Below are 225444 nucleotides of genomic sequence, written 5' to 3' on the forward strand. Positions count from 1 at the left end.
AGTCGCCGGCGATGCTGCGGACATGCTGTTGCCACTGCCCGACCACGGCCTGATAGGCCGCCTCGCCGCGTGGCGTCAGCGCGTACAACGGGGAACGCTTGTGTGCCGGATTGGGGAGCGATTCCACCAGCCCTTCGTCGGTCAGCACGTTGATCTGTTTCAGCACCGCCTGCCGCGTGATGCCCATCGCGTCGGCGATCTGTGGGATGTTCGGGGCTTCCGGCGCCAGCGAGATGGCGCCCAGCACCTGCCAGCGTGCACTGGTCAGGCCGTGCGGCCCGGCAAAGGTGTTGCCCCATTCGACCAGCAGGCCGTTCAAGCGGAATACGGACAGCGCGACGGCGGTCAACTTCGCGGATTTCGTCATGTTCGATACGCAGGATGAATGGACAACGACTTTACGTATTGGACAACTGGTTGTCAATTAGACGAATGGATGTCGCTGAACGAAACCGGGTGGGCAACCGACAACGCGATCCGGCACCGGTAACAATTGCGGCGTCGGATCGCGGGTCAACAAGAAAGCCCCTGGAGAGGAACCGGTGAGAACGGTCAGGAACATGGGCGAACGAGTCGGAGCGAATCCGAGCGGCGGCGGCACCATCGCCGTTCACGAGGAGAGCCGGACTCATCCCGGGCCGAGCGACGATCCGGCGGGCGTCGCTATTGCTACGTGTCGCAGCACGCGATCATCCTCGAAACCTCGACCGGCTTGCGGATCGAGCGAATCGTCGACGACAACTGAGTCGGGTGGTGAGCTGACCCGGCCGGGCGCATTTGCCGCGCACGACCGGCAAACCCTTTCCGATCAATGGCTTGGTGTCGTTAATGGAAGGTTGTCCACAAGCTTGCCAACACAATCTGTGGAAAAGCCGTGCATCGCGCGTCGCCCGCGCGTCAGGCCGGCTGCGGAAAGCGCACCGTGACGGTCAGCCCGCGTCCGCCTTGCGTGGTGCCGAGCGCGACCGTCGCGCGATGCTGTTCGGCGATCCGCTTGACGATCGACAGCCCGAGCCCGCTGCCCGACGACGTGACGGCCTGCGCGCCTTCGCCGCGATAGAAGCGCTCCCACACGTCGTTGCGTTCGGCTTCCGGGATCCCGGGGCCGTCGTCGGCGACTTCGAGCACGGGCGTCGTGCCGTCGATGCGTGCCGACACATCGACGCGCGCACCGTCGCCCGCATAGCGGATCGCGTTGTCGACGAGGTTGTTCAGCAGCACGCGCAACGTGTCCGCATTGCCCGACGTCATCACCGGCGTCGACACGATCGCGCCGAGATCGATCCGGTGCGCGTCGGCGACGCGCGTGCGATCCGATACCACCGACCGGCACAGCGCGGCGAGATCGACGGGCGCCGATGCGGAAGCGGCCGCCTGCGCGTCGGGCTCGAGGCGCGCGAGCGTCAGCAACTGCTCGGCGAGGTGACCGAGGCGTGTCGTGCCCGCCTGGATCTGCGCGAGGATGTGCTCGCGTTCCTCGGCGGTCGCCGCGCGCCGCAGCAGCTGCGACTGGATCGACAGCCCCATGATCGGCGTGCGCAATTCGTGCGCGGCATCGGCGATGAAGTGGCGCTGCAGCGTGAACGAGCGGTCGAGGCGCGCGAGCAGGTCGTTGATCGCTTCGGCGAGCGGCCGGACTTCGTTCGGCATCGAGCCGACGTCGACCGGCTCCAGATTGTTCGCATTCCTGCGTTTGAGGCCGGATGCGATCGTGCGCAGCGGCCGCAGCCCCGCGCCGATGCCGAACCACAGGCCGATCGCGAGCAGCGGCAGCATCGAGAACACCGGCCACAGCAGGTGCACGGCGATGCCCGCGATCGCTTCCCATCGCGCGTGGCGTGCCTGCGCGAGCCGGATCGTCGTGCCGCCGCGCTCGGTCACATAGGTGCGCCACGGCTGGCCGTCGACGTCGACGCTCGCGATGCCTTTCTGCTCGGGCGGCGGCAGTTTCGAATCGCGGTCGGTCGAATACACGAGCGCGCCGTTGCGCCACACCTGCAGCAGCACCGCGTCGGGGTCGCTCGCTTCGAAGCCGTGCTTGCCGTTGCCGTGGTTGCTGAACGACAGCTCGCCGTTCGGGCCGACGACGATCTGCTTCGACATGCTGCGCATCTGGTCGTCGAGCAGGTCGTCGAGTTCGCGCAGCGCGCCCCAGTAGGTGCCCGCGCTCGCGACGAGGCCGATCACGCACGCGGCCGGCATCAGCCACGTCAGCAGGCGCCGCCGCAGCGACGTGTTGCGCCAGCGCGCGATCGCCCGTTGGATGCGCGTCATGCGCCGTCACCGATCCGGTAGCCGACGCCGCGCACCGTGCGGATCATGTCGTGGCCGAGCTTCTTGCGCAGGTTGTGGATGTGCACCTGCACGGCGTTGCTCTCGATTTCCTCGCCCCAGCTGTACAGCCGTTCCTCGAACTGCTCGCGCGAGATCACCGCGCCCGGGTCGCGCATCAGCTCGTGCAGCAGCACGAACTCCTTCGGCGACAGCGGCACTTCGTCGTCGTTGAGCCAGACGAGGTGCTTGACGGGGTCGAGCCGCAGTGGGCCGATCACGAGCGTCGTTTGCGCGCGGCCCGCATGGCGGCGGGTCACGGCGCGGATCCGGGCGAGCAGTTCGTCGAGCTCGAACGGCTTGACGAGATAGTCGTCCGCGCCGCTGTCGAGGCCCGCGATGCGGTCGGGCACGCCGTCGCGCGCGGTGATGATGATCGCGGGGAGGGTTTCGTCGCGGCGGCGCAGCGCGGCGAGCACCGACAGGCCGTCGCGGTTCGGCAGCCCGAGATCGAGCAGCAGCAGGCCGTAGCCGGTCGCGCGCAGCGCGAGCGACGCGGCGTCGCCGTCCTTCACCCAGTCGACCGCGAAGCCTTCCTGTTTGAGGCCCTGTTCGAGCCCGCTGCCGATCAGCGGATCGTCCTCGACGAGCAATACGCGCATGAATTCGTGTCTCTTCAACGGGGCGCCGTGGCACCCGGGGTTCCCATGATAAGCGCCCGTGTCTTAGGCGCAGCTTAAACGTGGGCGGCGCGCGGCGGGCGCTCCCATGCGTCCGATGCGGCACCGCGCCGCTTCCGGGCGACCTTCAGGTTTGCTTAATCTTACGGTCCGTAATCTGACGCCGTCGCGTTCAACGGGGCGCGGCGTCACATCGAAGAAGAGGACCACGATCATGAAACACCTGGCCAGAATCCTGACGGTTGCGCTCGCCACGCTGCCCGCCGCCGTCTACGCGCAATACACGGGGCCGTCCACGCTGACAACGACCACCGTGAAGGAACTGCTTGCGAACGGCAAGGACGACCAGCACGTGCAGCTGCAGGGCCGCATCGTCAAGCATGTCGGCGGCGAGGATTACGAATTCGCCGATGCGACCGGCACGATCCGTGTCGAGATCGACCACAAGCTGTGGGCGGCCGGCCAGCCCGTCAGCGACAAGAACGAAGTGAAGGTGACCGGCGAATTCGAGCGCAAATGGTCGGGGAGCGTGAAGGTCGACGCCGATCACGTCGAAGTGCTGCGCTGACCGGTGCGCGCGGGGCCGGTGATACCATGAACGACCGGTTCCCGTTCCCACCAAGATGGCCGCCAATTTCGACGAACTCGCGTCCCGGATCCGGGCGCAATTTTCCGAGCTGAGCCCGCAATTCCAGGCGGGCGCTGCCTTCCTGCTCGATCACCCCGACGAAGTCGCCACTTCGTCGATGCGCAAGGTCGCCCAGCGCGCGCAGGTGCAGCCCGCCTCGCTCGTGCGGCTCGCGCAGCAATTCGGTTTCCCCGGCTGGAACGAGCTGCGCGACCTGTGCGTGGCACGCGTGCGCACGCGCCCCGAGCCGCTCACGCAGCGGGCGCGCTCGCTCGTGCGGCCCGACGCGCAGGCGTCGCTCGCGCACGACCTGCTCGCCGCGCAACAACACAACCTGTCGGCCACCGCCGCGCAGAACGAGCACGCGCTCGCCGATGCCGCGAAACTGATCCGCAAGGCGTCGCACGTGCACGTCGCGGGGTTTCGCTCGTGTTATCCGGTCGCGTTCGGCTTCGTGTACGGCTACCGGCTGTTCCGTCCGACCGTGTCGCTGCTCAATGGCGTCGCCGGTTCGCTCGAGATGGAGCTGCGCACGATCGCGAAGCAGAGCGTGACCGTCGTCGTCAGTTTCGCGCCGTATTCGCAGGAAGCGACGCGCGTCGCGCAGGCCGCGAAGGCGCAGGGCAGCCGGATCGTCGCGATCACCGACAGCGCGGTGTCGCCGATCGCACTGCACGCGGATGCGCAACTGATCTTCACGCACGACAGCCCGTCGTTCTTCCCGTCGCTGGTGGCCGCGCATGCGATGGCCGAAGCGCTGGTCGCGCAGTTGCTGGCGCTCGAAGGCAGCGATGCGATCGCCGCGCTCGAGCGCACGGAAGCGGAACTGCACGCGAAGGGCGCGTACGTCGTCTGACGCGGTGCGTGCGGCGTCGCCCCTTCCTCATTCAGGATTCAAGCGGATTCAACCGATGACGTTCACATACGAGGTGACGGATGCGGGCGACGCGAACGTGCGCAAGCAGATCGTCGCGCCGCTCGTCCGGTTCAACGAAAGCCAGGCGGGCCCGATCGACGCGCGTCCGCTGGCCGTGGTCGTGACCGATGGCGAAGGCGCGGTGGTGGGTGGCCTGTGGGGCAGCACGGCGTACGGCTGGCTGCATGTCGACCTGCTCGTGGTGCCCGAGGCCGCGCGCGGCCAGGGCGCGGGCACGCGCATCATGGATCTGGCCGAGTCGGAGGCCGTCGCGCGCGGCTGCCACAGCGCGTGGCTCGACACGTTCGACTTCCAGGCACGGCCGTTCTACGAGAAACGCGGCTATGTCCGCTTCGGCGAGCTGCCGGATTATCCGGTCGGACATTCGCGCATTTTCCTGACGAAGCAGCTCGCCGGCTGAGTGTCGCCGCCGCAGGGCGCGGCGCGGTTGACGTCGCGGCCGGCCGTCACCTAGGATACCGGTCAGCGATGCAGGTCGCTTCCGGGTCCGCGGAAAGGGTTGAACCCACCTGTCGCAGCGAATTCAGCTTTCCCCCTGTCCTTTGTGCTGGCGGTATTGCGGACCTTCGGCCATCCACTGCACGAGGATCCGCATGAAAAAGCTGCCTCCCAAGGCCCATCCCGATCATCTGAAAAAGCAGGCCAAGGCATTGTTGCGCCTGTACCGGCAAGGCGACGCCGATGCCGTCGCACGCTTTGTCCGGTTTCTTCCTGCCGCCGCGAACCACACGCACGACGAAGCGCTCGCGCTCGGGCTTCGGCTGCATGACGCGCAATCGTGCATCGCGCGCGAGTACGGTTTTGCGTCATGGGCCGATCTCGGCGCGTTCGTCGAAACGCATGCGCTGGCCGGGCAACCGCGCGCGCAGTTGGTCCGGCGCTGGCTCGACCTGGCGTACGGCGGCGACGTGACCGGCGGCGTCGACGCGCCCCGGCCGCGCGTCGCCGCGCAATTGTTGCTCGACCATCCCGAGCTGGTCGCGGACGATCCGACCATCGCGTGCGCGGCCGGCGACCTCGACGCCGTGAAGGCGGCGCTGGCCGCCGATCCCGGCTGGATCGCGCGTGCCGGCGGCGCGTTGAAGCTGCCGCCGCTGGTCGCCGTCACGCATTCGCGGCTCGGGCAGCTTCCCGAGTTCGCGGCCAGGCTGCGCGCCTGCGCGCGCCATCTGCTCGATGCCGGCGCCGATCCGAACCAGCGGATCGGCAACCGCTTTCCGCCTGCGTCGCTCGCGGAACCCGACGAAGCGGGGCCGCTGTCGGCGCTGTACGGCGCGGCGGGCGTCAATCGCGATCCGGTGCTCACCGCGATGCTGCTGGAAGCCGGCGCCGACCCGAACGACGGCGAATCGCTGTATCACTCGGTGGAGCATCCGGCCTGCACGCGCGTGCTGCTCGAACACGGCGCGCGGGTGAGCGGGACGAATGCGTTGCGGCGCGCGTTCGACATGCGCGATGCCGATGCGCTCGAACTGCTGCTCGCGCATGGCGGCGACCCGAACGAGCCGCCCGGCCCGGGGCTCGCGCAGACCTGGGGCGCACCGTTGTTGCGGGCGATCGGCGTGCGCTGCTCGGCGCGCCACGTGGCCGCGCTGCTGGCGGCCGGCGCCGATCCCCGCGCGCAAACGCCGACAGGCATCAGTGCGTACCGGCTGGCGATGCAGACCGGGCTGTCCGACGTCGCGGCCTTGTTGCGGGCGGCCGGCGCGGACGAGGCGCTCGACGCGGCGGACGCGTTCGTGGCGGCCTGCGCGCGCGCCGACGCCGACGATGCGCGGCGCATCCAGGCGCGGCATCCCGAACTGCCCGGCGCGCTGCCCGCTGAACGGCTGCGGTTGCTGCCGGACGCCGCCGCATGGGGTTCGGGCGACGCGGTGAAGGTCATGGTCGAACTGGGCTGGCCGATCGCCGCGCGCGGCGGCGACTGGGACGCGAGCGCGCTGAATCACGCGGTGTTCCGCGGCGACGCGGACTTGCTGGCGTTCCTGCTCGCGCATGGCGCGAACTGGCGCGACCTGCACGGGTTCGGGAGCGACGCGCTCGGCACGTTGTCGTGGGCATCCGTCAACGAACCGGAGCAGGTCGGCGCGGCCGACTGGGAGGCGTGCGCGCGGGTGCTGCTCGCGCACGGCGTGCCCAAGGCCACGCGGGACCCGTGGAATCCGGACGACGTGCTGATCGACGGCCGCGCGATGCGCTTCTCCGAAGCCGTCACCGACGTGTTGCTCGGCATCGACGGCGGGCCGGCCGCATCGGCTTGAACGACCGTGGGCCGGCGACCGGCAGGTGGCGGCGCCGGCCCGCTCGTGGGCGGATGCGGGCGTACAGTCGGCGTGCCCACGACCGGCAGGTGGCGGCGCCGGCCCGCTCGTGGGCGGATGCGGGCGTACAGTCGGCGTGCCCCGTTTTCCCCGTTGCGCGACGACATTTCGGCGAACGCTGAAACGTCGCGTGCACGACCGGCGTAAGCTCGGTCGTCACCTTCCTTCCGGAGTCCGCGATGACCCGTTCCGACCTGCAAGCCCGCCAAGCCGAAGCCTTCCGCGCCCTGCATGCGCGCCCCGGCGCCTTCATCATCCCGAACCCGTGGGACGCCGGCACCGCGCGCCTGCTCGCGATGGCCGGCTTCGAGGCGCTCGCGACCACGAGTGCCGGCTACGCGTTTTCGAAAGGGCAGCCCGACAACGCGATCGACCGCGACGCGATGCTCGATCACATCGACGAGATCGTCTCCGCGGGCGGCTTGCCCGTCAGCGCGGATCTGGAGAACGGCTTCGGCGACGCGCCCGACACGGTGGCCGAAACGATCCGGCTCGCGGCCGAGGCCGGCGCGGTGGGCGGCTCGATCGAGGACGCGACGGGCCGCGCCGACGCGCCGATCTACGCGCGCGAAGCGGCGATCGAGCGTATCGCGGCGGCCGTCGACGCGGCACGCGGGCTGCCGTTTCCGTTCACGCTGACCGCGCGTTGCGAAAACTACCTGCATGGCCGCCACGACCTCGCCGACACGATCGCGCGGCTCGTCGCCTATCGCGACGCGGGCGCCGACGTGCTGTACGCGCCGGGCATCACCGATGCGCACGACATCGCGGCGGTGACGCAGGCGGTCGGCGCGCCCGTGAACGTCGTGATGGGGCTGCAGGGCGGGTTGCTGAGCCTCGATGCGCTGGCGGCGCTCGGCGTGAAGCGCGTGAGCGTCGGCGGCGCGTTGGCGCGGGCCGCGCTCGGCGCCTTTCTGCGCGCGGCGAAGGAGATGGCGCAGGACGGCACGTTTACGTTTACGCAAGCTGCCGTGCCCGGGCGCGATATCAACCGCTGGTTTGCGTCACCCGATAATTCGCCGGATTTGTTCGGGGAATGAGCGCAGATAAATCGTGGGATCGTTTCCAGTCGAAACGTTGCTTGACAATAATCAAGCGATTCCCTGTCCGAATTAAACGTCGGTGACGACGCAAAATACATCGTCTATTCTCCGCATTCCCGCCCGTTCGACCGGCGCCGGCGCACAAACCGCGCCGGATCGGGCGATCGGGCGCTCGCCGGGCGCGTCGATGCCGCGCATTGTTGCATTTCCTCGGTCAGTATGTTTTTGATCGCGGGAGTTGCCGGCTGATTATTTGATTGATAATCTGCGGCACGTTCGAAAGGACAGTGGGTGGTCCGCCGGGAATATCGATATATATAAATGCTGAGAGAGCGATGACGAACCGAGAAAATCAACGCGTCAGGTTTCGCGTCGGCGATGTCGTGACGCTGAAGACGGGCGGGCCGCGCATGACCGTCACCTATGCCGGGCCGGTGGTATTCGACGACGGCGACTGGCTGATCTGCCAGTGGTTCGACGAAAACGGCGAATTCCGGCAGGAAATGTTCCCTCACGACACGGTGGTGGCCGAGCCGCGCGCGATTTCGGCCGGGCGCGTCCGCATGCGGATGCAGTCGCATCGCTACCGGTCGGCTGCCTGACGATCCGCTGTCGTCGCGAGGCCGCCACGCCCGATACCCGCGCCGCGACATTTCACGTCAACCCGAAACATGCGGCAGCGCACTGCGCCGATACTGTCTGCATGAACCCGACCGATCCCATCGCAGCGGTCACGCACCGCGATCCCTATCCCTACTATGCGGCGCTCGTCGACGGGCCGCCGCTCGCGTTCGACGCCACGCTCGGCCTGTGGGTCGCGAGCCGCGCGGCCGCCGTGACGGCCGTGCTCGGCCATCCGGCCTGCCGGGTTCGCCCGCTGGACGCCCCCGTGCCGCCCGCATTGCGCGGCACGACGGCCGGCGCGCTGTTCGGCGAGCTGGTACGCATGAACGATGGCGCGTTGCGGCACGACGTGCCGAAGCAGGCGCTGCGCGCGGCGTTCGCGCCGATCGACCCGGTGGCGCTGCGCGACCGTGCCGCGCGGATTGCCGCGCGGCGCTTGCCGGCGCCGGGCGACGCCGGCGCGCTGAACGCGTGGTGCATGACGGTGCCCGTTTGCACGGTTGCCGATCTGCTCGGCTTCGACGAGACGCAGCTCGACGGTATCGCGGCGCAGGTCGTCGATTTCGTCGCCGCGCTGTCGCCGTTGTCGGATGCCGCGGCACTGGCCCGCGCGAGCGACGCTGCGCGAGCGCTGCTCGACCGGACGACGGCGCGCGTCGCACAGACGCAGGCGCACGACGGCACGCTCGTTGCCGCCGTGCAGCAGGCGGCCCGCGCATCGGGCTGGCAGGCGAGCGGCGCGCTGGTCGCGAATCTCGTCGGGCTCCTGTCGCAGACCTGCGAGGCGAGCGCCGCGTGGCTCGGCAATACGCTGGTGGCGTGGAACGGGGAAGCGGGGGCGAGCGCCGCGCGCGTCACGCCGGACGATGCCGCGCTCGACGCATTCGTTGCCGAAGTCGGGCGCTTCGATTCACCGGTGCAGAACACGCGCCGCTTCGTCGCATCGCGCACGACGATCGAAGGCGTGAGCGTCGAAGCGGGCGACGCGATTCTCGTCGTGCTCGCCGCCGCGAATCGCGACCCGGCCGTGCATCGCGATCCGCAACGGTTCACCCCTGGCCGCGCGGCCGGGCCGAATTTCGGCTTCGGCACGGGGCCGCATGGTTGCCCGGGCGAGCGGATCGCGCGGGCGGTGACATCGGGGGCGTTCGGGGCGTGGCTGCGTGCGGGCGGCGTACCGCCGCACGACGGGCTGGCGTGGGACTACCGCGCGTCGACCAACGTCAGGATGCCGAAGTTCGACGCGGTGCGCTGAAGGGGAAAGCGGGACTTAACGGCAGCCTTGCTTCTCCGCCCATTGCTCCTGGGCGGCAACGCGGCGCTGCACGCGTTCGACGAGACCGGTCGAGAAGGTCCGCATGCTGATGCCGCGGCGCTTCGCGAGGATCGTCTGCGCGACATCGGTGCGCGGGTTCGGCTGGCAGGCCCAGTACAGCGTCATCAGCCAGCCGATGCCGGTCCACCCGAACAGCGCGTTGAACATCGCGACCGTCAGCTTGTCGTGCCGGCCACGCCGGTCGGCAATGACTGCCGGCAGAAAATAGATCGCGATCGCGGCCACCGAACCGGCCACTTGAATCAGGACTGCGTTCTGCATGTTGCTGCTCCATCCGAACTGCAATGGAACCGAGTATCGCGCTTTTTCCGTTTGCGTGCAGGCCGTGGCCAAGCAATTGATTGTTGCGTTTTTAATGACGATCAGCCGGCTTCGGCGTCCGCCGGCTGCACTTCGTTGCTCAGCGCGAAACCTTCGTCGAGCCAGCCCGTCACGCCGCCGATCATCAGCTTGACCGGCCGGCCGAGGCGTGCGAGCTGGATCGCCGCGCGTGCGGCGCCGTTGCAGTGCGGGCCCGCGCAGTAGACGACGAACAGCGTGCCGGCCGGATAGCCGGCGAGCTTGCTCTCGATGATCTTGCGGCGCGGCAGGTGGCGCGCGCCAGGCACGTGGCCGGCGGCGAACTGATCGGGGCCGCGCACGTCGAGCAGCACGAAATCGGGCGTGCCCGATGCGAGCGCGTCGTGCACGTCCCAGCAATCGGTCTCGAAGCGCAGCGATGCCTCGAAATGCGCGAGGGCGGCGGGGCTGTCGGCGGCGGGCACGTCGGTGACGTAGGACATGGCAGGTTCTCCTGAAGATTGCGTGGAACGCGGTGGAATGAGGGGCAGTATCGCGGTTCGGCGCGTTTCGCGGCAGTGGCGCGATCGACAAGTTCCGGTAACATTGCGCCATGCTCAATCATCTCGTCGTCGCGCTCGCCTACGATCGCCTCTGCACGTTCGAATTCGGCTGCGTGGTCGAACTGTTCGCCCTCGAACGCCCCGAGCTCGGGGTCGACTGGTATCGCTTCGCGGTCTGCGCGAGCGAGCCGGGGCCCGTGCGCGCGGCGGGCGGGATCACGGTCGCCGCGCCCTATCGGCTCGCGACGCTCGATCGCGCCGACACTATCGTGATTCCCGGTTGGCGCGATCCGGACGAACCGCCGCCGGAGCCGCTGCTGAAGAAACTGCGGGCCGCGCATCGTCGCGGCGCGCGGCTCTGCTCGATCTGTTCGGGCGTGTTCGTGCTGGCCGCGGCCGGCGTGCTCGACGGCCTCACGGTGACGACCCACTGGCGCTATGCGGAGAAACTGCAGGCGCGCTATCCGGCGCTGCGTGTGAATCCCGATGCGCTGTACGTCGACGAAGGGCGGGTGATCACCTCGGCCGGATCGGCGGCGGGGCTCGACATGCTGCTGCATCTCGTGCGCCGCGATCATGGCGGCGCGATCGCGAACCGCGTCGCGCAGCGCCTCGTGCTGCCGCCGCATCGCGACGGCGGGCAGGCGCAGTTCGTGCCGCGCCCGGTCGCGCCGGGCGGCACCGACCGGCTCGCGAAGCTGATCGACTGGATGCGCGCGCACGCGGCCGAGCCGCATACGCTCGCGTCGCTCGCCGCGCAGGCCGCGATGAGCACGCGCACGCTGCAGCGTCAGTTCGCGGATGCAACGGGCATGTCGCCGCTCGCGTGGCTGATCCGCGAACGCGTGAATGTCGCGAAGGACATGCTCGAAGCGCAGCCGGCGCTGTCGCTCGCGCAGGTCGCGGCGCGCGCGGGGTTCGGTTCCGAGGAATCGCTGCGCCGGCATTTCCGGCGCGTCGCGGCGACGAGTCCGGCCGCGTACCGGCGCGGGATGAGTCGCGGCGAAAGCGCACGGGACGCCTGAGCACGGTACCGATTCCTGTCGACTTTTTCTTCCGATGACACCGCAGTGGCGCAAGATCGCGCATCACCGCGAGAGGCCGGCCGCCTGAGCGGCCGACGCCGGCTGCAAGTGGCGACGCGCGCCGCCGGACGGCGGCACGGCGTCGCGTTGCATTGCGTACTCAGCGTGTGCGGGTATCGCGCGCCTTCTGCTTGATGCACGCGATGCGATACACGCCATCCTCGACCTCGACACCGTGTGTGTCGTGCGTGAAGCCGGGGAAGCGCAGGTCGTACTGCTCGAGCGCCTTCAGGTAGCCGAGCAGCGGGCCGTCGGCCGGCCCCGCGTTCTCGCCGGGCATCAGCAGCGGAATGCCGGGCGGATAGGGCACGACGCCCGTCGCGACGGTGCGGCCTTCCATCTCCGCGAGCTCCAGCATCTCGATGTCGTTGTGCACCAGATGCTCGAACGCCTCGGCCGGGCTGTAGTCGGGCTTCGGCAGCGTCGAGAAGCCGCGCGACATCATCTCGGTCGTCTTCAGGTCGCTCATCGCGCTGAACATCAGGTCGCACAGATCGCGCAGGCCGAGCGTGCCGTAGCGTTCCGGATAACGCGCGACGAGTTCGGGCAGCGCCTGTTCGAGCGGCGCGTTTGCGTCGTAGTCGCGCTTGAAGTCGAGCAGCGTGTTGACGAGCGTGCCCCACTTGCCTTTCGTCACGCCGAGCGAGAACAGGAACAGGATCGTGAAGTCGGTCGTCTTCTCGACGACGATCCCGTGCCGGTCGAGATACGCGGTGACGACCGACGCCGGAATGCCGACCGGCATCAGCCCGCCGTGCGCCGCGACACCCGGCGTGACGATCGACACCTTGATCGGGTCGAGCATGCAGTAGTCGTCCTCGATATCGCCGAAGCCGTGCCACGTATCGCCCGGATGCAGCACCCAGCACGACGGATCGGTGGCGAGCAGCGTCTCGTCCGCTTCGTGGAAGCGCACGCGCCGGCCCGTCTTGCGATCGACGACGCTATCGGGCTGCCAGCCGTTGAAGAACCAGTCGTTGTTCTCCGCGCATTCCGTATGCAGGCGCGCCAGCATCTGGCGGAACGCGACGGCCTCGCGGATTGCGTCCGTGGTCAGCGCCTCGCCGCCGGGGCCGTCCATCATCGCGGCGCTCACGTCGTTCGACGCGATGATCGCGTAGTTCGGCGACGTCGACGCATGCATCATGTACGCCTCGTTGAAGCGGGCGTGCTCGATCGGGTTGCGGCCGTCGCGAACATGAATGAACGATGCCTGCGACAGCGCGGCGAGCAGCTTGTGCGTCGATTGCGTCGCGAACACGGTCGGCTTGCTCGCGTCGTGTTGCGACGGATCGCCGTGCATCGCGTGGCGGTCGCGGTAGATCGGGTTGAAGCGCGCGTAGCCGTACCATGCCTCGTCGAAGTGCAATCGATCGACGCTCTGGCCGAGCAGTGCCTCGACGCGCGCGACGTTGTAACAGAGGCCGTCGTACGTCGAGTTCGTGATCAGTGCATGCACGGGCGTCGGGTCGATGCCGTCGCGGCCGCGCACGAGCGGGTTCGCGTCGATCGCGAGGCGCACGGCAGCGGCCGTCAGCCGCTCGGGCATGATCGGCCCGATGATCCCGTAGTGGTTGCGCGACGGAATCAGGTAGGTCGGAATCGCGCCCGACATCGTCATCGCGTGCTCGGCCGACTTGTGGCAGTTGCGGTCGCACAGCGCGACCTGGTTGCGCGTCACGCTCGCCATCAGGATCACGCGGTTCGACATCGACGAGCCGTTCGTCACGTGATACGTGCGATGCGCGCCGAACACGCGCGCCGCATAGCGTTCGCTTTCACCGATCGGGCCCGAGTGATCGAGCAGCGAGCCGAGTTCGCCGACCGAGATCGACAGGTCGGAGCGGAACAGCGATTCGCCGAAAAATTCGAAGTACGCACGACCGACCGGCGATTTCAGGAACGCGGTGCCGCCCGTGTGGCCGGGCGTGTGCCACGAGTATTCGTACACACGCGAGAACTGCGCGAGCGCGCGGAACATCGGCGGCAGCACGGTTTCGCGGTAGCGCTCGATCGCGGCGACGATCCGGCCGCCGATGAACGCGGTGGTGTCCTCCAGCATCCAGATGAAATCGTCGGCCTTGCGCATCGCGTCGACCGGAATCGCGGACGCGCTCGCGCGGCTCGCGAGCAGGAATACGGGCACGGTCGCGTTGCGGGCGCGCATCGCGTCGAGCACGGCCCGCGCGGGCACATGGTCGGCGTTGTTGCCGAGTTCCCAGTTGAGCAGCAGGCACTGGATCGCCGGATCGGCGGCGACCACCGCGCACGCATCGTCGGCGGACGTCGCGATCACGACGTCGACGAGCCGCGCGCGCAGCTCCTCGGCAAGCGCCGTCGCGGCGCGCCCGGTGGCCGTGCGTTCGTCGATGTCGTGCTGCACGAGCAGCGCCTTCATGCCGAGGCGGCGGAAGGCCGGTTGGGTCAAGGAAGCAGTCATTGTTTAATCCCCCGTTTGCTGGGTTGCCTGGACGCTCGCGGCAACGGTCGGCGAGCGCGCGTGAAGGGTGTCGGCCTGGTGACGGCCCACGGAGATCCAGAAGGTGGCGGCGAGCGCGGCGATGGTCACGCCGAGCGCGAGATAGCGCACCCAGCGCGGCGAGCGGCCGCCCGGATGGATATGGGTTTCCTCGATCTCGCGCTGGCGGTTGATCGACAGCTCGTAGAAGACGATCGTCGCGACGACGAAGATCAGCGACCAGCGCGTCTGCTGGCCATCGGAGCCGACCATCGCCCACAACGCGTAGACGGCGCCGATCAGGCCGACGATCGTATAGAACGTGAACTGGTGCGACGGCATCTTGCCGTAGCCGAGCACCTTGATCGCGATGCACGAGTAGATGTACGGCAAGAGCGTCATGATCACGGCGATCGACGCGATCTTGCCGAACTGTTCGCTCGCGCTCGGCGACATCGTCGCGAGCACCTGCACCGACATGATCAGCGCGACGATCGCGAGGCCGGCGGACGGCACGTTCTTCGAGTTCACGCGGGCGAACACGCCGGCGAACAGGCCGTCGTCGGCGGCCGCCTTCGCGGTCTGGCCGACCAGCAGCGTCCACCCCGCGAGCGAGCCGAGGCAGCCGAGCGCCGCGCAGATCGCGACCGCGTTCGCGGCCGTATTGCCGAGCGCGAGGCGCGCGGCATCCGCGAACGGCGCGCTCGAGGCGAGCAGCGCCTTGTTCGGGATCATCCCCATGATCACGGTCGAGCTGAGCACGTAGCAGACGGCCGCGAGCACGACGCCGCCGACGGTTGCGATCGGCACGTTGCGCGACGGGTTCTCGACGACGCCGGCCGATACCGACGCACTCTCGACGCCGATGAACGCCCACAGCGTGAAGTTCAGCGTCGCGCCGATCGCGCTGAAGCTGCTCGCGCCCGACACGTTCCAGCCGGCGAAGTACACGTCCTTGCTGAACCAGAACCAGCCGAACACGGCCATCCCGAGGATCGGCACGAGCGCGAAGATCGTCGTGACCGACTGCACGCGGCCGACGACGTTCGGCCCGAGGATGTTCGCGTACGTGAACAGCCAGATCACGAAGATCTGCGCGAGCGCGAACACGAGCGGGTCCTTCAGAACCGGGAAGAAATGCGTGAGGTAGCCGAGGCCGGCGACCGCGAGGCCGACGTTGCCGAGCACGTTCGCGAGCCAGTAGATCAGGTTGGTCTGGTAGCCCATGTACGGGCCGAACGACTTGCGCGCATACGCGTACGGGCCGCCGGCGGCCGGGTCGATCGCCGCGAGCTTCGCGAACACGAGCGCGAGCGACACGGCGCCGACGACGGTGATCAGCCAGCCGAAGATCGCGATGCCGCCGGTGGCGGCGAGGTTCGCGGGCAGCATGAAGACGCCGGAGCCCATCATGTTGCCCGCGACCATCAGCGTGGCGGGAATGACGCCGATTTTCGGCGCGGAAGCCGCGGCCGACGGGGCGGCGGCGCGGGAGGAGGACGAGCTGGCATCGGACATGCGACGCTCCTTGACGAGACGTGTTGCGGTTGAGGTGGCGCGGGGTGGCGCCGGTTGACGATTCCGGCATGAATCGTCGTTTTATTTAACGTTTTCATGTTATCGCCTTGGTGGTTTTTAATAAGGGTAAACGCCGGTATTTAATAACTTGAATATTGATGAATGTCATTGAAACCAGTGAATCGGCGTTTGAATTTGGGTGTGGGTGGGCCGTGCAGCAAGGATGCGGGCGTTTTCGTCAGTCTCGGCCATGGATGGTGGGGTCACGCTGCTGAAGCCGCTGTGGATAATCCATTTTTCCCGAATCGGTTAAATCAATTCGTGACGTAAATGGCGCCGCAAACGGGGTTAGGGTTTGTCGGTTAATATCGGGCGCATTAAACGCGTGCCGTCGGCGCACGCGACCACCGCTTCTTCCCCGAGGACGATTCCGATGACGACGCTGCCTTCCCGCTTGCCGCTGATCCAGGCGCCGATGGTCGGTTCGCTGAGCCCGCTCGCGATCGCGGTGTGCGAAGCCGGCGGGCTTGGCTCGCTCGCGTGCGCGGCGCTCGGCCCGCAGCAACTGCGCGACGAAATCGCGGCGATCCGGGCGCGCACAAGCGCGCCGTTCAACGTGAACTTCTTCTGCCATACGCCGCCGGCGCCCGACGCCGAAGTCGAGGCACGCTGGCGTGCGGCGCTCGCCGGTTATTACGCGGAGGCCGGTCTCGATCCGGCCGACGTGAAGGGCGGCCCCGGCCGCGCGCCGTTCGACGACGCGATGTGCGCGGTCGTCGAGGAACTGCGCCCGGCCGTCGTCAGCTTCCATTTCGGGTTGCCGGACGATGCGCTGCTCGAGCGCGTGCGGCGCACGGGTGCATGGGTGGTGTCGTCCGCGACGACCGTCGAGGAAGCGCGCTGGCTCGATGCGCGCGGCGTCGACGCGATCGTCGCGCAGGGCGCGGAGGCCGGCGGCCATCGCGGGATGTTCCTGACCGACGACATCCACGCGCAACCGGGCCTGTTCGCGTTGCTGCCGCAGATCGTCGACGCGGTGCGCGTGCCGGTGATCGCGGCCGGCGCGATCGCCGACGGGCGCGGCATCGCGGCTGCGTTCGCGCTCGGCGCACGCGCGGTGCAGATCGGCACGGGCTACCTGCTGACGCCGCAAGCCGGCCGCTCGGCGCAGCATCGCGCGGCGGTGCGCGCCGCGCGCGACGACGCCACGCGCATGACCAACCTGTACACGGGCCGCCCCGCGCGAGGGCTGCTGACGCGCTTCATGCGCGAGCAGGGGCCGATGAGCGCGCTCGCGCCGGCGTTCCCGCTCGCGACGGCCGCGGTCGATCCGCTGCGCGGCGCGTTCGAGCGGCAGGGCCGCGACGACTTCTCGCTGCTGTGGTCGGGCGAGGCCGCGGCGCTCGCGTGCGAAGCGGATGCGGGCGAACTGACGCAACGCCTGTGGCGCGACGCGCTGGCGTGCGCGGCGGGGCTGCGCGACGCGTTCCCGCAGGCGGTCTGAGCGACCGGGAAGGGGGCGCCGGCGCGGGAGCATCGGCGTATCATCTGGGTTTTCGTCAGCCCGATCCAGGCACCCCCACCATGACCTCCGTCGACACTACCCCCGTCCTCGACCATGACAAGCTCGTTACCTTCATCGAGCGCAAGTGGAACGATGAAATCCTCCACGCCCTGACCGACTACATCGCGATCCCCGCGAAGAGCCCCGCATTCGACCCCGACTGGGCGAAGCGCGGCTATCTCGAGCGCGTCGTCACCGATGCCGCGCAGTGGGCCGAGCGCCAGCCCGTGAAAGGCCTGAAGCTCGAGATCGTGCGCCTGCCCGGCCGCACGCCGGTGATCTTCTTCGAATCGCCCGCCACGCGTTCCGGCAGCACCGACACGATCCTGCTGTACGGCCACCTCGACAAGCAGCCCGAATTCGACGGCTGGCGCGCGGACCTCGGCCCGTGGACGCCGAAGTACGAGAACGGCAAGCTGTACGGCCGCGGCGGCGCGGACGACGGCTATGCGATCTACGCGAGCCTCGCGGCGCTCGGCGCGCTCGACGAGCAGGGCATCGAGCGGCCGCGCTGCGTCGGCCTGATCGAGACCTGCGAGGAATCGGGCAGCTACGACCTGCTGCCGTACGTCGATGCGCTGCGCGACCGGCTCGGCCAGGTGTCGCTCGTCGTGTGCCTCGATTCGGGCGCCGGCAACTACGACCAGATGTGGCTCACCACGTCGCTGCGCGGGCTCGTGTCCGGCGACCTGCAGGTCGAAGTGCTCGAGGAAGGCGTGCACTCGGGCGTGTTCGGCGGCATCGCGCCGTCGAGCTTCCGCGTGATGCGCCAGCTGTTCGAGCGCCTCGAGGATGCGAAGAACGGCAACCTGCTACCGGGCGTGTTCCATTGCGAGATTCCCGACAGCCGCGTGCGCGAAGCCGAGGCGGCCGCGTCGATTCTCGGCGACGCCGTATGGAAGGGGCTGCCGTGGGCCTGCGGCGCGGACGGCAAGCCGGTGCTGCCGACCACGACCGATCCGCGCGAGGTGCTGCTGAATTCGACGTGGCGTCCGTCGCTGTCGGTCACCGGCGCGGCCGGCTTGCCGGCGCTCGCCGATGCGGGCAACGTGCTGCGTCCGCGCACCGCGTTCAAGCTGTCGCTGCGCCTGCCGCCGCTCGTCGATGCCGCGCAGGCCGTGCAGCAGCTGAAGGAATTGCTCGAACTCGATCCGCCGTACAACGCGAAGGTCACGTTCAAGCCGGACGCGGGCGCCGCGACGGGCTGGAGCGCACCGGATCTCGCGCCGTGGCTCGCGTCGTCGCTCGATGCCGCGTCGCGCCGCCACTTCGGCGCCGACTGCGCGTACATGGGCCTTGGCGGCACGATCCCGCTGATGAACGTGCTGCAGGAAGGGTTCCCGTCCGCACAGTTCATGGTGTGCGGCGTGCTCGGGCCGAAGTCGAACGCACATGGCCCGAACGAATTCCTGCACGTGCCGTATGCGAAGAAGCTGACGGCGGCGGTCGCGGACGTGATCGCGACCGCGCGCTGAGCGCTTGACGATCAGCAGTGACCACTGTCCGACCCACCCTCACGGAACCTTGCCGATGACCGCACTGCCGACGCCCGATACCGAACCGCTGCGCATGCGCGCCGAACCGCTGCATGCATTCGTCGCGGCACTCTGGGAGCGGGCCGGCAGCAGCGAGCGCGAGGCAAGGCTCGTCGCCGATCACCTGGTCGGCGCGAATCTCGCGGGCCACGATTCGCACGGGATCGGGATGATCCCGAACTACGTCGCGTCGTGGCGGGAAGGGCAGTTGCAGCTGAACGGGCACGCGTCGATCGCGCGCGACGGCGGCGCGGTGCTGACGATCGACGGCGGTCGCGGCTTCGGCCAGGTAATCGCGTTCGAGGCGATGGTCGAGGGGATCGACCGCGCGCGACGCATGGGCATCTGCGCGATCGGGCTGCGCGACGTGCATCATCTCGGCCGCATCGGGCACTGGGCCGAGCAGTGCGCGCGCGCGGGGCTCGTGTCGTTCCATTTCGTCAACGTGCCGGGCGACCTGCTGGTCGCGCCGCTGCACGGCACCGATCCGCGCTTCGGCACGAACCCGTTCTGCGCCGCGTATCCGCGTGCGGGCCGGCCGCCGCTGCTGCTCGATTTCGCGACGAGCGCGATCGCATACGGCAAGACGCGCGTCGCGTACAACCAGGGCAAGCGTGTGCCAGCCGGGTCGTTGATCGATTCTCGCGGCCAGCCGACCGACGATCCGGCCGTGATGCACGAGCAGCCGTTCGGCGCGCTGCTGCCGTTCGGGCTGCACAAGGGGTACGCGCTGGCGGCGATGTGCGAGATTTTCGGCGGCGCGCTCGTCGGCGGGCATACGACCTACGGCGACACGCTGCAGAAGACGAGCGCGATCGTCAACGGGATGCTGTCGGTGCTGATCGACCCGAACGCGTTCGATGCGGCCGACGCGCAGCGCGAAGCCGATGCGTTCGTCGCATGGGCGAAGGCGTCGCCGCAGGCGGGCGATGCGCCGGTGCAGGTGCCGGGCGAGCCGGAGGAAGCGAGCCGCGCGGCGCGCGGTGCCGGCGGCATACCGGTCGACCGCGCGACGTGGCGGCAGATTCGCGAGAGCGCGGCGGCGGTCGGCTTCGACGAAGCCGAGCTCGACGCGTGGACGCAGCGCTGCAGGGCATTCGCATGAGCTGGCAATCGGAACAGGCGCACGGCGAGGAGATCGCGTATCGGCTCGCGCCGCTTGGCAACGTCACGGTCGTGCGCTTCTTCAGCGGTGCGGCGCTGCGGCTCGACGGCGTGATGTTCGGTTTCATGTCGCGCGGGTCGCTGTTCCTGCGTGTGGATGACGTGAACCGTCCGGCGTTCGTCGCGGCGGGGATGGGGCCGTTCTCGTACGAGCGGCCCACGCGCACGGTTTCGCTCGACGGCTATTACGAAACGCCGGCCGACGTGCTCGAGGATGCCGGCGCGCTGTTCGACTGGTGTCGCGGCGCGTATCGCGCGGCGCTGCTGGCGGGGCCGCCGAAGCGCAAGGCCAGGGCGGTGCCGAAAGCGAAGCCGGCGCAGGAAGCGAAGCCCGCGTCGAAGCGGGCGGCCAAGCCGGTATCGGAAGCGTCATCGAAATCGGCGCCCGCGCAGGAAGCCAAGCCGGCATCGAGGCGAGCCGCCAAGCCGGCATCGAAAGGACTGCCGAAAGCTGCGCCGGCTCAAGGGGCGAAGCCTGCGTCGAAGCGAGCCGCCAAACCGGCATCGAAAGCGCCTGCACAGGAAGCCAAGCGGGCAACGAAGCGAACTATCAAACCGACGTCGAAACCGGCAGCGAAATCCCCGGCGAAGCGCGAGCAAACATAGTGCCGGCCGCGCGAAGCGAAAGCCGCGCGACTTTTCTTTTTTGTCGGCCCGGCCGTCGCCCGGTGATTCACGCGACATGCGCCGGCTGGCACAAGGGCGGCCGGGGAGGGACACAGTCACGAAAGCGTCAAGCGCGTGCCGCACCGCACATCCCCCATGCTTCACAACGGCGGCCTCGGCGTTTATGATCGGCGCGGGTTGCACCGGTGCCTGGCGCGACCCGCGCCGGCCGCGCCGCCGGCTCCGCGAACGGCGCATCGTACGCCGCGCGGGGCGCTTCCCCCACTCATCATTCCAGACGGAGACAGCCGATGCTCGTCCTGATTCTCGGTTTAGCGATCTTCCTCGGTGTGCACTCGATCCGGATCGTCGCGGACGGCTGGCGGTCGGCGACGATCGAGCGGATCGGCGAGAAGCGCTGGAAGGGCCCCTATGCGATCGCGTCGATCATCGGCTTCGTGCTGATCATCTGGGGGTACGGCATCGCGCGCCAGGGCGCGACGCTGCTGTGGGTGTCGCCCGTCGGCGTGCGCCACCTCACCGGCATGCTGACCGCGATCGCCTTCGTGCTGATCGCCGCGTCCTACGTGCCCGGCAACCGCATCAAGACGCTCGTCGGCCATCCGATGGTGGCCGGCGTGGCGGTGTGGGCCATCGCGCACCTGCTCGCGAACGGCACGCTGCACGCTGTCGTGCTGTTCGGCGCGTTCTTCGTATGGGCGCTGGTAGATTTCGTCGTGTGGCGCGCGCGGGATCGCCGCGATGGCGTGCGCTACCCGGTAGGCAGGCTGTCGGGCGACGTCGTGGCGATCGTGGCCGGGCTCGTCGTGTGGGCCGTCTTCGCGCGGTTCCTGCACGGCTGGCTGATCGGCGTACGGCCGTTCGGCTGAGCGGCCAGGAGATTGAGCAACCGAGACGTCGAGCGACTGAGACGTCGAGCAACCGAGCGGCGGCCGACCGGCGCGCCGCTCGCCCGGGGCAACGGTCAGCGCGCCTTCGCGCCGGCCGTCTCGCCGAGTTGTGCCGGCTTGCGGCGCAGGAAATACGCCGCGACGATCGCCAGCGCCGTCAATACCGTGAACCAGAACTGGAAGCGTGAATCCGGGTTGAACGCCTGCGAGCCGAGCACGGCCACCAGCGCCAGCAGCGCGATCCAGTTCGACACTGGATAAAACCACGCGCGGAACGCCTGCGGATCGCGCGGCGCGTGCTTCTCCTGCCGGCGCATCGCGAAGTGCGCGACGATGATGAAGATCCACACGATCATCACGAACGCGCCGCTGCTCTTCGCGAGCATCAGGAACAGGTCGCCGCCGCTCACGAAGTGGACGCCGAGGATCGACACGCAGATCGCGAGGCACAGCACGAGCGCGTTCATCGGCACGCCTTTCGCGTTGGTCCGGCCGAACATCGCGGGCGCGTGGCCGCGCTGGCTGAGCGAGAACAGCATGCGCGAGTTCGAGAACAGGAACGAGTTCATCACCGACATGAACGACACGAACAGCACGATCTTCATCGCGACGGCCGCGCCCGTGAAGCCCGCCATGCCGAACAGCGACACGTACGGCGATTTCAGGTTGGCCTTGTCGGTCCACGGCATGCACAGGATCAGGATCGACACCGAGCCGACGTAGAACACCATCACGCGCACGATCACGCTCTTGATCGCCCGGATCACGTTCTTGCTCGGGTTCTCGGATTCGCCCGCCGCGACGGCCGCGATTTCGCTGCCGCCGAGCGAGAAGATCACGACCATCACGCCGGCCAGCACGGGCGACATGCCGTTCGGCATGAAGCCGCCGTGATCCGTGAGGTTCACGAGCCCCGGCGCGGGAATGCGCGGCTGGAAGCCGAGCAGGATCGATGCGCCGAGCGCCATGAAGACGATGATCGTCGTCACCTTCGCGAACGACAGCCAGTATTCCGCCTCGCCGAACGAGCGCACCGAGTACGCGTTGCTCGCGATCAGCGTGACGAGCATGAACAGCGCGCCGCCCCACACGGGCAGCCACGGCAGGAAATCGTGGAGGATCGCACCGAGCAGGATTGCCTCGACGGTGATCGTCATCATCGACTTGAACCAGTACAGCCAGCCGACCGCGAAGCCGGCCCATTCGCCGAGATAGCTGCTTGCGTAGGTGGAGAACGATCCGCTGTCGGGGTTGCGGGACGCCATTTCGCCGAGCATGAACATGACCAGCGTGACGATCACGCCGCCGATCAGGTACGACAGGATCGCCGCGGGGCCGGCGGTCGCGATGATGGCGCCGGAGCCGACGAACAGGCCCGCGCCGATCACGCCGCCAAGCGCGATCATCGTGATGTGCCGTTGCTTGAGGCTTTGCCTCAACGAGTTGTCCTGCATCTCCTACCTCTAGTTATTGTTGGCCCGTTGGCCGGGAGCGCATCGGGCCGCGCGGCGGCAAGCGTGCTGCCGTCGCATGGGGCGCCGATGTCGAGGGAGCGTGTGTGACGCGATGTGCCGGGCCGCCGGCGGTGAATCGGAATGGCGGCCGCGAAGTGCCGGTCGGTGCCCGCGAGAGGGCGATGACGACGCCCCCCGGATTGTGGGCGGACACCGTCGTCACGGCAAACGAGATATGCGAAAGACGTCTTGCGGTTTGCTCATCAATTGCCGCGACGGCGGCAGGCGTGGGCGCGCGTCAGATCGGCTTGACGAACAACCCGACGGTCAGCACCGCGCCGATGCAGACGATCCCGATCCGCAGCACGCGTTCGTTCACGCGATGCAGCGCCCAGGTGCCGAGCAGGCCGCCGACGATCGCGCCGCCGCCGAGCGCGAGCGCCTTGCCCCAGTGCAGGTGCGGCGACGTCAGGAACAGCACGACGGCCGATGCGTTCATCACGCCCGCGAGCGCGTTCTTCGTCGACATCGCATGGCGCGGCGACAGGCCGGCCATCGTCAGCACGGCCATCATCAGGAAGCCGAGCCCGCCGCCGAAGTAGCCGCCGTAGATCGCGATCATGAACTGCGAGAGCGCGGCGGGGACGGTGCCGAGGTGGGCCGTGCCTTCGCCCGGCTTGCGGAAAAAGCTGCCCCACGCGAACACGATCGTCGCGAACAGCACGAGCCACGGCACGAGGCGCGAGAAGATCGACGACGGGGTCTTCAGCAACAGCAGCCCGCCGAGCGCACCGCCGACCACGCTGATGAGGAACATCGCGCGAAACGACAGCCTGCCGACGCCGCGCACCATCTTGCGGCTCGCCCAGCCGGTCGTGACCTGCGCGGGAAACAGCGCGACCGTCGACGTGATGTTCGCCGCGAGCGGCGACATGCCCGACACGATCAGCGCGGGCAGCGTGACGAACGAGCCGCCCCCGGCGAGGGTGTTCTGCAGTCCGGCCCAGAGGCCGGCGAGGATGACGAGAGCGAGCATCGGAGCGGGAGCGAAAGGTGACGGGGCTCGCCTGCCGGAGGCGGGCAGGCGCGGCGAACGCATGATGGTAATGCAGGACCGCTGACGATGTGAACTGCTGCGATCGCAGTGTCGTCGCGAGCCTTCCCGGCCGGTGCAAGCGACGATGCCGCACCGTCCGCGACCAAGGTCGAGGATGGCCCGGGCGGACGGGCGGGCGGTCTTACGACGTCGCGCGGCCAATGTCGGATTGCCGATCGACGCGCGTGAAATAGACTGGTTGATGAGCGGCGGGAAAGAACCGGCAGGGTTGGGGGTCAGCCGGCGCCCGGTGCGCTCGGGAACGCAGTTCCTGTTGACGGGTTCGATTCCGGCCACGCAGTGCCGGCGCGTCGGAATCGGGCCGCCTTTTCTCGGGGGACACGCATGCGCGCTGGCGGGCGAACAGGCGACCGGGTGTCGATCGCGGCCACGCGACGGCGCTTCGTTGCCGTTGCTCCGCCGCATCGGCGGAGCAGATGAATGTCGCAGTCGGGATGGTGCGCCGCGTGTGCCACGCGCCGTGCGATCGCCGTTGCTCGAACGCCTCGCGACCGTCAGCCGTTGGCCGGTCGTCGCGGGCGAACGGGCGTGAGAGAACAACCATGAAAAAGTCGTTTCGAGGGGTCGGTCCGAGTACGGCCGTCTGTCTGATCTGCACCGCCTGTTTCGCCGCATCGCCGGCGGCCGCCTACACGCCGGGCGGTGCTCGTCATGCGCATCCGTCGCGCAGCGCACCGGCGCTTTCGACCGTGACCGTCCAGCCGACGGCGAACGGCGGCGACCAGGCCGATGCGCTGCAGGCTGCGTTCGATGCATTGCAGCCGGGCCAGCGCCTCGTGCTCGCGCCGGGACGCTACACCGTCGGCCGGTCGCTGACGGTCTCCAGGGCGAACGTCGTGATCTCCGGCTATGGCGCGACGCTGGTTGCGACCAACCCGACTGATCAGACCATCATGATGAGCGGCAGCGGTTCGACGCTCGTCGGCGTCACGCTGGTCGGCACGGGTACGACGCGGCTGACGACACCCGCCTCGACGAAGGTCGAGGTGACGGGCACCGGCGTCCAGGTGCTCGGCGTGACGATCCAGGGTGGCGCCAGCGCCGGGATCTTCGTGTTCGGCGGCAGCAACGTGGCGATCGTGGGCAACACCGTGGAGGCGACGCTGGCCGACGGCATCCACACCACGTACGGCTCGACCAACGTGCTGGTGCGCGGCAATACGGTGAAGAACACCGGGGACGACATGATCGCCGTCGTCAGCTACCAGGGTGACGGCCGCCTCAGCGCCAACGTGCTGATCGACGGGAATACGGTGTCGGGCAACTACTGGGGGCGGGGCATCTCCGTGGTCGGCGGGCGGACCGTGACGATTTCGAACAACACCGTCAGCGGCGTGCAGAAGGCGGCCGGCATCCTGGTCGCGCAGGAGGATAGCTGGAAGACCTACGGCGTGTCGGACGTCGTGATCGAGAACAACGTCGTCGGCGCGATCCAGGACGGCACGAATGCGAACAACGGCCTGCCGCCTACCCACCAGGCCGCGATCGAGCTCGATACCTGGTCGGGGACGGTGTCGTACGTCGTCGTGAAGGGCAACCGCGTGTCGGGCTCGGGCTATGACGGTTTCCGGGCGTTGGGGAACGTCTGCCATTTCGCGGTGGCCGACACGACGCTCGCGTCGATCGCCGGCATGCCGGTGTCGCTGCTGACGCACAACTGCCCGGCCGCCGATATCGTCGCGTACGGCAATTCACTGGGTGGCGTGGCGCTGGCGACGCCGGTCGGCGCGTCCCCGTCCGGGACGATTCCGGCCGGCGGCGCGGTGACGTCGGGGATGCCGGTGGTGCGCACGAGCCTGATGCAGCCGAATGGCACGCCCGCATCGGCGCGGAACTGACGAGGTTCGCGATGCGCTGCCCGCCGTGCCATCGAACGGGGCGCCGCGCGATGCGCTCGGGGGGCGCGGTTGCCCCCGGCGCCGTGGCGTCGTCCCCGGCGTCCGGATAGACGATCGTGCCGTCAGGCCGGATCACCGCGCCGGCCGTCAGGTGCGCGGGTTCCACGCGGTGGGGGCCCATGATGTGCAGCATCGTTTCGCCGCGCGCGATCAGGTAGTCGGACACGATGCGCCGGTGGCAGCGCCACCACACCGCTTCCGAACACATGATCGCGCAGCGCTGCGCGTGTTCAGCGACGTTAGCCGCTTTCGCTTCGCGACGTGTGCCCGCTGCCGCCGCCACACGGGTTCGCGCCGGTATGTGCGGCGGTTGTTGCTCAAGCGCTCGTCGAGACGACATGGCTGCGCGGGATGCCCATGATCCGGTCGCCGATGTTCATTCCCCATTCGGTCATGTCGATGCCCTGACTCAATTGTTCAGCCTGCCAACGCGACAGGGCTGCATCGATGTCGGCATCCGCGGATTGCAGCGCCGTGGCCAACGTCAATGCGTTGGCGGCTGCCTTGGCGGTACTGCCCGCGGTATGAGGGCGCGGAACGAAGGCGGCGTCGCCCAGCAGGATCGCTCTGCCATACACCATCTGCTCCACCTGCAGATCCAGGATGGCCTGGACGAACGGTTCGTGGGTGGCTTCAACCAACGTCTGGAAAGTCGGCGCGAGAAGCGCCTTCGACGCCTGCGTCAGGCGAGCAAGGTCTTCGTCTTTCAATGCGCCCGGAGGCAGCGAAAACGAGTGGCGTATCCCGGAGCGGTCGGTCAATAACGATGAGAGTTCGTCGCCGTGGGCAACCTTCCGGTACCACACCCAGTTCCAGCGCCGCTGACCTTCCTGCGTCGACAGGTCTTCGCCCGGGACGAGATATTCGAGCATCAGGTGGCCGGGGCCTTGCTGGAAGGCAAAGGTTCCCTTGAGAACATCCGCGGCGCGTGCCGGGAGCGCCGCTTCAGGAACGAGCCCACGCCACGCGACATATCCGGCGTAGGTGGGTGCCAGGCCGGCAGAAACTTGTTCGCGGACCGTGGAGCGTGCGCCGTCCGCGCCGACGAGCAGATCGCCGGTTTCAATGCGGCCGCTGGCAAAGCAGGCGGTGATCCGGTCGCCGTTCTGTTCAAAGCGGACGAAGCGCTCGCCCGGATGAAAGACCTGCGCGGGCAGGTGCGCCTTCATCGTGCCGTAGAGCATGTTCCAGGACGTCTGGGTCTGCGGCATGAAGCTGCGCTGAATGACGCGATCGGTACGGTCCAGGTAGATGCGGTCGCCCGACCGCACGCCGAGCGCGGCGCCGGTCTGAATTCCGGCGAAACGAAACGCCGACAGGACGTCACCCTGCAACACGATTCCACCCCCTCGGCTGTCCAGTTCACTCGGGGAGCGCTCGAAGATGTCGACGTCCCACCCCGCGGCTTGCAGCGTCGTTGCAGTAAAGAGCCCGCCGAGCGAGCCGCCGATGATCAGTGCGCGCGGCCTGGCTTTTGCGGTGGCGACCATGAGTCTCTCCAAACGAGTAGCGTGTGTTGTGCTTGGCGCGCATGCCCGATTCCGCGAATCGAGCGTGCGCGCTTGCGTTCACCTGCAGGTGTCGATTCAGACGGCGGCTTTGGCGGTTGTGTCGCCGGTGGCATGCCGAAGCACTTCAGCGAGTACCGAAACCGGTTGTGCACCGCTAACCGGAACGCCGCCCACACGGATTGTCGGCACCGACCGGATGCCGGCCACCCCGGCCCGCAGTTCGTCGGCAACGACTTCGCGCTCGCCGTCGTTCGTCGCCAGGAAACTGCGCACTTCGTCAGCGTCGAAACCCGTACTTTCCGCGAGGCTGACCAAAACCTCGGCCATGCCGATGTCCTGTCCGTCGGAAAAGTAGGCAGAGAAAACCGCCTCGAACAGTGCTTCGGTCCTGGCCGCATCTCCGTTGGACTGAGCGAGGAACATCAGGCGATGGGCAAGCCGCGTGTTGGGCGTGACCGCTACGCGGTCGTAGTTGAATTCGACACCTGCGCGTTTGCCCGCCAGCGTGACGTCGGCATCCATTGCCTGCGAACGTGCCCAGCTTCCGAATTTGGCGCTGCGATAAGCTTTTCGATCGATTCCGTCCTTGGGCATGGTCGGATTGAGTTCATACGGAAGGTACTTGACGGTCGGTGCGACGGCCAGGTTGGCCTCCCGGAGCGCTGCCTTGAGATGTGCGTGGCCGATCCAGCACCACGGGCAGATGAAGTCGTACGTGACCTGGATGTCGAGCGGATTCATTTGGAGACTCCTTGCGTTGACGGTTCAAGCACTTTAGGCTTTGCGTCAGGGTAAAAGAATATGAACCAATCGCAAACCAGCATTGCGGTGCGCGCAAAGATAAAGGACATGGCATGGACAAGCTTCTTGCGTTGCGGGCATTCATCGACGTCGCGGAAACGGGCGGCTTTTCGAAGGCGGCCCGCCGCATGGGGGTGGCCACTTCGTCGGTGACGCGCCTGATGGACGCGTTGGAGAAGTCTCTTGGCAGCGCGTTGCTGACTCGCACGACGCGTCATGTCACGTTGACGGATGCCGGTTCCGCGTATCTGGAGCAGATCACGCGCGTGCTGTCGGACCTCGACGAAGCCGACGGGAGTGTGTCCGACACGGGTGTCGACGCGGTTGGACCGCTGCGTGTTTCGATGCCCGTGACTTTCGGGCGCCTGTGCCTGGGGCCGCACATTGCCGGCTTCCTGCAGCAGCATCCCCGCGTATCCCTGGATCTGGTGCTGTCGGATGGGTACCTGGATCTGGCGACCGAGCGCATTGACGTTGCGGTGCGCATCGGCACACCTGCAAACCAGCCGAATCTGATCGTCAATCGCCTGGCGGAACATCATCGCTATGTCGTCGCGAGTCGTGACTATCTGGAAAGCAACGGAATGCCCGCTTCTCCGGACGATCTGCGAGACCATCAATGCCTGCGTTTTGCGTACCAGGCCGCTGTGCAGCGTTGGTCGTTCACTCGCGCAGGCAGTACCGAGCATGTCGAGATCAACGGCAGACTTTCGGTGAACAACTCGGACGTGCTGCGCGAGGCCGTGATCAGCGGGTTTGGCATCGCACTGCTTCCCCAATGGCTCGTCGAAGAGGATGTGATGGCGGGGCGGCTCACGCGTCTTTTCGAAGACTACTCGGTCAACCCGCTCGACCAGACCGTCTGCGTTTATGCCGCCTATCTTCCGAATCGCCGCCACTCGCGCAAAGTGCATGCGTTGCTTGAATTTCTTCGACATCGCATCACGCACTCCGGCGCGTTCTCGGATGCGTCGAGCTAGGCCGCGATCTCGCGTGCTCCGGCCACGACACTGCCCGATTTAACGCTTCATTACGATGGGCTGTCCGGAAAGGTGCTAGATTTGCGCATCGATATTTCGCAAGGCGGAGAGGGCAGACAGATGTTGAAGAAACTGGCGGGGATGGCCGTGGTGGTCGGTGCGGCGGCGGTGGTGTCGCTGCCGGCCGTGGCAGGCGACACGAACAACGCACTGGGCGGCGCGCTGGGTGGCGTCGCCGGCGCGGCGGTCGGCAACGCGATTGGCGGCAGCACGGGCACCGTGATCGGCGGGGCAGTGGGCGGCGGCGCAGGCGGTGCGGTGACGTCGAACAAACGCGAACGCACGGGCGCGATCGTCGGCGGCGCACTGGGCGGCGGCGCAGGCGCCGCTGCGGGCAACGCAATGGGCGGCACGGCCGGCGGGCTCGTCGGCGCCGGCTTGGGCGGCGGCGCGGGCGCGGCGCTGGGCGGCCACGTGTCGCGCAACAACTCGCGTTCCAACGATCATTACCACGGCAACAAGCACAAGAAGCGCCACAAGCACGACTGACCGGCGGTTCCCCGGCGCGTGTCGACGGCGCCGGGGTGCATGAAGGGCGACGGAGGCGGTCAAGCGGTCAATCCGGCTTTCCGTCGCCGGTGATCAATGCGTTGAGCACCAGATCCGAGATCGTGCGGTAAGCCGCGTCGAAATCGTCGTTTCCCAGCGCACGCTTGCCGAGCACCAGCAGCATTTGGGGGGCGAAGTCCGCATACGCCTGCGTGGCTGCCCAGATCAGGAAGAACAGGTGCTCGGCATCGACCTGCCTGACCTTGCCTTCGTCGATCCAGCGTTCGAGCACCCGGATGTCGTCGCGCAACACCGGAATCAGTTGTTTGCGAATTTCCTTTCCGTAGGTCCTGGCTCCGCCGATGATTTCCAGCGCAAACACCCGCGATCCATGCGGGCGATTTCTGGAGAATTCGAGTTTGGCCCGGATATAGGCCGACATGGCTTCCGCGGGCTCGCGATCGGGCGCCGCAAACTCCCGCATCCTGCCGAGCCAGTCCCGCAATACGTCGTCCAGCACGCGTTGGTAGAGCGCCAGCTTCGTGGGGAAGTAGTACATCAGGTTCTGCTTCGACAGGCCGGCGGCCGCTGCGATCGTCGCAACGGAACTGCCCTCGAATCCGTCAATGGCAAACGATTCCTCGGCGGCGGCGAGAATGGCCGCCTCGAGCGTGTCGCGCAGCGCTTCGCGCCGGCCGTGAGGCCGGCCGGGCGTTCCCGCAGTCGGCTCGGACGGGTGCCTCACGATGCTTCCTCCTGCATGTCGGACCAGCGGCGTCGCCCGCTCAACGCGCGCCTGCTTCGGGATAGGTGATGCGTTCGGGCGCGCGCTGCATGATGACCTTCCCGGCACGGAGCGACACGCGCACCTTGGCCTGCGTGCGAACCACTTCATAGTCGGAATCCGCGTCGAGGATCAGCAGGTTGGCCGGCCGCCCGACAGCGATGCCATACCGGTCCCCCAGGGACATCGCACGGGCGCTGTGCTCCGTCACGAAGTCGAGGCATCGTTGCAGGTCTTCGTAGCCGAGCATGTGGCACACGTGCAGGCCGACGTCGAGGATGCGCAGGATGTTGCCGTTGCCGATGGGATACCACGGATCCTTGATCGAATCCTGTCCGAAGCACACGTTGATGCCGGCGCGATCGAGTTCCGCGACACGCGTGATGCCGCGTCGTTTCGGGAAGGTGTCGAAACGACCCTGCAGGTGGATGCTTTCGGTCGGACACGAAACAAAATGGATGTCCGAGCGCTTCAGCAACCGGAACAGCTTCGAGCAGTAGGCGTTGTCGTAGGAACCCATCGCGGTCGTGTGGCTGGCGGTGACGCGCGGGCCCATCCCGCGAACCCGCGCTTCCTCGGCAAGCACTTCCAGGAAGCGCGAGTGCGGATCGTCGGTTTCGTCGCAATGAACGTCGACCAGGCAGTCCTTGCGCTCCGCGAGTTCCATCAGGAACTGGATGGAGCTCACGCCCTGGTCGCGCGTGTTCTCGAAATGCGGAATGCCGCCCACGACGTCGGCCCCCATGTCGATCGCGCGCTCCATCAGTGCACGTCCGTTGTCGAACGACTCGATGCCTTCCTGAGGGAAGGCGACGATCTGCAGATCGATGAGGTCGCGTGCTTCGTCCCTGACCTCGAGCATCGCCTTCAACGCGGCAAGCGTGTGATCGGTGACGTCCACGTGCGTGCGCACGTGCTGGATGCCGTTGTCGCGCAACATGCCGATCGTGGTGTGGGCGCGGGCTTTCGTATCCTCATGGGTAATGGTGGCCTTGCGCTGGCCCCACCGCTCGATACCTTCGAACAGCGTGCCGCTCATGTTCCACTCGGGTTCGCCCGCGGTCAGCGTCGCATCGAGGTGGATATGCGGCTCGACCAGCGGCGGGATGACGAGATGGCTGCCCGCATCGATGACGTCGTCCCCTTGAGACGCCAGCGGCGACGGCTGGAGGTCGATGCCGCGAATCGTGCCCGCATCGATGTCGATCGTGAAGAGGCCGCTTCGGCCGCGCAATCTGGCGTTGATGATTTTCATGAGGATTCCTGTGGTTCGGGGAGCGGGACGGTGTGCAGCGGAATCATTCACCCTGAACGGACGGCTCGCGCGCGAACGCGCGGGCAATCTGCAGCAGCACGATGTAGGCGGCGGCGGACGCCGCGATGCCGACGAGCGGCGCGATCCACGGCGAGGTATAGGCGAGTCCGGCGCCGATGGCATACGCGGCCACGCCGACCAGATTGAAGCGCGGAAGGCGGGCGGCGGCGAGCGACGGGTATTGCCCGCGATGGCGGTACCAGTAGTCCGCCATGATCACGCCGCCGACCGGCGGAATGATCGAGCCGAGCAGCACCAGGAACGGAATCAGCCACGCGTACATCCCGCCGACCGCGAGCACGATGCCGATCGCCGCACCCACCAGTACGAGCGTGCGGCGCCGTTCGGTGCGCAGCAGATGGCATCCGGCGGCCGCCACGTTGTACATCGTCGGCCCCTGGATGGTCCAGAGATTGAGGCACAGCATCACGACCGCCGCGATCGACAGGCCCTGCAGCATCATCACCTCGACGATGTCGGCTTGCTGATAGACGATCGCGCAGTATGCGCCCGCGATGATCATCAGGCCGTTGCCCGCGAAGAATCCGATCATGCTGGCCGAGACGGCGCTGCGCGCGCTGCGTGCCAGGCGGGTCCAGTTGGTGGCCTGGGTCGCGCCGCTGGCAAAGGTGCCGATGACCATGGTCACGGCGGCCGAGAACGGCATCGGCTGGGACGGCGCGACATGCGTGAGGCCGGCCCAGCCGCCGATATCGCGGGTGGCGATCCCCATCGACGTCATCAGCAGCACGAACATCAGCGGCACGGAGACGCGCGACAGCACATCCATGCCGCGATAGCCGATGATGGCCGTGATCGAAAATCCGAATCCGAAGAGGATCATCAGCGGCGTGGTCACGGCGGGCGGCCAACCCAGCAGCTTGACTAGGACGATCGCCACCGTCGCGGTGCCCCATGCGTACCAGCCGAGTTCGGCGAAGCCGAGCAGGAAATCGGACAGCTTGCTGCCCGTTTCCCCGAAGCAGAACCGCCCCATCAGCACCGCGTTCAGGCCGCTGCGGGCGGCAATCAGCGCAAGCGACGCCGCATAGACGGCGAGCAACAGGTTTCCGATGACGGCGATCTGGATCATGCTGACGACATCGAAGGCGACACCGATCTTGCCGCCGGCAAACATCGTTCCCGTGAAGAACGTGAAACTCAACAACACCATCGTGATGGACAGGAATCCGGTGCGTTTCTCGAGCGGGACTTCGCTCAGCGAGAATTCTCCGTGATCCGATTCGGCCATCGGGCTTGCATCCCGGTTCATGGGCATCTTTCTTGTCTCCCGTCAGCGATTGGGTCGGGTCTGAAAGGGGTTACGGGGGCCGTGCTTGGATGGGTAGCGCGCTGTCTCAGCGCGTCATTCTCTCAGTCCAAAATTTTTACAACGGTAAAAATTTCGTCCGGGTGGATGGCGGGAACATTCACCTGGCCCGTGCGGTTCATGCGCAACGCGTGTCGTGTATCGGCCGATCCGGCGTTTTTTTGCCCGCTTGCCTCCGTGAAATTGCCGTGCTAATTTTTCATGAAATTTCTCGGCGTAATTTTCACGGGAGTCCGCATGTTCGTGCAGTCCGACCGTCACGTCGCAAGCTACTACGCCGGCACCTACCCGGCGCCGATCCCGCATCGTCCGGCGCTGGACGAACGCATCGACGCCGACGTGCTCGTCGTCGGCGCGGGTTTCAGCGGGCTGCATACGGCATTGCGCCTGGCGCTCGCCGGCAAGCGGGTCGTCGTGCTCGAAGCGAGCCGCGTCGCGTGGGCCGCGTCGGGGCGCAACGGCGGGCAGGCACTGCTCGGCTGGTCGTGCGACATGCAGCCGCTCGAGGATTCGCTCGGCCGCGACGGCGCGCGCCTGCTGTGGGACAGCATGCGCTGGGCCGCGGCCGAGGTGCGCGAACTGCCCGCGCGGCACAGCTTCGACATCGACTACCGGCCCGGCAGCCTGTGGGCGGCCGTGCGGCCGCGGCGTGTCGCGATGCTCGAGCAGGCGCGCGACGAAGCGGCCGAACGCTGGGGCTACGACCGGCTGCGCGTGATCGGCCGTGACGAGATGCCCGAATGGATCGGCGGCACGCGTTACCTTGCGGCGTTGCACGATCCCGAGGCCGGCCACCTGAATCCGCTGAAACTCGCGCTCGGCCTCGCGCAGACGATCGAGCGCGCGGGCGGCCGCATCTTCGAGCAGAGCCGCGTGCTCGACTGCCGCGAGACGGCCGGCGGCCACGTTGCCCGCACGGCGCGCGGCGAAGTGCGCGCGGACGTCCTCGTGCTGGCCTGCAACGCCTACGTCGACCGGCTCGATCGCGATCTCGCGCGCCGGCTGTTGCCGGTCGGCACGTACCAGGTTGCCACCGCGCCGCTCGCACCCGACGTCGCCCGTTCGCTGCTGCCGCAGAACAGTTGCGTGATCGACAACCAGTTCGTGCCCGACTATTTCCGCCTGAGCCCCGACAACCGGCTGCTGTTCGGCGGCGGCTGCACGTATCTCGGCGGGATTCCGGCCGATATCGCGGCGGCCACGCGCCCGCACCTCGAACGCGTGTTCCCGCGGCTGGCCGGCGTGCCGCTCGACTACGCGTGGGGCGGCCATATCGACATCAGCATGCGCCGCACGCCGGACATCGGCCGCCGCGGGCAGCGTTTCTGGCTGCAGGGGTTCTCGGGGCATGGCGTGCTGCCGACGCTCGCCGGTGCGCGCGCGGTGGCCGACGCGGTGCTCGGCGACGAACGCCTGCTCGCGCAGTACCAGCGCATCCGAAACCCGCGCTTCCCCGGCGGCGACCGGCTCGCCGCGCCGCTGGAAGCGATCGGCAAGGCCTGGTACCGTCTGCGCGATACCGTCTGACTGCACCGGAACCCACCATGAATGAACAGGAAGAGATAGAAAGCCTGGCGATCCTGATTCGCGACCTGCGCAAGCATCGCAAGGTCACGCTCAACGATCTCGCGGAACGGATCGGCCGCTCGGTCGGCTTTCTGTCGCAGGTCGAGCGCGGGCTGTCGCGCCCGACGGTGGCGGATCTCACCGCGATCGGCGAGGCGCTCGGCGTGCCGACCACCTATTTCTACAGCCTGAGCAAACCGCGCAGCGTGCCGTGGGTGACGCGGCCCGACGAGCGGCGCACCGTGTATTACGCGGCCGGCATTACCGACATCCTTGTTTCGCCGAACATGCGCTCGCGCTTCTCGATCCTCGAAAGCCATCTCGCGCCGGGCGCGAGCAGCGGCGAGCGGCCCGTCGACGACAGCGACGAGCAGGGCGGCTTCGTGCTCGAAGGCGAACTGACGATCTGGGTCGACGGCGACGATACGCCCGTCACGCTCGGCCCGAACGACGCATTCCAGCTCCCCGCGCACAAGCGCTTTCGTTATGCCAATCTGACCGACGTGCCGACGCGCGTGATCTGGGTATTCACCTGAGTGGTCGGCGGGGCGCGCGGTGATGCGGGCCATCGCGCCACGCAGCATGTTTGCAGTACTGATTTAAATGCGGCGTTTGTTGTCGAGTGTGCTGCATGAATCCGGTTCGCCGCATCGCGGCACCGCCATACAAGACATGGAAAGGATGAGACATGGCTGACGTCGTTCCCGCGCTGGTCGCCGAGGTCCGCGCATTCCGGCAGGCGCATCCCGAGATCCGTTATGTCGACCTGATCTGCCTCGACCTGCCCGGGCATTTCTACGGCAAGCGCTACCCGATCGATGCGCTCGAGAAGGTGGCGGCCGGCTCGCTGCTGAAGCTGCCGCAGAACTGCATCCTGCTCGGCACGCAGGGCGGGCTCTACAAGATCGGCGACTACTGTTTCAACGACGGCGATCCGGACGCCGTGCGCCGGCTGATCCCCGGCACGCTGAAGCCGGTGACCTGGGAGAAGCAGCCGCTCGGCCAGATGCTGATCACGACGGACGGCACCGACGCGCCGGTCGAGTTCGAGCCGCGCGAGGTGCTGGCGCGCGTGCTGAAACGGCTCGAGCGGCGCGGTATCCGCCCGGTCGTCGCGTTCGAGCTCGAGTTCTACCTGTTCGCCGCGCAGCTCGAAGCGGGGATGCCGAAGTATCCGCGCGACCGCCTGTCCGACGATCGCGACGATCAGCCGAACATGCATATCGAGCGCCTGTCGCGCTTCTCCGACGTGCTGCACGAAATGGTCGACGTCGCGTGCGTGCAGGGAATCGACGCGACCGTGATCACCGCCGAGCTCGGGCCGGGCCAGTTCGAAATCAATTTCGGCCATTGCGACGACGGGCTGCGCGCGGCCGACTGGTCGGCGATGTTCTGCCGCAGCACGCGCGGCGTCGCGTTGCAGCACGGCTATCGCGCGAGCTTCATGGGCAAGCCGTACCTGCATGCACCGGGCAGCGGGATGCATGTGCACGTGAGCCTCTACGACGATGCGGGGCGCAACCTGCTCGCCGCGGACGGGCAGCGGCCGCTGCGGCACGCGGTGGCCGGCTGCCTCGCGCTACTGCCGCATTGCATGCCCGTGTTCGCGCCGAATCACAATGCGTTCCGGCGCTACGGATCGATGGTGAATGCGGCGAGCCGCGCGAGCTGGGGCTTCGAGGATCGCGACGCGTGCATCCGGATTCCCGAGTCGGATGCGCGCAACCTGCGGATCGAGCACCGGCTCGCGAGTGCGGACGCGAACCCGTACCTGGTGCTCGCGGCGATTCTCACCGGGATGGAGCACGGGCTCGACGCGAAGCTCGATCCGATCGCGCCGCTCAACGAGGATCGCGGCAGCGGGATCGATTTCCCGAAGGAGATGCTGTCGGCCGTCGCGTCGATGCAGGAGCACGCGGCCGTGCGCGAAGGGCTCGGCGGCGAGTTCGTGATGGTGTATTGCGAGAACAAGCGGCAGGAGGAACTGGATTTCCGCAATGAAATCGGGGCGCGGGAGTATCGGTGGTTCTTGTGATCGAATGCCATCGCTTGCGCGTCTTGTCAGTCCCGCGCCGGCATCATCGGCAGGCCCGCTCCCCACGCGTTCGCGAGCGCTTCGATTCCGGCGCTCGGATCGACCTGTCGAGCAGCGTCGTGCGTGTCGTTGCCGAATAGCCGGTGAGCGAACTCGCGTGCACGTAGCGTGATCGCCGTGGTTTTCCGGGTGCGTCTCAGCGTGAACGACGCGAGCGCTGCGTCGAGGTCGTTGCCTTTTCCATGCTCGTCGAGACAACGGGCGAGGTGCCATGCGTCCTCGAGCGCCTGGCATGCGCCCTGTCCGGAGGTGGGGAGTGGTGCGTGCGCGGCGTCGCCGATCAACAGCACATTGCCGCGGTGCCACACGTCCACCGGATCGAGATCGTGCACACGGATCTTCGCGATCGTGCCCGGCGGTGTTGTACGCATCACGTTCGCGATGGGCGCTGGCCACCCGTCGAAGAGCCGTTCCAGCAGCGGGCCGGGATCGTCCGGTGCCGCATCGTCGCTATCGTCGATTTCAGCCTCGGCCCGGGCCGCTGCCCAGTACATGCGATGCCGGTCCAGCGCGACGATGCCGAATCGTTCGCGCTGGCCCCAGTAGTCGAATATCGACACGTCGTCGACCAGCGGCACATCGCTATGCGCGACGCCGATCCAGTTGACGAATCCCTGATAGACGGGCGTGGCGTCGCCGACCACATGACGTCGCGCGACGGAGTTCATGCGGCCGTCCGCGCCGATCACGAGATTGGGGGCGATCGTCGCGCCATTGTCGAAGCGAACGATCGCGCGGCCATCGGTGTCGGTGTCGATGGCTGTTGCGTTGTGACCGAAGCAGACTTCGATGTCGTGCGCGGCGACGTGTCGCGCCAGCACGGCCTGCAAGTCGCGCCGCAGGATCGAGCGCGTCGGGAAACCCATGTGGCGGTCGAGTTCGCCGATATCGAAGCGCTTGAACGGGGTGCCGTGCCGGTCCATGCACCGCATCGCATGCAGGTGGCCGCTGACCTCGACGATGTCCGGCAGGAGGCCGAGTTGCTCGAGCACGAAGCCGGCATTCGGCCAGAGCACGACGCCTGCCCCCATCGTCGTCTCGGACGGCCTGCGTTCGTAGAGCCGTATCCGGTGCCCCTGGCGGCCGAGCGCAAGCGCGGTGCTCATGCCGGCCACGCCGGCGCCGAGAATGGCGATATCCATGTTGATGCTCCCGTAGGTTCGTGCGCGTGCTCACGTCGGCGCGGGTTCGTGCGTCGGCGGCCACGCCTTGACTGGATCCGCATCGTAAATTACGGTCGCGAACGGGATAAGCCGTGAAAATCGGCGAGCTTTGATACCTGAAACGGGATAATGATGCGCAGCAAGCTGGATCTGAACGCGGTGCGCGTGTTCGTGTCGGTCGTCGACGAAGGCAGCTTTGCCAGCGCCGCGCGCACGCTGTCGATACCCGGTTCCAACGTGAGCCGCCATGTGGCGCAACTGGAGTCGAGGCTCGGCGTGCGTCTGCTGGAGCGCAGCACGCGGCACCTGCGCATGACGGAGGCAGGGCGCCTGCTGCACGAGCGCGCGAAGCCGATGCTCGATGCGCTGACGCTTGCTGAATTCGAACTGACCTCGCAGCAGACGGAGCTGCGCGGCGTGCTGAAGCTGTGCGTACCCGGCGAAATCGGGCCGCGCATGCTCGGGCCGATCGTTGCGGAATTCGCGAGCCGACATCCGCGTGTCGAAATCGATTGCGATACGAGCCTCGCAGGCGTGTCGACGTTGCGCGACGATATCGACCTGTCGATCATCGTCAATCGCGGCAAGCTGGACGACAGCGCGTTCGTCGTCAGGCCGCTCGTGAGCCTGCCGAGCGTCGTCGTGGCCGCGCCGTCGCTGATCGAGCGCACCGGCATGCCGACGCGGACGGAGCAGCTCAGGCAGTTGCCGTGCGTCACGACGCTGAGCACGCTGAAAGGGCAGCCGTGGCAGTTCGCCGACGGCGACGGGCGGATTCACAGGATTCCGGTCGCGAGCCGGTATCGCGTCAATAGCGGCGAGATGGCGGGGCTGGCTGCGGTGAACGGGATCGGCTTCGCGATTCTCGTCGAACGCGGGTGCGCGGCCGAGCTGGCCGCCGGGCGGCTCGTGCGTGTGCCGCTGGAGATGACGCCGGCGCCGCTGGAACTGCTGGCCGCCTATTCGAGCCGCAGTTCCGTCAACGCGAAGATCCGCGAGTTGCTGCAGCTGATGCAAACGCGTCTTGCGGTAGGGGTGGCGATGCCGTCATGACGATCGTTTCGGCAATGCGCGCCAGTAGCGCACTTCTTCAATCGGCGCACCGTCGATCTCGAACGTCTTGATGTCGTCTTCGGCGACGAAGCCCTCGCGTTCATAGAACGTCCGTGCGCGATGGTTTTTGAACAGCACCCAGAGCGACACCCATTCATGGCCCGTGTCATGCAGCGCACGGCACGCATGGTCGACGAGCGCCGCGCCGACGCCTTGCCCGCAATGCGCGGGATGCAGGTAGATCGCTTCGATTTCGCCCCAGGTGCGATTCTTGTCGGTGTCACGGGTCGAGCCGTACGCGATCCAGCCGATCGGCTCGCCTTCCGTGAACGCGAGCGCGACACGCGGCCGTCCGGCGTCGAGCGCATGGCGCCACGAAACGGTGCGCTTTTCGACCGACAGGCCGGCGAGGAACGCGGCCGGCATGATGCCCGGATAGGTGGCCTGCCACGATGCGACGTGGATGGCGGCGATGGCCGGGGCATCGGCGGGCGTGGCAGGGCGGATGTCGATGTGCATCGTGTTCGGTGTCATGTGTACGCCGCCTGATCGGTTGCCGTATGTCGCGCCGTCGCGCGCGGGATTCAATTCGCCGGATCCAGAGTGCCTTCTATCGCAAAGCGGTAGTCGATATCCACCTGCGATGCATCGCCCGGCACGTCGGTTCTCTTCAGCACGAATTCGAACGCTGGCTCGAACCAGCCGTCGCGCGGCACTTCACCGCCGAGGATCTCGACCTCATACCAGCCGTTGTCGATCTCGATCACGGGTCGGCCCGGCTCGCGGTAACGCGCGAGCAGTGCGTTGACCGTTGTGTCGTTGAAGCGTTCGAGGATCCGCCAGGTGTAGAGCATGACCGCACGATGTTCGACGCGCAGTACGTACCCGCCGCGCCGATGCTGCAGGCGGCTTCCCGTCCTCAGCAATTCGGGTGTATCGCCATCCAGCGTGAAGATCACCGTGTACGGATGATTCTCGATGCCGGCGAGCGGAACGACGACACCTTCCAGCACGGCGCGGTCGCCGCTGTCGCCCGTGGTGAACGCAGATGCGACGTCGTCCGGCAGCCCGTGCCGTTCCTTGAAGCGCTTGAGCAGGAGGAGATCGCCGACGAGAAAATAGTCGACCAGATCGTTGAGGACTTCGGAGAATTCATGTCGCATCGCCGCTCCTTTCTCGGTGCCGATGCGCAGGGTGCGCAAGGGCACGAGGCGCCGCGTCGCGAAACGTCTCGCGGCGCGGCACGGCAGGCGCGAGGCCCTTACTCGCCGAGCTTCGACGTCACGCAGCCCGTGCTCGAGCATTCGCGCTCACGCTCGCGCAGGAACGACAGCCGCGACTGCGTCATGTCGTTCGCGCACTGGATATCCACGAGGTAGCTGTTATTGCGCGTCTCGCTGCACTGCGCGTCGCGTTGCTTCAGCCACGCGAGCTGGCCGGCCTTCAGCGTCGCCTGCTGGTCGCCGCTCAGTTGCTTGCGCAGGCGGCCGTATTCGTCGTTGAGATCGCGGTCGGACTGCGAGAACTGCGTGCTGGTGCAGTACACCTGGTCGAACGCACTGCGTGGCTTCCCGCAGCCGGCAGCATGGGCGGTGAACGGAACGGCAAGCGCGAGCAGCGCGCAGGATGCGAGCAGATGCTTCATTTTCATGGTGATGCTCCTGACTGGGTGAAAACCGTTGAGCCCGACGGGCGTTATCGTTGCTTACTGCGGTGTCGTGCACGCGTCGATCCCGCCCGCGATCGCGGTGGACAGCTTCTGGATCGTCTCGCGACGCGCCAGCCGCGCTTCCTCGTCCGGATTGACGATCACGCCGGCTTCGACGAGCACCGCCGGAATCGGCGCGGTGCGCAGCACGACGAGATCGTCGAAGCGGTGGATGCCGAGTTGAGGGTCGATCAGCGGGCGATTCTCGCCGCGGATCGGTTGCGCGTGATACAGCGACGGCCGCTCGCCGGCCGCCACCAGCCGCTCGGCGATCGCCTTCGCGCAACGCAGGCTTTCCGCATAGTGCGGATTGCGTTCCGACACGAACACCGAGAAGCCGCGGAATTCGCGCTGCCGGCCCGCGTCGATGAACTGCTGCTGCATCGAGTCGTGATGGATCGACACGAACAGGTTCGCGTCGGGCGCCTGCGTCGATCGTTGATCGAGCGCGATCTCGCGGCCGTCGGCCGACGTGCGCAGCACGCGGTCGCCATGCGCGGCGAGTTTCTCGGCGACCGCCGCGGACAGGTCGAGGTTGTACAGGTATTCGACGCGGCCGCTCGCACCGGTGGAGCCCGGGCGCGCCGGCGTATGGCCGGTGTCGACGACGATGTAGCGCCCGGAGGCGGGTGCGGAGTCGGCCGCATGCAGCGCCAGCGGCGCGCCGAGCAGCGGGGCGCAGGCGAGCACGCGTGCGGCGGCGCGCACGAACGGGCGAAGGCGTCGGATGGTTCGGTTCGTCATTGTTGTTGTCGAGGAGGGCATACGGCGTGTCGGACGGCGCGGCACGTCGGCCTGCTCAATGCAGTCGGAATGTCGGGCGATTATAGCGGCTGGCGGCGGCGCCGCAATGACGGAGGACGGCCGTCAGGCCAGCACGCGCCGGGCGGCGAGCACGCCCCAGTACGATGCTTCCTCGAACAGCGACAGCCCGGACAGATCGGCATGCGCGAACACGACGGGGCCGTCGGCATCGCGCAGCGCGAGCAGCCCCGGCCGGCTCAGGAAGCCGACGTCGGGTGTCGCCATCGCGTGACCACGCACGGTGATCTCGAGCGCCGTCGCATGTTTCCACAGTTCGCGCCCATAGACGGCCTGCAGGTCGATCGCCGCCTGTTCGCGCAACGCGTCGGGTCGGGCCTGCGCGAGCCAGCGGCGCGTGTCGTCCGGCGCTTGCGTGCTCAACGCCTGGTACGCGGAGAACACCGAGCGCGTCGGCGGCGACATGCGAATAATCTGGTGCGTCGACACGACATAGCCGAGCCCCGCGCCGTCGTAGACGACGTTGTCCCACGCGAGCGGCATGCCCGCTTCCTCGGCCGGCATGCCGTCGAGCAGGAAGTTGGACACGAGCCACGGCGCACGCGGCGGCAGGTCGCGCGCGGGATCGAAGCCGTACGCGGCAAGCTGCGGAAACACGCGCGCCGCGACGAACAGCGGCATCGCGCAGACGACGCGCCGCGCCTTCAGCGTGAACGTCGACAGCGCGCCGTCGTTGCCGATGCGCGCGCACAGCACGTCGACGCCGCCCGCGCGTTCGGTCGCACGCACCGCGAAGCCGTCGCGCGACCATGCGGTCGAGCCGGTGCGCGCGGTGATCGAATCGGCGAGCTTCGTCACCATCGTGTGCAGTCCGTCGGGCCAGGTCAGCACCGCGCCGTCGCTTGCATCGCCCGCATGGCCGCCGCGCGACGAGAAATAGTGCAGGCCGGCCCATGCCGAAACATGCTCGTAGCCTGCGCCATAATCGTCGCGGCAGCAGTAATTCAGGTACCAGTGCAGCGCCTTCGCGGTGTAGCCGTCGTCGAGCAGCCACTGGCGGAACGAGCGCCGATCCAGCGCACGCCAGCGCGGGTCGCGCGACGATTCCGCGATCGGGATGCAGAACACCTTGCGGCCATCGGCGCCGCGTGCGGTGCGCAGCCCGTCCGTGTACGCGAAGAAGCGTGCCTGCTGCGCGAGTTCGTCGGCGCCGAGGCCGGCCGTCGGCACGATGCCGTCCTGCCATTGCCCGGCGATGAAGAGCCGTTCGTCGGGCGCATGAACGAGCGCGCGCTCGTCGTACACCGGGCGCGCGGAGAACGGTGCGGATTCGATCACGCCGAGATCGGCGAGCATGTCGCGCAGATGCGTGGATTCGAGTGACGGCAGCGGCAGGTAGTGCGCGCCTTTCGGATAGCCGAGATCGCCGAAGCGGCCGCCGGCCGCGTTGCCGCCGAATTCGGGGCCGGCGAGCACCGTGAAGCGCTTGTGCCCCGCGCGCGCGAGCTGCCATGCACACGACAGACCGGCCGCGCCCGCGCCGAGGATCGCGACGTCGGTCTCGATCGTGCCGGACGGCGGCGGCAGCGTCGCATGGTCGCGCAGCGCGTGGCCTTCGCGCATGCCGGGGTAGCCGACCTGCGGCGTCGTCTCGATCCAGCCGGTGCGCCCGCAGGCGGCGAGCGACGCGGCCGCCGACGCGACGAGGAACGTGCGGCGGTCCATCAGCGCAGCACGTGTTTCCAGTCGTCGTCGAAACGGCGCACGAGCGGCTGGTCGTTGAGTTCGTTCGGCGACATCGGCAGCGCCGGCATGTCGGCCGGGAAGTGGAACATCTCGGCGGCCGTCTGCGCGTCGAGCCAGCGCGTGGGCACCGCGTAGTGCGTCGGCACCGTGAAGTCGCGGCGCTTGCCGGCGATCACGAAACCCCAGTCGCCGAACGACGGCACGTAGCAGTGGTACGGCCACGTGTTGAGCCCGGCTTCGTGCAGCGTCGCGATGATGGTCCAGTACGCGTGCGGCGCGAAATACGGCGACGTCGACTGGATCACCGCGTAGCCGTTCTCCGACAGGTGTCGTGCAAGCAGCCGGAACACGGGCACCGAATACAGCCGGCCGAGCCCGAAGTTGGTCGGGTCGGGAAAGTCGACGACGATCGCGTCGTACACGTCGGCATTCGATTCGAGCCAGCGCACCGCGTCATCGTTGATCACGTGCACGCGCGGGTCCTTCAGCGAACCCTGGTTCAGCTTGACGAGCGGGGCGGACGTGGAGAACAGCTTCGTCATCGCGGGATCGAGATCGACGAGCGTGATCTGTTCGAGGTTGCGGTGCTTCAGCAGCTCGCGCACCGCGAGGCCGTCGCCGCCGCCGAGCACGAGCACGCGCTTTGCCCACGGCAGCGCCTCGATCGTCGGATGGATCAGCGCCTCGTGGTAGCGGTGCTCGTCGCGCGACGAGAACTGCAGGTTGCCGTTCAGATACAGCCGCATGTCGTCGTGCCACTGCGTGAGCACGATACGCTGGTACGGCGTCGTTTCCGAATAGATCGTCTCGTCGCCGTACACGCCGTGTTCGGCCCAGTGCGTGATGCGGTCCGACAGCGCGAAGCCGGCGACGAGCAGCCCGATCACGAGCGACGCGCGCATCAGCTTGCCGCGTACGTTGCGGATCTCGTCGCGGAACAGGTGCGTCGTCCACAGCGCGACGAACGCATTCAGGAGCCCGAACAGGAAGCTGGTGCGCAGCAGGCCGAGACGCGGCGCGAGTACCAGCGGGAAGATCAGCGATACGGCGAGCGAGCCGAGATAGTCGAAGGTGAGCACTTCGCTGACGGTATGGCGGAACGCCTGGCGCCGCTGCTGGAACGCGCGCATCACGAGCGGGATCTCCATTCCGATCAGCAGGCCGAGCGCCAGCACCAGCGCATAGAGCGCCGCGCGGAACGGCGCGGCGAGCCACGCGAACACCGCGAACAGCAGCGCGGCCGACACGCCGCCGAGCAGGCCGACGAGCAGCTCGATGTCGACGAAGCGGTCGAGCACGTCGTTGTCCTCGACGAACTTCGCGAGCCACGAGCCGATCCCCATCGCAAACAGGTAGCAGCCGATCACCGACGAGAACTGCAGGATCGAATCGCCGAGCAGGTAGCTGGACAGCGCGCTGCTGATCAGTTCGTAGCCGAGCCCGCACGATGCGAGCACGAGAATCGACAGGACGAGCGCGCGCCTATGCAGCATGAGGCGTCCGTTGTGCGGTGGTCGGCAATGTGGATATACTGGCGCGGAATTTTGTCCGCCGGCCCTGCATGGGCCGGCCGGCGACGGGGCGGCGAACCGAGCACAAAATCCGAGGGAAAGAATGAATAGTGCCTATCTCTATGCGGTTCATTTACTGTCGGCGTTCGTGCTGCTTCTTGTGTTCGCGGCAGTGTACCTGAAGGTCACCCCGTTCGACGAACTGGCGCTGATCCGCGACGGCAACGCCGCCGCGACGCTGTCGTTCGGCGGCGCGCTGATCGGCTTCTGCCTGACGCTCGCGTCCAGCATCGCGCACAATTCCACGCTCGGCGAAGTCGTGATCTGGGCGGTCGGCGCGATGGCCGTGCAACTGATCACCTATGCGGCGCTGACGCGCCTGATGCCCGGCATGAATCATGCGATCGAGGATCGCAACGTCGCGATGGGCGGCCTGATGGGCACCGCGTCGCTCGTCGTCGGCATCATCAATGCCGCCTGCCTGACCTGACGCGCCACGCGTTTCGAGGAGACCGACATGAGTCTGGGTTCATTCATCCGCAAGCAGTTCATCGACGTCCTGCAATGGACGGAAGACACCGACGGCGTGCTGGCCTGGCGCTATCCGATGGAAGACCAGGAAATCCAGTACGGCGGCAAGCTGACCGTGCGCGAGACGCAGGTCGCGATCTTCGTGAACGAAGGCAAGGTCGCCGATGTGTTCCAGCCGGGGCTGTACACGCTGGAAACGAACACGCTCCCGGTGCTCACGTACCTGAAGAACTGGGACAAACTCTTTCAGTCGCCTTTCAAATCGGACGTCTATTTCTTCAGCACGCGGCTGCAGCTCGGCCGGCGCTGGGGCACCGCGCAGCCGGTGACGATCCGCGATCGCGAATTCGGCTTCGTGCAGGTGCGTGCGTTCGGCATCTACTCGTACCGGATCGTCGATGCGGGCGCGTTCCATCGCGAAGTCAGCGGCACCCGCGCGCAGTACACGGTCGACGATCTCGAACAGCAACTGCGCAACCTGGTCGTCACCGCGATGAGCACGACGTTCGGCTCGGCTGACGTGCCGTTCGTCGACATGGCCGCGAACCAGTCGCTGCTGTCGCAGCGCGTCGCCGAGGCGCTGGTGCCGGTGTTCACGCGCTACGGCCTCGCGCTCGACGCGTTCGCGGTTGAAAGCGTGTCGCTGCCGGCTGAACTGCAGAAGGCGCTCGACCTGCGGATCGGCGCGGGGATGGCCGGCGATCTCGCGCGCGCCACGCAATACCAGACCGCGCAGGCGATTCCGCTCGCCGCGCAGAACCCGGGCGGCATCGCCGGGATCGGCGCGGGGCTTGCCGCGGGTGCGGCGATCGGGCAGGCGATGGCCGGCCAGATGGCGGGTGCCGCGCAACCGGCGCCGGCCGCACCGCCCGCGCCCGCGCCCGCGCCTGTCGCGGCGCCGGTGGCCGCCGCACCGGCTGCCGCGCCGGCGGAAGGCACCGATTACGTGCAGCGGCTCGAACAGTTGAAGGCGCTGTTCGACAAGGGCCTCGTGACCGAAGACGAATATTCGCGCGCGAAGGCCGAGATCCTCGCGAAGCTCACCCGGTAAGCGTCGCGCATGTTCAGTACCTCGTGCCCCCAGTGCGGCGCGCCGGTCGAGTTTCGCTCGGCGGCGGCGGTGATGGCCGTCTGCGCGTTCTGTCGCAGCACGTTGCTCAAGCGCGGCACCGACGTCGAACGCATCGGCGAACTGGCGACGGTGCTCGACGATGCGTCGCCGATCCAGATCGGCACGGCCGGTCGCTACGGCAAGCGTACGTTCACGGTGCTCGGGCGCATCCAGATGACCTACGATGCCGGTGCGTGGAGCGAGTGGTACGTCGTGTTCGACGACGGCACGTTCGGCTGGCTGTCGGATGCGTCGGGCCAATATGCGATCACGGTGCGCGAGCCCGACGATGCGTCCGGCGGCGCATGGCCTGCGTTCGGCACGCTGGAACCGGGCATGCGGATCGACCATGGCGGCCGCGCGTTTCTCGTGTCGGACGTGCGCACCGCGCGCTGCACGGGCGGCGACGGCGAACTGCCGTTCCGCGTCGATGCCGGCTGGGCGGCGCGCGTCGTCGACCTGCGCACCGGCAACGCGTTCGCGACCTACGACTATTCCGACGCCGATTCGAACGGCGGGAGCCCCGCCGTCTATACGGGCGAAGCGCTCGAATTCGATGCGCTCGCCTTCACCGGGTTGCGCGATAGCGACCACGATACGCGCGAGAAGCGCGGCGCGGAGATGGTGCCGTTCGCGTGCCCGAGCTGCGGCGCGCCGCTGTCGTATGCGCCGAACGTGGCCGACTACGTGGTGTGCGGCAGCTGCCATGCGGGCGTGCAGTGCACGGCCGAGCAGCAGACCGTGTTCGCGGCGCAGCGCAAGCTCGAAGCGGTGAAGGGGGCGCTGGAGCTCGGCGCGATCGGCACGTTCGACGGCGTGAAGTACACGGTGATCGGGATGATGCGTTGCCGCGTGCCGGACGACGAAGAGACGTGGGACGAATACCTGCTGCTGAACCCGACGCGCGGGTTCCTGTGGCTCGTGCAGAGCGAAGGGCGCTGGGAGCGCGTGCAGGTGCTCGACCAATGGCCGACGATCGGCAGCGATGCCGACGTGACCGACGGCGACAAGACCTACCGCCTGCGCGAGGAATACGACTCGGAGGTCGTCTACGTGGTCGGTGCGTTCAACTGGCGCGTGCAGGTCGGCGATCGCACGTCGATCATCGACTACGGCTGGCAGAAGGACAAGCTGACGCGCGAGCGCAGCGACGCGGAGATCGTCTGGTCGCGCGCGCGGCCGCTGTCGGCCAGCACGCTTGCCGAACGCTTCGGCACGCCGGCGCTCGCGACGGCCGCGGCTGCGGCGGCAACCGGCGCCACCGCGTCGACGGGCCTGTTCGGCCGGAAGGGCCCGCACAGTTTCGCACCGCTGCCGCTCGTGTTCAGCGCGCTGCTCGTGATCCTGAACATGGGCGCGCTGTTCTCGTTCAGCGGCCGTTCCGTCTACCTGCTGATCGGCCTGCTGGTGCTGTGGCTGCCTGAATGGCTGTGGAAGCGCTTTGCATCGGACGGGGGCAACGCGTGATTCGGTACATCCTCTACGGCATCTACGGCCTGATCGTCGTCACGCTGTTCAGTTGTGCATCGATCGGCGGCAGCGGCTCGGGCGGCAGCGGCTGGGGCAGCTCATCGGCGCGCAGCGGATATTCGTCGTACGGGTCGCACAAATGACCGCGCGCGACGGGATCACGCCACCGCGCGCGACGTTCGGCTCGCACGTGCTGGCTGACCTGGCCGGCATCGACGCGGCGCTGCTGCGTGACGCCGCCCGGCTCGAGTCGATTCTCACCGAAGCGGCGCGGCAGGCCGGCGCGCGCGTGATCGGCGCGCATTTCCATCATTTCGGCGGCGAGCATGGCGTGACGGGCGTCGTGCTGCTCGCCGAATCGCACATCACGATCCACACGTGGCCCGAGCATCGCTTCGCGGCCGTCGATGCGTTCATGTGCGGCGCGGCGCGTGCGGCCGATGCGGTCGATGCGATCGCCGCTGCGCTCGGCACGCAGGCGCAAGTCCGGCAGCAGGTTGCGCGCGGCGGCGCACCGACGTGAGCAGGCGATTCACTTCCTTTGCCGATAGGCGTTACAGAATCCGGTGTGCCGCGTTGCTCGGCTGGGCGCTGCTTGCCGCCAACGCGGCCGCTGACGTGCCGCCGAAGCCGCCCGGGCCGGTCGTGATGGTGCACTTCGATTACGACGAGAAGGACAAGGCGCGCCTTCACGCGCTGGAGCAACGGCTGGATCATGCGGTGAAGCAGGCCGGGGCCGGCGAGCTGGGCGAGACCGAATTGCATCGCGATGGTAACGACGGCTATCTGTACTTCTATGGCGCAAGCGCCGACCGCCTGTACGCGATCGCACGCCCGATCCTGAAATCGTCAGGATGGCTGACGGGTACGGAGGTCACGTTGCGCCGCGAGGCGGGGGCGGAAACGTTCCCGTTGCGCGGGGACGGCACACGTTAGCGCGGATGCGGGTCGAACGGCGCGGCTGGAGGAGCGGCTGTTGCGGATCGGGCCATGCAGTGCGCTCTTACGCTTGCGGGTGTCGGCGACAGGCTGCCGAGGCTTCGTTGCGATGACGCATCGCACGTCGATTCATGCCCGGGCGATCGCACGTCACGACGTTCCCGCTAACGCTCGAACCGGAACGACGACACGCTGTGCATCGTCGCGTCGTCAGTGCCGACGATACCCTGCGTATTCGCGACGGCCGCGCGCTTGCCGTTGCTCAGCACGGCCCAATAGCAGTCGCCGCCGGCCGCATGGAAGCCGGTTTCCGGATCGCTGATGCCGCACGTGATCGTCGCGCGCATGCCGGGACGGCGCGGCGATGGCGCGTTCGGACGCATTCGAGGGGAGGTGGCGCAAACGCGCCGCGCCGTACGGCCCGAGCTCGCCGCTCAGTGCGGCAGCGCTTCGGCTTCGGCCCAGCGTTTGAACGAATCGAGACGCCGGCGCGTCTGCACGAGGTAGAACGCGCCGATCAGCGGTTCGAGCAGCCAGCGCAGCCAGGCCGGCTGGGCGCGGAAGTGGTACGTGAATTTCACTTCGGTCGTGCCGGGCGTGTGCTCGGTGAAGTTCCAGCTGCCGCTGAAGCGCTCGAGCACTTTCGGCCCGTCGACCATTTCGACGGCGGCAACCTGCGGCGGACGGTACGAGATGTAGCGCGACACCATCGTCGCGCCCGACTGGCTGCGGCAGAACGCGTCGACGCCGACGTCGGCCGTCATGCCGTCGAGCAGGTAGGCGTCGGTGAGGAAGCTGTCCCACACGAGCCGCCGCGCGTAATCCTGCGACCACGTGAAGAGGCGTCTGCGATCGACGCCGACGGTGCGGCTGACTGAGATCCTCATGATGGCGGGCGCCCTGGCGCGGATTAGGATGAAATCGAGTGTAACCCGCCAATAACGCGTGTTTCGTCAGACTTCGTCAAGTCGAGGAGGGGCTCGAACGGGCTCGATTGACGCACCTCGGGATTTCCCCTAGGATTCGTCTCAACCCTTCGGGAAAGACCCGAAGCGTTTCAATCTCTTGAGGGAGCCTCATGAGTACGCAACAGAACCGGCGCTTCGACGCGCTCGTTTTCATTGGTCGTTTCCAGCCTCCGCATCGTGGTCACCTGAACGTGCTGAAGTCGGCACTGAGCCGGGCCGAGCGCGTGTGCGTGCTGATCGGATCGACCGACAAGCCCCGCACCATCAAAGATCCGTTCTCGTTCGACGAGCGCCGCCAGATGCTGGCTTCGCTGCTCGACGCGTCCGAGCGCGACCGCGTCACCATCGCGCCGTTGCAGGATTCGACCTACAACGACGGCGACTGGGTGCGCTGGGTGCAGGACGCCGTCGCGTCCGCGCTCGGCGACATCGCGCAGCGCAAGGTCGGCCTGATCGGCCACGAGAAGGACGCCACCTCGTATTACCTGCGGATGTTCCCGCAATGGGAGCTCGTCGACGTCGATGCGACCGAAGACATTTCCGCCAACGAGATCCGCGACCAGTATTTCGCCGAGCGCACCAACAGCTTCGTGCAGTGGGCGGTGCCGGAACCCGTGTTCGGCTGGCTCGAGCGCTTCCGCACACAGCCGGAATTCGCACAGCTGAAGTCGGAAGCCGAATTCATCGCCGGGTATCGCAAGGCGTGGGCGGCGGCCCCGTATCCCGTCACGTTCGTGACGGTCGACGCGGTGGTCGTGCACTCGGGCCATATCCTGCTCGTGCGCCGCCGCAGCGAGCCGGGCCGCGGCCTGTGGGCGCTGCCGGGCGGGTTCGTGAACCAGGACGAGCGGCTCGACGCGGCCTGTATCCGCGAGCTGCGCGAGGAAACCGGCCTGAAGTTGCCGGAGCCCGTGTTGCGCGGCTCGATCAAGGATCGCCAGGTATTCGATCACCCGACGCGCTCGCTGCGCGGCCGCACGATCACGCATGCGTGCCTGTTCAACTTCCCGACCGGCGAGCTGCCGCGCGTGAAGGGCAGCGACGACGCCGACAAGGCGCGCTGGGTGCCGCTCAACGAGTTCGCGCAGATGCGCAGCGTGATGTTCGAGGATCACTTCGACATCGCGTATCACTTCCTGGGGAAGCTGTGATCCGCTGATTCCCCGCATTCCGTCCGCCGCGACAGACGCGGCGGCACTTCAACGGCCTAGAGGAGCTCTAGCCATGCAAAACGATCTCGGCGGCTTTGCCGCGGTTCTCGCCAATCCGATCCTCAACACGGATTCGTACAAGGCTTCCCACTTCCTGCAATATCCGCCCGACGCGTCGGCGATGTTCTCGTACGTCGAATCGCGCGGCGGCCGCTACGACCGCACGGTGTTCTTCGGCCTGCAGATGCTGCTGAAGGAATATCTGTGCAAGCCGATCACGCACGCGATGATCGACGAGGCGCGCGATTTCTTCACGGTGCACGGCGAGCCGTTCAACGAAACAGGGTGGCGCTATATCGTCGAACGCTACGACGGCTACCTGCCGGTGAAGATCCGCGCGGTGCCCGAGGGCTCGGTCGTGCCGGTGCACAACGTGCTGATGACGGTCGAATGCGACGACCCGCAGGTGTTCTGGCTCACGTCGTATCTCGAGACGATGCTGCTGCGCGTGTGGTATCCGGTGACGGTCGCGACGCGAAGCTGGCACCTGCGGCAGACGATCCGCCGCTTCCTCGAGAAGACCGACGACGATCTCGCGCAACTGCCGTTCAAGCTGCACGACTTCGGCGCGCGCGGCGTGTCGAGTGCGGAGTCCGCCGCGATCGGCGGTGCCGCGCATCTCGTCAACTTCATGGGTTCGGATACGGTGCTCGGCGTGCTGGCCGCGAACCGTTTCTATCGGGAGCCGATGGCCGCGTACTCGGTGCCGGCGGCCGAGCACAGCACGATCACGTCGTGGGGCCGCGAACACGAAGCCGATGCGTACCGGAACATGATTCGCCGCTTTGGTCTGCCCGGTGCGATCGTGTCGGTCGTGTCGGACTCCTATGATCTGTTCGCGGCGCTCGATCTATGGGGCGGCGAGCTTCGGCAGGCCGTGCTCGATTCCGGCGCGACGCTGGTCGTGCGGCCCGATTCGGGCGACCCGGTGGCGATCGTGCTGCAGACCGTGCGTGCGCTCGACGCATCGTTCGGCTCGACCGTGAACGGCAAGGGGCGGCGCGTGCTGAATCGCGTGCGCGTGATTCAGGGCGACGGTGTCGACGAACTGTCGATCGACGCGATTCTGTCCGCGCTCGACGACGCGGGTTATGCGGCCGGCAACGTCGTGTTCGGCATGGGCGGCGGGCTGCTGCAGCAGGTGAACCGAGATACGCAGCGCTTTGCGATGAAGTGCTCGGCGATCCGGCGCGGCGACGTGTGGCACGACGTCTGCAAGGATCCGGTCACCGATCAGGGCAAGCGCTCGAAGAAGGGGCGGCTGACGCTGCTGCGCAGTTTCCGCACCGGTGAGTACCGGACGACGGCGCTGCCCGCCGCGTGGGACGACCGGATGCTGGAAGGCGAGTGGGAGGACGCGCTGGAGACGGTGTTCGATACGGGGCGCCTGCTCGTCGACACGTCGTTTGCGCAAGTGCGGGCGAGGGCGCACGCGGGGGAGGTGTGAAGCAGGCGGCGGTGGCGGCGTGAGAGGTTCGGGTCACTCCGTCGCCGACGCGATCGCGATGTCGTTTGGCTGCGGACTACCTTAGTGAAGGGCTCTGGATGTCGGCGTGGTGCGCGGATCGCCGCACAGGCGCCGACATCCATCGTCGCAAAGCGGCACCAGTGTCAGTCCTATCTGAAGATACCCTTCATAGCCGGCGCTATCTTTCGGATACGGTTTCGAGATGATGTGGGTATCCGACCAGATGTTCTCGCTCTTGACGCCGAGTTGTATCAGGTATTCCTTCAGGTTCGCCGCTCGTCGCAGCGCAAGCGCCCGTGGATCGACTTCCCCGATGTAGGCGCCGGCAGTGACGATGCCTCGAATCTCTGCGTCCGGCCATCGACGCGCGCGAATGACCATTTCCGCAATCTTGACGCGATCCTCGTTAGGGATCGCGTCGGAATTGAGCGGGACGCTGTCGAGCATGTCTTCGGAAACGGTACAAGCCGTGGATGAAATCGAAAACGAGAGGCTGGACCAGACCGCGATGCTGATCACACGTGCAAGAAATGTCACCACAGAATCCTGTCGTCGAAAAATGAAATGTAGCAGGCGAGGCTATCTGCATTGTCGATCGCTACATCCGGATGCGTTTGAGCCCAGTACTTCAGGCCGGTGCCGAACCCGTAGATTTCATCTTCCGAGTTGAATGTGTCGACATAGTGTGTGCATTCATGAATCAGGACCTTCAGCTTGCAGTTGGTAGAAAGCCGAGCATCGGGAAGTGTGCAGAAGTGTGGATAGATCGCGATTATCCGCCGGTGCGAATCCGGTTTGCATACTGCAGCATCCGTAATTCCGTTGTCGGGAAAAACTGTGCACGTTATGTTTCTCTTCGTTTGTTCGTCCCACCTGATGACATTCTCGGGTTTCAACTCCTGCATGACGTGCAGAAGTTGGGGTAATCCGGTGTTGAGCCTTCGACGGACTATGTCATCTGATCGGCCAAACCACGTCTGCACGCGGCGCTGTTCTTCCTGATCCCAAGCGGCGAGGCCATGAATTCGCTCACGAATCAGGACAATTGCAGCATCGCGCAGCCGAGCGATCAGGCGCCTGAATGCTTTGTTCGACATGTTTTCGCAGATTTGCGCCATGTCGAGTTCGATGGTGTGAGTGGATCCCGGTGTTGTGTTTGTATAAGTGGTTCCGACGCATATCCATTCGTCGCAGTCTTCTTGGTGCGTGGCGTCGCGTCGATCGAAGGTTTCGCTCATTGATTCGATAGTTATCCGGAGGAGGACGAAAACTATCGGCTGACGGAGGCGCGCTCGTCTATTGGACGTGTACGATTTGCGAAACGACGCAACCCAATTGACATGCTTTATCGGATGTCGGCCTGCTTGGCGGCAGATTGCCGATTCATTCCGTAGTTGTCCGCCCGATTGCCGGGCTTCATCATTCTCCAGCATGGATACGGTGGCTCGCGCCCATCCGCACGCCGCCGCGCGGCTCCGTCCAGATCCTGAGCCCGCCGCGTGGGACGACCGGATGCTCGAAGGCGAGTGGGAGGATGCGCTGGAAACGGTGTTCGATACGGGGCGCCTGCTCGTCGATACGTCGTTTGCGCAAGTGCGGGCGAGGGCGCACGCGGGGGAGGTGTGAGGCAGGCGGCGGGGCATCCCGCCGCCTCGTGCCCGCTCAGGCGGCGCTCGTGACGAGCGTGCGCAGCACGGCGTCTGCGTCGAGGTGTCCCTTCAGGACATCCGCAGGCGCCGACGCGAAGTCGATCCAGCCTTCATTGAAGCCGTCGAGCATGCGCATGCGCGGTTCGGGATAGCGCATCCGCTGCGCATCGAACAGGCCGGCCCACGTATCACGCGGGACGGCCTCGGCTCGTACGGGGCGCCCGAGCACGCGGGCGAACGCGGCGGCCAGATCGTTCGGGCTGACGCGCCGCGGTCCTTCGAGTTCGACGATGCGCGCGCCGGACCATTCGTCCTGCAGCAGGGCCGCCGCCGTGCGGCCGACGTCTTCGGTGGCAACCATCGGCACCGGGCGGTCGAGCGGCTGCAGAAAGCTGTGGATCACGCCCGCGTCGCGGGCGGTCGCGACGTCCCAGGCGGCGTTTTCAAGGAACCACGCGGGTCGCAGGAACGCGACGGGCATCGGCAGGTCCCGGAACGCCTGCTCGATCATCGTCAACTGCGTCAACAGGTTCACCTGCGTCGCCTGCGCACCGATCGTCGACAGGCAGACGACCTTGCGCGGCCGCGCGGCGCGCAACGCCGCGCCGGCGGCGTCGATGACCGCGCGCGTTTCGGGGAATCCGGGCGACGGATCGAAGCAGGGCGGCAGCAGCACGAATACGCCGGCCGTGTTCGAGAAGGCCGTCGTCAGCGCGGCGGTGTCGGTCATGTCGGCGAGTGCGACGTCGCAGCCGCGCGCGGCCCACGGCGCGGCGCGATTGGCGTCGCGCGCGACGGCCCGTACGGGCTGGCCTGCGGTGAGCAATGTCCGGGCGAGCGCGCCGCCGACTTGTCCGGTGATGCCGGTAATGGCGTACATGATTCGAAATCCTCATCGAGAAGTGGAGAAGCGGCATGCCGGAACGACCGGGCTTGCCGTTGCGATGCATCGGGTTGCATGATAGGGAGCGGCGATTCCTGATGGAATCGAATCCATGTCATTTGATTGGTGATCTTTTGTCATGAGTGAAATCATGAGCATCGACGGGCGGATCCTGGCGAACGTGGGCGTGCTCGCCGCGATCGTCGAAAGCGGCAGCTTCGCGCGCGCGGCCGACGCACTCGGCCTGTCGCCGTCCGGCGTCAGCCGCGCCGTGGGCCGGCTGGAGGCGCGGGTCGGCGTACGGCTGCTCGATCGCACGACGCGGTCGGTCACGCTGACGGACGAGGGGCGTCGCCTGTACGAGGACATCGGCCCGCTGCTCGCCGGCATCGGCGACGCGGTCACGCTGGCCGCCGGTTCGGCCGCGGCCGTGCGCGGCAGGCTGCGCGTGAATGTCGACGCGTATTTTTCGCGGCGGGTGCTGGCGCCGCATCTCCCCGCGTTCCTGGCGCGCCATCCCGATCTGTCGCTTGAACTGGCGGCGCGCGAGCAACTCGGCGATCTGGTTGCGGAAGGATTCGACGTCGCGGTGCGGTTCGGTGAACCGCCTTCGTCGTCGCTGGTGGCGCGCAAGCTGCTGGAGACGCGAGCGGTGACGGTCGCCGCACCTGCGTACGTGAAACGACACGGACGCCCGGAGGCGCCAGCCGACCTCGTCGGCCATGCGTGCATCCAGATGCGCAACACGCTGACCGGCCAGCCGCTCGAATGGGTCTATCGGCTCGGCCGCAAGCGCGTGCCCGTGAAGACGACGGGCAGGCTGCTCGTCAACGACGCCGGCACGATGCTCGGCGCATGTCTGGCCGGCGTCGGTATTGCACGCTTCAAGGCGAGCGGGGTGGCGGGGCTGATCGAACAGGGGCGGCTCGTCGAGCTGCTTGCGGATTGGCGCGGCGAGGCGTTCCCGCTGTTCGCGTACTACCCGTCGCGCCACTTGCCGCCCGCGAAGGTGCGGGCGTTCGTCGATTTCGTCGCGGAAATCGTGGCGGACGGCAGCTAGCGCGCGCCCGCCGTCACGATTCGCGAGCGAGCATGCGTCCGGTCGTGTCCGCCGCCCGCACCGCGTCCATCGCCCGCGCCAGCGCATCGAACACCGCCGGCCCCTTGCAGCGCGACACGTTGAAGCGCAGGTACGACGTCGCATTGTGCGACGCGCTGAACACGTTGCCGGGCGCGAGCACCACGTCGTGATCCAGCGCATGGCGCGCGACGCGCGCGGCGTCGAGCCCGTCGGGTAACGCCGCCCACACGAACAGGCCGCCGCGCGGCTCCGTCCAGATCCTGAGCCCGGCGCGCGTGACGCGCCGGAGCGTTTCGCCCATCGCGTCCGCGAGGCGCGCACGCAGGCTGTCGACGTGGCGCCGGTACGTGCCGTCGACGAGCAACCGGTGGACGACGTTCGCACCGATCTGCGCATGGCCGAACGACGTCGCGAGCTTCAGGTCGACGAGCGCCTCGATCCATTCCGGGCGCGCGGCGACGTAACCGCAGCGGATCGCGGCCGACAGCGTCTTCGAGAAGCTGCCGATCGACACCACGCGCGACAGCCCGTCGAAGGCCGCGAGGCGCGGCGCGGGCGTGCTCTCGAAATCCGCGAAGATGTCGTCCTCGACGATCAGCAGGCCATGTTCGGCCGCGAGCGTCAGCAGCCGGTGCGCGACGGGCGCCGAGAGTGTCGCGCCGGTCGGGTTGTGCAGCGCCGAGTTGGTGATGTACAGGCGCGGCCGATGCTCGGCGAGCACTTGCTCGAAGCGCGCGAGATCGGGGCCGTTCGGCGTGTACGGGACGCTGACGACCCGCGCACGGTGCGCGCGCAGCAGCGCCTGGAAGTTGAAGTAGCACGGATCGTCGAGCACGACCGTGTCACCCGGCTCCAGGAGCAGCCGGCAGACGAGATCGAGCGCGTGCGAGCCGCCGTCGGTCAGCATGATCTGCGTGGGTTCGGCCTGGACGCCGTGCTGCGCGAGCCGCCAGGCGAGCTGCTGGCGCATCGCGGGCAGGCCGAGCGGTGTCGCATAGTCGGTCAGCGCATCGGATTCGTCGCGCGACGCGGCGCGCAGCGCGCGGCGCAGGCTCTCGTCGGGCAGCCACGACGGCGGCAGCCATCCGCAACCGGGCTTCACGGACGTCGGCGCCGCTTCGAGCGACTGGCGCGACAGCCAGAGCGGATCGAGCCCGCGATCGAGCTGCGGGCCGAGATCGGCGAGCGCGAGCGGCGGTGCATGCCCCGACACATAGAAGCCCGAGCCGCGCCGCGCGACCAGCACGCCTTCGCTCGCGAGCCGCTCGTACGCATCGACCACGGTCGATTTCGACACGCCCAGCGCGTCCGCCATCATCCGGATCGACGGCACGCGCGCGCCGGGCACCAGCGCGCGGCTCGCGATGCGTGCGCGCAACGTATCCATCACGGTTTCCACGCGCGTGCGCGACGGGGTGGGCGGAACGGGAAGCGGGGTGGCCTGGCTCATGGCGAAGAATGAACTGTACGTCTGGTTGTCCAGTACAGTTTGTCCGAATTGTATTGGGCTGTAGCTTACGCGCATTTCGCGCGCGGCGGATCATCGGTCATCCACTTTCCCCGTTCAGGATTTCCCGTGCAAAAGACGACCGACGGATGGCTCAGCGGCTTGCTGGGCGTGATCATCTTCAGTGGCTCGCTGCCCGCGACGCGTATCGCGGTGCAGGGGCTCGACCCGCTGTTCCTCACCTTTGCGCGCGCGACGATCGCCGGCGCGCTCGGCCTGCTGCTGCTCGCCGGGCTGAAGCAGCGGCGGCCGACGCGTGCCGAGGCCGTGTCGCTCGCCATCGTCGCGCTCGGGGTCGTGATCGGCTTTCCGCTGCTGACGGCGCTTGCGTTGAAGCACGTGACATCGGCGCACGCGATCGTGTTCGTCGGGTTGCTGCCGCTCGCGACCGCGATGTTCGGCGTGTGGCGCGGCGGCGAACGGCCGCGGCTGCCGTTCTGGATCTTCTCGATCATCGGCAGCTGCGCGGTGGCCGCGTTTGCGCTGCGCAACGGCGGCCAGGCGTCGGTGGTCGGCGATGCGCTGATGCTGGCCGCGATCGTCGCATGCGGGCTGGGCTACGCGGAAGGCGCACGCCTGTCGCGCGAGCTGGGCGGCTGGCAGGTGATCTCGTGGGCGCTCGTGCTGTCGCTGCCGCTGATGCTGCCGCTCACGTGGTTCACGTGGCCCGTTTCGTTCGACGGCGTCGATGCTGCCGCGCTGTGGGGGCTCGCGTACGTGTCGCTGTTCAGCATGCTGATCGGCTTCGTGTTCTGGTATCGCGGGCTCGCGCTCGGCGGGATCGCAGGCGTCGGTCAGTTGCAGCTGCTGCAGCCGTTCTTCGGCCTGCTGCTGGCGGCCGGGCTGCTGCATGAGACGGTGCCGCCGTCGATGGTCGCGGTGACGGTCGTCGTGGTCGGCTGCGTCGCGGGCGCGAAATACTTCTCGAAAATGGCGCCCGTGCGGCGCGCGGGCTGACGTGCGGGGCTGATCGGATGCACGGGCGCGACCTGTCGAAGGTGCGCCCGCTCACGCTCGATCATCTGGCGCGCACGCGTTACTCGAACGTTTCGAGCGCGAGCAATTCGCCGATCGTCTGCCGGCGGCGGATCAGCCGCGGCGCGCCGCGATCGACGAGCACTTCCGGCGCGAGCGGCCGGCTGTTGTAGTTCGATGACATCGACGCGCCGTACGCGCCAGCATCGTGCAGGAACAGCAGGTCGCCGATCTGCGGCTGCGCCAGCTTGCGGTGTGTGACCACGCCGCCCGCGTCCTGCGTGAACACGTCGCCCGATTCGCACAGCGGCCCCGCGATCGCGAGATCGACGAGCGGCCGGCCGGCCGGCAACGCGCCATCGTGCGTGTGCACCGATACCGCGTGGTAGCTGCCGTACATCGACGGGCGCATCAGGTCGTTGAAGCCCGCGTCGATCAGCACGAAATCGTGCTTCGGCCGGCGGTTGACGGCCTGCACTTCGGTGACGAGCGTGCCGGCTTCGGCGACGAGGAAGCGGCCCGGCTCGATCTCGATGCGCACCGGGTGGCCGAGGTGGCGCTCGATCCGCTTGCGCGCGGCGTCCCACTGGCTGAAATAGTGACCGACGTCGACGCGCGGCTCGCCGTCGCGATACGGGATCGACAGGCCGCCGCCGGCCGAGATCGCGTCGATGTCATGGCCGAGCGACGTGACGAGGTCGACCATCGCATCGCATACCTGCGACAGGTGGCCGTAGTCGACGCCCGAGCCGATGTGCATGTGGATGCCGACGAGCTTCAGCCCGTACTGGCGCACGATCTCGATCGCGCGCGGCACGTCGTCGATCCAGATGCCGTGCTTGCTCTGCGGGCCGCCGGTGTTGGTCTTGTTGCTGTGGCCGTGGCCGAAACCGGGGTTGACGCGCAGCCACACGCGGTGGCCGGGCGCATGCTCGCCGATGCGCGCGAGCATGTCGAGCGAACCGGCGTTCACGGTCACGCCGTGCTTCAGCACGGCCGCGAGCGTCGGTCGGTCGATCAGGTCGGCCGTGAACACGACGCCTTCCGGTTCGCCTGCCGGACTGAACCCGGCCGCGAGGCTGCGCTCGATCTCGCCGAGCGACACCGCATCGACGCACGCGCCTTCCTCGCGCATCAGCTTCAGGATATGGACGTTCGAGTTCGCCTTCTGCGCATAGCGGATCACGTCGAACTGGCGCAGTTGGGCGATGCGGTCGCGGATGACGTCGGCGTCGTACACCCACAGCGGGGTGCCGTATTGCTGCGCGAGCGTCGCGAGCTGGCGGGAATCGAGGGACATGGCAGATGAATCAGGTCGAATGAACGGATAACGGCAATGATGCGCCAGATTGCCTATCCAGTAAAATGCCTGTTTATCGACATTCGATTCATATTTGATATAGCAGATCATGCTCACGCACCGCCATATCGAGGTCTTTCGCGCGCTGATGGTCACCGGCAGCACGACGCGCGCGGCCGAGATGCTCTATACGTCGCAACCGACGATCAGCCGCGAGCTTGCGCGCATGGAGCAGGTCGTCGGCTTCGCGCTGTTCGAGCGCGCGCACGGCCGGCTGCGGCCGACGATGGCCGCGCTCACGCTGTTCGACGACGTGCGGCTCGCGTATGTGGGGCTTGAACGCGTCGCGGCAACCGCCGCGCGCCTGCGCGAGTTTCGTGACGGTCAACTGTCGGTGATCGCGTTGCCGGCGTTCTCGCACGCGATCCTGCCCGGAGCGTGCCGGCGTTTCAGCGAGCAGCATGCTGGCGTCAGCGTGTCGGTGGCGACGCAGGAATCGCCGGTGCTCGAAGAATGGCTGACCGCGCAGCGTTACGACCTCGGGCTGACCGAGCGCGACGTCGCGCCGGCCGGCACCGTGCTCACGCCGCTGCTCGAAGTCGACGAAGTGTGCGTGCTGCCCGACGGCCATCCGCTGCTCGCGCAGGACGCGATCGATCTGCCGGATCTCGCGGATCGCCCGTTCGTGAGCCTGTCGCTGAACGATCCGTACCGCATCCTGATCGACGAGGCGTTCGCGCAGCTCGGCGTGGCGCCGCGCTCGGTCGTCGAAACACCGTCGGCCGTGTCGGTGTGTGCGTTCGTGCGGCAGGGGCTCGGTGCGGCGATCGTCAATCCGCTGACCGCGCTCGATTTCGTCGGGCGCGACCTGCACGTGCGGCCGCTCACGCGATCGTTTCCGTACCGGGTCAGCGTGATCGTGCCCGAGCACCGGCCGAAGAGCCTGCTCGTCGATGCGTTTACCAATGCGTTGCGCGGCGAGGCGAAGGCGATTCGCCGCCGGTTGGCCGCGCTCCTCGGCTGACGCGGTCGTATGATCGGTGTTTCGCCGCCATCGCCGCCACTTTCCGGAATCCTTCATGACCGACGCTTCTGCTTGCCTCGAACCACCGATACTCACCGGCGAACACGTCGAACTGAGGCCGCTCGATTCATCCGACCGGCAGGCGCTGCTGGACGCGGCTGCCGACGGCCAGCTGTGGAACCTGAAGGTCACGGTCGTGCCGGGCCCCGAGACGATCGACGCGTATATCGACACCGCATTGCAGGGGCGTTCGGCCGGCACCGTGATGCCGTTCGCGATCGTCGATCGCGCATCGGGCCGCGTGATCGGCAGCACGCGTTTCTGGAAGATCGATCGCAAGAACCGCAAGCTCGAGATCGGCCATACGTGGCTGAGCGAATCGGCGCAGCGCACGCGCGCGAATACCGAAGCGAAATGGCTGCTGCTGGGCTATGCGTTCGACGTGCTGCACTGCGTGCGCGTGCAGTTCACGACCGACGAGCTGAACGAGAAATCGCGCGCGGCGATCCTGCGGCTCGGTGCGAAGCAGGAAGGGATCGTGCGGCACGAACGGATCATGCCGGATGGCCGCAAGCGCAATTCGGTGCGCTTCAGCATCATCGACGACGAATGGCCGGAGGTGCGTGCGCGGCTGCTGGCGAAGCTCGCGACGTAACGGGTCACGCGTGAAGCGTGACGTTTGACGTGCGTCGCGCCGCCGGAAGGGGAGCGGCGACGCGACGACAGGGGGAAGCAGTGCGCCGCGCGTGATGCGCGGCGCCGCGGCGCGTTACTGCGCCGATGCGAGGTGGTGGCGTTCCGCGAGCTTCTGCGCGTCCGCGTAGTGCTTCTGCAGGATCGGCAGCGACTGGCGTGCGACTTCCTTCAGCTTCGTGTCGCGGCCCGACGCGATTTCGGCCTGGAATGCCGAGATGGCCTTCTGCTGGCCGGCGAGCGCGACCTGCTCGATATACGCCTTGTCGAACTCGGCGCCGCGCAGGTTCTTGATGCTGCCCAGCACGGCCGTATCGGGGTCGTTGGCCGGCACGTCGACGCCGCGCGGGCTGGCCGCGCGCATCGCCTGGATGATCTTTTCATCGTCGGTCGACACGCGTTGCGCGAACGCCTTGACCTGACTGTCCGACGTGCGCGAATCGGCGATACGTGCCGCGTCGTGCTGCGTCGACACGGTCTTCGTGCCGTCGGTGATGAAGGCCTGGTCGGCTTCGTGGATCCGAGTCGCGGCGGCGGCCGGTGCGTTCGGCGAGGCCGGTGCCGGTTGTGCGGTTTGCGCGGTCGCCGTCACGGCGACGAGAAGCAGGCCAGCGGCAGACAATGCAAGGCGCGAGAGTTGGGGAAAGCGGTTCATGGGACCTCCTTTCGATCGGGGCTCTGGTTGAAAAACGGATCACGGGATCCGTCGCTGTGCGAGAGACCGGGCGCGCCCGGGCCGGATTCGACCGCCGCTCTGCCGCGGCGCCGGTCGAAGTGTTTCCCGGCCCGACTGATTCTAGGAGAGCGATCCGGTAGCAGGTGCAACCGCGCTGTGGTTTGTGTAACGGTTGGTAAGACGAATCGATGAGCCAGCACGCCGACAGGTAGTGCGTACCTGTCGCATGCGCGACGGCGGCAATTTTTGCGCGCATGACGCGTGCGGGATGCACGTGGGTGTCATCCGCTTTTCATCGTCGTGCGGCTGTGTCGTGCGATGACGTGCGCATCGCGCGATGGGTGGAACCGGATGCGCGCAGCGCGCGCATGCGTCACACGCGATCGAGCAATGCGTCGAGACGCGGCAGCAACGGTGTCGCGCAATGCGCCTGCAACGCGTCCGGCGCGGTATAGCCCCACGCGACGCCCTGGAATGCGATGCGTGCGCGTCGCGCCGCGTCGGCGTCGCGGATTTCATCGCCGACGTACAGCACTTCGTCGCTGCGCACGCCGGCCTCATGAACGAGCGCGCGCAGGCGACGTGCCTTGCCGAACAGCGGAATGCCGCATGCGAAATGCTCGACACGGCTGCTGGCATGCGGGCCGAGCCGGTCACGCACGATCGCCTCGGTATTCGACGTGGCGATCGCGATGCGGATGCCGCGCGCGGCGAGCGCGTCGAACGTTTCGGCAACGCCGGGGAACAGCGCCACTTGCGCGACACGCGGCTGCATCAGGCGGCGCATGTCGATCGTCACGCGCGGCACTTTCCACATCGGCACGTCGAGCGCGCGAATGATGTCGCGCGCCGACATGCCGCGCAGCGCCGGGCGCAGCTCGGGCGTGGCGTCGCGAAAGCCGTGCAGGCGCGACGCTTCCGACAGCGCGGCGAGAAAGATGTCGAGCGAATCGGCGAGCGTGCCGTCGAAGTCGAATGCGATGAGGCGGTAGGGCATGAAGCGGTGTGGCGAGTTGATGGGGCTGGCGACATTGTCACCGAATCTGCTGAAAGCCGAGCTCGTAGTCGCCGCTCGCGACGACCGATGCGACCGGATGGCTGGTGCGGACGAGCGACATGCGAGAGAAAGCCCGGTATGCTGTCCGGCACCCGCAATGACGGTTTCCCGATGCACATTCGTTTCCGGATCGATTACATGACAATCACTCGTGCACGTCTTGCAATGTGGATGCTGGGTGCAGCCTTTACGTTGGCAGCCGCGACGCAGGTATCTGCCGCACCGGAAAAGCGTTGCGGATGGCTTGAGAATCCGTCGCCGGCCAACTGGTGGCTGAACGACAAGGACGGCACCTGGACACTCTTGACGATGGGCAACGAGCCGGTGCCGGGCCTCGACAAGATGCCCGACATGTCGACGAAGGGCTGGGTCGTCACCAACGCCGGCGGGCATGGCTACGGTTGTGCATGCCTCGACCTCGAAATCGACCCGCGCACGCGCGAGGTGACGCGGATAGTCGCGGCGCGGCCGCTGCCGTTGAAGCGTTGCAAGGCAGATCGCGCGTTGCGGGCGCCATGACCCGCGGGGCGATGCTATTCGTAGTGGTAACGGCAGGACACGATGCTGATCTGCAAGTCGTCAGCCTCGTAGACCAGACGGTTCGTGTCGTCGATACGGCGTGACCAGAAGCCGGAGAGATTGGCCTTTAACGGTTCGGGTTTGCCGATGCCTTCGAACGGCGTTCGCTGGGCTTCGCGAATGAGCTGGTTGATACGCTTGAGCGTCTTGCGATCCTGCCCCTGCCAGTAGACATAGTCGTCACACGCGTCGGAAGTAAAGAGCACGCGGCGTACACTCATTCGTCATCCGCCGCGAGCTTGTGTTCCTTTGCCTTGCCCTTGCGCAGTTGCGCGATCGAACGCTCGAGATGGGCGACGTTGGCCGGCGAGCGCAGCAAGTGCACCGTCTCCATCAAGCTGTCGTAGTAGTCCTGCGACATGATGACGGCGTTCGGCGCATCGCGGCGCGTGATGAGCGTCACGTCCGCATCGTCGACGACCTGGTCGATAACAGTCTTCAGATTGCCACGGGCGTCCGAAAAATGAATCGTGCGCATGATTGCCTCACTTGTACATATAACCGTACAAGTTTACCACAGTCGATAAAGGTGTACGGTTTGCTGTACAAGTCGACCCGCCCCAGCTTCGTTACACACCAGAATCGTCCGGAATGAGCATGCGCGCCGTCTGGCCATGGCGACAAGTGTCGCCGCTTGTAGCCCGCCGCGCCGCGCGGTATCGTCAGCGTCTCGTCTTCCACCACCCCAACCGGAGACCGACGTGCCCGCTGCCACCCCCGCCACGCTGAGATTTTCCACCGACAAGCGCGAACTCGACGTCGACGCGATCTTCGACTTCCTGCATCGCGACGCGTACTGGTCGCAGGGCATTCCGCGCGACGTGGTCGAGCGGGCGATCGAGGGCTCGCTGTGTTTCGGCGCCTACGTGGGCGACCGGCTCGTCGGGTTCGCGCGTCTCGTGACCGATCACGCGACGTTCGCTTACCTGTGCGACGTGTTCGTGCTGCCGGCCGAGCGCGGCAACGGCTACGGCCGCGCGCTGATCGACCACGTGTTTGCACAGGACGTGGTGCAGGGCCTGCGTCGCATCATGCTCGTGACGTCCGATGCGCACGCGCTGTACCGGCCGGTCGGCTTCGAGCCATGCGCGAATCCTGAGCGCGTGATGGAGATCCGCCGCCCGGACATCTACGCGAAACGCTGACGCGCGGCGCAGCGCATACAATACGCGCTTTCCGTTTTTGCCGAAGAGAAGCCCATCATGACCGAACAGGAAGCCGAACAGCTCGCGACGCATCGCCATTACAAGGGCGGGCTGTACCGCTACATCGGCGTTGCTCGCCATTCCGAAACCGAGGAATCGGTGGTCGTGTACGAACACCTGTGGCCGCATGCGCGCGGGCTGTGGGTCCGGCCGGAAGCGATGTTCAACGGGAACCTCGAAGACGGCACCCCGCGTTTCCGCAAGCTGCGCGACTGATCGACGGCCGGCGGCGCGCGCCGCCGCCGTGCCAGCCGGCTGCGTGGACGGCTACGCGCCGGCCAGCGCCTTCACCAGCTCCGGCGGGGCCTGCTGCCCGACCGTGACTTCCGGCGTGCCGTGCCACGCCGCGAGCTTCTTCACCGCCTTCGCGACATCGGCTGCGAGCCCCGTGCCGAACCGCACGCCCGGCTCGACATGCACGGCCTTCAGTTCGAACGTGCCGAGCGTGCGATGCGCCTTCGCGTCGATGCGCCCGACCAGCCGCCCGCGATGCAGTACCGGCAGGCAGAAATAGCCATAACGCCGCTTGTGCCCGGGCGTATAGCATTCGATCGTGTAGTCGAAACCGAACAGCGTCGACGCCCGCCGCCGGTCCCATACCACCGGATCGAACGGCGACAGCAGCGTCGTGACCGTCGAGCGCAGCGTGTCGGCCTCCGCGGCCGGCAGCAACGCTTCGAGCGAGCGATGCACGTAGGCCGGCTCCTTCCAGTCGTCGATCGCCACCGGGATGAGGTCGCCCGCGCCGGCGAGCTGCTCGAGCTCCGCGCGGTAGGAGCGGCGCGGCAGCCGATAGTAGTCGGCCACCCAGTCCGCGCGCACGACGCCGAGCGCCCGGCACGTGTAGTCGAGCAGCGCGGGCAGCACGGCGCTGCGCGGCGGCAGGTCGCGCGTGTCGTCCCAGTCGGGCAGCACGCGCTCGCGCACGTCGTACACGCGCTGGAAATTGCGGCGTTCCGACACCATCAGGTCGCCCGTCGTGAACAGCACTTCCAGGTGGCGCTTCTCGGGCTTGCGATCCCACCAGCCATTGCCCTTCACGCCATCCTCGCGGGCGAAATCGGCCGACCGTACCGGGCCCTCGGCGCGAATCCGCGCGAGCAGCCGCTCGATGTCGGGGCGATTCTGCTCATGCCATTCGGCCGCGTATTTCCAGCCCATTCCCGACGGATCGAGCATCTTGTAGCGCATCAGGCCGAACTGCTCGACCGGCAGGAAGCACGCTTCGTGCGACCAGTATTCGAACAGGCGCGCCTCGGCGAGATGTTCGTCGAGCCACTGCGGCGAGAAATCGCCGAGACGGCTGAACAGCACGAGATACGGGCTGCGCGCGACGACGTGAATGGTATCGATCTGCAACTGCGCCATCCGGCGGATCGTGTCGAGCACGTCGGATTTGGTTGCCTTGCGGCGGGGCGGCGTCAGCAGGCCTTGCGCGGCGAGATGCAGCGCGCGGGCGGCGGCGGGCGAGAGCGTCAGCATCGGAAGGGCGGCCGGGAGTGATGGTCGGGAACCACTTTAGCGCGAAAGCGGCGCGCGCGTGCGACGTGCCGATGCACCGCGTCTGACAATGGTTGACAGATGCGTTTCGCAAGTTTCCCTATAGTGCAGTTCATGGCGCAACGATAAACACGCGCAACGCTTTTGCTTCCGACGCACATATGTCCATGGCACGCAGGAAGCGAATCCGGGATTCTCAACCCCCATCGGGAGACCCGGAGCCCTGAGCGGACATCCATGCGGCTGTGCACCGGCCCCGTGTGGATGTCCGCTGATTTTTTTGTATTTTCCGGTTTGCTTCGCGGGCGGTTTTTCCTTTTGCCCGTTCGGCCCCTCTCGCGATTTCCCGCTCGTCCGCCTGATGGCTATTGCCGCTTGCCGCGCGCGACCTCGTCGCCGGCGCCGGGCGGCAGCCGCCGCGTGATCGGAATCGACGCGAACGAGCACAGCCCGACCACGAGAAACGCGGGCCAGAAATCCGACCACATCATCTTCTGATGGCCCTGCAGCCAGTGCGAAATGTGCAGCACGAGGCCGGCGACTGTCACGCCGAGGCCGAGCGACATCTGCTGCACGACGCTGCCGAGGCTCGTCGCGCGGCCCGCGTCGCGCGGCGAGATGTCCGCGTAGATCATCGAGTTCAGGCTCGTGAACTGCAGCGCCGGGAAGATGCCGCCGACGAGCACGATCAGCCAGATCGCCCAGGTCGCCATGCCGGGATGGAACACGCCGTACGCGGCGATCGCGAGCCCCGCGAAGGCCGCGTTGTAGATCAGCACCGTGCGGAAGCCGAAGCGGCGCAGCGTATGGGTGGCCGTCGAGCGGCTCATCGCGCCGCCGAACGCGGAGGCGCACGTGATGAGCCCCGAATGGAACGCGCTCATGCCGAGCCCTTCCTGCAGCGCGAGCGGCAGCAGGAACGGCACCGCGCCAAGGCCGATACGGAACAGCGACCCGCCGACGACGCTCGCGTGATACGTGGGGATCTTGAGGAAGCTGAGGTCGAGCACCGGGCGCTCCTTGCGGCGCGCGTACGGTACGTACAGCGCGAGCAGGACGGTGCCGGCCACGCACATGACGAGCGCGTTCGAGCGTGACGTGAGCGCGCCGTCGATCAGCGTGAGGCCCATCAGCAGCAGCGCGGCGCCGCTGGCCGACAGCAGGAAGCCGAACCAGTCGAGCGGGCCCGGATCGGGCTCGCGCGTGTTCGCGATGTGCTTGCTGGCGAGGTAGATCCCGTAGATGCCGATCGGCACGTTGATGAAGAAGATCATCCGCCAGTGCAGGTAGGTCGTGATGAAGCCGCCGACGAGCGGCCCGACCGTGGGCCCGAACAGCGCGGGAATCGCGAGGTAGTTCATCGCGCGCACGAGATCCGAGCGCGGCACGGCGCGGAAGATGATGATGCGGCCGACGGGCACCATCATCGCGCCGCCCACGCCCTGGATGAAGCGCGCGAACGTGAGCACGCCGAGGGAATTGGAGGCCGCGCACATCAGCGAGCCGACGACGAAGATGCCGATCGCGGTGCGGAATACGGAACGTGCGCTGAAGCGGTCGGCCAGCCAGCCGCAGATCGGGATGAACACGCCAAGCCCGACGACGTAGGCCGTGATCGCAATGTTCAACGTGACGGGGCTGTGCCCGAAGTCCCTCGCCATCGCGGGGAGGGCGGTGACGATGATGTTCGCGTCGACGCTTTCCATGAACAACGCACAGGCAACGATGAGCGGTGCTAGAAAGACGGGCGACATGGGCTGGGCGCGCGGTAAAGGCGCCATTATGCCCACAATGTGACCGTTGAGTCACGTACGACAACAGTTGTTCCGCATGTTGCAACAGTCGTCCTGGTTGGCGGCGGCGTGGAAAGAACGACTGCATGACGCTGCCGCGCGGGCAGGCTGCGCGATGCGCCGCGCCCGACTTCATCGAGCACGATCTGCTCGCGATCGTGAAAGGGCGCGTCGATGCAGCGGGCGCGCTCGGCGAGACCGATGCGGATGCGCTCGACGCGTGTGCGTGGCGGGCCATGTCCGGTTATCTGTATCTGCGCGAGTTGCACGAATCGAAACTTGCTTGATCTGCACGTTTCGTGCGACAGTCGGACCCACTCGCATCACAAAACGACGCGCATCGATCGAGGGCCATCGAGACGAGCGCGCGCGCGAACGAGACCTCGTGCCGACCCACTCACCATCGAAAGGAGGGGACACGTCATGACGTCACGTCGTGCCGCATCGATCGCATCGCGCTTCTCGAGTCGCTTCTCAAGTCCTGACTCAGCACGTCTCGCACCACCTCTCGCGCCACCCGCGCCGCGTCTTCGCTGGGCTGCCGCGCTGGCCGTCGCGTATCTCGCCGTCGCCGGCTGCGCCGCGCAGGCCGACAACGCGAACCAGGCCGCCGCGCAGGCGGCTGCCCAGCCGGTACCGCCGGCTACGGCCGCGGTTGCCGTCCCCGCATCGGGTGCGCTGCTGCCGCCGCCGAGCCAGCTCTACGGCGACCTGTTCGTCGCGGTGCAGACCGCGCAGCTCTATCCCGACCAGAAGACCTTCGTCGACGCGACGCCCGATGGCGATCCCGCGACGATCGTGCAGTTGTATCAGCAACAGAAATCGCAGCCGGGTTTTTCGCTGAAGGCGTTCGTCGCGCAGCATTTCACGCCGCCGCCGGAAGGCGGCGTGACGCCGCCGCCGAACCAGACGCTGCGCCAGCACATCGACTGGCTGTGGCCGCAGCTCACGCGCACGAGCACGACGGTGCCGCCGTACGGCTCGCTGATCCCGCTGCCGAAGCCGTATGTCGTGCCTGGCGGCCGCTTCCGCGAAGGCTACTACTGGGACACCTATTTCACGATGCTCGGGCTGCAGGTGTCGGGCCGCGAGGATCTCGTCGACAACATGCTCGACAACTTCGCCCATCTGATCGACACGATCGGGCACATCCCGAACGGCAACCGCACGTACTACGCGAGCCGCTCGCAGCCGCCGTTCTTCGCGTACATGGTCACGCTCGCCGCGCAGGCCGAAGGCGACAAGGTCTATCAGAAATACCTGCCGGCACTGCGCAAGGAACATGCGTACTGGATGCAGGGCGAAGCCACGACGCCGCACGGGCAGGCTACCCGCCATGTGGTCGCGATGCCCGACGGCGCGGTGCTGAACCGCTACTGGGACGCGAGCGATACGCCGCGCGACGAGTCGTATCTCGAGGACGTGACGACCGCGAAGTCGGTGCCGGCGCGTCCGGCGAACGAGGTCTACCGCGACCTGCGCGCGGGCGCCGAAAGCGGCTGGGACTACAGCTCGCGCTGGTTCGGCGACGGCAAGACACTCGCGACGATCCGCACGACGTCGATCGTGCCGGTCGACCTGAACAGCCTGATGTTCCATCTCGAGACGACGATCGTGAAGGGCTGCGCGGTCACGCGCGACGTGGCGTGCGTGACCGATTTTTCCGCGCGCGCGGCGCGGCGGGCGGCCGCGATCAACCGCTATCTGTGGAACCGCAAAGGCTACTACGGCGACTACGACTGGCAGCAGCGCAAGCCGCGCGACGCGGTGACGGCCGCCGCGCTGTATCCGTTGTTCGCGGGCGTGGCGTGGCCCGAGCGCGCGAAGGCGACCGCACGCGAGGTGCGCAGGACGCTGCTGCAGCCGGGCGGCCTCGCGACGACCACGGAGAACACCGGGCAGCAGTGGGATGCGCCGAACGGCTGGGCGCCGTTGCAGTGGATCGCGATCGACGGGCTGCGGCGCTATGGCGAACCGGCGCTTGCGAAGGACATCGGCACGCGCTTCCTGTCCGACGTGAAGCATGTGTATGCGACCGAAGGCAAGCTCGTCGAGAAGTACGTGGTCGAAGGCGCCGGCACGGGCGGCGGCGGGGGCGGTGAATATCCGCTGCAGGACGGTTTCGGCTGGACCAACGGCGTCACGCTGAAACTGCTCGGGCTGTACGGCGAATGACGCGCGGCGCGGGCCGCGCGCTGGGGTTGCAAGAGAACGCACGGGCTGGGCGGTCGCGCAAGCGGCCGTCCGGCCCGTGTCTGCTTCGGGCCTGCTTTAGAACGTGATCGTCGTGCGCGCGCCCACGACCGTTTCGTCGCCGATGCGCGCACCGGCCGCGTTCGGGTTCGGGATGCCGCCGCCCGGACGGAAGAAGTGCTGCAGGTCGGCCTGCAGCTGCCACCACGGCGTGACCTGGTACTGGTAGGTCGCTTCGACGACCGTCTCCGCGCGGCGCACCGGATAGCCGGGAGTCGTATAGACGCCGGTGTCGCCGTCGAGGCCGCGCGCATGCGAGCCGATCTTCGCGTAGCCGACCGCGATGCCCGCGACGTCGTTGTCGCGTCCCTTGAACGGCGCCTTCAGCGTCACGCCTGCGTTCGCCGCGAAATCGACGGTATTGCGATCGCCCGGCGCACCCATCACGCGCGCGAACACGTTGACCGAGCGCGGGCTGTCGGCCGACGGCCGCCACACCATCTGGTCCGCGACCGCGTAGAACGAGTAGTTGCCGCGATGGGTTGCGGCAATGCCGTTGCTGGCGGGATCCGCGAGCGACAGGCCGTCGGTGCCGTAGCGCGGGTCGTTCGCATGCTGCGACTGATACCAGAAGCCGAGCTTGTACGTGCCAGGCAGGCCGGCCGGTTGCGGCGCCTTCGGATCGGCGGGCGGCGCGTTCAGCGCGTACTGCACTTCGCCGATCACGAATGCGCCGCTGCGCAGGTTGAAGTTGGTGCCGTGCGCGTTCAGCACCTGCGCATCGCCGTCGCTGCGGCCGGCCGGGTTGCCGTCGAACACGCCGACCATCGCGGTCCACGCATCGGACGGCTTCACGCGCAGCCGCACGCCGAGCGACGACAGCGGATAGGCGGGGCCGCCGGCCGGCAGGTCGGTCGACGGCAGCACGGGCCAGCCGAACGTGGCGTTCATGAACGTCGCCGCGTTCTGGCTCACCATGAATTCCTGGTCGACGCTTTGCTGGCCGACCTTCACGTCGACCTTGCCGTCGAGCAGCGACTGCTGGTACCAGAGCTCCCACAGGCGCGTGGTCGAATTCGCCTCGATGCCGGTCGCGGTCTGCAGCGTCTGCAGATTGCGCTGCGTGAGGTTGGTGCCGTGAATCTGCAGTGCCGACACGTTGAACGTGCCGCCCGGCAGGCCGACCGCCTTGCCCGTGTCGACGTTGAAACCGAATTGCGTGAGCCCCTGGTACGCGCCGCCGCGATGCGTGCCGCCCGATGTGTTGTACAGGTACTCGCTGGTTTCCTGCAGGCTCAGCGTGATGCCGTGATCGCCGAGCACGTCGCGCAGGCCGCCCATGTTGCCGAGCAGGTTCGAGCGCTCCCAGAAGCCGGTGGGGGCGGGCGCGGCAGCATCGGCGGCCTGTTGTGCGGGAGCGGCGGCGTCGCTGGCGCCGGCCGCCGGTTCGGCCGCGGCCGGCGACGACGCTTGCGCGAACGCGGACGTGGCGGCGAGCGACAGCAGCAGCGTGGCGAGCGCATTGACGCGGCGCTTGCGCGGGACGGGTTCGAGGTAGTTCTTCATGTGGGTTCCGTTGGCGGTTTGATTAGTTGGGCTGAAGAAACGAAAACGTGTTGCGGGAAGCGTGGCGAGACGAGACGGTCGCGCGGCGGCACCTGGCGCGTGGCGCTGCCGCATGCCGGCGGGGCTTACGGCAGCCAGCCGCCGATGCGGCCCACCTGCGCGAAGCCGAGGCGCGGTGCGGCCGAGCACAGCAGCGCGACGAGGGCGACCGCGGCGGCCATCACGGCGACCAGCAGGCAGTCGAGCGGGCGGGGCGCCGCCGGCACGTGGGCGAGCGCCGTGCCGCGCCAGTTGCTGAACGCGTGGGCGAGCGGCGAGAGCCCGGAGACGAACGAGCGGTCGCATGCGACATGCACGATGCGCTTGAGTCTGACCGCGAACGATTGAGAAAACATGACGCTGCCTCCGTCGTGTCCGGCTCGGGCCGGACGACGTGGTCGAGCGCGGGCGCATGACGCGGCCTGCGATCGGAGGGTGGAACGTAACGGAGCGTGCAACGGACGAACCGGCGATGACCGGCTCGGGAGGAAGCGCGCTAACCCGACGAATGCGAGTTAGCGGCGGAAGACATGCGTCTGGCTGCTATCTCGCGATGGCTTGGCCGGTCTGGACCGGCATCGAACTGCAACTAGAGCATGTGTCCACGGAGGGACTCCCTTGATGAATTGCGGCGGATTGTATTCGCGTCGTTTGCTGCAGCGCAAGTAAAAAACGCATAAAAATGGCGCACGTTGCGCGGGCGCTTCGGCGGCCCGTTCCGGCACGGGACGGGCAACGGATCGGCAACGAAGGGGCGCGACCGGACGGGGTGCCGCGTTGTTCATACGCATCGATCCCCGGCTGCACCGCATGCGCTGAAAGGTTGCGTCACGTGTTTTCAAGGGCAATTCTTTCAGTGATGTGACGCGCGAAAATTATTTCGAGAAATGGGGTTTGGAGGGGTTGACTTCACTTTTGGGCGGTCCATAGAATCCGGCATCTTCACTCTTGGGGCCGCCGCCTTGGACGCCTGCAGTAGTCGATCTTCGAACGAAATTTCCGCCTGAGCGACCGACGTCCGCGCCTCATCGAAGCCGCCGTTTGTCTCCCAGGCAAACGGTGCGCGCAGCAGTACTCCGCAGCAAATTCCTACGTGCACCCTGATTCGCGCCGGTTAGCGTGATGCGTTTTCGCATGCGCCCGCCGGTTTCACCGCCGCCTGGCAGGCGGCCGCGTTCGCACACGCCTTTCGTCGGCTCGCGAATCCCGGCCCGCCCGCCTGACGGCGGTCAATCGTGTTCTCCGGAACACCGCACAGGAGCCGCCATGAACGACAGTGACAGTTGTCCCTTATGCCCATTGCACGCACAGACCCTTTTGAACCCGGGTCGCAGGGACAATCCGGCCGACTAGCCTGACACGTCGTTCAGGCCCCGGACTGGCCCCGCGCCCCACACGCGGCCGGCAGCCTGCCGTCGCCGCACGGAGCCAGATCATGAACTTCGGCCTTCTGCTGTCGAATCTCCCGCACGTCACCGAATCGCGCAACCACTACGAAGCGATGCTGACGCTCGACGCCCGTCCGCGGGTGTTCGCCCGCCTGTTGAACCAGCTGAAAGCGTTGATCCACTGAGCAGGAAGTACCGAGCGCGCCTCGGCATGCGCACGCACGGCCGCCATCGCGCGGCCGCCCCGCGCGTATTCCAAGGTCACACGCTCTTCAGATAACCCTTAGCCGTACGGAATAAATCATGTCCACGCCATCCAACGTTTCTCCACCGATCGCCGCCGAACGCAGCGCCGTGCTCGACGAAGCCCACCTGGGCGATATCCGCGGCGCGCTCGGCACGATCGCGCGTCACGACACCGGAGCACGCGGCACGTGGTGGGCGCGTCTGCGCACGCTGCTCGCGATCATCGGCCCGGGCCTCATCGTGATGGTCGGCGACAACGACGCCGGCGCATTCGGCACCTACACGCAGGCCGGCCAGAACTACGGCACGACGCTGCTGTGGACGCTGCTGCTGCTCGTGCCCGTGCTGTACGTGAACCAGGAAATGGTGCTGCGCCTCGGCGCGGTCACGGGCGTCGGCCACGCCCGCCTGATCTTCGAACGCTTCGGCAAGTTCTGGGGCGCGTTCAGCGTGATCGACCTGTTCCTGCTCAATGCGCTCACCATCGTCACCGAGTTCATCGGCATCACGTTCGTGCTGGATTTCTTCGGGCTGCCGAAGGTGGCCGGCGTGTGCGTGGCCGCGGCGTTGACCATGGCCGCGGTGAGTACGGGCGACTTCAGGCGCTTCGAGCGGTTCGCGATCGGGTTGTGCCTGCTGAGCCTGCTGCTCGTGCCGGTGCTCGTGGCGATCCATCCGCCGGTCGGGCAGATCACGCGCGATTTCTTCATCCCGAACTGGCCCGCGCATTCGAAGCTGTCGGACGTGATGCTGCTCGTGATCGGCATCGTCGGTACGACCGTCGCCCCATGGCAGCTGTTCTTCCAGCAGAGCTACGTGATCGACAAGCGCATCACCCCGCGCTTCATGAAGTATGAAAAGGCGGACCTGTGGATCGGCATCGCCTTCGTGCTGGTCGGCGCAGTGGCGATGATCGCGTTCTCGGCCCAGCTGTTCTCGGGTCATCCGGAATTCGGCAACTTCACCGACGCCGGTGGCATCATCGCGGGCCTCGAGAAGTATTCGGGCCGCACGAGCGCGACGCTGTTCGCCGTCGCGCTGCTCGACGCGTGCATCATCGGCGCGGCGGCCGTCTCGCTGTCGACCGCCTACGCGATCGGCGACGTGTTCAAGATCCGTCACTCGCTGCACCGCAACGTGTCGGATGCGAAGGGCTTCTATCTCGTCTACTTCGGCATCGTCGCGGCCGCCGCTGCGCTGGTGCTGATCCCGGGCAGCCCGCTGGGCCTGCTGACGGAAGCCGTGCAGACGCTCGCGGGCGTGCTGCTGCCGAGCGCCACCGTGTTCCTGCTGCTGCTCTGCAACGACAAGCAGGTGCTCGGCCCGTGGATCAACTCGACGAAGCTCAACGTGTTCACCGGCGCGGTGATCTGGGTGCTCGTGATGCTGTCGATCATCCTGACCGCATCGGTGATGTATCCGGACATCAGCGGCGAAGCGATCATCGACGTGCTGGTGGGCGGCAGCGTGCTCGCGATCGTCGGCTATCTCGCGACGGTGCTGATCCGCCGCAACAAGCGCGTCGTCGAACCGGGCGTCGACCGTACGCAGCGCGATACGTGGCGCATGCCGCCGCTCGAGACGCTCGAGCCGCAGAAGATGACGATGACGACGCGCGTGTGGATGGCCGTGCTGCGCGGCTATCTCGTGATCGCGGTCGGTCTCGTGATCGTCAAGGTAGTGCAGATGACGCTGCTGAAGTAACGCAGGTCGTCTTCCAGGAAGCGGCGCCGGACCCGGCACCGCGCCGCAACCCGTACATGCCGGCCCGCGAGGCCGGCATGTGCGTTTACGCGTCCGCTTGCGACAGGCCGCGCACGCTGTGCGACCGTCAGATCAGCTCGAGCTTCGACGTCAGGTACGTGAGCTGGATCCGGTTCGCGACGCCGAAGCGCTTGCGCAGTTTGCGCAGGTGATAGTCGACGTTGTGCGCGCTGGTGTCGAGGCGCCGGCCGATCTCTTTGTCCGAGGCGCCTTCGGCGATGCCGAGCAGCAGCTCCTGCTCGAACGGCGTGAGCCCGTTCACCGCGCGCTCGCGCGACGTCGAGATCAGCTGCGGCGACGCGAACTTGTGCACCGACAGCCCGATCGACAGCGCCTGCTCGATCGTCGCCGGCGTGATCCATTCGCGCGTGCGGCGCGGTGCGGTGAAGCTCATGAACGCATGCAGCCGCGTGCCGGGCACGGCCATCGAATACATGATGCCGCTGCACATTCCGTCGTCGTGCATCGTCTGCAGGAAGCCGTCGAGCGCGGCCGGCGTCGCGCGCGGGCCGTCGTCGCGCTCGCGGTGTTCGCGGCGCAACTGCTGCAGGTCCCACACGATCGGCATGTTGCACACGCGCGCGCCGAGCGTGCGCGGATCGATGTCGTGATGGTTGTGCCGCACGTAGTCGCCGCGATAGGTGGCCGGCGTGAAGGCTTCGTGCAGGTAGAGACTTTCGACGCGCTCGTGCGCGAATTCGAGCGCGAAGTACGCGAACGTCGAGAAGCCCGTCAGGTGCAGCAGGCTCGCGACGATGCGGCTGCGCTCGGCCGTGCTCTGCGCGTGCGCGAGCGTATCGGCGACGCCGAGCTTCGGCGCGTGCGGCTGCGTGAGCTCGCCGCGCTTCACGTCGTCGCACCAGACGACCTGCACGGGGCGCTCCCGCAGCACGTCCGGGCACGCGTTCAACCCGTGCGTCGGGCGGGGAAAGGTTGGGGCGACCGCTTCTTCATGCAATGCAATATCGGACATGTGCCATCCCTCGGAATCGACGCGCATCGCCTGGCGGCGGCCGTATCGTGTACGGCGTTCGTGGCGGTGCGATCGAGCATCGTGTGATATGCGCCGATCGTCATCCCTGACGAAACGCGGGGGCATTGTACAAAAATGCCCGTATATGCGTAATATGCCGTAATACTAATGGCGGCGGAAGATTCCTATTCGCACGCCTATAACGAAGACCAGACAATCCATAAAGAAAAGACCAGATCGTCACGGGGCGCAGGTTCACATATTGGGAAAGGGCGGGCTCCTCATGACATATGCTGACGGCGCACCACGCGTCGAGTGGTTTTCGCAGGCCGATATCGCAACGACTGCGGCTTATTCGAATCAATATCAGGCAATCGGGCACGACGTTTTTACCGGCACTCAAATTGAATCCGGTAAAACCGACCTCACTCCGGTCGATTTCGCGCAATGCCATGCGCGCTTGCGGCAAATCGGTTTCAGTACACTCGGTTACGGCGCTTTCGAAATGATCGGGCGGCGCATCCTGTGCGCGCATCTGCTGCGCGACCTCGCGCCCGCGACATTCATGCAGCCATTTATCGAAGGGATGCTCTACGAGAGCGATCCGCGGTTCGCGCAGGTGCGGCAAAGCGGCTTTCCGGTCGCGTGGCGGCTCGACGAGATCGAGGCGGCCGCGCAGGGCAGCGGCGACCGCAAGATGCTGGCGCTCGCCGGCCATCTGCGCGCGCATGCGATGAACAGCGGCGTGCTGTTCGGCCTGTCGGCGCCGCGTCTCGATTTGCGTGTCGCGGTGAACGTGGCGTCGGAGACGCACGGCACCGACTGGATCGACGATCGCGTGATCGGCGGTGCGCTGTCGGTGAGCCTCGCGGTGCATCGTGTCGCGTTGCCGTTCCTCGAGGCACGCATCGCACGGATGCGCGGCTTCGCACTCGGCGACGAGCAACAGCAGGTGCTCGACCGTCTCGTGCACGGGCTGTCCGACCAGGAGATCGCGAGCGCGCTGCGCACGTCGCTGCACAAGGTCGGTCACCACATCCGCTCGCTCGAAAAACTCTTCAACGTGCAGAACCGCGCACAGCTTGCGTATCTGGCGGCGCGCCGGATGCCGTCCTGACGCGGTCCGTTCCCCGTTTTTCCGCGTGACCCGATGATCCCCGGGCCGGCCCGTCCGTGGCCGGCCCGGCGGGGCACGTCGGCCGCACGTACCGTCGTGATGCACGCACGACGCTTGACAGCGTTTTTTTCGAGTGATTGCGGCATTCACCAGTGAATTATTGCTGATTTATTTCTTCGTAATATGGCTCGACCGTCACGCCGGACGGCGGGCCGCGAGGTTGCGCCATGCGTGACGGAACTGGTCAACAGGGGCAGACAAATCAATGTGCGGAATCGACGGCTTTCTGAATAGCGTCGCCTTCGATGAGGAGACAGCGCGCGGCACGCTCGCGCGCATGACGGCAAGCCTCGCGCATCGCGGGCCCGACGGACAGGGGATCTGGGTCGATCCGGAAGCCGGCATCGCGCTCGGCCACCGGCGGCTCGCGATCCTCGACCTGTCGGTGCACGGCCGACAGCCGATGGCATCCACGTGCGGCCGCTACGTCATGGTCTTCAATGGCGAAATCTACAACCATCGCGAACTGCGCGCGGAGCTCGAGCGCGCGGGTCGCGCACCGGCGTGGCGTGGCCACTCCGACAGCGAGGTGCTGATCGCGGCGATCGTCGCGTGGGGTGTCGAGGCGACGTTGCGGCGCGCGACCGGCATGTTCGCGATCGCGCTGTGGAATCGCGAATCGCGGGTGCTGACGCTCGCGCGCGACCGGATCGGCGAGAAGCCGCTCTACTATGGCCGGATCGGCGACGCGCTCGTGTTCGCGTCCGAGCTGAAGGCGCTGCGCGGCTATCCGGGCTTCGACGGCGCGATCGATCGCGACGCGTTGTGCCTGTACCTGCGCCAGTCGAGCGTGCCCGCGCCGCATACGATCTATCGTGGCATCCGCAAGTTGCCGCCCGGCACGTATATCCAGTTCGAGCATGCGCGCGACACGCCGCGCCTGCGGGCGTACTGGACGCTCGATCAGGCGATCGAGGATGGTCGCGCGCAGCCGTTCGAGGGCAACGCCGACGAGGCCGTCGGCCAGCTCGACGCGGTCTTGCGCCAGGCCGTCGCGCGGCAGATGGAGGCCGACGTGCCGCTCGGTGCGTTCCTGTCGGGCGGCATCGATTCGTCGACGATCGTCGCGCTGATGCAGGCGCAATCGTCGACGCCGGTCGATACGTTCACGATCGGCTTCCATGAAGCCGGCTACGACGAAGCCGGGTATGCGAAGGCGGTTGCGCGTCATCTCGGCACGCGTCATACCGAGCTCTACGTCACGGCCGACCACGCGCTCGGCGTCGTGCCGAAGCTGCCGTCGATCTACGACGAGCCGTTCTCCGATGCGTCGCAGATCCCGACCTTTCTCGTGTCCGAGCTGACGCGCCGGCACGTGAAGGTGAGCCTGTCCGGCGACGGCGGCGACGAGCTGTTCGGCGGCTATACGCGCTACTTCCTGACGCCGCGCCTGTGGCGCAAGCTGCATCGTGTCCCCGGTGCCGTGCGCGCACGGATCGCCGCCGCGCTGCATGCGTTGCGGCCCGATCATGCGGACCAGCTCGCGGCCGTCGCGCAGGGTGCGTGGGGCGGCGTGGAGGCACGCGAATCGGCCGCGCGCATCGGTGATCGGCTGCACAAACTCGGCCACGTGATGACGGCCGAGAGCCGCATCGGGCTGTACCGGCTGCTGATGTCGTCGGTGCATCATCCCGAGCGCCTCGCGCTGTCGGGGCAGGAGCCGGCGACGCCGCTCGACACCGTATCCGCGTGGCCCGCGCACCTGAGCTTCGCCGAGCAGGCGATGGCGATCGATACGCTCACGTACCTGCCGACCGACATCCTCGCGAAAGTCGATCGCGCGGCGATGGCCGTGAGCCTCGAAACGCGCATGCCGTTCCTCGATCATCACGTCGTCGAGTTCGCGTGGCGCGTGCCGGCGGCGGTGCGTTTGCCGGAAGGGCAATCGAAGGCGCTGCTGCGCCGGCTGCTCGACCGGTACGTGCCGTCCGCACTGATCGACCGGCCGAAGCAGGGTTTCTGCGCGCCCGTCGATCACTGGCTGCGCGGCGCGCTGCGGGATTGGGCCGAGGCGCTGCTGCGGCCGTCGCGGTTGCGCGAGGAAGGCTTCTTCGATGCGGCCGCGGTCGAGCGCCTGTGGCGGCAGCACGTGACGGGGCGGATGAACTGGCAGCACCAGTTGTGGACGGTGCTGATGTTCCAGGCGTGGCTGGAAGCGCAGCGCGCCGCATGAGGCGGCGCGCTGCGCGTCGTCACTCGTCGAGGCAGCGCATGCAGCGCTGCTTCGCGGCTTTCGAGTGCAGGCCGCGGCACATCGTCATCACGGGCCGCGCATGGCACGAAGGCGGATCGGCGGACGCCGCGGGCGATGCCTGCCGGCGTGCGCGCTCGGGCGGGGTGGTCGCGGCGGCATCCATCCGTCGTTGGCGTGCGGGTGGCGTGTCGCGCCCGGCGCTGCCTTCGTCGGGATTGCCGGGCGTCATCGACGCGACGTGCAGCGCGTCGTCGTCGGCTGCATGCGCAACGGGTGGCGGCGTGGCGCACACGAGCGCAACCAGCGCATACAGGCAGGCGACAACGGTTCGCGACGCGCGGATCTTCATGGTCATTCCGTTCGTTCCGGGGGCCGGCGGCGCGGAGGGCGCGCGGCTGCTGCGTCGATTGTAGGGACGACGAAGGCCGCGTGTCACGCCGGAATCCGTCGTCACGGGCATGGACGGTGGCATGGGCGGCGATGGACGGTGCGGGCGCGGCGAAGCGTGACGCGCGAGGACGTTCGGCTGCCGCCGCTCAAAAGCGACCGCCGCCCGGAGGCGGCGGTCGGGTCGCGACTGGCTGGCGGGCCGGGCGGCGTGCAGGCCGCGCCCGACGGGCGGGCCGCGAGGCGCTGCGGATCGCCGCAGCGCGGTGGGGGGAGCGTGGCCGGCGCGCCGCGTGCGGGCGGCGCGGGGAAAGCGTCACGCGTAGTCGGCGGCCATCACGGCCTGCGGCGCCACGCGCAGGATCGGCGCGGCTTCGTGGCGCTCGACGTGCGTCATCGCCGCACCGAACAGCACGAGACGATAGCCGACTGCGTAGATCGGGATGATCCGCAGGTTCTTGTCGTGATCGAGCTTCAGCTTCGAACGGATACGCGAGATATGGGTGTCGAGCGTGCGCGACGACACGCCGAGTTCACGGCCCCACACGGCTTCCTGGATTGCCTGCCGCGGCACGATCTTGTTCATGTTGTCGAGCAGGAATTCGACGACGTCGAATTCACGCGGCGTGACATCAATGATCTTGTTGTCGATTTCGATCGTGCGGCGCACGAAGTTGATTTTTATGTTGTCGATGTACAGGTATTTGCAATCCATGGTGGCCCTCGCATGTCCATAAAGGAGTGTTTGCGGGTCCTGTGCTGCAACTTCCGGGCCAGGGAGCGGATCGTCGGGGATCGACCGGGGGCGGCGCCAGCGCAGGCGGCGCGGCAGCCTTGAATTTAAAAGAATTTTTAACGGGAGGCGCGGGGCGTAGAGAAAACGGGGCGGGACAACCGTGAAGGATTGTTACGTAGCATCGGCGGGCGACGTTACGGGCGTTACGTCCGACGTAACGTGTGGGGCGAGGCGGGGGAATGGCATGAGGAACACGTCGCGGCGCAGGTGCGAGGTCGGCAAATCGAACCCTACATGGAACCCTACATGGGTCGATTGATTTTCAATGAAAATCAATATGTTACGGTTGATTTTTGCCGACATCGAACCCTACATCGTCAGCCTCCTGAATAAAAAACACCGGCCGCGAGACGTCTGCGCCCCGCGGCCGGCGTTCCGGCCCATCCTCAAGCCTTCGCGCTATCCGCCGAATCGAACGGCAGCACGTAATGCCGCTTGCCCGTCGCCGCGAAGATCGCGTTCGCGACCGCCGGCCCGATCGGCGCGACGCCCGGCTCGCCGACCCCGGTCGGCGCTTCGGCCGACGGCACGATATGCACCTCGACCTTCGGCATCTCGGCCATCCGCAGCACGTGGTACCCGTCGAAGTTGCGCTGCTCGACCTGGCCGTCCTTCAGCGTGATCGCGCTGTGCATCGCCGCGCCGAGCCCGAAGCCGATGCCGCCCTCCATCTGCGCGGCGACGATGTCGGGATTGATCGCGATCCCGCAATCGACCGCGCACACCACGCGCTCGACCTTCACCTTGCCGTCCGCGTCGACCGACACCTCGGCCACCTGCGCGACATAGCTCTTGAACGCTTCGGCGACCGCGATCCCGCGCCCACGGCCCTTCGGCAGCGGCTTGGCCGGGTCCCAGCCGGCCTTCTGCGCGGCGAGATCCAGCACCGCGCGCATGCGCGGCTCCTTCGCGAGCAGGTCGCGGCGGAACGCGTACGGATCCTTGCCCGCCGTGTGCGCGGCTTCGTCGATGAACGCCTCGACCGCGTACGCCGTGTGCGAGCTGCCGACCACGCGCCACCACAGCACGGGCAGGCCGACCTTGGTGGTGGTGAGCTCGACCGACACGTTCGGCACCGCGTACGGCAGGTTCGCCGCGCCCTCGACCGAGGTCGCATCCACGCCGTTCTTCACCATGAATGCCTCGAACGGCGTGCCGGCGAGGATCGACTGGCCGACGATCCGGTGGCGCCAGCCGACCAGCTTGCCGTCCGCGGTCAGCCCCGCGTCGAGCTTGTGGAAGTACATCGGCCGGTAGAAGCCGCCCTGGATGTCGTCCTCGCGGGTCCACTGCAGCTTCACGGGCTTGCCGTCCGCGCCGAGCGCCTTGGCGATCGACACGGCCTCGACCACGTAGTCCGACCACGCGTTCGCGCGCCGGCCGAAGCTGCCGCCCGCGTACAGCGTGTGGATCTGCACCTGCTCGGGCTTCAGGCCGGCCGTCCGGGCCGCGTTGGCCTGGTCGACGGTCTGGAACTGGTCGCCGGCCCAGATTTCGCAGCTGTTCGCCGTCAGCTTGACGACCGCGTCGAGCGGCTCCATCGGCGCGTGCGCGAGATACGGGAATTCGTACGTCGCGCTGATCTTGCGCGCCGCGCCCGTGATCGCCGCGTCGGCATCGCCGTCCTTGCGCGCCGACGTGCCCGGCTTGTCGGCGAGCTGCCGGTATTCGCGCATGATCTCGTCCGAGCCGCGCTTTTCGGCGTTCGTTTCGTCCCATTCGATCTTCAGTGCGTCGCGGCCCTGCTTCGCGGCCCAGAAGCCGGTGCCGACGACGGCGACGCCGCCCGGCACCTGCACGACCGACACGACGCCCGGCACGGCCTTGGCCGCCGTCGCATCGAACGACTTCACCTTCGCGCCGAAGCGGGGCGGGCGCTGCAGCAGCGCGACGCGCATCCCGGGGACGGTCGTGTCGAGCGTGAAATGCGCGGTGCCGTTCGATTTGGCCGACGCGTCGACGCGCGGAATGGGGTGACCGATCAGCTTGAAATCGGCCGGCTGCTTCAGCGTGACCTTGTCCGGCACCGGCAGCTTCGACGCATCGGCGACGAGCGTGCCGTACGCGGCCGTCTTGCCGCTCTTCGCATGCGTGACGACGCCATTGGCGGTCGTCAGCTCGCTCGCCGGCACCTTCCAGCGGGCCGCCGCGGCCGAAACCAGCATCGCGCGGGCCTTGCCGCCGGCTTCGCGCAGTTGCTGCCACGAGTTCGACATGGCCGAGCTGCCGCCCGTCCCCTGCATCGTGCCGAACGCGAGGTTCGCGTAGCGTTTCGCATCGGCCGGCGCGCTTTCGACGCGCACGTGCGACCAGTCGGCGTCGAGCTCCTCGGCGACGATCGTCGCGATGCCCGTATACGCGCCCTGGCCCATTTCGACGTGCTTCGCGATGACGGTGACGGTGCCGTCGGGCGTGATGCGCAGGAATGCATTCGGCGCGAAATCGGCGGCCGGCGCGGGCGCGGCGAGCGCGCGGCGGCCGAAGCCGCTGAAGTCGAAGCCGATGGTCAGGCTGACGGCGGCCGCGGCGCCCGCGGCCTTCAGGAACGTGCGGCGCGACGGACGCACCGACCCGGTGTTGTCGAGTTCGATCGTCATGGTCAGGCTCCCAGCGTCGCGGCCGCGTCGTGGATCGCCGCCCGGATGCGGGCGTAGGTCGCACAGCGGCACAGGTTGCCGTTCATCGCGGCGTCGATGTCCGCGTCGGTCGGCTTCGGGGTCTGTTCGAGCAGCGCGGTGGCCGACATGATCTGGCCGGACTGGCAGTAGCCGCACTGCGGCACCTGGAGCTTGACCCAGGCGGCCTGCACGGCCTGCGCGGGCTTGCTCTGCAGGCCTTCGATCGTCGTGACGTGCTTGCCCGCGATGCCGGCGAGCGGCAGCACGCACGAGCGGACGGCCTGGCCTTCGAGATGCACGGTGCACGCGCCGCACTGCGCCATGCCGCAGCCGAACTTCGTGCCGGTCAGTCCCGCGTGTTCGCGAATCGCCCAGAGGACGGGCATCGACGGATCGGCGTCGAGCGTGACGTTCTTGCCGTTCAGGACAAAGGAGGTAGGCATTGTGATTGTCTCCGTGGGGGATAACCCGGCATGCGCCCGGTCACAGGGTCTGCTCACGCTCATAGCGGGCTTGCGCTGGCCCCCAGAAGGGCCGAGCGCAAGGAATGCGACGCAGCGAATACTCGACGTATTCGCAAGGAGCATGACGCCGCGATCGGCCCTTCTGGGGGCCAGCCCCACGAATGAATTTACCCAAAACAGGGGAACGTGCGTTGCCGGCCGTATTGCGGCGTCGATCGTCGCTTGTTTGGCTCGGCCAAACGGCGCTCCTCACTCCTTGCACTACGACCGGCAACGCACGTTCGCAAGCCCGCTATGAGCGTGAGCAGGCCCTGAGTGTGCGCGAGGCATCGGTTTTTGCGTCTACCCAATCCTGCAAATTTATTGAACAATCCTGCAAATCCCCGGCAGGCGGCGGGCGGTTTCGCTATGCTCCCGCGACATGAGGAAATTGATCGAGGAAGCGTCATGGACATGACCGATATCGTGGCGTCGCGCGCATCCGGGCAGCGCGAGCTGGCGACGCTGATCAGCCGCTTCGCGCCCGCGGACGGCTCGCATTCAACGGCCGTGCCGGGTTTGATGCTGCACCGGCACACGCGGCCGGTCGATCTCGGCTGCGGTGTGTCGCGGGCCGCGCTCGTGATCGCCGCGCAGGGCTCGAAGCGCGTGATCGTGGCCGGTCAGGCTTACGAGTACGACGCGCAGAATTGCCTGATTACCTCCATCGACTTGCCGATCCTGTCGCGCGTGACGAGCGCGTCGCCGGACGCGCCGTACCTGTGCCTGTCGCTGACGCTCGATCCGCAGCGCATCGTCGAGCTCGCGGCCGAGATGCGGCTGCCCGAACCGGACGCGGGCCCCGAAGGCGAGGGGATCGCGCTCGCCGAGCTGACGCCGCCGCTGCTCGATGCCGCGCTGCGGCTGATGCGGCTGCTCGATACGCCGGCCGACATTGCGGTCGTCGCGCCGCTGATCGAAAAGGAACTGCTGTACCGGCTGATGACGAGCGGGCAGGGCACGCGGCTGCGGCACATGGCGATCGCGGGCAGCCAGACGCACCGGATCGCCCGCGCGATCGAATGGATCCGCGATCACTTCGCCGAGCCGATGCGCGTCGAGTCGCTCGCGCAGGCGGTCAACATGAGCGTGTCGTCGCTGCACCATCATTTCAAGCACGTGACGACGCTGAGCCCGCTGCAGTACCAGAAGCAGTTGCGGTTGCACGAGGCGCGACGGCTGCTGCTGCGGCAGGGCGGCGACGTCGGGTCAGTGGCCGCCGTCGTCGGCTACGAAAGCGCGTCGCAGTTCAGCCGCGAATACAGCCGGCTGTTCGGCGCGCCGCCGATGCGCGACGTCGTGCAGTTGCGCAGGAAGGAACTGCTCGGCTGACGGCCGATCGCTGAAAGCCGGCGCGCCGTCGCTCGCCGTGCCGGTCACCTGGCGACCACCGTCGTCTGCAGGAAGGCCGGCGCGATCCGCCAGTCCGGCACGTAATGCACGGGCCACGCGCCGGGCGTATCGACCGCGTTGAAATACACCACGGCCTTCAGCAGCGGATAACGCCACAGCGACCGCTGGAATTCGTCGAGTGCCTCGCGCTTGCGCGAACTCGACCCGTCGACGCCGAGCTCCGTGACCATCACCGGCAGCCCGTAGTCGGCCACCCGCTCGTACTTGGTCCGCAGGATGCTCGCGGCGGACGCGTGGCCGCCGGCCGGCCAGCTCGCGCAGCGCGGGCAGTCGAACACGGACAGGCCGATGTCGTCCACATAGCCGCGGCCCGGGAAATAGTCGTCGAGGTTCCGGTTGCCGGCCGGCGACCACACGAAGCGGATCTGGTCGGTCATCGCGCGGCAGGCGGTCACGACCCGCCGGTACGCCTGCACGTAAGCCGATGCATCGCCGATGGCCCACGGATAGCGCCCGGTGTCGGCCTCCATCTCGTGGCCCCAGCGCACGAACACGGGGTGCTTCAACGCGGCCAGCGCCGAACAGGTGGCCGCGATCCGCGCGTCGTAGCGGCCGTGCGCGATATCGTCGAGCAGCGCGCGTTGCCGCGTGTCGCCGGCCGCCCAGGGCTCGACGGTCAGCATCAGCGCGCGGTTGCGCGCCTGCGCGCGCCGGTACGCATCGTCGATTTCCGCGCGGATGTCGGGTGCGTTCCACGACACGAACACATGGTCGAACGCGAGATTCCGCTCACCCGCGAGCGTGTTCTCGGGATCGTAGGCGCCGAGTTCGGGCTGCTTCACCGGTTCGCCCGGCACGGGCGCGACCACGGCCGGCAAACCCGAGCGCCACATCATCGCCTGCCAGCCTTTCGGCGCGCGCAGCCCGATGCCCGACAGCAGTATCGCGAGCGCGATCACGAACAGCGCGTTGCGCACGGGCAGGCGGCTGAAGAACATCTGCCTGAACGCCGACCACGCGAGCCCTTGCTCCCGGCCGTGATTCACCGCGACGACGGCCGCGATCACCAGATACAGGATGCTCGTCAGCGTCGAGAACAGATAGAAGCCGGCGGCGTTGCGCGGATCCTCGACCGTGACGACGGGCAGGCTGCAGAACAGCGAGATCAGCAGATACGGGGCGACCACGCGCAGCGGCGCGTCCTGTTCGATCGCGCCGCCCTTCGGCGTGACCTTGAACGGAAATTCCTTGCCGCGCACGCAGTCGAGCACCGCCGACACGCAGCCGAGCACGACCCACGGCCAGCGTGCGAACACGAACGACAGGCTTTCCCACGACAGCAGTTTCGTATTCAGCGGGCGGCACGACTGGGTCGAATGCGTGGCCCAGGTCACGACGCACAGCAGCAGCACGGCCAGCGGCAGCGCGTAGGTGAGGTACGTGAGGTAGTCGACGTGCGCCCACACGCGGCCGGTCAGCAGCGCGACGACTGGAATCACGACGCCGCCGGCCATCGCGAGCGCGCACAGCGGGTACCACATCTGGCAGAACAGGAACTGCGCCTTCAGCTTCAGCGGCAGCCCCATGAAATAGTGGCGCGTGTAGCGCAGCATGATGATCATCACGCTCTTGGACCACTGGAATTCCTGCGTGGCCAGGTCGCCGAACGTGCGCGGCCCTTCGCCGTTCGCGATCGCGTTCAGCGCATGCATGCCGCGCCAGCCCTTCGAATTGAAGATCATCGTGGTCGAGTGATCCTCGGCGAGCTCGGGCCCGAGCCCGCCGATCTCGCGCAGCGCGCGGCAGCGCACCGCATAGTGCGAGCCGATGCACAGCGGCGCGAGGCCGCCCGCATAGCCGGCCTGCATCGTGCCGTGCAGCGGCCCCTCGACGTTCACGCGCCCGCGTGCGCTCCAGCTCATGGCCGCATTGCTGTCGCAGATGCTCGGCGCCGACACGTAGCCGACTGCCGGATCGATGAACGGCCGCAGCATCTCCTCGAGATAGGTGCGGGTCGGCACATGATCGGCGTCGAGCTGCGACACGAAATCGTAGTGGTCGTAGCCGACCCTGTCGTAGAAGTACGCGAGATTGCCTTCCTTGCACTGGGTCCGGCGCGGCCAGCTCGTCCGGTGGTACGCGGCGATGCCGCGCCGCGTCGACACGAATACACCGTGTTCGCGGCACCAGTCGAGCGTCTCGGGCGACGGGTCTTCATCGGCGAGCCATGTATCGTGCGGGTAGGTCTGGTCGAGCATCGCCAGCAGCGTCGTGCGGACGATGTCGAACGGCTCGGACGGCGCCTTGGTGACGACCATCGCGACGCGCCAGTCGCGCGGCACCGGCAGCGCGGGGTTCGGCACGACCGCCGAGCGGATGATGAAGATGAAGTAGCCGGGAATGAAGGTAGTCCAGAACAGCACGAAGCAGTTGACGCCGAAGCGGAAGGCGTCGACGTAGTGCTCGTCGCGCAACCACCAGCGCCAGAAGATGCCCAGCGCGACGAACCAGGCCAGCGCGAGGAGGTGGAAGACGATGCGGGTGCCGCTGTCCATCAACGGAACGACGAGCGGCACATCCGCGCTCGTCGATGCGGTGCGATCCGCGTCGGCACCGGCGGCATCGTTGGTGTCGGCGGTATCCGGCGCAAGGCCGCCCGCAAGCGACGCAACCAGCTTCTTCATGGTGCTCTCCCGTCAAGGTCAGATCATCAGTCTTGAAGCAGGCTGCGTGGCAGCCGGGTGTCCTCGCTGGCAGGCGGTTGTTCCGGTGCCGGGTCGGCCGGCATGCGTTCGCCGCACGCGCGGCCCACGCGCTCGTAGCGGCGAAAGCCGCTGTCGACGGCGAGCCGTTCGCTGAACAGGTTGCGCATGTCGAGCATCACGGGATCGGCCATGTGATCCGCGAGGTCGGCGAGATCGAGTGCCTCGAACGCTTTCCATTCCGTCATCACGACGACGGCGTCCGCGCTGCGCACCGCGTCGATCGCGGAGCCTTCCATGAATACCTGCGGCAGCAGTCGCGACGCTTCGTGCGGACGCGCCGGGTCGTACGCGCGGATATGCGCGCCCGCGCCGACGAGCAGCTGGATCACGTCGATGCTCGGGCTTTCGCGCACGTCGTCGGTCTGGCCTTTGAACGTGAGGCCGAGCACCGCGATGCGCTTGTCCTTGATCGAGCCGCCGCAGGCTTTCTCGATGCGGCGCAGGATCTGCTCCTTGCGCAGCGCATTCGATTCGATTGCCGCGCTGACGATGCGCAGCGGCACCGCATGTTCGGAAGCCGTCGCCTTCAGCGCGCGCGTGTCCTTCGGGAAGCACGAGCCGCCCCAGCCGGGGCCGGCCTTCAGGAACGACGCGCCGATGCGGCGGTCGAGGCCCATCCCGTTCGCGACCAGCTCGACATCGGCGCCGACGGCTTCGCACAGGTCCGAGATCTCGTTGATGTAGCTGATCTTCACCGCGAGGAACGCATTCGCCGCGTATTTCACGAGTTCGGCCGTTTCGATCTCGGTCGCGAGCACGAGATGGCCCATCGCTTCCAGCGGCGCATAGATGGCCGTCATGATCTCGATCGCACGCGGATGCTCGGCACCGAACACGACGCGGTCCGGGTGCATGAAATCGTCGATCGCCGAGCCTTCGCGCAGGAATTCCGGATTCGATGCGATCGTCGCGTCGATGCCGTCCGGCGCGCAGCGTTCGACGATCCGCTTGACGATCCGGTTGGTGCCGACCGGCACCGTCGACTTCGTGACGACGACCGCGAAGCCGGTCAGGTTCGACGCGATCTCGCGCGCGGCCGCCTCGACGTACCGCAGGTCCGCCTGGTCGGTGCCCGGCAGCGTCGGCGTGCCGACCGCGATGAATACCGCGTCGCGATCGCGCACGCTCGCCGCGAGGTCGCTGCTGAAGCGCAGCGTGCCGCGTTCGACGTTGCGGGCGACGACGGCGTCGAGGCCCGGTTCGTAGATCGGCATGCGGCCTTCGTTCAGCGCGTCGATCTTGCCGCGATCGTTGTCGATGCAGACGACGTCATGCCCGAGATCCGCAAAGCACGCGCCGCTGACCAGCCCGACGTAGCCCGTGCCGACGATGGCGATCCGTACCTTCATGGTGATTCCCCTGCGTGGCGTTCAAGGAAACTGGCTCAATTGCCGGATTCGAATTGCAGTGCTTTCTGAAACCACGCCGCGGCGTGTTCGACCATCGGTTCGATCGCGGTGAAACGCGGCCGCCAGCCGAGCACGAGCGCGGCTTTCGTGGCGTCGGCGTACAGCTCGGGCGGGTCGCCCGGGCGGCGCGCGGTCGTTACCGTCGGTACGCGCCGGCCCGTCACGGCTTCGACGGCGCGCAGGGCGTCGAGCACCGACGTTCCTTGGCCGGTGCCGAGATTCAGGGCGACGCTGTGGCCGCCGCCGCACAGATAGGCGGTCGCTTTCAGGTGCGCGTCGGCGAGGTCGCTCACATGCACGTAGTCGCGAATCGCCGAGCCGTCGGGCGTCGGGTAGTCGGTGCCCATCACCTGGAACGCAGGGCCGATTCCGAGTGCCGCGCGAATCGCGAGCGGCAGCGCGTGCGTTTCCGGTTCGTGGCATTCGCCGATCTCGCCGTCCGGGTCCGCGCCGGCCGCGTTGAAGTAGCGCAGCGCGACCCACTTCAGCCCATACGCGCGCTCGAAATCGGCGGCCATCCGTTCCATCGCGTACTTCGTGAAGCCGTACGGATTGATCGGGTGCTGCGGCATGCGCTCCGAGATCGGCAGCCCGTCCGGAACGCCGTAGGTCGCGCACGACGACGACATCACGATCCTGCCGATGCCCGCCGCGTGCATCGCGCTCAGCAGCGTGCAGGTGCCGGTGACGTTGACCGTGTAATAGCGGTCGGGCGCGAGCACCGAATCGCCGACGTAAGCGAGTGCGGCGAAATGGATCACGACGTCGGGCCGATGCGCGGCGAACGCCTTCGACAGCGCGTCGCGGTCGAGAATGTCGGCCGCGACGAGCGGCCCCCAGCGAACCGCGTCGCGATGGCCGGTCGACAGGTTGTCGTAGGCGACCGGTTCGTGTCCCGCTGCCGCGAGCGCCTTGCAGGTATGGCTGCCGATATAGCCCGCTCCGCCTGTCACGAGCACTTTCATGCCGTGGCCCCGGTCACGCGCAGCACCGGCTCGAGCCACAGTTCACGGCTGAAATAGTCGACGGTCCGGCGCAGCCCTTCGTCGAGATCGATGGCCGGCCGCCAGCCCAGCTCGGCCGACGCGACCGAGATGTCGGGCTTGCGCTGATGCGGATCGTCGATCGGCAGCGGCCGGAACACGATCTCCGATGTCGAGCCCGTCATCGCGAGCACTTTCTCCGCGAGCTCGATCATCGTGAATTCGCCGGGGTTGCCGATGTTGACCGGCGTGCCGACGTTGCGCTCGGCGCTCATCAGGCAGAAGAAGCCGTCGATCAGGTCGCTGGCGAAGCAGAACGAGCGGGTCTGCCGGCCGTCGCCGTAGATCTCGAGCGGCGCGCCGTGGAGTGCGCCGACGATGAAGTTCGACACGACGCGGCCGTCGCGCGGCGACATCCGCGGGCCGTAGGTGTTGAAGATGCGCGCGACACGCACGTCGATGCCGTGCGTGCGGTAGTAGTCGTAGCACAGCGCCTCGGCCGCGCGCTTGCCTTCGTCGTAGCACGCGCGCGGGCCGATCGTGTTCACGTTGCCGCGATAGGTTTCTGTCTGCGGGTGCACGTCCGGGTCGCCGTAGATCTCGCTGGTCGACGCCTGGAACACGCGTGCGCCCGTCTTGCGCGCGAGCATGAGGCAGTGGTTCATGCCGAGCACGTTGGTCATCATCGTATGAACGGGATCGACCTGGTAGGTGGCCGGCGATGCCGCGCACGCGAGATTCCAGATCTCGTCCACCTGCAGTTGCGGCAGGCCGAGCGAGACGTCGCCCTTCACGAATTCGAAGCGGCCGGACGCCTTCAGGTCGGCGACGTTGAGCTTGCGCCCCGTCAGCAGGCTGTCGATGCACGTGACGGACGCGCCTTCCATGACCAGGCGTTCGCATACGTAGCTGCCGAGAAAGCCGGCGCCGCCCGTCACCAGGACGCGCTGACCGGCGCGCGTCTCGAGCGCGACCCGGTCATTCATGGCTTTCACCTTCGTCGAGCAGCTCGAGGAACCACACGTCGATTTGCTCGACGGCGGTGCGCACGCGTTCCATCCCGCCGCACGGGTAGCGCTTCGGCAAGCGCCGGCTCGCATGGGCCGAGGTCGACGAAGCGCCGCGACAGGCGCTCCGGTTTCGCCGACTACCCCGTTGATGCTTGAACGACGCGCACGCCGATCGACCGGTGGTGATCTTCATCGCCTTTTCCCCGATACGCTGATTGACGAGCAGGCCGCCGTCCGTGATCTTGTGCCTCGGCGTGCCGCTCGGTGAGAGCCGGAGATCAGGCAATCGGCATGCCATGAACGATGCCGTCGCGATGCGCACGGGAGCGGCGGCGCGATTGCCGCGCGATACGCGCGCTTCTGTTTCATGCATGTATCGTGGGGACAGAAAAGCGAGCGGGGAAATTGCCGGATCGATGCGAATCGATACGACGAAACGCACGATAAATCAGGCTTTTGCGGGAATGGCGCCGTCAAACAGGTGTTGAGTTTGAATGTTTCATCAATGAGAAAGGCGTGGATAAAGGATTAAAAGTGTTTCCTGAAGGTGCCGAGAATCGGGTGATTCGGTGCGTGAAAGGCGGGGCGAATGAAAGTGAAAAAAATGATGGGCGGCATGATGGGGCGCGATTTTTCATTTGTTTTAATTATTACGTCGTCACGAAAGTTTTCATTGTTACGGTCCATTTCGGCTCTCGAGCGGTGCGTGATCCTGTTGGTATTTTCACGGATGAATCAAATTCGTTTCGGTCGTCAGGAGAAATGCGTGTCGATGGCTCGCCGGAGGCTGCCGTATCGGGCTTTCGGTGCGCGGTGTCGGGCGAATCGATTCTCGTTTGTGATGGCGCAGGAAGGGGGCGCACATGCCGCGCCCCCCGGTTTGCAGGCGGAAATGCCCGCGCCGCCGGCCTTGCGCGGCAGCCCGGTTCTCAAGTTTGAAACACTCGTTCATCTGGCCGCCCGGTGCGGGCCTGCGGGCCGGATTCGTCCGTCTAATCCGGAGATTGCGTCGCGGCGCTTAACGATTGGAGCGGGTGTCAGACTGTTATTGCGATACATTCCTGAAACAAAAAATGCCGTTTCAGGTGCTGCGGGCCGCCGTGGCGGGCGTGTGCCGCGCGCAAGCTGCGGTGGAATATCGCGTGGCACGCTGCTTGCAGTATTGGACGCACCGGCGGGCGGCTGAAACGATGTAACAAAGCGGTGGGGCGGCCAACTCGTCAATAAGCAGTCGGGGAAACGGCGATGAAGACCATAAGCAGTAGCTTGATCGGTGCGTACTTTGCGCATCAATGGGGTAGTCGGAAAGGCCGGGGTGATGCTCGCGACGCTGTGCCAGCTTCGCGGGTTGCGCTGTCCCGGTTTCTTGCCCGCCGCGCGCGCCGCGTGCTGGCGCGGTTGTCGCGCCGCACGGCAGTCGGGCGACAGCGGTACTCGCTCTCATTCAGTTCACCCGGATGGATCAGGCTGTTCGTGCCGGACAGCGTGATGCCGATTCGTCCTCGGCCATGCAGGGCCGCTCCGATCGTGCGTGGCCCATGCCGGCGCCGGCCGGATTAGATCGAACAGCCTGTCGGCCGGATTATCCGGAAGACGCTTCGTCGATAGCTCAGGGAGAACACACGCCACCCGGCTGCAATGCAGGCCCTTGTCGCCCGTGTAAAAGGTGTATTTCAAGCGGCGCTGCGATTTGCGGTGGTTAATGTATTCGCGAATTTTCGATTCCGGAAACGGGATGTCGATTCATGACATGCCGTCCGGCGGGGTATCGAATATCGCAAGCCGGAAAGATGTGCGCATCGTTCCGGTTCATCAAGCAATGGTGTTTTCGATGCAAGGCCAATGTTCATAAAAATAATAGAAAACACCTACAAAAAAATTTGGATAAACAAAAATCTCGAAGCTAAGCTTCGTTTGGCCAAAATCGCAAAAAACTTGATTTAAAAGGCAATGAGATTTTATTGATTGGATAGTGATCCTTAATTTTGAGGATTGCTCAAGTCGGGAGGATCGATGGCGTGCGATCTTCCCGATTCACTCCGTCCACGCCGTTTTGGAGTCGACCATGAAGAAGCTTCTGATTGCAGCAGCAGTTCTGGCGGTTTCGGGTGCAGCGTTTGCCGGCAGCGGCACGGTGTCGAGCAGCAATTCGTCGAGCGGCGGTTCGACGATGGCTGGGGTCGCAGGGTTCGGTCATTTCTCCGCGACCGATTCCGGCTCGGCACTCGGTGCAGCCGGCGCACTGGCCGGCGGCCCGGGCAGCGGTTCGATCTCGTACACGAACCACACCCAAACGTCGACGGTTGGCGGCTTCGGCTTCGGTGGAGCACAAGCGACTGGCAGCAGCGGCGCGAATGCCGGTTCGATCGGCTGGACGTATCACCACTAAGCCGCGACGCGTAGCGTTCGTCATTGGCTGGCGGTACGGATGCCGGGTTTCGTCCGATGGGGGGCAGGCCCGGCTCCGCCACCGCCGAACTTCATCACAGCAAGGGATTGCTATGAAAGCCAACGTGATATTAGCGACAGCGCTCACCGTCTTGTCGTCGGCTGCCATGGCCGCGGGACTGTCCACGACCAACCAGACGCAATCCGTTGCGTCGGGTGTTTCCGGTTCGGTGCTGGTCGGGTCCGGCAGCTATACCAGCAACTCGACTTCGACGGCGGGTGCAAGCGCTGGCAGTACGGTGACACCCGCTGGTTCCGTCGGTACGGCATCCGCCTTCCACAACTCGACCTCGACGGCCAGCGGTTCGGGCCTGAACGGGGGCGCGTACGCGGCAGGCGGCGGTATCGGTGCCGCAGCCTCGAACGGTGGAAACAGCAAAACGAACGAGAACGCGAATGCGCTATCGGGAGGGGTGAGTGCCACGATCGTACTCGGTGCGAATCACTACACGGCTTCGAGCGCGAACGACCAGGGCTATGCCAACGCGGGTGCCGCTGGGCTGACCGGCAGTGGTGGGTCAGGCGCGATCACGGGTTCGAATCACTACAACTCGTCGACCGTGTGGAGTACCGGTCCGGCCGGCTCGCCGTCCGCGGCGGGCGGAAGCCAGAGCAGTTCAAGTGCGACCGGAAGCAGTCATTAGTCAGGTGTGGGGGGACCAGTTTCCCAGCGACGCTGGTCTCTTTGCCCCACATTGTTGTCACGTAAGGAGTTGGCATGAAGCAGAAACTGATTGCCGCCGCTCTGATGCTCGCGTCTCTGACGGCGTATGGCGCTGACCGTATTGCCGACGACGTGCAATCGAATTTGCAGACGTCAAACAAACCTGACCAGACAACCAAACCGTCAGAACAACAAACGCTTTCTTCGGGCAGTGCCATCGGCGGACCCGACGCCCAGCAGTGGCAGGGCATGTCGGCAGGCTCGTGGTCCCAGCTGGGCAACGGCTGGAAACAGTTCGGGGAAGCAGGCAAAGCTGAAGGGAATCAGGGGAACTAGTACGGTTGCCTGGGTGGGAGGTCAAACCTCGTCCGGAGAGTGAAATGAACAGCAACAGGATCAAGGTGGCATGCGCTGCGATGTTCGCGATGACCACGATCGGCGCCCAGGCGCAAACCGCCGACTCGACTTCGAGCTCGCAGTCGTCGACCTCGTCGACGGCCATCAGCCAGGGCGGCGGCTCGAGCATGAACACGAACACCACGAGCTCGCGCGGCGGCAACGCCACCAGCTCCAGCGGGGTTCGCGGCAGCGGCAATTCGAGCGTGAACGTGAACGTGACGATGCCGTCCGGCACGAGTGGCGGTTCGAACGTGACGCCGCAGAGCGTCAGTTCGCTCCAGTCGTCAGGCGCACCCGGCACCAACCCGTACAACACCCAGACCTCGGAAAACGTCAATTACTCCGGGACGCAGACGATCAAGACGAACCCCTCGATCCAGGCGCCGGGGCTGACGACCACGCTGTCCGATACCTGCATGGGCTCGGTGAGCGTCGGCGTGTCGTTCCCGGGGTTCGGCGCGACGGGCGGCACGACGTTGGTCGACCAGGCCTGCGTGCGACGTCTCGATGCGCGTGAATTCCGCGCGATGGGCCTGACCGACGTGGCGCTCGCGCTGCTCTGCCAGAGCGACGCGAACCGGCGTGCGGTGGAAGCGACCGGGCACCTGTGCCCGGGCACGACCGCGCCGCTCGCCCGTTCGAACGTGGCGCCGAGCGTGGAAGCGACGGTCGCCGACGACGTGAAGTATCGCGATCCGATCGTGCGCGACCGCATGGGCTTGCCGCCGCTCGGCGCTGCCGCGCCGGCGCCGGCGCAGCCCCGTCCGGTGGCGACGAATTTTGTGCAGGCAGCACCCGTGTCGGTGCCGGTACCTGTGCCCGTGCCGTCGATGGCGCCGGTTGCCGCTGCGCCGGCTGTCGCAGCGCCGGCTGTCGCAGCTGCTGCGCCGGCAGTGGCAGCGCCTGCTGTTGCGGCCGCACCGGCCGTAGCAGTTCCCGCCGTTGCAGCCGCAGCACCCGCGGTAGCTGCCGCACCTGCAGCGTCGGTCATCCCGGCGGCTGCGATGGCGGCCGTGCCGGCTGCCGCCGTGATCGCCGCACCGGCAGTCGCGGACAAGGCATCGCAGGCGCCTGCCACACCGGTCGCCGACACGAAGGCACCCGAGCCCGTGCAGCCGGTCGCCGACAAGGCACCGGAACCCGCACCGGTGGTGGCCGACAAGGCGCCCGAACCCGCACCGGTGGTGGCCGACAAGGCACCGGAACCCGCACCGGCGGTCGCCGACAAGGCACCGGAACCGGCACCGGCGGTCGCTGACAAGGCACCGGAACCTGCACCGGCAGTTGCCGACAAGGCCCTCGAGCCTGTGCAGCCCGTCGCCGACATGGCGCCGGAGCCGATGCCGGCCGCGACCGACAACGCAGCGCAGGCCGCTGCCGCGCCGGCTGCGGACCCGACGCCGGCGGCAGCCGTCGTCGCGGCGCCCGCGGCTGAAGCCGCGATGCCCGCGCCGGCAGCCGATGCGAAGGCCGCCGAGCCGGCGCCGGTCGCCGCGGAAGCGCCCGCACCGGAAGCCGCGCAGCCTGCCGTCGCTGCGGCGCCTGCCGACATGCCGGCCGCCGACGCGAAGGCGCCGGAAGCCGCGGCTGCGCAGCCCGCCGACATGCCGGCGTTGTCCGATCCGGCGCAAGCATTGCCGCCGGCTTCGGTCGACCAGCAGGCGGCCCCGGCTGCACCGGTCGTGCCGGCTCCGGCCGTCATCTCGACGAGCACGTCGTCGTAAGCACGCGGATCGGTTTCCCGTGTGACCGGAACACCGGCCGCACGGGAGACGTTCGAACCCGATGCCCGACGGTCGTTGCCTGTTTGACGGGTGTTGATCCCATCCCCGAGGTCAACACCTCTTTTTGCCTGACGAGGATGCAAGGAGGCCTCAATCATGAGGATCTTTTTGGTCGCTCTGTTGTTGTACAGCGCACAAGCCGCGGCGCAGTCGGTATTTCAGAACCCGGCGGTCTTCGTGATCCTGGGCGAGCAGACCGCCGCGAACGCCGTGAGCGTTCAGCAGGCGCTGTCGACGCTCGGTCGCGCCGACAACACGGCATGCGCGCCGATGATGATGATCGGCGATCCGCAGATGATCTACATGATGCCGGAGGAAGGTCACGCCCCGTCGTGGCAATCGCCGGTGTACGGCCGTGGCGCGCCGTTCGAAGCGCAGAAGGGGCCGATATCGACCGGCAAGACGATCGGCGCGATGCAGCATGCCGAGGACATGCAGACGCAGCCATGGAGCGACGGCAGCGCGATCACGCAGAAGATCGCCGGCGAGTCGACCGTGACGGCGGCGGAGCGGGTGAGCGGGTGGCAGCGCAACGGGCTCGGCTCGATCGAGACGGCCCCTGCGACGGAGGTGACGGTGAACGGCAAGACTTACCGCGCCTATCGTGACGACCTCAACCGTGCCGCGAAGCCGGTCGTCGAGCCGCAAATCTACACGCAGCGCGTCGTGTTCTGCCGATAACGAAACGTCAATCCGAGGACGGCCCGGCGCTGCGCCGCGGGACCACGATGTCCCGCCCCGCGCGATCCGGCAACGGCCGTTTCGACCACCTATCCAAGCGACGAGGCCATCGTGAACCATTGCTGCCAGATCAGGGTGTCGGGCCCGCAGGATCTCGAACGCGAGGCGGGACCGGCGCCGTTCGTTGCCGTCCGGCGCAACCATGTCGTACCGCCGCGGCCACTCGTCTACCTGTCGCAGCAGCACGATGCCGCGCTCGTCGACTGCCTCGCGTCGCGCGGCTGGGACGTGTGGCGCGCGAAAACCGTTGCGGACGCACTGAATCTCGTCAGGGTGAACCGCCCGCATGCGGGCATCGTCGATTTCGGCAGCTTCGCGTCGCTCGACGTCATGTCGTTCGAAACGCTGCTGCGCGATCCGCGCGTCGGCTGGGTCGCGCTCGCCGACCATGAGCGGCTGCGGGATCTCACCGTCGCGCGCCTGATTCGCCACTGCTGCTTCGACTACGTGCGCAATGCGAACGCCTATACGACGATCGGCTATCTGGTCGGCCATGCATACGGGATGCTGAAGCTCGCGGACGGCAGCCCGGACGCCGCTGCGGCGCCCCCCGGCGGCACGATGATCGGCTCGTGCAACGCCATGCGCCGGCTGTTCGCGACGATCCGCAAGGTCGCGAACACGGACGCCACCGTCTTCGTCGCCGGCGAATCCGGCACCGGCAAGGAGCTGACGGCGGCGGCGATCCACCAGCAGTCGTTGCGCGCCGACGCGCCCTTCGTCGCCGTGAACTGCGCGGCCATTCCGCCGACGCTGCTGCAGGCCGAGCTGTTCGGCCACGAGCGCGGCGCGTTCACGGGCGCGCACCAGCGCAAGATCGGCCGGATCGAGGCCGCGCACGGCGGCACGCTGTTTCTCGACGAAATCGGCGACATGCCGTTCGAGAGCCAGGCGAGCCTGCTGCGCTTCCTTCAGGAAGGCACGATCGAGCGGCTCGGCGGGCACGCGTCGATTCCGGTGGACGTGCGGATCGTGTCGGCGACCCACGTCGATCTCGAGGCCGCGATGCAGGCGGGGCGGTTCCGTGCCGACCTGTACTACCGCCTGTGCGTGCTGCGCATCGACGAGCCGCCGCTGCGCGTGCGCGGCCGCGACATCATGCTGCTCGCCGACCACGTGCTGCGGCGCTATCGCGGTGACAGTTCGCACCGGATTCGCGGCTTCATGCCGTGCGCGATCGAAGCGATCCACAACTACCCATGGCCCGGCAACGTGCGCGAGCTGATCAACCGGATCCGGTTCGCGGTCGTGATGACGAACGGCCCGATGATCTCGGCCGCGGATCTCGAACTGCACCCGTACACGTCGCGGCGGCCGCCGACGCTCGCGGAAGCGCGCCGGCAGGCCGAGCGGCACGCGATCGAGGAAACGCTGATGCGCCACCGCCACCAGCATGCGGACGTGGCGGCCGAGCTGGGCATCTCGCGCGCGACGCTGTACCGGCTGATGACCGCGCACGGGCTGCACGCCTGACGCGCGGCGGCAAACCGCCGCTCAAGACCGCGCGATGCCGGCCGTTAAGACAGTAAACGGCCCGTCCGGACCGCCGGTGCAGCCATGCTGCGCGCGGCCGGCACGCGGCGCATCACGCTTATCCGAGGTTACCGTGGCAGAGTGCAGTCACTGCGGCAGGACGTTCCTGGCCGGCGGGCGGTCGATCGACGGCCGCCGCTATTGTCGTGCGGCGTGCGCGCAAGCGCATCCGATCGTCGTCGAGGCGGAACGGGTGCCCGATGCGAAAGTCTGGGAGTACGTGCACGACTGGCGTTACGGGCCATGCCCGATCTGCGGTCGCGACGACCTGCCGGTGGATGTCCATGCGTCGCATCGCGTGGTGTCGCTGCTGTTCGTCACGCGCTGGGCGACGCGACGCCATGTGTGCTGCCGGCGTTGCGGCCGCAGGAAGCAGGCGGTCGCGCTGCTGGCTTCGGCCGCGTTCGGCTGGTGGGGGGTGCCGTGGGGCCTCGTGCTGACGCCGATCCAGCTCGTGCGCAACGCGCTCGGGCTGGCCGCGCGCGACCCGGCGGTCGCGACGCAGCAGTTCGAACAGCTCGTGCGGCGCAAGCTGGCGGCGCGCCGGTTGCGGCGCGCACGGCAGGGCGCCGGCGCCTGAGCGCGCGGCGCGCAATCAGGCGGCCGGCCGCTCGAAGCCCGATGCGACCCAGCGCTCGGCGCTGGCCTTGTTGAGCTTGAACCCGGCCGACACCTTCGCTTCGGCCAGCAGCTCGCCATACGGATCGAATGCCTTGAGCTGCGCGTACGGCTCGAATTCGTCCGGCACGATGTCGAGCGTCACCGACACATCCTGGTCGTCCTCGCCCTGAACCGTCACTTCCTTGTGCAGCATCGCGCGCCGCTGCTGCTCGTGCCGCATTAGCACCTCGGTCGCGGTCTTCACGAGCGTGCGGAACGCGTTCGCGTCCATCGGCTTCGGGTTCTTCTTGTCGCGGCCCATGGTCCACGGCCCGACGAGCGCGGGCTCGGACTCGCCGTCCTTGATCATCTCGACGGCCCAGCCGTCGTCGTCTTCGTTCTTGATGATGCGGGCCGTCCAGCCGTTGTCGCGCCAGAGGCCGTCTTCGTGGATGGAGGTGTCGTCGGGTTGCAGGTCGGATTCGGTCATGGGGAAAGCGGGGGTACGGGCAGCCGGCAAACGGGCGGCGGCGCGCGGCCGGCATCGGCGCGTCGCTCGCCGCCGGTGGCCCGGCGCGGGATGCAAAGGCGTCGATTTTACCTGCTGGCCGGTCGCTTGGCCCGGATCGGCCGCCACGCTGGCCATTCGGCGGATGTCCGTGGCGACCGGCGCCTCGTGTCGGGCGTTCGAACCGGCGCAAATATCAAACTCGTATTACGTCTCCGGCGGCCGATCCCGATGCCGTCCGATAGCCCGCCTGCGCGCAGCTTCATAGAATCGACATTCAGGCTAAAAATAGCCTGAATGTCCTTTCAACGCCAAATCGGCCGTGCGTGCCCCGTGTCGCGCGGCCGATGAATCACCTGGAACTGCGCATGAGGAAATTCAATGTTCGCGTCGTTTTCGCGTACGACTGGCCGTTGACGCTGGCCGGCATCGAGCAGGTCGCGGGCAGCGGCTGTGCGATCGAGATCGTCGCGGTGTACCGGAGCGTGGCCGAACTGGTCGCGTCGCTCGGCGGCGTCGACTGCGATGTCGTGCTGGTCGACTATGCGATCCGGGCAGACGAGCAGATGGACGGCCTCGCAATGTTCGACTGGCTGCGGCGCACGCGTCCGAACGTCGGGATCGTCGCGCTGGTCGCGAACGAGAATCCGCTGATCTTCGGGTCGATCCTCGCTATCGGCGGCGTGAGCATCGTCAGCAAGTTCGACGAGGTCGGCCATATCGTCACGGCCATTCATTCGAGCTACAGCGGCGGGCGTTACCTGTCGCCGCTCATCAGGCGCGCGGTCGATGCATTCGGCGAGCGCGGCGAGGCGCCCGTGAAGCTGTCGGCGCGCGAGATCGAGGTCATTCGCCTGTATCTGTCGGGGGTGCCGATCAAGACGATCGCGCAGCGTCTGAGCAAGGGCAAGCAGACGGTCAGCGCGCAGAAGATCAGTGCGATGAAGAAGCTTGGTGTGAGCAACGACGTCGAGTTGATCCAGCGTGCGGCGGGGTTGGGGCTTGGCACTGGCCTGACCGCGTCACGGCCCGGCCGCGCCGCGTGAGCACGCGTGCGCCGGGCAACCGCCGTCAAGCCGGCAACGCAAACCGCGTCACCGCATCCCGCAACGCCTCGGCCTGATCGCGCAGCGAATGCGCGGCGGCCGCGGCTTCCTCGACGAGCGCCGCGTTCTGCTGCGTCACCTGGTCCATCTCGCCCACCGCGCGATTGACCTGCTCGATCCCGGCGCTCTGTTCGCGCGATGCATGGCTGATCTCGTCGAGGATCTCGTTCACGCGCCGCACCGACTGCACGATCTCGGCCATCGTCTCGCCCGCGTGCGTGACGAGCGCCGCGCCTTGCTCGACGGTCTCGTTCGACGACACGATCAGCGACTTGATCTCCTTCGCCGCCGTCGCCGAGCGTTGCGCGAGCGAGCGCACCTCGGCCGCGACCACCGCGAAGCCGCGACCCTGTTCGCCGGCACGCGCAGCCTCAACCGCCGCGTTCAGCGCGAGGATGTTGGTCTGGAACGCGATCCCGTCGATCACCCCGATGATGTCGCCGATCTTGTGCGAGCGGTCGGTGATCTCGTTCATCGTGCGCACGACGTCGTCGACCACCGCGCTGCCGCGCGTCGCCACCTGCGCGGCCTGATCGGCGAGCGACGCGGCCTGCGCGGCGCTGTCCGCGTTCTGCTTCACGTTCGCGGTCATCTGGTCCATGCTCGACGCGGTCTGTACGAGCGCGGCCGCCTGTTCCTCGGTGCGCTGCGACAGGTCCGTGTTGCCGGACGCGATCTCGCTCGCGCCGACGTTGATGTTCTCGGTGCCCATCCGCACGCGTGACACCATGTCGATCAGGCCGCCCTGCATCGTGTGCAGCGCATGCAGCAGGCTGCCGCGATCGTCCTGCTTCACGGTCACGCGCGCGGTCAGGTCGCCCTGCGCGATGCGCTGCGCGGCGTCGAGCGCGACTTCCAGTTCGCCGCCGAGATTCGCGCGCACGCTTTTCAGCACCAGCACCATCACGGCGGTCGCGATCCCGCCGAGCACGGCCGTCATCGCGAGCCAGCGGCCGACGCTTTCGAGCACGGCCGAGCGGACGTCGTTCATGTACATGCCGGTCACGAGATACCAGTCCCATGGCGCGAAGCGCTGCACCGCGCTGGTTTTGTCCTGCGGCTTGTCGGCGCCCGGCTTCGGCCACAGATACTCGACGAAGCCCTTGCCGCCTTCCAGGTTGCCGGCCTTCACGATCTCGACGAACAGGTGCTTGCCGTTTGGATCGGTGAAATTCGACACGTCCTTGCCGTTGAGCTCGGACTTGATCGGATGCATCACGATCACCGGCTTCGAGTCGTTGATCGAGATGTAGCCGTCGGCGCCGTGGCGCATCGCGGCGATCGCCTCGAGCGCCTTCTGCTTCGCTTCGGCTTCCGGCAGCGCGTTCTGCTGCGACAGCTTGTAGAAATGGTCGGTCACGCTCGCGGCCTGCGCGACCAGCGATGCGAGCTGTTCGCGGCGGTCCGTGATCATCGATGCGCGCGTCTGCCATGCGCCGAGTCCGGCGATCACAAGCAGGCCGAGCCAGAGGATGACGATCATCGAGGCGAGTTTCTGATTCAGGGAAAGGTTGCGCATGGTGTGTGGTCGGTCAGTCGTGGATGCTCCCCGGAACGGCGTGACGGGGTAAGTGTCTTGACGGCGTCCGACGGGTGTCACCGTAGACGGGTTATCCCTAGGAACCGGTACCGTGGACGCATCCCTCTAATCCCGACAAGGGTATCTATGCATATGCATAACGGGTGTCGCTATACTCACGGGGCGATGGCGTGTGCGCTGCGGGCCCGGCTCGGTGGCGCGGCGGCGAATGAAACCGAAAGGAGGCAACGATGCGAATTCTGGTGGTAGGGGCCGGCGCGGTCGGCGGGTATTTCGGCGGCCGGCTGGCCGCGGCGGGGCGCGATGTGACGTTCCTGGTGCGCGACGGCCGCGCGGCCGCGCTGGCGCGCGACGGGCTGCTGATCCGCAGCCCGCGCGGCGACCTGACGCTCGCGAACGTGCAGACCGTGCGCGCGGGCGATGCGGGTGCCGGCGTCGCGCCGTTCGACCTCGTGCTGCTGAGCTGCAAGGCATACAGCCTCGACGACGCAATTCAGTCGTTCGCGCCGTTCGTCGGCCCGCAGACGCTGATCCTGCCGATGCTCAACGGGATGCGTCATCTCGACGTGCTGCGCGACCGGTTCGGCGCGGCTCAGGTGCTCGGCGGGCTGTGCGTGATCGCGGCGACGCTCGATCGCGAGCAGCGCATCGTGCACCTGAACGACACGCACGGGGTCACCTTCGGCGAACTCGCGGGCGGCGAATCGCCGCGCGTGCGCGCGGTGGCCGACGTGCTCGGCGGCGCGGGGTTCGATGCGACGCTCAGCGACAACGTGGTCGCGCGGATGTGGGAAAAATGGGTGTTCCTCGCGACGCTCGCCGCGAGCACGTCGCTGTTCCGCGGCTCGGTAGGCGACATTCTCGCCGCGCCGGACGGCCGCCGCCTGCTCGAGACGATGCTCGGCGAATGCAGCGCGATTGCCGAGCACAATGGCCACCGGCCCGACCCGGCCGCCATCGAGCGGATGCAGCGGATGGTGCTGACGCCGTCGCCGCTGACGGCGTCGATGCTGCGCGACGTCGAGAACCATGCGCGTGTCGAAGCCGATCACGTGATCGGCGACCTGCTCGCGCGCCGCGACCCGCAGGCGGCCGATACGTTGTCGCTGCTGCGGATCGCGTACAACCACCTGAAGGCGTACGAAGTGCGGACGGCGCGCGAGCACGCGGCCGCGTAACCACCGGAGCGGGCGGCCGCCAGGCCGTTCCGCGCTGCACAAATTTGTCGTCCGGCGCCCTGTGCGGCCGGAATGCGCAAAAAAGTATCGGAAATCAGGCGTAAAGTTGGTGGAGCCGCGCGCGCGAACGACCTACATTGCTTCCCATGCGACCGGTCGCGTCGCCGTGTGAAATACGCGGCGCACGCGCGCAACGAACCGGCCAGCGAGATATGGGAATGGAGACGCCAACCATGATGCACCCCGATCTGGAAGTGGTCGACGTGCGACGCGACGAGTCGTTCAAGGTCTGGTCGCACGGCTATCCGTATCGCACGATCCGCTGGCACTTCCATCCCGAATTCGAACTGCACCTGATCGTCGCGACGCGCGGCAAGTATTTCGTCGGCGACCACATCGGCTCGTTCGGCCCCGGCCATCTCGTGCTGCTCGGCCCGAACCTGCCGCACAACTGGGTCAGCGACATGGCCGAAGGCGAAACCGTCGAGCGCCGCAATCTCGTGATCCAGTTCGACCCGGCGTTCGTGCGCCGTTGCATGGACGCGTTTCCCGAATGCCGCGACGCGCAGGCGCTGCTCGACGATGCGCGGCGCGGGGTTGGCTTCGATGCGGCGACCAGCGCCGCGATCGCGCCGCTGTTCGACGAACTGCTGGCCGCACGCGGCATGCGCCGCATCGCGCTGTTCGTGACGATCCTCGAACGGCTTTGCGCGGCGGCCGAACGCACGCTGCTCGCGAGCCCCGCGTACGACCAGGCCGACGTCACGCCCACGCGGCTCAGCCACGCGCTGTCCTACATCGGCAAGAACCTCGCGTCCGAGCTGCGGGAAGCCGATCTCGCGCAACTGACCGGGCAGAGCGTCAGCGCGTTCTCGCGAGCGTTCCACCGCCAGACGGGCATGCCGTTCGTGCAGTACGTGAATCGTCTGCGGATCGAGTCCGCGTGCCAGATGCTGTTCGCCGACGACGCGAGCATCACCGATATCTGCTTTCAGGCCGGCTTCAACAACGTGTCGAACTTCAACCGCCAGTTCCGCGCGGTGAAGGGGATGGCGCCGTCCGAATTCCGCGCGCTGCAGCGCCTGAATGCGCGCAGCCGCGAGCTCGCGCTGCACGCGGCGCCCACCGGCAATCCGCTGCCGCCGCGTGTCGTCACGCCCGGCATCCCCGAGCTCGCGCCGCAGCCCGGATGATCGCGGGGCCGCGGCCCGCCTGAACTTTCCACACCGTTTCACCCAGCGCAATCGCGTCGCCCACGTCGCGAGGGGCGCGTTCAACCACGAAAAAGCCGCACACATAACCGGAGACACCGTCATGACGCATGCATCGCCCGCTTCATTCCCCCGTCGCGCCGCCCGTATGGCGGTGATTGCCGCGCTCGCCGTCGCGGCCTGGCTGCCCGCTGCCGCCGTGCAGGCCGCACCGCTGCGCATCGGCATGACGTTCCAGGAGCTGAACAACCCGTATTTCGTGACGATGCAGAAGGCGCTGAACGACGCCGCTGCGTCGATCGGCGCGCAGGTCGTCGTCACCGACGCGCATCACGACGTCAGCAAGCAGGTGAGCGACGTCGAGGACATGCTGCAGAAGAAGATCGACATCCTGCTCGTGAACCCGACCGATTCGACCGGCATCCAGTCGGCGATCACGCAGGCGAAGAAGGCCGGCGCGGTGGTGGTGGCCGTCGATGCGAACGCGAACGGCCCGGTCGATTCGTTCGTCGGCTCGAAGAACTACGACGCGGGCGTGATGTCGTGCGACTACCTCGCGAAGGCGATCGGCGGCAGCGGCGAGGTCGCCATTCTCGACGGCATCCCGGTCGTACCGATTCTCGAACGCGTACGCGGCTGCAAGGCCGGGCTCGCGAAATACCCGAACGTGAAGCTCGTCGATACGCAGAACGGCAAGCAGGAGCGCGCGACCGCGCTGTCGGTCACGGAAAACATGATCTCCGCGCATCCGAACCTGAAGGGCATCTTCAGCGTGAACGACGGCGGCGCGATGGGCTCGCTCGCCGCGATCGAGAGCTCGGGCAAGGACATCAAGCTGACGAGCGTCGACGGCGCGCCCGAGGCGATCGCCGCGATCCAGAAGCCGAATTCGAAGTTCATCGAGACGACCGCGCAGTTCCCGGCCGACCAGGTGCGCATCGCGCTCGGCATCGCGATCGCGCGGAAGTGGGGTGCGACGGTGCCGAAGGCGATTCCCGTCGACGTGAAGGTGGTCGATCGCGGCAATGCGAAGGGCTTCAGCTGGTGAACGACGTGCGATGCGACGCGAAGGGCGGCGGCACGGCCGGCGCCCTTTGCACGGAGAAGCCGATGGACACGATACTCAGGCTCAGCCACATCACGAAAAGCTTTCCGGGCGTGAAGGCGCTGGCTGACATCGATCTGGAGATCGCGCGCGGCGAGATTCATGCGCTGCTCGGCGAGAACGGCGCGGGCAAGTCGACGTTGATGAAGATCCTGTGCGGCATTCACCAGCCGGATGCCGGCACGATCGAGATCGACGGCACCGCCCGCCATTTCGCCGACTATCACGATGCGGTCGCGGCAGGCGTCGGCATCGTGTTCCAGGAATTCAGCCTGATTCCGCACCTCGACGCCGTCGACAACCTGTTCCTCGGCCGCGAGTTGCGCAATCGCTGGGGCGCGCGCGACCGCAAGCGGATGCGTCACGCGGCGGCCGCGATCTTCGCGCGGCTCGGCGTGGCGATCGATCTCGATGCGCCGATCCGTGCGCTGTCGGTCGCGCAACAGCAGTTCGTCGAAATCGGCAAGGCGCTGTCGCTCGACGCGCGCATCCTGATCCTCGACGAACCGACCGCCACGCTGACGCCGGCCGAGGCCGAGCACTTGTTCGCGATCATGCGCGAGCTGAAGCGGCAGGGCGTCGCGATGATCTTCATCTCGCATCACCTCGACGAGATTTTCGCGGTGTGCGACCGCATCACGGTGCTGCGCGACGGCCAGTACGTGGCGACGACCGACGTCGCACGCACGGACGTCGAGCAACTGGTACGGATGATGGTCGGCCGCCGGATCGAAAGCAGCTTTCCGCCGAAGCCGGCGCGTGCGGCCGATGCGCCGCGCGTGCTGGAGGTCAACGAACTGCAGATCGAACGCGGTGGCCCGGTGAACCGCTTCACGCTGCATGCCGGCGAGATCCTCGGCTTCGCGGGGCTGGTCGGCTCGGGCCGCACGGAAACCGCGCTCGCGGTGATCGGCGCGACGCGTGCGCATCGCAAGGACGTGCGCGTGCGCGGCGCGGCCGCGAAGCTCGCCGATCCGGCCGACGCGCTGCGCGCGGGCATCGGCATCCTGCCGGAGAGCCGCAAGACGGAAGGGCTCGTCACGTCGTTCTCGATCCGCGACAACATCTCGCTGAACAACCTCGGCAAGTACCGGTCGATGCGCTGGCTGATCGACCGCCGCGACGAGGCGCGCACCACCCACGACGTGATGCGGCGCGTCGGCGTGAAGGCGCCGTCGATCCATACCGAGGTCGCGACGCTGTCCGGCGGCAACCAGCAGAAGGTCGTGATCGCGCGCTGGCTGAACCATCACACGTCGGTGCTGATCTTCGACGAGCCGACGCGCGGCATCGACGTCGGCGCGAAAGCCGAAATCTACGGGCTGATGCGCGAACTCACCGCGCGCGGCTACGCCATCATCATGATCTCGTCCGAGTTGCCGGAAATCGTCGGCATGTGCGATCGCGTCGCCGTGTTCCGGCAGGGCCGCATCGAGGCGACGCTCGCAGGCGACGAGATCGATCCCGACACGGTCATGACCTATGCCACGGCCGGCACGCGAGGAGCGACCCATGAACCTGCCTGATTCTTCTTCCACGCCTTCCACGACGCTCGCGGCCACCGCCGGACACGGCGACGCACCGCCGCCACGCGCGAGGTGGGCGCAGCTGCGGCGCTCGACGCTGTTCTATCCGCTCGTCGGCCTGATCGTCGTGTGCATCGCGATGATGATCGCGAGCCCGAGCTTCCTGTCCGCCGCGAACCTGGAAAACGTGCTGCGCCAGGTGTCGATCAACGCGATCATCGCGGTCGGCATGACCTGCGTGATCCTGACCGGCGGGATCGACCTGTCGGTCGGTTCGGTGATGGCGCTGTCGGGCACGCTCGCGGCCGGGCTGATGGTCGCGGGCGTGAACGCGGTTGCGGCGCTCGCGATCGGCATCGCGGTCGGCTTCGGTTTCGGCTTCCTGAACGGTGTGTTCGTCGCGTTCGCGGGGATGCCGCCGATCATCGTCACGCTCGCGACGATGGGCATCGCGCGCGGCCTGGCATTGATCTACACGGGCGGCTACCCGATCGACGGCTTGCCCGACTGGGTTGCGTTCTTCGGCAGCGGCAAGGTGTTCGGCATCCAGGCGCCGGTGCTGATCATGCTGGTGGTCTATGCGATCGCGTGGCTGCTGCTCGACCGGATGCCGTTCGGCCGCTATGTGTATGCGATCGGCGGCAACGAGCAGGCGACGCGGCTCACCGGCGTGCGTGTCGCGCGCGTGAAGCTGATCGTCTACACGCTGGCCGGGCTCACGTCGGCGCTCGCCGCGATCGTGCTGACCGGGCGCCTGATGAGCGGTCAGCCGAACGCGGGCGTGGGCTTCGAGCTCGACGCGATCGCGGCCGTCGTGATGGGCGGCACGTCGATCTCGGGCGGGCGCGGCGCGATCCTTGGCACGCTGGTCGGTGCGCTGCTGCTCGGCGTGCTCAACAACGGGCTGAACATGATCGGCATGAACCCGTATGTGCAGAACGTGATCAAGGGCGGAATCATCCTGCTCGCGATCTACATCAGCCGCGAACGGTCGCGGTAACGATTCATTCATCAGTTATCCAGATCATCCACGAAAGAGACTATCCATGACGACACCCGAAGCCCAGCCGCGGATGACCGCGGTCGTCTGCCACGGCCCCGAGGACTATCGCGTCGAACAGGTCGCGAAGCCGCGCCCCGGCGCGAACGAGCTCGTGATCCGCATCGCCGCATGCGGAATCTGCGCGAGCGACTGCAAGTGCTACACGGGCGCGAAGATGTTCTGGGGCGGCCCGAACCCGTGGGTGAAGGCGCCCGTGATTCCCGGCCACGAATTCTTCGGCCATGTCGAAGCGCTCGGCGACGGCGCGGCCGAACATTTCGGCGTGGCGGTGGGCGACCGCGTGATCGCCGAGCAGATCGTGCCGTGCGGCAAGTGCCGCTATTGCAAGTCGGGCCAGTACTGGATGTGCGAAGTGCACAACATCTTCGGCTTCCAGCGCGAGGTGGCCGACGGCGGGATGGCCGAATACATGCGCATTCCGCCGACCGCGATCGTCCACAAGATTCCGCTCGGCGTATCGCTCGAGGATGCGGCGATCATCGAGCCGCTGTCGTGCGCGATCCATACGGTGAACCGCGGCGATGTCCAGCTCGACGACGTGGTCGTGATCGCGGGCGCGGGCCCGCTCGGGCTGATGATGACGCAGGTCGCGCACCTGAAGACGCCGAAGAAGCTCGTCGTGATCGACCTGATCGACGAGCGGCTGGAACTCGCGCGCGAGTACGGCGCGGACGTGACGATCAACCCGACGCGCGAGGATGCGCGCGAGATCGTCCGGTCGCTCACCGACGGCTACGGCTGCGACGTCTACATCGAGACGACCGGCGCGCCGGTTGGCGTGAGCCAGGGGCTCGACCTGATCCGCAAGCTCGGCCGCTTCGTCGAATTCAGCGTGTTCGGCGAGGATGCGACCGTCGACTGGTCGATCATCGGCGATCGCAAGGAACTCGACGTGCGCGGCGCGCACCTGGGGCCATACTGCTACCCGATCGCGATCGACCTGCTCGCGCGCGGGCTCGTCACGTCGAAAGGCATCGTCACGCACGATTTCGCGCTCGAGGACTGGGACGACGCGATCCGTGTCGCGAAATCGCCCGAATCGATCAAGGTGCTGCTGAAGCCGGCCCGCTGACGGCCGGCGTGCGCCTCACCGGAGACATCATGGAATACGTCATTGGCGTCGATATCGGCACGCAGAGCACCAAGGCGCTGCTCGTCGACCGGCACGGCACGATCGTCGCGCGGCGCTCGGCCGGCTACCAGCCCGATACGCCGCGCCCGCTGTGGGCCGAGCAATGGCCGCAGGTGTGGTTCGATGCGGTGCTCGCGTGCATCGCGGGCTGCGTGAGCGATGCGCGCGCGCAGGGCGTGCCGGCCGATGCGATTCGCGCGGTGTGCGTGGGCAGCCTGTACGGCGGCTCGGGCATTCCGGTCGACATCGACATGCGGCCGCTCCATCCGTGCCTGATCTGGATGGACCGGCGCGCGACCGCGGAAGTCGACTGGGTCAACGCGAACGTGAACGTCGAGCGGCTGCGCGTGATCACGGGCAACGGCGTCGACAGCTATTACGGCTTCACGAAGATGCTGTGGCTGCGCGACCAGCGGCCGGACGTGTGGGCGAACGTGCGCTATTTCCTGCCGCCGAACGCGTATGTGATCTACCTGCTGACCGGCGAGGTCGCGGTCGATCACAGTTCGGCCGGCAATATCGGCGGCGTGTACGACGTCGCGCGCCGCGAGTGGTCCGACGACGCGCTCGACATGCTCGGCATTCCGGCGACGATGATGCCCGAGCGGCTCGTCGAATCGACGGACATCGTCGGCGGGCTGTTGTCGCAATGGACGGATCAGCTTGGGCTGCCGGCCGGCACGCCCGTCGTCGCGGGCGGCGTCGATGCGGCCGTCGCGACCTTCGCGGCCGGCGCGACGCGCACGGGGCAGCATGTCGCGATGATCGGCACCAGCATGTGCTGGGGTTACGTGAGCCCGCACGTCGATGCGCGTCACGGGCTCGTCAGCATGCCGCACGTGTTCAACGGGCAGCGCGACCTCTACGTGTTCGGCGGCACGATCACGGCCGGCGCATCGGTCGCCTGGTTTCGCGATCAGTTCTGCCACGCGGAAATCGATGCGGCGCGCCTGCTGCCGCACGGCGATCCGCACGTGTTGCTCGAGGAAGCGGCCGAAGGCGTGCCGCCGGGCGCCGACGGCGTGCTGTTCCTGCCGTACCTGATGGGCGAACGCAGCCCCGTATGGGACGCGAAGGCGAGCGGCGCGTTCGTCGGGCTGAGTCTCGCGCATACGCGCGCGCACCTGTATCGCGCGGTGCTCGAAGGTGTCGCGTTCGCCTTACGGCACAACATCGAGGCCGGGCGGCGCGGCGCGGTGGCTTTGGATGAACGGCTGATCGTCGTGGGCGGGGCCGCGCATTCGGCGCTATGGATGCAGATCATCGCGGACGTGACGGGCTTCCCGGTGTGGACGATCGAGCAGGATGTCGAAGCCGCGATGGGGGCCGCCTTGCTCGCGGGCGTCGGGGCAGGGCTCGTATCACACGACGATGCGCAAGGCGGCTGGGTCACGCTCGTCGAGCGCGCGCGGCCGGATGCCGAACGCGCGAAAGCGTACGCGGCGCGCTTTGCGCTCTATACGGCGCTGTATCCGGCGCTCAAACCGATCATGCACGAGTTGCACACGCCATCATGAAGACACGATTCGATTTCGGCGGTTCGCGGGTGCTCGTCACGGGGGCGTCGAGCGGGATCGGGCGCGCGTGCGCGATCGCGCTGGCGCAGGCGGGCGCGCGGGTCGTCGCGGCCGGGCGCGATATGGCCGCGCTCGATGCGCTGGCCGGCGAGGCCGCGTGCGAGACGATGCGACTCGACGTCGGTGGCGACGAGCATGCGATCGATACGACGCTCGCCGCGCACGATACATTCGACGGCCTCGTGAATTGCGCGGGGATTGCATCGCTCGAGTCGGCGCTCGAGGTGAGCGCCGCGCATTTCGATCGCGTGATGGCCGTCAATGCGCGCGGCGCGGCGCTGGTTGCCCGTTCCGTCGCCCGGAAGATGATCGCGCGCGACGCGCGTGGTGTCGCGCAGGCGCGGGGCAGCATCGTCAACGTATCGAGCCAGGCCGCGCTCGTCGGTTTGCCCGCGCATCTCAGTTACTGCGCGTCGAAGGCGGCGATGGACGCGATCACGCGCGTGCTGTGCATCGAACTCGGGCCGCACGGCATTCGTGTGAACAGAGTGAACCCGACCGTCACGCTCACGCCGATGGCGCAGTTCGCGTGGAGCGAACCGGAAAAGCGGGCGCCGATGCTGGCCGCGATTCCGCTCGGGCGATTCGCGGAGCCGGACGAGGTTGTCGAACCGATCCTGTTCCTGCTGAGCGATGCGGCGTCGATGGTCAGCGGCGTGTCGCTGCCGATCGACGGCGGGTATACGGCGCGCTAGGCAGCATCATGCGGCGATGGCGCATGACGACGGGAACCGCGCGGAGAAGGGGGGGTCGCCTTGCGGCTAGACCGGATCCTTGCTCGGCGGGCCGTCGGGTTGCTGCGGATTGTCGTGATGATGACCCGGCGACGGTGGCGACAACGGATCGTCTTCCGGGTCGCGGTTCGGGTCGGCCGGTGGCTCGGGCGTCGGGGTCGTGTGATCGGTCATGGAGAACTCGCGGAGTGCGTGACGGCGGTGGCGCGGCAGGGGCGCCTCGTCTCCGTTATAGCCAATCGGGTGCGCATTTGCAGCGGGATTGTGGCGGCGGGTGGCGTGTCGTCGGTGCAGGCCGCGGATGGGCGGGTTTCAGCAGGAGCCCGCTGGGCGCGGCGCTGGCGCTGCTTTGCACCGCGCGCTTGGTGCGATCCCGGTCAGCGCAAATCCGCCGGTGTATCGACGTCGCGCACGATGCCGGGGTCGTCGACGTCGAGCAGTTGCACCGGCGCGCTGGCGAACAGCGCGCGGGCGCCCGTGTCGCCGTCGAGCGCGGCGAGCGCATCGAAGTGGTGCGCGGCGAACCCGACCGGATGGCCGCGCACGCCGCGATGTGCGGGCGCGACGATCGACGCGTCGTCGGCGTCGAGCGCGCGCGTGACGGCTTCGTAGGTGGACGCCGCGATCCACGGCATGTCGCCGAGCGCGACGAGCCAGCCGTTCGCGTCGGGCGTCGCGCGCACCCCGGCCGCGAGGCTCGCGCCCATGCCGCGCACGGCGTCGGGCGCATAGACGACGTGGCAGCCGGCTTCGTTCAGCAGCATCGCGAGTTTTTCGGCACCGGGACGCACGATGGCGATCACGTCGGCCGTGGCCGCCGCGAGATGGCGGGCGGCCGCGACCGCCACCGGCGTGCCGTCGGGAAGCAGCGCGAGCAGCTTGCTGTGCAGGCCGCTCGGGTCGAAGCGCTGACCGAGGCCGCCCGCGAGGAGGACGCCGGTGGCGAGTGACGCATAGGACATCGGCGCGGGGGAGAGTGATGCAGGTGCTGCGATTGTGCGGGAGCGGGCAGGGATCGACAAGTGAGGATGTTACCGAGGCGGGCGCGTTTCGTCGGAAAGAATGTCAGCGTGAGGCTTCGTCGAGCATGTTTTCCTCGACGGGGCCGTAGATGGCGTGCGATTGATCGTGCATCGCGGCCCAATAGCGGTCGCCGAACGACCAATGCCACCATTCCGACGGGTAATTGGTGAGGCCGGCGCCCGCCAGCGCGGTGATCAGTACCTGACGGTTGCGGGCGGCTGCGCGGCTGATGAACGGGTTGTGCGTGTAGCACGCGCCGGAGGATTCCTGGTCGGTGGCATCGAGTACGCAACCCATGTCGAGCTCGATGCCATCCGCCGAGATCAGCGTCAGGTCGACGGCCGCGCCCGTCGGGTGCGCGGCGACTTCCGGCGGTGCGACGTAGTGGCTCGTCAGTGCGATCAGGGTGTCTTCGTCCGGCAACGGATTCAGCGTCCGCCGCAGATGCGCGAGATGCCCGGTGAAGTAGTGGCGCTGCAGGGCCAGCGGGCGATAGCCTTCCTTGACGTACAGGCGCAGGCCGGCGGGCAGCGTATGCGCGGCGGCGATCAGCCGGTCCGCCACGCCACGACGCACTTTCAGGAAATGCGGGCTCTTGTTTGAGACGTCGTCGGGGCTGGGAGCAACGGCGATACGCTCATGGAAACCTGCGAGATCGACAAACCCTTCGTGCGACTCCAGCAGGGTAATGGACCGGACAACGGGATCGGAGAGCGAAATCACGATAGTGGACGAAGTGGCGCAATGACGGTTGCGGGCCACGTCCGGCCGGCAGCAGGAAGCGCGGTTGCGCGAGGCCGGGTGCTCGTGGTCGATTTGGTCAGACGAATCGCCAATATGCCAGAGTCCGGCGGAGGATGTGTCGCGGTTTCCGCTGCGGGGGCGTGAGCCTCTTATCCTCGCGTATCGATGGTCGTGCCCGCGTGGACGCCGTCGTTTCGCGTGTCGTGTGGCGGCGCCTCCCAACCGCTTTCCTCGATTGGATCGACGGGACCGTCGTAGCGCACGACCGAGCCGCGCAATACGTCCAGCGGCTGCCTTGCATATCGTTGGTTATGCATCCGCCCACTTCCTCAACAGGTTGTGATAAATCCCCGTCAATGAAATGACCATCGGATCCTTCGCGCCTTTCTCCGCGGAAAGCGCCTGAATTTGCGTATCGAGCTGGAACAGCAGCGTGCGGTCGCCGTCGTCGCGCACCATGCTCTGGATCCAGAAGAACGACGCGACGCGCGCGCCGCGCGTCACGGGCGTGACGTGATGCAGGCTCGACGCCGGATACAGCACGAGGTCGCCCGCCGGCAGCTTTGCACGATGGGTGCCGTACGTATCCTCGACACACAGCTCGCCGCCGTCGTACGCATCGGGTTCTTCGAGAAACAGCGTCGCCGACAGGTCGCTGCGCACGCGGAAATCCGTGCCGCGCAGCAGCCGGATCGCGTTGTCGACGTGCGTGCCGAACGTCTCGCCGCCTTCGTAGCGATTGAACAGCGGCGGAAACACCTTGAGCGGCAGCGCCGCCGAGAAGAACAGCGGATGGCGTGCGAGCGCGTCCTGGATCGCGTCGCCCACCGCGCGTGCGGCCGGCGCGCCTTCCGGCAATTGCCGGTTGCGTTTCGCGAGCGCCGACTGCGTGCCGGACGTCGCATTGCCGTCGACCCATTCGGCCGCATCGAGCAGTTCGCGACATTGCGCGACCTGCGCTTTCGTCAGTACGCCGGGGATGTGAAGCATCATGATGCGGAGTCCATACAGTGTGGCTGAGGCTGTGGCGGTGTTTGCAATTCCAGCGCGGCCGCACGAAATGCGTCGATCGACGACGACGTGAGATACGCGCGCATCTTCGCGACGAACGCGGGGGTAGCAGAGGCCGGCACGCGTGCAAGCCACGCGAGCGCTTCGTCGACGCGCCCGCGCTCGGCAAGCAGCCGCGCAAGGTTGAACTGGCCGCGGAAGTCGCCGGCCACGGCGGCGCGTCGATAGTGGTCGAACGCGGCGTCGCGGTCGACCGGTACGACCCAGCCGTCCTCGTAAAAGCCGCCGATCAGGTTGATCGATTTCGCATGGCCGAGCGCGGCCGCGCGCTGGAACCAGTCGAGCGCATCGGCGCGATTCTCGTCGACGCCGTTACCGAGCGCGAGCGCCGTCGCGTAGTTGTACATGCCCCAGTCGAGCCCCGCCTGCGCGGCGAGCCGGTACCAGTACACGGCGACCGGCGCGCATGCGGCCGTGCCCCAGCCGAACTCATAGCAGCGGCCGAGCATGTTCATCGCCATCGCGTGGCCGGCGCGCGCCGCGTGCCGGAACCAGTTGAACGCGGCCGCCGGATCGCGCGCGACGCCATGTCCGTCGAGCAGGTATTGCCCGTAGACGGCCTGTGCATCGACGATGCCGTTGTCGGCCGCCGCCGCGACCCACGCGGCGGCGCGCTCGGCCGGCCCGGCCAGGATGTCGGCGAACTCACGCGGCGATACCGACGCGAGCGCCTTCAGCGACACGGCCTCCATCGATCAGTAGCGCGCGTTCAGCGTGACGAACGCCGAGCGGCCCGGTGCGATCGACGCGTAGTGCGCCGGATACGCCTGGTCGAAGTAGGTGCGGTTGAACAGGTTGTTCACGTTCAGCTGCAGGTCGAGCTTCTTGTTGATGCGGTACTGCGCCATCGCATCGAAGCGCCAGTACGACGGCACCGCGTGCTGGTTCGCGGGATCGCCGAACACCTGCGACACGTAGAACGCGCCGCCGCCGACGGTGAACTTCGGCGTCACGTCGTAGTTCGACCACATCGTGAAGCTGTGCTTCGGCGTGTTCGGGAACCGGTTGCCGTTGTTCGCCGTGTCCTTGCCGTTGTCGCGCAGTTCGCTCTTCATGTACGTATAGCCGCCGAACAGCTGCCACTGCTTCGTGATCTGGCCCGCGACGCCGAGTTCGAGACCCTGCACGCGCTTGTTGCCGACCATCGCATATTGGTTGTTCGGCAGCGTCACGCGTGCGTTGGTCGTATCGATCTGGAACAGCGCGGCGGTCAGCGCGAGCTTGTCGTTCAGCACGTTCCACTTCGTGCCGAGCTCGATGCTGCGGTTCTTTTCCGGCGCCAGCTGATCGGCGTTCGAGCCGACGCCGCCGCGGCCCGGCGTGAGCGACTGCGTTTCGCTGCCTTCGCCGAGCATCATGCCGGCCGGCGTCGACGACGTCGCGTACGACGCATAGATGCTGCCATTCTGCGCCGGCTTGAACACGAGGCCGGCCTGCCAGTTCACGAGGGTGTCGTCACGCGTGGTGGTCTTGCCGCCGTTGGCCTTGGTGTCGGTGAAGCGGGTCGAGTAGTCGTCGATGCGCACGCCGCCGTTGACCTGCCAGCGGGGCGTGATCTCGATCGTGTCGAAGCCGTAGATCGACTTCGTCACGGTGCGGGCATGCGCATAGTCGTTGTTGCGCGTGATCGAGCCGGCCCACGGGTCGTTCGGGTTCGGCGACCACAGGCTCGTGCAGTTGTAGCCCGACGCCGCGCCGATGCCGTTCTGGCAGATCTTGCCGTTCGCGGCGGCGACGTTGTACGTGTCGCGCTTGCCCCATTCGCGCGACAGCTCGATGCCGGTCGTGAAGCTGTGCTTGAACGGGCCGGTGCGGAATTCGCCGAACAGCTCGGTCTGGTTCGCGATGCTGTTGATCGCGCTGTCGCGGGTGTTCGCGCGCCGCCAGACCTTGCCGTTGACCACGTTGCCCTGGCTGTCGTCGGGCTGCGTCCAGATGTAGTCCTGCGTCGATTCCGTATAGCGCGTGGTGTTGCGGATCGTCAGCGACGACGTGAGGTCGTGCTCGATCTTCAGCGTGCTGATGTCCGACGTCGTCTTGCGGAAATCGCGGTTGGTCAGGCCGTAGAAGTTGTGGCGGTCGACGGGCGCCGGGCCGTCGGTGGCGACGCCTTTCGGGAGGTTGAAGCCGTAGTAGTACGGGATGCCGCCGTCGGGCAGGTCGTCCGTCTGCAGGTGGTAATAGCTCGCGACGACGCGCGTCGACGTGCCGAGGCCGAACGCGATCGACGGTGCGACGCCCCAGCGCTCGTTGTTCACCGCGTCGCGGCCGGCGACGTCGTTGTTGTGGCTCATCAGGTTCAGGCGGAACGCGGCGTGATCGGCGAACTGCCAGTTGCCGTCGGCCGTGAAGCGGCGATAGCGGTCGGTGCCGAGGCCCGCGCTCGCGGCGGCGGTGGTGCCGAGGTGCGGGGCCTTCGTGATCAGGTTGATGCTGCCGCCCGCGCCGCCGCGGCCGCCGTACGCACCGTCGGATCCCTTGGTGATCTCGATGCGCTCGGTGTTGAAGATCTCGCGCGTCGTCGCACCGGTGTCGCGCATGCCGTCGACGAACATGCTGCCCTGCGTGTCGTAGCCGCGGATGAACGGGCGATCGCCGAGCGGGTTGCCGCCTTCGCCGGCGCCGAACGTGATGCCGGGCACGGTGCGTAGCGCTTCGGTCAGCGTCGACGCGCCGCTGTTCTGGATCAGCTCCTGCGGGATCACGGTGACGGATTTCGGCGTGTCGACGAGCGGCGCGGTGAATTTCGCGGAAGCGGAGAAGTCGGCCTTGTAGCTGTGCTCGGCCTTGCCCTGGACCTCGATCGGCGCGAGATGGCCTTCGGTGCCGGCCGGGGCGGGCGGCGGCGTGCCGTCCGCCGCGAAGGCCGGGCTTGCGGCGAGCACGCTGCACAGGGTGGTGAATTTACCGAGCTTCAGCTCGTCGGAACGTGACTTCATGGTGCGCTTCGACCTCGCGGTGTGGCCCCGGGGGCGGTGCGCTACGGGAATGTGCATGCCGCCGGGAATTATTACGATTTGTTTTCAGGCGGCATTCTATGTAATTTTTTGTTGAATGAGAAGCGTTCTTGTTAGCGTCAGTAAGGAAAGTGTCAACTAATGTGACGGGGTGGCGGTGGGGCGCGCGGGGCGGTGTTGATGGCCGAAAGGCCAGCTGTGGCGGGCGTGTCTGGCGGGGTAGAGTGGTTCTGTCGCGGATCGCCCGCCATGACATCAAGGTGCTAATATGACTGCATTGAAAGCAAATGTAGTGAGGTGCATCATGCCTGTGATTACGGTTCGAAACCTGCCCGATGAAGTGCACCGTGCGCTTCGGATTCGTGCGGCCCAGCATGGGCGCAGCACCGAAGCCGAGGTGCGGGACATCCTCGAGCAGGCCGTTCTTCCGGGAGGCCGGCTCAAGCTGGGGACGCTGCTGGCGGAAATCGGACGGGAGGCGGGCGGTGTCGATTTCGACGCGCAGCGCGACAAGACGCTAACCGACCCGATGAGCTTCGAATGATCCTTGTTGATACGAACGTGATGTCCGAGCCGTTGCGGCGCGAGCCGAGCGCGGCCGTGATCGAGTGGCTCGATGCCCAGAACGTCGAAACGCTGTTTCTGGCTGCGATCAGTCTCGCCGAAATGCGCTTCGGCGTGGCGGCGTTGCCGGAAGGTCGCAGGCGCGACTGGCTTCATCAAAGCATCGAGCAGCGTGTCGTGCCGCTGTTTCGCGGTCGGATCCTGCCGTTCGACGAGGTGGCGACGAAAGCCTATGCCGGCATCCGCGCGCGGGCCCGTGCCGCGGGCACCGCGATCGCGCCCGCCGACTGCTTCATCGCCGCGACGGCCGAGGTGAACGGATTGATCATTGCGACGCGCGACGTCGCGCCATTCGAGGCGGTTGGCCTGCGGGTAATCGATCCGTGGGCGTCCTAGGCGCTGATTGCTCATCTGTTCACCGCGCAAAGAATAAAGCGCGCCGGGCCGCCCGGCGCGCTTTCCGTTGAACGTAGGGGCGCCTGACTGGCTTGCCCCCCGCAGTTCCTTCTCAATCGACCCCGTGAAACACCGCATCCTCCGGCCCGAGATAGGCCGGCGGGCGCCACGTCGCGTCGCGCATCGAATGCTGGACGAGGTTCTCGACGCCGAGCAGCACCGCGAAGATCGCCATCCGCACCGGAATGCCGTTGTCGGTCTGGCGGAAGATCGCGAGGCGCGGGTCGCGGTTCAGGTCGACCGACAGGTCGTTCGCGCCGGGCCGGCTGTCGCGCGGCAGCGGGTGCATGATCAACGTGTCCGGCTTGCACACCGAATCGACGAGCGCCTGGTTGATCTGGAAATCCGGCGTGTAGCCTTCGAACGACTCGTCGGTGAAGCGCTCCTTCTGGATCCGCGTTGCATAGACGACGTCCGCGCCGCGCAGCCCGGCTGCGAGATCGGTCGTCTGCTCGATCACATGGCCGTTCGTCGCGATCTGGTCGACGATGTAGGCCGGCATCTCGAGCGTCGGCGGCGACACGAGCGTGAACTTGAGCCCGCGGTACAGCGCGAGCAGCTTGACGAGCGAGTGCACGGTGCGGCCGTACTTGAGGTCGCCCACCAGCGCGATGTGCGCGCCGTCGACGATCTTGCCGAGCCGCGAGAACTCGCGCTGGATCGTATAGAGATCGAGCAGCGCCTGGCTCGGGTGCTCGCCGGGGCCGTCGCCGCCGTTGATCACGGGCAGGTTGGTCGCGCGCGCGAACTCGGCCACCGAGCCTTTCTCCGGATGGCGGATCACGAGCGCGTCGACATAGCCGGCCATCACGCGGCTCGTGTCGTAGATCGATTCGCCCTTGGCCATCGACGAGAACGTGAAGCCCGTCGTGTCGCACACCGAACCGCCGAGCCGGCAGAAGGCGGCGCCGAACGACACGCGCGTACGCGTGCTGGCCTCGAAGAACAGGTTGCCGAGCACCGCGCCTTCCAGCACGCGCGAAATCTTGTGGCGGCGCGCGATGGGCTGCATCACGTCGGCCACGCGAAACAGCGCCTCGACCGATTCACGCGAGAACTGGTCGACCGACAGCAGTTGCGGCTTGCCCTCGAAAAAGAACTGCTTGGCCAGCCCCTGATTATCTACGCTTTGCGTATAGTTGCCGCCTTCCGGTACCGAGCGCTCGACGATTTCCGACACGAAGCGTTCGACGATCTCGGGCATCCCGCGCGATTCCTGCGAATCGTCGGGCAGAAGCCAGGTATCCAGCGCGCGCCGGCTCACACCGATGCGGCTGGCAAACGCTTCGCGCGTCATGTTGAGGCGGCGCATGGCGTCGCGGAGGAAGGCTTGCTGGGGGACGGTCATCGGCGGCTCCTGACGAGAAATATACGCGGTGCGTATATTAGTTCCTCGCGTGTTGAAGTCAAGGAAAATCTGCGCGAACCGGCTGTGTGGCCCGCGTGACAAGCGGCGGGTTCGGACTGGCGCGCGGCGGCCGTCTCCGTATAATCAGATCAGGCCCCGTGCCCGGCATCTTGCCGGGCGCGACGCCGCAAACGATTCGCCCGTCGGGCTTGTTGATTCCAAGGAGAATGAGAATGACGCGTACGATTGCTGCAATGCTGCTGGTGGTGACCGCCGCGCTCGCCGGTTGCAACACGGTCGCCGGTGTGGGGCAGGACATTTCGAAGGGTGGCCAGGCGATCAGCGATTCGGCTGAAAAGGCCAAGTAAGCCGACCGATTCCGGAATGCAGAAGGCGCCGGGCCGTCCCGCGATTGCGGGGCGGCCCGGCGCCTTTTTTCTTGCGGCCGGCGCTCGATGCCGGTGGCGTCAGGCGTGCTCGACGAACGCGTAACGGCCTTCGACCTTGCGCGGCGTGAACCAGCCGTAGTCGGGGAACAGGCGGTTGCGGACGAACCAGACATAGCCCACCAGCAGGATCGTGATCGCGAGGCTCGGCAGCGCGGTCGACGGATCGCGTCCGAGCGCGGCGATGGTCTTCGGCACCTGCAGTAGCGACAGCAGGATGAACGCGTGGTACGCGCCGACACGATGGGTCGCAAAGCCCCAGATGAACAGCAGCGACAGTGGCATGGTCAGCGCGAGGAACACCAGCACGAGGCCGTTGCCGGCGCCGGTGGCGAAGAAGTAGTACGCGAGCATAAGGCTGATCGCGAGTTGGGCGACGCCGAGCGCGACCAGGATCCGGATGTGCAGCTTGTTCTGGCGGCAGCGTTCGGGATCGGGGTGCGACGCGATCAGGTGCGCAAGCACACGATCCTTGAGTCCTTGCCCGGACAGTTCGGCCAATGCGTCGGCCTTCCTCGTTCCCGTGGACAGCAGCACCGCGATTTTTGTTTTGGCTTCCTTCCTGTTCATTGCGTGGCGGATTGTTGTTCGATGGTTGTCAAAGGTCCCGGCCACGCGAATATTGCATCTTGCGGGGTGGTGCGCAACGGTTTTGCGGTGCGCGGACACATTCCTACAGTTGCCGGCGGCACGGGGGAAACGCGAGGATCGGCCGGTTATACGGCGGGGCGGAGCCGCCGCCGTTTCCGCAACGACGCAACGACGCGATGAGCGCAAGTCAGTCGGTGGCTGTTTGCGCGGCGGGCTTGGGGCGGGACGGTCGATCCGGATTCGCCGGGTGCGTATTGCGTGCTTCGGCTGGTTCGCGTCGCCGCGTCGCGCCGACGACCATGCCGGCGATGACGAGCGCGATACCCGCGATACGCGTGCCGCTGAGCGTTTCGCCGAATAGCGCGACCGCGAACAGCACGGCCGAGACCGGCGCGACCGCCGTGAACAGCGCGGCCTCGGTTCCGCTCGTGCGCGCCGAGCCCGCATACCAGCACAGATAGCCGAGCACGGTCGGCACCAGCGCGTAGTAGGCGATCGCCGACACCGCGTCGACCGTCCAGCCGGTCGCCACCGCGTGCCATTCGAACGCGGCGGGCACGAGGGCGAGGACGAAGCCAAGGCCGGACATCGCGGTGGACAGCGCCAGCGGCGGCAACGGTGCGGCCAGCCGCCGGTTGAGGAGGATGAATACGGCTTCGCAGGCGACGGCGGCCAGCACCAGCGCGTCGCCGGCGAGCGTGCGGAGCGACGGCAGGGCCTGGCCGGGCGCGAACGTGACGAACAGCACGCCGGCCGTTGCGAGCGCGGCGGCCACCCAGTCGCGCGGTGTCTGCCGCTCGCGCAGCACGACGGCCGCGATCAGCGTCGACATCGCGGGCAGCGTGCCGAGCATCACACCCGCGTCGAGCGGCGACGACAGCTTCGTGCCGCAGATCAGCAGCACGGTATAACCGACACCGCCCGCCGCCGCCTGGATGACGAGCAGCACGGCGTCGCGCGTGGAGAGGCGTGGCCAGCGCATGCGCTGCGCGCGCATCAGCGCGAACAGCAGCGGTGTCGCGATCAGGAAGCGCAGCGCGGTAGCCGCGAACGGCGGCAGGCCGCCGGCCGCGAGACGGCTCGCGATGACGGTGCTGCCGACGCCCGCCATGGCGGCGGCGAGATAGAGATAGCCGATCAGTCGTGTCTTCATGCGCCGCATCGTCGCGTACGGCGGCCGTGCGCGTCTTGAACGAAATTGCAGCGCGCGCGGGCGTGTCGAATACGGCGCGCGCGATTCGGCATGCTCGGACGACAGGGGGGGCGACAGTCACCGCGAGCAGCGCATGGCGCGGCGTGCCGTCGCAGTTGTCGATGTGGGCGCAGCCTTCGAGGTCGGTATGTTCGGCGACGGGCCCCGCAGGATGGCAGCGGCGTCAAGCGGCCTGCGTGAACCGCCCCGGCGTGATCCCGAACTGGCGCGCGAACGCACGCGTCAAATGGCTTTGATCGGCAAAGCCGGCTTCGGCCGCGGCATCGGCGATCGGCAAGCCGCTGGCCAGCAGCGCGCGCGCCAGCCGCGCACGCGACTGGATCAGGTACGCGTGCGGTGTGATGCCGACTTCGCGGGCAAACCCGCGCAGCAGCTGGTAGCGGCTGACGCCGCTCAGGTCGGCCAGCTCGGCGAGCGAAACGGGCGTGGCCGGCGCCGCGTCGAGCCGCTCCCGGGCGAGGCGGATCGCCGGTGCGACGCCCGCCGCCGGCAGCGTGCGGTTCGCATGCCGGGCAAGCAGCCCGGCGACGAGCATTACGAGCGCTTCGTCGCGGGCGAGCGGCTGGGATTGCCCGGCGACGATACGCGCATGCAGCTGGCCGACAGCGGCCGTGAGCCGCACATCGCGCACCGCCGGATGCGCCAGTTCGACGCCGCCGAGGCCTTCTTCCGCCGCCACCCCCGCGACCAGCGCGGGTGCGAGGTACAGCATCCGCCAGCGCCGGCCCGTACCGGCCTCGATCGGCGAGCCGTCATGCATCTCGCCCGGGTTGACCATGATCGCGTCGCCGGCCAGTGCGTCGACCTGCCCGCGACCGCTCCACGACCGGTGCGCGCCGCTGACGATCACACCGACCCCGAATTCGTCGTGCGCGTGGCGCGGAAACGCACGGTCGGATTCGAGGCTGATTGCCTCGATGCCTTCGTCGGTCCGTCGGTAATGAGTGACGCGGTGCATGTGCGCTCCTCGCGCCGGGCGCGGCGCGGATGTCGTGCACTTTAGCGCGTTCCGGCGCCGCGCGCCCTTCATCCTTTTGGCCGATACCGCGCGGCGCGCGCAGCCCGCACCATGTGCACATGAGCAGCGTACACGGCCCGCCGGGCCTGAAGCTGCGCGGGAGACGGCAGGTGGAACGACAGGATCCGGTATTCATTCAGGTTGGCGCGCTCGCGGACGGCTTCGCGCCGGAAGCGAACATCCTCGCATCCGTCGACGCGCTCGCCGGGCGGACGCTTGCGCTCGGCGACGCATCGGGCGCGTGGCGCGTCTATACGTTCGAGCCCGGCGCGCTGCAGTGGCGCGATGCGGCGACCGACACGGGCGGCCGCGAGCCGTGCCGCGTGACGCGGCTGCGCGACGGGCTGTACTTCGTCGACTACATCGATTCGGCCGCCCGCGCGACGTCGGTCAGCCTCGTGATCGATCTCGACAACGGCGTATGGACGTCGGTCGTCGGCGCGCTGCCGACCGAAGCCGACACGCGCATCGACGCGTTCACGCGGGTTGCGCGCGGGCTGCCGCTGACGGGCGTCGAGGCCGAGTTCCGGCACGGCACGCTCGGCGGTCACACGCAGCCGGGGCCGTTGCACGGGCCCACGCGCGAGCTGATCGGCAAGCGGACGATGTATCGCTATAGCCCGACCGAATGCTACGAGCACATCTACCTGAACGAGAATTTCTACGCGTGGCAGTGCCTGCAGGGTGTCGAAGGCGGGCTGGCCGATGTCGACCGCTGTCATTACTTCAGGATTGCGGACGAACTGTATCTGTTCGTTTGGCGAGAAAAGGTGGTGCCGACGCTCGGCGTCGTCCTGATCGACCTCGCGCAGCGCAAGACCGACGGCAAGATCTTCGGCTATCAGGGCGGCGATTTCGGCACGCTGTCGAGCTTCCCCGTCGGCGCGCACGCGCAGGTGCTCAACGAAACCGTGCATCCGCTCGGCGGCGAGGCGCAGCGATGAATGCCGTGCCGGGCAGCGGCCGCCTGCGGGCGGATTTCAGCGGGCGCGTCGTGCTCGTCACGGGCGCCGCGCAGGGGATCGGCGCGGCGATTGCATGCCGATTCGCGGAATCCGACGCGTTCGTCGCGCTTGCCGACCTGAACGGCGAGGCGGCCGCCGCGCAGGCCGATGCGCTCGCGAGCACGGGCGGCGAGGCGCGCGCCTATCGGGTGGATGCCGCCAGCCGCGACGAACTGGGCGCACTGGTCGCGGCGGTCGAGCGCGACGGTGGCCGGCTCGATGTGGTCGTCCACAATGCCGCGTATTTTCCGCTGACGCCGTTCACGCAGATCGACGAGCCGACGCTCGACCGGACGCTGTCGGTCAACCTGTCGGCGCTGTTCTGGCTCGCGCAGGCTGCGCTACCCGCATTCGAGCGCGCGGGAGCGGGGCGGCTGCTCGTCACGTCGTCGGTGACGGGGCCGCGCGTCGTGTACCCGGGGCTCGCGCATTACGCGGCGTCGAAGGCCGGCGTGAACGGCTTCATTCGTGCGGCCGCGCTGGAGCTCGCGCGCCGCAACGTGACGGTGAACGGCGTCGAGCCGGGCATGATTCGCACGCCGGCGGCCGGCAATCTCGGCGACGCGTCGGTCGCCGCGCAGATCGCGCGTGACATTCCGCTCGCGCGGATGGGCGAACCGGAAGATATCGCGAACGCGATGCTGTTTCTCGCGTCGGCGGATGCCGCGTACATCACGGGGCAGACGATCGTCGTCGACGGCGGTGCGACGTTGCCCGAGAGCGGGGCGGTGCTTGGCAGTGAGTGACGGTGGACGCGGTAACGACCGGTGAAACACGGCGGTTTCGGCGGCCCGCTGCGAGTTCGCACCGCAGGCTCGGCGGGTTCCGTCGGGTGAATCTGCACAGGCGTCAGTCCGGCATCCCGTTGTGGTCTCCGAGCGGCCTGTCGGGCCAGTCCACCCAGCGGTCCGCGCGGGTCAGCTCATACGCCTCGTTCATCGGGTAGCGGATGCGGTTGTCGTCGCGCGGACGTTCACCGATCACCATCAGCCTGACCTCGTCCTTCGTGTTGTTGATGAAGGTGTGGCAGATGCCGGTGCCCGCCGGAAACGCGACGGAATCGCCTTCGGCAACGGGGTGAAGCACGCCGTCGATCCAGACGTCGGGCTTGCCCTCGAGCACGTACACAAATTCCTGCTCGGTGCTTTCGGCATGCGGATAGGACGTCCGTCGGCCGGGCAGAAGCCTGACGTGATGAATGCCGATACGCGTGATGCCGAGCGCGGCGGAAAGCGGTGCGTCCAGCGCCATCGGCTCGGTATCGCCGCGATAGCAATGCGCGTCCGGTTCTTCGAGTTCGGTCCAGTGCTTGATGAAATCGGGTCGGGGCATCGGTTGCACTCCTGTCGGGGAGAGGTCGAGGGGAGCGGTTCAGGCGCCGGCGTTAGCGGTGACTCGCACCCCATCTCGGCGAATGAACCTCGGCCGGTAACTTACCAGCGAATGCGGCAGGACGATTGCGCGTCGAATTTCGCGAGCGGCCGTGGCGGCGAAGCCGGCTGGCGTGATCTTGAACGCCGGCCATGCGGGACGTCAGGCGCGGTCGGCGGCGGCCCGGATGTCGCGGCTCGGGCGGTCGACGACCTCCACGGAAGTCGGCACCGAACCTTGTCTTGCGTTGAGCGAAAACGTCTGCGACCTGCGATGCGCGCATGCCGCCCGCCGCGCATCGCCGCGACTACAGCCAACCGTTGCGGATGAATTCGACGATCGAATAGCGGCGGCACTCGAGATCGTGCAGCCGAACAGCGTCGACGATGCGCGACACGCCATCGGCGTAAGGTGTCGCGCCCACCACGCGCGATTCGAACTGCAGGCTGCACGCGCCGTCGTCGATGCGGATCCGGTGTATCGCGTGGCGGCCGAGTTGATCGTCGGCGACCGCGAATTCGCTGCGCTGCACGTCCGGGTCGCGCACGGAGCGGATGTCTTCCGGCCGCACGCCGAGCGACTGGCCGATCCCGACGGCCGTGCCGGGGACGGACGTCTTGCCGGCCTGGTGCGACTCCGTCAGGCTGATCCGGCAGTCGTGAAACAGGTGGCCGCTGCTTTCCAGCATGCTCATGAACTTGAGCATCAGGATGTTCGTGTTCGGACACAGCACGACCGGGAAAGCGTGCGAGCCGGTTTCGAGCTCGGAGCCGGTCGACAGCTCGACGAGTGGCGATCCGGTGGCCGCGCAGAACGCGATCACGGCGGGGAGTTCGCGGCCGGAACCGGCATGCACGACGATCGTTCGGGCGTCGCTGCGCTGCGCATCGTCGCGCGCGCTGTCCGACCAGGGGATCACGCGGCAGGTGGCCGGGTCGAGCCGGTGCGCGTCGAGCAGTTCGCTGGCCAGCTTGCCGGTTCCTACGACGAGTACTTGCATGACATTCACGGATTGAAGTTCAGGATTCGGGACGGGCCATGATGCGGGCCGTCGGGTGGCTCGGCACGGTCGCGGCGCGTGGCGCCGGACCGGCCTCGCGCATTATGCCCGGCCGCTCGCCTGCGTGCCCGTCGGGCCTCGCAGGCGGCGGCCCGGTGCGTCAGCTCGCCGACACCGTCGGCAGCCACGCATTTGCCGCGTTCTGCGTCGCGAGTTGTTTCGCGATCGAGCGCGCGAGGCGGTCCGTATCGGACGCCACCGTGTCGTGCTTCACTTCCGACACGCCATGCAGGCCGGCGCCAACCGCTGCCGACGTCGCGAGGCGGCCGGCCGCCGCGCCGACCCCGGCGGTTTCCACCATGCCGGGCAGGTGGCCGCTGTTCGCGCTGGACGAGAACGTGCCGAGCGGCTGCGGCGCGCCATGCGCCGGCTGGAACAGCACGGTGACCGACGCCTTCACTTCGCTCTTGCCCGCGCCGAGCCCGATCAGCGTGCGGCGGCGGCGGTTGCCCGCGTCGATCGACTCGAACCGGCCTTCGACGACCAGCGCGTCGCGTCCGTCCGGCACCGGGCCGCGCAGCGCGGGGATGCCTTGCGACCGGAGTTCGCGCACGAGTGCGTCGGCGAGCTGCTCGCGAGTTTTCAGCGCGCTCTGCTGGCGCTGCACGTCGGCGGACGATCCGCTCGCGAGGGGCGCGATCTTGCTGATCATCCCGCCGTCGACCTTGACGTCGGTCGTGTCCACGTCGAACGTGGATACATACACGACGTCCGCATGAACCTGCGGCTGCGTGCGAGTTGCCGGCGCGGCGGTCATGGATGTAGTCGCGGTCGATGCGCAGCCGGTCATCGCGAGGGTGCCGGCGATCAGCGCGACACTGGTCAGACGTTTGGCGTGGGCGGCAAGTGCGTGAAGGGAAGAAAACATGTCGATCTCCGTGGCCTGGATGAGGTTGCCGATACTGTCGCGGCATTCAGGAACGCGAACGATCGGAAGCGGGGCGTGATCGCTGGCAGGGGGAGCGTTTTCATGCCGTTGCGCAACACGCAGGCGCAAGTATGCGGAGGTCGGGCGTGATGCGCCACGCAGGAATTATGTCGGCGCATGTCACGTGCCGTGATGCGCGGATACGCGAGGTCGCGTGGCTGGGAGGCGGACAGGTAGACAGTCGGACAAAAGGCCAGACGGCAGACGGTCAGACGGCCTGGCTGCACACGGCACACGGCAGGCAGCAGGTAGAAGCCAAAAGCCAAAAGCCAAAAGCCAAAAGCCAAAAGCCAAAAGCCAAAAGCCAAAAGCCAAACAACCCCTCAGACCGACATCGACCGCCGCACCGCCCCCGCCGAATCAAGCGGCAGCGCAACGACCGCCTCCAGCCCGCCGCCATCCCGGTCGCGGAACGCCAGCGATCCGCCGTGCAGGCGGGCGATCCGCTCGACGATCGCGAGTCCGAGGCCCGTGCCGCCCGCATGACTGCGCGCGTTCGCGCCCCGGCTGAACGGCGCCTTGAGCCGTTCGAGTTCGGCCGCGCCGATACCGTTGCCGCGATCGCTGACCACCGCATACGCGATGCCGCGCTCGGTCCACGTACGCACGCCAAGGCCGGTCTTGCCATAGACGACCGCGTTCTGCATCAGGTTCATCAGCAGCCGCATCAGGCTGATCGGACGGAACGCGAACGCGGGCACCTCGCCTTCGTCGAAGTCGAATTCATGGCCGAGCCCCGCGAAATCCGCGACGAGCTGGCCGATCAGCGCATTCAGGTCGCCGGTTTGCGGCGTTTCGCGCTCGCCGCTGCCCGCGTAGTCCATGAATTGCTGCAGGATCGTATCGATCTGGTCGAGGTAATGCTCGGTCGACGTGGTGAGCGCGTCGTGCGTGCCGCGCGGCAGCGCCATCGCGATCGCCAGGCGCAGTTTGGTGAGCGGCGTGCGGATGTCGTGCGACACGCCGGCCAGCATCAGCGAGCGAGTCGCTTCCGCCTGTTGCAGCGCGTCGGCCATCTGATTGAACGCGCGGCTCACATCGGCGATTTCGGTCGGGCCGTCGGTGGGCAGCGGCGGCGGGCGCTCGCCCGCGCTGACGCGCTGCGCCGCGCGTGCCAGCGCATCGAGCGGCCGGTTCAGGTGGAGCTGGATCAGGTAGCCGGTCAGCGCCGCGAGCAGCGCCAGCCCGACCGACAGCACGAGCGCCGTCGTGATGCCGCTCGCCTGCGCGTCGGCGGCCATCGGCAGCGGCACCCACACGGGCGAGCCGGCCACGTGCAGGCGGATCCACAGGCGTTCGTCGTCGCCCGATTGCCAGCGCGCGGGGAGGTCGGGCGGCAGGTGGCGTTCGAGCGCCTGCATGAACACGTCGCGCTGCCAGGTGCGGAAGAAGGCCGCCGGGTTCGGCGTTTGCGGCGGTGCGGCGGGCGGCAAGGCAGCCTGGCCGCCGAACTGCGCGATGACCGTGCGGCCGGCGTCGGGCGGCAGGGCGGCGAGCGTGCGGTCGAGCAACTGCACGTAGTCGGAGAAGACGATCGAGGCCCGCTCGATGCGTGGACGCTGCACGTAGTGCAGCAGCACGGTGAGCGAACAGACGAGCGACAGCGCGACGAGCGCCACCAGCAGCGCGATGTTGCGCGCAAGCAGCGAGCGCGGCAGCGGGATGCGCATCACGACTCGATGCCGGCCACCAGCATGTAGCCGATGCCCCAGACGGTCTTGATGAAGCGCGGCTTGCCGGGGTCGTCCTCGACGATCTGCCGCAGCCGCAGGATCTGCACGTCGACGCTGCGGTCGAGTGCGTCATGGTCGCGGCCGCGCGCGCGGGCGAGCAGGTTCTCGCGGCTCACCGCGCGGTTCGGCGACGAGCCGAGCGCGTGCAACAGCAGCATCTGCGCCGAATGGATTTCCACGGGTGTGCCGTCGCGCATCAGCGTCTGCTGGCCGACGTCGAACGTGAATGCGCCGAATCGCAACCGCTGCGACGTGACCGTCGGCTCGCCGGCCGCCATCTTCTGTCGCCGCAGCAGCGCGCGGACGCGGGCCACGAGTTCGTCGGGGAGAAACGGCTTCGCCAGGTAATCGTCGGCGCCCGTCTCGAGGCCGACGACCTTGTCCGCGGCGTCGCCTTTCGCGGTGAGCATCAGGATCGGCAGCGTCTGGCCTTCGGCGCGCAGGCGCCGGCACACGCTCAGGCCGTCCTCGGGCTCCATCATCAGGTCGAGCACCAGCAGGTCGTATGGTTCGCGCTGCAGCAGGCGGTCGAGCCGCTTGCCGTCGGCGACCGCGCGCACCTGGAAGCCGTGGCCGCTCAGGAAGCGCTGCAGCATGTTGCGCAGCTCGGCTTCGTCGTCGAGCACGACGATCCTGCAGGACTGTTCCATCGCTTGCCTCCCGGTGCGTGCGCGGCCGGATCGTCGTGCGGGCTCAACGAGCCGCCATGCGCTGGCGCATGAAGCCGGCGAGCTGCTCGAGCGTGACGTAGCCGTTGTGCTGCGTGTCGATTTCGTCGAAATGCTGCGCGACCATCGGCATGCCCGCGGCCGCCTGTTCGCGGGTCAGCTTGCCGTCGTGCGTCGTGTTCGCGCTGGCGAAGCGGGTCTGCAACTGCATCAGCGCACGTTCGACGCGCGCACCGCCGTTCGCCGCGCCGGGCGGCATCTGCTGGGCCGACGCTGCTGCTGAGACGATACACAAAACGACGACGGCAATCATCTTCTTGATGGACTTCATGGGGTTTCTCCTTGCGTGGCCGACGGTCTGCGCCGGCCGGGTGGTTGATGAAACGGATGGAAAACGAAACGAAGCGAAACGAAGCGCGTCCGGGTTACGCCCAGTGCGCAGGCACCCACACGCGGCCGGCCCAGTGGGCGGGCACCCAGATGACGGCGCGCGGCGGATGAGCGACATACACGGCGCGCGGGGCGACGTACACGGAGCGCGGCAGCGGCGGCGCGAGGTACAGGACCTTCGGCGGCGGCGGCGCGACGTAGACGACGCGCGGCGCGGGTGTGACGACGACGGCCTTCGGCGCCGCAACACGCACGACCTTCGGCGGGGGCGGCGGCGTGACGATGACGGCGGGCGGAGGCGGCGGGGGCGTGACCACGACGGCGGCCGGTGCGGGCGCCGGTGCCGCGACAGCGACGGTGGCGACGGGCGGCGGGGCCGTCACGACCACGGCAGCAGGCGCGGGCGCCACGACGGGCACCGGCACCGGGACAGGAACCGGAACCGTCCCGCCGGCCACGACGACCGTGCCGCCCGCCGTCGTGCTGCCGTGGATCACGGCCGTGCCACCGGTCGACACCGTGCCGCCGTGCACGACCGTCGAGCCGCCCGACGTCGTCACGACACCCGGCGCCACGCGCGTCGCGCTGCCGGAATGCGTGACGGTTCCGCCGTCGGTGCCCGTCACGGTGCCCGAGCGCGAGCAGGTCGAGCCCGCGCAATTCGTCGATGCCGTATGGCTGGCCGTGTTGCCGTTCGCGCCCGTGATCGTGCCGCTCGACGAATACTGGCCCGGGCCGTTACGCGTCACGCTGCCCGACGTCGTGGCGCTGCGGCCGTCCGAGCCCGTCAGCGAACCGGTGTGCGAGCAGGTGCCGCCCGCGCAGCTCGTGTCGCCGCTGTGTTCGACCGAGCGCCCGTTCGGACCGACGGCCGTGCCGCTGTTCGAGAACTGGCCGGGCGCGGTGCGCGTGACGGTGCCCGTGTTGGTCGCGATACCGCCGCCGGGGCCGATCACGCCACCCGCATGCGAGCAGCTGCCGCCGCCGCACGAGCCGGCGTGCGCGCCGTTGTAGGTGCCGCGCGGCGTGTATGCCGTGCCGTGGCCGGACCAGCCGGCGAAGGCCGGCGCGCAGGCGAGGGTGAGAGCGGTGGCGGTGACGAGGAAGCGGGTTTTCATCGGGTGTCCTTGCGGTTCGTTTCGGTGCACGCAGTGGCGTGGCGACGGGACGAACTTTAGGGCGATGACACGCGCTCGTCGCGTCATAAAAGATGTCGCGGTGTTACACGTGGCGTGCTGATTCGAAGTACGACGAATGCGTGTGCCGGCCGCGCCGATCGCGGGCATGCCGCGCCGGGCAAGGCTGTCGGCGATGCAATTGCGTGAGAGCAGGGTGGCGTGGCACGGGGGGCGAACCTGTCTTGCGCAGCGCGCAAATGTGTCGCGGCGACATGCGGCGACATATTTGCCGGCCGATTCATGCATGCATTGCGGTGACTCGCGCGAACCGAACGCGGGCAGTGCGCCACGTACGACCGGAACCGGCTTCTCCTTCCTGAAGCCGTAATCGCATGCCGTCCGACGAATCGGCTTCCGATCGGCACCTGTCTCATGCATGTGTCGCGCAGCCGCATCCGTCGCTGCAGCTTGCGTGCAGCGTCGACCGGTTTCGGCGCGACAGGCGGCGATACATTGCTCGCCGGACATGCAAGCGCGCACGCACGAGCGGGTCGGTTTTCAATCCACGAGCGCACGCGAGTGCCGCTTACCGCCCGAACGCATTTCACCGCGACATGCGGTGACACATTTCCCACATGACACACGAACGCGCAGCTCGAAATCCGCCCCGCTCCAGCCCGCCAGCGCCTTCGCTCGCCACACCTCACCCGAGCGCCTTCCCCCACGACATACGGCGACATATTTCCCGCGTGGCCTTTCCGTTCCGCGCCCACTACAGTGCGTTCCATTCGACGCGATGGCAGCCCGTGCCGCCGATGACGCGTCCGACTCAACCGGAGGAAAGGTCCATCATGCTCACCACCACAGGAAAGCTCGCGTACTACGTCACGCTCTTCATCGTCGCCGTCTCGCTCGTCGAGGCGGCCGTGCTCACCTGGCGCCGCGCCCGCGGGCCGGAACCGTTCGACTGGAACGAGGTGTGGCTGTCGCTCGCCGATCTCGCGGGCCGCAAGCTGCTCGCGCTGGTGCCGCTGTCGCTCGCCACGCCGCTGTTCGACCTCGCGTGGGCGCATCGGCTCTTCACGATCCCGCTGCACAGCGTTGCACTCGCGCTGCTCGTGTTCGTCGGCCAGGAGTTCTGCTACTACTGGTATCACCGCGCGTCGCACCGCGTGCGGTTCTTCTGGTCGACCCATGCGGTGCATCATTCGCCGAACCAGTTGACGCTGTCGTCCGCGTTTCGCCTCGGCTGGACCGGCAAGATCGCCGGCGCCGCGATGTTCTTCACGCCGCTCGTGTGGCTCGGCGTGCGTCCGGAAGCCGTGCTCGCGATCCTGTCGTTCAACCTGATGTACCAGTTCTGGCTGCACAACACATGGATGCCGAAGCTCGGCTGGCTCGAAACCGTGTTCAACACGCCGTCCGCGCACCGCGTGCACCACGCGTCTAACCTCGACTATCTCGATGCGAACTACGGCGGCGTGCTGGTCGTGTTCGACCGGCTGTTCGGCACCTACGTCGCCGAGCGCGCCGACGAGCCGTGCCGTTTCGGCCTCGTCACGCCGACCCGCTCGCGCAACCCGTTCGTCGTCGAGCTCGAGCATTGGGCGAGCCTTGCCCGCGACGTCGCAACCGCCCGCGACGTGTGGACCGCGATCCGCTTCGTGCTGCTGCCGCCGGGCTGGCGCCCGGACAACCAGGGCGAAACGACGGAAGAACTGCGCCGTCGCAGCCTCGTCGCGGTGCGCACGGATGCGTGAACGGCGCTACCCTGTGGCACATTGCCGGCCGCGCACGCATGCCGCGGCCGGCATCGCTCATGCAACACACATCATCAAGCAACCCTCGATCCAGGAGAAAACATCGATGGAACACGATTTCAAAGGCAAGGCAGTCGCGATCACCGGCGGATTCGGTCACCTGGGCATCGCGACGGCCGCGTGGCTCGGCGCGCGCGGCGCACGCGTCGCGCTGATCGGCCGCGGCGCGGCCCCGGCGGCGCAGGCGCTGCCCGGCGTGCCGGCCGACGCGCTGCGCATCGGCGGCATCGATCTCGTCGATCCGCAGGCCGCCGCGCAGGCGCTCGACACCGTGCAGCGCGAATTCGGCCGGGTCGATGCGCTGCTGAACATCGCGGGCGCGTTCGTGTGGCAGACGATCGCCGACGGCGACGCCGCCACGTGGGACCGCATGTACGAACTGAACGTGAAGACCGCGCTGAACGCATCGAAGGCCGCGCTGCCGCACCTGCTGGCGAACCCGGCCGGCCGCATCGTCAACATCGGCGCGGGCGCGGCGTTCAAGGCCGGCACGGGGATGGGCGCCTACGCGGCCGCGAAGGCCGGCGTCGCGCGGCTCACCGAGGCGCTGGCGGCCGAACTGCTCGACCGCGGCGTGACGGTGAACGCGATCCTGCCGAGCATCATCGATACGCCGCCGAACCGCGCGGACATGCCGGACGCGGATTTCACGCGCTGGGTGAAGCCGGAGCAGATCGCGGCGACGATCGGCTTCCTGTTGTCGGCCGACGCGCAGGCGATCACCGGCGCGTCGATTCCGGTGACCGGCCGCGTGGCATAGCGCGGCAGGGCAAGGGCAGGGGCTCGCGCGGCGGCCGGCCGTGCGTACAATGTCGCATCGGATTGCGCGAGCCCTGACTGAGACCATGCATCAGCCCACTATCCTGATCGTCGAAGATGAAGTGGCGATCGCGGACACGATCATCTATGCCCTCGGCACCGACGGCATGCAGACCGTCCACTGCATGCTCGGCCAGGCGGCGCTCGACCACCTGCGCGACACGCGCGTCGATCTCGTGGTGCTCGACGTCGGCCTGCCGGATCTCAGCGGCTTCGAGGTGTGCCGGCGGCTGCGCACGTTCTCCGACGTGCCGGTGATCTTCCTCACCGCGCGGCACGATGAAATTGACCGGATCGTCGGGCTCGAGATCGGCGCCGACGATTACGTGGTCAAGCCGTTTTCGCCGCGCGAGCTGGCGGCGCGGGTGCGCGTGATCCTGCGGCGGTTCTACCGGACGGCCGCGCCCGAATCGATCCCCACGCCTGCACCGGTACCCGCACCAGCCGAGACAACCGCACCGGGTTTCACACTCGACACCGACGGCGCCCGCGTAGCGTGGCTCGGCCACGCACTGGACCTCACGCGCTACGAGTTCGGGCTGCTGGCGCTGCTGGTCCGGCATCCGGGGCGCATCTATTCGCGCGAACAGCTAATGGACCTCGTGTGGCACGAGGCCTTCGATTCGGCCGACCGCACGGTCGACACCCACATCAAGACGTTGCGCGCGAAGCTGCGCGCGATCGATCCCGAGCGCGACCCGATCCGCACGCATCGCGGGATGGGTTATTCGCTGCAACCGTAACGACCGGCTCCGCCCATGCATATCGGCCTGCGCATCTTCTTCGGTTTTTTCCTGATCGTCGGCCTGGCTGCGCTGATCACGCTGCGCGTGTTCGTGCAGGAGGTGAAGCCGGGCGTGCGCGAGGCGATGGAGGACACGCTCGTCGATACCGCGCAAGTGCTCGCGACGCTGGCCGCCGACGACATGGCGAACGGCCACATCGCCGACGGCGCGTTCGCGCGGCAACTGTCGAAGCTGCACGAACGCCCGATCAGCGCGAACGTGTGGGGCGTGCAGAAGAACACGATCGGCTACCGTCTCTACATCACCGACGCGCACGGCATCGTGCGCTACGACTCGTCCGGCCGCGCGCTCGGGCAGGACTATTCGCGCTGGAACGACGTGTACCGGACGCTGCGCGGCGAGTACGGCGCGCGCAGCACGCGTAGCGATCCGAACGACGACAGCAGCACCGTGATGCACGTGGCGGCGCCGATCCGGCACGGCAACGCGATCATCGGCGTGCTGACGATCGCGAAGCCGAACCAGACGGTCGCGCCGTTCATCGCGCGCAGCCAGCGCAAGATCATGCTGTACGGCGCATTGCTGATGGGCGGCGCGATCCTGATCGGCGTGGCCTGCACGTGGTGGCTGGTGGTCGGGCTGCGGCGCCTGCAGCGCTATGCGCGCGCGATCGCGGCGGGCGAGCGCGCCGACATGCCGCTGCAGGGCGCGAGCGAGCTGGCCGAGCTCGGGCGCGCGGTGGAAAGCATGCATCAGCGGCTGGAGGATCGGCAGTACGTCGAAACCTACATCCACACGCTCACGCACGAGATGAAGAGCCCGCTGGCCGCGATCAGCGGCGCGGCCGAACTGCTGCAGGAAGACATGCCGGTGGCGAACCGGCGGCGCTTCACCGGGAACATCCGCCGCCAGGCCGGCCGCCTCGAACAGATGATCCGCAAGCTGCTCGCGCTCGCCGAAGTCGAGCAGAAGCAGCGCCTGTCGGTGCGCGAACCGGTCGCGCTGCGGCCGGTGCTCGAACAGCTCGTCGACGATATCGAGCCGCGCGCGCGGCAGCGCGGCGTGAACCTCGCGATCGACGCGCACGACGCGGCCGATCCGGCGGTGGTCGAAGGCGATCCGTTCCTGCTGCGCCAGGCGCTCGGCAACCTGCTCGACAACGCGCTGGATTTCGCGCCGCAGGGCAGCACGATCCGCATCGCGCTCGAACGGCAGCCGGCGGGCAGAGCGCACGTCGCGGTCGTGCGCGTGGCCGACGACGGCCCCGGCGTGCCCGACTACGCACTGGCGCGCGTGTTCGAGCGCTTCTATTCGCTGCCGCGTCCCGACGGCCAGGATCGCAGCACGGGCCTCGGGCTGTGTTTCGTCCGCGAGGTCGCGATGCTGCACCGCGGCCAGGTCGCGCTCGCGAACCGCGACGAAGGCGGCGCATGCGCGACGCTCACGTTGCCGTCGGCGGGCTGAACGCCCTTCAACTTCACGTTCGCCACACCTTCGCTTCACACCGGCTTCAATCGCCCTTCACCGGGGCGGCTCATGCTGACCGTACCCTTTTACTCCGGTACCTGTCGGCCATGAATCGAGTCCTGTTGTTCAAATTCGCGATCACCGCATTTCTCGCGCTGCTGATCCTGATCCCGCTGCAGATGGTGCAAAGCATCGTGCACGAACGCGCCGCGTATCGCCGGGATGCGCTGCAGAGCATCTGGTCGAGCTACGCGGGGCCGCAGACGGTGGCGGGCCCCGTGCTCGTCGTGCACTACACGGAAGTCACGCGCGTGCGCGACGATTCGGCGGCCGGCGGCGCGACGAAGACGAGCCTGCGCAGCGAGACGAAGCGCCTGCTCGTGTTTCCGAAGACGCTGAACGTCGACGGCACGCTGACCACCAGCGTCCGCTATCGCGGCATCCACAAGGCGCTGGTGTACGAGCTGGCGAGCCGAATGACCGGCACGCTGCCGTTGCCGGACCTGAAGAAGCTGCCGCAGGCGGACGGCCACGTGAGCTTCAAGATCGACGGTGCCTATGTGTCGATCGGCATCGGCGACATTCGCGGGCTGACGGCGCAACCCGATCTGCGCATCGGCGGCACGCGCTTCGACGTCGAGCAGGGCACCCGGCTGGACAGCCTGCGCCAGGGCGTGCACGCGAACGTCGATCTCGCGGCGCTGGCGGACGCAAACGCGGGGGCGGTCGTGCCGTTCAGCGTCGACCTGCCGTTGCGCGGTGCGGATTCCGTCGCGTTCGCGCCGGTGGGCGACCAGAACGATTTCTCGCTGAAATCGACATGGCCGCATCCGAGCTTCGACGGCGCATTCCTGCCGAACAACCGCACGGTCGATGCGCGCGGCTTCACTGGCAACTGGCGCGTGACGTCGTTCAATACGAAAGCGCGTGAGCAGATCATCTCCGGCGACGGGGAAGGCGCGATCGAAATGGCGTCGGTGTCGGTGATCGAACCCGTGAACGTCTATCTGCAGGCCGAGCGTGCGACGAAGTACGGTGCGCTGTTCGTGATGCTCACGTTTGCGAGCTTCTTCATGTACGAGCTCGTGAAGCGGCTGCGCATTCACCCGATCCAGTACACGCTGGTCGGCCTGTCGCTCGCGCTGTTCTTCCTGTTGCTGCTGAGCCTGTCCGAACACATCAAGTTCGCGTATGCGTATCTCGCGGCGAGCGGCGCCTGCATCGGGTTGCTCGCCTTCTATCTGTCGTTCGTGCTGCACAGCGTGAAGCGCGGGGCGGTGTTCGCGGTGCTGCTCGCGGTGCTGTACGCGGCGCTCTATGGGCTGCTGCTGTCGGAAGACAACGCGCTGATGCTCGGTTCGCTGCTGCTGTTCGCGATCCTCGCCGGCATCATGACGCTCACGCGCCGCGTCGACTGGTATTCGCTCGGTGCCGCGTGGCAGCCGCTGGCCGACAAGGCGGGCGCGGGTGCCGTGAAGCCGGGCGCGCAGGTGAAGTAAGCGGGTGGGGGGCAGGCGCGCCGGTCGGGAAGGTTACGGCCGGCGCGTCATACGGCCCGGCGCCGCATCGCTGATTCACGCACGCGATTCAGGCCGCCGAAAACGCTCCAGCGGAATCTCTGCAACAGCGGTGATCTCGATCAGCAGATCGGGATGGTAGAGACGCTCGACCTGGACGGTCGTCGTCACGGGATAGGGCTCGGCGAAGACCGCTTTGCGGATGTCGCCGGTCTGCATGAAGACATCGATGTCGGTCGCGTAGTGAACGAGCGAGATCACGTCCTGCATCTGTCCGCCCATCGTGGCGAGCACGGCGCGGATGTTGTCGAGCGTCTGACGTACCTGCATGCGCATGTCGCCGTGGCCGACCACCTGGCCGTCGCGGTCGAGCGACACTTGCCCCTTCAGATGCACGATCCGGCCATCGCCCTGGATCACGGCCATCGAGAACGCGCCGAACGGCGCCCAGACTTCCGGCGGATTCACTGCTTCGGCCATCGTGCGGCTCCTGTGGGGCGATGACGAGGATGCGGCGGCGAGCGTCGCGGTGGGTTCGGGCCGTGCGCCGGCCGGAACGCGATGGAAGCGAGGCATCGACAGCGTCGCCGGGTTCGCCGACAATCGCGCCATTATGGATCAGCGCCCGGCGAAGCGTGAGCGATGCCACGGCGACAACGACGACACCCCATGGACGACATCCGGATCATCAGGGATCTCGCGGAAATCGAGGACACCGCCTACATCGAGCTCATGGGCGGGCCGTATGCGCGCAAGTGCTGGAACGAGGGATCGCTGTTTTTCAGGGAGGACGTCTTCGGCCTGCTCGAAGCGGCGATCGCGCGGCAGATCCCGGACTACGATCATTACGCGTTCAATGGCATCGGCATGCCGGACTGGCTGCGGATCGTGGACGAGCTGGGCGACACGCGCAGCATGCTGGGCGACGCCACGCAGCAAACGACGGCATTCGACCGGCTCGGCTTTGTGTTCCGCGATTCGCGGCAGGATTTCATTGACCGTCTGGACACGAGTTGCGCTGCGCTTGCGGAAGTGATTGCCGAAATCGATGCATGGACGAGCGAGGTCCGAACCCGCCACGACCAGGTGACGATATTGGGGATATGAGGCCGCGTGGCATGGCCCGCGCGGCACGCATATTGGGCGGCATCCGGCTTATACTGAACGAGTCCTTTCATTCGATTTTCGCCGTGCCCAACACTGCCTCTCCGGATCCGTCCGTCGACGATCCCCGTCCGACCCCGCCCATCCAGCCCGAACTCGAAGACTGCTGCAATAGCGGCTGTTCACCGTGCGTCTTCGATCTCTACGACGAAGCACTCGCGCGCTATCGCGTCGAGCTGGCCGAATGGGAAGCGCGCCAGGCGCAACGCAAGCATCACGCGTGAGCCGGATGCCGGCGAGCGGCTGCATCGGCATCGGCATTCCTTCCGCGTCCGACCCTGCCGCCGCAACGCTTCCCGTGCCGCTTATGTCCCTGCATGCAGCCGCCGATGCAGCGGCCCGAGCAGCGCCGACAGCGCGATGCACATGAGCAGCACGGCCGTCAGCGCGAACATCGACGTCCTGAAGCCCTGCACGTAATCGAGCGCGGCCGGATGCGCGCCGAGCCGGGCGAAGAACACGCCGCCGAGCGTCGCCGCGCCGACGGCCGCGCCGATCTGCAGCATCGCGGTGACCATGCCGGAGGCGACACCCGCGCGCGCCGTGTCGACTTCCGCGAGCACGATCCGCACGACCGACGGCAGCACGAGGCCCTGGCCGATCCCGATCGCCGCGATCCCCACATAAAAGCCGACGCCCGGCGTGGCGGCACCCGCCAGCGCGGCGGCCGTCGCGACGCCGGCCGCGAGCATCGCGAAACCGAGCGTGAGCACGCGATAGCCGCCGAACCGGCCGACGAGTCGCGGCATCAGCAGCGGGCTCGACAGGAAGCCGAGCCCGAGCGGCAGGATCGCGAGCCCCGACGCGAGCGGCGACCAGTTCAGGCAGCCTTGCAGGTAGATTCCGTAGCTCAGGAAGAACGCGCTCAGCGTATAGAACAGGAACGCCAGCACGAGCCCGAGCGCGACGACGGGGTTGCGGAACAGGCGCACGTCGAGCAGCGGATCGTGGCCGCCCGCGAGACGGCGCGCCTCGACCGCCAGCAGCGCGCCGAGCATCGGCAGCGCGCCGACGAGGCACGCGACCATCCACAGCGGCCAGCCGGCCTCGCGTCCGTGCGTGAGCGGGTAGACGAGCATCAGCAGGAACAGCGACAGCAGCACCATGCCCGGCACGTCGATGCGCTGGCCTTTCGGCGGCCGGCTTTCCGGGATGAAGCGCCAGCTGCCGATCAGCGCCAGGATGCCGATCGGCAGGTTGACGAGGAAGATCGCGCGCCAGCCGAGCCCGAACGGATGCAGGCTGATCAGCGTGCCGCCGCCGAGCTGGCCGATCACGGCCGCGAGGCCGAACACGAAACCGTAGAAGCCCATCACGCGCACCTGCTCTTGCGGGCTGAACACGCTGCGGATCGTCGCGAGCACCTGCGGCGCGAGGATCGCGGCGAACAGGCCCTGCAGCACGCGGCCGCCGACCAGCACCGCGCCGCTGCCGGCGAGCCCGCACAGTGTCGACGCGACGACGAAACCGGCCATCCCGATCATGAACATGCGCTTGCGGCCGTACAGGTCGCCGAGCCGGCCGCCGGTGATCTGCACGACGGCATTCGCGCATGCGTACGCGGACACGACCAGTTGCAGCTCGGCCGGGCGTGCGCCGATGCCGTCGCGGATGGCCGGCAGCGCGAGATTCACAATGAAGTAGTCGAGCGGCGGCAAAATCGCGCCAACCAGCAGGACCACCAGCGCCCAGCCGTGGTGGCTGCGCGGCGTCGCCGCGGCGGCCGTGCCGGCCGGCACGCAGGGGGCAAGGGTGTCGTTCGTCATGGAAGCAAGTCCGAAAGAATGAGTGCCACATTCACGCCGGTCGCGACGACAGAAGCGCCGGTTCGGCCGTGGGCGGGCGATTGACCCCCATTCTGGGTGGTGGCGATGAATCGGAAAAGCGGGAATTGGTGGTAGCATCCATCGGGTTAATCGATGGATGGAGAATGGCGATGCGCGGTTTCGACCTGGATCAGTTGCGTACTTTCGCGGCGGTCGCGGACGCCGGCAGCCTGACGGCCGCCGCGCCGCTGCTGCACCTGTCGCAGTCGACGGTCAGCGAGCAGGTGCGCAAGCTCGAATCGCGCGCCGGCGTGCCGCTGTTCGTGCGCAGCAAGCGCGGCGTCGAGCCGACCCCGGCCGGCGCGCGGCTGCTGCAGCACGCGCGGCGCATCGTCGCGCTGAACGAGGCCGCGTTCGACGAAGTGCGCGGGCAGGCGATCAAGGGCGAGCTGCGCGTCGCGATCACCGATTACTACCGGACCAACGAAGTCGCGGGCCTGCTCGCGCGGCTGCGGGAGTGCTACCCGCAACTGAGCCTGCACGTCAGCGCGATGAAGAGCGCCGATATCGAGGCCGCGCATGCGCGCGGGCAGGTCGATCTCGGCGTGGTGATGAACCTGTCGAGCGGGCCGTTCCGGCCGGCGTCGGCCGATACGCGCTGGGTGCTGCGGCGCGAGCCGCTGTCGTGGGTCGCATCGCCCGCGCTCGCCGAGCAGTTGCCCGAGCCGCTGCCGCTCGTGCTGCTGCCGGACGACTGCATGATGCATCAGGTCGCGGTGCGCTCGCTCGACGAGCAGCACATGCCGTACCGGCTCGTGCACAGCGCGTCGGGGGTGGCGGGGCTGCAGTCGATGCTGGCGGCGGGGCTCGGGGTGGGCTGCCTGTGCGCGTCGGCGATCGGCGAGGGCATGATGCGGCTCGGCGCGAAATACCGGCTGCCGCCGCTGCCCGACGCGGTGTTTTCGCTGACGCCGCCGATGCCCGGCGAACGCGAAGCCGTCACGCAGGCGCGCGAGGTGCTGTCGCGGCAATTGCTGATGTAAAACCGGGCCGCACGATTTGCGGCGGCGCGTAGTGAGAGGCGCGCCAGGGGACAAAAAATGAACGACGAACTGCAACGCCAGATGGCCGCGAAGCTGCAGGATGCGCTGGAGCGCGTGGTCGACGAACGCTCGCTGATCCACTTCCTGCGCGTGCTCGGCCACGACTGGAACACGGAGCGCCAGCTCGAGGCCGACGTGCCGCCGTCGCCGTACGCCCGCGCCGCGCTCGGCTGGGAAAACCGCTCGATCGGCGAGTATCTCGACGCGATGGTCGACTGGGCCGAGACGTCGGAGGAAGGGCTGCGTTTCTACGACGTGCCCGACAATCCGTGGCGGCGCATGGCGGACATCCTGTTCGCCGGGAAAATTTACGAATAGCGCCGCGCGGGCGCTTCGTTCCCTGCGTTCGTGCCGTCGCCGCGCCCGGTTTATTCGACGGTTTCGCCGCTCACATACGCACGCAGGCCATCAACCAGCGCATCGAACACCGCGCGGCAGCGCGGGCTCGACCGCAGGTCCTCGTGCATCACGACCCAGGTTTCCAGCTGCATCGCGAGCGTGTCCGGCAGCACGCGCACGAGCCGCGCGTCGCGTTTCGCGAGCCCGCTCTGGCAGAAGCCGATCCCGTAGCCGGCGCGGATCATCGCGAGCTGGGCGAGGTTGCTGTCGGTGCGCAGCGAGAACGCATCGCGCTTCCACTGCGGCATGCTGCGGCCCATCGAGCGGATGAACGGCGTGACCGTATCGAAGCCGATCAGCGCGTGCTGCGCGAGTTCGTCGGTCGTCTCGGGCACCCCGTTGCGCGCCAGGTAGTCGTCGCGCGCATACAGCCCGACATCGACCGCGCCGATGCGTCTAGCAACGAGCGCCTCCTGCGTGGGCGGCGCCATCCGGACCGCGATGTCGGCCTCGCGCTTGAGCACGTCCTGGAGGCGGTCGGTCGGCACCAGTTCGATGACGAGCCCCGGATGATTGCGCCGCAATTGCGCGAGCATCGGAGGCAGCACTTCGACGGCGATCACGTCGCTGGCCGAGATCCGCACGATGCCACGCACGCCGGCGCCGTGGCTTGCCGCTGCGCGCTCGAACGCCGCGGCCGCGCTGCGCAGCGCCTCCGCATGGCCGCGCAGCGCGAGCGCCGCCTCGGTCGGCAGCAGGCCGGACGGCGAGCGCGTGAACAGCGTCTGGCCGAACGCGGCCTCCAGCGCCGCGACGTGGCGGCCGGCCGTCGGCTGCGTGATGCCGAGGGCGCGTGCCGCGCCCGACAGCGAGCCTTCCATCAGCACGGCGAGAAAGGTGCGGTAGCGTTCCCAGTTCAGATCGGTGGTCATACATAAATGTATAGCCGATCCATTAGGTTCGGCAATTCCTTGATAGCCGAAGGGGCGCCAGAATGCGTGTCATCACGGTTCATTCAAGGAGAGCGGCAATGACGACCCACGCAGGCGGAACGCAACGACAGGCACTCGTGCTCGGCGCGAGCGGCGGAATTGGCGGGGAAGTCGCGCGGCAGTTGCGCGATGCGGGCTGGCAGGTGCGCGGGTTGAAGCGCGGGCTCGATGTCGAAGTCGTGGAGCGCGACGGCATCACCTGGATGCGCGGCGACGCGATGGACCGCGACGCGGTCGTCCGGGCCGCGCGCGGCTGCAGCGTGATCGTGCACGCGGTGAATCCGCCGGGCTACCGGAACTGGGCCGGGCAGGTGCTGCCGATGATCGACAACACGATCGCGGCGGCGAAGGCGGAGCGGGCGACCATCGTGCTGCCGGGCACCGTCTACAACTATGGCGCCGATGCGTTTCCGGTGCTGGTCGAAGATGCGCCGCAGCATCCGTCGACGCGCAAGGGCGCGATCCGCGTCGAGCTGGAGCGCCGGCTGCAGGATGCGGCCGGGCAGGGCGTCCGCACGATCATCGTGCGGGCCGGCGATTTCTTCGGGCCGAAGCTCACCGGCAACAGCTGGTTCGCGGCGGGGTTCGTCAAGGCCGGGCAGCCGGTTGCGTCCATCAGCGTGCCGGGGCGGGATGGCATCGGGCACCAATGGTCGTACGTGCCGGACGCCGCGCGCGCGATGGTCGAGCTGATCGAGCGGCGCGACACGCTGGAGCCGTTCGCGCGCTTTCATCTCGGCGGGCATTGGGATGCGGATGGCACGCAGATGGCGGAGGCCGTGCGCCGCGTCGCGCAGCGGCATGGGCTGCGGCCGACGGTGCGCAAGTTCCCGTGGTGGTTCGTGTGGGCGGCGGCGCCGTTCGTCACGACGCTGCGCGAATTGCTCGAGATGCGCTACCTGTGGCGCGAGCCGATCCGGCTCGACAACACGCGGGTGACCGCGGTGCTCGGCCGCGAGCCGGTGACGCCGCTCGATGCGGCGGTCGAGGCGACGCTGGCGGGGCTCGGGTGTCTCAAGTGAGCAACGGCCCGTGCCTGGGTCCATGCTCCGGTACGGGCTGGCACGATGGCGAACCGCAGCACCCGCGGCACAACAATTCTCCACATACCCGGGCCCGTCCGATGCGCATCATGTCGGCTCATGTCGAAAAGGCGGAAACGGGGGCGCGATGTTGCATTTCGGGTGGAAAGTATCGGTTGCGGGCGCAATGATGCTTGCATTGAGCGGGTGTACCAACCTGGCTGGTGTGCTGTATTGCGGCAACTCGCAGTTCAACTTTCCCGACTATCACTGCTTTTAAGCGTATTAGCGGGAGCCGGCGCGGCGACAGAACGCTGGCGCGCCCATGTGCCGCGCCTCGTTGCCCGTTATGCCACGACCGGCAACACCTCCACCGCATAGCGGTGCCGAAGGCTGCGCCCGAGCACCGGATCGTGCAGCTCCATCTCGAACGCCTCGCCGTCACCCATTGCCGCGATCACGCCATGCACGGCAACGGTGCCGCCATACATCGCTGCGCGTATGGGCATCGTCCGACCGTCATCGAAGCGCTGCCACAGCATCTCGGGCGCAAGCAAACCACTCACCGCGCCGTGCTGGTACGCCGTCCGCCCGCCATCGCGCGAAATCAGCCACGAACGCATCTCGATCGCATCCCAGTGATCCGCAACGTCCGCATAAAGCCACGCGTCGTGGCCGAGCGGTTTCGCGCACACCTGCTTCGACACCGCGACGCCGTAGGCTTCGACCTCACGATCCGTATGATCGGAGCCGACGGTCACGAGCGTGCCTGCCGGGCTGTCGACCAGCACGCATTCGATCTCGCCGCCCGAGCGTGCGCCGAGCACGCCGATCGCAGGCGCCTGCGTGAGCAGCGCGGCCGACACGCGATAGAAGCAGGGCGTGGTCGACGGCGGCGCGACGCCGAGCGCCGCGAGTTCGTCGATATGCGCCTGGATCGCGGCCGGATCGCGGCCGGCCCAGCCGGCGATCACGACGCGCGCGATCTCGACGTCGACGGTGCCCGGCGCACCTTTCCGGGGAATGACATTGAACGACAGGGTTGGCATATGCGTATCAGTTTGAATTGCGAAGGAATGAAACGGCTTACCGGCGGCGACGTTCAATCCGCGAGCGGCTTGTGCGCGGTTTCGCGTGCGACGAGGAGCGCGATCGACGTGACGACGAGCGCGGCGGCGACATACAGCGACACGGCCGTCGTCGTGCCCGTCTGCCGGAACAGCGCGGCGATCACGAGCGGCGCGAAGCCGCCGCCGACGATGCCGGCGAGCGTGTACGCGAGCGACGAGCCCGCGTAGCGCACGCGGGTCGGGAACTGTTCGGTCACGAACGCGCCTTGCGGGCCGTACATCACCGCGTGGATCACGAGGCCGATCGAGACGGCCGCGACGATCGCGCCGGGGCGCGCCGAATCGAGCAGCGTGAAGAACACGAACGCCCACACGATGCCGGCGAGCGCGCCGGCGAGATACACGGGCCGGCGGCCGAAGCGGTCCGACAGCGCGCCGAAGACCGGCACCGCGAGCGCGTTGCAGGCCGTGCCGATCATCACGGCTGTCAAGGCGACAGGGCGCGACAGGTGCAGCACGGTCGTCACGTAGGTGAGCGTGAACACGACGATCAGCGCATACAGCACGTCCGAGCCGATCCGCGAGCCGCCGGCGATCAGCAGGCGCTTCCAGTGATACTTCAGCACGTCGGCGACGGGCACCTCGGCGGTCGCGTGCGATTCGGCGAGCTGCTCGAACTGCGGCGTTTCGTCGACGCCGCGCCGCAGCCAGAAGCCGAACACGACGAGCAGCGCGCTGGCCGCGAACGGTACGCGCCAGCCCCACGACAGGAAGTCGCCGGACGTGGTCGCAAGCGTCACGAGCGCGATGCAGCCGGTGCCGAGCAGCGTGCCGAACGACGGGCCGATCTGCGTCCACGATGCGGACAGCCCGCGCCGCTTCTGGTCGCCGTGCTCGACCGACAGCAGCACCGCGCCGGCCCATTCGCCGCCGAGCGCGACGCCCTGCACGAAGCGCAGCGCGACGAGCAGGATCGGGCTCAGGATGCCGGCTTGCGCGTAGGTCGGCAGCGCGCCCATCAATGCGGTCGTCACGCCCATCAGCACGAGCGTGAGCATCAGCACGGCGCGGCGGCCGAGGCGGTCGCCGAGATTGCCGAACACGAAGCCGCCGAGCGGGCGCGACACGTAGCCGACCGCATAGGTCGAGAACGCGAGGATCGTGCCGGCCAGCGGATCGACCGACGGAAAGAACAGGTGGTTGAAGACGAGTGCGGCGAGCGTGTTGTAGATCGTGAAGTCGTACCACTCGAGCGACGTGCCGATCATGCTCGCGGTCGCGAGTCGGCTGGTGCGGACGCGGCGGGGCGCGTGGGCGGCGGGCTGGGCGAGCGTGTTCATGGTGTCGGGCGTGTCGTGATGGGGAACGGGATGAAATGCCGGACCGATGCGAGGGTGTGCGTCGCGCCTGCGGTGCGGCCGGCGTGGGCGATCAGGCCGAACATGCCGCGGCAGCGGGTTCGGTTTCGACGTCGCCGCGCGTGACATGCAGCGGCGCGGCGGCGCGCCACAGAAGCGCGAAGGTGCGCACGTCGTCGTGCCCGGCGAGCGTGGCGGCCACGCGGCGGGTCGCGGCCGCATCGCTGCCTTCGATCAGCACGAGTGCATCGGCCGCCGGGCGGGCGGCCGCATCGGCGCCGATCGGCGCGGACAGCTCGGGCGCGGTGCAAAACAGTCGTGCCGCGTGGATGCCCGGTTCGTGCAGCACGTCGTCGAAACGCTCGCGCAGCTGCGGCACATCGATGCGATCGGGCGGCAGCACGAACAGCGCGAGATGCGCGCCTTCACCGTCGCCGGCCTCGATCGTCAGTTCTCCGACGCGTCGCTGCGTGCCCGTCATGCGATCGAAGTTCGCGAGCGACCATGCGGTCTGCTGCGTGAACGCGCGCCGGTATGCATCGCCATGGAACACGTCGAGCGCGTCCGTCACGTAAAGCGCGAGGTACTTGCGCGGGCCGCGATCGGTCGCACGAAAGCGCCGCGCATGCGTGAAGCCGGGAATCGCGACACGCTCCTGCATGTGCTCGCGGTCGTACCACGCGTTGAAATCGGCTTCGTGCGCGGAGTCGATATCCGTCCAGACGCAAAGCTGGCCGTGCGGAAGGGAAAGGCGGGTCATCGCGGGGTTCCTCGTGACGGGGTGTCAGGAACCGCAGTTTCCCGAAGACGGGCCGCGCCCGTCCAACAAGAAAACAAATTCGCGGTGAACAGGTTTTCTTATGAGCGGCGCGGGCGGCGTTTCGCGGCGGGCGGGGCGGATGGCGTCGTGCGTTTCGCTTTTGCCGGTGCTTTCGCTGCGGCTTTTGTCGCGGGACGGGCGGGTGCTTTGCTCACGTTGTCGGGCGCGGCCGTCTTTGCGTGATGCGCGGCGGCGGCCATCGCGCGCGCGACTTCGCTGGCCAGTTCCGCGATGCGCGCGGCCACCGGCAGGCCCTGGCTGCGATACGTCGCGACCAGAGGCAGCGCGGGGAATTCGGGTTCGACGTCGAGCAGTTCGAGCGTGCCTTCGTGGAGTTCGCGCCCGATGATCGCGGGCGGCAGCGCGGCCACGCCGAAACCGTCGGCGACGAGGCGGATCATCGCGGCGACCGACGTGATGCAGTTGATGCTGGCCGGCCGCTCGACGGCCGCGAACAGCCGCTCGATCGTTGCGTGCGGCCCCGAGTGGCGCGAGAAGCTGATGATCGGGAATGCCGCGAGGCGTGCGACGTCGAGCGATTGGCCGCCGAGCCCGAGGCGCGGGCTGGCCGCCCAGCGCACCGGGAATTCGCACAGCGGCAGGTTCGTGAAATCGGGGCCGGGCACCGGGTCGGTCTGCAGGATCAGGTCGACGCCGTCGGTGCTGAGCAGGCGGATCAGGTGCAGCGTCGTGTCGCTCGTGATCTCGACGTCGAGGCGAGGATAGCGCTCGCGCAGTTGCGCCATCAGCGCGGGGAACCAGCTGTGCACGATCGATTCGATCACGCCGATCCGGATCAGGCCCGCATCGCTCGCCGCATCGATGTCGCGGCGCATTTCGCCGTCGAGGCGCACGATCCGCTCCGCGTACGCGAGCATGCGGCGCCCGGCGGGCGTGAGCGTGGCCGAGCGCGTGTTGCGGTCGAACAGGCGCACGTCGAATGCTTCCTCGAGCGACGCGATGCGGCTCGACACGGCCGCCTGTGTGGTGTGCAGTTTTTCGGCCGTGAGCCGGAAATTTTCCAGCTTCGCGAGCCAGACGAAGGTTTCAAGAAACCGGATGTTCATCGACGTTCGAACCGTGAGGCGGGGCCGGGCGGGGCGGCGGGATCGGTCGATGGTAGCGGATTTTCGGGGGCGGGAAAGAAGCGGGCGGCGCGGCGCGCGTGCGTGGGCAGGCGCTGGAGCGGGAGGACGAGAGGACGTGCGCGCAACGCCGCCCGCGACGCGTACGTCACGCGAGAGGCGCACCCGCGCGCATCAAAGCTTGTCGAACGTGAGCGTCGGCACGTCGACGACCATCGCGCCGCCGTCGGCGACGAGCGTCGCGCCGGTCACGAACGACGCGTCCGGTGACGCGAGGAACGCGCACACGGCCGCGATCTCGTCAGGGTCTGCGGCGCGCCGCAGCGGCACGTCGGCGCTGACGCGTGCGTACGCGCCGTCGAGCGTGTCACCGTGCGCCGACATCAGCGGTTCCATCTCCGCGTCGGCCATCGGCGTGCGGACCCAGCCGGGGCACACCGCATTCGCCCGCACGCCGTGCGGCCCGTAGTCACGTGCGAGCGACCGGGCGAGCCCGAGCAGCGCGTGCTTGCCGACCGTGTAGCCGCACACGCCGGGGCCGGCCGCGAGCGCGGCGATCGACGCGACCAGCACGATGCTGCCGCGCTGCGCGATCAGGTCGGGCAGGCACGCGCGCGCGCTGACGAACGCGGTGTCGAGGTTCGCGTGCATTGCGTCGCGCCATTGCGCGTCGTCGGTTTCGTCCGCGCGGCCGAGGCCGTGGCCGCCCGCGCATGCGACGAGCGCGTCGACGCGGCCGAAGCGTTCGGCGACCTGCGGCAGGAAGCGGGCCCAGTCGGCGGTGCTCGCGGCGTCGCCGACCAGCGCGAGGCCGCCCGTTTCGGCGGCCAGCGCGTCGAGCGGCGCCTGGCGCCGCCCGATCAGCACGACGCGGTCGCCGCGGCGGGCGAAGCGGCGCGCGCACGCGGCGCCGATACCGGTGCCGGCGCCGGTGATCGCGATCGTGCGGGGTGGCGGGTGGGTCATGTCGTGCTCCGGAATGGTGTCGTTTCCGGTCACTTTAGGCGGCGCCGGCGCGCGCCGGTATCAGCCGAAAGGATGAACGCGGGCGGCATCCGGGCGATCGGAGCGGCCGCGAGCCATTTTGCAAAGGCTGACGATGTGCGGCGCCGAATCGCTCTATCCTCCACATTTTTGCGATAAGTCACGAAAGCCCGGCAGAATAGCGCGGGCGGGCCGCGCATCGACGCGCGGCGCATCGGCCGGCCGATTCCGTCGTGCGAGCGGAGCGGCAGGCCGACGATCCCGGCAGGAGTACGCACCCCCGTGCGCGGCTCTTGTATCGGCAGGGGATCGTGTCACGACAACCTATCGCCCGGTGCGCGCTCGCGTGCCGGACCATCGACAAGAACAGGGAGGGCCGGCTATGAGGCTGGACGACGAAACGGAAAGCACGAACGTCGAGGATCGCCGCGGCGCCGGCGGGTTCGGCGGCGGGCGTGGCGCGACGATCGGCATCGGCACGATCGTGGTTGCGTTCGCCGCGTCGTATTTCTTCGGGATCGACCCGCGCGTGATACTCGAAGGCGCGTCGGCGCTGCAGGGCCGCCAGCAGCAGGCGCAGCCCGTACCCGCGCAGCGGCAGGGCGCGGCGGCGAACGAACCGAACGTCGTGTTCACGCGCAAGGTGCTCGGCAATATCGAGCGCACGTGGACGGGCGTGTTCAATACCCAGCTGCACGCGCAGTACCAGCCGCCGACGCTCGTGATGTTCACGAACTCGACGCCGACCGCATGCGGCACGGGCCAGACCGCGATGGGGCCTTTCTACTGCCCGGGCGACCGCAAGGTGTACATCGACCTCGGCTTCTACGACGAACTGCGCAAGCGTTTCGGCGCGGGCGGCGATTTCGCGCAGGCTTACGTGATCGCGCACGAGGTCGGCCACCATGTGCAGAACCTGCTCGGTATTTCCGACAAGGTCGACGCCGCGCGCCGGCGGGCGAGCCAGGCGCACTCGAACGCGCTGTCGGTGCGGATGGAGCTGCAGGCCGACTGCTTTGCCGGCGTGTGGGCGAACAACGCGCAGCGCGCGAACCAGCGGCTGATGGAACCCGGCGATTTCGAGCAGGGGCTGAAGGCGGCGGCCGCGATCGGCGACGACCGGCTGCAGCAGCAAGGGCAGGGCTATGTCGTGCCGGAGAGCTTCACGCACGGCACCAGCGACCAGCGCGTGTACTGGCTGCGGCGCGGGATGCAATCGGGCGAACTGAGCGCCTGCGACACGTTCGCCGCGAACGCACGCTGACTTGCGGGCGCGCCGCATTGCGCGCTTATATCGTCCCGGCCGAACCCGCGATGCCGTCCGGGCCGGGACGATTTGCCGATTTGTGCTCACCGGCGCTTTTCGGCGTCGGTAGGCTGGCCCGAACTTCGATCTTCGATAAGTTCGCCCGCCAGCCGATTCCACCATGCCGACCTCATCCGTTCCCGCCGACCCGGCCGCCGCCGACTGGCCACGCGCGCTGCGCGCGTGCGTGGACGCGTTCGACGCGTTCGCGAGCCCGTCCGCGATCGTGTTCTACCGGCTCGACCAGAGCGGCGAGCCGGCCGATTTCGAGCTGTTCGGGATGCCGGAATCGATGCATCGCACCTATGTCGCGCGCTACCGGATGCTCGATCCGCTGCATCCGTCGCGCTGCGCGGCAGGCGAGCGCGCGGTCGTCACGCTTGCGTCCCAATTGCCTGACGAACGGCGCGACGCGTCCGCGTACTGGACCCGCTTCCTGCGGCGGCACGATGTAGCCGACGTGGTCGAGATCTGGCTGCGCGACGCGGGCCGCACGGTCGGCGCGTTCTCGCTGCTGCGCTTCGAGGCGGGCGACACGCGCGGCGGCGTGGCCGGCAACAGCACGGCCGGGCGGTTCGCGTCCGGCGAGATCGATGCGCTCGCGCGGCTGCAGCCGGTGGCCGAAGCCGCGCTGAGCCCGCTGCTGCGCGCGCGGCGTGGGATCCACCGGATCGGCTGCGAGGAGCGGCTGACCTACCGTGAGGAGCAGATCGCGCGCCTCGTGCGCGACGGCCGCTCGAACAAGGAGATCGCCCGCGATCTCGCGCTCGGCCAGCCGACCGTCAAGACGCACCTGATGCGGATGTACCGCAAGCTCGGGGTGTCGAACCGCACGGAACTGGTGGGGGCGTTGTTCCTGTAATTCATCGGATAATTGCGATCCGGACTTCGAACCTTTCGCGATCGCCAGCCATCCCGCGGGATTCGAACCCGCCCACCCAGCGCCCACGCGCTGCCAATTTGCGCTCACCGGGCGCGAACCCTCGTCGATACAGTGGAACGACGCCCGCGTGCCCGTGTGCACGCGGTCCAGCCACGACAATCCTCGAGACGCCCATGAGCACCACGAATTTCGTCGCCGTCAGCGACACCGTGCGCACCTTCGTTGCGCGCGACTTCGGCCTCTTCATCGACGGTGAAATGCAGCCCGCGCACGCGGCCGCGCGGCTCGACGTGTACGACCCCGCGACGGGCGGGCGGCTTGCGACGGTGGCGGACGCCGACGCACACGACGTCGACCGCGCGGTCGCCAGCGCGAAGCACGCATTCGACACCCGTGTGTGGAGCGGCCTGCGCCCTGCCGACCGCGAACGCATCCTGCTGAAACTCGCCGACCTGATCGAAGCCGACGCCGAAACGCTCGCGCAACTCGAAACGCTGAACCAGGGCAAGTCGATCCACGTGTCGCGCGCGATCGAGGTCGGCGCGAGCGTCGAATACGTGCGCTACATGGCCGGCTGGGCGACCAAGATCACCGGCCAGACGCTCGACGTGTCGATCCCGTTCCCGCCCGGCGCGCGCTATACGGCCTATACGCGCAAGGAGCCGGTCGGCGTGGTCGCAGCGATCGTGCCGTGGAATTTCCCGCTGATGATCGCGGTGTGGAAGCTGATTCCCGCGCTCGCGGCCGGTTGCACGATCGTGCTGAAGCCGTCGCCGGAAACGCCGCTCACCGCGCTGCGCCTGGCCGAGCTCGCACGCGAGGCCGGCGTGCCGCCCGGCGTGTTCAACGTCGTCACCGGCGGCCGCGTGTGCGGCGCCGCGCTCGCGAGCCACCCGTCGATCGCGAAGATCTCGTTCACGGGCTCGACCGCGACCGGCAAGCTGGTCGGCGCGGCGGCCGTGCAGAACATGACGCGCTTCTCGCTCGAGCTCGGCGGCAAGAACCCGATCGTGATGCTCGACGACATCGACGTCGCACAGGCGCTCGACGGCGTCGCGGCCGGCGCGTTCTTCAACCAGGGGCAGGTGTGCGCGGCCGCCTCGCGCATCTATGTGCATCGCAGCAAGTTCAGGCAGCTCGCGGACGGCCTCGCGGGCGTCGCGCAGTCGATGAAGCTCGGCGCGGGCCTCGACACGACCGCGCAGATCAACCCGCTGGTCTCCGCGCACCACCGCGACAAGGTCGTCCAGCACATCGAAGGCGCGCGCCGCGCGGGTCTCACGTTCCTCGCGGGCGGCACGCCGGTCGACGACCTGCCCGGCTACTACGTGAAGCCGGCGGTGATCGCCGATCCGCATCCGGACAGCGCGATCGTGCGCGACGAAGTGTTCGGCCCGGTAATCGTCGTCGTGCCGTTCGACGACGCCGCCGACGCGGTGCGTCTCGCGAACGCGTCGCCGTACGGCCTCGCGGCGAGCCTCTGGAGCAACGACCTGACCCGCGTGATGAACCTCGTGCCGCAGATCGAGGCCGGCACCGTGTGGGTGAACTGCCATATCCCGCTCGACCCGTCGATGCCGTTCGGCGGCTACAAGCAATCGGGCATCGGCCGCGAATTCGGCCAGTACGCGATCGAAGGCTTCACCGAAACCAAATCCGTCTGCATCGCGCACTGACGCGCGGCCTCAACCTCAACCGATCCGACAGTGGAGACTGCAATGAGCTACAACGAAGCGAAATTCTGGCACCCGATGCTGCACCCGAACGAGATGAAACAGCGCAAGCCGATCCGCATCGTGCGCGGCGACGGCTGCTACGTGTTCGACGAACAGGGCCGCAAGCTCGTCGACGGCGTCGCGGGCCTGTGGAACGTGAACGTCGGCCACAACCGCCAGGAAGTGAAGGACGCGATCGTGCGCCAGCTCGACGAGCTCGAATACTTCCAGCTGTTCGACGGCATTTCGCATCCGCGCGCGGAGGAGCTGTCGAAGAAGGTGATCGACATGCTCGAACCGGAGGGCATGCGCCGCGTGCTGTACAGCTCGGGCGGCTCCGACTCGATCGAGACCGCGCTGAAGATCGCGCGCCAGTACTGGAAGGTGCGCGGCCAGGCCGACCGCACGAAGTTCATCTCGCTGAAGCAGGGCTATCACGGCACGCACTTCGGCGGTGCGTCGGTGAACGGCAACACGGTGTTCCGCCGCAACTATGAGCCGAACCTGCCGGGCTGCTTCCACGTCGAGACGCCGTGGCTGTACCGCAACCCGTTCACGCAGGATCCCGAAGCACTCGGCCGGATCTGCGCGGAGATGCTGGAGCGCGAGATCCAGTTCCAGAGCCCCGACACGGTGGCCGCGTTCATCGCGGAGCCGATTCAGGGCGCGGGCGGCGTGATCGTGCCGCCGGCCAACTACTGGCCGCTGGTGCGCGAGGTGTGCGACCGTTACGGCGTCCTGCTGATCGCCGACGAAGTCGTGACGGGCTTCGGCCGCAGCGGCAGTATGTTCGGCAGCCGCGGCTGGGGCGTGCGCCCGGACATCATGTGTCTCGCGAAGGGCATCTCGTCGGGCTACGTGCCGCTCGGCGCGACCGTCGTGAACGCGCGGATCGAGGACGCGTTCGCCGCGAACGCCGATTTCGGCGGCGCGATCATGCACGGCTACACGTATGCGGGCCATCCGGTCGCGTGCGCGGCGGCGATCGCGAGTCTCGACATCGTCGTGAAGGAGGACCTGCCGGCCAACGCGGCGAAGCAGGGCGCGTATCTGCTCGAAGCGCTGAAGCCGTTCGCGGAACGCTTCGCGGCGGTCGGCGAAGTGCGTGGCAAGGGGCTGATGCTCGCGCTCGATCTGGTCGCGAACAAGGACACGCGCGAGCCGATCGACCCGCTCTCGGGCTATGCGAACGCGGTCGCGGAAGTCGCGCGCGAGAACGGCGTGCTGGTGCGCCCGGTCGGCACGAAGATCATCCTGTCGCCGCCGCTCGTGATCCAGCGCGAGCAGCTCGACCGGATCGTCGACGCGCTCGCGGCGGGCTTCGAGGCCGTGCCGTTCGCGTGACGGTGTGACCCCGTGACGGCGCGCCGGCGGCGGGCAGCGTAGCCGCCGCCGGTTTGCCAATTTGCGCTATGACCGGATTATTTTGCCTGCGTATTTTTTCGACATCGGATCGAGTTGTGATCGACAAGGGGCCCGGGAATCGAAGCGCTTGAGCGCCGCCCCGGGCTGACCGCAAAGCCATGGAACCCCGGCCGCCGACGAAGCGGCGGCCGGGGTCGACACAGGAAGGAGACAAGGATGTCGGGATGGTCTGGAGTTACCGGCGCAGCGGGCGATACGCCCGGCGGCACGCCGGCTGAAGCGGGCGGCGGCACGGCGCTGAAGGCGGGTGCGGTCGGCTTTCCGACCGCGCTGGCGAGCGCCGTCGGCCTCATCATGGCAAGCCCGGTGATTCTCACCGCGACGTCGGGCTTCGGAATGGGCGGCTGGGCGTTCGCGGTCGCGATGATCATCGCGTTCGTGATGATGCAGGCGCAGGCGACCACCTTCTCCGAAGCCGCCGCGATGCTGCCGACGGCCGGCTCGGTTTACGATTACCTGTCGTGCGGGCTCGGCCGCTTCTGGGCGATCACCGGCACGATCTCCGCGTATTTCCTCGTGCACGTGTTCGCCGGCACGGCGGAAACGATCCTGAGCGGCATCATGGCGCTCGTCAATTTCGAATCGCTGAATGCCGCGTTCGAGAAGCACAACAGCTCGTGGCTCGTCGGTGTCGGCCTCGTCGTCACGTTCGCGATCACCAACATCATCGGCATCAAGGTGTTCAGCAAGCTCGAGATCGTGCTGACGGCCGGCATGTGGCTGTCGCTGATGATCTTCGGGATTCTCGGGCTCGCGGCCGCGCCGGCCGTGCATCTCGACGGCTGGTTCGGCGGCTCGGAAGTCGGCACGTCGGTGCCGGCCGTGCTGTCGCTGGTCGGGATGGCGATGTTCATGTTCGTCGGCTGCGAGTTCGTCACGCCGCTCGCGCCGGAAATGAAGTCGCCGGGCAAGACGATTCCGCGCGCGATGGCGCTGGGCCTCGTCGGCGTCGCGATCTGCATGTTCCTGTACGGCGCGGCGATCCGCCGCCAGGTCGCGAACGTACCGGTGAGCGCCGACGGCCTCACGCACCTGCTCGACACGCCGGGCGCGATTCCTGCGTTCGCGCTGCAGGTGCTCGGGCCGTTCGGCCGCGTGTGGTTCGGCATCGCGTTCCTGTGCGCCGGTGCCGCGACGATCAACACGCTGATGGCCGGGCTGCCGCGCATCCTGTACGGGATGGCGATTGACGGCGCGCTGCCGCGCTGCTTCGCGTACCTGCATCCGCGCTTCAAGACGCCAGTGGTCGGCATCGTGGCGGCGGCGATCGTGCCGATCTTCCACGCGTGGCTGATCAACGGCAATCTCGACAGCATCCTGCACCTCGTGCTCGCCGCCACCTGCGCGTGGGGCACCGCGTACCTGCTCGTCACCGCGTCGGTCGTGATGCTGCGGATTCGCCGCCCGGACCTGCCGCGCCCGTACCGTTCGCCGCTGTTCCCGCTGCCGCAGATCGTGTCGAGCGTCGGCATCATTCTCGCGATCTGGTACATCACGCCGCCGGGCATGAACGCGCGCGACATCTACGTGCCGTTCGGCGCGATGCTCGGGCTCACCGCGCTGTACGCGCTGTTCTGGACGCTCGTCGTGCAGCGCCGGCATCCGTTCAAGCCGGTGCCGGTCGAGGAAGTGCTGCGCAACGAGCACGTCGCATCGTGAAGATCGCGCTCGCCCGCTGGCGCGCGGCGCCCGATGCGCCGCCGCCCGGCCACCGGCCCGGCGCGATCGCCGCGCGCGTGCTGGCCGATCTGCGCGCCGAGCGGGATGCCGATCACGTCGGCAGTCCGACGGCGAGGCTGCCGAACGGCGTGCGCGTTAGCGTCGACGAGCGCGTCGACCGCCAGTTCCTGATGCACACGATCAGCGTGAAGGTGGCGGCCACCGCGTGCGGCCCGGCCGTGCAGGGCAGCGCGCGCGTGCGGCAGACCGGCTGGCTGCGCTGCACGGGTATCGACGCGCTGGCCGCTCCAGGATGCGACCCCGGATTCGCCGACACGCTGGCCGCGCTGGTCGCCGAGCCGTCGCTGGCCGATGCGCTGCGGCCGCTGCACCTGACCGACTGCACGATCGACGCGCGCGACGGCTGCTGGACGCTCGCGATCGTGCCGTTCGGCGGCAGCGAGGTGGTGAACCGGATGCCGTCGTTCCGCCGCTACGTCCGCCTGACGGGCGAGCAGGCCGCCGCGCTGTCGGCGGCCTGTCTTGCGTTCGAAACCGCACTACGCAGGATTTTGCACGGGTAAGCTGTGGCGTTGCGCGCCGGGGAACCGGCGGCCGCGTTTAAGGGTTTTACCGGAGATGCCGATGCTGTTCCAGTCACGCTCACACGAAGACGTGCACGATCACGGGCTCGCGATCGCGGGCTGGCATCAGGTGTACCGCCAGATGACGCCGGGCCGCTTCAAGGGCACCGTCACGCAGGTGCTGTACGACGATTTCCACTTCTTCCGCGAAACGACCAACCGGCGCGTCGCGCAAACCGGGCTCGCGCCGGCCGGGCGCACGTCGCTCGCGGTGCCGCTGTCCGTGCCGCTCGCGGGCACGTTCCAGGGCCAGCCCGTCGACGGCTATGCGCTGCTCGCGCTGCGCGCCGGCGAGGATTTCGAATTCCACACGCCGGAGGGGATGGGGCTCGTCGGGATCAGCGCGGCGTCCGACATGGTCGACGAGCTGTGCGAAGCCGAATTCGGCGCGTCCGGCGCGCGCAAGCTGCGCCACGTGACGCGGCTGTCCGACGAGCAGGGCGTCGCGCTCGGCGCGCGGCTGTCGTCGCTGATCGACGATGCGCAGCGCAACCCGGGCCACCTCGAATACGCGGCCACCCGCAAGATGTTCCGCGACGCGATGCTCGGCATGTTCCTCGATGCGCTCGAGCAGGGCATCGGCGTCGAGCGTCGCGACATCACGCACGCCACTTACAGCGACATCGTGAGCCGTTGCGAGAAGCATCTGCGCGACCGGCCCGAGGAACCCGTCACCGTGCTCGAACTGTGTCGCGCGCTGCGCTGCAGCCGCCGCACGCTGCAAACGAGCTTCCAACGCGTGGCCGACGTCACGCCGGTCGGCTATCTGCGCACGATTCGGCTGAACGCGGTGCGCCGCCTGCTGCGCACGACGCCTGTGCAGCAGCTCGGCGTCGGCGAGGCTGCCGCGAGCTGGGGGTTCACGCACCTCGGCTATTTCGCGCGCGAGTATCGCGACCTGTTCGGCGAGCTGCCGTCGCAGACGACGCGCCCCGAATGATGCGCGCGCGCCGCGACGGCGCCGCCGGGCACCGTCGCAAGCAACGCGTGCGACTGTTTGCCGATTTGCGATAGAGGTCCTGAATTTTCGCTGGATAGAGTCCTGTCACCCATATCGATAACCCCATCGATCTGCACTGCGAATCGATGACAACAGAGGGGCGGGACATGAAGATCGGACGACGACTGGCCGCGGCGGCGGCGACGCTGGGTTGCATGCACGCACACGCGCAGACCTCGGGCAGCGTGACGCTGTACGGCACCGTGGACACCGGCATCATCTACTCGACGAATCAGCAGTTCACGCGCGCCGACGGCAGCACGGGCGGCGGTCATGCATGGCAGATGGGCGGCGGCAACCTCGTGCCGTCACGATTCGGCTTCCAGGGCGCCGAGCCGCTCGGCGGCGGGCTCAATGCGGTGTTCACGCTCGAGCAGCAGTTTCTTTCGGCGAACGGGCAGGCGCTGCAGGGCGGCACGGCCTTCAGCCGGCAGGCATGGGTCGGGCTGCGCCAGGACGGGATCGGCACGCTCGGCCTCGGCCGGCAGTACGACTCGTACACCGACATGCTCGGCGCGTACGTGTCGAGCAACAACTGGGCGACGCCGTACGGCTCGCATCTCGGCGACGTCGACAACCTGAACGCCGCGTTCAACTTCAACAACGCGGTGAAGTTCACCAGCGCCGATTTCAACGGCCTCACGTTCGGCGGCACGTTCAGCGTCGGCGGGCAGGCCGGCGATTTCTCCGCGAAGCGCGGTTACGCGTTGGCCGCGACGTACACGCGCGCGCCGGTTGCGTTCTCGGTCGGCTACCTCGACCTGCACCAGCCGCTCGACGCGGCGCTCGGCGGCGCGAACGGCTATATCGGCGATTTCGCGTGCAGCAACCCGGGCGCGATGTATTGCCTGCTGCAGGATGCGGGCTCGATGCGCGCGTTCGGCGCGGGCGGCTCGGTCACGTTCGGCGACGCGACGATCGCGCTCACCTATACGCATACGCGCCTCGGCGACAGCCGTTATTTCTCGACCACCGCGCAGCCGCGCACGCAGGCGTTCACGTTCGATATCGGCGAGGTGAACGCCACGTATATGTTCACCCCCGCGCTGCAGGGCGGCGTCGCGTACATCTTCAACGCAGCCCACACCGACGGGCGCGGCACGACGCGGTTCCACCAGGTGAACGTCGGCACGAACTACAGCCTGTCGAAGCGCACGGCGCTGTATGCGGTCGCGATCGGCCAGATCGCGAGCGGGAAGGGGCTCGGCACCGACGCGGACGGTAACGCGGTGAACTACGCGCAGATCCCGGTGCTCGCGAACAGCAACTCGACCCGGCAACTGGCGGTGATGGCGGGCATTCGTGTGAACTTTTAAGCGCAGGGTATGCGACACGGCGCGCGAAACGCGGGCGGCCGGCGACGAGCGACGAGCGACGAGCAACGAGCGACGAGCAACGAGCAACGAGCAACGGGCAACGGGCGGCGAGCAGCAGGCGGTTGGCGGGCGGCCGGGTTGCCGCCCGATTCGCCGTGGCAAGCGCTCGGCAGGCGCCGCGCACCGGCGATCGCCGTGTGCCATAAATTCTTAACGATCGGCGTGAACAATGGCGTTCGCTACAGGCGGCCGGAAGCATCCCCCGCGTTGCACACGTGTGCAACGGCCGGCCGTCCCGCCACCACGCCGAACGAGAGAGACCTCATGACCTTGCTGAGCCGCCTGCGCGCGCTGTCCGCCGCCCTTGCGCTGTCCTTCGCCGCCACGCACGCCGTTGCCGCGGATCTCGTCATCGCAGGCCGCGACGATATCTACGGCAAGGGGCTGGCCGACGCCGTCGCCGGCTTCAACAAGCTGCACCCGGGTACCGAGATCGAGCTGCTCAAGCTGCCGAACGCGAACCTGTACCAGAAGCTCAAGCTGTCGATGCGCGAAGGCACCGGCGCGTACGACCTCGTGATGATGGACGACACGTGGGCGCCCGAATTCATCGGCAACGGATGGCTGAAGCCGCTGCCCGCGTCACTCGCGGATGCCGATCTCGTGCCGTCCACCGTCGCGCTCGGCCGCAACGCGGCCGGTGCGCTGTACGCGTTGCCGATCGTCGGCAACGTCGAGATGTTCGCGTACCGCAAGGACCTGCTCGCGAAGTACAAGCTGCAGCCGCCGCGCAACTGGGACGACGTGCTGAAGATCGCGCAGACCGTCGGCGGCGCGGACAAGAGCGTGTCGGGCGTCGTGTTCCGCGGCACGAAGGGCAACCCGGTCGTGACGGGCTTCCTGCCGATCCTGTGGGCCTATGGCGGCGACGTGTTCGACCGCGCCGGCAACGTGACGATCGATTCGCGTGAAGCGCAGGCCGCGCTGAAGACCTTCCTCGCGCTGAAGGCGTCCGCGCCGAAGGACGTCGACGTGTACGGCGCGGCGGAAGTGCGCGATGCGCTGCAGCGCGGCACGGCCGCGCAGTCGATCGAGGTATGGCCGGCGTGGGTGCCGGCGCTCGACGATCCGAAGCAGTCGCGCGTGGTCGGCCAGATCGCGCTGCAGCCGCCGCCCGGGCAGACCGCCGGCCCGGCGCCGATGCTCGGCATCTGGCAGATGGGCATCCCGAAGGACGCGCCGCACGCGAAGCTCGCGCAGGATTTCCTCGCGTACCTGACCGCCCGCGACACGCAGACGCGCCTCGCCGGCATCGGCATTCCGCCGACCCGCCGCAGCGTGTTCAACGATCCGGCGCTGGTGCGCCAGTACCGCTGGTATCCGGATCAGCTGAAGGCGCTCGAAGCCGGCCGTGCGCGGCCGCGCGTGAACGACTGGCAGCAGGTCGAGAGCATTCTCGGCGACCAGCTGCAGCTCGCGCTGACCGGGCAGGCCGCGCCCGACGCCGCGCTGCGCCAGGCGCAGCAGAAGATCGCGCAGGCGACGGCCGCGGCCGGCAAGTGACGGCTCGCCTCGAACGCTCGCCGGGACCCAGCGCATGAAAGCCTTCGGCCGTAGCCTGCCGTTCGTCGCGCTGCTCGGACCCGCGCTGCTGGTGCTCGCCGCGCTCGCGCTGTATCCGGTCGCGCAGGTGCTGATCGATTCGTTCTGCCAGGTCGACTACTCGGCCGGCCGCCGTGCATTCGCCGGGCTCGCGAACTATCGCGCGGTGCTCGGCGACGACGCGTTCACGGCCGGCTTCGGCAACACGCTGCGCTTCACGATCGTCGCGTCGCTCGCCGAAGTCGCGCTGGGTTTCGGCCTCGCGCTGCTGTTCGTGCGCGCGTTTCCGGGGCGGCGCATCGCGCTGCCGCTCGCGATCCTGCCGATGATGCTGTCCACGCTCGTGTGCTCGGCAATCTGGCGCAACTGGCTCAACTTCGACGGCTTCCTGAACGCGCTGCTCGCGGCGTTCGGCATCGAAGGCGTGCGCTGGCTGTCCGATCCGCATCTCGCGCTGTGGTCGCTCGCGCTCGTCGACGTGTGGCAGTGGACGCCGATGGCGTTCCTGATCGTGCTCGCCGGGCTGCAGTCGATCCCGCAGGAGCTGTACGAAGCCGCACGCACCGACGGCGCGAGCGAGTGGCAGTGCCTGCGCGACATCACGCTGCCGCTCGCGGCGCCGCAGATCGGCCTCGCGCTGCTGCTGCGCTCGATCGACACGTTCAAGCTGTTCGACAAGGTCTATGCGCTGACGGGCGGTGGCCCCGGCAACGCGACGCAGACGCTGTCGACCTATATCTACGACACGGGCTTCCGCTTCTTCAACGTCGGGCCGGCGAGCGCCGCGTCGGTGCTGATGCTCGCGGCGTCCGCGCTGCTGGTCTCGGGGTACGTATGGCAGACGGTTCGCAAGCGGCGCGCATGACGGCGCAACCCGCTCGCATCACGGGCGCGCGAACGGGCGCCGCATTCGGTCGCGCGATGCCGTGGGCACTGCGCATCGCCGCGCTCGCGCTGTTGCTGCTGCCGTGCCTGTGGATGGCCGGCGCGGCCTTCATGCCGACGCTCGAACGCCTCGATCACCCGTTGCGGATCTGGCCGGCCGCGCCGACCGTCGAGCATTTCGCGTCGGTCTGGTCCAACGGCATCGGCGCGCCACTGTTCAATTCGCTGCTGGTCGGCTTCGGCACGACGCTGCTCGCGCTGGCGCTCGCGTTTCCGGCCGCGTATGCGCTCGTGCGGCTGCGGTTTCCGGCGCGGCTCGACCTGCTGTTCCTGGTGCTCGTGCTCGCGTTGAAGCTGATGCCGCCGATCACGATCGCGGTGCCGCTGTTCGCGCTCGCGAAGCGGCTGCACCTGCTCGATTCGACGCTCGGCCTGATGCTCGCGTACCAGATCTATGCGTTGCCGATGGCGATCTGGATGCTGCTCGCGTTCGTGCGCGACGTGCCGATCGAATACGAGGAAGCCGCATGCATCGACGGCGCGGGGCTCGCGCGCCGCCTCGTGCAGATCGTGCTGCCGCTGTGCGCGCCGGGGCTGATCGCGACCGCAATTTTCGTGTTCATCGCCGCGTGGAACGAATTCCTGATCGCGCTGCTGTTCGTGTCGACGCCGAGCCGCTTCACGCTGCCGCTCGCGATTGCCGGCTACGTGACGGAGAACGGCATCGACTGGGGCGACCTGATGAGCGCGGGGCTGATGGCATCGCTGCCCACGCTGGCCGTGGCCGGCTATGTGCAACGCTACCTGTTGCGCGGGTTCGCGGGCGGGTTGAAGTGACGCGCGGCGCTGCCGCGCCCGATTCTCCGTGGTTATGCGCAGCTGGCCCGCACCACCTGCGTGACCGGCACGATGCGCGTGCGCGACGGGCCGTCGAACGCCTGCATCCGGTCGGCGAGCAGGTCGACCGCCGCCTGCGCGAGGCCGCGCGTGTCCTGCCGCAGCGTCGTGAGGCGGTACGCATCGTAATCGGCGGCCGGGATGTCGTCGAAGCCGATCACGCGTACGTCGTCCGGCACGCGCAACCCGAATTCGCTGCGCGCGACGTCGATCACGCCGAGCGCGAGCAGGTCGGACGAGCAGAACACGCCGTCGGGCCGCTTGCCGTTCGCGAACAGTTGCCGTGCGGCGTCGACGCCGCTTGCATGCGTGTCGGACGGCGTGTCGAGCACGTGCGCGAGTGTCGCGTCGAACGCGTCGCCGCGCCCGATCGCCTGCTCGAACGAAGTGGCGCGCGACTGCGCGCTGTAGCTCGCGCCGCGCGGCCCGACGAACGCGAGCCGGCGCGCGCCGGCCCGCACGAGCCGCTGCGCTGCGTGGACGGCGCCTGCCGCGTTGTCGCTGACGACGATGTCCGCGCCCGGCAGGTTCGCCTCGCGGTTGATCATCACGACCGGGATCCGGTGTTCGAGATACTGCTGCGCGACCGACAGCGGCGGCGACGCGGACGTCATCACCAGCCCCGCGATCCGGTAGCTGAGCAACTGTTCGAGCGATTGCCGGACCTGGCGCGGATCTTCGGCATTGGTCACGAGCGGCGTGAGCGCGCGCTGCCCGAGCGCGGCCATCAGGTCCGACAGCAGCCGTGCGCGAAACGGATTCTCGAACCCGGCCGTCACGACGCCGATCATGCTGCTGCGCTGCGTGATCATGTCGCGCGCGATCAGGTTGACCTGGTAGCCGAGCGCGCGCGCGGCGACCATCACGCGCTCACGTGTCTGCGGCGCGATGCTCGCCGTCGGCGAGAATGCACGCGACACCGCGGAGCGCGACACGCCGGCGCGCGCCGCGACATCCGATGCCGTGACCCACGGCTTTCTTTCCTTGTCATTCATCGATTCATGATCCCTTCGAGCCACGATACGTGCCTGCCGCCCGCCGACTGGATGTCGGCGCTCGACGATGCACGACTGCTGCATACGCTGACCCTACCGGGCAGCCATGACACCTGTGCGTATACCGTCGACGATCGGCTCGTGCGTACCCAGCATGCGCCGCTCGATGCCCAGCTCGCGCATGGCGTGCGGCTGCTCGACATCCGCTGCCGGCACGTGCGCGATGCGTTCGACATCCATCACGGCGGCATCGCGCTCGGCATGACGTTCGACGACGTGTTGGCAACTTGTGCGCGCTTTCTCGACGCGCATCCGCGCGAATGCCTCGTGATGTCGGTGAAGGACGAATGGCCGGTGCACGCGTGCACACGCGGTTTCGATGCGACGTTCGACGCACATCGTGCGCGGCATCCGCGGCTGCGCTGGCATGCCGGCGGCACGCTGCCCGCGCTCGGCGACGTGCGCGGCGCAATCGTGCTGCTGCGGCGCTTTCGCAGCAGCCGGCCGCTCGGCATCGACTTGACCGCATGGCCCGACAACGCGACGTTCACGATCGATCATCCCGACGGCGCGTTCGTGATCCAGGACGAATACCGCGTGCCGGTGGCCGCGTCGATCGGCTGGAAGTGGCGGGCGATCGACGCGCTGCTGACGGACCTGCCGTCGCCGGACAGCGGCCGCTGGGCGATCAACTTCTGCAGCGGAACCGGGATGGGCGCGAATCCGTCGGTGGTCGCACACGGCGCCGGCAACGTGCGGGGCATTCATGCGCGGCTGGCCGAACGGCTGCGCGAGCAGCCCGGCCCGTATGGCGCGATGCTGCTCGACTTCTGCGATGACGACGACTGGGCGCTGGTGCGCGCGCTGATCGCGTGCAACGACCATGTGCCGGCGCCGGGCGTCTGGCGCAAGACGTTTCGCTGTTAGCGCAGATTGGCGCTGAAGAACGCGAGCGCCTTTGCATCGAGCGTTTCGTGGAAGGCCGCGCGATCGAATCCCTTCGCATCGGTACAGACGTCAGGCGAGACCTGCGCCAGTTGGTCGGAGCACGGCGCGAGAAACGCGAAATGCGCGGAGTTCGGCACGACGTGGAATTCCGGCCGTTGCGGCAGCATGCCGGCCAGCGCGGGGATCGTTTCCGGCTCCACGCCGTCGCCGCCCGCTGCGGATCCCCAGAGCTGGATCGGCGCGTGCACGTCCTTCAGCGTATCGGCGCTCGGGAATTCGTTCATCGGGTCGGCGATCACGTAGGCCTTGATCCTCGGATCGTGCGTCAGCGGCTGGCGCGGCAGGTCACGGTCGCGGATCTGCTTGCAGATCAGCCAGGTCGGGTTCGGGCAGGCCACGTGCGCGTGGACGAAATCCGGATTGGCGCCGGCCAGCACGAGGCCCGTATAGCCGCCGCGCGAAAAGCCGAAGAAGCCGATCCGCGCGGGATCGATATGCGTGGCGTCGGGCTCGGCGGTTAGCATGTAGTCGACCAGGCGCTTGATGTCGTCCGGCCGCTCGACCAGCTCCCGCAGGTCGGCCGCGCGGCTCATGTCGGTATGCGTGTCGCCGGGATGGTTGATTGCCGCGACGACGTAGCCTGCGTCGGCGAGCGTTTCGGCGAGGTCGTGATGCCCGAAGTAGGTACCGGCATGGCCGTGCGAAATCACGACGAGCGGCAGCTTGTCGCCGACGGTCGGGCAGTTGCGTTGCCCTTTCAGCACGAACGGGCCGATCGTGAGCGGCTGCGCGGGGGTTGCGCAGGGCGTCCAGATGACCGCGCGCAGCTCGGGGCCCGCCGCGTCGGCCGGGATGGTGACGAACTTGATGCCGGCCGCGTGCGCGAGCGTGGCGGACAGGCAGAGCAGGGCAGCCGAAAGCCAGGTCTTCATGTCGATTCCCGGGGCAACGGAGTGGACGCGGCGCGACCTGCGCCGGACAGAGGCGCTTACCGCGTCGCGATCGCCACCGCCGCACCGGCCATCGCGGTCGCGCTCGTGCGGTTGGCGAACCGCTTCGCGCGTGCCGACGTCAGGAACGCCCGTGCGCGTGACGCAAGCAGCGACCAGAAGCAGTCGGCGAGGATCAGGACCGCGAGCATCGTGCCGACGAGTTCGGCCCATGCGGTCACACCCACGTGCGAGAGATCGACGATCGTCGGCAGCAGCGCGAGATAGAACACCATGATCTTCGGATTGCCGAGCGTAACGAGCATGCCCGCGACGAACATGCGCCACGGCGACTGGCCGCGCGGCAGGTCGTCGGCGCCGGTCGCGGTCGGCGCGGTCCACATCTTCCATGCAAGGAACAGCAGGTACGCGACGCCGAGCAGCTTCAGCACGATCAGCCCGGCCGCGAACGTGCGCGCGAACGCGGACAGCCCCGCGACCGCGAGCGTGAGCCACAGCGCTTCGCCGAGCCACATGGCCGCAAGGAACGGCAGCACGTCACGCACGCCGTTCGTCAGCACGCGCGCGACCAGCGCGGCGACGCTCGGACCGGGCGTGCCGGCGGTGACGAGCAGGGTGACAGCGAAGACGGCGAGCGCGGACAGCGTCATGACGAACCTCGTGGGTGGGGCGTTCGAAACGTATGAGGTTTCGATTATAGTGACGGCCGTTCCAGACTGTCTGCCTGAATTGCCGTGATGACTGCATCCATCCTGATCCGTCCCGCCACGCGGGAAGACGCGGCCGCGATGGCCGCCGTCGAAGTCGCCGCCGCGCAGCGGTTCCGCGCAATCGGCATGACCCAGATCGCCGAAGGCGAGCCGACCGATGAGACGGCCGTACTCGAGCGCATCGACGACGGTCGCGCGTATGTCGCGGTCGATCCGCAGGGTATGTGCGTCGGGTTTGCGTTCTACCGGCTGCTCGATGCGCAGCGGCTTTATCTGGAAGAACTGGATGTCGCGCCGTCGCATGCCGGACAGCGGATCGGCGCGCGCCTGATTGAACAAGTGAGGGCACGCGCGGCGCAGGAAAGGATCGCGGAGATCGTGCTGTCGACGTTTCGCGACGCGCCGTGGAATGCGCCGTACTACGCGCGCCTGGGTTTCAGCATCGTCGATGCCGCCGCGCTCGACGACACGCTGCGCGCGATCCGCGCGCACCACGTCGCGCTTGGCCTCGACGAGACGCAGCGCGTGTTCATGCGTGCGGACGTGCGCCGCTGAACACGCGCTGCCGGGCCGTCAGGCCGCGTCGCTCAGCGCCGGGTAATCGGTATAACCCGTTTCGCCTTCCGCGTAGAACGTTTCCGGCACCGGCTTGTTGAGCGGTGCGCCGAGTTCGAGGCGGCGCGGCAGGTCGGGGTTCGCGATGAACAGCTTGCCCCATGCGATCGCGTCGGCGCTGCCGCTTGCGAGCGCGGCCTGCGCGGTGTCGAGCGTGAACTGCTCGTTCGCGATCAGCGGGCCGCCGAACGCTTCCTTCAGGCGCGGGCTCAGGTGGTCGCCCGAATACGACTCACGCGTGAAGATGAACGCGATCTTGCGACGGCCGAGTTCGCGCGCGACATAGCCGAACGTTGCCGCCGGGTCGGAATCGCCCATCGTGTGCGCGTCGCCGCGCGGGGCAAGGTGCACGCCGACGCGGCCGGCGCCCCACACGTCGATTGCCGCATCGACCACTTCGAGCAGCAGGCGTGCGCGGTTCTCGATCGGGCCGCCATATGCATCGGTGCGGTGGTTGGTGCTGTCCTGCAGGAACTGGTCGAGCAGGTAGCCGTTCGCGCCGTGGATCTCGACGCCGTCGAAGCCGGCCGCTTTCGCGTTTTCCGCACCCTTGCGGTACGCGGCGACGATGCCCGGGATTTCATCGAGTTCGAGTGCGCGCGGCGTGACGTACGGGCGCTGCGGACGCACGAGGCTCACGTGGCCGCCCGCGGCGATCGCGCTCGGCGCGACCGGCAGGTCGCCGTTCAGGAACACCGGGTCGGAGATCCGGCCGACGTGCCACAGTTGCAGCACGATGCGCCCACCGGCCGCATGCACGGCCTGCGTCACCTGTTTCCAGCCCTCGACCTGCTCATCGGACCAGATGCCGGGGGTATCCGCGTAGCCGACACCCTGCGGCGTGACCGACGTTGCCTCGGTAATGATCAGGCCGGCCGTTGCGCGCTCGGCGTAGTAGCGGGCCATCAGTGCGTTCGGCACGCGCGTCGCGCCGGCACGGGAGCGGGTGAGCGGCGCCATCACGATGCGGTTCGGCAGGGTCAGGTCGCCGAGGGTGACGGGATCGAACAGGGTGGGCATGGCAAATAACCTCTTCACGAAAGGCGGGAAACCGTCGCGTCATGGGCGACGGCGCTCCGCATGGCCGGGTTCGGCCGTGTTGACTAGAGTTCGCGGCGCAGGGCGTCGTGAAATGCGTCGATGACGGCCTCGTTGCGTTGAAAGAACGCCCACTGGCCGATCCGTGTCGACGTCACGAGCCCCGCGCGCTGGAGCGTCGCGAGGTGCGCGGAGACGGTCGACTGCGACAGCCCGCAGCGCGCGTCGATCTGGCCCGCGCAGACGCCGTGTTCGTACGGCAGCGTCTGGTTCGGGAAATGCTCGCCCGGCGTTTTCAGCCAGAGGAGGATTTCCCGGCGCACGGGGTTCGAGAGCGCTTTCAGGATGGCTTCGATGTCGAGTTCGGTCGGCATGGATCGGGCGGGCGTTTCAGTCTGGCAAACAGGTATCGTCGATGGGCGAATCATATATCGGAACTTGGCGATATGTTTGAAAGCATTGCTGGCAATGGGGTTGATAGCTGATTCGACCCGATTCGGAGCTCAGAAACGTGCTGGCGCACTTCAGCGGCAACGGTCCCAATGAGGCACCTCGGATTCTCTTCAAGGTGACACACGGGGGTGCGGATCATCTCGAACACCTCCATTCCCGGTCCTGGCACGACCTGGAACTACACTGGGCTGCAACTTCTGACCACGCGCTGTGGATCTCCGCCGAAGGCCTCCGCAATGACCTCACGAAACTACTCGATTCCATCCTTGACGAGAAGTCTTCAGCGACGTCGACGTTGGCTGCCATGGGCAATGGTGGCTCACAGCTGCAGGCCATTGTATTCCGCAATGAGCTTCGGCCTAGGAACTGGCCCGATGGGAAATGCGTCGCGGAAATGGTTGACAGTGCGTCCCGAAGCAACTCACACCTGTACGCGGCTCGTGGGCGCTTGAATGGAGCGCTGCTTGGAGTTTGGGGCGCTGCGGAACGGACCTACAGGCACCCAGACTTCCAGCTCAACGCGCAGGGTGCGATACTCCCGGCGGTCACTGATCTGCTGAAAGTCCTCCTCGGGGATTAACGCGATAGAGACGGCTGGCGGCGCGTATTCTGGCTCTATTCGTCGCTCCCGCTACCTTCTGGCGAAACGCCGGCAAATGTCTTTGTGCGCAATCCGCAGCGTCTCATCAAGGCAGCCGGAGAGGAGTACTGCGGATATCCCAGTAGTCACCGGGGAGCCAGGATGCTGCTGCGTTCCGATCGAGCTTGGGACTGCCCCGGCTAGCCCCCGGCGTGCGTCCGCGCGATGGATCGGGGAGCGGGTTTGCCGGCAGGTGGGCGGACCAAAGTCAGATACCGGCGAGAAATCCAAAGGATTGGGGCGTGTCAAGGCTCCCGTTTCCGATTCGTCATTGCTGGCGGGCAGCGATTAGTTCCATCGGAAGCGGAAATGAATAGTACTGTGCTCGATGAGCGAACACTCGCTACAGGGCGTAGCCCATCCAAGCGAGCTCAGCCGCCGCTGTGCGGACTGAATGTGCGTGGGAAGGAGCGGTCCGCGAGTTCACAGCCAATCGCTGGTCAATTTGATTTTGCGGCGACATAACCGACTTTCTTTAGGAAGTCTGCAGTGAGCATCCGCGTGCGCGTGCCACTTTTGTCCACGGGCTTTGTCTCGGGATATCCCTCCAATGCGACCATGCCGCGAACGAATCGGCGAGCTTCGCGTCAGAAAACGGGTCGAGTGGTTGCGCAACAAGGTCGAATGCACATCTTTTCCGGCATACCGGCTACCGGAGCCGCTCATGCTGCCGCAGCTTCAGCGCATGTACGAGATTGTGTTCGGTCCGATTCCCGCGCACAACGTCACCCTCGCAAAGGAGCCGAATGTCGTCGAAGAGGCATGGTTAGCTGTCGATTCGGCAATTGAGGAGGGCGACTCGTATTCGATTACGGTATCATTCTTCAGGACATGTGAGGCGCTTCAGCCCTTTTTCGCTGGATTGGCGCATTCGTCGCGCGGCGTTGCCATTGCTTCATTGCCGAAATCATACTTCAACAAGTAGTTGAATAATGCGATGCGAACATGGGTTTCAATTTCCGTGAATTCGCGATGCTCCGCCATGGAAAACCTTGAGAGAAGTCGGTCTATTTCGAGTATTCCGCCGAGGTGAGATATCGAGCTTCTTTTTGAATAAAATTTATTTAGAAGGCTGTTTGGATTGTTTGCGTCAAACTCGGAGAATTTTAACATGAATTCTTTGAATCTCTTCGATATTGAAAAGATGGGCTGGCTGCATTGCTGGCATTGGGCTGGTTTTTTGTCGAGCTTTTTGCTCTCAAAATCCATCAGATTTTCGATGGCGGATATAAGGCCAACAATGGCCATGCTGGCCGAAGTGAGAAAAATTTTACGCATGCTTTGATATAGAAATATTGATGTATTGTACCTTGATCTTGCTTCGAAATTTAGTTTGAAATAGTTTTTGAAAAAAATATCTGCGTCAGGATGGATGGAGACAAAGCTCATGGTGAAGTTTTGTTTCTGTGCCACCCGGTAGGGATCTTTTCTAATCTCCGGGGATGATGAAGTGTCGGAAAATTTCTCAATTTCCTCCTGATCGGATGGTCTAATATTTTTTGTTCCGTCGAAATCGAGATCGAAGTATTGATTTGTGACGATAGAAAGGAGGGAGATGAGCTCCTTTAGAAAATCAAGGTGCGCACGCTCGCGCATCCTGTTTTCATGGAAAACTTTGTCGGGGTCATTCGTCGTTACCCTGTTCGAGTGAACACTGGCATACGCCTGGTTGTACTCGATGTCCAGATATTTTCCATTGTTGATTGAGCTTTCCTTTGTGCTTTTGATTATTTGAAATGCGTCGGAATGTCTGTAATGACCGTTCATGATTGAGCCGCTTTTAAGTGTGCTCTTGTATAGATTTCCCATCAGAATATCTCTTTATTTTAAAATTAACAGCCTATTATTGGTTATTTTAATCTAGGTCATGTTTTGCTTCGCCCCTTTTTGGGATCACGCTGCTCCCGGATCGTTGTCGCTCATCGGCTCGTCGATCGAGCCGGATTAGAACTGCCGAGCGGGGAATGTCTGAATACTCACGCGCGCGATGCGCGACGGGCAACGCAGATTGTCGCCCTCCGGGCGACGCACTTCTTTCTGCTTTGCCCCTTACCGAGGCATTCCCGTCTGCGTCGCTGTGATTTGCGTTCCCGTGATAGTGCGTGAGAGCCCTGCTTTAGTATCGATACTGGCGACCGCCCAGACGTGCCCATTTGTCAATGCTTTTATCAATTTCGTCCATGCGATCGCCATTCCCGTCCACGTCTGCTATGAGGGCTACGCTGACGAAACCTGGTTCATTCGCGACAGCAGGAAGTCGCCACGCTTCGTACCGTGTGACGCCTGATTTCGTTCCTGGCGGCGGCGTGGGATTTGGACCCCAGGACGCCGAAATCTCGGGGCTGGTTCTCTGTAATTCGTCGAAATCAATTGTCCAGCGATGATCGGACACTGTACCAAATTCAGGAACGATGCCGGGAAGAAGATAGTCCCGAACAATGTTGTCGAGGTCATGAAGCACGGCTGGTGGGGTCGCCGGATTGGGACGAATGACGACCTCAAGAGCCACTGCAACGACAAGGGGGGTGATGAGCCAATCCCAACGCTTCTTGAAGTCGGCAATTTTGTTCAGCACCTTTTGCTTGAACACCTCTGAACTGCCGGCGGCAATCGGCAGTTCTCCAACCTGGAGTCGAAGCATCGACTCGCCTACAAGCTCTGCCCACACTTCTTTCCCAAGGCCAGTAGCGATGCCTTTCTGGTGACCGTACATCCAATGCAGCACAGGGGTGGCGACGCCGCTACTCTTGAGCAGGGCGCGTTGCGCGTGCCATCGCGTCATTTTCAGGTAAGCGTCGTAAATGCTGTTGCCAAGAAGGCGCCGATTGTCCGCCTCGTTCTCTTTGAGATTACGGAACGTTTTGATCCAGTCTGCCTCGCGGTCTTGTTCATAGAGATAGTCGGGGTTCATCTCGATTGCACGTGCTGCCTCGGCCGCAAGTTCAAGATCGTCGAGCATTGCCGTGAATGGTCGCGCCTCGATGCAGATTGCTGGGTGAGTTTCTCCGTGTCGACAAGAAACGGAAAGTGCCTGGATTTGCCGATCGTCTTTATACAGGAGGTGCTGGCGTGGCCAGGGCACATTCGGGCGTCGCACACCGAGAAGATCCAGCAGATTCTTGGCTATCGTGTGTGCCTGTGGAGCGTTGCGGCTTGTCGTCGCCAGGTCAATTTTCAGAGCGACGTCGCCTGCGAACGTCGATCGTTTCGCAGCGGTTAGCTGATCGGCAACAGCCTCTTGGAATTTATCCCGAGCAGCTTCGGGCATCCTCTTTGACTGCGGCTCAATATTATCAATATAGATATGTACACGCTTTCGCTTCCGTTTCTGATAGCGGGCACGAGCGCCAGCGTCACTCTTCATGAATTCCTTCAACCTGCTCATAGCTCCCCTAGTCACGTTTCCAATATCAACGTGGTCATGTTCGAATAGTGGTCTCGATGTTTTTTATGGCCAGAGACCGTCATTTTATCAAAATAGAAACCGAAAGAAGGTATCATTTCCGCTCTGCGGATCGCGCTGCTCTAGGTCGCGATTCGCTCATCTCTGAACGGACTGGCCTTCGCCAGCCTTGCACATCGCTGACGCTGACGGCCCGGCTTCTAGGACCGGCCCTGTGCACGTCGCGTGCATATGGATCGCCGTTGCCTGTCCAGCCGTCTCCCCTCACTTCATCACCTTGTCCGCGACTGTAGCCCGGGTCCGTGTGCCGTCAAGGTGCGTAGGGCTCTGTCCTCGACTGCGCCTGCGTTCGTGGCAACCGAGCACGAACGCATGAGGTCAGTTTGGCGGCGGGACTACCGAACCAGCAAGGTTGCACGCGAATCATGCGCGTCTGCAGCGCTGGACGGCCCGTTGAGGCGGGGGCCATGTATTGGCCATAACAGTGGGGCCAGCAGTTGTGCTATGAACGGCATTGTTGGCCTTCTGTGGCTTGAGATGACGGAGTTTGTTCCGCGTGCGATCAACGGATCAACGGGCGCGTCCTGACGCACTTTGTTCCCCGCGACCAGGAAGTGCGATGGCGGTGACAGATCCTGGCGAATGCCAGGGGCGCGAGGCGGAGCCGCCGCGTTACGGCTCGATCCGGCCCTCAGGCGGGCTGGTCAAGGATGTCGTACCGCCCCTGGGTCGTATCGACATGCGCGAGCGTATCGAGCACTCGTATCACGGGCGGAAAACCATCCACCTGTTCGACCATCGCCTTCTATTCGTCGCCATGCCAGAAATCAGGGTCGATCCTCCGTGGACAAATCAGGGGAATGAACCGCACATGCCGACGTACGAGACGGAAACCGTGCCGCATGCGCTTCAAGCGGCAGGCGCAGTGCATTCGCGAGATAACTGACCGTCCGATAGAAGCCCGCGAGCATCAGCAGCTCGAGCCGTGCCTCGTCACTGAAATGCCGGCACAGCGCGTGCCACAGGTCATCGTCGATATCGCAGTGCCGATGCAGCGCATCGCACATCCGGATCAGCACCCGGTCGTCATCGTCCCAGCATGCATCGTCTGCCGAGCCGAGCGCCAACGACCGGATCTGTTCGCTGGTCAGCTTCGCCGTCCGGGCGAATACGGCGACATGCACGCCCCATTCGTATTCGCACCCGCAAAGCGCGGTAGTGCGGTCGATGACGATCTCGCGTTGCCGGATGTCGAGATGGCCCTTGTCCAGCAGGCCGGCGGCAAAGAATTTGGTGAACAGGCGCGGATCGCGCGCGAGCGTGGTGAAGAGCCGCAACGGTGGACGGCCCTGCATGATCCGGTCGATCGACGCTGCGATGTCGGGTTCGAACGGCGGTGATGCGGATGCAATACGCTGAGTCATGTGAGCCCCGTGCCCGAGACGATGCATGCGTGGAAGCGTAGGCGCCATGCTTTAAAAAGTAAAGCAAAGACGAGGCGTGATCCAAGCAATTGACTCTGCCTGGCTATTGCTTTAAAAAGTACAGCATGACCACACCAAAAATCGGACAGCGCGTTCGCGGATCGAAGACGGGACGACCCATCATGGTCGTGCTGGATCTGCTCGGGCGGCGCACCACGCTGCGCATCCTGTGGGAACTGCGCGGCGAGCCGCTCACATTCCGGGCATTGCAGGAAGCCTGCGAAACGAATGCGCGCCTGCTCAATACGCGGCTGGCCGAGCTCAAGGCGTCGGGTCTCGTCGAGCACGGCGAGGGCGGCTATTGCATGACGGCCGAAGGCCGGCGGCTCGAGGCGTCGCTGCAACCGTTGCTGGGGTGGGCAAAACAATGGGCGAAGCGCGACCCGGACGGGTTCGACGCGGCCGATCGCGGGCAATCCGGTCAGGAACGCTGATCGATCGACACGCGGGCATGTATCGCAACGTCATGCCGGCTCGCGCATCGCGCGCAAGCCGATTTCTTTCAGAGAGTCCTTTCATGCCGATTCGGGCCGTCATCTTCGATTTCGATCTGACGCTGGCGGATTCGTCCGCCGCAATCATCGAATGCACGGAATACGCGCTGCATCAACTGGATGCCGCCGGCGCGACGCCGGCGCAGATCGGTGCCGTGATCGGGCTGCCGCTGCACGAGATGTTCCGCTCGCTGACGGGCGAAACCGAGCCGGCGCGGGCCGACGCGTTTGCGCGCCGCTTCGTGGCACGCGCCGACGAGATCATGGTGCACGGCACGCGCATCTATCCCGAGGTGCCGTCGCTGCTAGCGCGTCTGCACGAGCAGGGTCTCGCGGTCGCGATCGTGTCGTCGAAGTTCCGCTACCGGATCGAGGCGATTCTTGCGCTGAACGAATTGCAGTCGCGCGTCGACGTGCTGATCGGCGGGGAGGACGTGCAGCGTCACAAGCCCGATCCCGAAGGGCTCGTGCTGGCGCTGGCGCGGCTGGGCGTGCCGGCCCGTTCGGCGATCTACGTGGGCGACCACGCGGTGGATGCGCAGGCGGCCGAGCGTGCCGGCGTGGCGTTCGTCGGCGCGGTGAGCGGGATGACGTCGTTCGATGGATGGGCACGCGCGGGCAAGCAGGCGGTCGTCACGCATCTCGGCGAACTGGACGCGATCGTGCAACGGATGCAGCGCGATCCGTCCGAAGCGTCGGGCTGACGCGGCCCGGCCCGTCGATCGTCGGGATGTCGACGATCCTGACGATCCGCTTCCAGGTCAGCGCGAGCGACCCACCGGCGGATGGCGGGTCCGGTGACGGATGCCGGGATTCATCCCGGCATCCCGGGTTCGTCAAACTGACGAACCCATGGCGCCTGCATTTCGCTCGGGATTGGCGAAATGGTATTTTCAGGAAATCCCGGATTTCAGCGTAAATGCAGATTCGATCGGATATCAGCTGATCGTGCCGATAATGACGAAACTGAAATTCCGGTCGGTATATTTGCCATTCGAGTCGCCGGTCTGAATCGTGGCGCCGCTGCCGGAAAGTGCCGGGAAGATCACGTTGTCCAGCGTGTTCTGCCCGCCGCCGTATCCCCATTGCGATGCGGTAGCCGCCGGCGTCTTGATGAATGCGGTGCTGAACGAGAGCTGATACGTCCCCGTGCTTTCACGTTTCACCGTGAATCCGCCCGAGCCATCCACGACTGTGCCGTTGCCCTGCACACTGCCCCAAAGCGTAACTTGAGCCATGATCGCTTCTCCTTATCTATTGTTGAAACAATATCGATAATTGAAACGGGATGCCGATTCGGCGTCACATAAATCATCTGGATCGGCGGTTGAATTGTATGTGATGGATTTTTAAAATTTGATCCGGGGTAAATAATTTATTATGATTTTCATTTTAAATATGCAGAATTTGTAATTGAAAGAGCGCACTGTTGCGTAACGTTGGTATTCGGTCGTTGGCCAGGTGTCCCGACGTTCGACGCGCGGTGATGCCGAGGATGGGCGGGCGGCGCGAACGCCGCGCAGAACCGGCCGGCTGACGCGCTTGCCGTAACCGTCCGGCAGCGCGCGACGGATTCTGCGACCATCGCCGTTAAAGTCATATCCGCCACTCGATCCGTTGCCATGTCACTCATTCCCGTCGCCTCTGTAAGCAGCCGGCGCTCATGCGTGTTGCCGGCCACCCGAACCCTGGCGTTCGCGATTTCGGTCGCGGCAGCCATCGGCGTCCTGGGCGGCGCGCGTCCGGCCGAAGCCGCCACACCCACCCAGCGCGAACGCCTCGAAGCACCGGTGAAGGCAGTCGCCGACCAGCGCTTGACCGTCGACACGCCGCAGGGCAGCGCGATGTTGCCCGTCTATGCCGACCATCCCGTCGACCAAGCGGCACCCGACGTGACGCGTGTGTTCATCGTGATTCACGGCACGCTGCGCAACGCCGACGCTTATTACGCATCGGGGCTCCAGGTCGTCGAGAAGGCCGGTGCGGCGGGCCGGGGCACGATGGTCGTCGCGCCGCAATTCCTGACACGCGCCGATACGCGAGCGTTTTCGCTACCCGCGCCGACGCTCGCCTGGACCCAGGAAGGATGGAAGGGCGGCGAACCGGCCCGCCAGCCCGCCCCGATCAGTTCGTTCACTGCGCTCGACGCATTGCTCGCGCATTTCGCCGACCGCAGCCTGTATCCCGCGTTGTCGACGGTCGTCGTGATCGGCCACTCCGCCGGCGCGCAGTTGCTGCAGCGTTACGCGGTGGCCGGGCACGAAGGCGATGCGCTCGCGCGGGCCGGCATCGCGGTGCGCTATGTGGTCGCGAACCCGTCGAGCTACCTGTATTTCGACGACGAACGGCCGGATGGCCAGGCGATCGCAGGCGGAACCTGCCCGAGCGCGACCGAGTGGAAATACGGGCTGAAGTCGGCGCCGCCTTATGTGGCGTCGCAGGACGTGCGCGATCTCGAAACGCGCTATGTCGCGCGTCATGTCGTGTACCTGCTCGGCCAGGCCGACACGAACCCGTACACCCATTTCATCGACCGCTCATGCGCGGCCATGGCGCAAGGCCCGTACCGGCTCGCACGCGGGCTCGCGTATTTCGACTATCTGAAGAAACGGCATCCTGACGATCTCGCGCAACAGGTCGTCGAAGTGCCGGGCGTCGGGCATGACGGCCTCGGCATGTTCACGTCCGCTTGCGGGCTGGCCGTGCTGTTCGGGCAGGCGTTGCCGCAATCGTGTCCGGTGGTTGCCGGCACGGCGCCGGACCTGCGCGCGGCGGGGCAGTGAGTGGGCGTGCGAGGTCCGCGCACGGTGAAAATCGATCGGTCAGAGACATGCAGGCTCCCGGTTCAGGATGACGGCGTTGCCAGGAGCGCTCGCCATGAACATCGCGATCCTCGACGATTATTTCGACACGCTGCGCGTGACGGTGTGCTGATGGTCGAGGTGAACGCAGCCGGCCGGGCGCGCGTGATCGAGCCGAAGCGCTCGGCGCGCGATAGCGGCGCCGCGTGTCATGCCGGATCTTCCGTGATCGGCGGCCCGCTGGCGTCGAATACCGTCAGGCCTTCCGTCGGGTCCGTCGGTGTCTCCCACGGACGCGCCGCGATGGCCCGTTGCGCGGCCTCGTAGCCGGCCTGCCGGCGGGCCGCGATGCCGGCCGGCGTGAAATCGATGTCCTTGAACTGATTGTCGTCGGCGAGTCGCGGTGCCGCGAGCTTGATCAGATGCATCGTGGTTTCGCATCCCCACGCGGCGAGCCGGCGCACGGCCGGAGACGCGCGTTCGGCTTCCGGCACGTGCCGCGCCAGTTCGCGGATCACGTGGCGCAGCCGGTGGATCTGCTGCTGGCGCGCGATGTGGCTGTCGGTGCGGCTCGCGTACTGGATGTCCTTCTGCCGCTCCGACACCTGCCAGATGCTCTGGGGCTCGGGGCCGGCCGGGTTCCACATCTGGACCGAGAAGATGATCGAGCTGCGGCGCGGATTGTCGTCGAGCACGACCTCGACCGGTGTGTTCGAATACACGCCACCATCCCAGTAGGGCTCGCCGTCGATCCTGATCGCCGGGAACGCGGGCGGCAGCGCGCCGGAACTCATGATGTGCTCGAGCGACAGTCGCGTATCGCGTGAATCGAAATAGCGCATCGTGCCCGAGCATGCATTGACCGCGCTGACGGTCAGGCGCGGGTGGCCCGCGTTCAGCAGCTCGGGATCGACCAGCGACGCAAGGGTGTCGCGCAGCGGCGCGATCCGGTAATACGACGCGCGATCGACGCCGAGGCGAACCATCGGCCCGAGCCACGAGGCCGGATTGGGCTGGAAGAATCCCGCGATGCCGCCGCCGATGATCATCAGCTCGGCCAGCGTCCGGTTCCAGCCGGGCAGCAGCGGCGCAGTGTCGAAACGGGTCCGTTCGGTCACGCGGCGCCAGAATGCCGACAGCTTCTCGTCACGCTGCGCGGGCGGGTTCCCGGCGATCAGCGCCGCGTTGATCGCGCCGATCGACGTCCCGACCACCCAGTCGGGCCGGATACCGGCTTCGTCCATCGCCTGAAAGACGCCGAGCTGGAATGCGCCCAGTGCGCCGCCGCCCTGGAGCACGAGCACCACTTGCCCGGGGAGATCCATGCGTGCCGGCTGGCTTGCGGTCATGGCTGGCCTCGCTGCGTATGAGGGTGGGTCGGGTCCGAACGGATCGATTCAGTTTAGGCGATCGGCGGCGCAGGGCCGCCCGCCGTGCAACGGGCGGCCGCGTTTGCTTCGACGTCGGTCGTTTCCGACCCTCAAGCGCATGTCGTGACGCGCCGCGTCATTCGACCGTGATGGTCTCCTTCATGTACGGGTGAATTCCGCAGAACACCTTGTAGACGCCCGGCTTGTCGAAGCGGAACGCGTACGTCTCGTCCTGGTCGAGCGCCTTCGAATGAAAGATGCCCGCGTCGTTGACGACGGTATGCGGTTCCGCGTCGAGGTTCTTCCACGTGATCGTCGTGCCGGCCTTGATCGTCGTCGACATCGGCGAAAACATGAAATTGCGGATCGTCACGAGCGTGCCGTCGGGGCCCTGGGCGAACGCGGTGAGCGGGGCGGTGGCGCACAGCAGCAGCGCCGCGATGAGGCGGGATGGCTTGAAACGGGTCATGTCGGTCTCCCTTGGGTTCAGTGCGTCAGGCCAGCGTCGCATCGCGCAGCGACGACGCGACCGGATGGCCGGCGAATTCGACGGTCGTCACGCCGAGCATCGACGGCAGCCGGTCGCGCGGCACGGTGAGCGGCACGGGGCCCGGGCCGTTGCCGGCCGTCGGTTGCGGGAACGCGGTGGAGCGCGCGGTGTGGAACGTCACGTTGCCCTCGACCTTCGACACGATCTGGTGGATGTGCCCGTTCAATACGGTGACCGAACCGAAGCGGCGCAGCAGCGCCATCGTCTGCGGCGCGTCGCCGGTGCCCCAGCCCCACGGCTCGTAGATGGTCCACATCGGCATGTGTGAGAACACGACGATCGGCGTGCTCGACGAGCGGCCCTTGAGATCCTGCGCGAGCCACGCGAGCTGGTCGTCGCCGAAGCTGCCGAGCCCGTTCGGCTTGAAGTGCATCACGTTGACGAGGCCGATGAAGTGCACGCCCGCGTGATCGAAGCTGTAATAACCGCGGTTGTCCGACGCCTTGCCGAACCGGCCGAAATACTCGGCGCCCGAACCGTCGGTGACGTCGTGCTCGCCGGGCACCGTATGCAGTTCCGGCACGCGCAGCGCGGCGAGCAGTTGCGACGCGTGGTCGAACTCCTCGGGCTTGGACAGGTGCGTGATGTCGCCGGTATGGATCGCCAGCGCGGGCATCGCCGGCATGCCGTTGACGAGGTCGATCGTCTGTTTCAGCGTGGCCGACACGTCGGGGTTCGCGTCCTTGTTGAAGCCGATGTGCGTGTCGCTGATCTGCACGAACAGCGGGCGGCCCGCGTTGGCCGGCAGCGCGTCGCCGGTCTGAGCGAGCGCGAGGTCGAACGGCGTCAGGATGCCGCCCGACAGCGTAAACAGCGTGCCGAGGCCGCCGAAGGCCATGCACTGCAGTGCCTTGCGGCGCGACGGGTTGGTGGGGGTCGATGAAGACATGTGAGCCTCGCATTCGTGTGACGAAACCGGACGGCCGGATCGTCCTGGAATAAGCCGGCGCCTTCGCGTGCCATACCGGCGCAGAGGCGAATTTATTCCCGCCGGTTACAAGGTCGACCGCCCGTGCTTGCGGCTTGCGCGGCGCGACGCGATTCCTGACAGATGGCTTGTCAATGTCCTGTAAGTGACACGTCACATTTGCGTCACGGCCGATCGATAGCCTGCCACTCCGAGTCACCTCTCCGGAGCCCCTTCATGCCGAATCTCGCGGCAACGGAAACCAGCGGTGCGGTCAGCACCCGCACGCGCACCATCAGCCTCGCGCTGTTTTTTCTGATCATTGCCTGCGGCATCGTCTATGTCGGTATTCATCTCAGCGCCGACCTCAGTCCCGTCAAGGAAAGCTCGGTTCTCCCGTTCCTGCTGCTGATCGTCGCGCTGCTGATCGCGCTCGGCTTCGAATTCGTCAACGGCTTCCACGACACCGCCAACGCGGTCGCGACCGTCATCTATACGCACTCGCTCGACCCGCACCTGGCCGTCGTGTGGTCCGGCCTCTGGAACCTGTTCGGCGTGCTCGTGTCGAGCGGCGCCGTCGCATTCGGGATCCTGCAGTTGCTGCCGGTCGAGCTGATCCTGCAGGTGGGCAGCGGCTCGGGCTTCGCGATGGTGTTCTCGCTGCTGATCGCGGCCGTCACGTGGAACCTCGCGACCTGGTATTTCGGGTTGCCGTCGTCGAGTTCGCACACGCTCGTGGGTTCGATCATCGGCGTGGGCCTGATGAACCAGATCGTCAGCGGCCCGTCGGGCACGAGCGGCGTCGACTGGAACCAGGCGCTCGGCGTCGGCAAGGCGCTGCTGTTCTCGCCGCTGATCGGCTTCGTGCTGTCCGCGCTCGTGCTGCTGCTGCTGAAGGCGCTCGTGCGCGTGCCGGCGCTGTACCAGGAGCCGAAGGGCAACAAGCCGCCGCCGTTCTGGATCCGCCTGCTGCTGATCCTCACCTGCACGGGCGTGTCGTTCGCGCACGGCTCGAACGACGGGCAGAAGGGCATGGGGCTGATCATGCTGATCCTGATCGGCGTGATGCCGACCGCGTATGCGCTGAACAAGGCCGTGACGCCCGATCAGACGAGCACGTTCGTCGCGGTCGCGCGCCACGCGTCGACGACGCTCGTCAAGTATGCGGACCCGGCTGCCCGGACGGCCGACCCGCGCGCCGATGTCGAGGCCTACGTGCGCACGCACAAGCTGACGCCGGCGACGATTCCCGCACTGGGCAAGCTCACCGATACGATCGCCGACCAGGTCGCGCAAGCCGGCGGCATCTCGAGCGTGCCGCAGAACCTCGTCGACAACGTGCGCAACAACATGTACGTCGCGTCGGAGGCGATCCGGTTGATGGAGAAGGCGAAGGCGCCGGCGTTCTCGGTCGAGGACGCGAGTGCGCTCGAGGCGTTCAAGAAGCAGATGGACCGCGCGACGAAATTCATCCCGACGTGGGTGAAGGTCGCGGTCGCGATCGCGCTCGGCCTCGGCACGATGGTCGGGTGGAAGCGGATCGTCGTGACGGTCGGCGAGAAGATCGGCAAGTCGCATCTCACCTACGGGCAGGGCGCATCGGCCGAGGCCGTCGCGATGCTGACGATCGGGATGGCCGACGCGTACGGGCTGCCGGTATCGACGACGCACGTGCTCGCGTCGGGCGTGGCCGGCACGATGGCGGCCAGCGGCGCGGGCCTGCGCTGGGATACGGTGCGCAACCTCGTGCTCGCGTGGGTGCTGACGCTGCCCGCGTCGATCGCGCTGTCTGCCGCCCTTTACTGGCTGCTGCACGGATTGTTCTGACCCGCGCCGGGGGGCGCGACGTCCGGCCGCGCGGTGCGCGGCCGGTCCCATCGATTTTCAATTCAACACAAGACGCTACCGATGGATATCAGTTTCTTCGATCCGAATCGCACCGCCAACGCGTCCGCGTGGCGCGTGCTGCCCAACCGCTGGGACGTGGTCGCGTTTCCGCTGATCATCGGCATACTCGCGATGGCGATCGTCGGCTTCCACCAGACGATGGCGCCGATCGGCGTGCTGCAGACGCAGAAGATCTCGCTCGACCCGTCGAACCTGCCCGAATACGCGTTGCGCACCACGCTGCGGATGCTTGCCGCGATGGTTGCGTCGCTCGTGTTCACGCTCGTCTACGGCACGCTCGCCGCGAAAAGCCGCCGCGCGGGCATGGTGCTGATCCCGATCCTCGACATCCTGCAGTCGGTGCCGGTGCTCGGCTATATTTCGTTTACCGTCACGTTCTTCCTCGCGCTGTTTCCGGGCCGCGTGCTCGGTGCGGAGCTGGCTGCGATCTTCGCGATCTTCACGAGCCAGGCGTGGAACATGACGTTCAGCTTCTACCAGTCGCTGCGCACGGTGCCGCGCGACCTGAGCGAAGTGTCGCGCGGCTTTCACTTGACGCCGTGGCAACGCTTCTGGAAGCTCGAGGTGCCGTTCTCGATGCCGGGCCTGATCTGGAACATGATGATGTCGATGTCGGGCGGCTGGTTCTTCGTCGTCGCATCGGAGGCGATCACCGTCGGCAACCAGACCATCACGCTGCCGGGCATCGGTGCGTATCTCGCGCAGGCGATCTCCGACAAGAATCTCGGCGCGGTGGGCTGGGTGATCGTCGCGATGTCGGTCGTGATCCTCGCCTATGACCAGTTCCTGTTCCGCCCGCTGGTCGCGTGGGCCGACAAGTTCCGGATGGAAAACACCGCGTCGGGCGACGCACCGCAATCCTGGCTGCTCGACATGATGCGCCGTACGCACCTGATCCATCAGCTGCTCGTGCCGGCCGGCTGGCTGCTGTCGCAGGCCGCGCGGATTCCGCTGCGCTTTCCGGCGCTGAAAAGCGCGCGTACGCGCGGCGCATCGTCGCGCGGCGCGTCGCGCATCGGCGACATCGTGTGGGGCGCATTCGTGATCCTGCTGACGGCGTACGTCGTGTGGCGTGTCGTCACGTTCGTCGCGACCGGCGTGACGATCGGCGAAGTCGGGCACGTGGTCGTGCTCGGTCTCATCACGCTGCTGCGCGTGCTGGTGCTGATCGCGATCGCGTCGGTGATCTGGGTGCCGCTCGGCGTGCTGATCGGCCTGCGCCCCGCGCTAGCGGAGAAGATCCAGCCGCTCGCGCAGTTCCTCGCGGCGTTCCCGGCGAACCTGCTGTTCCCGGTGTTCGTGATCGTGATCGTCCACTTCCATCTGAACGCGGACATCTGGTTGTCGCCGCTGATCGTGCTCGGCACGCAGTGGTACATCCTCTTCAACGTGATCGCCGGCGCGATGTCCTATCCGAACGACTACAAGGAAGCGACGAAGAACTTCCGCATCCGCGGCTGGCAGTGGTGGCGGCAAGCGATCCTGCCCGGCATCTTCCCGTACTACGTGACGGGCGCCATCACCGCATCGGGCGGCGCGTGGAACGCGAGCATCGTCTCCGAGTTCGTGCAGTGGGGCGACACGAAGGTCGTGGCTCACGGCCTGGGTTCGTATATCGCGCAGACCACCGCCGCCGGCGATTTCCCGAAGATCATCCTGGGCATCGCCGTGATGTCCCTGTTCGTTACCCTGTTCAACCGTCTGTTGTGGCGTCCGATGTACGCCTATGCGGAATCCCGGCTCCGTCTCGATTGAGAGTAAGCGCGATGCAAAATTCGACCGTTATCAACGCCCCCGCCAAGACGTCCCAGCCGCTGCAGCCGCCGCGCCTCGGTGACGAAATCCTGCGCGTCGAGCACGTGAACCGCGGTTTCAACAAGTCGCAGGGCGAATTGCTCGTGCTCGACGATGCGAACCTGTCGCTGCGCGAAGGCGAGATCGTCGGGCTGCTCGGCCGTTCCGGCTCGGGCAAGTCGACGCTGCTTCGCATCATCGCCGGGCTGATCGAGCCGACCGGCGGCGAGGTGACCTATCTCGGCCAGCCGCTGCGCGGGCCGGCCGAAGGCGTCGCGATGGTGTTCCAGACCTTCGCGCTGTTCCCGTGGCTCACCGTGCTGCAGAACGTGGAAGCCGGCCTCGAGGCGCTTGGCGTCGGCGCCCGCGAGCGGCGCGAGCGTGCGCTGGCCGCGATCGACCTGATCGGTCTCGACGGCTTCGAGAACGCATACCCGCGCGAGCTGTCGGGCGGCATGCGCCAGCGCGTGGGCTTTGCGCGCGCGCTCGTCGTCGATCCGACCATCCTGCTGATGGACGAGCCGTTCTCCGCGCTCGACGTGCTGACGGCCGAGACGCTGCGTACCGACCTGCTCGATCTGTGGACGCAGGGCCGCATGCCGATCAAGTCGGTGCTGATCGTCACGCACAATATCGAGGAAGCGGTGTTCATGTGCGACCGGATCCTCGTGCTGTCGTCGAACCCGGGCCGTGTGATCGCCGAGATCAAGGTGCCGTTCAAGCATCCGCGCAACCGTCTCGACACCGATTTCCGCAAGCTCGTCGACGACATCTACGCGAAGATGACGGCCCGCCAGACCGGCGAGGCGACGAAGAAGGGGCTGGAGCTCGGCAGCTGGATGCCGCGCGTGTCGACCAACCTGATGGCCGGCCTGATCGAAACGCTCGCGATGGCGCCGTACCACGGCCGCGCGGACATGCCGGAAATCGCGCGCACGCTGCATCTGGAAGTCGACGAACTGTTCCCGATCGCCGAAGTGCTGCAGCACCTCGGCTTCGCGGACGTGCGCGAAGGGGACGTGTTCCTCACGCCGCCTGCCCGCGTGTTCGCGGAATTCGGCACGCAGGAGCGCAAGCTGATGTTCGCGGATCATTTGCTGAAGCACGTGCCGCTCGCGGCGCGGATTCGGAAGGTGTTGAACGAGCGCCCGGGCCATCGGGCGCCGCGGGTGCGCTTCGAGCAGGAACTGGAGGATTTCCTGTCGGACGAAGCTGCTGAGGAAACGCTCGATGCGGTGATCGACTGGGGGCGTTACGGGGAAGTGTTCTCGTACAACGACAAGACGGAGGTGTTCAGTCTCGAGGATGTCGAGAGCTGATCGTCACGAAGTAGATTCATAGGGTGCGACATCCGTCCGTCGTTGATGTCGCACCCCGGTCGGAACATGCTGCATAGCCGGCAGCGTCACCGACGAGTCGGGCCGTTACGGTTCCGGCCAGCCCATCGAAGAGCGATCCGACCAGATCGGCGACGAACCGGGCCTCATTCCGGCATTGGTGCAACACCATGTCGCGCCATTCTCCGACCGCACTGCCGGTCCGACGGCCCCGATAAGTCATGTCAAAAAATAGAAAAATCTAATCGCCACTATCGCGTGACAATTTTCTACATTGTTCGATTCGACCGTTTCCGTTAAAAAATGAATTCATGATGTTCGGAAGTAATCGGGTCGGAATGATGTTTCGTCGGGTTCTGAAAGATCGATCATTCACTTGATGTTTTCTGGGTTCTGATTTGGCACGATGGGGGTGATGCTGGGCGTGGTGGTCGTGAACCCTTGCGCTTCGTGGGTTCGGGCATGTTTTTCATCCGGCGATTGGAATCTCTCCATATCTTGATAAGAAAGGTGTCGGGGTGATTTTTGATGGCGAAAATAAAAATATTTTAAATAAATCGATGTGACTATATTTTGCTGTGCCGTAAGGCATGGCGGATTATCGGATCCGTGGCAGTGCGTGTTCATTCCCATGAACATATGTTTCACTCGAGAGAGTGTAGTGGCACTACGTCCCTGAATGCATGCGTGAATGGACGGACGTGCCGGCGTATAACCTCTCGTTCAACAGCAGCCATGCCAACCATTCAGGATGTGCTGAAACACCCCGGTTCGGTCGTTACCCAACCGCTGCGTCTGGAGATCGCGACGCTGGATGCGCCGATCTCCGTTGTGTCCTTCGTCCTGACCGAGGAAATGAATACGCGATTCCTCGCGGACATCACCGTGACGTCGAAGGACAAGCGGATCGACGGTGCGGCGATCGTCGGTCGGCCAGCGATCTTCACGATCGAGGAACACGCGTCCGTGCCGTCGATGGCGGGGATGATCGCTCCGGTTCAGCATGCGGCGCGTACCGTGCACGGTGTCGTAACGCAGTGGACTCGAGTCAACGCGTCTCGCGACGAGGCGACCTATCGATTGCACCTGAAGCCGCGTCTCTCGCTGCTTGAAGAGGTGCACGATTCGGCCGTATTTCTGGACAGGTCGTTGCACGAGCTGCTGGCCGACGTGATCGTCGATCGCAGTTTGTTCCAATCCTTCGATGTCGAGTTCGAACTCGAGGGGCTCGACGGGAAGTTGGAACAAACCGTGATGTACGAGGAGACGGTCGCGAACTTTATCGACCGGCATTGCCGGCGCGCGGGCGTCTACTACTACTTCAAGCAGGCCAGGAAGGAGGACGGCCCGCAACGCGACACGTTGGTGTTCAGCAATACGCCGCGCGGCTACATGCGAGCGCTCGAGGTGCCATTGCTGCCGCATTCCGGTCTGGTGAGCTGGCACGACGCGATTCTGACGCTGGAAGTCGCGCGCGCTCTGGTGCCACAGACGGTGCGCGAATGGGATCACAACTACCGCATACCCGACGATCCGCTGCAGGTCGAAGCGGTCGTGGCCCACGACGACCGCTCGGTGTATGGGAGCGTGAACCGCAGCATCGAGCATTTCCACTCGGTCGAAGAAGGGCAGGCGCTGGCCGACGCGCGGCGTGACGAACTGCTCACGCGGCAGATGCGGCTAGCGGGTACGAGCAACGTCATTGGCATGACGCCCGGCATGGTGGTGCGGATTGCCAATGACGTGGTGCCGGAGGCGCCGCACGGGATGGTGATCACGAGGCTCGTCACGACCGGCAGCCGCAGCCAGTCGGTAATCAACACCTTCGAAGCGATTCCCGCGCACCAGACCTATCGGCCGGAATATGTTCCGGAAAAGCACTGGCGATGGGTCACCGGCATGCTGATCGGCGTGGTCGAATCCAGCGACGACGAGCCGTACGCGTGGATGGATGAATACGGCCGCTATCGCGTCAGGCTCCTGTTCACCCGGCACAGCGGCAAGCGCGGCACGAACAGCATGCCGTTGCGCCTGCTGCGTACGTCTGCGTCGTATCGAGGCGGCCTGCACATCCCTCTGCTGCCGCGGTCGGAAGTACGCGTCGTCGCGACGCACGGAAATTGCGATCGCCTGCTTATCGCTGGGGCCCTGCATGACTATGCGCATCGGGACCTCGTGCATGGCAAGGAGGGCTGGTACAGCCGCGCTGTGTTCCGCTCCCCGCTGCTCGGCAACAAGCTGCGTTTCGAGGATTTGAAAGACCACGAGGGCATCCGCCTGGCGACGGTGTTCGGGCAGTCGTCGCTCAACATGGGTTGTCTCGTCGACAGTGAGAAGAACAAGCGCGGCGAGGGCTTCGAGCTGACCACGCAGGACTGGGGCACGCTGCGTGCGCCGAAGGGGTTGTTCGTCTCGGCAGATGCAGCAGGCGGGTCCGGGAAGCCGCACCTCGATATGCCCGCTGCTGTCGCGCAACTCAAGGCTGCATTGCAGCGTGTAACGGACCTTGCGGCTGCGGCGACGCAGGTCAAGGCCGATCCTGCAGACCGCGCGACGCAGGCGGCGCTGTTGGACGGCCTGAATCAGCTCCGCGACGCGGGGTTGCTCGCGAGTGCACCCGGCGGCATGGCATTCGTGACACCGAAATCGGTGCAGCACTCGGCGGGCGAGAACGTGATCGTCACCGCAGGTCAGGAACTGGACGTGAGCGTCGTCAGGCGGCTGCGCATGATGGCGGGTGACCTGATCTCGCTGTGCGCGCACAAGCTCGGCATCAAGATTTTTTCGAAAGGGAAAATCGAGCTTCAGGCGCAACGCGCGTCGATGGATCTCTTCGCCGACGAGCAATTGCATGTGTCGAGCGCCAGCGCGAATGTGCTGGTGAGCGCCGAGACTGGGGCGATGGTGGCCAGCGGCGGCGCGTCGATGACCATCGAGAACGGCAATGTCGTCTTCAATTGTCCGGGTGAATTTCGTATCAGGGCCGCCTCGTTCGTGTTCGAAGGGCCGCGCCATACGTCCGTCAGCTTGCCGCAACTGCCGGTGAGCGACTACCAGCCCAGCGACAAATACAGCCACACACGATAACGATCATGATTATCAGCCCACCATTTCTTCCCAAAGCCGGTCTCGTGGCCCCGACCGGGGCGAACCCCGATCCGATGATGGACGCTGTAGACAAGTTCGAAGGTGATCACGGCATCTATCCGATCGCCCACGATCGGCGCTGGCATTGTGGCATGCATCTTCAGTCCGATACGAAAGGAGAGGTGCACGCGATTGCTGACGGGGAAGTCGTTGCCTATCGCGTCTGCCAGCATGCCGTTGACAGCGGCAAGAGCCATACGGGATTTGTGTTGCTGAAGCATACGACCGAGACGGGTGAAGGTCGTACCTTGATCTTCTACTCACTTTATATGCATCTGCTGCCGCTCGTGGAATATAGGAAGCGCGGTGCGGACAAAGAGCGTTTGCCGGAATTCCTGCGCATGCCGACTGGCCCGGTGAGCAAGGGGCAGGTGACGCCGGCTGTCTCGGGAGAGGGCAACAAGGTTCGGCGCAAGGATGTGCTCGGATGGCTCGGCCAGTACGAACGCATGCCGCATTTGCATTTCGAAATCTTCATGCTGCCGGAAGACTTCGACGCCTACTTCGGGAGCACCCAGCTGGGTAACAGCACACCCACTCCGCCGAACGGAACGGACTGGTGGGGGCATGCATATTTCGTCATTCCGGCAGGCAGCAACTTTCGTCGATTGCCTGAGAAGGTCGATGCTCGCAACAAGTTGCACGGGATTGAATTCAAGCCGGGTCAAGAGGGCTCGAACACGTTGCCGTTGCTTGTCGAAACCTACTTCGGCCTCGGCTCGAAATACACCAATGTCTGGAGCGTTGCGGAAGACGGCAGCCGCACACTGCTCACGCCGCAACCCGTCGAGGAAAAGGACTACGAGTACGACCTGTACAAGCGTGCGACGGCGCTTTATTCGTCATGTCCGAGCGACGGCTACGAACTGCTGCGTTTCGGTCGCATCCTGTTTCCGTCTCAAACATTGGCGGCAGACGCGCGCGCCACGTGGATGCAGGTCAATTGGGCGGCAGATAAGGCGGGCTACATCGATATCAATGATCCAGGCATCCAAAAGTTCTCCGATGCGGACTTCCTGTCATTGATGGGCTGGCAAAAAATCACTGAGGGTAATACGCCATTCGACAGTGACGGAATGTGTGATGTGGATGCGCTGAGGGAAATACTGAACGATGCCGCTCCGCACGAGGTAGCCGCGGTGACGGATGAAACGCCGGAAATTCACAAGGAGAGAGTGCTCTGGGCCTATGTAAAAGACTACACCCAGGTACGGCAACAGCTACGCGGGTTCGTCTGCAACGCGCCGAGTGAATGGGACAGTACAAACAACGAGGAGCGCTATGCGAGGCTGCTTGACGAGGGCGGTTTCTATCACGGGAATGACAAGGGCTACAACGATTTCATGAAGTATCTGAAGGAGGTTCAGTTTTGGGACAAAACGGGGCTTCCGGCAGGGCGGGGGCTGTGGTTTTTTCATCCGTTGGCGTTTATTCGACATTTCAGAAAATGCGGGTGGATTGATAGTGGTGAGTTCAAAAATATCTATGCGGATAGTCGCTATGCCCGGAATCAACAGCCATCCCCAAGTCAATTGCGTGATACTTATTTGGGTCCGTTAAATAAGGCGACGAGAAAGTATGGGTTGACATCGCTAATCCGATTGGCGCATTTTATTGGTCAAGGTGCCGTTGAGAGTGAATGCTTGGCGTCTATGCAGGAAACAAGCATGCTCGGTGAACTTAAGGGTGGAAGATTTTACGGAAAGGTTATCAATCCAGCATCGAAAATACTGGAGTCGACATTGGGACATTGGTACGGTCAGAATTCCGGTGAGGATGACGCCTGGTACCGGTCGGAAAAATTTAACAGTCACGGTACACGCATCACAAGCTCATACGACTGGCGAAATGGTAATTGTGATCGCGACGACTCACAGAAATTCCGGGGAAGAGGTTTCAAGCAATTGACCGGGAGAAGTAATTATGCAAATTACTGGTTATTCAGGGGATGGATTTCAAGCTCATCCTTTACTGAATCGTGGTGGACCGATCCGGCATTTCGCGCTCGGAATCGCGGTGGTATGAGGAAGATTCCAGCAGTAATTGATGCGCCTCACGATGTTGCTCTTCCTGATAATAGTATGGATAGTGGGGGGTTCTACATGAGATTTGAGCGGCCGGAAGTTGTCAAGAATATCGATCGTGACTTCCCAGGCGTGATTACTTCAGAAGCCGGTCGGCAAAGAGAGCAGATGATATCGCGCGACGTTACGTATGCAATTAACGGTGGTTATACGGAATGGGAGCGACGTCTTGCATTCACGCGTTTTGTTAAGAGTGTAATTTATTGATGGCATGGTGATGTATAAATTCTGGAGAAATTTGCTCCTGCTGGTGTCGATTTTTATTGCGAAGGGCGGATATGCAGGTGGTGCCTATGAAGTTGTCGGAGTCTCACTGAAAATAGGCGATTCGAAAATATGCTCACTCGATAGAGAGTCACGCTATGCGGTTGAGAGTTTCGACAAATCAGCAATCATGCTTTCCGAGACAACTTATGTTGATAAGCGTCAGCTGGATCATTGTCGGATGGGGGGCGTGGTGCATGTTCTTTCAATCCCATCGAATGTTGGCACACTATCGGATATTAATGTTTCGAAAGGAATTTACGTTGCGCTTGATTTTGTAGACGTGCTGCCGACTGCATATTTGGCCACTGTTGCTCGTGTCGGAACTTCAAAAAATCTCGTATCGGTAAAGGGCGCATATATTGCTGGCAGAAAAATCGGTGAACTGAGGGGGGCGGCTTTCAGCAGTGCCGGCAGCGCAGGAGCCTCGATCATTTCTCCTGATGGACGCTATGTGGCGCCAACTGGGGAGATGGATTGTTCACCAACTTCCTACCCGGGGGTATGGGACATAAAATATAACCGACGTGCTGTAATGGGGGAGGATGCTTGTGTGGAACTTTTTAAAAAATGAAGAGGGTCTATAGTTTTTGAGGTTTGCATTATGGGCCCGACAGGGGGGGGCGATTCATTGACGCGTCAGACTTCATGTGTTTATGGGGACTTTTCAAATTTCATCAATGGCGCGAGGGGGTATTTGATGGAATTGAATGTTGTGTATGTAGTGCGATTTTTTTTATTGATTTTTTCGCTATCGCTATTTTTCCTTGCATCACAAGCGATTGCAGTGGGTGTTCCTGTTGCCATTCAGGCAGAAATAGAGGTTCGTGTTGGTGATGTCAATAAACTGCGGTTGCCCATTATTGATGTCGGGCCGGTAATGGAGGGTGCGTATATTTATTTTGTTGAAAATAAATCTCATGGCCCTGGTTATGTTGAAGATGGTAGGCCTTATGTGCTTGATGCACATATATCATTTTATGATGCGAAATATGTTTGGCATGATGTTTTATTTGATCGTTATGTGAAGGATGATGGTGCTCCTGAGATTTCTGCAGTGTTTTTTGCGAATGTGGGTCGCGACAAAAGCAGTGCAGAAGTTGTTGTTCTGGTGCGTACACCTCTTAATCATTACGATTACGGAGGGGATTATTACGACGGCTATGTCTACAAGCTGACTGGTGATCCTCGAACGGGAGTTGTCTTTGTTGGGCTGCAGCGTGATGCCAGTGCACCTTTCTTGGATCAATGTGAGTGTAGTTTCCGAGATGGGCGATCAACACGCGCGCGTTATAAAAATACTGAATCTATTCGAAAGGCTCTTCAAGAAAAATATCCAACCTCCCCGTCGCGAAGGAAGTGATTTTTATGGATAAGGTTGATTGTATTATGCCCGGATGTCGTCGAAGATCACGGTTATCATATCCTTTTTCTGTCCATAACCGGTTTCGTCGCTGACACCGAGACGAACGTCGGTCCGATGATGGATGTGGTGGAAAAGTAATCCACGCTGGCACGGTGGCGTGCATCATCAGTCTGGGTGCGAAAGGCGAGGTGTGTACGCGAGCGGAGAATTGTAAAAATATTAATTTTCTTGAAATGACGAGTGTAAATATTGTCGCATTTGCGATTGCGGTCGGATTGCCTTGGGGCGGGTTTCCTTTGCGTGCAAGAGCTGTCAGGGAGGGCATGGCTGTTATGATGCTTGCGACATCACCTTTCTTGCATGCAGCAAATATATCTAAAACTTTCTCTCCATATCCGGGCACAGTGGCCATGATCAGTATTGATGGCAGGAATTTGGTTTGGAGCTTGACAGGGGGAAACGCGGGTGGGCGAGGGGGAGTAAGTTTCGATACGGAAAAGCCACTGAGCCTCGAAATCGGGAGCTATGACTTTAGTGGGCGGCTCGGCTTTTTGGTGTCGTATATAGACGATGGAATGGGCGTGTATGAGATTTCAAGAGTTTTCACATTCTCTCCGTCGTCATATGTTTTTGTGGAGAGATTCCCGTCGTGTGGGGATGAGTTTGTCAACCTCAAAGTGGATGGAAGGAGTCATCTCCTAATCAGCACTTACTGGGATAAAAATATCCCAAAAAGATGTATCACACGATTGTCAGTTGAAAAATGATGGGTAACCTTTGAGCGGCGACATGAATAGAAAATCACCCATTCGCCAAGGCGACAAACTCGAACACGGTGGCGAAGTCACCGGTGGCTCACCATGGACGACATTCATGGGTATGCCGCTTGCCCGCAAGGGCGACCAGGCGACTTGCGATCAGCATGGCCCAACCTTCATCGACGAAGGCGCCAACAAGTTTCCCGATCGCGACAACAAGCCATTCGCGCTGGACGGCCATCGCTGCGCGTGCGGTTGTCGATTGATCTCGTCGCTGCCGAACGTCCACTTCGAATAATGCCCGTCGACCTCTCTCAGGCGGGGCTCCCGAACGCCTATCCGAGTCGCCCGCGCTTCTGGCCGTGGTGGTTCTGCGTCTGGTTGGCCTGCGCGGTGCTCGGAGCGGCCACCACTCTGCTGATTTGGCCAAAGGGTGAGCGGGCGGGCGGCCCATGGTTCTGGATCTGCGTTGTCGGTATCCCGAACGGATTTTTCGGCTTTCTGTTCGCGCTCGAGCGCGCTCGCTATGAGGCTATGTGGTACCGCGCATACCACCGCAACCTCTATCGCGACCGATGGCTGGCGGAGCGCATCCGTGTCGCGCAGCAGCCGCTTCGGGTGCTGGGCGTCGGCTATTGCTTGCCCTTGAACGACCAGACGCTTGCACAGGCGATCGATGCGGGGGTGCGTTTGCCGCGACAGCAGCAGCCCCGTTTGGGCGCGGGTGTCGTTGAGCATTGCCGCTTTGACGACCCGTTGGAACTATCCGACGAAGCCGACGTGGCCGACCCGACCGAGGGGAGCGACGCCGTAGCGGATACGCCTCCAAAGCGACCCGTTACCCAGCTCACACTCAGGATCGCCGAAGCGCTCGAACCGCTTGCTGGGAGCCTCCACGTACTCACGCACTACGAAGCCGCTCACTGGCCAAAAGTGCGCGTACTGGCTGAACCAGGCGAAGAAGCCTTGCGTGAGGACGAGGTGCGCGATGCGCTGCAATTGGTTGGTCTGCCGCCTCTCACTGTGCAGCCCATACCCGCTTCGGACGGATTGCTGTTGGCGGACGCATGGCTCGACACCCGCAACGCATGCCCGCTGCTCGTAATCGCTACGGCATGGCATGACGAAAGGCCACCGACCGGCAGCACGGAGGGATGCGTCGCGATACTGCTCGACGCCGGCTTTTACGCTCTACCCGAAGGTGTACACGCGATGGCGACCCTGCATCGCCCCGTCGAGGGCAACGCCGACGAAATCGAATACGGTTTCGCTAATGCCGTGATCTGGGGCAAATCAGATGTCACTGCCGTGGCGCGTGCCTGGGTCACCCGTGCCGTCAAGCGTTGCAATCAGGGGCTGCGCATCGCGAACCTTGAGGTACTTGCGAACAGCGAGGCCCAATGTGATCTCGCCTACATCGTGGGCGATTTTGGCAGTGCGAGCGGATGGCTGTCCGTCGCAGCCGCTACCGAATGTGGTGCTGTGGATGCGCCACAGCTGATCATCGATGGTGAGCAGTCCGCCGTCATTCATGTGCTTCCCGGTCCACGCGGGAAGGATTCTTCATTGCCTGGACACGCTCAGCATGACCGATCCGAAACTGACCTTGCGATCGCTTGACGCAGCACCCGCTGCAGCGTCTGCGCCCTCCGGACGCATCGCACTCTGGGGCGTGGTTGTCGCTGCGCTGATTGTCGCGGCGTGCGCAATTGGCCTCGTATGGAGCCGGGGCGACCTGTTCGATCTCGCGCCCGGTGTGGCACGTATGCAAGTGGTGATCGTCATCGTCATCGCGCTGATTGTCTTCGTCGCCGTACATCTTTGCCTGTTTTTTATCGGTGCATACACCATTGCCGGACGGACGTTTCGCAGGGATATCGGCGACGCGACGAAGGCGCAGAAGTCGTTGAAATTCGACGTCCGTCTGCAACGCGTGGCCGAGGAACTGCGCGCCTCGCGGGGCAGGCTCTGGCGATACCGATCACCGTGGCTGATGGTGAGCGGCGCGGATACATTGATCGACCAGGTCGCACCGGGCCTGAAGCGAGCGGGTGCGATACCCATCGGCAACGCGATTCTCGTGCACGTGGCACCGGACGGCATCGAGGCTGGCGCATGGCGCCGACAAATCCGTAAGCTGCGGCGCCGGCGGCCGGTCGACAGCATTGTGCAGGTTACGCATTCGGACGATCGCGATACCGAACTGCCGCGCACACTCGCCGCGCTTGTGACCGACATCGGCTGCGCCGCGCCTGTCACGCTCCTGCACGCAGTGCCCACGCAGGGAGATCGACCCGAAACGTTCGAGGCGATCGGTGCATTTCCCGGGCTGGCATACAAGGGTGGGCAGCCGGCGTCGGCATTAGGCGATCAGCTTGCCGAGATCGAGCGTGGGACGGCGGATGCAGGCGTTCGCCTGTGTACAGCGCCTACACGCATCACCTGCCTAGCTGAAATCTCACAATACATCGGGAAGCAGCACGAAGATATCGTCGCCAGCTGGCAAACGCTCCTGGGTTCACCCTGGCTGCGCACACCGCTGGCGGGCGTGATGTTCGCGCCCGTATTTGCGACAACGGCGGCAATGCCGACGCCAGTGCCGGTCACCGTGGACGGGAGCGCGACAGTTCCGAGCGTCCCGATCGAGCTCCCGCCGCAACCGGCCGCTCTGCTGCCAGCATGGCACGCAATCGCCAGTCGGAGGCGCATTGGTCGGCGCGTGGGATTCTACTGGCCGAACGCGCTGGCGACGTGCTTGATCGTTGCGACCATCGCGTGGTGCGCATGGATGTCCGTGTCGTTCATCGCCAACCAGCGGCTCATGCGAGATGCGCGGGCAGCAGCGAGCGCGGCGGTCGACGCGCGGCCCCAGACGGCCGCCGCGTGGCGCGCGCAGCTGGCGCTGCAACAGGTGATGGAAACGCTCGAATACCGGCAGCAGCATGGCGTACCGTGGTACCTGCGGGCGGGTTTGTCGCGTAATGACGATATCCTTGACGGTCTCTGGCAACCGTATCAGGTAGCGGCGACCCGCAACTTGCAGACGCCTGTCGTGCAAACGATCGGCAAGCTGTTGCAGGCCGCGGATCAGGCGCGAGCCGACAGCCTTCAATCGCAGGACACGCGGGGCAGCACCTACAACGCGCTCAAGACCTACCTGATGCTCGGCGATCCGTCGCGGGCCGATTCAGCGTTTCTGAAGCGCTTGCTCGTAGCCCTTTGGCCGCGCCCCGTGGAGATGCCGCTGGGCGAGCGTGACGATACCGGCCGACGGCTCGCAGAGTTTTACGCCGATCACCTGAAAGCGCATCCCCAATGGCGAATTGAGACGGACGATCAACTCGTGACAGCGACTCGCAACATGCTGGTCACGCAGATAGGACTCGCGTCGGCTGACGACACGGTGTATCAGCGCATTCTCGACGACGTCAAGAACAAATATGCCGACGTGTCGCTTGAAACGCTCCTGAATGGCGCCGATGCGCGAGGGATGTTCGTGGCGTCGCAGACCGTACCCGGAATCTATACGCGTGCGGCGTGGGACGGCATGATCGCCACGGCGATCGACAAGGCTGCCGGCGAGCGCCAGCTCAGCAGCGATTGGGTGCTGACCGGCAATCAGCCGCGGCAGACAACTGGTAACCCGCTCGCGCCCGGTGCGATCCAGACCACGACGATCGTGGACGAGAAACGTGCAGGCGAGGAACTGAAGCAGCGATTGACGGCACGCTATTTCGGCGAGTACACGGCCGCATGGCAGCGCATGCTCAACAGTATGCAGTGGCAACCGACGTCCAATCTCAGTGGCGCGATAGAACAGCTTTCTCGACTGGCGGATGCACAGACTTCGCCGTTGATCGCATTGATGAAATCCGTGCAATATCAAGCGCAGGCGGGGCGGCCGTCACAGGCGCTGGCCGATACGCTGGTAAGAAAGGCGCAGAATCTGATCGGGACCGACGAGGACGCGTCGACCGTCGTCTATCCGCTCGACAAGCCGTTTGGACCACTGCTGGTGCTGATGGGCGACACGAATGCGTCACCTGCCGCTGCAAACGGGAAGGGCAGCGCACCAGCCAACATCGCGCTAAGCGGCGTGAGCCTGTCGCGTTACCTGACGGCGGTCACGATGATGCGGCTGAAGCTGCAACAGATCGCGAGCAGTCCTGACGCGCAGGCAATGGCGCGCACGCTCGCGCAGGCAGTGTTCCAAGGCAAGTTGTCGGAATTGTCCCAGGCACGCGATGACGCGGCACTCACTGCCGCAAGCCTGGGTACGGCATGGGCAGGGTTCGGCGATGCGATGTTTGCGCAGCCGCTCGAGTCCGCGTGGCAGACGATCCTGCAACCGGCCGCAGCGAGTCTGAATGACGCTTGGCGAGCGAGTGTTGCAGCGCCATTCAACGCGGCGATGAACGACCGCTATCCATTCTTCGATACGCAGGCCGATGCGTCCTTCGCGGAGCTTGGCCGCTATGTGCGGCCCGATACCGGATCGATTTCGCGTTTCGTCACGACACAGCTGGCTGGCGTGATGAAACTCGAGGGCGACCATTGGGCGCCAAACGAGCTGGCACCGCAGGCGTTGCAGTTCGACCCGAAGTTCCTGAGCGCCCTCCGGCAATTGTCGACGATTGGCGCGCAGCTCTACCTGCAGGGCGACGCGCGGGAAAAATTCGAAGTGATGGCGCTGCCGACACCGAAAGTGACGCGCTCGGAATTGTCGGTCGACGGCAAGCAGATCGTCTATTTCAATCAGCAGGAGCGCTGGACGTCGCTTACGTGGCCCGGCAATGGCCTGAACGGGCACGCTGGGCTCACATGGCAGACGCTCAACGCGGGCTTGCGGCAGGCGTTCGATTCGACTGGAGATTGGGCGTTCCTGCGTCTGCTGAGCAAGGCTGACATCAAGCAGCTTGATAGCACGCGCTATCGGCTCACGTGGAATGGCGGGAACGACGAGCCGCTGTCGTACGTGTTGCGCACGCAGGTCGGTGCCGGGCCGATCGACCTGTTGAAACTACGCGGGTTCCGCATGCCTGAGCGCATTTTCATCGTCGGCAAGGCGGGCGTCGCATCGACGATGCCGCTCCTGCCGCCGCTGCCACCGGATCTCCAGCCATGAGTGAAGACAAAAACAAACCGACGATGCCTGAAGGAGGCGGTTTCAGCGCGGAGGACGACCCGTACCTGCGCTACTTCGATGCGGAGATGCGTTACCTGCGCGAAGCGGGGAGGGAATTTGCGAAATCCCAGCCGCATGTCGCGCGCCGCGTGGGGATGTCGATGCTCGGCGCGCGCCACGACAGTGTGGAGCAGACTTACGAGGGTTTCGCATTCCTCACGAGCCGGCTGCGAATGAAGCTCGACGACGCGCTACCGGAAATCACCGATCCGCTGGTCGATCACCTGTGGCCACATGCCGGCCGCACGATTCCGTCGCTGGCAATCCTCGAGTGTATGCCGCGCACCGGCGAGGCGCGAATTCTCGATACATTGCCGCCGGGGTTGCAGGTACGTTCGACGCCGGTTGGACCGGACGGGACGATATGTGTTTATCGAACCACTCAGGCGATACGCCTGCTGCCGCTCTCCGTTCGCGATGCGGGCGCGCGCATGCGCGAGGACGGTCGTACGGTGATCCGGCTCGTGTTTGACTTGCTGCACCGCGAGCAGCGGTTGCTGGACGACCTGTCGCGTATCCGGCTATACCTGCATGGCGACCGACCGACTGCATCGGCGCTGTACGGCGTTTTCACGCGCCAGGTTGAGTCGATCGGCGTGCGCATGCCGCGCATACTCGACGGCCAGTTGCAACCACGGCCGGCAATGTCTATCGAGGCGGCTGGCTTTGGCACGCAGGCGCGACTGTGGCCGATCGATCTCGACGTGCGCGACGCCAATCTCGACCGCGAGCAGACTATGCTCGAATATTTCGCGTTCCCCGAGAAGTTTCACTTCGTCGACTTGTGCGGTTTCGACGCGGCCAGTGTGCCACCTGGCGAAACGCGCCTTGAATTCGATATCGTGATCCGGGATCGGATACCTGGTGACGTCACGTTCGGCGCGGACAACATCCGGCTATTCTGCACGCCGGTGATCAATCTGTTCGAACTGGATGCGCAGGCAATCCGGCCCAACGTACACGACCGTGACTATCCGGTGTGCGCCCCGGCGTCAGCGGGCGAGCACGTCGAGCCGTACGACGTACTGTCGGTAGTGGCAAACGATCCACGCACCGCCAGGCAATACACCTATCAGTCGATCAAGGAATTCCGGCACCGGGGCGGGATGATCCGATACGAGTCGCCGGATCGGTACTACCACTCATTGGTTCGGCAGGGCGTGACGGGCCGGCGCGAGATGGTCGTGACGTTGGGCGGGCATCTCTGGGACGAACCCGGCAGCTTGCCGGATGCGTACGTAACGGTTCGGGTGTTGGCAAACAACGGGCGCTTGCCGCGGATGGCGCTGCGTGAATCGATGATCAACACGCCTGCTTCGAATTTCAATGGCGTCGAACGCGTGCGCAATCTGACGGCCCCGACGATGCCGCTGTATCCCCCGCGCGGCGGGGACTATCACTGGCGCGTGATTTCTCACTTCAATGGTGCTGGCACAACCGAGCTGAACATGATGGACGCGAACGTGCTGCGCGGCGCACTGTCGTTGTACGACTGGACGCGACAGGACGATAACCGGCGACGTATCGAGGCGATTCATTACGTCTGGCTCGACGAGGAAACGGAACCGGCAGGCGCGCGTGTCGACCGCATCGTGAATCTGAACGTGGGTATCGAGCCGGCGGGTTTCGCCGGACCGGGCGACGTTGCGCTGTTCGGGGACGTACTCAGCCGCTTCGTAGGCCGCTACGCGAGTTTCCATTTTGCGGTGCGGCTCGTTCTGTATGAAGGTGTGGGTGGGCCGATCCGGCGCTATCCATGCTCGATCAAAACGGGAGATTGGTTGTGACACCACGAACATATCGGATGATGCGAAGCGTTCGTTTGGCGAGCGCCGTTGCGCTTACGGCAGGGGTGTTGGCCGGCTGTGGCACGTGGCAATCGGTGAAGGAGACGACTGTCGACGTGACGCGAGCGATTTTCGTCGCGAAGATCAAGCAGATGAATCTCGTGATCGAGAGCCGTTCCGCACTCAACCAGAACGACCAAGGAGAGTCCCTGCCGGTTGTGATGCGCGTCTATCAGTTAAAGGATGCGAAAGTTTTCGAGCGTGCCGCCTACGTCGAGCTGCTCGACGACGACAGGGTGTTGCTGAGTGCCGATTTGCTCGGCAGTCGGGAGGTCACGCTTGCGCCTGATGCCACGGTGCGGCTGTCCATGCCAATGGAGGATGACGCGCAAATTGTGGGTATAGCAGGGTTCTTTCGTGATCAGGGCGGTGCCGAGTGGCAACTGACGATTCCGAAGTCGCAGTGGAAAAAGACGGACCCCGTCAAGCTGGTCGTGAGGGGCAACCGCATGGAGCTGGTGCCGTGAGCGCAACATCGCGAAGATTGTTGGCGTAACTCAAGAATGTCATGGGGTTGCAGGATTTGATCAAATTCGATGGCGTCGAACGTTGAAACCCATGCTTGAATGGCGATGAGCCCTCACTCCGGCAAATCCCGCTGACTGATATCCGGTTCGCTCCCCCCGGAATTGAGATGCTCGATCTTCTCCATCCGCTGTCTTGCCATTTCCGGCAACTGGTTCGTCACACCGATCACGAGCGCCTCGGCGAGCGCGAGCGCGGGCACGTTGGTCTGCAGCATCGCGAACGGCTGCCCCCGGATCCGCAGCACGATCTCCGCGAACTCGCCGATCGGCGAGTGCCATTCGTCCGTGATCAGCAGCACACGCGTACCAAGCCGATGCGCGGCTTGCGCGAACCGAATACTGTCCCGCTGATAACGGCGAAAATCGAAAATAACGAGCACGTCACCGGCCCCCATGTCCGCCAGCGCGACCGACGCGAGGTTCACATTCGGTTCGACATACTGAACATGTGGCCGCGCATACGCGAGGGTGAACGAAAACAGCGATGCGAGCGGCGCGGTGTAACGCCCGCCACCGCAAAAGACACGCACATCCGGATTGGCCAGCAGCGCCACCGCGGCGTCGAACGCCGCCGCATCGAGCCCTTCGATCGTGGTCGCCAGCGACTCGGACAGCCGCTGGAAGATTGCCGAATGACTGTCGCGCATGCCCGCGGGCGAGTGGAACGCATCCATCCGCGCGAGTGGCGAATTCATCGCCGTGTCGATCTCGCCGTACAGCGCCTGCTGGAACGACGAGTAATTCGGAAAGCCGATCCGGACGACGAAGCGAAACACGGTCGGATCGCTCACTTCCGCCTGTTTGGCGAAGCTCGCAATCGGCCCGAGCCCGAGGCTCGGATAGCGGTCCAGCAACGCCTGCGCGACCTTCTGTTCCGACGGCGTGAAGCTATCCATCTGGGATAACAGCAACGCCCTGATGCTCGTCCCCATCGGGCACTCCAACTCTCGTATCTGAATAACAAACTGCAGACGGGTGTCTGCCGGCGACTCCACGCATGTTAGCCGATCGACGTCAGGCAGGCCGTGCACGCTCCGAAATTAGAGGGACGCATCGCCCGGTGGACCGGCTCATTCACCATTGTAATAAAACAAACATTGGGAAACGGTCCATTCGGCTGATATTCGTTCTTCGTCTAGTGATAACCCTAGGTTTTGGTGCAAAAAAGTGAGTGCTATGATCGCGGCCTCGCTGGAATGTATTGTTTATTACATGCTCGATTGGCGCGTCGACACACCCCGATGCGGCGTCGCGTTCCGGCATGCCACGGTTTTATTTGTCTGGAGGTTCCCGTCATGAGGCGGCTCGTAGTACTCACCCTGTTGTCGGCCATGAGCGTGTGCGCGTTCGCCGCATCGGACCCCGCGGTCGAAGCGAAGAACGGCATGGTCGTTTCGTCGCAGCATTTCGCGTCGCAGATCGGCGTCGACATCCTGAAGGAAGGCGGTAACGCGGTGGACGCCGCGGTGGCGGTCGGCTACGCGCAGGCCGTGACCAATCCGTGCTGCGGCAACATCGGCGGCGGCGGTTTCATGACCGTCCACCTGGCCGACGGCCGCGACCGCTTCATCAATTTCCGCGAAACCGCGCCGGCCGCGGCTTCCGCGAACATGTATCTCGATGCGAAGGGCAACGTCATTCCTGACGACAGCCTGTACGGCTATCGCGCAGTGGGCGTGCCCGGCACCGTTGCCGGCCTCGATCTCGCGCAGCGCAAGTACGGCAAGCTCACGCGCAAGCAGGTGATGGAGCCGGCGATCCGGCTCGCGCGCGACGGCTTCGTGCTGACGCGTGCCGATACGGACATCCTCGACACGACGATCGACCGCTTCAAGAAGGATCCGGAAGCGGCCCGCATCTTCCTGCGTCCTGACGGCACGCCGCTGCAGCCGGGCGATCGCCTGGTTCAGAAGGACCTGGCGCGCACGCTCGAGCGCATTGCGGAGCAGGGCCCCGACGCGTTCTATCACGGCGAGATTCCGAAGATCGTCGAGGCGGCGGCCAGGAAGGGCGGCGGCCTGATCACGGCGGCCGACTTCGCGTCGTACCGTGCGCAGGACATGGCGCCGCTGACGTGCACGTATCGCGGCTACGAGCTCGTGTCGGCCCCGCCGCCGAGCTCGGGCGGCGTGACGATGTGCGAGACGCTGAACATTCTCGAAGGGTATGACATGCGCAAGCTCGGCTACCATTCGGCCGCGGCGGTGCATTACATGACCGAAGCGATGCGCCACGCATACGAAGATCGCAACACGCTGCTCGGCGACCCGAACTTCATCGACAACCCGGTCGCGAAGCTGACGAGCAAGGACTACGCGGCGCAGATCCGCAAGAGCATCCATTCGGATACGGCGACGCCGTCGGTCGACGTGCAGCCGGGCGTCGGCGTGCACGAGAAGCCCGAGACGACCCACTATTCGATCGTCGACCACGACGGCAACGCGGTATCGACGACCTACACGGTCAACGGCCGCTTCGGCGCCGTGGTCATCGCGCCGGGCACGGGCTTCTTCCTGAACGACGAGATGGACGACTTCACCGTGAAGGTCGGCGCGCAGAACCTGTTCGGTCTCGTGCAGGGCACGCGCAACTCGATCGCGCCGGGCAAGCGACCGCTGTCGTCGATGGCGCCGACCATCGTGAAGAAGGACGGCAAGGTGTTCATGGTGGTCGGCTCGCCGGGCGGCTCGCGCATCATCACGATCACGCTGCAGACGGTGCTGAACGTGATCGACTACGGGATGACGCCGCAGGACGCGGTCACCGCGCCGCGCATCCACCACCAGTGGCTGCCCGACGAGGTCTATTACGAAACCTACGGCCTGTCGCCCGACACGCTCGCGATCCTGCGCAACATGGGCTACAAGATGGTCGAACAGACGCCGTGGGGCGCCGCCGAGCTGATCATGGTCGGCCTGCCGGGCACCGAAGCGGCGAGCCGTCAGAGTTCCGGGAACGATTCGTCGGTGTCCGGGAACGTGCGGGTCGGCTTCATCTACGGGTACAACGACCCGCGCCGTCCGGCCGGCTCGGCAATCGGCTACTGACCCGAGCCGACCTGATCGCATCATGCTGAATCGCTGCTCCGCAACGGCGCTCGCCCTCGCGCGAATGCCGTTGCGGCGGCAGCACGTCGGTTCGTGGAGATCCGCGAGCCGACCGGCGCCGGCGACCGTGCCCGATACACCGGGCACGACCGGTTCGCCACGCGCGCACCCTGCACGGCACGGGCGTGCGCGCCTTTCATCCGTCAACTTCTTCCCGTGCATCCAATTCCGATATGAACAAACGAATGTCCGCGGCAGGCTGGATCCTGCTCGCGATGGCGGCCGGCATCCTGATCGGCTACATGATCTACACGCAACTGCCGGACAAACAGTCGGCGGCGGAAATCGCCGGCTACATCTCGCTGGTGTCCGACGTGTTCCTGCGGCTGATCAAGATGGTGATCGGCCCGCTGGTGTTCTCGACGCTGGTCGTCGGCATCGCGCACATGGGCGACGCGTCGTCGGTGGGCCGCGTGTTCGTGAAGGCGCTCGGCTGGTTCATCACCGCGTCGCTGATCTCGCTGCTGCTCGGCCTGCTGATGGCGAACCTGCTGCGTCCGGGCGAGAACCTCGGGCTGCCGCTGCCGGATATCGGCGCATCCGCGCATCTGGCGACGTCCAAGTTCACGCTGAAGGATTTCGTCGGCCACATGGTGCCGAAGTCGATCGCCGAGGCGATGGCGAACAACGAGATCCTGCAGATCGTCGTGTTCTCGATGTTCTTCGGCGTGGCGCTCGCGTCGCTCGGCGAGCGCGGCAAGATCCTCGTCGCGGCGATCGACCAGCTCGCGCACGTGATGCTGAAGATCACCGGCTACGTGATGAAGCTTGCGCCGCTCGCGGTGCTGGCGGCGATGGCGTCGACCGTCGCGATCAACGGGCTGTCGATCCTGCTGAAGTTCGCGGTGTTCATGGGCGACTTCTACCTGAGCCTATTCCTGCTGTGGGGCACGCTCGTCGCGGCCGGGCTGCTGTTCCTCGGCCGCCGCGTGTTCAAGCTGCTGGTGCTGATCAAGGAAGCGTTCATGCTGTCGTTCGCGACCGCGAGCTCGGAAGCCGCGTATCCGAAGATCCTCGATGCGCTCGACCGTTTCGGCGTGCGTCGCAAGATCTCGAGCTTCGTGATGCCGATGGGGTATTCGTTCAACCTCGACGGCTCGATGATGTACTGCACGTTCGCGTCGCTGTTCATCGCGCAGGCGTACGGCATTCACCTGTCGCTCGGCACGCAGGTCACGATGCTGCTGATCCTGATGCTGACGTCGAAGGGCATGGCCGGCGTGCCGCGCGCGTCGCTCGTCGTGATCGCCGCGACGCTGCACCAGTTCAACATCCCGGAAGCCGGGCTGCTGCTGATTCTCGGCGTCGATACGTTCCTCGACATGGGCCGTTCGGCCACGAACGCGGTGGGCAACTCGATCGCCAGCGCGGTGGTCGCGAAATGGGAAGGCGAGCTGATGCCGGAAGCAGAAGCCGAAGCGAATGCGGCACGGCTGGATGCGGAAGCCGAAGCACGCATGAACGAGGCGGTTCGCGATACGGATCGCGTCACCTCTGGCTGAAGCGGAGCCCCGGGTCGACTCCCGGGCTTCAGGCCGCCTCGGCGGGGCGGGCCGCGTCGATGCACGCGGCCAGCACCATCGCGGCGGCGTTGGCTGGCGTCGAGCCGAGCAATTGCGGCGCATAGACGCTGTCGCCGATCTCGATCGGCTGCCCCGACAGCGCGCACACGCCGCGCTTGCGCGTGGTGAACAGCCGCCACTTCTGATAACCGTAGTGTCCGGTGCAGGCGTCGCGCCATGAAATCATCACGGTGTCGGCCGTGGGCCGCTCGAGCACGCTGATGGACGGCTTGCTCGTCATGTCCCACGACGGCAGCCGGTCGCGCGTGACGCTGCGCCGCCGCGGCGCGCCCCACGAGACGGACGGCATGTCGAAGCTGCTGATCGCGGCAACGGTCATGAGCCAGGGCGCTAAACGGTTGTTCATGTCGGTTTTCCTCGAAACGTTATGCGACACCGCCACGTGCGGTATCACGACAGGCGGATGCGCGGCTGCACGCAGCCGTTGATCCGTTCGGCGATCCACAGCAGGGTCGCCTTGGAGAAGCCGTGCAGCGCCTGCTGGTGCCGCCGGTAGAGCATCAGGTGGCTGAACTGCGCGAAACGCCCCTGGATGAAGCCGCCGCGAAAGAACCCGAACTGCCCGAGCGTGCCGAACGCGTCGTAGTCGCTGATCGACACGAGCGCGCCGAAATCGTGGAACGCGAACGGCGGAATCGGCTGGCCGTCGAGCCATGCGGGCAGATGCTTCGCGAGATGCTCGGCCTGCTGCGTCGCGACTTGCGCGGTGGGCGGCAGCGGCCGTTCGTGGCCGTCGGGCAGCAGGCTCGCGCAGTCGCCGATCGCGAACACGTGCTCGTCGCCCGTGGCCTGCAGCGTCGGCCCGACGACGATCTGGTTCGCGCGATTCGTGTCGAGCCCGTCGAGCGCCTGCATGAAATCGGGCGCCTTCACGCCGGCTGCCCACACCATCAGGTCCGCTTCCGCGAACGAACCATCGCCGTAGTGAAAGCCGTTTGCGTCGGCCGACGTGACGCGGGTGGACGTCAGCACATGAAAGCCGATCTGTTCGAGCCGCCGCTGCGCCGACGCGGAAATCCGCGGCGGAAACGCGGCGAGGATGCGCGGGCCGCTCTCGAGCAGCGTGAGCTGCAGCCGCTCGCGCACCGTCGCGTCGCCGTATGCCTGCGCCACTTCCAGCAAGCGGCTCAGTTCCGCCGCGAGTTCCACGCCGGTCGCGCCCGCGCCGACGATCGCGACGCGGAACGGCTCGTCGCGCGCGATGCTGCGAAATACGCGCATCCGCAACGCTTCGTTGAAGGTCTCGGCCTGCTTCTGGCTGTCGATGAAGTAGCAGTGCTCGCGCACGCCCGGCACGCCGAAATCGTTGGCCTGGCTGCCGAGCGCGAAGATCAGCACGTCGTATTCGAGTTCGCGCGCGTCGAGCACGAGTTCGCCGTCCTGCGAGCGGATCTCGCCGAGCTGCACGCGGCGGCGCGCGCGATCGAGCCCCGTCAGTTCGCCGGGCTGGTACGTGTAACCGTGATCACGTGCATGGGCGAGGAAGATCACCTGCTGCTGCTGCACGTCGCGCGTCCCGGCCGCGATCGTGTGCAGCATCGGCTTCCAGATGTGGGTCGGGCTGCGGTCGACGACGGTCACCTGGGCGCGCCCGGACCGGCCGAGGCGCTCGCCCAGGCGGGTGGCGAGCTGCAGGCCGGCGATCCCGCCACCGACGATGACGATGCGTGTAGGGGTTGTCATGGATAAATCATCACGTGATGAATAATGTATGATCCTAGCGCTTCCCGGCTTCGCGTGTCAACGGAGCGGGGCAGGTCACCCGGTGTTCGGCGTCGCTCGAGCGGGGCCGGAACAGGGGTATTCGAGTCATTCAAGGAGAGCAGGAAGACGTGGCTGAAGTCACTGAGCGCGCGCCGGCCAAGCGGCGTATGCGAGGGCGGCCGCTGGCCGGGGCGTCCGTGGGGCCGGACGTGATATTGCGGGCCGCGCGCCGCACGTTCGCGAAGCGCGGCTACGACGCCACGAGCGTGCGCGAAGTCGCGCGCGAGCTGGGGGTCGACGCGGCGCTGATCGCGCACCATTTCGGGACGAAGGAAACGTTGTGGCTGGCGGTCGTCGAGCAGATCGCCGAGCTGGCCGAGCCGATGTTCGACGCAATGCGCGCGCTGCGCACGTCGTCGCTGCCACATCGCGAGCGTGTGCGGCGCGCGATCGAGCTGTGCGTCGAGCACGAGTTCGACGAGCCCGACCTGGGCATGTTTTTCTCGACGGCGGCGACCGAGGAGGGCGGGCGGCTCGACCGGTTGCAGGAGCGGCTCGTGCGCCCGTATTACGACGTGATGTTCCCGCTGCTGTCGGAGGCGGTAGAGGCCGGTGTGATCCGCCCGGTCGATCCGGCGGTGCTGTTCTTCATGATCGCGAGCGCGATCGGCACGACCGTGTCATACAGTCACATGATGCTGGAGTACACGTCGCTGCCCACGCGGCCGGACGCGTTCCGGCAGGCCGTGGTGGACATTGCATTCAACGTCGTCGGCGGCTGAGCGCCGCGCGCGTGACGCGCGCGGTCACGTCGCCGGCACCAGCCCCAGTTCGCGCACCGCGCTTCGTGCGGTCTCGCGCAACGCATCGACGAGCGGCGAGGGCGTCCGATACGCGATCGCCAGCTCGTACGCGAGCGGGCTGCCCGCATCCTTCAGTTCGCAGAACGTAATGCCTTGCGGCTGCATCGGCACGAACAGGCGCGGCATCAGCGCGACGCCGATGCCGCCCGCGACGAGCCCGGCCGTCGTCTGCATCTGGCGCGGCTGCTGGACGACGCGCGGCGCGAAGCCGGCCTGCGCGCACGCCGTCGAGATCAGCGCATGCATGCCGGGCCCGTGGTGCGCGGCAAACATGACCCACGGTTCGTCCGCCAGTTCGGCAAGCGCGATGCGCCGGCGGCGTGCGAGCCGGTGACCGTCGGGCAGCGCGGCGACCATCCGGTCGCGCAGCAGCGGCTCGACGCGCACGTCGCCCGCATCGGCCACCGGCAGCACGACGAGGCCGACGTCCGTGCGGTCCTGGCGCAGCGCGAGTACCTGCTCGGCGGTCGTGCCTTCCTCGAGCTGGAAATCGACGTCCGGATGGCGTTCCTGGAACGCGCGGAGGATCAGCGGCAGCAGCGCGTTGACCGTGCTGTCGACGAAACGCAACCGTAGCGTGCCGCCGAGGCCGGCGCCCGCGCGGCGGGCCACGGCCACCGCGCGCTCGGCCTGTTCGAGCGCGCGCCGTGCTTCGAGCAGGAACGCATCGCCGGCCGGCGTGAGCGCCGTGCCGCGGTTGTCGCGCTCGAACAGCACGACGCCCAGCTCGTCCTCGAGCTTGCGGATCGCCGCGCTGAGCGGCGGTTGCGCCATGTGCAGCCGCTCGGCCGCACGCCGGAAACTGAGCGTCTCGGCGACCGCGATGAATTGCCTGAACTGGCGTAGATCGATCATGCGATACCTTTCGCGTATCAGTGGATCATCGAATTCGTATTTTACCTATCACACTGTGCTGCCCAGAATGGCCTTGTCATCAACGGTCGACATTCGGGAGGGCAGGTCATGACAGGGATCGAACAGCAGCGAACGGCAATCGTCACGGGCGGGTCGAGCGGGATCGGTTTCGCAATCGCGCGCCGGCTGGTGGAGGACGGGTATCGGGTCGCGATCGTCGGGCGCGACGCGGCACGGCTGGAAGCAGCCGTCGCGCGGCTTGGCGGCGCGGCGATCGGGCAGACCGCCGACCTGAGCGTGAGACGGGAGGCGGAGGCGGCGGTGGCCGCGATCATCGAGCAGTGGTCTTGCGTCGATGTGCTGGTCAACAACGCGGGGCTGACCGGCCGCGTCGGTGCGGATACCGAGGCGGGCGAGGCCGAGCGCGTGTGGGACGCCGTGCTCGACGCGAACCTGAAAAGCCTGTTCGTGACGACCCTGGCTGTGCTGCCGCATCTGGCCGAGCGTGCCGCGCGGATCGTCAACATCGGTTCGATCGCGGCGCGCGCCGGCAGCCTGCTGCCGGGTGGCCTGGCGTACGCGGCGGCGAAGGCCGGCGTCGAAGGGTTCACCGTCGCGCTCGCGCGCGAACTCGGGCCGCGCGGCGCCACGGTCAATACGGTCGCGCCCGGCTATATCGCCGACACGCGCTTCTTCGGCGAAAGCGGCGTCGCGCCGGCCATTGCGGCGACGATCCGCGAACAGACGCCGGCCGGCCGCGCCGGGCATCCGGACGATATCGCGGACGCGGTCGCGTGGCTCGCCGGGCCGCGTGCGTCGTTCGTCACCGGTGCGACGATCGCGGTGAACGGCGGCTGGCGGGTCGGGTGACGCAATCTACCCAGGTGGCTGGATGCGGCGGCATCGCGCGCCACGTCCGGCCCGCCGGTCATTCGATATCCACGGGCGGCTTGTCGCCGAGCCAGCGGCGCGCGCCGGGCCCGTTGCGGCCTGCACGGTCCTCCGGGTTCGTCAGCTTGCAGCGCTTCAGCGACAGGCAGCCGCAGCCGATGCATTCGTCGAGGTTGATGTACAGGCGCTGCAACTCCTCGATCCGGCTCGCGACGCGCTGCTTCCAGCCGCGCGACAGCCGCTGCCAGTCCTTGTTGCTCGGCGCGGTGTCCTCGGGGAGGCTGACGAGTTGCTCGGCGATCTCGTCGAGCGAATAGCCGATCTTCTGCGCGAACACGATGAACGCGATCAATCGCAGCACCGCGCGCGAATAGTGACGATGGCTCGAGCCGTTGCGGTGCGACTTGATAAGCCCGCGCGTCTCGTAGAACCGTAGTGTCGACGCCGGCACGCCGCTGCGCGCGGCCACTTCGCGGATCGACATCAGCGGCCATTGCGGTGTTTCCTGGATACCCATGTTGCCCCTCCGGGAAAGCTTGACTTGAAGTTAACTTCAACTTTTATGCTACGCGGCAGTTTAACCCGTCGCGAGGCATCATGCTCTCCTTTTCCCTACGCAGGACGTCGCCTTTGGGCGCGGCCTGCGCACTGCTGCTGGCGTTGTCGGGCTGTCACGACGGCAAAGGCGCATCGTCGGCCCAATCCCTTCCAGAAGTCGGCGTCGCCACCATCGCACCCCGCACGATCCGCCTCGCGGACGAATTCAACGGACGCGTCGAAGCGGTCGACGCGGTCGAACTGCGGCCGCGCGTGAGCGGCTATCTGCAGCGCGTCGCCTACAAGGAAGGCGACGTGGTCGCGCAGGGCGCGCTGCTGTTCGAGATCGACCCGCGCCCGTACCGGATCGCGCTCGATCGCGCCAATGCGCAGCTGCAGCGGGCCCGTGCGGCCGCAAGCCTCGCGAATGTGCAGCTCAAGCGCGTGCAGACGCTGATCGATGCGCACGCGACGTCGCAGGAAGAGCTCGACAACGCGCGCGCCACCGCTGAGCAGGCGCGCGCGGACCTGCAGGCGGCCGACGCGGCCGTCGCCGATGCGAAGCTCAATCTCGGCTTCACCGAAGTGCGCGCGCCGATCGCGGGCCGCGTCGGCCGCGCGGTCGCCACCGTCGGCAACCTGGCGCGCGCGGACGACACGCTGCTGACGACCGTCGTGTCGCAGAACCCCGTCTACGTGTATTTCGACTGCGACGAACAGAGCTACCTGCGCTACAACGCGCGGCGCGCCGATCCGAAACATCGTGCGATCGGTGCCGATCCGGTGCGCGTGGGCCTCGCGAACGAGACGGGCTTCCCGCATGCGGGCACCGTCGACTTCCTCGACAACCGGCTCGATCCGCAAACCGGCACGATCCGCGCGCGCGTGCGGCTCCCGAATGCGGACCATACGTTTACGCCGGGCCTGTATGCGCGCGTGCAACTCGTCAGCGGCCGCGACCAGGATGCGCTGCTCGTCGACGACAAGGCCGTGCTCACCGACCAGGACCGCAAGTACGTGTATGTGATCGGGCCGGGCGACAAGGCGTTGCGCCGCGACGTGACGATCGGCCGCGGGGTGGAGGGCGAGCGGATCATCGAGAAGGGGATCCAGGCGGGCGACCGCGTGGTCGTCGACGGCATGCAGCGGATCTACTATCCGGGCGCGCAGGTGAAGCCGAAGACGCTGCCCGCCCGCGCCGACGCCGGTGCCGGCAACGGCGCGGGCAACGGGCCGGGCAACGGCACGCAGGCCGTCGCCGATGCCGGCGCGCCGCCGGCCGCGCAGTAACGGGAGACATGCAATGGATTTCTCCCGATTCTTCATCGACCGGCCGATCTTCGCGGTCGTGCTGTCGATCGTCATCTTCGCGATCGGCCTGATCTCGATTCCGATGCTGCCCGCCGGCGAATACCCGGAAGTCGTGCCGCCGAGCGTCGTCGTGCGAGCGACGTATCCGGGCGCGAACCCGAAGGAAATCGCCGAATCGGTCGCCGAACCGCTGGAGGAGGCGATCAACGGCGTCGAAGGCATCATGTACATGAAGTCGGTCGCCGGTTCCGACGGCAGCCTGCAGGTGGTCGTCACGTTCCTGCAGGGCGTCGATCCCGACACGGCCGCCGTGCGCGTGCAGAACCGCGTGAGCCAGGCGCTGTCGCGCCTGCCCGACGAGGTGCGCCAGTACGGCGTGACCACGCAGAAGCAGTCGCCCACGCCGCTGATGTACGTGAGCCTCTATTCGCCGGACAACAGCCGCGATTCGCTGTACCTGCGCAACTACCTGACGCTGCACGTGAAGGACGAGCTGTCGCGGCTCACGGGTGTCGGCGACGTCGGCCTGTCCGGTTCCGGCGATTATGCGATGCGGCTCTGGCTCGACCCGAACCGGCTCGCGTCGCGCGGGCTGACCGCGAGCGACGTGATTGCCGCCGTGCGCGAGCAGAACGTGCAGGTGTCGGCCGGCCAGCTCGGCGCGGAGCCGTCGCCGAAGAAGAACGACTTCCTGCTGTCGATCAACGTGCGCGGCCGGCTGCGCACCGCGCAGGAGTTCGGCGACATCGTGCTGCGCACCGGCAACGACGGGCAGGTCGTGAAGCTGTCCGACGTCGCGCGCATCGAGCTCGGCGCGGGCGACTACACGCTGCGCTCGTATTTCAACGACAAGCCATCGGCGGTGGTCGGCATCTTCCTGTCGCCGGGCGCGAACGCGCTCGAGGTCGCGAAGGCCGTGTATGCGAAGTTCGACGAACTGTCGAAGCGTTTCCCGCCCGGCGTCGCGTACCGGCCCGTGTGGGATCCGACGGTGTTCGTGCGCGAATCGATCCGCGCGGTGCAGCACACGCTGATCGAGGCCGTCGTGCTGGTCGTGCTCGTCGTGATCCTGTTCCTGCAGACGTGGCGCGCGTCGATCATCCCGCTCGTCGCGGTGCCCGTGTCGGTGGTCGGTACGTTCGCGTGGCTCTATCTGCTCGGCTATTCGATCAACACGCTGACGCTGTTCGGGCTGGTACTGGCGATCGGGATCGTCGTCGACGATGCGATCGTGGTCGTCGAGAACGTCGAGCGCAACATCGCGCAGGGCCTGAGCCCGCGCGACGCCGCGCACCAGGCGATGCGCGAGGTGTCGGGGCCGATCGTCGCGATCGCGCTCGTGCTGTGCGCGGTGTTCGTGCCGATGGCGTTCATGTCCGGCGTCACGGGCCAGTTCTACCGGCAGTTCGCGGTGACGATCGCGATCTCGACGGTGATCTCCGCGATCAACTCGCTGACGCTGTCGCCCGCGCTCGCCGCGAAGCTGCTGCGTCCGCACGATGCGCCGAAGGATGCGCTCACGCGCGGGCTCGATCGCGCGTTCGGCTGGCTGTTCCATCCGTTCAACCGCTTCTTCGACCGCAGTTCCGATCGCTATCACGGCTTCGTCGGCCGCACGCTGAAGCGGCGCGGCGTGGTGTTCGCGGTCTATGCGGCGCTGCTCGCGGCCACCGCGCTGCTGCTCAACGCGGTGCCGGGCGGCTTCATCCCCGTGCAGGACAAGCTGTACCTGTTCGCGGGCGCGAAGCTGCCGGAAGGCGCGTCGCTCGCCCGCACCAGCGAGGTGACCGAGCAGATGACGAAGATCGCGCTTGGCACCGACGGTGTCGAAATGATGCCGGCGTTTGCCGGGCTGAATGCGCTGCAGGGCGTGAACACGCCGAACATCACGAACTCGTACGTGATCCTGAAGCCGTTCGACCAGCGCCACCGCAGCGCCGCGCAGATCAACGCGGACCTGAACGCGCGCTTCGCGGCCATCGGCGGCGGCATCACCTATGCGCTGATGCCGCCGCCGATCCAGGGCCTCGGCAACGGCTCGGGCTATTCGCTGTATCTGGAGGATCGCGGCGGGCTCGGCTACGGCGCCTTGCAGAATGCGCTCACCGCGTTCCAGGGCGCGGTCGCGAAGACGCCGGGGATGAGCTACCCGGTCAGCTCGTACCAGGCGAACATCCCGCAGCTCGAGGTGAAGGTCGACCGGTTGAAGGCGAAGGCGCAGGGTGTCGCGCTGACCGACCTGTTCAGCACGCTGCAGGTCTATCTCGGCTCGATGTACGTGAACGACTTCAACCTGTTCGGCCGCGTGTACCGCGTGATGGCGCAGGCCGATGCCGGCCACCGGCAGACGGCCGCCGACATCGCGAACCTGCGCACGCGCAACGCGAAGGGCGAGATGGTGCCGATCGGCTCGATGGTGACCGTGGCGCCGGCGTACGGGCCCGACCCGGTGGTGCGCTACAACGGCTATCCGGCCGCGAACCTGATCGGCGATGCCGATCCGAAGGTGATGTCGTCGTCGCAGGCGATCGAGAAGCTGCAGCAGATCGCGAAGGACGTGCTGCCGCCGGGCATCACGCTCGAATGGACCGACCTCAGCTACCAGCAGGTCACGCAGAGCAACGCGGCGATCGTCGTGTTCCCGCTCGCGGTGATGCTCGTGTTCCTGGTGCTCGCGTCGCTGTACGAGAGCTGGACGCTGCCGCTCGCGGTGATCCTGATCGTGCCCGTGTGCATCTGCGCCGCGCTGTTCGGCGTGTGGCTGTCGGGCGGCGACAACAACGTGTTCGTGCAGGTTGGTCTCGTCGTGCTGATGGGATTGGCGTGCAAGAACGCGATCCTGATCGTCGAGTTCGCGCGCGAGCTCGAAATCCAGGGCAAGGGCGTGATCGACGCCGCGCTCGAAGCGTGCAAGCTGCGGCTGCGCCCGATCGTGATGACGTCGGTCGCGTTCATCGCGGGCTCGGTGCCGCTGCTGATCGGCGGCGGCGCGGGCAGCGAAGTGCGCGCGGCCACCGGCATCACCGTGTTCGCGGGGATGCTGGGCGTCACGCTGTTCGGGCTGTTCCTGACGCCCGTGTTCTATGTGGCGATCCGCAAGCTCGCGGGCGGCACGCCGGCCGTGTGGAGCGAACACCACGGCACCCTCGAAGGAGAAAACCGATGAGCGCCGCTTTTCGTCTTTCCGCGCTCGCGATGTCGGTGGCGCTCGCCGCGTGCGCGGTCGGCCCCGATTTCAAGCGGCCCGACACGGGCACGGCCACGCGGTTCGCGCGCGATGCGCATCCGGCGGAGTCGTCCGGTACGACGCCGGAGACGCCGGATATGCCGCCCGATGCGTCGGCCGATGCCGATGCCGCGTTCTGGCGCGGCTTCGGCGATCCGGCGCTGACGCAGCTGATCGACACGGCGCTCGCGGCGAACCAGGACCTGCAGGTCGCCGTGTCGCGCTACGACGCATCGAATGCGCTGCTGTCGCAGGCGACGTTCGACCGTTACCCGACGATCACCGCGAGCGGGCAGATCGGCCATCAGCTGATGAGCAAGGACCAGGCATTCGGCGCGCCGCGCAGCCAGCGCGATACGCCGACGTCCAGCGTCGGGATCAATGCGGCGTGGGAGCTCGACCTGTTCGGCCGCGTGCGGCGTTCGATCGAGTCGCAGCGTGCGGAAACGGCCGCCAGCGCGGCGGACGTGCGCGCGGTGCGCGTCGCGATCGCCGGCGAGGTGGCGAGCACGTACGTCGATCTGCGCGGCTCGCAGGAGCGGCTGCGGATCGCGCGCGAGAACGCCGACAACCAGAAGCAGACGCTCGCGCTGATCAATGCACGCGTCGGCGCGGGGCGCGGCTCCGAACTCGATGCGGCGCGGGCGCGCGCGCAATACGAATCGACGACGTCGCGGATTGCCGTGTACGAAGCGGCGATCGGCGTCGACGAGCACCGGCTCGCGGTGCTGACCGGACAGACGCCGGATGCGCTGATCGGCCGCTTCGATCTCCCGAAGGCCGCCGCGTCGGCGGGCACGCCCGTGCCGCTGCCGGCGCTGGCCGCCGACATCGATCCCGGCACGCCGGGCGACCTGCTGCGGCGGCGTCCCGACGTCGCGGCCGCCGAGGCACGGCTGCACGCGGCGACCGCACGCGTCGGCGTCGCGACGGCCGACCTGTTCCCGCGCTTTACGCTGTCGGGGCTGCTCGGCAGCGCGACGAGCAGCTACGGGTTCTTCCGCGCGGGCAGCGACACGAACCTGATCGCGCTCGGCATCGACTGGTCGTTCCTCGACGTCGGCCGCGTGCGGGCGCGGATCGCTGCGAGCGATGCGGAAGCGGCCGGCCAGCTCGCGCAGTACCGGCAGACCGTGCTCGGGGCGCTGGAGGAAACGGAGAACGCGCTGCTGCGCGCCGCCCGCACGCGTGACGAGACGGGCCATCTGGTGCAGGCCGCGACCGATAGCGCGCGTGCCGCGCAACTGGCGCAGGCGCGGTTTTCGGCGGGTGCGATCGACTATTACGAGGTGCTCGACGCGCAACGCACGCTCCTGCAGGCGCAGGATGCGGCGGCCGACGGGCAGATGCGCAGCGCGGCGTCGACGGTGGCGTTGTACAAGGCGCTGGCGGGCGGCTGGCCGTCGGGAACGGGGCAGGGCCGGCAGCAAGGTCCGCTCGCGCAGGCGGGGCAGTAGCGCGGGCAGGACGGTGGCGCGGCAGGCTGGGCAATCTCGCCTGCCGCACGCCGCTTGATTACACGCTGGCCGGATCGACCTTGTCGATGTCGATGCCGTAGCGCCGGATGGCTTCGCCGACGCGTGCACGCGGAATCGCGCCGTCGTCGGCGAGCGCCTTCAGCGCCGCGATCACGATGAAGTGCCGGTCGACCTCGAAGAACGTGCGCAGCGCGTCGCGCGTATCCGAGCGGCCGAAACCGTCGGTGCCGAGCGACACGAAGCGCCGGCCGTCGACGAACCCGCGGATCTGGTCGCCGACGATCTTCATGTAGTCGGTCGCCACCACCACCGGCCCCGTGCGGCCGTCGAGGCATTGCTGCACGTACGGCACGCGCGGCGCCTGCTCGGGATGCAGCAGGTTCCAGCGCTCCGCGGCAAGCCCGTCGCGGCGCAACTCGTTCAGGCTCGTCGCGCTCCACACGTCGCTCGACACGCCGAAGTCCCGCGCGAGCAGGTCGCTCGCGGCGATCACTTCGCGCAGGATCGCGCCGCTGCCCATCAACTGCAGATGCGGCGCATCGGCTATGTGTGACGTACCTTCGCGCAGCAGGTAGAGCCCCTTGAGAATGCCGGCCTCCGCGCCGTCCGGCAGCGCCGGATGCGCGTAGTTCTCGTTGAGCAGCGTGATGTAGTAGTAGACATCCTCCTGTTCCGCGAACATCCGCCGCAGCCCGTCGCGCACGATCACCGCGAGTTCGTATGCATAGGTCGGGTCGTACGACACGCAGTTCGGAATCACCGACGACAGCACGTGGCTGTGCCCGTCGTCGTGCTGCAACCCTTCGCCCATCAGCGTCGTGCGGCCCGATGTCGCGCCGAGCAGGAAGCCGCGCGTACGTGCATCGCCGGCTGCCCACGCGAGATCGCCGACGCGTTGCAGCCCGAACATCGAGTAGAAGATATAGAACGGAATCGCCGGCAGGCCGTGGTTGCTGTACGCGGTGCCGGCCGCGATCCACGACGCGATCGCGCCCGATTCGTTGATGCCTTCCTGCAGGATCTGCCCGTCCTTCGCTTCCTTGTAGTAGCTGAGCTGGCCAGCGTCCTGCGGCGTATAGAGCTGGCCGAGATGCGAGTGGATGCCGATCTGGCGGAACAGGCCCTCCATCCCGAACGTGCGCGATTCGTCCGGCACGATCGGCACGACGAGCTTGCCGAGTGCCGGATCCTTCAGCAGCGCGCCGAGGATGCGCACGAACGCCATCGTCGTCGACAGCCCGCGCTCGCCGCTGTCCTTGAGCTGACCGTCGAACGCGGCAAGCGGCGGTGTCGGCAGCGGCGCCACGGTGCTGAAGCGGGCCGGCACGTGGCCGCCGAGTGCGGCACGGCGTTCGGCGAAGTATCGTGCCTCGGCGCTGCCCGGCTCCGGCTTCAGGTAGGGCAGTTCGTCGAGCTGCGCATCGCTGACCGGCAGCGCGAAGCGGTCGCGAAACGCGCGTACGGCGTCCGCGCTCATCTTCTTCAACTGGTGGTTCACGTTCTGGCCTTCGCCGGCTTCGCCCATCCCGAAGCCCTTGACCGTCTTCGCGAGCACGACGGTCGGCCGTCCGTCCGCGCGCATCGCCCGCGCATAGGCCGCATGCACCTTTTCCGGATCGTGGCCGCCGCGTGCCAGTTTCCAGATGTCGTCGTCGGACAGGTCCGCGACGAGGTCGAGCAACTCGGGATACTTGCCGAAGAAATGCTCGCGCACGTACGCGCCGCTCTGCGACTTGAAGGTCTGGTAGTCGCCGTCGACGCATTCCATCATGCGCTGGCGCAGCAGGCCCGTCGTGTCGCGTTCGAGCAGGCGATCCCAGCCGGCGCCCCAGATCACCTTGATGACGTTCCAGCCCGCCGCGCGGAACGTGCCTTCGAGTTCCTGGATGACCTTGCCGTTGCCGCGCACGGGGCCGTCGAGGCGCTGCAGGTTGCAGTTGACGACGAAGATCAGGTTGTCGAGCCGTTCGCGCCCGGCGAGCGAGATCGCGGCGAGCGATTCCGGCTGGTCCATTTCGCCGTCGCCGAGGAATGCCCAGACCTTGCGGCCCTGATGCGCTTTCAGCCCGCGATATTCGAGGTAGCGCATGAAGCGCGCCTGATACGCGGCCGTGAGCGGCCCGAGCCCCATCGACACGGTGGGGAATTGCCAGAAATGCGGCATCAGCCGCGGATGCGGATACGACGACAGCCCGTCGCGTCCCGCTTCGCGGCCGGTCTCGCGGCGGAAGTTGTCGAGTTGCGCGTCCGTGATGCGGCCTTCCAGATAGGCGCGGCCATAGATGCCGGGCGCCGAATGGCCCTGGATGTAGACCATGTCGCCGTCGAAGGTGTCGGTGCGGCCGCGGAAGAAGTGATCGAAGCCGACGTCGTACAGCACCGCGGCGGACTGGTAGGTTGCGATGTGCCCGCCGACGTTCGAATGCCTTCCGGCACGCAGCACCATCACCATCGCGTTCCAGCGGATCATCGCGTTCAGGCGTCGTTCGAGCGCAAGATCGCCCGGGTAGGCCGGCTGCCGTTCACGCGGCACCGTGTTCACGTACGCGGTCGTCACTCGGCCGTGCAAGTCGCCGTGGTGTGCCGCGTCGAGATCGGAAAGCCGGTCGAGCAGGTAGTGCGCGCGCGGGCGGCCTTCGAGCGCGATCACGGATTCGAGCGCATCGAGCCATTCGCGGGTTTCCTGCGGGTCGATGTCGGGTAGCGTGAGAGGTGCGGTCATGCAGTGTCTCCAGAAGCATAAGGCTGCGCGGGGCGACGGTCGTGGCGCCGCGTCGCGCGACGGAACGCCCGCCGATCGGCGGGCAGATGGTTGCAATTGCAATCGTATGAGAGCAATTGTTATCGAGGTAAAATTTAATTGCAACTGCAATTCAACGAGAGGAACGACCTGACATGAGCGCACCCGAACCCGATCTGTGGTTCTCGTTCGTCCGCGCACACCGGACGATGATTCGCGAGATCGAGCGCCGCCTTGCGGCGGCCGGCCTGCCGGCCTATGCGTGGTACGACGCGTTGTGGGGGCTCGAAAGCGGGCCCGACGGCACGCGCCGCATGCACGAGCTGGCCGACGTGCTCGCGATCGAGCGCTACAACCTCACGCGGCTCGTCGACCGGCTCGAACAGGAGGGGCTCGTCACGCGCGCCCGTTCGGCGGACGACGGCCGTGCCGCCTATGCGAGCATCACCGACAAGGGGCGGACGCTGCGCAAGAAGATGTGGAAGGTGTACCAGTCGACGGTGTCGGAGCTCTTCCTCGACCAGTTCGGCGGCAAGGAGCAGGCGGCGATGGCCGCCGCGCTCGACCGTGCGACCGCCGCGGCGCGCGACGCGGGAGCCGACGCGAAGTAGCGGCGGCCAGCCCGCGTCAATCGCTCGCATAGCGGCGCATCGCCTGCGCGGCCCAGTCGGCCGGCACGCGGCCGTCGTCGGCCAGCAGCCGAAGCGCGACCGCGGCGATCCAGCGCGCACTCGGCGCGCGCGTGCCGGGGCCCGGGCCGGCCAGATCCGCGCCGAGCGCCGCGAAGCGGGCGGGGACGAACGCGCCGATCTGCGCGGCGACATGCCGCGCATAGCCTGTTACCGCGAGCACCGGCGTGCGGCTGTCGCCGAAGCATCGGCGCACATGCGCGATCCGCGGTTCGTCATGCGGATGCAGCAGGTTCCACCGGTCGGCGGCATGACCATCGCGGGCGAGTTGCGTGTAGCTCGGGCAGCTCCAGATCGTCGAATCGATGCGCCATTCGTCGTGCAGCAGGTCGGCCGCTTCCAGCACCTGCGCGAGCGTGCTGCCCGCGCCGCACAGCCGGATCTGCGCAGCCGCGCCGGCCGCCGTGCGCCGGCCGGCCCGCACCATGCCGCTGAACGCATCGCGGGCCGCGGTGGCCGACAGCGGTTTCGCATCGGGTAAGAGGTCGTCGTGGCTCGCGAGGTAACAGAATCCCGGTTGGCCGGCGACATAGAGCGTGCGCAGCGCGTGGCGCAGGATCGCGATCGCCTCATGTCCCGACGACGGATCGTATGGCGTGCACGCGGGGTTAGCGGCGAGCCAGTGCGGGACATCGGGCGTCACGCCTTTCGGCCAGGACGACGCGACCGTTTCGGCATCGTTGACGAAGATCCCGCGATCGATGGTTTCGACCGACGCCAGCCGCAGCCGGTCGGTCGCGCGCGCATGCAGCAGGTACAGCAGCGGCTTCTCGAACCGCTTGCGTGCATCGAGAAACCGTAGCGGCCACGCACTGATGCGGCGATGTGCGTCCGCGTCCGCAGACGGCGCCCGCGCATCGGCTCGTACGACCCAGACGCGTTCCGATGTCGCCGCATCGCGTTCGAGGCAATCGGCGGCGGCGCGCATCGCGCCGAGCGGCGACACCGCATGGCCACGCGGCGCGAGCCGCTGCGTGATCAGCCTGTCGAGGCAGGCCGCCGCGGCGCGGCGGGTGTCGGGTGTCCGCACGGGCGGACCGGATCGCGCAGTCTGCATGTCCCTCCTTCGAGTACTGGCATGTCGCCGGGTCTATCGGTTCCGGCATAGGATTGCAATTGCAACGATTGTAGTTGCAACGATAACCGGAAGACAAGGACCACCATGATCTCGACGCATCCCCTCACGTTTTATACGGCCAACACGCCGAACGGGCACAAGGTCGCCATTTACCTGGAAGAGGCCGGCCTCGCCTACGACCGCGTGCACGTGAATCTTTCCGCCGGCGAGCAGCGCAGCCCGGCGTTTCTCGCGATCAACCCGAACGGCAAGATCCCGGCCATCGTCGACCACGACGCCGGGCTGACCGTGTTCGAATCCGGCGCGATCCTCAGCTATCTCGTCGCGAAAACGGGCGTTCTGCATCCCGACGCGCTGGCCGAGCGCACGGCCGTCCAGCAGTGGCTGCACTTCCAGATCGGCGGAATCGGGCCGATGCTCGGCCAGCTCTGGTGGTTCCTGCATGCATCGAAGACGGTCAATGCGCAAGCGCTCGAGCGCTACCGGAACGAGGCGCGGCGTCTCTATGGGGTCGTGAATGGCCGCTTGGCGGAATCGGCGTATCTCGCGTCGCCGCGGTACTCGATCGCCGACATCGCCGCGTTTCCGTGGCTGCGCGCGGCGCCCGAACTCGATCTCGATCTGGCCGACTACCCGCACGTCGAGCGCTGGCTCGCCGGCATCGAGGCGCGGCAAGCCGTTCAGCGGGGCCTGATCGCCTGCCGCGCGCCGGCGGAGGAGGGCGCGCACTGACCTCGCATTGCCCGCGCCGGACGGATGGCGCGGGCGCCGCCCGCCGGCCTGCCGGGAAACATTGTTCTCCTTCGTCGTAAACGTCTCGAATGCGTGATATTTGCGCCGCGCGATCCGGTTTAGAGTGGCCGCGAATTGATGACGATGTGTCGTATCGCCGCAGTCCCGGGCGGTACAGACGCACCAGAGGAGTAGGAGACAAATGAGTGAAGGCAGGATTACGCAGGTCGAGTCGTTCGGTTTCGAGCGCATTCCCGATGCATCGCGCTACGCGCGGCCGATCGATCTGTTCAGGTTGTTGTTTGGCGGCTGCAATACCTTTTCCACGTCGGTGCTCGGCAGTTTTCCCGTGCTGGTCGGGCTGTCGTTCAAGGCGGGGGTCTGCGCGATCGTGCTCGGCGTGCTCGCCGGCACCTGCATCCTCGCGCCGATGAGCCTGTTCGGCCCGCGCAACGGGACGAGCGACCCGGTGTCGTCCGGCGCGCATTTCGGCATCCACGGCCGGATCGTCGGCTCGTTCCTCGCGCTGCTCACGTCGATCGCGTTCTTCTCGCTCGCGGTGTGGAGCTCGGGCGACGCGCTCGTCGGCGGCGCGCACAACATGGTCGGCGTGCCGGTCAACGGCTTCACGCTCGGCGCGGCGTACATGGTGTTCGCGGTGCTCGTGCTGATCGTCTGTATCTACGGCTTCCGCTTCATGCTGTGGGTCAACAAGATCGCCGTGTGGGCCGCGAGCGTGCTGTTCGTCGCGGGCCTGTTCGCGTTCGCCGGCCTGTTCGACGTGAGCTATGCCGGCACGGTGCAGCAGGGCAGCGCGGGCTTCTGGGCCGCGTTCGTCGGCGCGGTGCTGGTGGCGCTCAGCAACCCGGTGTCGTTCGCGTCGACGCTCGGCGACTGGGCGCGTTACATCCCGCAGCGCACACCGAGGCATCGCGTGATGGGCGCCGTGTTCGCCGCGCAGATCGCGACCTTCGTGCCGTTCTTCTTCGGCCTCGCGACCGCGACGATCATCGCGACGAAGGCGCCCGCGTTCATCGCGTCGAACGACTACGTCGGCGGGCTGCTCGCGATCTCGCCGCGCTGGTTCCTGCTGCCGATGTGCCTGATCGCGATCATCGGCGGGATGTCGACCGGCACGACCGCGCTGTACGGCACCGGCCTCGACGTGTCGAGCATGTTCCCGCGCCTGCTGAACCGCGTGCGTGCGACACTGCTGATCGGCACGATCGCGATCGCGTTCATCTTCGTCGGGCGCTTCTGGTTCAACCTCGTCGAAAGCGTCGCGACGTTCTCGACGCTGATCGATACGTTCAGCTGCCCATGGATGGCGATCATGGTGATCGGCTACGTGACGCGGCGCGGCTACTATCTCGCGGACGACCTGCAGGTGTTCAACCGCGGGCTGCGCGGCGGCCACTACTGGTTCACGCACGGCTGGAACGTGCGCGCGATGGGCGCGTGGCTGCCGGCCGCGTTCGTCGGGTTGTCGTTCGTGAACCTGCCGGGGCAGTTCGTCGGGCCGCTCGGCAACCTCGCGGGCGGGCTCGATCTGAGCGTGCCGGTGTCGCTGGTGGTGGGCGGCGTGCTGTATTTCGTGCTGCTGATGTTGTATCCGGAACCGGATGGCGTGTACGGTCCACGCGGGCGACGCTTCGTGCGTGGCGGTGGGCAGGCGGCGCGCGGCAGTGGCGCGCCGGCGATCCAGTCGAGGGGGTAAGCGCGGCGCGTGGTGCGTAGCGTAGCGCCACAAAGGACGATGCCGCCGCACGGGAGAGCGGCCGGCGGCATTGTCGTTTTCGGGCGTGTGGTTGCCAGAGGGGGCGGCTGTACGCTCCACGCAGCGCGCCTAAACGCAATCGAAAGCGCAAACGAAAACGCCCGCTGGGTTGGCGGGCGCGCGTCGACCTGGATGCGGTTCAATGGAACGAACTGCCCGCGAGCATCCCGCCGTCGACGATGAATTCCGACCCGGTGCAATACGCGGATTCATCGGACGCGAGGAACAGCACGAGATTGGCCACCTCATCGGGCTTGCCGATGCGCGCGATCGGCAGGCCGCTGTAGATCGACGACGGATCGAAGTCCGCGAACTCGGGCGGGCGCGCCATCACCGTATCGATGCCACCGGGGTGCACCGAGTTCACGCGTATGCCGTAGCGGCCGAATTCGAGCGCGGCGGCCTTCGTCATTCCGCGCACCGCGAACTTGCTCGATACGTATGCGCTGCCGCCTGCGACGCCTTCCATCCCGGCCGTCGACGATACATTGACGATCGAGCCGCCACCCGCGGCCTTCAGCGCGCCCAGCGCCGACTTCATGCCGAGCCAGCAGCCGACCTGGTTCACGTCGATCACCTTGCGATAGTCGTCGAGCGAGCACGCTTCGAGCGGCACGAGCTTCAGGATCGCCGCGTTGTTCACGAGGATGTCGAGGCGGCCGAACTGCGCAAGCGTCGCATCGACGGCGGCCTGCCAGTCGGCTTCGCTCGTCACGTCGAGATGCTGGAAACGTGCGGCGTCGCCGAGTTCGGCCGCGACGCGCCGGCCGGCTTCGTCCAGCACGTCGGCGATCACCACGCGTGCGCCTTCGGTGACGAACCTGCGCGCTTCCGCTTCGCCCTGGCCGCGGGCACCGCCCGTGATCAGCGCCACCTTGCCTTCGAGTCGTTTCATGCCGCTTGCTCCTGTGAGTGAGAGGGGCGCGCGCGGGGCCGCTTACGCGGAGGCGCCCGCCGCGTCGATGATGCGAACCGGATCGGTGCCGTCCCATGCGCGGGCCTCGGCGATGCCGCGCGCGATCATGTCACGCATGCCGGCGCCTTCGATCACTTCGACGCGCACGCCGGGATCGCAGGCGTCGTCGAGATAGGCGATGCGCGTGGCCGGGTTGCGTGCGTCGAACACGACACGCAGGCCGCGGGCCGTGAGCTGCGCGAGCACGGTATCGAGATCGTCGACGACCCACGCGACGTGATGCGGCCCGACGAGCGGCTGGCCATGCACATCGCGGTATGGCGAGCGCGCCTCGTTCGTCACGTGAATCAGTTCGATCTGCAGATCGCCGCGATACGCGAGCCCGACGTCCATCGTGACCGTCACGGGTTCGCCGAGATGGAAGCCGTCGAGACGCACGTTGCGAAATACGGTCCACGGGCCGACGTCGTGGCGTTTGCGCCAGCGCGCGATGCTGCGGTCGAGATCGGCGACCACGTAGCCGATCTGGTCGATGGGGCCGAGGAGTGTGTCGTTCATGGCGTCTCCGTGGCGGAC

Annotated in this window: 209 protein-coding genes and 2 pseudogenes (1 of these 211 only partly in view); 115 read left to right on the forward strand and 96 right to left on the reverse strand. The window is 66.6% G+C overall.

The genetic code is table 11. The features are described 5' to 3' along the window. From CFB43_RS21385 to CFB43_RS21395, 3 genes are all read right to left on the reverse strand, one after another. Nucleotides 1–367, reverse strand: the 5' portion of a protein-coding gene (locus CFB43_RS21385; RefSeq protein WP_089496462.1) for a MarR family winged helix-turn-helix transcriptional regulator. The gene continues 80 nt to the left of window position 1, outside the view; the window shows 367 of its 447 coding nt (coding positions 1–367); it begins with the start codon at nt 365–367; the stop codon falls past the left edge of the window. Between the two features lie 530 nt (nt 368–897). After that, a complete protein-coding gene (locus CFB43_RS21390; protein ID WP_089496463.1) occupies nt 898–2274 on the reverse strand; it encodes an ATP-binding protein in 1377 nt (458 codons plus the stop codon). After that, entirely contained in the window at nt 2271–2933 is a 663-nt protein-coding gene (locus CFB43_RS21395; RefSeq protein ID WP_089426981.1) for a response regulator, read from the reverse strand. The genes CFB43_RS21390 and CFB43_RS21395 overlap by 4 nt, the downstream gene beginning before the upstream one ends. 232 nt (nt 2934–3165) lie before the next feature. Here CFB43_RS21395 and CFB43_RS21400 point away from each other — a divergent pair, with 232 nt between their 5' ends. From CFB43_RS21400 to CFB43_RS21430, 7 genes are all read left to right on the forward strand, one after another. Next, nucleotides 3166–3519, forward strand: coding sequence for a YgiW/YdeI family stress tolerance OB fold protein (locus tag CFB43_RS21400; RefSeq protein WP_089462255.1), 354 nt, complete (start codon nt 3166–3168; stop codon nt 3517–3519). Nucleotides 3520–3574: 55 nt separating this feature from the next. Next, nucleotides 3575–4435 carry a MurR/RpiR family transcriptional regulator gene (locus tag CFB43_RS21405; RefSeq protein WP_089426983.1) on the forward strand — a complete coding sequence of 287 codons (861 nt, stop codon included), beginning with the start codon at nt 3575–3577 and terminating at the stop codon, nt 4433–4435. 55 nt (nt 4436–4490) lie between these two features. Beyond that, on the forward strand, nt 4491–4916 hold the full coding sequence (locus CFB43_RS21410; RefSeq protein ID WP_089496464.1) for a GNAT family N-acetyltransferase: 426 nt from the start codon (nt 4491–4493) through the stop codon (nt 4914–4916). 193 nt (nt 4917–5109) lie between these two features. Beyond that, nucleotides 5110–6777, forward strand: coding sequence for an ankyrin repeat domain-containing protein (locus CFB43_RS21415; protein ID WP_089496465.1), 1668 nt, complete (start codon nt 5110–5112; stop codon nt 6775–6777). A gap of 239 nt (nt 6778–7016) precedes the next feature. Further along, nucleotides 7017–7877 (forward strand): isocitrate lyase/PEP mutase family protein, encoded by an 861-nt coding sequence (locus CFB43_RS21420; protein WP_089496466.1) that lies wholly within the window; start codon nt 7017–7019, stop codon nt 7875–7877. A 338-nt stretch (nt 7878–8215) separates the two neighbouring features. Continuing rightward, on the forward strand, nt 8216–8482 hold the full coding sequence (locus tag CFB43_RS21425) for a YodC family protein (RefSeq protein WP_089426987.1): 267 nt from the start codon (nt 8216–8218) through the stop codon (nt 8480–8482). Between the two features lie 101 nt (nt 8483–8583). Further along, complete coding sequence (locus CFB43_RS21430) at nt 8584–9759, forward strand: cytochrome P450 (protein ID WP_089496467.1); 1176 nt, start codon at nt 8584–8586, stop codon at nt 9757–9759. A 15-nt stretch (nt 9760–9774) separates the two neighbouring features. Here the strand turns inward: CFB43_RS21430 and CFB43_RS21435 are convergent, their stop codons facing one another. Beyond that, entirely contained in the window at nt 9775–10101 is a 327-nt protein-coding gene (locus CFB43_RS21435; protein ID WP_011354384.1) for a superinfection immunity protein, read from the reverse strand. 101 nt (nt 10102–10202) lie between these two features. Continuing rightward, nucleotides 10203–10622, reverse strand: coding sequence for a rhodanese-like domain-containing protein (locus tag CFB43_RS21440; RefSeq protein WP_089496468.1), 420 nt, complete (start codon nt 10620–10622; stop codon nt 10203–10205). A gap of 110 nt (nt 10623–10732) precedes the next feature. On the opposite strand from CFB43_RS21440, the gene ftrA reads away from it, so the two are divergent. Beyond that, nucleotides 10733–11707 (forward strand): transcriptional regulator FtrA, encoded by a 975-nt coding sequence (gene ftrA / locus CFB43_RS21445; protein WP_089496469.1) that lies wholly within the window; start codon nt 10733–10735, stop codon nt 11705–11707. Between the two features lie 160 nt (nt 11708–11867). On the opposite strand, the gene CFB43_RS21450 is transcribed toward ftrA, so the two are convergent. Both CFB43_RS21450 and adiC read right to left on the reverse strand, forming a co-directional pair. Further along, complete coding sequence (locus CFB43_RS21450; protein WP_089496470.1) at nt 11868–14207, reverse strand: Orn/Lys/Arg decarboxylase N-terminal domain-containing protein; 2340 nt, start codon at nt 14205–14207, stop codon at nt 11868–11870. Between the two features lie 3 nt (nt 14208–14210). After that, complete coding sequence (gene adiC, locus CFB43_RS21455) at nt 14211–15743, reverse strand: arginine/agmatine antiporter (RefSeq protein ID WP_089496471.1); 1533 nt, start codon at nt 15741–15743, stop codon at nt 14211–14213. A 433-nt stretch (nt 15744–16176) separates the two neighbouring features. On the opposite strand from adiC, the gene CFB43_RS21460 reads away from it, so the two are divergent. The 5 genes from CFB43_RS21460 (at nt 16177) to CFB43_RS21480 (ending at nt 21502) form a co-directional block, all read left to right on the forward strand. Further along, nucleotides 16177–17247 carry an NAD(P)H-dependent flavin oxidoreductase gene (locus CFB43_RS21460; protein ID WP_089496472.1) on the forward strand — a complete coding sequence of 357 codons (1071 nt, stop codon included), beginning with the start codon at nt 16177–16179 and terminating at the stop codon, nt 17245–17247. An 80-nt stretch (nt 17248–17327) separates the two neighbouring features. Further along, the gene (locus CFB43_RS21465; protein ID WP_089496473.1) at nt 17328–18782 is read left to right on the forward strand and encodes a M20 family metallopeptidase; all 1455 of its coding nucleotides are present in this window, start codon (nt 17328–17330) and stop codon (nt 18780–18782) included. 55 nt (nt 18783–18837) lie between these two features. Next, the gene (locus tag CFB43_RS21470; protein ID WP_089496474.1) at nt 18838–19947 is read left to right on the forward strand and encodes a malate/lactate/ureidoglycolate dehydrogenase; all 1110 of its coding nucleotides are present in this window, start codon (nt 18838–18840) and stop codon (nt 19945–19947) included. Continuing rightward, nucleotides 19944–20612: a TfoX/Sxy family protein gene (locus tag CFB43_RS21475; RefSeq protein ID WP_089498094.1), complete on the forward strand. Its 669-nt coding sequence runs from the start codon at nt 19944–19946 to the stop codon at nt 20610–20612. The genes CFB43_RS21470 and CFB43_RS21475 overlap by 4 nt, the downstream gene beginning before the upstream one ends. A 311-nt stretch (nt 20613–20923) precedes the next feature. Beyond that, complete coding sequence (locus CFB43_RS21480) at nt 20924–21502, forward strand: NnrU family protein (protein ID WP_089496475.1); 579 nt, start codon at nt 20924–20926, stop codon at nt 21500–21502. Between the two features lie 95 nt (nt 21503–21597). Here CFB43_RS21480 and CFB43_RS21485 read toward each other — a convergent pair whose 3' ends face one another. Then, entirely contained in the window at nt 21598–22977 is a 1380-nt protein-coding gene (locus CFB43_RS21485) for an amino acid permease (RefSeq protein WP_089496476.1), read from the reverse strand. A 298-nt stretch (nt 22978–23275) separates the two neighbouring features. Next, nucleotides 23276–24013: a sulfite exporter TauE/SafE family protein gene (locus CFB43_RS21495; protein ID WP_089496477.1), complete on the reverse strand. Its 738-nt coding sequence runs from the start codon at nt 24011–24013 to the stop codon at nt 23276–23278. 623 nt (nt 24014–24636) lie between these two features. Here CFB43_RS21495 and CFB43_RS21500 point away from each other — a divergent pair. Then, the gene (locus CFB43_RS21500) at nt 24637–25932 is read left to right on the forward strand and encodes a right-handed parallel beta-helix repeat-containing protein (protein ID WP_089496478.1); all 1296 of its coding nucleotides are present in this window, start codon (nt 24637–24639) and stop codon (nt 25930–25932) included. 55 nt (nt 25933–25987) lie between these two features. On the opposite strand, the pseudogene CFB43_RS39205 reads toward CFB43_RS21500, so the two are convergent. The 3 genes and pseudogenes from CFB43_RS39205 to CFB43_RS21515 form a co-directional block, all read right to left on the reverse strand. After that, a pseudogene (locus tag CFB43_RS39205) lies at nt 25988–26332 on the reverse strand (DUF488 family protein); the annotation flags it as partial. Next, nucleotides 26310–27482 carry an FAD binding domain-containing protein gene (locus tag CFB43_RS21510; protein ID WP_089496479.1) on the reverse strand — a complete coding sequence of 391 codons (1173 nt, stop codon included), beginning with the start codon at nt 27480–27482 and terminating at the stop codon, nt 26310–26312. The gene CFB43_RS21510 and the pseudogene CFB43_RS39205, both read right to left, overlap by 23 nt. Before the next feature lie 96 nt (nt 27483–27578). Next, nucleotides 27579–28244 (reverse strand): DsbA family oxidoreductase, encoded by a 666-nt coding sequence (locus CFB43_RS21515; RefSeq protein ID WP_089496480.1) that lies wholly within the window; start codon nt 28242–28244, stop codon nt 27579–27581. Nucleotides 28245–28357: 113 nt separating this feature from the next. On the opposite strand from CFB43_RS21515, the gene CFB43_RS21520 reads away from it, so the two are divergent. Together CFB43_RS21520 and CFB43_RS21525 are read left to right on the forward strand one after the other, a co-directional pair. Further along, nucleotides 28358–29284: a LysR family transcriptional regulator gene (locus CFB43_RS21520; RefSeq protein ID WP_089496481.1), complete on the forward strand. Its 927-nt coding sequence runs from the start codon at nt 28358–28360 to the stop codon at nt 29282–29284. A gap of 120 nt (nt 29285–29404) precedes the next feature. Beyond that, nucleotides 29405–29833, forward strand: coding sequence for a hypothetical protein (locus CFB43_RS21525; protein WP_089496482.1), 429 nt, complete (start codon nt 29405–29407; stop codon nt 29831–29833). 67 nt (nt 29834–29900) lie between these two features. Here CFB43_RS21525 and CFB43_RS21530 read toward each other — a convergent pair whose 3' ends face one another. Genes CFB43_RS21530 through codB form a run of 3 tightly spaced genes read right to left on the reverse strand, consistent with a single transcriptional unit; the run spans nt 29901 to nt 33205 of the window. Continuing rightward, the gene (locus CFB43_RS21530) at nt 29901–30578 is read right to left on the reverse strand and encodes a TetR/AcrR family transcriptional regulator (RefSeq protein ID WP_089496483.1); all 678 of its coding nucleotides are present in this window, start codon (nt 30576–30578) and stop codon (nt 29901–29903) included. A gap of 40 nt (nt 30579–30618) precedes the next feature. Next, entirely contained in the window at nt 30619–31872 is a 1254-nt protein-coding gene (gene codA, locus CFB43_RS21535; RefSeq protein ID WP_089496484.1) for a cytosine deaminase, read from the reverse strand. Nucleotides 31873–31915: 43 nt separating this feature from the next. Further along, nucleotides 31916–33205 (reverse strand): cytosine permease, encoded by a 1290-nt coding sequence (gene codB, locus CFB43_RS21540; protein WP_256990101.1) that lies wholly within the window; start codon nt 33203–33205, stop codon nt 31916–31918. 294 nt (nt 33206–33499) lie between these two features. On the opposite strand from codB, the gene CFB43_RS21545 reads away from it, so the two are divergent. From CFB43_RS21545 to CFB43_RS21555, 3 genes are all read left to right on the forward strand, one after another. After that, the gene (locus tag CFB43_RS21545) at nt 33500–34789 is read left to right on the forward strand and encodes an NAD(P)/FAD-dependent oxidoreductase (protein ID WP_089496486.1); all 1290 of its coding nucleotides are present in this window, start codon (nt 33500–33502) and stop codon (nt 34787–34789) included. Between the two features lie 17 nt (nt 34790–34806). Beyond that, complete coding sequence (locus CFB43_RS21550; RefSeq protein ID WP_089496487.1) at nt 34807–35364, forward strand: helix-turn-helix domain-containing protein; 558 nt, start codon at nt 34807–34809, stop codon at nt 35362–35364. 152 nt (nt 35365–35516) lie between these two features. Then, entirely contained in the window at nt 35517–36863 is a 1347-nt protein-coding gene (locus tag CFB43_RS21555) for a glutamine synthetase family protein (protein WP_089496488.1), read from the forward strand. A gap of 26 nt (nt 36864–36889) precedes the next feature. Here CFB43_RS21555 and CFB43_RS21560 read toward each other — a convergent pair whose 3' ends face one another. Next, nucleotides 36890–38065 (reverse strand): FAD-dependent oxidoreductase, encoded by a 1176-nt coding sequence (locus CFB43_RS21560; protein ID WP_089496489.1) that lies wholly within the window; start codon nt 38063–38065, stop codon nt 36890–36892. 153 nt (nt 38066–38218) lie between these two features. Between CFB43_RS21560 and CFB43_RS21565 the strand changes: the two genes are divergently transcribed. Continuing rightward, nucleotides 38219–39139, forward strand: coding sequence for a LysR family transcriptional regulator (locus tag CFB43_RS21565; protein ID WP_089498095.1), 921 nt, complete (start codon nt 38219–38221; stop codon nt 39137–39139). Here the strand turns inward: CFB43_RS21565 and CFB43_RS21570 are convergent. The 6 genes from CFB43_RS21570 to CFB43_RS21595 all read right to left on the reverse strand — a co-directional run bounded on the left by CFB43_RS21570 (nt 39134) and on the right by CFB43_RS21595 (nt 44848). After that, nucleotides 39134–39673, reverse strand: coding sequence for a GNAT family N-acetyltransferase (locus CFB43_RS21570; protein ID WP_089496490.1), 540 nt, complete (start codon nt 39671–39673; stop codon nt 39134–39136). The genes CFB43_RS21565 and CFB43_RS21570 overlap by 6 nt on opposite strands. A 50-nt stretch (nt 39674–39723) precedes the next feature. Continuing rightward, nucleotides 39724–40302 carry a hypothetical protein gene (locus CFB43_RS21575; protein ID WP_089496491.1) on the reverse strand — a complete coding sequence of 193 codons (579 nt, stop codon included), beginning with the start codon at nt 40300–40302 and terminating at the stop codon, nt 39724–39726. Between the two features lie 98 nt (nt 40303–40400). After that, nucleotides 40401–40790, reverse strand: coding sequence for a lysozyme inhibitor LprI family protein (locus tag CFB43_RS21580; RefSeq protein WP_089427009.1), 390 nt, complete (start codon nt 40788–40790; stop codon nt 40401–40403). A gap of 54 nt (nt 40791–40844) precedes the next feature. Further along, on the reverse strand, nt 40845–41591 hold the full coding sequence (locus tag CFB43_RS21585) for an N-acetylmuramoyl-L-alanine amidase family protein (protein ID WP_089496492.1): 747 nt from the start codon (nt 41589–41591) through the stop codon (nt 40845–40847). A gap of 123 nt (nt 41592–41714) precedes the next feature. Next, complete coding sequence (locus CFB43_RS21590) at nt 41715–43334, reverse strand: NAD(P)-binding protein (protein ID WP_089496493.1); 1620 nt, start codon at nt 43332–43334, stop codon at nt 41715–41717. Continuing rightward, nucleotides 43334–44848, reverse strand: coding sequence for a polyamine aminopropyltransferase (locus tag CFB43_RS21595; protein WP_089496494.1), 1515 nt, complete (start codon nt 44846–44848; stop codon nt 43334–43336). The genes CFB43_RS21590 and CFB43_RS21595 overlap by 1 nt, the downstream gene beginning before the upstream one ends. Nucleotides 44849–44969: 121 nt before the next feature. On the opposite strand from CFB43_RS21595, the gene CFB43_RS21600 reads away from it, so the two are divergent. From CFB43_RS21600 to CFB43_RS21620, 6 genes are read left to right on the forward strand one after another with little or no spacing between them, the layout of a single operon-like run. Beyond that, a complete protein-coding gene (locus CFB43_RS21600) occupies nt 44970–45356 on the forward strand; it encodes a DUF350 domain-containing protein (protein ID WP_011354425.1) in 387 nt (128 codons plus the stop codon). Between the two features lie 27 nt (nt 45357–45383). Further along, complete coding sequence (locus tag CFB43_RS21605; protein ID WP_089496495.1) at nt 45384–46448, forward strand: SPFH domain-containing protein; 1065 nt, start codon at nt 45384–45386, stop codon at nt 46446–46448. 9 nt (nt 46449–46457) lie between these two features. Further along, on the forward strand, nt 46458–47975 hold the full coding sequence (locus CFB43_RS21610) for a DUF4178 domain-containing protein (protein WP_089496496.1): 1518 nt from the start codon (nt 46458–46460) through the stop codon (nt 47973–47975). Beyond that, on the forward strand, nt 47972–48121 hold the full coding sequence (locus CFB43_RS38470; RefSeq protein ID WP_155291822.1) for a hypothetical protein: 150 nt from the start codon (nt 47972–47974) through the stop codon (nt 48119–48121). The genes CFB43_RS21610 and CFB43_RS38470 overlap by 4 nt, the downstream gene beginning before the upstream one ends. After that, complete coding sequence (speD, locus tag CFB43_RS21615) at nt 48118–48501, forward strand: adenosylmethionine decarboxylase (RefSeq protein ID WP_089496497.1); 384 nt, start codon at nt 48118–48120, stop codon at nt 48499–48501. The genes CFB43_RS38470 and speD overlap by 4 nt, the downstream gene beginning before the upstream one ends. A 53-nt stretch (nt 48502–48554) precedes the next feature. Then, on the forward strand, nt 48555–48914 hold the full coding sequence (locus CFB43_RS21620; RefSeq protein ID WP_256990103.1) for a hypothetical protein: 360 nt from the start codon (nt 48555–48557) through the stop codon (nt 48912–48914). 167 nt (nt 48915–49081) lie between these two features. On the opposite strand, the gene CFB43_RS21625 is transcribed toward CFB43_RS21620, so the two are convergent. Both CFB43_RS21625 and CFB43_RS21630 read right to left on the reverse strand, forming a co-directional pair. After that, nucleotides 49082–49264 (reverse strand): hypothetical protein, encoded by a 183-nt coding sequence (locus CFB43_RS21625; RefSeq protein ID WP_144023088.1) that lies wholly within the window; start codon nt 49262–49264, stop codon nt 49082–49084. Nucleotides 49265–49351: 87 nt separating this feature from the next. Continuing rightward, nucleotides 49352–49804 carry a type II toxin-antitoxin system RatA family toxin gene (locus CFB43_RS21630; RefSeq protein WP_027789550.1) on the reverse strand — a complete coding sequence of 151 codons (453 nt, stop codon included), beginning with the start codon at nt 49802–49804 and terminating at the stop codon, nt 49352–49354. Between the two features lie 191 nt (nt 49805–49995). Between CFB43_RS21630 and CFB43_RS21635 the strand changes: the two genes are divergently transcribed. Together CFB43_RS21635 and CFB43_RS21640 are read left to right on the forward strand one after the other, a co-directional pair. Further along, nucleotides 49996–51036, forward strand: a complete 1041-nt coding sequence (locus CFB43_RS21635; protein WP_089496500.1) for a bifunctional nicotinamide-nucleotide adenylyltransferase/Nudix hydroxylase — start codon at nt 49996–49998, stop codon at nt 51034–51036. Between the two features lie 73 nt (nt 51037–51109). Then, a complete protein-coding gene (locus CFB43_RS21640) occupies nt 51110–52543 on the forward strand; it encodes a nicotinate phosphoribosyltransferase (protein ID WP_089496501.1) in 1434 nt (477 codons plus the stop codon). An 81-nt stretch (nt 52544–52624) separates the two neighbouring features. Here the strand turns inward: CFB43_RS21640 and CFB43_RS21645 are convergent, their stop codons facing one another. Next, nucleotides 52625–53101 carry a hypothetical protein gene (locus CFB43_RS21645; protein WP_089496502.1) on the reverse strand — a complete coding sequence of 159 codons (477 nt, stop codon included), beginning with the start codon at nt 53099–53101 and terminating at the stop codon, nt 52625–52627. Then, nucleotides 53098–53802, reverse strand: a complete 705-nt coding sequence (locus CFB43_RS21650) for a M35 family metallo-endopeptidase (protein WP_089496503.1) — start codon at nt 53800–53802, stop codon at nt 53098–53100. The genes CFB43_RS21645 and CFB43_RS21650 overlap by 4 nt, the downstream gene beginning before the upstream one ends. 193 nt (nt 53803–53995) lie before the next feature. Here CFB43_RS21650 and CFB43_RS21655 point away from each other — a divergent pair, with 193 nt between their 5' ends. After that, nucleotides 53996–54190, forward strand: a complete 195-nt coding sequence (locus CFB43_RS21655; RefSeq protein WP_089496504.1) for a hypothetical protein — start codon at nt 53996–53998, stop codon at nt 54188–54190. A gap of 36 nt (nt 54191–54226) precedes the next feature. On the opposite strand, the gene CFB43_RS21660 is transcribed toward CFB43_RS21655, so the two are convergent. Further along, nucleotides 54227–55093 (reverse strand): NmrA family NAD(P)-binding protein, encoded by an 867-nt coding sequence (locus CFB43_RS21660; RefSeq protein WP_089496505.1) that lies wholly within the window; start codon nt 55091–55093, stop codon nt 54227–54229. A 154-nt stretch (nt 55094–55247) separates the two neighbouring features. Here CFB43_RS21660 and CFB43_RS21665 point away from each other — a divergent pair, with 154 nt between their 5' ends. Further along, the gene (locus CFB43_RS21665; RefSeq protein ID WP_089498096.1) at nt 55248–56156 is read left to right on the forward strand and encodes a LysR family transcriptional regulator; all 909 of its coding nucleotides are present in this window, start codon (nt 55248–55250) and stop codon (nt 56154–56156) included. A 13-nt stretch (nt 56157–56169) separates the two neighbouring features. Here the strand turns inward: CFB43_RS21665 and CFB43_RS21670 are convergent, their stop codons facing one another. Further along, entirely contained in the window at nt 56170–57627 is a 1458-nt protein-coding gene (locus CFB43_RS21670) for an aminotransferase-like domain-containing protein (protein WP_089496506.1), read from the reverse strand. A 126-nt stretch (nt 57628–57753) separates the two neighbouring features. Between CFB43_RS21670 and CFB43_RS21675 the strand changes: the two genes are divergently transcribed. Then, nucleotides 57754–58641 carry a DMT family transporter gene (locus CFB43_RS21675; protein WP_089496507.1) on the forward strand — a complete coding sequence of 296 codons (888 nt, stop codon included), beginning with the start codon at nt 57754–57756 and terminating at the stop codon, nt 58639–58641. A gap of 79 nt (nt 58642–58720) precedes the next feature. Here the strand turns inward: CFB43_RS21675 and lysA are convergent, their stop codons facing one another. After that, nucleotides 58721–59959 (reverse strand): diaminopimelate decarboxylase, encoded by a 1239-nt coding sequence (lysA, locus tag CFB43_RS21680; RefSeq protein WP_089496508.1) that lies wholly within the window; start codon nt 59957–59959, stop codon nt 58721–58723. Nucleotides 59960–60068: 109 nt separating this feature from the next. Here lysA and CFB43_RS21685 point away from each other — a divergent pair, with 109 nt between their 5' ends. Both CFB43_RS21685 and CFB43_RS21690 read left to right on the forward strand, forming a co-directional pair. After that, the gene (locus CFB43_RS21685; protein ID WP_089496509.1) at nt 60069–60983 is read left to right on the forward strand and encodes a LysR family transcriptional regulator; all 915 of its coding nucleotides are present in this window, start codon (nt 60069–60071) and stop codon (nt 60981–60983) included. A 55-nt stretch (nt 60984–61038) separates the two neighbouring features. Further along, nucleotides 61039–61638 carry a GNAT family N-acetyltransferase gene (locus CFB43_RS21690; RefSeq protein ID WP_089496510.1) on the forward strand — a complete coding sequence of 200 codons (600 nt, stop codon included), beginning with the start codon at nt 61039–61041 and terminating at the stop codon, nt 61636–61638. Between the two features lie 114 nt (nt 61639–61752). Here CFB43_RS21690 and CFB43_RS21695 read toward each other — a convergent pair whose 3' ends face one another. Continuing rightward, on the reverse strand, nt 61753–62331 hold the full coding sequence (locus tag CFB43_RS21695) for a DUF4142 domain-containing protein (protein ID WP_089458612.1): 579 nt from the start codon (nt 62329–62331) through the stop codon (nt 61753–61755). A 394-nt stretch (nt 62332–62725) separates the two neighbouring features. Continuing rightward, nucleotides 62726–63349, reverse strand: a complete 624-nt coding sequence (locus CFB43_RS21700) for an HAD hydrolase-like protein (RefSeq protein ID WP_089496511.1) — start codon at nt 63347–63349, stop codon at nt 62726–62728. 138 nt (nt 63350–63487) lie between these two features. Here CFB43_RS21700 and CFB43_RS21705 point away from each other — a divergent pair, with 138 nt between their 5' ends. Beyond that, nucleotides 63488–63928: a DUF4087 domain-containing protein gene (locus CFB43_RS21705; protein WP_179254880.1), complete on the forward strand. Its 441-nt coding sequence runs from the start codon at nt 63488–63490 to the stop codon at nt 63926–63928. 14 nt (nt 63929–63942) lie between these two features. Here the strand turns inward: CFB43_RS21705 and CFB43_RS21710 are convergent, their stop codons facing one another. Together CFB43_RS21710 and CFB43_RS21715 are read right to left on the reverse strand one after the other, a co-directional pair. Further along, nucleotides 63943–64209 (reverse strand): Txe/YoeB family addiction module toxin, encoded by a 267-nt coding sequence (locus CFB43_RS21710; RefSeq protein WP_089496513.1) that lies wholly within the window; start codon nt 64207–64209, stop codon nt 63943–63945. Continuing rightward, nucleotides 64206–64466, reverse strand: coding sequence for a type II toxin-antitoxin system Phd/YefM family antitoxin (locus CFB43_RS21715; RefSeq protein ID WP_060968669.1), 261 nt, complete (start codon nt 64464–64466; stop codon nt 64206–64208). Before CFB43_RS21715 ends, CFB43_RS21710 begins: the two co-directional genes overlap by 4 nt. Before the next feature lie 223 nt (nt 64467–64689). Between CFB43_RS21715 and CFB43_RS21720 the strand changes: the two genes are divergently transcribed. After that, nucleotides 64690–65133: a GNAT family N-acetyltransferase gene (locus tag CFB43_RS21720; protein ID WP_089496514.1), complete on the forward strand. Its 444-nt coding sequence runs from the start codon at nt 64690–64692 to the stop codon at nt 65131–65133. A gap of 57 nt (nt 65134–65190) precedes the next feature. Then, nucleotides 65191–65409, forward strand: a complete 219-nt coding sequence (locus tag CFB43_RS21725) for a DUF1653 domain-containing protein (protein ID WP_006480837.1) — start codon at nt 65191–65193, stop codon at nt 65407–65409. A 51-nt stretch (nt 65410–65460) separates the two neighbouring features. Here the strand turns inward: CFB43_RS21725 and CFB43_RS21730 are convergent, their stop codons facing one another. After that, nucleotides 65461–66675, reverse strand: coding sequence for a winged helix-turn-helix domain-containing protein (locus CFB43_RS21730; RefSeq protein WP_089496515.1), 1215 nt, complete (start codon nt 66673–66675; stop codon nt 65461–65463). A 383-nt stretch (nt 66676–67058) separates the two neighbouring features. Next, nucleotides 67059–68447 (reverse strand): MFS transporter, encoded by a 1389-nt coding sequence (locus CFB43_RS21735; protein ID WP_089441966.1) that lies wholly within the window; start codon nt 68445–68447, stop codon nt 67059–67061. Between the two features lie 125 nt (nt 68448–68572). On the opposite strand from CFB43_RS21735, the gene CFB43_RS21740 reads away from it, so the two are divergent. Together CFB43_RS21740 and treA are read left to right on the forward strand one after the other, a co-directional pair. After that, nucleotides 68573–68773 (forward strand): hypothetical protein, encoded by a 201-nt coding sequence (locus CFB43_RS21740; protein WP_226272234.1) that lies wholly within the window; start codon nt 68573–68575, stop codon nt 68771–68773. Nucleotides 68774–68909: 136 nt separating this feature from the next. Then, on the forward strand, nt 68910–70661 hold the full coding sequence (gene treA, locus CFB43_RS21745) for an alpha,alpha-trehalase TreA (protein ID WP_089496516.1): 1752 nt from the start codon (nt 68910–68912) through the stop codon (nt 70659–70661). A gap of 96 nt (nt 70662–70757) precedes the next feature. Here the strand turns inward: treA and CFB43_RS21750 are convergent, their stop codons facing one another. Together CFB43_RS21750 and CFB43_RS21755 are read right to left on the reverse strand one after the other, a co-directional pair. Beyond that, complete coding sequence (locus CFB43_RS21750) at nt 70758–72245, reverse strand: carbohydrate porin (protein WP_089496517.1); 1488 nt, start codon at nt 72243–72245, stop codon at nt 70758–70760. A gap of 125 nt (nt 72246–72370) precedes the next feature. Continuing rightward, nucleotides 72371–72640 carry a hypothetical protein gene (locus CFB43_RS21755; protein ID WP_089496518.1) on the reverse strand — a complete coding sequence of 90 codons (270 nt, stop codon included), beginning with the start codon at nt 72638–72640 and terminating at the stop codon, nt 72371–72373. Nucleotides 72641–73719: 1079 nt separating this feature from the next. Here CFB43_RS21755 and CFB43_RS38475 point away from each other — a divergent pair. Together CFB43_RS38475 and CFB43_RS21760 are read left to right on the forward strand one after the other, a co-directional pair. Beyond that, the gene (locus CFB43_RS38475) at nt 73720–73857 is read left to right on the forward strand and encodes a hypothetical protein (protein WP_179254881.1); all 138 of its coding nucleotides are present in this window, start codon (nt 73720–73722) and stop codon (nt 73855–73857) included. Nucleotides 73858–73975: 118 nt separating this feature from the next. Beyond that, nucleotides 73976–75622, forward strand: a complete 1647-nt coding sequence (locus tag CFB43_RS21760) for an NRAMP family divalent metal transporter (RefSeq protein WP_089496519.1) — start codon at nt 73976–73978, stop codon at nt 75620–75622. Nucleotides 75623–75749: 127 nt separating this feature from the next. Here CFB43_RS21760 and CFB43_RS21765 read toward each other — a convergent pair whose 3' ends face one another. Next, nucleotides 75750–76655: a helix-turn-helix transcriptional regulator gene (locus tag CFB43_RS21765; protein ID WP_089475696.1), complete on the reverse strand. Its 906-nt coding sequence runs from the start codon at nt 76653–76655 to the stop codon at nt 75750–75752. A gap of 283 nt (nt 76656–76938) precedes the next feature. Between CFB43_RS21765 and CFB43_RS21770 the strand changes: the two genes are divergently transcribed. Further along, nucleotides 76939–77772 carry a helix-turn-helix transcriptional regulator gene (locus tag CFB43_RS21770; RefSeq protein ID WP_089496520.1) on the forward strand — a complete coding sequence of 278 codons (834 nt, stop codon included), beginning with the start codon at nt 76939–76941 and terminating at the stop codon, nt 77770–77772. Nucleotides 77773–78037: 265 nt separating this feature from the next. Further along, nucleotides 78038–80005, forward strand: coding sequence for an asparagine synthase (glutamine-hydrolyzing) (gene asnB, locus CFB43_RS21775; RefSeq protein WP_089496521.1), 1968 nt, complete (start codon nt 78038–78040; stop codon nt 80003–80005). Between the two features lie 19 nt (nt 80006–80024). On the opposite strand, the pseudogene CFB43_RS21780 reads toward asnB, so the two are convergent. The 4 genes and pseudogenes from CFB43_RS21780 to CFB43_RS21795 all read right to left on the reverse strand — a co-directional run. Further along, nucleotides 80025–80216: pseudogene (locus tag CFB43_RS21780) on the reverse strand (lytic transglycosylase); the annotation flags it as partial. 513 nt (nt 80217–80729) lie between these two features. After that, entirely contained in the window at nt 80730–81128 is a 399-nt protein-coding gene (locus CFB43_RS21785) for a winged helix-turn-helix domain-containing protein (RefSeq protein ID WP_089496522.1), read from the reverse strand. Between the two features lie 467 nt (nt 81129–81595). Further along, nucleotides 81596–83806, reverse strand: a complete 2211-nt coding sequence (locus tag CFB43_RS21790; RefSeq protein WP_089496523.1) for a xanthine dehydrogenase family protein molybdopterin-binding subunit — start codon at nt 83804–83806, stop codon at nt 81596–81598. Between the two features lie 2 nt (nt 83807–83808). After that, complete coding sequence (locus CFB43_RS21795) at nt 83809–84270, reverse strand: (2Fe-2S)-binding protein (protein WP_089496524.1); 462 nt, start codon at nt 84268–84270, stop codon at nt 83809–83811. A 468-nt stretch (nt 84271–84738) separates the two neighbouring features. Here CFB43_RS21795 and CFB43_RS21805 point away from each other — a divergent pair, with 468 nt between their 5' ends. Next, nucleotides 84739–85662: an AraC family transcriptional regulator gene (locus CFB43_RS21805; RefSeq protein WP_089475257.1), complete on the forward strand. Its 924-nt coding sequence runs from the start codon at nt 84739–84741 to the stop codon at nt 85660–85662. Between the two features lie 44 nt (nt 85663–85706). Here CFB43_RS21805 and CFB43_RS21810 read toward each other — a convergent pair whose 3' ends face one another. From CFB43_RS21810 to CFB43_RS21830, 5 genes are read right to left on the reverse strand one after another with little or no spacing between them, the layout of a single operon-like run. Further along, on the reverse strand, nt 85707–88367 hold the full coding sequence (locus CFB43_RS21810; protein ID WP_089496525.1) for a glycosyltransferase: 2661 nt from the start codon (nt 88365–88367) through the stop codon (nt 85707–85709). 26 nt (nt 88368–88393) lie between these two features. Further along, nucleotides 88394–89797, reverse strand: a complete 1404-nt coding sequence (locus tag CFB43_RS21815; RefSeq protein ID WP_144023089.1) for a UDP-glucose dehydrogenase family protein — start codon at nt 89795–89797, stop codon at nt 88394–88396. 35 nt (nt 89798–89832) lie between these two features. Further along, entirely contained in the window at nt 89833–90822 is a 990-nt protein-coding gene (gene galE / locus CFB43_RS21820) for a UDP-glucose 4-epimerase GalE (RefSeq protein WP_089496526.1), read from the reverse strand. Continuing rightward, nucleotides 90819–91826 carry a UDP-glucuronic acid decarboxylase family protein gene (locus tag CFB43_RS21825; protein WP_089496527.1) on the reverse strand — a complete coding sequence of 336 codons (1008 nt, stop codon included), beginning with the start codon at nt 91824–91826 and terminating at the stop codon, nt 90819–90821. The genes galE and CFB43_RS21825 overlap by 4 nt, the downstream gene beginning before the upstream one ends. Further along, nucleotides 91819–92292: a hypothetical protein gene (locus CFB43_RS21830; protein WP_256990104.1), complete on the reverse strand. Its 474-nt coding sequence runs from the start codon at nt 92290–92292 to the stop codon at nt 91819–91821. Before CFB43_RS21830 ends, CFB43_RS21825 begins: the two co-directional genes overlap by 8 nt. 147 nt (nt 92293–92439) lie before the next feature. Here CFB43_RS21830 and CFB43_RS38480 point away from each other — a divergent pair, with 147 nt between their 5' ends. From CFB43_RS38480 to CFB43_RS21875, 8 genes are all read left to right on the forward strand, one after another. Next, complete coding sequence (locus CFB43_RS38480) at nt 92440–93036, forward strand: hypothetical protein (RefSeq protein ID WP_179254882.1); 597 nt, start codon at nt 92440–92442, stop codon at nt 93034–93036. An 879-nt stretch (nt 93037–93915) separates the two neighbouring features. After that, nucleotides 93916–94239 carry a hypothetical protein gene (locus CFB43_RS21845; protein ID WP_089496530.1) on the forward strand — a complete coding sequence of 108 codons (324 nt, stop codon included), beginning with the start codon at nt 93916–93918 and terminating at the stop codon, nt 94237–94239. A gap of 112 nt (nt 94240–94351) precedes the next feature. Continuing rightward, nucleotides 94352–94942: a hypothetical protein gene (locus CFB43_RS21850; RefSeq protein ID WP_089496531.1), complete on the forward strand. Its 591-nt coding sequence runs from the start codon at nt 94352–94354 to the stop codon at nt 94940–94942. Between the two features lie 74 nt (nt 94943–95016). Then, complete coding sequence (locus CFB43_RS21855; protein ID WP_039360925.1) at nt 95017–95298, forward strand: hypothetical protein; 282 nt, start codon at nt 95017–95019, stop codon at nt 95296–95298. Between the two features lie 44 nt (nt 95299–95342). Continuing rightward, entirely contained in the window at nt 95343–97085 is a 1743-nt protein-coding gene (locus CFB43_RS21860) for a chemotaxis protein CheA (protein ID WP_089496532.1), read from the forward strand. Nucleotides 97086–97241: 156 nt separating this feature from the next. Further along, nucleotides 97242–97826 carry a hypothetical protein gene (locus tag CFB43_RS21865; RefSeq protein WP_089496533.1) on the forward strand — a complete coding sequence of 195 codons (585 nt, stop codon included), beginning with the start codon at nt 97242–97244 and terminating at the stop codon, nt 97824–97826. Nucleotides 97827–97937: 111 nt separating this feature from the next. Beyond that, on the forward strand, nt 97938–99359 hold the full coding sequence (locus CFB43_RS21870; RefSeq protein WP_089496534.1) for a sigma-54 dependent transcriptional regulator: 1422 nt from the start codon (nt 97938–97940) through the stop codon (nt 99357–99359). Between the two features lie 133 nt (nt 99360–99492). Further along, nucleotides 99493–99999, forward strand: coding sequence for a hypothetical protein (locus tag CFB43_RS21875; RefSeq protein ID WP_089496535.1), 507 nt, complete (start codon nt 99493–99495; stop codon nt 99997–99999). A gap of 15 nt (nt 100000–100014) precedes the next feature. On the opposite strand, the gene CFB43_RS21880 is transcribed toward CFB43_RS21875, so the two are convergent. Continuing rightward, complete coding sequence (locus tag CFB43_RS21880; RefSeq protein ID WP_069252109.1) at nt 100015–100509, reverse strand: hypothetical protein; 495 nt, start codon at nt 100507–100509, stop codon at nt 100015–100017. 386 nt (nt 100510–100895) lie between these two features. On the opposite strand from CFB43_RS21880, the gene CFB43_RS21885 reads away from it, so the two are divergent. Next, complete coding sequence (locus CFB43_RS21885) at nt 100896–101573, forward strand: response regulator transcription factor (RefSeq protein ID WP_089496536.1); 678 nt, start codon at nt 100896–100898, stop codon at nt 101571–101573. A 25-nt stretch (nt 101574–101598) separates the two neighbouring features. Here the strand turns inward: CFB43_RS21885 and CFB43_RS21890 are convergent, their stop codons facing one another. Next, nucleotides 101599–103152, reverse strand: a complete 1554-nt coding sequence (locus CFB43_RS21890; protein ID WP_089496537.1) for a methyl-accepting chemotaxis protein — start codon at nt 103150–103152, stop codon at nt 101599–101601. 251 nt (nt 103153–103403) lie between these two features. Here CFB43_RS21890 and panE point away from each other — a divergent pair, with 251 nt between their 5' ends. From panE to CFB43_RS21930, 8 genes are all read left to right on the forward strand, one after another. Next, nucleotides 103404–104351 carry a 2-dehydropantoate 2-reductase gene (gene panE / locus CFB43_RS21895; RefSeq protein ID WP_089496538.1) on the forward strand — a complete coding sequence of 316 codons (948 nt, stop codon included), beginning with the start codon at nt 103404–103406 and terminating at the stop codon, nt 104349–104351. A 233-nt stretch (nt 104352–104584) separates the two neighbouring features. Beyond that, nucleotides 104585–105544, forward strand: coding sequence for an AraC family transcriptional regulator (locus CFB43_RS21900; RefSeq protein WP_089496539.1), 960 nt, complete (start codon nt 104585–104587; stop codon nt 105542–105544). Nucleotides 105545–105665: 121 nt separating this feature from the next. After that, nucleotides 105666–106610: a substrate-binding domain-containing protein gene (locus tag CFB43_RS21905; protein ID WP_089496540.1), complete on the forward strand. Its 945-nt coding sequence runs from the start codon at nt 105666–105668 to the stop codon at nt 106608–106610. Nucleotides 106611–106672: 62 nt separating this feature from the next. Continuing rightward, nucleotides 106673–108193, forward strand: coding sequence for a sugar ABC transporter ATP-binding protein (locus tag CFB43_RS21910; protein WP_089498097.1), 1521 nt, complete (start codon nt 106673–106675; stop codon nt 108191–108193). Next, entirely contained in the window at nt 108180–109193 is a 1014-nt protein-coding gene (locus tag CFB43_RS21915) for an ABC transporter permease (RefSeq protein ID WP_089496541.1), read from the forward strand. The genes CFB43_RS21910 and CFB43_RS21915 overlap by 14 nt, the downstream gene beginning before the upstream one ends. A gap of 46 nt (nt 109194–109239) precedes the next feature. Further along, a complete protein-coding gene (locus CFB43_RS21920; RefSeq protein WP_089496542.1) occupies nt 109240–110328 on the forward strand; it encodes an alcohol dehydrogenase catalytic domain-containing protein in 1089 nt (362 codons plus the stop codon). A gap of 29 nt (nt 110329–110357) precedes the next feature. Then, complete coding sequence (locus CFB43_RS21925) at nt 110358–111905, forward strand: FGGY-family carbohydrate kinase (protein ID WP_089496543.1); 1548 nt, start codon at nt 110358–110360, stop codon at nt 111903–111905. Next, nucleotides 111902–112660 carry an SDR family oxidoreductase gene (locus CFB43_RS21930; RefSeq protein ID WP_089496544.1) on the forward strand — a complete coding sequence of 253 codons (759 nt, stop codon included), beginning with the start codon at nt 111902–111904 and terminating at the stop codon, nt 112658–112660. The genes CFB43_RS21925 and CFB43_RS21930 overlap by 4 nt, the downstream gene beginning before the upstream one ends. Nucleotides 112661–112726: 66 nt before the next feature. Here the strand turns inward: CFB43_RS21930 and CFB43_RS38485 are convergent, their stop codons facing one another. The 6 genes from CFB43_RS38485 to CFB43_RS21955 form a co-directional block, all read right to left on the reverse strand. After that, complete coding sequence (locus CFB43_RS38485) at nt 112727–112873, reverse strand: hypothetical protein (protein WP_166896045.1); 147 nt, start codon at nt 112871–112873, stop codon at nt 112727–112729. Between the two features lie 203 nt (nt 112874–113076). Further along, nucleotides 113077–113661: a nucleotidyltransferase family protein gene (locus CFB43_RS21935; protein WP_089496545.1), complete on the reverse strand. Its 585-nt coding sequence runs from the start codon at nt 113659–113661 to the stop codon at nt 113077–113079. 103 nt (nt 113662–113764) lie between these two features. Next, nucleotides 113765–114445 carry a M15 family metallopeptidase gene (locus CFB43_RS21940; protein ID WP_256990105.1) on the reverse strand — a complete coding sequence of 227 codons (681 nt, stop codon included), beginning with the start codon at nt 114443–114445 and terminating at the stop codon, nt 113765–113767. Nucleotides 114446–114775: 330 nt separating this feature from the next. Continuing rightward, nucleotides 114776–115459: a Fe2+-dependent dioxygenase gene (locus CFB43_RS21945; RefSeq protein ID WP_089458582.1), complete on the reverse strand. Its 684-nt coding sequence runs from the start codon at nt 115457–115459 to the stop codon at nt 114776–114778. After that, a complete protein-coding gene (locus CFB43_RS21950; RefSeq protein WP_089496547.1) occupies nt 115456–116229 on the reverse strand; it encodes a tetratricopeptide repeat protein in 774 nt (257 codons plus the stop codon). Before CFB43_RS21950 ends, CFB43_RS21945 begins: the two co-directional genes overlap by 4 nt. Nucleotides 116230–116232: 3 nt before the next feature. Further along, nucleotides 116233–118476: a TonB-dependent receptor gene (locus tag CFB43_RS21955; RefSeq protein ID WP_089496548.1), complete on the reverse strand. Its 2244-nt coding sequence runs from the start codon at nt 118474–118476 to the stop codon at nt 116233–116235. Between the two features lie 322 nt (nt 118477–118798). Here CFB43_RS21955 and CFB43_RS21960 point away from each other — a divergent pair, with 322 nt between their 5' ends. Then, the gene (locus tag CFB43_RS21960) at nt 118799–119038 is read left to right on the forward strand and encodes a FitA-like ribbon-helix-helix domain-containing protein (protein WP_089448087.1); all 240 of its coding nucleotides are present in this window, start codon (nt 118799–118801) and stop codon (nt 119036–119038) included. Then, nucleotides 119035–119454, forward strand: a complete 420-nt coding sequence (locus CFB43_RS21965; protein ID WP_089496549.1) for a type II toxin-antitoxin system VapC family toxin — start codon at nt 119035–119037, stop codon at nt 119452–119454. Before CFB43_RS21960 ends, CFB43_RS21965 begins: the two co-directional genes overlap by 4 nt. A 112-nt stretch (nt 119455–119566) precedes the next feature. Here CFB43_RS21965 and CFB43_RS21970 read toward each other — a convergent pair whose 3' ends face one another. Further along, nucleotides 119567–120862, reverse strand: a complete 1296-nt coding sequence (locus CFB43_RS21970) for an aspartate carbamoyltransferase (protein ID WP_089427078.1) — start codon at nt 120860–120862, stop codon at nt 119567–119569. Nucleotides 120863–121095: 233 nt separating this feature from the next. On the opposite strand from CFB43_RS21970, the gene CFB43_RS21975 reads away from it, so the two are divergent. After that, entirely contained in the window at nt 121096–121230 is a 135-nt protein-coding gene (locus CFB43_RS21975; RefSeq protein WP_006485835.1) for an entericidin A/B family lipoprotein, read from the forward strand. Nucleotides 121231–121329: 99 nt separating this feature from the next. On the opposite strand, the gene CFB43_RS21980 is transcribed toward CFB43_RS21975, so the two are convergent. The 3 genes from CFB43_RS21980 to CFB43_RS21990 all read right to left on the reverse strand — a co-directional run bounded on the left by CFB43_RS21980 (nt 121330) and on the right by CFB43_RS21990 (nt 124070). Next, nucleotides 121330–121878 (reverse strand): permease, encoded by a 549-nt coding sequence (locus tag CFB43_RS21980; protein WP_089496550.1) that lies wholly within the window; start codon nt 121876–121878, stop codon nt 121330–121332. A gap of 208 nt (nt 121879–122086) precedes the next feature. Beyond that, complete coding sequence (locus tag CFB43_RS21985; RefSeq protein ID WP_256990106.1) at nt 122087–123052, reverse strand: DMT family transporter; 966 nt, start codon at nt 123050–123052, stop codon at nt 122087–122089. A gap of 223 nt (nt 123053–123275) precedes the next feature. Continuing rightward, the gene (locus CFB43_RS21990; RefSeq protein WP_089496552.1) at nt 123276–124070 is read right to left on the reverse strand and encodes an AraC family transcriptional regulator; all 795 of its coding nucleotides are present in this window, start codon (nt 124068–124070) and stop codon (nt 123276–123278) included. Nucleotides 124071–124240: 170 nt separating this feature from the next. Between CFB43_RS21990 and CFB43_RS21995 the strand changes: the two genes are divergently transcribed. Beyond that, nucleotides 124241–125074, forward strand: a complete 834-nt coding sequence (locus CFB43_RS21995) for a molybdenum cofactor biosynthesis F family protein (RefSeq protein ID WP_089496553.1) — start codon at nt 124241–124243, stop codon at nt 125072–125074. Next, a complete protein-coding gene (locus CFB43_RS22000) occupies nt 125071–125880 on the forward strand; it encodes an SDR family oxidoreductase (RefSeq protein ID WP_089496554.1) in 810 nt (269 codons plus the stop codon). The genes CFB43_RS21995 and CFB43_RS22000 overlap by 4 nt, the downstream gene beginning before the upstream one ends. 103 nt (nt 125881–125983) lie before the next feature. Here CFB43_RS22000 and CFB43_RS22005 read toward each other — a convergent pair whose 3' ends face one another. From CFB43_RS22005 to CFB43_RS22040, 7 genes are all read right to left on the reverse strand, one after another. Continuing rightward, on the reverse strand, nt 125984–126466 hold the full coding sequence (locus tag CFB43_RS22005; RefSeq protein WP_089496555.1) for a cupin domain-containing protein: 483 nt from the start codon (nt 126464–126466) through the stop codon (nt 125984–125986). A 346-nt stretch (nt 126467–126812) separates the two neighbouring features. Further along, nucleotides 126813–127505 carry a dihydrodipicolinate reductase gene (locus tag CFB43_RS22010; RefSeq protein ID WP_089496556.1) on the reverse strand — a complete coding sequence of 231 codons (693 nt, stop codon included), beginning with the start codon at nt 127503–127505 and terminating at the stop codon, nt 126813–126815. A gap of 160 nt (nt 127506–127665) precedes the next feature. Further along, the gene (locus CFB43_RS22015; RefSeq protein ID WP_089496557.1) at nt 127666–128433 is read right to left on the reverse strand and encodes a DUF4410 domain-containing protein; all 768 of its coding nucleotides are present in this window, start codon (nt 128431–128433) and stop codon (nt 127666–127668) included. A 383-nt stretch (nt 128434–128816) separates the two neighbouring features. Continuing rightward, a complete protein-coding gene (locus CFB43_RS22025; RefSeq protein WP_089496558.1) occupies nt 128817–130163 on the reverse strand; it encodes an ATP-binding protein in 1347 nt (448 codons plus the stop codon). After that, a complete protein-coding gene (locus CFB43_RS22030) occupies nt 130163–130876 on the reverse strand; it encodes a response regulator (protein ID WP_089496559.1) in 714 nt (237 codons plus the stop codon). Before CFB43_RS22030 ends, CFB43_RS22025 begins: the two co-directional genes overlap by 1 nt. 43 nt (nt 130877–130919) lie before the next feature. Further along, nucleotides 130920–131225, reverse strand: coding sequence for an EF-hand domain-containing protein (locus CFB43_RS22035; protein ID WP_089442017.1), 306 nt, complete (start codon nt 131223–131225; stop codon nt 130920–130922). 94 nt (nt 131226–131319) lie between these two features. Then, nucleotides 131320–132402, reverse strand: coding sequence for a hypothetical protein (locus tag CFB43_RS22040; protein ID WP_089496560.1), 1083 nt, complete (start codon nt 132400–132402; stop codon nt 131320–131322). 851 nt (nt 132403–133253) lie between these two features. Here CFB43_RS22040 and CFB43_RS22045 point away from each other — a divergent pair. The 5 genes from CFB43_RS22045 (at nt 133254) to creD (ending at nt 138753) form a co-directional block, all read left to right on the forward strand. Beyond that, nucleotides 133254–134162, forward strand: coding sequence for a sterol desaturase family protein (locus CFB43_RS22045; protein WP_089496561.1), 909 nt, complete (start codon nt 133254–133256; stop codon nt 134160–134162). A gap of 106 nt (nt 134163–134268) precedes the next feature. Then, on the forward strand, nt 134269–134982 hold the full coding sequence (locus CFB43_RS22050; RefSeq protein WP_089496562.1) for an SDR family NAD(P)-dependent oxidoreductase: 714 nt from the start codon (nt 134269–134271) through the stop codon (nt 134980–134982). A gap of 85 nt (nt 134983–135067) precedes the next feature. Further along, the gene (gene creB / locus CFB43_RS22055; RefSeq protein WP_089496563.1) at nt 135068–135784 is read left to right on the forward strand and encodes a two-component system response regulator CreB; all 717 of its coding nucleotides are present in this window, start codon (nt 135068–135070) and stop codon (nt 135782–135784) included. A 15-nt stretch (nt 135785–135799) separates the two neighbouring features. Beyond that, nucleotides 135800–137251 (forward strand): two-component system sensor histidine kinase CreC, encoded by a 1452-nt coding sequence (gene creC / locus CFB43_RS22060; protein ID WP_089496564.1) that lies wholly within the window; start codon nt 135800–135802, stop codon nt 137249–137251. Between the two features lie 110 nt (nt 137252–137361). Continuing rightward, nucleotides 137362–138753, forward strand: coding sequence for a cell envelope integrity protein CreD (gene creD / locus CFB43_RS22065; RefSeq protein WP_089496565.1), 1392 nt, complete (start codon nt 137362–137364; stop codon nt 138751–138753). A gap of 75 nt (nt 138754–138828) precedes the next feature. Here creD and CFB43_RS22070 read toward each other — a convergent pair whose 3' ends face one another. Further along, nucleotides 138829–139251, reverse strand: coding sequence for a RidA family protein (locus tag CFB43_RS22070; RefSeq protein WP_089496566.1), 423 nt, complete (start codon nt 139249–139251; stop codon nt 138829–138831). Between the two features lie 189 nt (nt 139252–139440). Between CFB43_RS22070 and CFB43_RS22075 the strand changes: the two genes are divergently transcribed. Continuing rightward, on the forward strand, nt 139441–139878 hold the full coding sequence (locus CFB43_RS22075) for a hypothetical protein (protein ID WP_256990107.1): 438 nt from the start codon (nt 139441–139443) through the stop codon (nt 139876–139878). 83 nt (nt 139879–139961) lie between these two features. Further along, entirely contained in the window at nt 139962–140159 is a 198-nt protein-coding gene (locus CFB43_RS22080) for an oxidoreductase-like domain-containing protein (RefSeq protein ID WP_069252077.1), read from the forward strand. Nucleotides 140160–140240: 81 nt separating this feature from the next. On the opposite strand, the gene CFB43_RS22085 is transcribed toward CFB43_RS22080, so the two are convergent. Then, entirely contained in the window at nt 140241–141701 is a 1461-nt protein-coding gene (locus CFB43_RS22085; protein WP_089496567.1) for an MFS transporter, read from the reverse strand. Nucleotides 141702–141871: 170 nt separating this feature from the next. Here CFB43_RS22085 and CFB43_RS22090 point away from each other — a divergent pair, with 170 nt between their 5' ends. Next, nucleotides 141872–142744, forward strand: coding sequence for a LysR family transcriptional regulator (locus tag CFB43_RS22090; protein WP_089498099.1), 873 nt, complete (start codon nt 141872–141874; stop codon nt 142742–142744). A 57-nt stretch (nt 142745–142801) separates the two neighbouring features. Continuing rightward, entirely contained in the window at nt 142802–143122 is a 321-nt protein-coding gene (locus CFB43_RS22095; protein ID WP_089496568.1) for a DUF7660 family protein, read from the forward strand. 50 nt (nt 143123–143172) lie between these two features. Here the strand turns inward: CFB43_RS22095 and CFB43_RS22100 are convergent, their stop codons facing one another. After that, nucleotides 143173–144075: a LysR family transcriptional regulator gene (locus CFB43_RS22100; protein WP_089496569.1), complete on the reverse strand. Its 903-nt coding sequence runs from the start codon at nt 144073–144075 to the stop codon at nt 143173–143175. Between the two features lie 98 nt (nt 144076–144173). Here CFB43_RS22100 and CFB43_RS22105 point away from each other — a divergent pair, with 98 nt between their 5' ends. Continuing rightward, on the forward strand, nt 144174–145157 hold the full coding sequence (locus tag CFB43_RS22105) for an NAD-dependent epimerase/dehydratase family protein (RefSeq protein ID WP_089496570.1): 984 nt from the start codon (nt 144174–144176) through the stop codon (nt 145155–145157). A 347-nt stretch (nt 145158–145504) separates the two neighbouring features. Here CFB43_RS22105 and CFB43_RS22110 read toward each other — a convergent pair whose 3' ends face one another. The 5 genes from CFB43_RS22110 to CFB43_RS22130 all read right to left on the reverse strand — a co-directional run bounded on the left by CFB43_RS22110 (nt 145505) and on the right by CFB43_RS22130 (nt 150456). Continuing rightward, on the reverse strand, nt 145505–146206 hold the full coding sequence (locus CFB43_RS22110) for a DUF2848 domain-containing protein (protein WP_089496571.1): 702 nt from the start codon (nt 146204–146206) through the stop codon (nt 145505–145507). A 53-nt stretch (nt 146207–146259) separates the two neighbouring features. Next, nucleotides 146260–147567 carry an MFS transporter gene (locus CFB43_RS22115; RefSeq protein ID WP_089496572.1) on the reverse strand — a complete coding sequence of 436 codons (1308 nt, stop codon included), beginning with the start codon at nt 147565–147567 and terminating at the stop codon, nt 146260–146262. A gap of 91 nt (nt 147568–147658) precedes the next feature. After that, the gene (locus CFB43_RS22120; RefSeq protein WP_089496573.1) at nt 147659–148345 is read right to left on the reverse strand and encodes a DUF4286 family protein; all 687 of its coding nucleotides are present in this window, start codon (nt 148343–148345) and stop codon (nt 147659–147661) included. Nucleotides 148346–148443: 98 nt separating this feature from the next. Next, nucleotides 148444–149472 carry a LysR family transcriptional regulator gene (locus tag CFB43_RS22125; RefSeq protein WP_089496574.1) on the reverse strand — a complete coding sequence of 343 codons (1029 nt, stop codon included), beginning with the start codon at nt 149470–149472 and terminating at the stop codon, nt 148444–148446. Between the two features lie 192 nt (nt 149473–149664). Continuing rightward, nucleotides 149665–150456, reverse strand: a complete 792-nt coding sequence (locus tag CFB43_RS22130) for an SDR family NAD(P)-dependent oxidoreductase (protein WP_089496575.1) — start codon at nt 150454–150456, stop codon at nt 149665–149667. 400 nt (nt 150457–150856) lie between these two features. On the opposite strand from CFB43_RS22130, the gene ypfJ reads away from it, so the two are divergent. The 11 genes from ypfJ to CFB43_RS22185 all read left to right on the forward strand — a co-directional run bounded on the left by ypfJ (nt 150857) and on the right by CFB43_RS22185 (nt 163746). Continuing rightward, the gene (gene ypfJ / locus CFB43_RS22135; RefSeq protein ID WP_089496576.1) at nt 150857–151738 is read left to right on the forward strand and encodes a KPN_02809 family neutral zinc metallopeptidase; all 882 of its coding nucleotides are present in this window, start codon (nt 150857–150859) and stop codon (nt 151736–151738) included. Between the two features lie 163 nt (nt 151739–151901). After that, the gene (locus CFB43_RS22140) at nt 151902–152642 is read left to right on the forward strand and encodes a helix-turn-helix transcriptional regulator (RefSeq protein ID WP_089496577.1); all 741 of its coding nucleotides are present in this window, start codon (nt 151902–151904) and stop codon (nt 152640–152642) included. A gap of 194 nt (nt 152643–152836) precedes the next feature. After that, a complete protein-coding gene (locus tag CFB43_RS22145) occupies nt 152837–154339 on the forward strand; it encodes an aldehyde dehydrogenase family protein (RefSeq protein WP_089496578.1) in 1503 nt (500 codons plus the stop codon). A 42-nt stretch (nt 154340–154381) separates the two neighbouring features. After that, complete coding sequence (locus CFB43_RS22150; RefSeq protein ID WP_089427101.1) at nt 154382–155722, forward strand: aspartate aminotransferase family protein; 1341 nt, start codon at nt 154382–154384, stop codon at nt 155720–155722. Between the two features lie 237 nt (nt 155723–155959). Then, a complete protein-coding gene (locus CFB43_RS22155; protein WP_089496579.1) occupies nt 155960–157462 on the forward strand; it encodes an APC family permease in 1503 nt (500 codons plus the stop codon). Then, nucleotides 157459–158046: a DUF3156 family protein gene (locus CFB43_RS22160; protein ID WP_089496580.1), complete on the forward strand. Its 588-nt coding sequence runs from the start codon at nt 157459–157461 to the stop codon at nt 158044–158046. Before CFB43_RS22155 ends, CFB43_RS22160 begins: the two co-directional genes overlap by 4 nt. Before the next feature lie 61 nt (nt 158047–158107). Next, on the forward strand, nt 158108–159046 hold the full coding sequence (locus CFB43_RS22165) for a helix-turn-helix domain-containing protein (protein WP_089496581.1): 939 nt from the start codon (nt 158108–158110) through the stop codon (nt 159044–159046). A 167-nt stretch (nt 159047–159213) separates the two neighbouring features. Further along, nucleotides 159214–160422, forward strand: a complete 1209-nt coding sequence (locus CFB43_RS22170; protein ID WP_089496582.1) for a porin — start codon at nt 159214–159216, stop codon at nt 160420–160422. Between the two features lie 324 nt (nt 160423–160746). Next, complete coding sequence (locus CFB43_RS22175) at nt 160747–161985, forward strand: ABC transporter substrate-binding protein (protein WP_046548265.1); 1239 nt, start codon at nt 160747–160749, stop codon at nt 161983–161985. A 34-nt stretch (nt 161986–162019) separates the two neighbouring features. Next, nucleotides 162020–162889, forward strand: coding sequence for a carbohydrate ABC transporter permease (locus tag CFB43_RS22180; RefSeq protein WP_043179796.1), 870 nt, complete (start codon nt 162020–162022; stop codon nt 162887–162889). Then, the gene (locus tag CFB43_RS22185) at nt 162859–163746 is read left to right on the forward strand and encodes a carbohydrate ABC transporter permease (protein ID WP_373452556.1); all 888 of its coding nucleotides are present in this window, start codon (nt 162859–162861) and stop codon (nt 163744–163746) included. The genes CFB43_RS22180 and CFB43_RS22185 overlap by 31 nt, the downstream gene beginning before the upstream one ends. A 32-nt stretch (nt 163747–163778) precedes the next feature. Here CFB43_RS22185 and CFB43_RS22190 read toward each other — a convergent pair whose 3' ends face one another. Beyond that, nucleotides 163779–164801, reverse strand: coding sequence for a LacI family DNA-binding transcriptional regulator (locus CFB43_RS22190; protein ID WP_089496583.1), 1023 nt, complete (start codon nt 164799–164801; stop codon nt 163779–163781). A gap of 6 nt (nt 164802–164807) precedes the next feature. Between CFB43_RS22190 and CFB43_RS22195 the strand changes: the two genes are divergently transcribed. Then, complete coding sequence (locus CFB43_RS22195) at nt 164808–165728, forward strand: phosphatidylinositol-specific phospholipase C (protein ID WP_179254883.1); 921 nt, start codon at nt 164808–164810, stop codon at nt 165726–165728. Here CFB43_RS22195 and CFB43_RS22200 read toward each other — a convergent pair. Beyond that, entirely contained in the window at nt 165725–166681 is a 957-nt protein-coding gene (locus CFB43_RS22200; protein WP_089496584.1) for an alpha/beta hydrolase family protein, read from the reverse strand. The two genes, CFB43_RS22195 and CFB43_RS22200, sit on opposite strands and share 4 nt — an antisense overlap. Before the next feature lie 56 nt (nt 166682–166737). Next, nucleotides 166738–167349: a LysE family translocator gene (locus tag CFB43_RS22205; protein ID WP_089496585.1), complete on the reverse strand. Its 612-nt coding sequence runs from the start codon at nt 167347–167349 to the stop codon at nt 166738–166740. 87 nt (nt 167350–167436) lie between these two features. Here CFB43_RS22205 and CFB43_RS22210 point away from each other — a divergent pair, with 87 nt between their 5' ends. Then, nucleotides 167437–167964 (forward strand): GNAT family N-acetyltransferase, encoded by a 528-nt coding sequence (locus tag CFB43_RS22210; protein ID WP_089496586.1) that lies wholly within the window; start codon nt 167437–167439, stop codon nt 167962–167964. Between the two features lie 18 nt (nt 167965–167982). Here CFB43_RS22210 and CFB43_RS22215 read toward each other — a convergent pair whose 3' ends face one another. The 4 genes from CFB43_RS22215 to CFB43_RS22235 form a co-directional block, all read right to left on the reverse strand. Then, entirely contained in the window at nt 167983–169044 is a 1062-nt protein-coding gene (locus CFB43_RS22215; protein ID WP_089448048.1) for an alkene reductase, read from the reverse strand. An 83-nt stretch (nt 169045–169127) separates the two neighbouring features. After that, the gene (locus CFB43_RS22220; protein ID WP_089427115.1) at nt 169128–169436 is read right to left on the reverse strand and encodes an ArsR/SmtB family transcription factor; all 309 of its coding nucleotides are present in this window, start codon (nt 169434–169436) and stop codon (nt 169128–169130) included. 1562 nt (nt 169437–170998) lie between these two features. Then, entirely contained in the window at nt 170999–171964 is a 966-nt protein-coding gene (locus tag CFB43_RS37910) for a hypothetical protein (protein ID WP_144023093.1), read from the reverse strand. Nucleotides 171965–172271: 307 nt separating this feature from the next. Next, nucleotides 172272–173519, reverse strand: coding sequence for a hypothetical protein (locus CFB43_RS22235; RefSeq protein ID WP_089498102.1), 1248 nt, complete (start codon nt 173517–173519; stop codon nt 172272–172274). Nucleotides 173520–174177: 658 nt separating this feature from the next. On the opposite strand from CFB43_RS22235, the gene CFB43_RS38490 reads away from it, so the two are divergent. Next, nucleotides 174178–174504: a hypothetical protein gene (locus CFB43_RS38490; RefSeq protein ID WP_179254863.1), complete on the forward strand. Its 327-nt coding sequence runs from the start codon at nt 174178–174180 to the stop codon at nt 174502–174504. Here the strand turns inward: CFB43_RS38490 and CFB43_RS22240 are convergent. Further along, entirely contained in the window at nt 174386–175030 is a 645-nt protein-coding gene (locus tag CFB43_RS22240) for a carboxymuconolactone decarboxylase family protein (protein ID WP_306427113.1), read from the reverse strand. The genes CFB43_RS38490 and CFB43_RS22240 overlap by 119 nt on opposite strands. A 134-nt stretch (nt 175031–175164) precedes the next feature. Between CFB43_RS22240 and CFB43_RS22245 the strand changes: the two genes are divergently transcribed. Next, the gene (locus CFB43_RS22245; RefSeq protein ID WP_256990155.1) at nt 175165–175476 is read left to right on the forward strand and encodes a winged helix-turn-helix transcriptional regulator; all 312 of its coding nucleotides are present in this window, start codon (nt 175165–175167) and stop codon (nt 175474–175476) included. Nucleotides 175477–175559: 83 nt separating this feature from the next. Further along, nucleotides 175560–176240, forward strand: coding sequence for an HAD family hydrolase (locus CFB43_RS22250; protein ID WP_089496591.1), 681 nt, complete (start codon nt 175560–175562; stop codon nt 176238–176240). A 234-nt stretch (nt 176241–176474) separates the two neighbouring features. On the opposite strand, the gene CFB43_RS22255 is transcribed toward CFB43_RS22250, so the two are convergent. Then, nucleotides 176475–176774 (reverse strand): hypothetical protein, encoded by a 300-nt coding sequence (locus CFB43_RS22255; RefSeq protein WP_226202705.1) that lies wholly within the window; start codon nt 176772–176774, stop codon nt 176475–176477. A 384-nt stretch (nt 176775–177158) separates the two neighbouring features. Between CFB43_RS22255 and CFB43_RS22260 the strand changes: the two genes are divergently transcribed. Next, nucleotides 177159–178319, forward strand: a complete 1161-nt coding sequence (locus CFB43_RS22260; protein WP_089496592.1) for an alpha/beta fold hydrolase — start codon at nt 177159–177161, stop codon at nt 178317–178319. A 227-nt stretch (nt 178320–178546) separates the two neighbouring features. On the opposite strand, the gene CFB43_RS22265 is transcribed toward CFB43_RS22260, so the two are convergent. From CFB43_RS22265 to CFB43_RS22275, 3 genes are all read right to left on the reverse strand, one after another. Continuing rightward, nucleotides 178547–179686 carry a patatin-like phospholipase family protein gene (locus CFB43_RS22265; protein ID WP_089496593.1) on the reverse strand — a complete coding sequence of 380 codons (1140 nt, stop codon included), beginning with the start codon at nt 179684–179686 and terminating at the stop codon, nt 178547–178549. A 157-nt stretch (nt 179687–179843) separates the two neighbouring features. Further along, nucleotides 179844–180176, reverse strand: a complete 333-nt coding sequence (locus CFB43_RS22270) for a cupredoxin domain-containing protein (protein WP_089458541.1) — start codon at nt 180174–180176, stop codon at nt 179844–179846. A 25-nt stretch (nt 180177–180201) separates the two neighbouring features. Next, nucleotides 180202–181146 (reverse strand): metallophosphoesterase family protein, encoded by a 945-nt coding sequence (locus CFB43_RS22275; RefSeq protein ID WP_089475197.1) that lies wholly within the window; start codon nt 181144–181146, stop codon nt 180202–180204. 255 nt (nt 181147–181401) lie between these two features. Between CFB43_RS22275 and CFB43_RS22280 the strand changes: the two genes are divergently transcribed. From CFB43_RS22280 to CFB43_RS22290, 3 genes are all read left to right on the forward strand, one after another. After that, entirely contained in the window at nt 181402–182991 is a 1590-nt protein-coding gene (locus CFB43_RS22280; RefSeq protein WP_089496594.1) for an inorganic phosphate transporter, read from the forward strand. A gap of 81 nt (nt 182992–183072) precedes the next feature. Next, complete coding sequence (locus CFB43_RS22285; RefSeq protein WP_089496595.1) at nt 183073–184827, forward strand: ABC transporter permease; 1755 nt, start codon at nt 183073–183075, stop codon at nt 184825–184827. A gap of 11 nt (nt 184828–184838) precedes the next feature. Then, nucleotides 184839–186185, forward strand: a complete 1347-nt coding sequence (locus CFB43_RS22290) for an ABC transporter ATP-binding protein (RefSeq protein ID WP_089442051.1) — start codon at nt 184839–184841, stop codon at nt 186183–186185. Nucleotides 186186–186575: 390 nt separating this feature from the next. Here CFB43_RS22290 and CFB43_RS37915 read toward each other — a convergent pair whose 3' ends face one another. After that, nucleotides 186576–186836 (reverse strand): hypothetical protein, encoded by a 261-nt coding sequence (locus CFB43_RS37915; protein ID WP_144023094.1) that lies wholly within the window; start codon nt 186834–186836, stop codon nt 186576–186578. A 102-nt stretch (nt 186837–186938) separates the two neighbouring features. Here CFB43_RS37915 and CFB43_RS22295 point away from each other — a divergent pair, with 102 nt between their 5' ends. The 10 genes from CFB43_RS22295 to tssJ all read left to right on the forward strand — a co-directional run bounded on the left by CFB43_RS22295 (nt 186939) and on the right by tssJ (nt 201321). After that, nucleotides 186939–189290, forward strand: coding sequence for a type VI secretion system Vgr family protein (locus tag CFB43_RS22295; protein ID WP_089496596.1), 2352 nt, complete (start codon nt 186939–186941; stop codon nt 189288–189290). 5 nt (nt 189291–189295) lie between these two features. Beyond that, nucleotides 189296–191641: a M23 family metallopeptidase gene (locus tag CFB43_RS22300; protein ID WP_089496597.1), complete on the forward strand. Its 2346-nt coding sequence runs from the start codon at nt 189296–189298 to the stop codon at nt 191639–191641. Nucleotides 191642–191651: 10 nt separating this feature from the next. Beyond that, nucleotides 191652–192272, forward strand: a complete 621-nt coding sequence (locus tag CFB43_RS37920; RefSeq protein WP_144023095.1) for a hypothetical protein — start codon at nt 191652–191654, stop codon at nt 192270–192272. A 126-nt stretch (nt 192273–192398) separates the two neighbouring features. Continuing rightward, nucleotides 192399–193061 carry a hypothetical protein gene (locus tag CFB43_RS22305; RefSeq protein WP_089496598.1) on the forward strand — a complete coding sequence of 221 codons (663 nt, stop codon included), beginning with the start codon at nt 192399–192401 and terminating at the stop codon, nt 193059–193061. Between the two features lie 155 nt (nt 193062–193216). Beyond that, nucleotides 193217–193831, forward strand: coding sequence for a hypothetical protein (locus tag CFB43_RS37925; protein ID WP_144023096.1), 615 nt, complete (start codon nt 193217–193219; stop codon nt 193829–193831). Nucleotides 193832–193853: 22 nt separating this feature from the next. After that, complete coding sequence (locus CFB43_RS22310; RefSeq protein WP_089498103.1) at nt 193854–194120, forward strand: PAAR domain-containing protein; 267 nt, start codon at nt 193854–193856, stop codon at nt 194118–194120. Then, on the forward strand, nt 194120–195442 hold the full coding sequence (locus tag CFB43_RS22315; protein ID WP_089496599.1) for a hypothetical protein: 1323 nt from the start codon (nt 194120–194122) through the stop codon (nt 195440–195442). The genes CFB43_RS22310 and CFB43_RS22315 overlap by 1 nt, the downstream gene beginning before the upstream one ends. Then, a complete protein-coding gene (locus tag CFB43_RS22320; RefSeq protein ID WP_089496600.1) occupies nt 195408–198947 on the forward strand; it encodes an ImcF-related family protein in 3540 nt (1179 codons plus the stop codon). Before CFB43_RS22315 ends, CFB43_RS22320 begins: the two co-directional genes overlap by 35 nt. Continuing rightward, entirely contained in the window at nt 198944–200794 is a 1851-nt protein-coding gene (tssF, locus tag CFB43_RS22325) for a type VI secretion system baseplate subunit TssF (protein ID WP_089496601.1), read from the forward strand. The genes CFB43_RS22320 and tssF overlap by 4 nt, the downstream gene beginning before the upstream one ends. Then, nucleotides 200764–201321, forward strand: a complete 558-nt coding sequence (gene tssJ / locus CFB43_RS22330) for a type VI secretion system lipoprotein TssJ (protein ID WP_256990108.1) — start codon at nt 200764–200766, stop codon at nt 201319–201321. Before tssF ends, tssJ begins: the two co-directional genes overlap by 31 nt. Nucleotides 201322–201434: 113 nt before the next feature. On the opposite strand, the gene CFB43_RS22335 is transcribed toward tssJ, so the two are convergent. Next, nucleotides 201435–202313 (reverse strand): MurR/RpiR family transcriptional regulator, encoded by an 879-nt coding sequence (locus tag CFB43_RS22335; RefSeq protein ID WP_089496603.1) that lies wholly within the window; start codon nt 202311–202313, stop codon nt 201435–201437. Between the two features lie 363 nt (nt 202314–202676). Between CFB43_RS22335 and ggt the strand changes: the two genes are divergently transcribed. After that, entirely contained in the window at nt 202677–204428 is a 1752-nt protein-coding gene (gene ggt / locus CFB43_RS22340; protein ID WP_089442071.1) for a gamma-glutamyltransferase, read from the forward strand. 233 nt (nt 204429–204661) lie between these two features. Next, nucleotides 204662–205990, forward strand: coding sequence for a dicarboxylate/amino acid:cation symporter (locus CFB43_RS22345; protein WP_089458535.1), 1329 nt, complete (start codon nt 204662–204664; stop codon nt 205988–205990). Nucleotides 205991–206018: 28 nt separating this feature from the next. On the opposite strand, the gene CFB43_RS22350 is transcribed toward CFB43_RS22345, so the two are convergent. Both CFB43_RS22350 and CFB43_RS22355 read right to left on the reverse strand, forming a co-directional pair. Then, on the reverse strand, nt 206019–206417 hold the full coding sequence (locus CFB43_RS22350; protein ID WP_089496604.1) for a DUF3331 domain-containing protein: 399 nt from the start codon (nt 206415–206417) through the stop codon (nt 206019–206021). Between the two features lie 44 nt (nt 206418–206461). Continuing rightward, nucleotides 206462–207754, reverse strand: a complete 1293-nt coding sequence (locus CFB43_RS22355; protein WP_089462378.1) for an NAD(P)/FAD-dependent oxidoreductase — start codon at nt 207752–207754, stop codon at nt 206462–206464. Nucleotides 207755–207903: 149 nt separating this feature from the next. On the opposite strand from CFB43_RS22355, the gene CFB43_RS22360 reads away from it, so the two are divergent. Beyond that, complete coding sequence (locus CFB43_RS22360; RefSeq protein WP_089496605.1) at nt 207904–208557, forward strand: TetR/AcrR family transcriptional regulator; 654 nt, start codon at nt 207904–207906, stop codon at nt 208555–208557. Nucleotides 208558–208581: 24 nt separating this feature from the next. Here CFB43_RS22360 and CFB43_RS22365 read toward each other — a convergent pair whose 3' ends face one another. Then, a complete protein-coding gene (locus tag CFB43_RS22365; protein WP_089496606.1) occupies nt 208582–209493 on the reverse strand; it encodes a LysR family transcriptional regulator in 912 nt (303 codons plus the stop codon). A gap of 108 nt (nt 209494–209601) precedes the next feature. On the opposite strand from CFB43_RS22365, the gene CFB43_RS22370 reads away from it, so the two are divergent. Then, nucleotides 209602–210363, forward strand: a complete 762-nt coding sequence (locus CFB43_RS22370) for an SDR family NAD(P)-dependent oxidoreductase (protein ID WP_089496607.1) — start codon at nt 209602–209604, stop codon at nt 210361–210363. A gap of 58 nt (nt 210364–210421) precedes the next feature. On the opposite strand, the gene soxR is transcribed toward CFB43_RS22370, so the two are convergent. Beyond that, nucleotides 210422–210901, reverse strand: a complete 480-nt coding sequence (gene soxR, locus CFB43_RS22375) for a redox-sensitive transcriptional activator SoxR (protein WP_089442076.1) — start codon at nt 210899–210901, stop codon at nt 210422–210424. Between the two features lie 80 nt (nt 210902–210981). Between soxR and CFB43_RS22380 the strand changes: the two genes are divergently transcribed. Genes CFB43_RS22380 through CFB43_RS22390 form a run of 3 tightly spaced genes read left to right on the forward strand, consistent with a single transcriptional unit; the run spans nt 210982 to nt 216915 of the window. Continuing rightward, nucleotides 210982–212211: an efflux RND transporter periplasmic adaptor subunit gene (locus tag CFB43_RS22380; protein ID WP_089496608.1), complete on the forward strand. Its 1230-nt coding sequence runs from the start codon at nt 210982–210984 to the stop codon at nt 212209–212211. A 13-nt stretch (nt 212212–212224) separates the two neighbouring features. After that, the gene (locus CFB43_RS22385; protein ID WP_089496609.1) at nt 212225–215398 is read left to right on the forward strand and encodes an efflux RND transporter permease subunit; all 3174 of its coding nucleotides are present in this window, start codon (nt 212225–212227) and stop codon (nt 215396–215398) included. Then, nucleotides 215395–216915 (forward strand): efflux transporter outer membrane subunit, encoded by a 1521-nt coding sequence (locus CFB43_RS22390; RefSeq protein WP_089496610.1) that lies wholly within the window; start codon nt 215395–215397, stop codon nt 216913–216915. The genes CFB43_RS22385 and CFB43_RS22390 overlap by 4 nt, the downstream gene beginning before the upstream one ends. Before the next feature lie 58 nt (nt 216916–216973). On the opposite strand, the gene aceE is transcribed toward CFB43_RS22390, so the two are convergent. After that, nucleotides 216974–219658 carry a pyruvate dehydrogenase (acetyl-transferring), homodimeric type gene (gene aceE / locus CFB43_RS22395; RefSeq protein WP_089496611.1) on the reverse strand — a complete coding sequence of 895 codons (2685 nt, stop codon included), beginning with the start codon at nt 219656–219658 and terminating at the stop codon, nt 216974–216976. Nucleotides 219659–219831: 173 nt separating this feature from the next. Between aceE and CFB43_RS22400 the strand changes: the two genes are divergently transcribed. After that, nucleotides 219832–220287 (forward strand): MarR family winged helix-turn-helix transcriptional regulator, encoded by a 456-nt coding sequence (locus tag CFB43_RS22400; RefSeq protein WP_089432930.1) that lies wholly within the window; start codon nt 219832–219834, stop codon nt 220285–220287. Between the two features lie 16 nt (nt 220288–220303). Here the strand turns inward: CFB43_RS22400 and CFB43_RS22405 are convergent, their stop codons facing one another. Then, nucleotides 220304–221422, reverse strand: a complete 1119-nt coding sequence (locus CFB43_RS22405) for a transketolase-like TK C-terminal-containing protein (protein WP_089496612.1) — start codon at nt 221420–221422, stop codon at nt 220304–220306. A 105-nt stretch (nt 221423–221527) separates the two neighbouring features. On the opposite strand from CFB43_RS22405, the gene CFB43_RS22410 reads away from it, so the two are divergent. After that, entirely contained in the window at nt 221528–222175 is a 648-nt protein-coding gene (locus CFB43_RS22410; protein WP_089496613.1) for a glutathione S-transferase family protein, read from the forward strand. Nucleotides 222176–222377: 202 nt separating this feature from the next. Further along, nucleotides 222378–223892, forward strand: a complete 1515-nt coding sequence (locus CFB43_RS22415; RefSeq protein WP_089496614.1) for a purine-cytosine permease family protein — start codon at nt 222378–222380, stop codon at nt 223890–223892. A 199-nt stretch (nt 223893–224091) separates the two neighbouring features. On the opposite strand, the gene CFB43_RS22420 is transcribed toward CFB43_RS22415, so the two are convergent. Both CFB43_RS22420 and CFB43_RS22425 read right to left on the reverse strand, forming a co-directional pair. Beyond that, on the reverse strand, nt 224092–224847 hold the full coding sequence (locus CFB43_RS22420) for a glucose 1-dehydrogenase (protein WP_089496615.1): 756 nt from the start codon (nt 224845–224847) through the stop codon (nt 224092–224094). A gap of 42 nt (nt 224848–224889) precedes the next feature. Beyond that, a complete protein-coding gene (locus CFB43_RS22425) occupies nt 224890–225426 on the reverse strand; it encodes a VOC family protein (RefSeq protein WP_089496616.1) in 537 nt (178 codons plus the stop codon). Nucleotides 225427–225444: the final 18 nt, after the last annotated feature.

The sequence above is a fragment of the Burkholderia sp. AU15512 genome (assembly GCF_002223325.1).
In the GTDB taxonomy this organism is placed as follows: Bacteria; Pseudomonadota; Gammaproteobacteria; order Burkholderiales; family Burkholderiaceae; genus Burkholderia.

Bases quoted from the DNA above. Each gene is read 5' to 3' on its own strand.
- CFB43_RS21390 (WP_089496463.1), bottom strand. From the start codon at position 2,274: ATGACGCGCATCCAACGGGCGATCGCGCGCTGGCGCAACACGTCGCTG.
- CFB43_RS21395 (WP_089426981.1), bottom strand. From the start codon at position 2,933: ATGCGCGTATTGCTCGTCGAGGACGATCCGCTGATCGGCAGCGGGCTC.
- CFB43_RS21400 (WP_089462255.1), top strand. From the start codon at position 3,166: ATGAAACACCTGGCCAGAATCCTGACGGTTGCGCTCGCCACGCTGCCC.
- CFB43_RS21405 (WP_089426983.1), top strand. From the start codon at position 3,575: ATGGCCGCCAATTTCGACGAACTCGCGTCCCGGATCCGGGCGCAATTT.
- CFB43_RS21410 (WP_089496464.1), top strand. From the start codon at position 4,491: ATGACGTTCACATACGAGGTGACGGATGCGGGCGACGCGAACGTGCGC.
- CFB43_RS21415 (WP_089496465.1), top strand. From the start codon at position 5,110: ATGAAAAAGCTGCCTCCCAAGGCCCATCCCGATCATCTGAAAAAGCAG.
- CFB43_RS21420 (WP_089496466.1), top strand. From the start codon at position 7,017: ATGACCCGTTCCGACCTGCAAGCCCGCCAAGCCGAAGCCTTCCGCGCC.
- CFB43_RS21425 (WP_089426987.1), top strand. From the start codon at position 8,216: ATGACGAACCGAGAAAATCAACGCGTCAGGTTTCGCGTCGGCGATGTC.
- CFB43_RS21430 (WP_089496467.1), top strand. From the start codon at position 8,584: ATGAACCCGACCGATCCCATCGCAGCGGTCACGCACCGCGATCCCTAT.
- CFB43_RS21435 (WP_011354384.1), bottom strand. From the start codon at position 10,101: ATGCAGAACGCAGTCCTGATTCAAGTGGCCGGTTCGGTGGCCGCGATC.
- CFB43_RS21440 (WP_089496468.1), bottom strand. From the start codon at position 10,622: ATGTCCTACGTCACCGACGTGCCCGCCGCCGACAGCCCCGCCGCCCTC.
- ftrA (WP_089496469.1), top strand. From the start codon at position 10,733: ATGCTCAATCATCTCGTCGTCGCGCTCGCCTACGATCGCCTCTGCACG.
- CFB43_RS21450 (WP_089496470.1), bottom strand. From the start codon at position 14,207: ATGACTGCTTCCTTGACCCAACCGGCCTTCCGCCGCCTCGGCATGAAG.
- adiC (WP_089496471.1), bottom strand. From the start codon at position 15,743: ATGTCCGATGCCAGCTCGTCCTCCTCCCGCGCCGCCGCCCCGTCGGCC.
- CFB43_RS21460 (WP_089496472.1), top strand. From the start codon at position 16,177: ATGACGACGCTGCCTTCCCGCTTGCCGCTGATCCAGGCGCCGATGGTC.
- CFB43_RS21465 (WP_089496473.1), top strand. From the start codon at position 17,328: ATGACCTCCGTCGACACTACCCCCGTCCTCGACCATGACAAGCTCGTT.
- CFB43_RS21470 (WP_089496474.1), top strand. From the start codon at position 18,838: ATGACCGCACTGCCGACGCCCGATACCGAACCGCTGCGCATGCGCGCC.
- CFB43_RS21475 (WP_089498094.1), top strand. From the start codon at position 19,944: ATGAGCTGGCAATCGGAACAGGCGCACGGCGAGGAGATCGCGTATCGG.
- CFB43_RS21480 (WP_089496475.1), top strand. From the start codon at position 20,924: ATGCTCGTCCTGATTCTCGGTTTAGCGATCTTCCTCGGTGTGCACTCG.
- CFB43_RS21485 (WP_089496476.1), bottom strand. From the start codon at position 22,977: ATGCAGGACAACTCGTTGAGGCAAAGCCTCAAGCAACGGCACATCACG.
- CFB43_RS21495 (WP_089496477.1), bottom strand. From the start codon at position 24,013: ATGCTCGCTCTCGTCATCCTCGCCGGCCTCTGGGCCGGACTGCAGAAC.
- CFB43_RS21500 (WP_089496478.1), top strand. From the start codon at position 24,637: ATGAAAAAGTCGTTTCGAGGGGTCGGTCCGAGTACGGCCGTCTGTCTG.
- CFB43_RS21510 (WP_089496479.1), bottom strand. From the start codon at position 27,482: ATGGTCGCCACCGCAAAAGCCAGGCCGCGCGCACTGATCATCGGCGGC.
- CFB43_RS21515 (WP_089496480.1), bottom strand. From the start codon at position 28,244: ATGAATCCGCTCGACATCCAGGTCACGTACGACTTCATCTGCCCGTGG.
- CFB43_RS21520 (WP_089496481.1), top strand. From the start codon at position 28,358: ATGGACAAGCTTCTTGCGTTGCGGGCATTCATCGACGTCGCGGAAACG.
- CFB43_RS21525 (WP_089496482.1), top strand. From the start codon at position 29,405: ATGTTGAAGAAACTGGCGGGGATGGCCGTGGTGGTCGGTGCGGCGGCG.
- codA (WP_089496484.1), bottom strand. From the start codon at position 31,872: ATGAAAATCATCAACGCCAGATTGCGCGGCCGAAGCGGCCTCTTCACG.
- codB (WP_256990101.1), bottom strand. From the start codon at position 33,205: ATGAACCGGGATGCAAGCCCGATGGCCGAATCGGATCACGGAGAATTC.
- CFB43_RS21545 (WP_089496486.1), top strand. From the start codon at position 33,500: ATGTTCGTGCAGTCCGACCGTCACGTCGCAAGCTACTACGCCGGCACC.
- CFB43_RS21550 (WP_089496487.1), top strand. From the start codon at position 34,807: ATGAATGAACAGGAAGAGATAGAAAGCCTGGCGATCCTGATTCGCGAC.
- CFB43_RS21555 (WP_089496488.1), top strand. From the start codon at position 35,517: ATGGCTGACGTCGTTCCCGCGCTGGTCGCCGAGGTCCGCGCATTCCGG.
- CFB43_RS21560 (WP_089496489.1), bottom strand. From the start codon at position 38,065: ATGGATATCGCCATTCTCGGCGCCGGCGTGGCCGGCATGAGCACCGCG.
- CFB43_RS21565 (WP_089498095.1), top strand. From the start codon at position 38,219: ATGCGCAGCAAGCTGGATCTGAACGCGGTGCGCGTGTTCGTGTCGGTC.
- CFB43_RS21570 (WP_089496490.1), bottom strand. From the start codon at position 39,673: ATGACACCGAACACGATGCACATCGACATCCGCCCTGCCACGCCCGCC.
- CFB43_RS21575 (WP_089496491.1), bottom strand. From the start codon at position 40,302: ATGCGACATGAATTCTCCGAAGTCCTCAACGATCTGGTCGACTATTTT.
- CFB43_RS21580 (WP_089427009.1), bottom strand. From the start codon at position 40,790: ATGAAAATGAAGCATCTGCTCGCATCCTGCGCGCTGCTCGCGCTTGCC.
- CFB43_RS21585 (WP_089496492.1), bottom strand. From the start codon at position 41,591: ATGACGAACCGAACCATCCGACGCCTTCGCCCGTTCGTGCGCGCCGCC.
- CFB43_RS21590 (WP_089496493.1), bottom strand. From the start codon at position 43,334: ATGGACCGCCGCACGTTCCTCGTCGCGTCGGCGGCCGCGTCGCTCGCC.
- CFB43_RS21595 (WP_089496494.1), bottom strand. From the start codon at position 44,848: ATGCTGCATAGGCGCGCGCTCGTCCTGTCGATTCTCGTGCTCGCATCG.
- CFB43_RS21600 (WP_011354425.1), top strand. From the start codon at position 44,970: ATGAATAGTGCCTATCTCTATGCGGTTCATTTACTGTCGGCGTTCGTG.
- CFB43_RS21605 (WP_089496495.1), top strand. From the start codon at position 45,384: ATGAGTCTGGGTTCATTCATCCGCAAGCAGTTCATCGACGTCCTGCAA.
- CFB43_RS21610 (WP_089496496.1), top strand. From the start codon at position 46,458: ATGTTCAGTACCTCGTGCCCCCAGTGCGGCGCGCCGGTCGAGTTTCGC.
- speD (WP_089496497.1), top strand. From the start codon at position 48,118: ATGACCGCGCGCGACGGGATCACGCCACCGCGCGCGACGTTCGGCTCG.
- CFB43_RS21625 (WP_144023088.1), bottom strand. From the start codon at position 49,264: ATGCGCGCGACGATCACGTGCGGCATCAGCGATCCGGAAACCGGCTTC.
- CFB43_RS21630 (WP_027789550.1), bottom strand. From the start codon at position 49,804: ATGAGGATCTCAGTCAGCCGCACCGTCGGCGTCGATCGCAGACGCCTC.
- CFB43_RS21635 (WP_089496500.1), top strand. From the start codon at position 49,996: ATGAGTACGCAACAGAACCGGCGCTTCGACGCGCTCGTTTTCATTGGT.
- CFB43_RS21640 (WP_089496501.1), top strand. From the start codon at position 51,110: ATGCAAAACGATCTCGGCGGCTTTGCCGCGGTTCTCGCCAATCCGATC.
- CFB43_RS21650 (WP_089496503.1), bottom strand. From the start codon at position 53,802: ATGAGCGAAACCTTCGATCGACGCGACGCCACGCACCAAGAAGACTGC.
- CFB43_RS21655 (WP_089496504.1), top strand. From the start codon at position 53,996: ATGGATACGGTGGCTCGCGCCCATCCGCACGCCGCCGCGCGGCTCCGT.
- CFB43_RS21660 (WP_089496505.1), bottom strand. From the start codon at position 55,093: ATGTACGCCATTACCGGCATCACCGGACAAGTCGGCGGCGCGCTCGCC.
- CFB43_RS21665 (WP_089498096.1), top strand. From the start codon at position 55,248: ATGAGCATCGACGGGCGGATCCTGGCGAACGTGGGCGTGCTCGCCGCG.
- CFB43_RS21670 (WP_089496506.1), bottom strand. From the start codon at position 57,627: ATGAGCCAGGCCACCCCGCTTCCCGTTCCGCCCACCCCGTCGCGCACG.
- lysA (WP_089496508.1), bottom strand. From the start codon at position 59,959: ATGTCCCTCGATTCCCGCCAGCTCGCGACGCTCGCGCAGCAATACGGC.
- CFB43_RS21685 (WP_089496509.1), top strand. From the start codon at position 60,069: ATGCTCACGCACCGCCATATCGAGGTCTTTCGCGCGCTGATGGTCACC.
- CFB43_RS21690 (WP_089496510.1), top strand. From the start codon at position 61,039: ATGACCGACGCTTCTGCTTGCCTCGAACCACCGATACTCACCGGCGAA.
- CFB43_RS21695 (WP_089458612.1), bottom strand. From the start codon at position 62,331: ATGAACCGCTTTCCCCAACTCTCGCGCCTTGCATTGTCTGCCGCTGGC.
- CFB43_RS21700 (WP_089496511.1), bottom strand. From the start codon at position 63,349: ATGCCCTACCGCCTCATCGCATTCGACTTCGACGGCACGCTCGCCGAT.
- CFB43_RS21705 (WP_179254880.1), top strand. From the start codon at position 63,488: ATGCTGTCCGGCACCCGCAATGACGGTTTCCCGATGCACATTCGTTTC.
- CFB43_RS21710 (WP_089496513.1), bottom strand. From the start codon at position 64,209: ATGAGTGTACGCCGCGTGCTCTTTACTTCCGACGCGTGTGACGACTAT.
- CFB43_RS21715 (WP_060968669.1), bottom strand. From the start codon at position 64,466: ATGCGCACGATTCATTTTTCGGACGCCCGTGGCAATCTGAAGACTGTT.
- CFB43_RS21725 (WP_006480837.1), top strand. From the start codon at position 65,191: ATGACCGAACAGGAAGCCGAACAGCTCGCGACGCATCGCCATTACAAG.
- CFB43_RS21730 (WP_089496515.1), bottom strand. From the start codon at position 66,675: ATGCTGACGCTCTCGCCCGCCGCCGCCCGCGCGCTGCATCTCGCCGCG.
- CFB43_RS21735 (WP_089441966.1), bottom strand. From the start codon at position 68,447: ATGTCGCCCGTCTTTCTAGCACCGCTCATCGTTGCCTGTGCGTTGTTC.
- CFB43_RS21740 (WP_226272234.1), top strand. From the start codon at position 68,573: ATGACGCTGCCGCGCGGGCAGGCTGCGCGATGCGCCGCGCCCGACTTC.
- treA (WP_089496516.1), top strand. From the start codon at position 68,910: ATGACGTCACGTCGTGCCGCATCGATCGCATCGCGCTTCTCGAGTCGC.
- CFB43_RS21750 (WP_089496517.1), bottom strand. From the start codon at position 72,245: ATGAAGAACTACCTCGAACCCGTCCCGCGCAAGCGCCGCGTCAATGCG.
- CFB43_RS21755 (WP_089496518.1), bottom strand. From the start codon at position 72,640: ATGTTTTCTCAATCGTTCGCGGTCAGACTCAAGCGCATCGTGCATGTC.
- CFB43_RS38475 (WP_179254881.1), top strand. From the start codon at position 73,720: ATGAACTTCGGCCTTCTGCTGTCGAATCTCCCGCACGTCACCGAATCG.
- CFB43_RS21760 (WP_089496519.1), top strand. From the start codon at position 73,976: ATGTCCACGCCATCCAACGTTTCTCCACCGATCGCCGCCGAACGCAGC.
- CFB43_RS21765 (WP_089475696.1), bottom strand. From the start codon at position 76,655: ATGTCCGATATTGCATTGCATGAAGAAGCGGTCGCCCCAACCTTTCCC.
- CFB43_RS21770 (WP_089496520.1), top strand. From the start codon at position 76,939: ATGACATATGCTGACGGCGCACCACGCGTCGAGTGGTTTTCGCAGGCC.
- asnB (WP_089496521.1), top strand. From the start codon at position 78,038: ATGTGCGGAATCGACGGCTTTCTGAATAGCGTCGCCTTCGATGAGGAG.
- CFB43_RS21785 (WP_089496522.1), bottom strand. From the start codon at position 81,128: ATGGATTGCAAATACCTGTACATCGACAACATAAAAATCAACTTCGTG.
- CFB43_RS21790 (WP_089496523.1), bottom strand. From the start codon at position 83,806: ATGACGATCGAACTCGACAACACCGGGTCGGTGCGTCCGTCGCGCCGC.
- CFB43_RS21795 (WP_089496524.1), bottom strand. From the start codon at position 84,270: ATGCCTACCTCCTTTGTCCTGAACGGCAAGAACGTCACGCTCGACGCC.
- CFB43_RS21805 (WP_089475257.1), top strand. From the start codon at position 84,739: ATGGACATGACCGATATCGTGGCGTCGCGCGCATCCGGGCAGCGCGAG.
- CFB43_RS21810 (WP_089496525.1), bottom strand. From the start codon at position 88,367: ATGAAGAAGCTGGTTGCGTCGCTTGCGGGCGGCCTTGCGCCGGATACC.
- CFB43_RS21815 (WP_144023089.1), bottom strand. From the start codon at position 89,797: ATGAAGGTACGGATCGCCATCGTCGGCACGGGCTACGTCGGGCTGGTC.
- galE (WP_089496526.1), bottom strand. From the start codon at position 90,822: ATGAAAGTGCTCGTGACAGGCGGAGCGGGCTATATCGGCAGCCATACC.
- CFB43_RS21825 (WP_089496527.1), bottom strand. From the start codon at position 91,826: ATGAATGACCGGGTCGCGCTCGAGACGCGCGCCGGTCAGCGCGTCCTG.
- CFB43_RS38480 (WP_179254882.1), top strand. From the start codon at position 92,440: ATGAAAGTGAAAAAAATGATGGGCGGCATGATGGGGCGCGATTTTTCA.
- CFB43_RS21845 (WP_089496530.1), top strand. From the start codon at position 93,916: ATGAAGAAGCTTCTGATTGCAGCAGCAGTTCTGGCGGTTTCGGGTGCA.
- CFB43_RS21850 (WP_089496531.1), top strand. From the start codon at position 94,352: ATGAAAGCCAACGTGATATTAGCGACAGCGCTCACCGTCTTGTCGTCG.
- CFB43_RS21855 (WP_039360925.1), top strand. From the start codon at position 95,017: ATGAAGCAGAAACTGATTGCCGCCGCTCTGATGCTCGCGTCTCTGACG.
- CFB43_RS21860 (WP_089496532.1), top strand. From the start codon at position 95,343: ATGAACAGCAACAGGATCAAGGTGGCATGCGCTGCGATGTTCGCGATG.
- CFB43_RS21865 (WP_089496533.1), top strand. From the start codon at position 97,242: ATGAGGATCTTTTTGGTCGCTCTGTTGTTGTACAGCGCACAAGCCGCG.
- CFB43_RS21880 (WP_069252109.1), bottom strand. From the start codon at position 100,509: ATGACCGAATCCGACCTGCAACCCGACGACACCTCCATCCACGAAGAC.
- CFB43_RS21885 (WP_089496536.1), top strand. From the start codon at position 100,896: ATGAGGAAATTCAATGTTCGCGTCGTTTTCGCGTACGACTGGCCGTTG.
- CFB43_RS21890 (WP_089496537.1), bottom strand. From the start codon at position 103,152: ATGCGCAACCTTTCCCTGAATCAGAAACTCGCCTCGATGATCGTCATC.
- panE (WP_089496538.1), top strand. From the start codon at position 103,404: ATGCGAATTCTGGTGGTAGGGGCCGGCGCGGTCGGCGGGTATTTCGGC.
- CFB43_RS21900 (WP_089496539.1), top strand. From the start codon at position 104,585: ATGATGCACCCCGATCTGGAAGTGGTCGACGTGCGACGCGACGAGTCG.
- CFB43_RS21905 (WP_089496540.1), top strand. From the start codon at position 105,666: ATGACGCATGCATCGCCCGCTTCATTCCCCCGTCGCGCCGCCCGTATG.
- CFB43_RS21910 (WP_089498097.1), top strand. From the start codon at position 106,673: ATGGACACGATACTCAGGCTCAGCCACATCACGAAAAGCTTTCCGGGC.
- CFB43_RS21915 (WP_089496541.1), top strand. From the start codon at position 108,180: ATGAACCTGCCTGATTCTTCTTCCACGCCTTCCACGACGCTCGCGGCC.
- CFB43_RS21920 (WP_089496542.1), top strand. From the start codon at position 109,240: ATGACGACACCCGAAGCCCAGCCGCGGATGACCGCGGTCGTCTGCCAC.
- CFB43_RS21925 (WP_089496543.1), top strand. From the start codon at position 110,358: ATGGAATACGTCATTGGCGTCGATATCGGCACGCAGAGCACCAAGGCG.
- CFB43_RS21930 (WP_089496544.1), top strand. From the start codon at position 111,902: ATGAAGACACGATTCGATTTCGGCGGTTCGCGGGTGCTCGTCACGGGG.
- CFB43_RS38485 (WP_166896045.1), bottom strand. From the start codon at position 112,873: ATGACCGATCACACGACCCCGACGCCCGAGCCACCGGCCGACCCGAAC.
- CFB43_RS21935 (WP_089496545.1), bottom strand. From the start codon at position 113,661: ATGTCCTATGCGTCACTCGCCACCGGCGTCCTCCTCGCGGGCGGCCTC.
- CFB43_RS21945 (WP_089458582.1), bottom strand. From the start codon at position 115,459: ATGATGCTTCACATCCCCGGCGTACTGACGAAAGCGCAGGTCGCGCAA.
- CFB43_RS21950 (WP_089496547.1), bottom strand. From the start codon at position 116,229: ATGGAGGCCGTGTCGCTGAAGGCGCTCGCGTCGGTATCGCCGCGTGAG.
- CFB43_RS21955 (WP_089496548.1), bottom strand. From the start codon at position 118,476: ATGAAGTCACGTTCCGACGAGCTGAAGCTCGGTAAATTCACCACCCTG.
- CFB43_RS21960 (WP_089448087.1), top strand. From the start codon at position 118,799: ATGCCTGTGATTACGGTTCGAAACCTGCCCGATGAAGTGCACCGTGCG.
- CFB43_RS21965 (WP_089496549.1), top strand. From the start codon at position 119,035: ATGATCCTTGTTGATACGAACGTGATGTCCGAGCCGTTGCGGCGCGAG.
- CFB43_RS21970 (WP_089427078.1), bottom strand. From the start codon at position 120,862: ATGACCGTCCCCCAGCAAGCCTTCCTCCGCGACGCCATGCGCCGCCTC.
- CFB43_RS21975 (WP_006485835.1), top strand. From the start codon at position 121,096: ATGACGCGTACGATTGCTGCAATGCTGCTGGTGGTGACCGCCGCGCTC.
- CFB43_RS21980 (WP_089496550.1), bottom strand. From the start codon at position 121,878: ATGAACAGGAAGGAAGCCAAAACAAAAATCGCGGTGCTGCTGTCCACG.
- CFB43_RS21985 (WP_256990106.1), bottom strand. From the start codon at position 123,052: ATGAAGACACGACTGATCGGCTATCTCTATCTCGCCGCCGCCATGGCG.
- CFB43_RS21990 (WP_089496552.1), bottom strand. From the start codon at position 124,070: ATGCACCGCGTCACTCATTACCGACGGACCGACGAAGGCATCGAGGCA.
- CFB43_RS22000 (WP_089496554.1), top strand. From the start codon at position 125,071: ATGAATGCCGTGCCGGGCAGCGGCCGCCTGCGGGCGGATTTCAGCGGG.
- CFB43_RS22005 (WP_089496555.1), bottom strand. From the start codon at position 126,466: ATGCCCCGACCCGATTTCATCAAGCACTGGACCGAACTCGAAGAACCG.
- CFB43_RS22010 (WP_089496556.1), bottom strand. From the start codon at position 127,505: ATGCAAGTACTCGTCGTAGGAACCGGCAAGCTGGCCAGCGAACTGCTC.
- CFB43_RS22015 (WP_089496557.1), bottom strand. From the start codon at position 128,433: ATGTTTTCTTCCCTTCACGCACTTGCCGCCCACGCCAAACGTCTGACC.
- CFB43_RS22025 (WP_089496558.1), bottom strand. From the start codon at position 130,163: ATGCGCATCCCGCTGCCGCGCTCGCTGCTTGCGCGCAACATCGCGCTG.
- CFB43_RS22030 (WP_089496559.1), bottom strand. From the start codon at position 130,876: ATGGAACAGTCCTGCAGGATCGTCGTGCTCGACGACGAAGCCGAGCTG.
- CFB43_RS22035 (WP_089442017.1), bottom strand. From the start codon at position 131,225: ATGAAGTCCATCAAGAAGATGATTGCCGTCGTCGTTTTGTGTATCGTC.
- CFB43_RS22040 (WP_089496560.1), bottom strand. From the start codon at position 132,402: ATGAAAACCCGCTTCCTCGTCACCGCCACCGCTCTCACCCTCGCCTGC.
- CFB43_RS22045 (WP_089496561.1), top strand. From the start codon at position 133,254: ATGCTCACCACCACAGGAAAGCTCGCGTACTACGTCACGCTCTTCATC.
- CFB43_RS22050 (WP_089496562.1), top strand. From the start codon at position 134,269: ATGGAACACGATTTCAAAGGCAAGGCAGTCGCGATCACCGGCGGATTC.
- creB (WP_089496563.1), top strand. From the start codon at position 135,068: ATGCATCAGCCCACTATCCTGATCGTCGAAGATGAAGTGGCGATCGCG.
- creC (WP_089496564.1), top strand. From the start codon at position 135,800: ATGCATATCGGCCTGCGCATCTTCTTCGGTTTTTTCCTGATCGTCGGC.
- creD (WP_089496565.1), top strand. From the start codon at position 137,362: ATGAATCGAGTCCTGTTGTTCAAATTCGCGATCACCGCATTTCTCGCG.
- CFB43_RS22070 (WP_089496566.1), bottom strand. From the start codon at position 139,251: ATGGCCGAAGCAGTGAATCCGCCGGAAGTCTGGGCGCCGTTCGGCGCG.
- CFB43_RS22075 (WP_256990107.1), top strand. From the start codon at position 139,441: ATGGACGACATCCGGATCATCAGGGATCTCGCGGAAATCGAGGACACC.
- CFB43_RS22085 (WP_089496567.1), bottom strand. From the start codon at position 141,701: ATGACGAACGACACCCTTGCCCCCTGCGTGCCGGCCGGCACGGCCGCC.
- CFB43_RS22090 (WP_089498099.1), top strand. From the start codon at position 141,872: ATGCGCGGTTTCGACCTGGATCAGTTGCGTACTTTCGCGGCGGTCGCG.
- CFB43_RS22095 (WP_089496568.1), top strand. From the start codon at position 142,802: ATGAACGACGAACTGCAACGCCAGATGGCCGCGAAGCTGCAGGATGCG.
- CFB43_RS22100 (WP_089496569.1), bottom strand. From the start codon at position 144,075: ATGACCACCGATCTGAACTGGGAACGCTACCGCACCTTTCTCGCCGTG.
- CFB43_RS22105 (WP_089496570.1), top strand. From the start codon at position 144,174: ATGACGACCCACGCAGGCGGAACGCAACGACAGGCACTCGTGCTCGGC.
- CFB43_RS22110 (WP_089496571.1), bottom strand. From the start codon at position 146,206: ATGCCAACCCTGTCGTTCAATGTCATTCCCCGGAAAGGTGCGCCGGGC.
- CFB43_RS22115 (WP_089496572.1), bottom strand. From the start codon at position 147,567: ATGAACACGCTCGCCCAGCCCGCCGCCCACGCGCCCCGCCGCGTCCGC.
- CFB43_RS22120 (WP_089496573.1), bottom strand. From the start codon at position 148,345: ATGACCCGCCTTTCCCTTCCGCACGGCCAGCTTTGCGTCTGGACGGAT.
- CFB43_RS22125 (WP_089496574.1), bottom strand. From the start codon at position 149,472: ATGAACATCCGGTTTCTTGAAACCTTCGTCTGGCTCGCGAAGCTGGAA.
- CFB43_RS22130 (WP_089496575.1), bottom strand. From the start codon at position 150,456: ATGACCCACCCGCCACCCCGCACGATCGCGATCACCGGCGCCGGCACC.
- ypfJ (WP_089496576.1), top strand. From the start codon at position 150,857: ATGAGGCTGGACGACGAAACGGAAAGCACGAACGTCGAGGATCGCCGC.
- CFB43_RS22140 (WP_089496577.1), top strand. From the start codon at position 151,902: ATGCCGACCTCATCCGTTCCCGCCGACCCGGCCGCCGCCGACTGGCCA.
- CFB43_RS22145 (WP_089496578.1), top strand. From the start codon at position 152,837: ATGAGCACCACGAATTTCGTCGCCGTCAGCGACACCGTGCGCACCTTC.
- CFB43_RS22150 (WP_089427101.1), top strand. From the start codon at position 154,382: ATGAGCTACAACGAAGCGAAATTCTGGCACCCGATGCTGCACCCGAAC.
- CFB43_RS22155 (WP_089496579.1), top strand. From the start codon at position 155,960: ATGTCGGGATGGTCTGGAGTTACCGGCGCAGCGGGCGATACGCCCGGC.
- CFB43_RS22165 (WP_089496581.1), top strand. From the start codon at position 158,108: ATGCTGTTCCAGTCACGCTCACACGAAGACGTGCACGATCACGGGCTC.
- CFB43_RS22170 (WP_089496582.1), top strand. From the start codon at position 159,214: ATGAAGATCGGACGACGACTGGCCGCGGCGGCGGCGACGCTGGGTTGC.
- CFB43_RS22175 (WP_046548265.1), top strand. From the start codon at position 160,747: ATGACCTTGCTGAGCCGCCTGCGCGCGCTGTCCGCCGCCCTTGCGCTG.
- CFB43_RS22180 (WP_043179796.1), top strand. From the start codon at position 162,020: ATGAAAGCCTTCGGCCGTAGCCTGCCGTTCGTCGCGCTGCTCGGACCC.
- CFB43_RS22185 (WP_373452556.1), top strand. From the start codon at position 162,859: ATGGCAGACGGTTCGCAAGCGGCGCGCATGACGGCGCAACCCGCTCGC.
- CFB43_RS22190 (WP_089496583.1), bottom strand. From the start codon at position 164,801: ATGAATGACAAGGAAAGAAAGCCGTGGGTCACGGCATCGGATGTCGCG.
- CFB43_RS22195 (WP_179254883.1), top strand. From the start codon at position 164,808: ATGATCCCTTCGAGCCACGATACGTGCCTGCCGCCCGCCGACTGGATG.
- CFB43_RS22200 (WP_089496584.1), bottom strand. From the start codon at position 166,681: ATGAAGACCTGGCTTTCGGCTGCCCTGCTCTGCCTGTCCGCCACGCTC.
- CFB43_RS22205 (WP_089496585.1), bottom strand. From the start codon at position 167,349: ATGACGCTGTCCGCGCTCGCCGTCTTCGCTGTCACCCTGCTCGTCACC.
- CFB43_RS22210 (WP_089496586.1), top strand. From the start codon at position 167,437: ATGACTGCATCCATCCTGATCCGTCCCGCCACGCGGGAAGACGCGGCC.
- CFB43_RS22215 (WP_089448048.1), bottom strand. From the start codon at position 169,044: ATGCCCACCCTGTTCGATCCCGTCACCCTCGGCGACCTGACCCTGCCG.
- CFB43_RS22220 (WP_089427115.1), bottom strand. From the start codon at position 169,436: ATGCCGACCGAACTCGACATCGAAGCCATCCTGAAAGCGCTCTCGAAC.
- CFB43_RS37910 (WP_144023093.1), bottom strand. From the start codon at position 171,964: ATGGGAAATCTATACAAGAGCACACTTAAAAGCGGCTCAATCATGAAC.
- CFB43_RS22235 (WP_089498102.1), bottom strand. From the start codon at position 173,519: ATGAAGAGTGACGCTGGCGCTCGTGCCCGCTATCAGAAACGGAAGCGA.
- CFB43_RS38490 (WP_179254863.1), top strand. From the start codon at position 174,178: ATGGCGGTGACAGATCCTGGCGAATGCCAGGGGCGCGAGGCGGAGCCG.
- CFB43_RS22240 (WP_306427113.1), bottom strand. From the start codon at position 175,030: ATGGCGCCTACGCTTCCACGCATGCATCGTCTCGGGCACGGGGCTCAC.
- CFB43_RS22245 (WP_256990155.1), top strand. From the start codon at position 175,165: ATGGTCGTGCTGGATCTGCTCGGGCGGCGCACCACGCTGCGCATCCTG.
- CFB43_RS22250 (WP_089496591.1), top strand. From the start codon at position 175,560: ATGCCGATTCGGGCCGTCATCTTCGATTTCGATCTGACGCTGGCGGAT.
- CFB43_RS22255 (WP_226202705.1), bottom strand. From the start codon at position 176,774: ATGGCTCAAGTTACGCTTTGGGGCAGTGTGCAGGGCAACGGCACAGTC.
- CFB43_RS22260 (WP_089496592.1), top strand. From the start codon at position 177,159: ATGTCACTCATTCCCGTCGCCTCTGTAAGCAGCCGGCGCTCATGCGTG.
- CFB43_RS22265 (WP_089496593.1), bottom strand. From the start codon at position 179,686: ATGACCGCAAGCCAGCCGGCACGCATGGATCTCCCCGGGCAAGTGGTG.
- CFB43_RS22270 (WP_089458541.1), bottom strand. From the start codon at position 180,176: ATGACCCGTTTCAAGCCATCCCGCCTCATCGCGGCGCTGCTGCTGTGC.
- CFB43_RS22275 (WP_089475197.1), bottom strand. From the start codon at position 181,146: ATGTCTTCATCGACCCCCACCAACCCGTCGCGCCGCAAGGCACTGCAG.
- CFB43_RS22280 (WP_089496594.1), top strand. From the start codon at position 181,402: ATGCCGAATCTCGCGGCAACGGAAACCAGCGGTGCGGTCAGCACCCGC.
- CFB43_RS22285 (WP_089496595.1), top strand. From the start codon at position 183,073: ATGGATATCAGTTTCTTCGATCCGAATCGCACCGCCAACGCGTCCGCG.
- CFB43_RS22290 (WP_089442051.1), top strand. From the start codon at position 184,839: ATGCAAAATTCGACCGTTATCAACGCCCCCGCCAAGACGTCCCAGCCG.
- CFB43_RS37915 (WP_144023094.1), bottom strand. From the start codon at position 186,836: ATGGGAATGAACACGCACTGCCACGGATCCGATAATCCGCCATGCCTT.
- CFB43_RS22295 (WP_089496596.1), top strand. From the start codon at position 186,939: ATGCCAACCATTCAGGATGTGCTGAAACACCCCGGTTCGGTCGTTACC.
- CFB43_RS22300 (WP_089496597.1), top strand. From the start codon at position 189,296: ATGATTATCAGCCCACCATTTCTTCCCAAAGCCGGTCTCGTGGCCCCG.
- CFB43_RS37920 (WP_144023095.1), top strand. From the start codon at position 191,652: ATGTATAAATTCTGGAGAAATTTGCTCCTGCTGGTGTCGATTTTTATT.
- CFB43_RS22305 (WP_089496598.1), top strand. From the start codon at position 192,399: ATGGAATTGAATGTTGTGTATGTAGTGCGATTTTTTTTATTGATTTTT.
- CFB43_RS22310 (WP_089498103.1), top strand. From the start codon at position 193,854: ATGAATAGAAAATCACCCATTCGCCAAGGCGACAAACTCGAACACGGT.
- CFB43_RS22315 (WP_089496599.1), top strand. From the start codon at position 194,120: ATGCCCGTCGACCTCTCTCAGGCGGGGCTCCCGAACGCCTATCCGAGT.
- CFB43_RS22320 (WP_089496600.1), top strand. From the start codon at position 195,408: ATGACCGATCCGAAACTGACCTTGCGATCGCTTGACGCAGCACCCGCT.
- tssF (WP_089496601.1), top strand. From the start codon at position 198,944: ATGAGTGAAGACAAAAACAAACCGACGATGCCTGAAGGAGGCGGTTTC.
- tssJ (WP_256990108.1), top strand. From the start codon at position 200,764: ATGCTCGATCAAAACGGGAGATTGGTTGTGACACCACGAACATATCGG.
- CFB43_RS22335 (WP_089496603.1), bottom strand. From the start codon at position 202,313: ATGGGGACGAGCATCAGGGCGTTGCTGTTATCCCAGATGGATAGCTTC.
- ggt (WP_089442071.1), top strand. From the start codon at position 202,677: ATGAGGCGGCTCGTAGTACTCACCCTGTTGTCGGCCATGAGCGTGTGC.
- CFB43_RS22345 (WP_089458535.1), top strand. From the start codon at position 204,662: ATGAACAAACGAATGTCCGCGGCAGGCTGGATCCTGCTCGCGATGGCG.
- CFB43_RS22350 (WP_089496604.1), bottom strand. From the start codon at position 206,417: ATGAACAACCGTTTAGCGCCCTGGCTCATGACCGTTGCCGCGATCAGC.
- CFB43_RS22355 (WP_089462378.1), bottom strand. From the start codon at position 207,754: ATGACAACCCCTACACGCATCGTCATCGTCGGTGGCGGGATCGCCGGC.
- CFB43_RS22365 (WP_089496606.1), bottom strand. From the start codon at position 209,493: ATGATCGATCTACGCCAGTTCAGGCAATTCATCGCGGTCGCCGAGACG.
- CFB43_RS22370 (WP_089496607.1), top strand. From the start codon at position 209,602: ATGACAGGGATCGAACAGCAGCGAACGGCAATCGTCACGGGCGGGTCG.
- soxR (WP_089442076.1), bottom strand. From the start codon at position 210,901: ATGGGTATCCAGGAAACACCGCAATGGCCGCTGATGTCGATCCGCGAA.
- CFB43_RS22380 (WP_089496608.1), top strand. From the start codon at position 210,982: ATGCTCTCCTTTTCCCTACGCAGGACGTCGCCTTTGGGCGCGGCCTGC.
- CFB43_RS22385 (WP_089496609.1), top strand. From the start codon at position 212,225: ATGGATTTCTCCCGATTCTTCATCGACCGGCCGATCTTCGCGGTCGTG.
- CFB43_RS22390 (WP_089496610.1), top strand. From the start codon at position 215,395: ATGAGCGCCGCTTTTCGTCTTTCCGCGCTCGCGATGTCGGTGGCGCTC.
- aceE (WP_089496611.1), bottom strand. From the start codon at position 219,658: ATGACCGCACCTCTCACGCTACCCGACATCGACCCGCAGGAAACCCGC.
- CFB43_RS22400 (WP_089432930.1), top strand. From the start codon at position 219,832: ATGAGCGCACCCGAACCCGATCTGTGGTTCTCGTTCGTCCGCGCACAC.
- CFB43_RS22405 (WP_089496612.1), bottom strand. From the start codon at position 221,422: ATGCAGACTGCGCGATCCGGTCCGCCCGTGCGGACACCCGACACCCGC.
- CFB43_RS22410 (WP_089496613.1), top strand. From the start codon at position 221,528: ATGATCTCGACGCATCCCCTCACGTTTTATACGGCCAACACGCCGAAC.
- CFB43_RS22415 (WP_089496614.1), top strand. From the start codon at position 222,378: ATGAGTGAAGGCAGGATTACGCAGGTCGAGTCGTTCGGTTTCGAGCGC.
- CFB43_RS22420 (WP_089496615.1), bottom strand. From the start codon at position 224,847: ATGAAACGACTCGAAGGCAAGGTGGCGCTGATCACGGGCGGTGCCCGC.
- CFB43_RS22425 (WP_089496616.1), bottom strand. From the start codon at position 225,426: ATGAACGACACACTCCTCGGCCCCATCGACCAGATCGGCTACGTGGTC.